Origin of the sequence: Bacillus haimaensis, from assembly GCF_048270625.1 — a bacterium.
Classification (GTDB): domain Bacteria; phylum Bacillota; class Bacilli; order Bacillales; family Bacillaceae_I; genus Sutcliffiella_A; species Sutcliffiella_A haimaensis.
The window spans coordinates 57,672-288,357 of the sequence record NZ_CP158164.1; the positions used below are offsets into that span (position 1 = coordinate 57,672).

The 230,686-nt window shown below is 42.7% G+C and carries 199 protein-coding genes, 1 tRNA gene, 1 other RNA gene, 1 pseudogene and 2 riboswitches (2 of these 204 only partly in view); of the genes and pseudogenes, 179 read left to right on the top strand and 23 right to left on the bottom strand.

All coding sequences use genetic code 11. From position 1 onward, the window contains the following. From flgK to hag, 7 genes and pseudogenes are all read left to right on the top strand, one after another. A protein-coding gene (flgK, locus tag ABN702_RS00250; RefSeq protein WP_417898897.1) for a flagellar hook-associated protein FlgK crosses the window boundary here: on the top strand, nt 1-551 show its 3' portion. It extends 163 nt beyond the left edge of the window; only the last 551 of its 714 coding nucleotides appear in the window; its start codon lies off the left edge, out of view; it ends in the stop codon at nt 549-551. Nucleotides 552-1,357: 806 nt separating this feature from the next. Continuing rightward, nucleotides 1,358-1,699: pseudogene (locus ABN702_RS00255) on the top strand (flagellar basal body rod C-terminal domain-containing protein); the annotation flags it as partial. Nucleotides 1,700-1,708: 9 nt separating this feature from the next. After that, nucleotides 1,709-2,587, top strand: a complete 879-nt coding sequence (gene flgL, locus ABN702_RS00260; protein ID WP_417898898.1) for a flagellar hook-associated protein FlgL — start codon at nt 1,709-1,711, stop codon at nt 2,585-2,587. A gap of 73 nt (nt 2,588-2,660) precedes the next feature. After that, nucleotides 2,661-3,254 (top strand): DUF6470 family protein, encoded by a 594-nt coding sequence (locus ABN702_RS00265; protein WP_417898899.1) that lies wholly within the window; start codon nt 2,661-2,663, stop codon nt 3,252-3,254. Between the two features lie 13 nt (nt 3,255-3,267). Further along, on the top strand, nt 3,268-3,705 hold the full coding sequence (gene fliW / locus ABN702_RS00270; RefSeq protein WP_417898900.1) for a flagellar assembly protein FliW: 438 nt from the start codon (nt 3,268-3,270) through the stop codon (nt 3,703-3,705). A gap of 15 nt (nt 3,706-3,720) precedes the next feature. Further along, entirely contained in the window at nt 3,721-3,948 is a 228-nt protein-coding gene (csrA, locus tag ABN702_RS00275) for a carbon storage regulator CsrA (protein WP_224839939.1), read from the top strand. Between the two features lie 163 nt (nt 3,949-4,111). After that, nucleotides 4,112-4,939 (top strand): flagellin Hag, encoded by an 828-nt coding sequence (hag, locus tag ABN702_RS00280; RefSeq protein ID WP_417898901.1) that lies wholly within the window; start codon nt 4,112-4,114, stop codon nt 4,937-4,939. A 444-nt stretch (nt 4,940-5,383) separates the two neighbouring features. On the opposite strand, the gene ABN702_RS00285 is transcribed toward hag, so the two are convergent. Continuing rightward, complete coding sequence (locus ABN702_RS00285) at nt 5,384-6,211, bottom strand: DNA endonuclease (RefSeq protein WP_417898902.1); 828 nt, start codon at nt 6,209-6,211, stop codon at nt 5,384-5,386. Nucleotides 6,212-6,358: 147 nt separating this feature from the next. On the opposite strand from ABN702_RS00285, the gene flaG reads away from it, so the two are divergent. The 17 genes from flaG (at nt 6,359) to ABN702_RS00370 (ending at nt 26,231) form a co-directional block, all read left to right on the top strand. Then, entirely contained in the window at nt 6,359-6,703 is a 345-nt protein-coding gene (flaG, locus tag ABN702_RS00290) for a flagellar protein FlaG (RefSeq protein WP_417898903.1), read from the top strand. 12 nt (nt 6,704-6,715) lie between these two features. Further along, nucleotides 6,716-8,515 carry a flagellar filament capping protein FliD gene (fliD, locus tag ABN702_RS00295; protein WP_417898904.1) on the top strand — a complete coding sequence of 600 codons (1,800 nt, stop codon included), beginning with the start codon at nt 6,716-6,718 and terminating at the stop codon, nt 8,513-8,515. 21 nt (nt 8,516-8,536) lie between these two features. Then, on the top strand, nt 8,537-8,938 hold the full coding sequence (fliS, locus tag ABN702_RS00300; RefSeq protein WP_417898905.1) for a flagellar export chaperone FliS: 402 nt from the start codon (nt 8,537-8,539) through the stop codon (nt 8,936-8,938). Then, entirely contained in the window at nt 8,938-9,291 is a 354-nt protein-coding gene (locus ABN702_RS00305; RefSeq protein WP_417898906.1) for a hypothetical protein, read from the top strand. Before fliS ends, ABN702_RS00305 begins: the two co-directional genes overlap by 1 nt. Before the next feature lie 12 nt (nt 9,292-9,303). Next, nucleotides 9,304-9,687 carry a hypothetical protein gene (locus ABN702_RS00310; RefSeq protein ID WP_417898907.1) on the top strand — a complete coding sequence of 128 codons (384 nt, stop codon included), beginning with the start codon at nt 9,304-9,306 and terminating at the stop codon, nt 9,685-9,687. Nucleotides 9,688-9,958: 271 nt separating this feature from the next. After that, entirely contained in the window at nt 9,959-10,519 is a 561-nt protein-coding gene (gene hpf / locus ABN702_RS00315; RefSeq protein WP_224839949.1) for a ribosome hibernation-promoting factor, HPF/YfiA family, read from the top strand. Nucleotides 10,520-10,708: 189 nt separating this feature from the next. Further along, entirely contained in the window at nt 10,709-13,219 is a 2,511-nt protein-coding gene (gene secA / locus ABN702_RS00320; protein WP_417898908.1) for a preprotein translocase subunit SecA, read from the top strand. A gap of 155 nt (nt 13,220-13,374) precedes the next feature. Then, nucleotides 13,375-14,473, top strand: a protein-coding gene (gene prfB / locus ABN702_RS00325) for a peptide chain release factor 2 (protein ID WP_417898909.1) whose coding sequence is annotated in 2 segments (ribosomal slippage) — nt 13,375-13,446 and nt 13,448-14,473 — 1,098 coding nt in all. Because the reading frame shifts where the segments join, the coding sequence is not laid out codon by codon here. Nucleotides 14,474-14,956: 483 nt separating this feature from the next. After that, nucleotides 14,957-15,784, top strand: coding sequence for a YitT family protein (locus tag ABN702_RS00330; RefSeq protein ID WP_417901005.1), 828 nt, complete (start codon nt 14,957-14,959; stop codon nt 15,782-15,784). A gap of 69 nt (nt 15,785-15,853) precedes the next feature. Continuing rightward, nucleotides 15,854-16,198 (top strand): cytochrome c551, encoded by a 345-nt coding sequence (gene cccB, locus ABN702_RS00335; RefSeq protein WP_417898910.1) that lies wholly within the window; start codon nt 15,854-15,856, stop codon nt 16,196-16,198. 361 nt (nt 16,199-16,559) lie between these two features. Next, complete coding sequence (locus ABN702_RS00340) at nt 16,560-18,986, top strand: S8 family serine peptidase (protein ID WP_417898911.1); 2,427 nt, start codon at nt 16,560-16,562, stop codon at nt 18,984-18,986. Nucleotides 18,987-19,355: 369 nt separating this feature from the next. Beyond that, entirely contained in the window at nt 19,356-20,042 is a 687-nt protein-coding gene (gene ftsE, locus ABN702_RS00345) for a cell division ATP-binding protein FtsE (RefSeq protein WP_204412565.1), read from the top strand. Continuing rightward, nucleotides 20,032-20,925, top strand: a complete 894-nt coding sequence (gene ftsX / locus ABN702_RS00350; RefSeq protein ID WP_417898912.1) for a permease-like cell division protein FtsX — start codon at nt 20,032-20,034, stop codon at nt 20,923-20,925. The genes ftsE and ftsX overlap by 11 nt, the downstream gene beginning before the upstream one ends. Before the next feature lie 103 nt (nt 20,926-21,028). Then, a complete protein-coding gene (locus tag ABN702_RS00355) occupies nt 21,029-22,351 on the top strand; it encodes a murein hydrolase activator EnvC family protein (protein WP_417898913.1) in 1,323 nt (440 codons plus the stop codon). Between the two features lie 237 nt (nt 22,352-22,588). Then, on the top strand, nt 22,589-24,067 hold the full coding sequence (locus tag ABN702_RS00360) for a S41 family peptidase (RefSeq protein ID WP_417898914.1): 1,479 nt from the start codon (nt 22,589-22,591) through the stop codon (nt 24,065-24,067). Nucleotides 24,068-24,164: 97 nt separating this feature from the next. Continuing rightward, nucleotides 24,165-25,358, top strand: a complete 1,194-nt coding sequence (locus ABN702_RS00365; RefSeq protein WP_417898915.1) for a PDZ domain-containing protein — start codon at nt 24,165-24,167, stop codon at nt 25,356-25,358. Between the two features lie 228 nt (nt 25,359-25,586). Further along, the gene (locus ABN702_RS00370) at nt 25,587-26,231 is read left to right on the top strand and encodes a peroxiredoxin-like family protein (RefSeq protein WP_417898916.1); all 645 of its coding nucleotides are present in this window, start codon (nt 25,587-25,589) and stop codon (nt 26,229-26,231) included. Between the two features lie 599 nt (nt 26,232-26,830). On the opposite strand, the gene ABN702_RS00375 is transcribed toward ABN702_RS00370, so the two are convergent. Both ABN702_RS00375 and ABN702_RS00380 read right to left on the bottom strand, forming a co-directional pair. After that, a complete protein-coding gene (locus tag ABN702_RS00375) occupies nt 26,831-28,504 on the bottom strand; it encodes a ribonuclease J (RefSeq protein WP_417898917.1) in 1,674 nt (557 codons plus the stop codon). 812 nt (nt 28,505-29,316) lie between these two features. Then, nucleotides 29,317-30,174 (bottom strand): MurR/RpiR family transcriptional regulator, encoded by an 858-nt coding sequence (locus tag ABN702_RS00380; RefSeq protein WP_417898918.1) that lies wholly within the window; start codon nt 30,172-30,174, stop codon nt 29,317-29,319. Between the two features lie 212 nt (nt 30,175-30,386). Here ABN702_RS00380 and gnd point away from each other — a divergent pair, with 212 nt between their 5' ends. The 3 genes from gnd to gntK all read left to right on the top strand — a co-directional run bounded on the left by gnd (nt 30,387) and on the right by gntK (nt 34,289). Then, nucleotides 30,387-31,283 (top strand): phosphogluconate dehydrogenase (NAD(+)-dependent, decarboxylating), encoded by an 897-nt coding sequence (gene gnd, locus ABN702_RS00385; protein ID WP_417898919.1) that lies wholly within the window; start codon nt 30,387-30,389, stop codon nt 31,281-31,283. Between the two features lie 18 nt (nt 31,284-31,301). Beyond that, a complete protein-coding gene (locus ABN702_RS00390; protein WP_417898920.1) occupies nt 31,302-32,645 on the top strand; it encodes a gluconate:H+ symporter in 1,344 nt (447 codons plus the stop codon). A gap of 126 nt (nt 32,646-32,771) precedes the next feature. Next, nucleotides 32,772-34,289, top strand: coding sequence for a gluconokinase (gene gntK / locus ABN702_RS00395; RefSeq protein ID WP_417901006.1), 1,518 nt, complete (start codon nt 32,772-32,774; stop codon nt 34,287-34,289). 399 nt (nt 34,290-34,688) lie between these two features. Here gntK and ABN702_RS00400 read toward each other — a convergent pair whose 3' ends face one another. Further along, complete coding sequence (locus ABN702_RS00400; protein ID WP_417898921.1) at nt 34,689-34,907, bottom strand: hypothetical protein; 219 nt, start codon at nt 34,905-34,907, stop codon at nt 34,689-34,691. A gap of 150 nt (nt 34,908-35,057) precedes the next feature. On the opposite strand from ABN702_RS00400, the gene ABN702_RS00405 reads away from it, so the two are divergent. The 3 genes from ABN702_RS00405 (at nt 35,058) to ABN702_RS00415 (ending at nt 37,581) form a co-directional block, all read left to right on the top strand. Beyond that, nucleotides 35,058-36,635 (top strand): peptide chain release factor 3, encoded by a 1,578-nt coding sequence (locus ABN702_RS00405; protein ID WP_417898922.1) that lies wholly within the window; start codon nt 35,058-35,060, stop codon nt 36,633-36,635. A 145-nt stretch (nt 36,636-36,780) separates the two neighbouring features. Further along, on the top strand, nt 36,781-37,212 hold the full coding sequence (locus ABN702_RS00410; RefSeq protein ID WP_417898923.1) for a hypothetical protein: 432 nt from the start codon (nt 36,781-36,783) through the stop codon (nt 37,210-37,212). 150 nt (nt 37,213-37,362) lie between these two features. After that, entirely contained in the window at nt 37,363-37,581 is a 219-nt protein-coding gene (locus ABN702_RS00415; protein WP_417901007.1) for a DUF2198 family protein, read from the top strand. A gap of 20 nt (nt 37,582-37,601) precedes the next feature. Here ABN702_RS00415 and ABN702_RS00420 read toward each other — a convergent pair whose 3' ends face one another. Beyond that, nucleotides 37,602-38,099: a hypothetical protein gene (locus ABN702_RS00420; protein ID WP_417898924.1), complete on the bottom strand. Its 498-nt coding sequence runs from the start codon at nt 38,097-38,099 to the stop codon at nt 37,602-37,604. 188 nt (nt 38,100-38,287) lie between these two features. Here ABN702_RS00420 and uvrB point away from each other — a divergent pair, with 188 nt between their 5' ends. Both uvrB and uvrA read left to right on the top strand, forming a co-directional pair. Then, on the top strand, nt 38,288-40,264 hold the full coding sequence (uvrB, locus tag ABN702_RS00425; RefSeq protein WP_417898925.1) for an excinuclease ABC subunit UvrB: 1,977 nt from the start codon (nt 38,288-38,290) through the stop codon (nt 40,262-40,264). A gap of 7 nt (nt 40,265-40,271) precedes the next feature. Then, a complete protein-coding gene (gene uvrA, locus ABN702_RS00430) occupies nt 40,272-43,148 on the top strand; it encodes an excinuclease ABC subunit UvrA (RefSeq protein ID WP_417898926.1) in 2,877 nt (958 codons plus the stop codon). Nucleotides 43,149-43,255: 107 nt separating this feature from the next. On the opposite strand, the gene ABN702_RS00435 is transcribed toward uvrA, so the two are convergent. Next, a complete protein-coding gene (locus ABN702_RS00435; RefSeq protein WP_417898927.1) occupies nt 43,256-43,666 on the bottom strand; it encodes a hypothetical protein in 411 nt (136 codons plus the stop codon). Between the two features lie 752 nt (nt 43,667-44,418). On the opposite strand from ABN702_RS00435, the gene ABN702_RS00440 reads away from it, so the two are divergent. From ABN702_RS00440 to ABN702_RS00565, 26 genes are all read left to right on the top strand, one after another. Continuing rightward, nucleotides 44,419-44,721 (top strand): hypothetical protein, encoded by a 303-nt coding sequence (locus tag ABN702_RS00440; protein ID WP_417898928.1) that lies wholly within the window; start codon nt 44,419-44,421, stop codon nt 44,719-44,721. 66 nt (nt 44,722-44,787) lie between these two features. Next, nucleotides 44,788-45,984: a DUF4097 family beta strand repeat-containing protein gene (locus ABN702_RS00445; protein WP_417898929.1), complete on the top strand. Its 1,197-nt coding sequence runs from the start codon at nt 44,788-44,790 to the stop codon at nt 45,982-45,984. A gap of 1 nt (nt 45,985) precedes the next feature. Then, nucleotides 45,986-46,189 (top strand): PspC domain-containing protein, encoded by a 204-nt coding sequence (locus tag ABN702_RS00450; protein WP_204412541.1) that lies wholly within the window; start codon nt 45,986-45,988, stop codon nt 46,187-46,189. After that, nucleotides 46,186-46,548 (top strand): phage holin family protein, encoded by a 363-nt coding sequence (locus ABN702_RS00455; protein WP_417898930.1) that lies wholly within the window; start codon nt 46,186-46,188, stop codon nt 46,546-46,548. Before ABN702_RS00450 ends, ABN702_RS00455 begins: the two co-directional genes overlap by 4 nt. A gap of 154 nt (nt 46,549-46,702) precedes the next feature. Continuing rightward, complete coding sequence (hprK, locus tag ABN702_RS00460) at nt 46,703-47,638, top strand: HPr(Ser) kinase/phosphatase (RefSeq protein ID WP_417898931.1); 936 nt, start codon at nt 46,703-46,705, stop codon at nt 47,636-47,638. A 20-nt stretch (nt 47,639-47,658) separates the two neighbouring features. After that, on the top strand, nt 47,659-48,483 hold the full coding sequence (lgt, locus tag ABN702_RS00465) for a prolipoprotein diacylglyceryl transferase (protein ID WP_417898932.1): 825 nt from the start codon (nt 47,659-47,661) through the stop codon (nt 48,481-48,483). Between the two features lie 87 nt (nt 48,484-48,570). After that, nucleotides 48,571-49,488, top strand: coding sequence for a nucleoside recognition domain-containing protein (locus ABN702_RS00470; RefSeq protein ID WP_417901008.1), 918 nt, complete (start codon nt 48,571-48,573; stop codon nt 49,486-49,488). After that, nucleotides 49,478-50,128, top strand: a complete 651-nt coding sequence (ppaX, locus tag ABN702_RS00475) for a pyrophosphatase PpaX (RefSeq protein WP_417898933.1) — start codon at nt 49,478-49,480, stop codon at nt 50,126-50,128. The genes ABN702_RS00470 and ppaX overlap by 11 nt, the downstream gene beginning before the upstream one ends. Further along, the gene (locus ABN702_RS00480) at nt 50,121-50,633 is read left to right on the top strand and encodes an acyltransferase (RefSeq protein WP_417898934.1); all 513 of its coding nucleotides are present in this window, start codon (nt 50,121-50,123) and stop codon (nt 50,631-50,633) included. The genes ppaX and ABN702_RS00480 overlap by 8 nt, the downstream gene beginning before the upstream one ends. A 299-nt stretch (nt 50,634-50,932) precedes the next feature. After that, nucleotides 50,933-52,117: an ATP phosphoribosyltransferase regulatory subunit gene (locus ABN702_RS00485; RefSeq protein WP_417898935.1), complete on the top strand. Its 1,185-nt coding sequence runs from the start codon at nt 50,933-50,935 to the stop codon at nt 52,115-52,117. Beyond that, nucleotides 52,111-52,743, top strand: coding sequence for an ATP phosphoribosyltransferase (gene hisG / locus ABN702_RS00490; RefSeq protein ID WP_417901009.1), 633 nt, complete (start codon nt 52,111-52,113; stop codon nt 52,741-52,743). The genes ABN702_RS00485 and hisG overlap by 7 nt, the downstream gene beginning before the upstream one ends. Before the next feature lie 4 nt (nt 52,744-52,747). Then, entirely contained in the window at nt 52,748-54,028 is a 1,281-nt protein-coding gene (gene hisD, locus ABN702_RS00495; protein ID WP_417898936.1) for a histidinol dehydrogenase, read from the top strand. Then, entirely contained in the window at nt 54,028-54,615 is a 588-nt protein-coding gene (gene hisB / locus ABN702_RS00500; RefSeq protein WP_417898937.1) for an imidazoleglycerol-phosphate dehydratase HisB, read from the top strand. Before hisD ends, hisB begins: the two co-directional genes overlap by 1 nt. A gap of 1 nt (nt 54,616) precedes the next feature. Beyond that, on the top strand, nt 54,617-55,249 hold the full coding sequence (hisH, locus tag ABN702_RS00505) for an imidazole glycerol phosphate synthase subunit HisH (RefSeq protein ID WP_417898938.1): 633 nt from the start codon (nt 54,617-54,619) through the stop codon (nt 55,247-55,249). Then, nucleotides 55,250-55,978: a 1-(5-phosphoribosyl)-5-[(5-phosphoribosylamino)methylideneamino]imidazole-4-carboxamide isomerase gene (gene hisA / locus ABN702_RS00510; protein ID WP_417898939.1), complete on the top strand. Its 729-nt coding sequence runs from the start codon at nt 55,250-55,252 to the stop codon at nt 55,976-55,978. 2 nt (nt 55,979-55,980) lie between these two features. Continuing rightward, a complete protein-coding gene (hisF, locus tag ABN702_RS00515; protein WP_417898940.1) occupies nt 55,981-56,739 on the top strand; it encodes an imidazole glycerol phosphate synthase subunit HisF in 759 nt (252 codons plus the stop codon). Then, a complete protein-coding gene (gene hisIE / locus ABN702_RS00520; RefSeq protein WP_417898941.1) occupies nt 56,736-57,380 on the top strand; it encodes a bifunctional phosphoribosyl-AMP cyclohydrolase/phosphoribosyl-ATP diphosphatase HisIE in 645 nt (214 codons plus the stop codon). The genes hisF and hisIE overlap by 4 nt, the downstream gene beginning before the upstream one ends. 914 nt (nt 57,381-58,294) lie before the next feature. Then, on the top strand, nt 58,295-59,734 hold the full coding sequence (locus tag ABN702_RS00525; RefSeq protein ID WP_417898942.1) for a tetratricopeptide repeat protein: 1,440 nt from the start codon (nt 58,295-58,297) through the stop codon (nt 59,732-59,734). A 105-nt stretch (nt 59,735-59,839) separates the two neighbouring features. Next, nucleotides 59,840-60,049: a hypothetical protein gene (locus ABN702_RS00530; protein WP_417898943.1), complete on the top strand. Its 210-nt coding sequence runs from the start codon at nt 59,840-59,842 to the stop codon at nt 60,047-60,049. A 179-nt stretch (nt 60,050-60,228) separates the two neighbouring features. Next, nucleotides 60,229-61,191: a thioredoxin-disulfide reductase gene (gene trxB / locus ABN702_RS00535; RefSeq protein WP_417898944.1), complete on the top strand. Its 963-nt coding sequence runs from the start codon at nt 60,229-60,231 to the stop codon at nt 61,189-61,191. A 534-nt stretch (nt 61,192-61,725) separates the two neighbouring features. Then, entirely contained in the window at nt 61,726-62,184 is a 459-nt protein-coding gene (locus ABN702_RS00540; RefSeq protein WP_417898945.1) for an 8-oxo-dGTP diphosphatase, read from the top strand. Nucleotides 62,185-62,202: 18 nt separating this feature from the next. Continuing rightward, nucleotides 62,203-63,093, top strand: a complete 891-nt coding sequence (rapZ, locus tag ABN702_RS00545) for an RNase adapter RapZ (protein ID WP_386634664.1) — start codon at nt 62,203-62,205, stop codon at nt 63,091-63,093. After that, entirely contained in the window at nt 63,093-64,058 is a 966-nt protein-coding gene (locus ABN702_RS00550) for a gluconeogenesis factor YvcK family protein (protein WP_417898946.1), read from the top strand. The genes rapZ and ABN702_RS00550 overlap by 1 nt, the downstream gene beginning before the upstream one ends. A gap of 104 nt (nt 64,059-64,162) precedes the next feature. Next, on the top strand, nt 64,163-65,107 hold the full coding sequence (whiA, locus tag ABN702_RS00555; RefSeq protein ID WP_204412511.1) for a DNA-binding protein WhiA: 945 nt from the start codon (nt 64,163-64,165) through the stop codon (nt 65,105-65,107). Nucleotides 65,108-65,143: 36 nt separating this feature from the next. Then, complete coding sequence (locus ABN702_RS00560) at nt 65,144-65,401, top strand: HPr family phosphocarrier protein (protein WP_386634656.1); 258 nt, start codon at nt 65,144-65,146, stop codon at nt 65,399-65,401. After that, nucleotides 65,401-65,571: a hypothetical protein gene (locus ABN702_RS00565; RefSeq protein WP_417898947.1), complete on the top strand. Its 171-nt coding sequence runs from the start codon at nt 65,401-65,403 to the stop codon at nt 65,569-65,571. The genes ABN702_RS00560 and ABN702_RS00565 overlap by 1 nt, the downstream gene beginning before the upstream one ends. A 450-nt stretch (nt 65,572-66,021) precedes the next feature. Here ABN702_RS00565 and clpP read toward each other — a convergent pair whose 3' ends face one another. Further along, nucleotides 66,022-66,603 carry an ATP-dependent Clp endopeptidase proteolytic subunit ClpP gene (gene clpP, locus ABN702_RS00570; RefSeq protein ID WP_204412509.1) on the bottom strand — a complete coding sequence of 194 codons (582 nt, stop codon included), beginning with the start codon at nt 66,601-66,603 and terminating at the stop codon, nt 66,022-66,024. Nucleotides 66,604-67,235: 632 nt separating this feature from the next. On the opposite strand from clpP, the gene ABN702_RS00575 reads away from it, so the two are divergent. From ABN702_RS00575 to ABN702_RS00620, 10 genes are all read left to right on the top strand, one after another. Beyond that, a tRNA-Arg gene (locus ABN702_RS00575) sits at nt 67,236-67,313 on the top strand. A gap of 467 nt (nt 67,314-67,780) precedes the next feature. After that, nucleotides 67,781-69,112 carry an RNA polymerase factor sigma-54 gene (gene rpoN / locus ABN702_RS00580; RefSeq protein ID WP_417898948.1) on the top strand — a complete coding sequence of 444 codons (1,332 nt, stop codon included), beginning with the start codon at nt 67,781-67,783 and terminating at the stop codon, nt 69,110-69,112. A 16-nt stretch (nt 69,113-69,128) separates the two neighbouring features. Beyond that, complete coding sequence (locus ABN702_RS00585) at nt 69,129-69,371, top strand: glutaredoxin family protein (RefSeq protein WP_417898949.1); 243 nt, start codon at nt 69,129-69,131, stop codon at nt 69,369-69,371. Between the two features lie 145 nt (nt 69,372-69,516). Beyond that, the gene (locus ABN702_RS00590) at nt 69,517-70,536 is read left to right on the top strand and encodes a sugar-binding transcriptional regulator (RefSeq protein ID WP_386634646.1); all 1,020 of its coding nucleotides are present in this window, start codon (nt 69,517-69,519) and stop codon (nt 70,534-70,536) included. A 48-nt stretch (nt 70,537-70,584) separates the two neighbouring features. After that, nucleotides 70,585-71,592, top strand: a complete 1,008-nt coding sequence (gene gap, locus ABN702_RS00595; protein WP_417898950.1) for a type I glyceraldehyde-3-phosphate dehydrogenase — start codon at nt 70,585-70,587, stop codon at nt 71,590-71,592. A gap of 139 nt (nt 71,593-71,731) precedes the next feature. Then, a complete protein-coding gene (locus ABN702_RS00600) occupies nt 71,732-72,916 on the top strand; it encodes a phosphoglycerate kinase (protein ID WP_417898951.1) in 1,185 nt (394 codons plus the stop codon). A gap of 39 nt (nt 72,917-72,955) precedes the next feature. Further along, a complete protein-coding gene (gene tpiA, locus ABN702_RS00605) occupies nt 72,956-73,717 on the top strand; it encodes a triose-phosphate isomerase (RefSeq protein WP_417898952.1) in 762 nt (253 codons plus the stop codon). Then, on the top strand, nt 73,710-75,245 hold the full coding sequence (gene gpmI / locus ABN702_RS00610) for a 2,3-bisphosphoglycerate-independent phosphoglycerate mutase (protein WP_417898953.1): 1,536 nt from the start codon (nt 73,710-73,712) through the stop codon (nt 75,243-75,245). The genes tpiA and gpmI overlap by 8 nt, the downstream gene beginning before the upstream one ends. A 24-nt stretch (nt 75,246-75,269) precedes the next feature. Further along, nucleotides 75,270-76,565, top strand: coding sequence for a phosphopyruvate hydratase (gene eno, locus ABN702_RS00615; RefSeq protein WP_417898954.1), 1,296 nt, complete (start codon nt 75,270-75,272; stop codon nt 76,563-76,565). A gap of 875 nt (nt 76,566-77,440) precedes the next feature. Beyond that, a complete protein-coding gene (locus ABN702_RS00620) occupies nt 77,441-77,725 on the top strand; it encodes a hypothetical protein (RefSeq protein WP_417901010.1) in 285 nt (94 codons plus the stop codon). Here the strand turns inward: ABN702_RS00620 and ABN702_RS00625 are convergent. Next, the gene (locus tag ABN702_RS00625; RefSeq protein WP_417898955.1) at nt 77,703-77,894 is read right to left on the bottom strand and encodes a hypothetical protein; all 192 of its coding nucleotides are present in this window, start codon (nt 77,892-77,894) and stop codon (nt 77,703-77,705) included. The genes ABN702_RS00620 and ABN702_RS00625 overlap by 23 nt on opposite strands. Before the next feature lie 376 nt (nt 77,895-78,270). On the opposite strand from ABN702_RS00625, the gene secG reads away from it, so the two are divergent. Beyond that, a complete protein-coding gene (secG, locus tag ABN702_RS00630) occupies nt 78,271-78,501 on the top strand; it encodes a preprotein translocase subunit SecG (RefSeq protein ID WP_386634630.1) in 231 nt (76 codons plus the stop codon). A gap of 38 nt (nt 78,502-78,539) precedes the next feature. Here the strand turns inward: secG and ABN702_RS00635 are convergent, their stop codons facing one another. The 3 genes from ABN702_RS00635 to ABN702_RS00645 form a co-directional block, all read right to left on the bottom strand. After that, nucleotides 78,540-79,742 carry an ATP-binding protein gene (locus tag ABN702_RS00635; RefSeq protein ID WP_417898956.1) on the bottom strand — a complete coding sequence of 401 codons (1,203 nt, stop codon included), beginning with the start codon at nt 79,740-79,742 and terminating at the stop codon, nt 78,540-78,542. Between the two features lie 165 nt (nt 79,743-79,907). Further along, nucleotides 79,908-80,036, bottom strand: a complete 129-nt coding sequence (locus ABN702_RS00640; RefSeq protein ID WP_417898957.1) for an anti-repressor SinI family protein — start codon at nt 80,034-80,036, stop codon at nt 79,908-79,910. Further along, a complete protein-coding gene (locus ABN702_RS00645; RefSeq protein WP_417898958.1) occupies nt 80,029-80,406 on the bottom strand; it encodes a helix-turn-helix domain-containing protein in 378 nt (125 codons plus the stop codon). The genes ABN702_RS00640 and ABN702_RS00645 overlap by 8 nt, the downstream gene beginning before the upstream one ends. 556 nt (nt 80,407-80,962) lie before the next feature. Between ABN702_RS00645 and ABN702_RS00650 the strand changes: the two genes are divergently transcribed. The 20 genes from ABN702_RS00650 to ABN702_RS00745 all read left to right on the top strand — a co-directional run bounded on the left by ABN702_RS00650 (nt 80,963) and on the right by ABN702_RS00745 (nt 101,598). Further along, nucleotides 80,963-81,685, top strand: coding sequence for a YveK family protein (locus ABN702_RS00650; RefSeq protein WP_417898959.1), 723 nt, complete (start codon nt 80,963-80,965; stop codon nt 81,683-81,685). Continuing rightward, entirely contained in the window at nt 81,666-82,334 is a 669-nt protein-coding gene (locus ABN702_RS00655) for a CpsD/CapB family tyrosine-protein kinase (protein ID WP_417898960.1), read from the top strand. Before ABN702_RS00650 ends, ABN702_RS00655 begins: the two co-directional genes overlap by 20 nt. A gap of 245 nt (nt 82,335-82,579) precedes the next feature. Continuing rightward, nucleotides 82,580-84,427, top strand: coding sequence for a polysaccharide biosynthesis protein (locus tag ABN702_RS00660; RefSeq protein WP_417898961.1), 1,848 nt, complete (start codon nt 82,580-82,582; stop codon nt 84,425-84,427). 17 nt (nt 84,428-84,444) lie between these two features. Beyond that, nucleotides 84,445-85,323, top strand: a complete 879-nt coding sequence (gene galU, locus ABN702_RS00665) for a UTP--glucose-1-phosphate uridylyltransferase GalU (RefSeq protein WP_417898962.1) — start codon at nt 84,445-84,447, stop codon at nt 85,321-85,323. Between the two features lie 9 nt (nt 85,324-85,332). Continuing rightward, nucleotides 85,333-86,490 carry a glycosyltransferase family 4 protein gene (locus ABN702_RS00670; protein WP_417901011.1) on the top strand — a complete coding sequence of 386 codons (1,158 nt, stop codon included), beginning with the start codon at nt 85,333-85,335 and terminating at the stop codon, nt 86,488-86,490. Beyond that, nucleotides 86,475-87,581, top strand: coding sequence for a glycosyltransferase family 1 protein (locus ABN702_RS00675; RefSeq protein WP_417898963.1), 1,107 nt, complete (start codon nt 86,475-86,477; stop codon nt 87,579-87,581). The genes ABN702_RS00670 and ABN702_RS00675 overlap by 16 nt, the downstream gene beginning before the upstream one ends. 13 nt (nt 87,582-87,594) lie before the next feature. Then, nucleotides 87,595-88,479 carry a glycosyltransferase family 2 protein gene (locus tag ABN702_RS00680; RefSeq protein ID WP_417898964.1) on the top strand — a complete coding sequence of 295 codons (885 nt, stop codon included), beginning with the start codon at nt 87,595-87,597 and terminating at the stop codon, nt 88,477-88,479. Between the two features lie 28 nt (nt 88,480-88,507). After that, nucleotides 88,508-89,581: an EpsG family protein gene (locus ABN702_RS00685; RefSeq protein WP_417898965.1), complete on the top strand. Its 1,074-nt coding sequence runs from the start codon at nt 88,508-88,510 to the stop codon at nt 89,579-89,581. Between the two features lie 12 nt (nt 89,582-89,593). Then, complete coding sequence (locus tag ABN702_RS00690; protein WP_417898966.1) at nt 89,594-89,746, top strand: hypothetical protein; 153 nt, start codon at nt 89,594-89,596, stop codon at nt 89,744-89,746. A 26-nt stretch (nt 89,747-89,772) separates the two neighbouring features. Continuing rightward, on the top strand, nt 89,773-90,387 hold the full coding sequence (locus tag ABN702_RS00695; RefSeq protein WP_417898967.1) for a sugar transferase: 615 nt from the start codon (nt 89,773-89,775) through the stop codon (nt 90,385-90,387). Further along, on the top strand, nt 90,384-91,046 hold the full coding sequence (locus ABN702_RS00700) for an acetyltransferase (protein WP_417898968.1): 663 nt from the start codon (nt 90,384-90,386) through the stop codon (nt 91,044-91,046). Before ABN702_RS00695 ends, ABN702_RS00700 begins: the two co-directional genes overlap by 4 nt. Next, complete coding sequence (locus tag ABN702_RS00705) at nt 91,018-92,199, top strand: aminotransferase class I/II-fold pyridoxal phosphate-dependent enzyme (RefSeq protein ID WP_417901012.1); 1,182 nt, start codon at nt 91,018-91,020, stop codon at nt 92,197-92,199. Before ABN702_RS00700 ends, ABN702_RS00705 begins: the two co-directional genes overlap by 29 nt. After that, entirely contained in the window at nt 92,174-92,944 is a 771-nt protein-coding gene (locus tag ABN702_RS00710) for a glycosyltransferase family 32 protein (protein WP_417898969.1), read from the top strand. The genes ABN702_RS00705 and ABN702_RS00710 overlap by 26 nt, the downstream gene beginning before the upstream one ends. 9 nt (nt 92,945-92,953) lie before the next feature. Then, entirely contained in the window at nt 92,954-94,192 is a 1,239-nt protein-coding gene (locus ABN702_RS00715; protein ID WP_417898970.1) for a glycosyltransferase, read from the top strand. Between the two features lies 1 nt (nt 94,193). Next, on the top strand, nt 94,194-95,249 hold the full coding sequence (locus ABN702_RS00720) for a glycosyltransferase (protein ID WP_417898971.1): 1,056 nt from the start codon (nt 94,194-94,196) through the stop codon (nt 95,247-95,249). Beyond that, complete coding sequence (locus tag ABN702_RS00725; protein ID WP_417898972.1) at nt 95,246-96,409, top strand: polysaccharide pyruvyl transferase family protein; 1,164 nt, start codon at nt 95,246-95,248, stop codon at nt 96,407-96,409. The genes ABN702_RS00720 and ABN702_RS00725 overlap by 4 nt, the downstream gene beginning before the upstream one ends. Nucleotides 96,410-96,419: 10 nt before the next feature. Further along, nucleotides 96,420-97,625, top strand: a complete 1,206-nt coding sequence (locus ABN702_RS00730; protein WP_417898973.1) for a glycosyltransferase — start codon at nt 96,420-96,422, stop codon at nt 97,623-97,625. Further along, on the top strand, nt 97,622-98,800 hold the full coding sequence (locus ABN702_RS00735) for a glycosyltransferase (RefSeq protein WP_417898974.1): 1,179 nt from the start codon (nt 97,622-97,624) through the stop codon (nt 98,798-98,800). Before ABN702_RS00730 ends, ABN702_RS00735 begins: the two co-directional genes overlap by 4 nt. Before the next feature lie 237 nt (nt 98,801-99,037). Continuing rightward, nucleotides 99,038-100,027 carry a glycoside hydrolase family 88 protein gene (locus ABN702_RS00740; protein ID WP_417898975.1) on the top strand — a complete coding sequence of 330 codons (990 nt, stop codon included), beginning with the start codon at nt 99,038-99,040 and terminating at the stop codon, nt 100,025-100,027. Between the two features lie 23 nt (nt 100,028-100,050). Next, a complete protein-coding gene (locus ABN702_RS00745; RefSeq protein WP_417898976.1) occupies nt 100,051-101,598 on the top strand; it encodes a lipopolysaccharide biosynthesis protein in 1,548 nt (515 codons plus the stop codon). 48 nt (nt 101,599-101,646) lie between these two features. Here ABN702_RS00745 and ABN702_RS00750 read toward each other — a convergent pair whose 3' ends face one another. After that, the gene (locus ABN702_RS00750) at nt 101,647-105,744 is read right to left on the bottom strand and encodes a chitobiase/beta-hexosaminidase C-terminal domain-containing protein (RefSeq protein ID WP_417898977.1); all 4,098 of its coding nucleotides are present in this window, start codon (nt 105,742-105,744) and stop codon (nt 101,647-101,649) included. Nucleotides 105,745-105,919: 175 nt separating this feature from the next. Between ABN702_RS00750 and ABN702_RS00755 the strand changes: the two genes are divergently transcribed. The 16 genes from ABN702_RS00755 (at nt 105,920) to ABN702_RS00830 (ending at nt 119,511) form a co-directional block, all read left to right on the top strand. After that, nucleotides 105,920-107,857 (top strand): asparagine synthase-related protein, encoded by a 1,938-nt coding sequence (locus ABN702_RS00755; RefSeq protein ID WP_417898978.1) that lies wholly within the window; start codon nt 105,920-105,922, stop codon nt 107,855-107,857. A 4-nt stretch (nt 107,858-107,861) separates the two neighbouring features. Then, complete coding sequence (locus ABN702_RS00760; RefSeq protein ID WP_417898979.1) at nt 107,862-107,993, top strand: paeninodin family lasso peptide; 132 nt, start codon at nt 107,862-107,864, stop codon at nt 107,991-107,993. Between the two features lie 196 nt (nt 107,994-108,189). Further along, nucleotides 108,190-109,131, top strand: coding sequence for an aldolase (locus ABN702_RS00765; RefSeq protein WP_417898980.1), 942 nt, complete (start codon nt 108,190-108,192; stop codon nt 109,129-109,131). After that, complete coding sequence (locus tag ABN702_RS00770) at nt 109,124-109,414, top strand: lasso peptide biosynthesis PqqD family chaperone (protein ID WP_417898981.1); 291 nt, start codon at nt 109,124-109,126, stop codon at nt 109,412-109,414. Before ABN702_RS00765 ends, ABN702_RS00770 begins: the two co-directional genes overlap by 8 nt. A gap of 25 nt (nt 109,415-109,439) precedes the next feature. Then, nucleotides 109,440-109,937, top strand: coding sequence for a lasso peptide biosynthesis B2 protein (locus ABN702_RS00775; protein WP_417898982.1), 498 nt, complete (start codon nt 109,440-109,442; stop codon nt 109,935-109,937). After that, on the top strand, nt 109,906-111,093 hold the full coding sequence (locus ABN702_RS00780; RefSeq protein ID WP_417901013.1) for a nucleotidyltransferase family protein: 1,188 nt from the start codon (nt 109,906-109,908) through the stop codon (nt 111,091-111,093). The genes ABN702_RS00775 and ABN702_RS00780 overlap by 32 nt, the downstream gene beginning before the upstream one ends. Before the next feature lie 19 nt (nt 111,094-111,112). Next, nucleotides 111,113-111,247: a paeninodin family lasso peptide gene (locus ABN702_RS00785; protein ID WP_417898983.1), complete on the top strand. Its 135-nt coding sequence runs from the start codon at nt 111,113-111,115 to the stop codon at nt 111,245-111,247. A gap of 68 nt (nt 111,248-111,315) precedes the next feature. Then, the gene (locus tag ABN702_RS00790) at nt 111,316-111,894 is read left to right on the top strand and encodes a hypothetical protein (RefSeq protein ID WP_417898984.1); all 579 of its coding nucleotides are present in this window, start codon (nt 111,316-111,318) and stop codon (nt 111,892-111,894) included. A gap of 13 nt (nt 111,895-111,907) precedes the next feature. Then, a complete protein-coding gene (locus tag ABN702_RS00795) occupies nt 111,908-111,967 on the top strand; it encodes a paeninodin family lasso peptide (RefSeq protein ID WP_417901014.1) in 60 nt (19 codons plus the stop codon). Between the two features lie 85 nt (nt 111,968-112,052). Continuing rightward, nucleotides 112,053-113,846, top strand: coding sequence for an ABC transporter ATP-binding protein (locus tag ABN702_RS00800; RefSeq protein ID WP_417898985.1), 1,794 nt, complete (start codon nt 112,053-112,055; stop codon nt 113,844-113,846). Between the two features lie 71 nt (nt 113,847-113,917). After that, complete coding sequence (locus tag ABN702_RS00805) at nt 113,918-114,121, top strand: hypothetical protein (protein ID WP_417898986.1); 204 nt, start codon at nt 113,918-113,920, stop codon at nt 114,119-114,121. Nucleotides 114,122-114,184: 63 nt separating this feature from the next. Then, the gene (locus ABN702_RS00810) at nt 114,185-114,970 is read left to right on the top strand and encodes a hypothetical protein (RefSeq protein WP_417898987.1); all 786 of its coding nucleotides are present in this window, start codon (nt 114,185-114,187) and stop codon (nt 114,968-114,970) included. Continuing rightward, on the top strand, nt 114,967-115,236 hold the full coding sequence (locus ABN702_RS00815; protein ID WP_417898988.1) for a PqqD family protein: 270 nt from the start codon (nt 114,967-114,969) through the stop codon (nt 115,234-115,236). Before ABN702_RS00810 ends, ABN702_RS00815 begins: the two co-directional genes overlap by 4 nt. A gap of 444 nt (nt 115,237-115,680) precedes the next feature. Then, on the top strand, nt 115,681-117,489 hold the full coding sequence (locus ABN702_RS00820) for an ABC transporter ATP-binding protein (protein WP_417898989.1): 1,809 nt from the start codon (nt 115,681-115,683) through the stop codon (nt 117,487-117,489). A 15-nt stretch (nt 117,490-117,504) separates the two neighbouring features. Then, nucleotides 117,505-118,521 (top strand): nucleotidyltransferase family protein, encoded by a 1,017-nt coding sequence (locus ABN702_RS00825; protein ID WP_417898990.1) that lies wholly within the window; start codon nt 117,505-117,507, stop codon nt 118,519-118,521. Nucleotides 118,522-118,539: 18 nt separating this feature from the next. Further along, on the top strand, nt 118,540-119,511 hold the full coding sequence (locus tag ABN702_RS00830) for a metallophosphoesterase (protein WP_417898991.1): 972 nt from the start codon (nt 118,540-118,542) through the stop codon (nt 119,509-119,511). 19 nt (nt 119,512-119,530) lie between these two features. On the opposite strand, the gene ABN702_RS00835 is transcribed toward ABN702_RS00830, so the two are convergent. Together ABN702_RS00835 and ABN702_RS00840 are read right to left on the bottom strand one after the other, a co-directional pair. Next, nucleotides 119,531-119,860, bottom strand: a complete 330-nt coding sequence (locus tag ABN702_RS00835; protein ID WP_417898992.1) for a helix-turn-helix domain-containing protein — start codon at nt 119,858-119,860, stop codon at nt 119,531-119,533. A gap of 89 nt (nt 119,861-119,949) precedes the next feature. Beyond that, nucleotides 119,950-120,096: an anti-repressor SinI family protein gene (locus tag ABN702_RS00840; RefSeq protein WP_417898993.1), complete on the bottom strand. Its 147-nt coding sequence runs from the start codon at nt 120,094-120,096 to the stop codon at nt 119,950-119,952. Nucleotides 120,097-120,125: 29 nt separating this feature from the next. Continuing rightward, nucleotides 120,126-120,217, bottom strand: a riboswitch (cyclic di-GMP riboswitch). Nucleotides 120,218-120,683: 466 nt separating this feature from the next. On the opposite strand from ABN702_RS00840, the gene ABN702_RS00845 reads away from it, so the two are divergent. From ABN702_RS00845 to ABN702_RS00895, 11 genes are all read left to right on the top strand, one after another. Next, nucleotides 120,684-121,424, top strand: a complete 741-nt coding sequence (locus tag ABN702_RS00845) for an alpha/beta hydrolase (protein WP_417898994.1) — start codon at nt 120,684-120,686, stop codon at nt 121,422-121,424. Between the two features lie 56 nt (nt 121,425-121,480). Continuing rightward, complete coding sequence (gene rnr, locus ABN702_RS00850) at nt 121,481-123,853, top strand: ribonuclease R (RefSeq protein WP_417898995.1); 2,373 nt, start codon at nt 121,481-121,483, stop codon at nt 123,851-123,853. Between the two features lie 99 nt (nt 123,854-123,952). Then, nucleotides 123,953-124,420 carry an SsrA-binding protein SmpB gene (gene smpB / locus ABN702_RS00855; protein WP_204412412.1) on the top strand — a complete coding sequence of 156 codons (468 nt, stop codon included), beginning with the start codon at nt 123,953-123,955 and terminating at the stop codon, nt 124,418-124,420. A 173-nt stretch (nt 124,421-124,593) separates the two neighbouring features. Beyond that, nucleotides 124,594-124,959: a transfer-messenger RNA gene (ssrA, locus tag ABN702_RS00860) on the top strand. A gap of 254 nt (nt 124,960-125,213) precedes the next feature. Continuing rightward, complete coding sequence (locus tag ABN702_RS00865) at nt 125,214-126,098, top strand: glycosyltransferase family 2 protein (protein WP_417898996.1); 885 nt, start codon at nt 125,214-125,216, stop codon at nt 126,096-126,098. Between the two features lie 22 nt (nt 126,099-126,120). Further along, nucleotides 126,121-127,551, top strand: coding sequence for an oligosaccharide flippase family protein (locus tag ABN702_RS00870; protein ID WP_417898997.1), 1,431 nt, complete (start codon nt 126,121-126,123; stop codon nt 127,549-127,551). A 198-nt stretch (nt 127,552-127,749) separates the two neighbouring features. After that, nucleotides 127,750-132,879 carry a cell wall-binding repeat-containing protein gene (locus tag ABN702_RS00875; protein ID WP_417898998.1) on the top strand — a complete coding sequence of 1,710 codons (5,130 nt, stop codon included), beginning with the start codon at nt 127,750-127,752 and terminating at the stop codon, nt 132,877-132,879. 338 nt (nt 132,880-133,217) lie between these two features. After that, nucleotides 133,218-143,735, top strand: coding sequence for a carboxypeptidase regulatory-like domain-containing protein (locus tag ABN702_RS00880; protein WP_417898999.1), 10,518 nt, complete (start codon nt 133,218-133,220; stop codon nt 143,733-143,735). 207 nt (nt 143,736-143,942) lie between these two features. Continuing rightward, nucleotides 143,943-144,647, top strand: a complete 705-nt coding sequence (locus ABN702_RS00885) for an ABC transporter ATP-binding protein (protein WP_417899000.1) — start codon at nt 143,943-143,945, stop codon at nt 144,645-144,647. After that, complete coding sequence (locus ABN702_RS00890) at nt 144,644-145,900, top strand: ABC transporter permease (RefSeq protein ID WP_417899001.1); 1,257 nt, start codon at nt 144,644-144,646, stop codon at nt 145,898-145,900. The genes ABN702_RS00885 and ABN702_RS00890 overlap by 4 nt, the downstream gene beginning before the upstream one ends. A gap of 1 nt (nt 145,901) precedes the next feature. Then, nucleotides 145,902-146,396, top strand: coding sequence for a hypothetical protein (locus ABN702_RS00895; protein WP_417899002.1), 495 nt, complete (start codon nt 145,902-145,904; stop codon nt 146,394-146,396). Between the two features lie 36 nt (nt 146,397-146,432). Here ABN702_RS00895 and ABN702_RS00900 read toward each other — a convergent pair whose 3' ends face one another. Then, a complete protein-coding gene (locus tag ABN702_RS00900; RefSeq protein ID WP_417899003.1) occupies nt 146,433-147,527 on the bottom strand; it encodes a HupE/UreJ family protein in 1,095 nt (364 codons plus the stop codon). A 280-nt stretch (nt 147,528-147,807) separates the two neighbouring features. Between ABN702_RS00900 and ABN702_RS00905 the strand changes: the two genes are divergently transcribed. Both ABN702_RS00905 and ABN702_RS00910 read left to right on the top strand, forming a co-directional pair. After that, nucleotides 147,808-154,431 carry a 5'-nucleotidase C-terminal domain-containing protein gene (locus ABN702_RS00905; RefSeq protein WP_417899004.1) on the top strand — a complete coding sequence of 2,208 codons (6,624 nt, stop codon included), beginning with the start codon at nt 147,808-147,810 and terminating at the stop codon, nt 154,429-154,431. A gap of 143 nt (nt 154,432-154,574) precedes the next feature. Next, entirely contained in the window at nt 154,575-155,324 is a 750-nt protein-coding gene (locus ABN702_RS00910; RefSeq protein WP_417899005.1) for a glucose 1-dehydrogenase, read from the top strand. A gap of 43 nt (nt 155,325-155,367) precedes the next feature. Here the strand turns inward: ABN702_RS00910 and ABN702_RS00915 are convergent, their stop codons facing one another. Further along, nucleotides 155,368-155,772, bottom strand: a complete 405-nt coding sequence (locus ABN702_RS00915; protein ID WP_417899006.1) for a VOC family protein — start codon at nt 155,770-155,772, stop codon at nt 155,368-155,370. Nucleotides 155,773-155,954: 182 nt separating this feature from the next. Here ABN702_RS00915 and ABN702_RS00920 point away from each other — a divergent pair, with 182 nt between their 5' ends. Continuing rightward, the gene (locus ABN702_RS00920) at nt 155,955-156,716 is read left to right on the top strand and encodes an alpha/beta hydrolase (protein ID WP_417899007.1); all 762 of its coding nucleotides are present in this window, start codon (nt 155,955-155,957) and stop codon (nt 156,714-156,716) included. A gap of 36 nt (nt 156,717-156,752) precedes the next feature. Here the strand turns inward: ABN702_RS00920 and ABN702_RS00925 are convergent, their stop codons facing one another. Next, the gene (locus ABN702_RS00925; protein ID WP_417899008.1) at nt 156,753-158,213 is read right to left on the bottom strand and encodes a sulfatase; all 1,461 of its coding nucleotides are present in this window, start codon (nt 158,211-158,213) and stop codon (nt 156,753-156,755) included. 486 nt (nt 158,214-158,699) lie between these two features. On the opposite strand from ABN702_RS00925, the gene ABN702_RS00930 reads away from it, so the two are divergent. The 25 genes from ABN702_RS00930 to ABN702_RS01050 all read left to right on the top strand — a co-directional run bounded on the left by ABN702_RS00930 (nt 158,700) and on the right by ABN702_RS01050 (nt 195,386). Beyond that, nucleotides 158,700-160,886 (top strand): ABC transporter ATP-binding protein, encoded by a 2,187-nt coding sequence (locus tag ABN702_RS00930; protein WP_417899009.1) that lies wholly within the window; start codon nt 158,700-158,702, stop codon nt 160,884-160,886. Then, nucleotides 160,883-161,380: a DUF1854 domain-containing protein gene (locus ABN702_RS00935; RefSeq protein ID WP_417899010.1), complete on the top strand. Its 498-nt coding sequence runs from the start codon at nt 160,883-160,885 to the stop codon at nt 161,378-161,380. Before ABN702_RS00930 ends, ABN702_RS00935 begins: the two co-directional genes overlap by 4 nt. Nucleotides 161,381-161,392: 12 nt before the next feature. Beyond that, nucleotides 161,393-162,241, top strand: coding sequence for a sugar phosphate isomerase/epimerase family protein (locus ABN702_RS00940; RefSeq protein ID WP_417899011.1), 849 nt, complete (start codon nt 161,393-161,395; stop codon nt 162,239-162,241). Nucleotides 162,242-162,501: 260 nt separating this feature from the next. Further along, complete coding sequence (locus ABN702_RS00945; RefSeq protein ID WP_417899012.1) at nt 162,502-163,584, top strand: Gfo/Idh/MocA family protein; 1,083 nt, start codon at nt 162,502-162,504, stop codon at nt 163,582-163,584. A 9-nt stretch (nt 163,585-163,593) separates the two neighbouring features. Further along, nucleotides 163,594-164,607, top strand: coding sequence for a Gfo/Idh/MocA family protein (locus tag ABN702_RS00950; protein ID WP_417899013.1), 1,014 nt, complete (start codon nt 163,594-163,596; stop codon nt 164,605-164,607). A 466-nt stretch (nt 164,608-165,073) separates the two neighbouring features. After that, the gene (locus tag ABN702_RS00955; RefSeq protein ID WP_417899014.1) at nt 165,074-166,447 is read left to right on the top strand and encodes an ABC transporter substrate-binding protein; all 1,374 of its coding nucleotides are present in this window, start codon (nt 165,074-165,076) and stop codon (nt 166,445-166,447) included. Between the two features lie 97 nt (nt 166,448-166,544). Then, nucleotides 166,545-169,484, top strand: coding sequence for an extracellular solute-binding protein (locus ABN702_RS00960; RefSeq protein WP_417899015.1), 2,940 nt, complete (start codon nt 166,545-166,547; stop codon nt 169,482-169,484). Beyond that, nucleotides 169,474-170,367, top strand: a complete 894-nt coding sequence (locus tag ABN702_RS00965) for a carbohydrate ABC transporter permease (RefSeq protein ID WP_386640913.1) — start codon at nt 169,474-169,476, stop codon at nt 170,365-170,367. Before ABN702_RS00960 ends, ABN702_RS00965 begins: the two co-directional genes overlap by 11 nt. Nucleotides 170,368-170,407: 40 nt before the next feature. Further along, entirely contained in the window at nt 170,408-171,286 is an 879-nt protein-coding gene (locus ABN702_RS00970) for a carbohydrate ABC transporter permease (protein WP_417899016.1), read from the top strand. Between the two features lie 15 nt (nt 171,287-171,301). Beyond that, nucleotides 171,302-173,323, top strand: a complete 2,022-nt coding sequence (locus ABN702_RS00975) for a hypothetical protein (RefSeq protein WP_417899017.1) — start codon at nt 171,302-171,304, stop codon at nt 173,321-173,323. Further along, a complete protein-coding gene (locus ABN702_RS00980) occupies nt 173,316-175,574 on the top strand; it encodes a DUF5696 domain-containing protein (RefSeq protein WP_417899018.1) in 2,259 nt (752 codons plus the stop codon). Before ABN702_RS00975 ends, ABN702_RS00980 begins: the two co-directional genes overlap by 8 nt. 2 nt (nt 175,575-175,576) lie before the next feature. Continuing rightward, the gene (locus ABN702_RS00985) at nt 175,577-176,440 is read left to right on the top strand and encodes a carbohydrate ABC transporter permease (protein WP_417899019.1); all 864 of its coding nucleotides are present in this window, start codon (nt 175,577-175,579) and stop codon (nt 176,438-176,440) included. Between the two features lie 14 nt (nt 176,441-176,454). Beyond that, on the top strand, nt 176,455-177,411 hold the full coding sequence (locus ABN702_RS00990) for a carbohydrate ABC transporter permease (protein ID WP_204412370.1): 957 nt from the start codon (nt 176,455-176,457) through the stop codon (nt 177,409-177,411). 569 nt (nt 177,412-177,980) lie between these two features. Then, nucleotides 177,981-180,140, top strand: coding sequence for a beta-glucosidase BglX (gene bglX / locus ABN702_RS00995; RefSeq protein WP_417899020.1), 2,160 nt, complete (start codon nt 177,981-177,983; stop codon nt 180,138-180,140). 23 nt (nt 180,141-180,163) lie between these two features. After that, the gene (locus ABN702_RS01000) at nt 180,164-183,511 is read left to right on the top strand and encodes a GH36-type glycosyl hydrolase domain-containing protein (RefSeq protein WP_417899021.1); all 3,348 of its coding nucleotides are present in this window, start codon (nt 180,164-180,166) and stop codon (nt 183,509-183,511) included. Nucleotides 183,512-184,166: 655 nt separating this feature from the next. After that, nucleotides 184,167-184,952, top strand: a complete 786-nt coding sequence (locus tag ABN702_RS01005) for a sugar phosphate isomerase/epimerase family protein (RefSeq protein WP_417899022.1) — start codon at nt 184,167-184,169, stop codon at nt 184,950-184,952. A gap of 4 nt (nt 184,953-184,956) precedes the next feature. Next, nucleotides 184,957-186,093, top strand: a complete 1,137-nt coding sequence (locus tag ABN702_RS01010; RefSeq protein WP_417899023.1) for a Gfo/Idh/MocA family protein — start codon at nt 184,957-184,959, stop codon at nt 186,091-186,093. A 417-nt stretch (nt 186,094-186,510) separates the two neighbouring features. Next, nucleotides 186,511-187,875 (top strand): ABC transporter substrate-binding protein, encoded by a 1,365-nt coding sequence (locus tag ABN702_RS01015; protein WP_417899024.1) that lies wholly within the window; start codon nt 186,511-186,513, stop codon nt 187,873-187,875. Between the two features lie 68 nt (nt 187,876-187,943). Next, a complete protein-coding gene (locus ABN702_RS01020) occupies nt 187,944-189,059 on the top strand; it encodes a Gfo/Idh/MocA family protein (protein WP_417899025.1) in 1,116 nt (371 codons plus the stop codon). Nucleotides 189,060-189,218: 159 nt separating this feature from the next. Next, nucleotides 189,219-190,208 carry a LacI family DNA-binding transcriptional regulator gene (locus tag ABN702_RS01025; protein ID WP_417899026.1) on the top strand — a complete coding sequence of 330 codons (990 nt, stop codon included), beginning with the start codon at nt 189,219-189,221 and terminating at the stop codon, nt 190,206-190,208. 445 nt (nt 190,209-190,653) lie between these two features. Continuing rightward, nucleotides 190,654-191,376, top strand: a complete 723-nt coding sequence (locus ABN702_RS01030) for a ThuA domain-containing protein (protein WP_417899027.1) — start codon at nt 190,654-190,656, stop codon at nt 191,374-191,376. A gap of 30 nt (nt 191,377-191,406) precedes the next feature. Further along, nucleotides 191,407-192,444, top strand: coding sequence for a Gfo/Idh/MocA family protein (locus ABN702_RS01035; RefSeq protein WP_417899028.1), 1,038 nt, complete (start codon nt 191,407-191,409; stop codon nt 192,442-192,444). A gap of 16 nt (nt 192,445-192,460) precedes the next feature. Next, a complete protein-coding gene (locus ABN702_RS01040; RefSeq protein ID WP_417899029.1) occupies nt 192,461-193,429 on the top strand; it encodes a sugar phosphate isomerase/epimerase family protein in 969 nt (322 codons plus the stop codon). A gap of 112 nt (nt 193,430-193,541) precedes the next feature. Continuing rightward, nucleotides 193,542-194,603 (top strand): Gfo/Idh/MocA family protein, encoded by a 1,062-nt coding sequence (locus tag ABN702_RS01045; protein WP_417899030.1) that lies wholly within the window; start codon nt 193,542-193,544, stop codon nt 194,601-194,603. Between the two features lie 21 nt (nt 194,604-194,624). Further along, entirely contained in the window at nt 194,625-195,386 is a 762-nt protein-coding gene (locus ABN702_RS01050; RefSeq protein WP_417899031.1) for a sugar phosphate isomerase/epimerase family protein, read from the top strand. Between the two features lie 467 nt (nt 195,387-195,853). Here ABN702_RS01050 and ABN702_RS01055 read toward each other — a convergent pair whose 3' ends face one another. Next, nucleotides 195,854-198,265 (bottom strand): beta-galactosidase, encoded by a 2,412-nt coding sequence (locus ABN702_RS01055; RefSeq protein ID WP_417899032.1) that lies wholly within the window; start codon nt 198,263-198,265, stop codon nt 195,854-195,856. Between the two features lie 387 nt (nt 198,266-198,652). Between ABN702_RS01055 and ABN702_RS01060 the strand changes: the two genes are divergently transcribed. From ABN702_RS01060 to ABN702_RS01075, 4 genes are all read left to right on the top strand, one after another. Next, the gene (locus tag ABN702_RS01060; RefSeq protein ID WP_417899033.1) at nt 198,653-199,723 is read left to right on the top strand and encodes a Gfo/Idh/MocA family protein; all 1,071 of its coding nucleotides are present in this window, start codon (nt 198,653-198,655) and stop codon (nt 199,721-199,723) included. 26 nt (nt 199,724-199,749) lie between these two features. Next, a complete protein-coding gene (locus ABN702_RS01065) occupies nt 199,750-200,736 on the top strand; it encodes a hypothetical protein (protein ID WP_417899034.1) in 987 nt (328 codons plus the stop codon). 124 nt (nt 200,737-200,860) lie between these two features. Next, nucleotides 200,861-202,024 carry an ROK family transcriptional regulator gene (locus ABN702_RS01070; protein ID WP_417899035.1) on the top strand — a complete coding sequence of 388 codons (1,164 nt, stop codon included), beginning with the start codon at nt 200,861-200,863 and terminating at the stop codon, nt 202,022-202,024. Nucleotides 202,025-202,235: 211 nt separating this feature from the next. After that, a complete protein-coding gene (locus tag ABN702_RS01075) occupies nt 202,236-203,117 on the top strand; it encodes a sugar phosphate isomerase/epimerase family protein (RefSeq protein ID WP_417899036.1) in 882 nt (293 codons plus the stop codon). Between the two features lie 45 nt (nt 203,118-203,162). Here ABN702_RS01075 and ABN702_RS01080 read toward each other — a convergent pair whose 3' ends face one another. Next, nucleotides 203,163-203,537: a PilZ domain-containing protein gene (locus tag ABN702_RS01080; protein ID WP_417899037.1), complete on the bottom strand. Its 375-nt coding sequence runs from the start codon at nt 203,535-203,537 to the stop codon at nt 203,163-203,165. Between the two features lie 372 nt (nt 203,538-203,909). Between ABN702_RS01080 and ABN702_RS01085 the strand changes: the two genes are divergently transcribed. The 10 genes from ABN702_RS01085 (at nt 203,910) to ABN702_RS01130 (ending at nt 209,826) form a co-directional block, all read left to right on the top strand. Then, the gene (locus tag ABN702_RS01085; RefSeq protein ID WP_417899038.1) at nt 203,910-204,170 is read left to right on the top strand and encodes a metal-sensitive transcriptional regulator; all 261 of its coding nucleotides are present in this window, start codon (nt 203,910-203,912) and stop codon (nt 204,168-204,170) included. Between the two features lie 232 nt (nt 204,171-204,402). Further along, complete coding sequence (locus tag ABN702_RS01090) at nt 204,403-204,630, top strand: sulfurtransferase TusA family protein (RefSeq protein ID WP_417899039.1); 228 nt, start codon at nt 204,403-204,405, stop codon at nt 204,628-204,630. 15 nt (nt 204,631-204,645) lie between these two features. Further along, nucleotides 204,646-205,128, top strand: coding sequence for a DsrE/DsrF/DrsH-like family protein (locus ABN702_RS01095; RefSeq protein ID WP_204412338.1), 483 nt, complete (start codon nt 204,646-204,648; stop codon nt 205,126-205,128). Nucleotides 205,129-205,143: 15 nt separating this feature from the next. Further along, complete coding sequence (locus ABN702_RS01100) at nt 205,144-205,500, top strand: rhodanese-like domain-containing protein (RefSeq protein ID WP_417899040.1); 357 nt, start codon at nt 205,144-205,146, stop codon at nt 205,498-205,500. A gap of 23 nt (nt 205,501-205,523) precedes the next feature. After that, a complete protein-coding gene (locus ABN702_RS01105; RefSeq protein WP_417899041.1) occupies nt 205,524-205,820 on the top strand; it encodes a rhodanese-like domain-containing protein in 297 nt (98 codons plus the stop codon). A 21-nt stretch (nt 205,821-205,841) separates the two neighbouring features. After that, on the top strand, nt 205,842-206,396 hold the full coding sequence (locus ABN702_RS01110; protein WP_417899042.1) for a sulfurtransferase TusA family protein: 555 nt from the start codon (nt 205,842-205,844) through the stop codon (nt 206,394-206,396). Between the two features lie 40 nt (nt 206,397-206,436). Continuing rightward, nucleotides 206,437-207,564 (top strand): MBL fold metallo-hydrolase, encoded by a 1,128-nt coding sequence (locus ABN702_RS01115; protein WP_417899043.1) that lies wholly within the window; start codon nt 206,437-206,439, stop codon nt 207,562-207,564. Between the two features lie 114 nt (nt 207,565-207,678). After that, on the top strand, nt 207,679-208,461 hold the full coding sequence (locus tag ABN702_RS01120) for a sulfite exporter TauE/SafE family protein (protein WP_417900783.1): 783 nt from the start codon (nt 207,679-207,681) through the stop codon (nt 208,459-208,461). Nucleotides 208,462-208,606: 145 nt separating this feature from the next. Beyond that, nucleotides 208,607-209,074, top strand: coding sequence for a site-2 protease family protein (locus ABN702_RS01125; protein WP_417900784.1), 468 nt, complete (start codon nt 208,607-208,609; stop codon nt 209,072-209,074). Continuing rightward, complete coding sequence (locus tag ABN702_RS01130) at nt 209,071-209,826, top strand: (S)-benzoin forming benzil reductase (RefSeq protein WP_417899044.1); 756 nt, start codon at nt 209,071-209,073, stop codon at nt 209,824-209,826. The genes ABN702_RS01125 and ABN702_RS01130 overlap by 4 nt, the downstream gene beginning before the upstream one ends. Before the next feature lie 54 nt (nt 209,827-209,880). Here the strand turns inward: ABN702_RS01130 and ABN702_RS01135 are convergent, their stop codons facing one another. Beyond that, nucleotides 209,881-210,867, bottom strand: coding sequence for an ABC transporter substrate-binding protein (locus ABN702_RS01135; RefSeq protein WP_417899045.1), 987 nt, complete (start codon nt 210,865-210,867; stop codon nt 209,881-209,883). A gap of 180 nt (nt 210,868-211,047) precedes the next feature. Here ABN702_RS01135 and ABN702_RS01140 point away from each other — a divergent pair, with 180 nt between their 5' ends. The 5 genes from ABN702_RS01140 to ABN702_RS01160 are packed head-to-tail and all read left to right on the top strand — an operon-like array spanning nt 211,048 to nt 214,974. Further along, nucleotides 211,048-212,052, top strand: coding sequence for a FecCD family ABC transporter permease (locus ABN702_RS01140; RefSeq protein ID WP_417899046.1), 1,005 nt, complete (start codon nt 211,048-211,050; stop codon nt 212,050-212,052). Further along, nucleotides 212,049-213,104: a FecCD family ABC transporter permease gene (locus ABN702_RS01145; RefSeq protein WP_417899047.1), complete on the top strand. Its 1,056-nt coding sequence runs from the start codon at nt 212,049-212,051 to the stop codon at nt 213,102-213,104. Before ABN702_RS01140 ends, ABN702_RS01145 begins: the two co-directional genes overlap by 4 nt. Before the next feature lie 17 nt (nt 213,105-213,121). After that, nucleotides 213,122-213,940, top strand: coding sequence for an ABC transporter ATP-binding protein (locus ABN702_RS01150; protein ID WP_417899048.1), 819 nt, complete (start codon nt 213,122-213,124; stop codon nt 213,938-213,940). Beyond that, nucleotides 213,937-214,695 carry an IucA/IucC family C-terminal-domain containing protein gene (locus ABN702_RS01155; RefSeq protein ID WP_417899049.1) on the top strand — a complete coding sequence of 253 codons (759 nt, stop codon included), beginning with the start codon at nt 213,937-213,939 and terminating at the stop codon, nt 214,693-214,695. The genes ABN702_RS01150 and ABN702_RS01155 overlap by 4 nt, the downstream gene beginning before the upstream one ends. A gap of 24 nt (nt 214,696-214,719) precedes the next feature. Continuing rightward, nucleotides 214,720-214,974, top strand: a complete 255-nt coding sequence (locus tag ABN702_RS01160; RefSeq protein ID WP_417899050.1) for a YusU family protein — start codon at nt 214,720-214,722, stop codon at nt 214,972-214,974. Nucleotides 214,975-215,252: 278 nt separating this feature from the next. On the opposite strand, the gene ABN702_RS01165 is transcribed toward ABN702_RS01160, so the two are convergent. Together ABN702_RS01165 and ABN702_RS01170 are read right to left on the bottom strand one after the other, a co-directional pair. After that, nucleotides 215,253-215,591: a spore coat protein gene (locus tag ABN702_RS01165; RefSeq protein WP_417899051.1), complete on the bottom strand. Its 339-nt coding sequence runs from the start codon at nt 215,589-215,591 to the stop codon at nt 215,253-215,255. A 15-nt stretch (nt 215,592-215,606) separates the two neighbouring features. Continuing rightward, complete coding sequence (locus ABN702_RS01170) at nt 215,607-215,894, bottom strand: hypothetical protein (protein ID WP_417899052.1); 288 nt, start codon at nt 215,892-215,894, stop codon at nt 215,607-215,609. 290 nt (nt 215,895-216,184) lie between these two features. Between ABN702_RS01170 and ABN702_RS01175 the strand changes: the two genes are divergently transcribed. After that, on the top strand, nt 216,185-217,102 hold the full coding sequence (locus ABN702_RS01175; protein WP_417899053.1) for a proline dehydrogenase family protein: 918 nt from the start codon (nt 216,185-216,187) through the stop codon (nt 217,100-217,102). A gap of 71 nt (nt 217,103-217,173) precedes the next feature. On the opposite strand, the gene ABN702_RS01180 is transcribed toward ABN702_RS01175, so the two are convergent. Then, on the bottom strand, nt 217,174-217,320 hold the full coding sequence (locus ABN702_RS01180; RefSeq protein WP_386641032.1) for a YuzL family protein: 147 nt from the start codon (nt 217,318-217,320) through the stop codon (nt 217,174-217,176). Between the two features lie 233 nt (nt 217,321-217,553). Between ABN702_RS01180 and ABN702_RS01185 the strand changes: the two genes are divergently transcribed. The 15 genes from ABN702_RS01185 to ABN702_RS01255 all read left to right on the top strand — a co-directional run. Then, nucleotides 217,554-219,938 carry a 3-hydroxyacyl-CoA dehydrogenase NAD-binding domain-containing protein gene (locus ABN702_RS01185; protein WP_417899054.1) on the top strand — a complete coding sequence of 795 codons (2,385 nt, stop codon included), beginning with the start codon at nt 217,554-217,556 and terminating at the stop codon, nt 219,936-219,938. 44 nt (nt 219,939-219,982) lie between these two features. Beyond that, complete coding sequence (locus ABN702_RS01190) at nt 219,983-221,161, top strand: acetyl-CoA C-acetyltransferase (protein ID WP_417899055.1); 1,179 nt, start codon at nt 219,983-219,985, stop codon at nt 221,159-221,161. Nucleotides 221,162-221,188: 27 nt separating this feature from the next. Beyond that, on the top strand, nt 221,189-222,973 hold the full coding sequence (locus ABN702_RS01195; RefSeq protein ID WP_417899056.1) for an acyl-CoA dehydrogenase family protein: 1,785 nt from the start codon (nt 221,189-221,191) through the stop codon (nt 222,971-222,973). Nucleotides 222,974-223,146: 173 nt separating this feature from the next. Beyond that, nucleotides 223,147-223,503, top strand: coding sequence for an arsenate reductase family protein (locus ABN702_RS01200; RefSeq protein WP_417899057.1), 357 nt, complete (start codon nt 223,147-223,149; stop codon nt 223,501-223,503). Between the two features lie 73 nt (nt 223,504-223,576). Then, entirely contained in the window at nt 223,577-223,960 is a 384-nt protein-coding gene (gcvH, locus tag ABN702_RS01205) for a glycine cleavage system protein GcvH (RefSeq protein ID WP_417900785.1), read from the top strand. Between the two features lie 65 nt (nt 223,961-224,025). After that, complete coding sequence (locus ABN702_RS01210; protein WP_417899058.1) at nt 224,026-224,271, top strand: YusG family protein; 246 nt, start codon at nt 224,026-224,028, stop codon at nt 224,269-224,271. 150 nt (nt 224,272-224,421) lie between these two features. Continuing rightward, nucleotides 224,422-224,769 carry a toprim domain-containing protein gene (locus ABN702_RS01215; RefSeq protein WP_386641049.1) on the top strand — a complete coding sequence of 116 codons (348 nt, stop codon included), beginning with the start codon at nt 224,422-224,424 and terminating at the stop codon, nt 224,767-224,769. Between the two features lie 27 nt (nt 224,770-224,796). After that, nucleotides 224,797-225,111, top strand: a complete 315-nt coding sequence (locus ABN702_RS01220) for a thioredoxin family protein (protein ID WP_417899059.1) — start codon at nt 224,797-224,799, stop codon at nt 225,109-225,111. Between the two features lie 101 nt (nt 225,112-225,212). Beyond that, nucleotides 225,213-225,746: a dihydrofolate reductase family protein gene (locus ABN702_RS01225; protein WP_417899060.1), complete on the top strand. Its 534-nt coding sequence runs from the start codon at nt 225,213-225,215 to the stop codon at nt 225,744-225,746. Nucleotides 225,747-225,907: 161 nt separating this feature from the next. Beyond that, complete coding sequence (locus ABN702_RS01230; RefSeq protein WP_417899061.1) at nt 225,908-227,176, top strand: MFS transporter; 1,269 nt, start codon at nt 225,908-225,910, stop codon at nt 227,174-227,176. A gap of 123 nt (nt 227,177-227,299) precedes the next feature. Continuing rightward, the gene (locus ABN702_RS01235; protein ID WP_417899062.1) at nt 227,300-227,593 is read left to right on the top strand and encodes a hypothetical protein; all 294 of its coding nucleotides are present in this window, start codon (nt 227,300-227,302) and stop codon (nt 227,591-227,593) included. A gap of 129 nt (nt 227,594-227,722) precedes the next feature. Further along, nucleotides 227,723-228,607 (top strand): diacylglycerol/lipid kinase family protein, encoded by an 885-nt coding sequence (locus tag ABN702_RS01240; protein WP_417899063.1) that lies wholly within the window; start codon nt 227,723-227,725, stop codon nt 228,605-228,607. 96 nt (nt 228,608-228,703) lie between these two features. Then, a riboswitch (SAM riboswitch) is annotated at nt 228,704-228,818 on the top strand. Between the two features lie 115 nt (nt 228,819-228,933). Continuing rightward, on the top strand, nt 228,934-229,959 hold the full coding sequence (locus ABN702_RS01245) for a methionine ABC transporter ATP-binding protein (protein ID WP_417899064.1): 1,026 nt from the start codon (nt 228,934-228,936) through the stop codon (nt 229,957-229,959). Further along, nucleotides 229,952-230,608: a methionine ABC transporter permease gene (locus ABN702_RS01250; RefSeq protein ID WP_417899065.1), complete on the top strand. Its 657-nt coding sequence runs from the start codon at nt 229,952-229,954 to the stop codon at nt 230,606-230,608. Before ABN702_RS01245 ends, ABN702_RS01250 begins: the two co-directional genes overlap by 8 nt. Nucleotides 230,609-230,627: 19 nt before the next feature. After that, nucleotides 230,628-230,686, top strand: the 5' end (the start) of a protein-coding gene (locus ABN702_RS01255) for a MetQ/NlpA family ABC transporter substrate-binding protein (RefSeq protein ID WP_417899066.1). It continues 787 nt past the right edge of the window; 59 of the gene's 846 nt are visible here — the first part of the coding sequence; it begins with the start codon at nt 230,628-230,630; its stop codon lies beyond the right edge, outside the window.

Below are 230,686 nucleotides of genomic sequence, written 5' to 3' on the forward strand. Positions count from 1 at the left end.
TGAATCGCCCGCAAATACCAGGACAAATGGGAACAGGGGTAGAAGCTGGCAGCATTCAGCGTGTAAGGGAAAGCTTTTTGGATATTCAATATCGAAGCGAAAACAATAAAGTTGGCTATTGGGAATCCCGTGCTGATTCTCTGCAAAAGATGGAAGAAATTATGAACGAGCCATCTGAAACAGGACTTTCCACCACATTGGACCGTTTCTGGCAGGCATTCCAAGATCTTGCGGTGAATCCCACCAATGCAGGTGCCCGTTCGGTAGTAAGGCAACGTGGTTTGGCAGTGGCAGAGACGTTCAGTTACTTATCCGGCTCTATCACCTCTGTTCAGCAGGATATAAAGAATGAGATGGATGTTACCATCAAGCAAGTAAATTCTCTTACACAACAGATCAATAACCTAAATAAACAAATCGGGGAAACCGAGCCTCATGGGTATTTACCCAATGACCTATACGATGAGCGTGATCGATTGATTGATGAGTTATCCAAAATAGTTAATATCAAGACGACTCCGGTTAATAGTGGGGAAGCTCAAAGGAAATAGCTGACGGCAAGATGAATATTGATCTAGTGGATCATACTGGTCGCAAAATTGGTACATTAGTGGATGCAACGCGTCTCGTTTCCCATGATATGTCCTTGGAATTTCATCAAAATTCTGGCCTGGTGGACGGATTCAAGATAGGGGATTCTAGTTTTGGCGTTAACTCCTTGCAGTCTTCAGGAAAATTAAGAGGACTAATCGATTCCTTTGGGTTCATGGAAGGTCAAAAGGAAATGGGAATCTATCCGGATATGCTGAATCATCTGGACAATATCGCTTATGATTTTGCTCAAGAGATTAATAGGGTGCATAAATCCGGTTGGAGCGTTTCCAGTATGAATGAAGGAAAACATACTTCCTATGAATTCTTCTCTTTTACAAATACTGACGTCACAAGTGGAAATAAAAAGGATGCAGCCAAGCTCTTCACCGTTTCGCAGGACATAATGCGTTCACTTGATAATATAGCAGCTTCCGGCTATAACCAAGGTGTTATTCCGACAGGGAGTTTTCATGGCTACAACGGGAAAGATGCAGTGTCTATCACTTTACAGTCAACGCTGGATGCTGATGGTGTCCGACAGTTCACTTTTAAAATCTATGATATGACGCAATCGCCTAAAGTAGAAATGAAGACTTCAGGTACCTTTGCAAACCTGGATGATTTGGCGGCAACACTGTCAGAAGAATTTGTCGATGAGAATGGTAATCCTTCAGTAGCATTTGATACGGAATTAGTTCGCTTGGAGGATGTATCAGACGGAAACTTCATCACCATTGACATTCCACAAAAAGGTGAAGTGGCAGGCCGAATCGGGGACGGAAGCAATGCGGTCGCACTAGCTGAGGTAAAGTCACGTGCCTTGAAGCTAAATGGCGTTTCAACCACTTTCCAAGATTATTATGAAAGTGTAATCGGTGGATTGGCAGTAGATGCACAGGAAGCAAATCGTCTTTCCTATAACAGTGAAACATTAAAATTATCCGTGGACCAGCGCCGCCAATCGGTAAGCGGTGTATCCCTGGACGAAGAAATGTCTAATATGATCCAATTCCAGCATGCCTATAATGCCTCAGCCCGTATGATCACCTTGACCGACGAACTGTTGGACAAAATCATCAACGGCATGGGCATCGGCGGAAGGTAGGTAATATAAATGCGAGTAACACAAGGTATGTTAAGTCAGAATTCATTACGACAATTAAGTACGAGCTACGGCAAGCTGGGTAAGCTTCAGGAGCAGCTATCAACAGGTAAAAAAATCTCTAGGCCATCTGACGACCCAGTTGTAGCGATGAAAGGGATGTACTACCGTACGAATCTAACTGAGCTTGAGCAGTATAAGCGCAACCTTAGTGAATCCTATGCGTGGATGGAAAACTCGGAAGCGGCGTTGGATCATGTGCAGAGTGTGATGCACCGTGCGCGTGAATTGATGGTGCAGGGGGCGAATGGTGCCTTAGGACCTGAGGACCGCCAATCGATTGCGGTGGAAATTGAACAGTTAAAAGCGGATTTTGTTCAGGTTTCGAATACGCAGGTCGCTGGAAGATACATCTTTAATGGAACGGCAATTGATAAACCTAGAATTACAGATTCAAATGATCCTTCCTCTGTCAGTACAGAAAATTCACCTTTCACGATTGAAGTTTCCAGAGGTATCAAGCTTCAGGCAAATATCAATGTGGATAATGTATTCAATAAAGAGATGATGGAAGTATGGAACGGGATTCAAACAGCTCTTGAAACAAGTGATATGGATAGCCTGAAGGAATTTGCGGGACGTTTTGATCAGCAAACAGATCTTATTTCAGCAGAACGTTCTGAACTGGGGGCGCGCTATAACCGACTGGAAATGGTCGACAATCGTATCGGCTACCAAGAGGTTGTCGCAACACGCATTCTTTCCGACAATGAGGATGCAGATGTTGAACGCGTCATCATGGATTTGACGAGTCAGGAAAGTGTCCACCGAGCTTCTCTTGGAGTGGGTGCACGAATCCTTCAGCCATCATTATTGGACTTTTTACGCTAAAAAGAACTGTCTTAGGGCTGTCTGCATGACAGAGCTTTAAGGCAGTTTTTTTACGAATAGGAGGGGTTAAACCATGCTTTTTCCTCAAATAAGATTGGAGTCAACATTTGCGCAGACCGAATTGGCTATAAGAAAGCCGATTCAGGAAATCCAGCAGCCCAAGGCCGAAATGACATTCGAACAGCCTAAAGCGGAATTGACGATCGACCGAACCCCTTCCCGCTTAAGCATAGACCAGACCAAGGCAAGGGAAGATATGGACTTGAAAAGTGTTGGAAGGCGGATTGAAGAAGCGGCTCAGCAAGGCTATCAGGATTGGCTTGAGGGATTGGCGCGCGTTGCTCAGGACGGGAATGAAATGATGCGGATCGAGCATGGAGGCAGTGCCATTGCACGTCAGGCGAAACGCAATAGTGAGGGCCCACAAGATCAGTTCAATATTGGCTGGACTCCTTCCCACTTTAGTGTGAAAATTGACTATGATCCAGGCAAAGTGGAAATCCGCTTCAAGGAAAACAGGCCCAATATCCAAGTGCAGACCAATAAACCAATTCATGAATACACCCCGGGTTCAACAGAAGTAAATCTTGCAAAATACCAGTCATTAAAAATAGATTTCGAGAATCTGCGCCATGTAGGCACAGGCGGTTACGAACAAACTATATAAGGTTGTGAAAAAGATGAAAATAGAAACGAAGTATCATGGAGTTTTAGAAGTATCAGAGCAGGATGTCGTAACTTTTCCTAACGGCATACCAGGATTCAATGAAGAAAAGCAATTCACGGTAATCCCTTTCTCTGAAGATGGGGAATTTCAGATTTTACAAAGCGTAAGCACTCCAGAGTTAGGATTTGTGGTTACAAATCCATTTGCTTTCTTCTCGGACTATGATTTTAAGCTGGAGGAACAAACTGTCGAGGCTCTTGAACTTAATGCCCCGGAGGATGTGGAAGTGTTTACTGTACTGACTGTCCAGGAAACATTTACAAGAACAACGGCAAACCTGCAGGCGCCTGTTGTCATTAATAGAAAGAAAAAGCTAGGCAAGCAAGTCATCCTGACAGGTTCGTCCTATTTAACAAAACACAAACTATTCCAAGAGGCTGAATCAAAATAGAAAGGAGGAGACGATATGTTAGTACTGACACGTAAAAAAGACGAAGCAATTAAAATTGGCGATGATATCGAAATTAAAGTGATCGGCATAAGCGGTGACCAAGTGAAAATCGGAATTGAAGCACCAAAGCATGTGGAAATACACCGCAAAGAAATCTATCTATCCATCCAGGAAGAAAACAACGCAGCATCTCACTCCTCCCTGGACCTGCTTCAGGCCCTGTCACAACAAATAAAAAAATAATGTTAATTTTTCTCCAAACCCTATTAAACGTTGTCGACTCAGGTCGATATAAAACATGTAAGCAAATAGAATCAAAAGGCGGCCGACTTTTGACCTATCTGCAAATATAGTACCGATTACACAAGGACGTGAAATCGGCGACAACTCAAGGAGGAAAATTATAATGAGAATTAACCACAATATTGCTGCGCTTAACACGCATCGTCAGTTGAATAATGCATCTAATGCACAAGGAAAATCAATGGAAAAATTATCTTCAGGGCTTCGTATTAACCGTGCTGGAGATGATGCAGCAGGTCTTTCCATCTCTGAGAAAATGCGTGGGCAAATTCGAGGATTAGAGCAATCATCTCGTAATGCTCAAGATGGTATCTCCGTAATCCAAACTGCTGAAGGTGCGTTAAATGAAACTCATGCGATTTTACAACGTCAGCGTGAATTAGTTGTTCAAGCTGGTAATGCAGGAACACTTGAAGCAGATGACTTAACTGCTATTCAAGACGAAATTGCAGAATTAAATTCTGAGCTAGACGGAATTGCTGACCGTACAGAATTTAACGGAAAAAAATTGTTAGATGGAAGTTTTTCTGCAGATTTCCAAATAGGGGCTAATATTGGTCAACAACATACATTAACAATTGATTCAGGTGTAGCAGGAGAAGGGTTTACATCAACACAATTAACAGTTAGTGGAATAGCAGCTGATGGTACTTCATTTGATGCCGATGTTGCATTGGTAGATGCAGCAATCGCTAAAGTATCTGCTGCTCGTTCTAACCTTGGTGCCAATCAAAACCGTTTAGAGCATACAATTAGTAACTTAGATAACTCGTCTGAGAACCTAACAGCTGCTGAGTCTAGAGTACGTGACGTTGACATGGCGAAAGAGATGATGAATCAAACTAAAAATTCTATTCTTTCCCAAGCAGCACAGGCAATGTTGGCTCAATCGAATCAACTTCCTCAAGGAGTATTACAACTCTTAAGGTAAATTGATTGAAGGGCGTCTAGCTTGGTAACGAGCTAGAGTATAACTGGGTGAATTGCTGGAACATCCTAAAGCTTCTCAACCACAGTGTAACTGGAAACGGTAAACATGACGGTTTGAAAATGACGAAGATGTAACAATGGATAATCAGCAGCCAAGCTCCTGTTCTGAAAGGATGGAGAAGGTTCAACGACTAGGGAATACGGTCTAAGGCGAAAGCTATGACTATGAATCTCGTAGGGCAGCGAAAGCTGTTCGAAGTGCCCAGCTCCTATATGAATAGGATGAAGATATAGTCTATTCTATGATCGAAAGACATAGTCGCAAAGCAAGCGAACCAACAACCACAAGGAGTATTACAACTTCTTCGTTAATTTTCCTAAAAACCTTAGAGATCTCTCTAAGGTTTTTTCTTATCTATTTATTATTTTATTAAACTTAATTTTCTTAATCACTTAGTTTATATAATACAGACCAATAAGTCCTTCCATGATGTAAAGCTATTTCTCTGTCTGTAACCCCTTGACGTTTCAGTTTCACTAATGTTGAAATTTCTTCTTCTGAGTAGTTTTTATATCGATCTGAGCTACTTACTATTACTTCATAATCACAGTATCTATTCTTCCACTTGGAAATTTCGTACTCCAATCGAAAACTCCATTCAGTTTTATAATACATGGTGGGGCAGCTTTTCGTAATAGGGTTAATCGTATTTAAAAACTTCATAGTTTCTGCTATAGTCGTAGTTTTTAAAATAAATCCTGATCCATCTTTTCTGGAACTAAGTTTTAAATTGATATCAAAAGTGTATTGAATGTGTTTTTGTAAAATGACTAATTGATTTTTTTCGTAGCATTGAAGATATAAGTAAATATGTGGAAGAAGATATATTTTTTTGTTTCTGTGGTTCACTCTGTGAGAAATGGATAACGATCCATCGTCCATATAAAGAATGGCTAAAAAATGAGGATATGTACATAAGTGTAGAAAGTCTGAGGGTATTTGCTTGCAATTATCTTTATAGAATAGTGTATATAAGTTTGTAAATAAAGGTTGAGAAGCTGACCTGACAGTTTGACTGTTAGGGGTTAAGTAAAGGTGTTCTGGAAGAAACCCTATTTTCCATTTGCGGTATTCCTCTTGGGATTTCCCATAATGCTCCCTGTAGCTATTATTTTTTCGCCTACTACCTTTGTAAATTTTGGTGATTTCCCCATCACCTATAATACTTGCGAGCAAAACATTAACTTGAATATCTGTTAAATCAGATAGCATTCTACCACCTCCGAAAGAGAATGTATGTTCCCTATAATTATATGACAAATGGGATTAAGAAAACAAATAAAGAGCAAATTTCCTTCACTTTTCTATAAACTCTCCGATAATATCACTAGAGTATACATTTTGTCGGAGGGAACCCGTATGAACATAACAAAATTAGGGACCAGCATAGACAATACAACTAGATTACAAGGTCATAAGACAGTTTCGAATAAGGTGGAAAATTCAATTCAGGAAACAAAAGAAAAGCATCCCGAACTTAGCAAGATTCAAATGGAAAAAATAGTAGAGGGAATGAATGAGTTCGTCACTCCTGTCAATGTTTCAGTTCGTTTCGAGTTGCATGAAAAGTTAAAAGAATACTATGTAAAAGTAGTAGATTCTGCAACAGATGAGGTAATCCGTGAGATTCCTTCAAAGAAGTTTTTGGACATGTATGCAGCAATGACTGAATATATGGGATTATTTGTAGATAAAAAGATTTAGGTGGTGAATCCAATGCGAATAAGTGGTTTTGCAAGTGGGATGGACATCGATCAGATGGTCAGTGATTTAATGAAGGCAGAGCGGATGCCAATGAATAAATTCACTCAGCAGAAACAGTTGCTGGAGTGGAAACGTGACGATTATCGAGATCTAAATAAGTTATTAACGGATTTTAGAAACCTTTCATTTGATATGACTTTACAAAGAACTTATTCTCAGAAGCAGGTCACATCCAGTAATACGAAGGTTTCGGCTATTGCTTCTTCGACAGCTGCGAATGCTTCCTATACCATTTCAGATGTAACTGTGGCAACAGCAGCATCCAACTCAACTTCAGGATTCGTTACTTCTGGACAGACGTTAGAATCATCAAAAGGACTGTGGGAACAACGAAGCAAATTCACTAGCGGAGATGCAATGAGTAACATGTGGACTACAAAAACAGTTACTCAAGATGATATTACTATAGCTGCTGAGACAAATTCTATTAAACTGGCCAAAGGTGCGATAGATGCTGCAAGTATAAATGGTAATGGTGAAATCACAGTGAATATCGGTGGAATAGATAAGGTCTTTACTGTGACTACAGATACTTCTGAGGCTGATTTGACGGATAGCCAGGTACTATTGGATGAGAATACAGGGATACTGACATTTAAAGATCCTATCGCTACAGGTAGTACTGTTAAAGGATTTAACTACGATCACTTTGCATTTGAGTTCTCAATGACTACTTACAACCAACTAGGTGAAGCAGTTGATGAAACTTTTTCTCTTGATGGTACAGCTAGCATGGAAGATGTAATGTCCAAAATAAATGCTTCGAAATTAGGAGTTACGGCTTTTTATGATGAACAGTCTAATACTATGATGGTGACGAAAAGGGAGGCTGGCACATTTAAAGGCGCTTCTGCAACTGCTGAAATTGAATTTGGTGGTCTATTCTTAACAAGCGTTGTCGGATTGAATGAAACAAATGAACAAGGTGGAACAGCGGCGCAGGTTACTATAAATGGTGTTACTACCACAAGAAACTCCAATACATTCTCGGTTAATGGAGTTACATTCACTCTTAACCAAAACATGTCGGGTGAATCAGCAGTCATATCTGTCAATAACGATACTGACAAAACTTTTGATGCCATTAAGAATTATGTTGAGAAGTATAATGAGTTAATAACTAAAATAAATGAAAAAACTTCACAAGCTGTCTATCGTGATTACAAGCCTTTAACCAATGAAGAAAGGGAACCGCTATCAGAAAAGCAGATTGAACAGTGGGAGGAAAAGGCTAAAAGTGGGCTTTTAAAAAATGATTCGATTCTTACTTCCGGTATTGGGCAACTGAGATCGAATTTTTATGAGCCTTTATCAGGTGCAACTGGTGCATTTAATCAGCTTGCTCAAATTGGAATTTCTACAAGTGCGAATTATCGTGATGGTGGAAAACTAGTAATCAATGAAGTCAAGCTAAGAGAAGCCATCCAAAAAGATTCAGCATCCGTAATGGAACTTTTCACGGCAAACGGAGCAGATTCCTCGTCTCAAGGGCTAGCTAGAAGGTTAAGAGAATCTGTTGGAACAACAATTCAACAAATCGAAGCCCGTGCTGGAAATTCCATGCGAACGAACCAACAGTTCACCATCGGCCGAGAACTTTTAAATGTAGATAAACGTATCTCAACATTCGAAATGCGCCTCCAACAAAAAGAAGCACGCTACTGGCGCCAATTCACAGCCATGGAAAAAGCAATCAACGTATCCAACCAACAATCCATGCAATTAATGAGTCAATTCTACAACAATGGGTGACCGTAAAAGGAGTGTTCAATAATGGCAATCAATAACCCATACCAGGCATATCAACAAAATTCAGTCTCGACTGCTTCTCCCGGTGAACTTACCCTCATGCTCTATAATGGATGCTTAAAGTTTATGAGACTTGGGAAAAAAGGGGTTGAAGAGAAGAACCTTGAACTCAAAAATACTAATTTAATCAAAGCTCAAAAAATCATTCAGGAGCTCATGGTAACATTAAACACCGATCTAGAAGTCTCAAAATCCATGCTATCCATGTACGACTACATGAATCGCCGCCTGATCGAGGCAAATATCAAAAACGACTCCGAAATCATTGAAGAAGTCGAAGCCCTCATGACCGAATTCCGTGATACATGGAAGCAGGTCATCCAGACCAACCGCCAGCAGGCTTTCGCGCAGGGTGGACAGGCGTAATGACGGTAGTTGAGGATTTGGATAAGGTGACCACACATCTTCTTGCTTTATTGGAAAACGACCTTCCTGCAGAGGAGCAGCGTGACACGTATATTGCAGAAATCGACAAGGCTCTTCAGATTCGCGATGTACTATTAAAGAAGCTGGCTTCTCCATTTTCAGAGAGTGAGATGGCGCTTGGTCGCAGGGTGGCAGATAAGAGTCAGAGGATTACTCCGATGCTTGAGAGTTTTCAAAAGCAGATGAAGCAGGAATGGAGTCATTTACAGCAATCAAAGAAAACGGTGAAGGCGTATGGTCAGGCGTATGCGGGTGTTTCGATTGATGGGATGTATTATGACAAGAGGAATTAGGTGGCAAGGGTGATGCGTTTGAGCGAAGAGGAGTTCTTGGTGCTGCAGCAGTATAATGGGCTGTTGGAGTCTTTGGAAGAGGCTTTTCTTTATCTTTGTGATAATGCGGATCAGCCTGCATCAAATACAGCCAAACAGGTTAAAGAGGATAGCTACTTGGCCATCACCAAGATCGTGGAGACTCATGTTTTTATGGTGGATTGGTTTTCTGACCAGCAAGATGCCTTGAAGGTGATTACTGAGTTCGAAGGGTTCATTGATGAATTGGAATCATTAGGCCATTTCAGTGCGCATCCTATAAAAGAAAAAGAGGTCTTTTCCACTTATCTCATTCCTGCATTTGAGGAATGGAAGCTGGATATGCAGAAGCAACTTCTACCTCTATTGACACATTAACTCTCTTGAGAAATTCAAGAGAGTTTTTCCAATTTCGAGGCAAGTTTTACCTTTGTCCTGCATATACTTGTTTCACCCGTCAGAGCCATTGGAATAAAGAGATTCACATAATCTTCACATTTATTTTACGTTTAGGCAGGAAAGCTGTTGGGTATTGTAGAAATATGTTTACATAGCTTTAATAAAAGCTTAACTTTCCTAAAATTGGAAAGGTGTAGACGCATTGTTTGGAGGAAGTATTCCAAACAGTAACAAAAGGAGGAGTTCGTTTATGAAGTACAACGTTCGCGGTGAAAACATTGAGGTAACTCCAGCAATCCGAGATTATGTAGAGAATAAGATCGGAAAGATTGAGCGCTATTTTGACTCAACTGATAATGCAGAAAGCAAAGTCAACCTGAAAGTCTACAACAACCAACAAAAAATTGAAGTGACGATTCCGATGACAGGATTGGTACTGCGTGCAGAGGAAAGTCATGATGACCTATATGCTGCGATCGACCTGGTCGTGGATAAATTGGAACGTCAAATCCGAAAACATAAAACGAAAGTGAACCGTAAGCTTCGCGATACGGGTTCACCTAAATACTTATTCAATGAAGTGATAGACAACGGCGCCCCATCCCATGTAGCAGTGGAGGATGAGGAGGACGAAGCGGACTTGGTGAGAACGAAGCGCTACAATCTGAAGCCGATGGACAGTGAAGAGGCAATTTTACAAATGAACCTGTTAGGACACAATTTCTTCGTATTCCTGAACGCGGCGACAAACGAAACGAATGTCGTGTATAAACGTAACGATGGGAAATACGGTTTGATTGAATCCTATTGATGATAAAGGGGCCCATTTCGGGTCCCTTTTTTAAATTCGTGAAAAGGAAGGTTCGACAATTTTCGCTGGAGTGATGGGTTTTACTTACCGCTAGCCTCACCGCTTTGAGTTGTACCTTCCCCTAATAAGTGTTAAAATTTAAATATTATTGTAGGCTATTAGACTATAGGTACAGAGGAGCGTTCATATATGCTTGGTTTATTGAATAAAGTGTTTGATATGAATAAGCGTCAATTAAAACGTCTGGACAAAATGGCGGATCAGATAGATTCACTTAGCGCGGATGTTGCAAAGCTGACGGACGAGCAGCTGCGCGAGAAGACGGCTGAGTTTCAGGCTCGTTACCAGAAGGGTGAAAGCTTGGAGGACATGCTTGTGGAAGCTTTTGCGGTTGTCCGTGAAGCGGCAAAGCGTGTGTTGGGTCTTTATCCTTATAAGGTTCAGCTGATGGGTGGTATTTCCTTGCATGAAGGGAATATTTCCGAGATGAAAACAGGGGAAGGTAAAACGCTTACTGCGACCATGCCTGTTTATTTGAATGCCATTACCGGTAAAGGTGTTCACGTTGTTACGGTCAATGAATACTTGGCAAGCCGTGACGCGACGGAGATGGGTGAGCTTTATCAATTCCTTGGCTTGACGGTCGGTTTGAACCTGAACGGACTTTCCCGTGATGAAAAAATTGAAGCTTACAAAGCGGATATTACATATGGAACAAACAATGAATTCGGCTTTGATTACCTGCGTGACAACATGGTGCTGTACAAGGAACAGATGACACAGCGTCCGCTTCACTATGCCGTAATCGATGAAGTCGACTCCATTTTGATTGATGAGGCGCGTACACCGCTCATCATTTCAGGAAGTGCGCAAAAGTCAGCGGCACTTTACATCCAGGCGAATGCTTTTGCACGTACATTGATCCGTGACACGGACTACACGTATGATGTGAAAACGAAAGGAGTTCAATTGACGGAGGATGGGATTACGAAGGCGGAGAAGGCTTTTGGCATCGAGAACTTGTTTGATATCTCCCATGTTGCCCTGAACCACCATATTAACCAGGCGTTAAAAGCGCATGTAACGATGCACAATGACGTGGATTATGTGGTGCAGGAAGGCGAAGTGGTCATCGTTGACCAATTTACAGGCCGTCTGATGAAGGGCCGTCGCTATTCCGATGGACTTCACCAAGCGATTGAAGCGAAGGAAGGCTTGGATATTCAGAATGAAAGCATGACGCTTGCGACAATTACGTTCCAGAACTACTTCCGTATGTATGAAAAGCTTGCCGGGATGACTGGTACAGCGAAAACGGAGGAAGAGGAATTCCGCAACATCTATAACATGAGCGTTATTGCAATTCCGACGAATAAGGATATCGTGCGTGATGACCGTGCGGATCTTATCTATAAAAGTATTGAAGGCAAGTTTAACGCTGTGGCGGATGATATTGCAGAGCGTCATAAAAATGGTCAGCCTGTACTGGTAGGTACGGTTGCGATTGAAACGTCTGAAGTGATTTCCCGTCTTTTGACAAAGCGCGGCATTAAGCATAATGTCCTGAATGCGAAAAACCATGGACGTGAAGCGCAGATTATCCTGGATGCAGGGCAGATGGGTGCGGTTACGATCGCAACGAACATGGCTGGACGTGGTACAGACATCAAGCTCGGCGAAGGTGTGACAGAGGTTGGTGGTCTTGCGGTTATCGGGACAGAGCGCCATGAATCCCGCCGTATCGATAATCAGCTTCGTGGTCGTTCCGGACGTCAAGGAGATCCGGGGGTAACGCAATTCTATCTTTCCATGGAAGATGAATTGATGCGCCGCTTCGGTTCCGATAATATGAAAGCGATGATGGAGCGTCTTGGCATGGATGATAGCCAGCCTATCCAAAGCAAGATGGTTTCCCGGGCAGTGGAATCTGCGCAGAAACGTGTCGAGGGTAACAACTTTGATGCGCGTAAGCAGCTTCTACAATATGACGATGTACTTCGTCAGCAGCGTGAAGTTATCTACACGCAGCGTTTTGAAGTGCTTGATTCCGAGAACCTGCGTGAAGTGGTAGAGAGAATGCTCACTTCCTCTGTGGAGCGAAATGTCGGCCTTTACACTCCGAAAGAGGATCTTCCTGAGGAGTGGAATCTTCAAGGTATCGTGGATTATGTAGAAGCGAACCTGCTTGAAGAGGGTGCTGTATCGGTCAACGACTTCCGTGGAAAAGAGCCGGAGGAAATTTCTGAGGTCATCCTGGAAAAAGTGAAAGCCCGTTATGATGAAAAAGAGCAGGAGCTATCCGCTGAACAGATGCGTGAGTTCGAAAAGGTTGTCGTGCTTCGTGCCGTGGACAGCAAGTGGATGGATCACATCGATGCAATGGATCAACTGCGCCAGGGTATCCATTTACGTGCATACGGCCAGATCGATCCGCTTCGTGAATACCAGTTTGAAGGCTTCTCCATGTTTGAGAACATGATTGCCGCTATCGAGGATGACGTTGCGAAGTATGTGATGAAGGCACAAATCCGCAACAACCTTCAGCGTCAAGAGGTGGCAAAAGGCCAGGCGGTTGTTCCGAAAGAGAGCGGCGGCGAGCCTCCTAAGAAAAAGCCAGTAAAAAAAGTGATGGAAATCGGCCGTAATGACGCATGCATTTGCGGAAGCGGCAAGAAATATAAGAATTGCTGCGGACAGTAATTTTTTGAAAAGGTGGGGCTGCATATCGGCCCCGCTTTTTTCGTGCGATTGGAAAGAACTAGCTTCCCCCGCTTTTTTATTTTCATAAAATACGTTAGAATAGACTATTAGTGAGCAACAAACTATTTGTGCGAAATAAATATGAGGTGAATGATATGGAATTAGTAGAAATCAGACATGAATTAGAAAAAATGGCTAAGCGATTAGTCGAGTTTAGGGGGTCTCTTTGACTTAGAGGTCAAAGAACGACGCATCGCAGAGCTGGATAATGAAATGTCCAACCCGGAATTCTGGAATGACCAAAACGCGGCGCAGGTTGTCATCAACGAAGCGAACGCCCTGAAAGAGCCGGTCAGCCAATTTAATGAACTTAGTGAAAACTACGAAAATCTTCAACTGACTTACGATCTTTTAAAAGAAGAGCCGGATGAGGAGCTGCAAGCGGAGCTTTCCTCTGAGGTGAAAACTGTCACCGAGGACTTCAATAAATTTGAGCTTCAGCTTTTACTAAGCGGGGAGCATGACAAAAACAATGCCATTCTTGAACTGCATCCTGGTGCAGGCGGAACGGAATCACAGGACTGGGGTTCTCTACTTCTCCGAATGTACACCCGCTGGGCCGAGCGCAAAGGCTTCAAAGTGGAAACACTGGATTACCTTCCTGGCGACGAAGCAGGAATCAAAAGCGTTACGCTATTGATCAAGGGTCACAATGCCTATGGATATTTGAAAGCGGAAAAAGGCGTACACCGTCTTGTACGTATTTCGCCGTTCGATTCATCAGGCCGCCGTCATACTTCTTTCGTATCCTGTGAAGTAATGCCGGAGTTCGATGATAACATTGAAATCGACATCCGTACGGAAGATCTGAAAATTGATACGTACCGTGCGAGTGGCGCCGGTGGTCAGCATATCAATACGACCGATTCCGCTGTCCGTATCACGCATATCCCGACTAATGTAGTGGTAACGTGCCAGACAGAGCGTTCCCAGATCAAAAACCGTGAGCGTGCAATGAAGATGCTGCAAGCCAAGCTTTATCAAAAGAAGCTGGATGAACAGCAGGCGGAATTGGATGAAATCCGCGGCGAGCAAAAAGACATCGGATGGGGAAGCCAAATCCGTTCCTACGTGTTCCATCCGTACTCAATGGTGAAGGATCACCGTACCAATACGGAAGTGGGTAACACCCAGGCCGTGATGGATGGCGATTTGGATCCGTTCATTGATGCGTATTTACGTTCCAAGCTATAAAATATAGGAAACCTCCGGCCGGTTGGCTGGGGGTTTTTTTATTATTTAGCAGAAAGAGCTGGTTAATACTTATAGGGGTACGGGTATCACGTTCGGATTCGACCGATAACAGGTCTGTTTCGCCCGTTTTTTTGGATTTACGCCCGATAATAGGTTTTTTTCGCCCGATAATTTCAATTTGCGCTCCATTTGACATCCGTAGACAAATTTCATCCTCGCCGCCGTCTCCGATGGTGCCCTGCCTAAGTCTTCCTTTACTCCGCCCATCCTTCAACCCGCCTCATAAAACCCACCAAACTAACAAACACTACCACCAAACACCCGTCTATTTAACGCTTTACCACGTTATACCAATACCATTTACACCGCTACATCTGCGTGCTATACTCTTGCTCGTTGTGTGAATTTTTTTAATAGGGACAACTTTGGAGGGACAGTAAATTGAAACATCGCAATAGAAACGGTTATCAAGTAAATCCTGTTATGCAACGGGTAAAAGAATATACATATGTTATTTTGGGTTCGGCCATTGTGGCGCTTGCCTTTAACCTTTTTTTGCTTCCGAATCGGGTGGCGTCTGGTGGGGTAAGCGGGGTCAGTACGATTCTGGATGCCACTTTGGGCTGGGAGCCGGGTATTGTGCAGCTTTGCTTCAATATTCCGTTATTCCTTGCAGGCGTCATCCTGCTCGGAAAACAATTTGGTTTAAAAACACTGGTTGGGACGATTACCCTGCCGTTGATTGTACTTTGGACAGCTGGACTTGAGCCTGCGACAAAAGATCCGCTGCTTGGAAGTCTTTTCGGAGGGATTGGGGTAGGTCTCGGACTTGGACTCGTCTTCCGTGGGAGAGCTTCTACTGGTGGTACAGACCTTGCAGCACAAATCATCCATAAGTATACCGGGCTCAGCCTGGGGACATGTGTGGCAGCCATTGATGGACTTATAGTAATTTCTGCAGCAATCGTATTCGATCTGGAGCTAGGAATGTATGCACTCATCGGTCTTTTCGTGACAAGTAAAACGATTGATTTTGTTCAGGTCGGACTTGGGTATTCCAAAATGGCAATCGTCATTACGCAGAAGGAAGAAGAGGTCAAGCAGGCGATTTTGACGAAGATCGATCGTGGTGTGACAAAGCTTTCTGCTACTGGCGGCTATACGGAGGATGAACGTCCTGTTCTGATGTGTGTGGTCGATCAGACTGAATTCACAAAATTGAAACAAGTGGTGCGGAGCATTGATGCATCTGCGTTTGTGGTCGTTATGAACGCGTCAGAGGTACTTGGGGAAGGTTTTAAAAGGGAATAGAAGGGAATAGATAGGATATAATAATGTCATGTTGGTATATTTTACTTCTATCCTTAGGAGGACAACCTGATGAAAAAGTACTTTTTAGCATTCGTATTTGGAACGTCACTGCTCATGTTGGCTGCGTGTGGTGGCGGTGAAGAGAACAATACAGCCACTGATGCACCTGCAGAAGAGGGCGGCGGTGCCGTTGATACTGCAGAAGCGGAAAAAATCTTCCAGCAAAGCTGTTCAAGCTGTCATGGCGGTAACCTGGAGGGCGGATTCGGTCCAAACCTTCAAAAGGTAGGAAGCAAGTACAGCCAGGCAGAAATTGAAGAGATCATTGCAAACGGACAAGGCCAAATGAAGGGCGGCATCGTCAAAGGTGAAGAAGCGACTACGGTTGCTGCCTGGTTGGCGGAGCAAAAATAATGACAGAAAGGTTTCTTTTAGGGAAATACCCTTAGAAGGAATCTTTTTTATTTAACTAAAAATTACCAAATGTTTTTCTGATATAAAAAACACCCTATCTTTTATACTATTTTTTATTTTCAGAAAATAGTACGTTAAATCCATATTTAAAGGGAATAAATTACATATTACTCCTTCAATTTTCCCCTTTTTCTTTCATTCGCCAAAGGGATGGAAAATTATATTGAAAATTAAAATTTTTGTAAATATACTTTTATTTAGATTGTCGAATGACAATTTATGTAATGGTCTGCGTCTATAGTTCTGAATATTCAGAGTATAGCATGCTTTCATTAACTAAAAGTATGGGGGAGTGGGAGATTTGAAAAAGAAGTGGATGACAGCTCTTATGCCGTTGTTTGCGTTTGTACTGGTCTTTAGTACATTCTCTTCAAATGGTGTACAAGCTAACTCACAGGATTCAGAGGGTGAACTAGCTACATTACAAGGTGATTTCGATTTATCTTCCTCAAAAGCGGTTACCGTTCTTGTTGAATTACAGGAACAGTCCATTGTAGAAGCGAAGCACAATGGGAAAAAGCAAACAAAGCAAAACTTGAAAAATGCTCGTGATCATGTAAAGAGCGAATTGGATAAAAGGGTATCGACAAATAAAGTGAACCGTGAATACTACTATGTATTTTCTGGGTTCTCCGTGGAGCTTCCAGCGAACAAGATTCCTAGTCTGTTAGCGACTCCTGGAGTAAAGGCGGTCTATCCTAATGTGGAATACACCACAACAGAGGAGCTTATATCTGAAGAAGAATATAGCCCAGAGATGTTCGATTCTGCACCATTCATTGGAGCAAACGAAGCGTGGAATCTAGGATTTACCGGTGAAGGAGTAACAGTCGCGGTAATTGATACAGGGGTTGATTACACACATCCTGACTTAGCGCCGAACTTTGGGGAATATCTGGGGTGGGACTTTGTAGATAACGACAATGACCCGCAGGAAACTCCTAAGGGAGATCCGCGTGGAGCAGAGACGACACACGGTTCCCACGTTGCAGGTACCATTGCGGCGAATGGACAGATCAAAGGGGTAGCACCGGATGCAACCTTGCTTGCCTACCGTGTTCTTGGTCCTGGTGGAAGTGGGACCACGGAAAATGTAGTGGCAGCTATTGAGCGCGCAGTGCAAGACGGTGCAGACGTTATGAACCTTTCCTTAGGTAATTCCTTGAATGCACCGGATTGGGCAACCTCCATCGCATTGGATCAAGCAATGGCAGAAGGGGTAGTTGCGGTTACTTCTAATGGAAACAGTGGTCCAAATAATTGGACAGTCGGCTCTCCTGGTACATCAAGAGAAGCGATCTCCGTTGGGGCAACACAATTGCCGTACAATGTCTACAAGGCTACTACTACTTCATCGGACGGCGTATCCTACGCATCCTCCGCAGTGCAAGGATTCCCATCGGAAGAGGAATTGTTATCCTTGAACGGACAAGCTTTTGAACTGGTGGATGTAGGTTTTGGTGCGCCAGCTGATTTTGAAGGAAAAGATTTGACTGGTAAAATCGCTCTGATCAGCCGTGGAGCAGGTATCCCATTCGTGGACAAAGCAACAGAAGCGGCGAAAGCAGGTGCAGAAGGAGCCGTTCTTTACAATAACGTGGCAGGTACAATGCCGCTGATTCCAGGAATGGCAGTTCCGACAATCATGCTGAACCAGGCAGATGGAGAAGCGTTAAAAGCAAAAGTGGCAGACGTGACCGTAAGCTTTAATATTCAATTTGATAAAGCTGTGGGCGAAACGATGGCTGACTTCTCATCCCGCGGTCCTGTAATCGATACGTGGATGATCAAGCCGGATGTATCCGCACCTGGTGTGAATATCGTGAGTACAGTTCCAACATTCAACCCTGATTCCCCACACGGATATGGAGCGAAGCAAGGGACAAGCATGGCTTCCCCGCACGTCGCGGGTGCTGCGGCAGTAATTTTACAGGCTAACCCGGGCTGGGGTGTCTTTGAAGTGAAATCGGCATTGATGAATACAGCCGAGAAGCTGATCAACCCGGCAACAGGAAATGAATATCCGCACAACACTCAAGGAGCAGGAAGCATTCGAGTGGTGGATGCATTACAAGCCGAAACTCTAGTGAATCCTGGAAGCTATTCTTTTGGAACTTTTGAGAAGCCTAAAGGGAAGCAAGTGGAGAAACAGCAATTCGAAATTCAAAATCTGTCTGATGAAGCAAAAGTTTACTCTTCGGAGTTTACTTTCAAAAATGAAGTAGGCAAACATGTGAAAGTGACTACAAGTAAAAATCTGAAAGTTAATCCAGGCAAAACTCAAAAGGTCAATGTGAATGTACAAGTAGACGCTTCTAAATTAGCGGCTGGTTACTATGAAGGACATTTAATAGTTTCCGAGGGAGACACAGTAATCGAGGTTCCTACTATCCTATTTGTTGGAGAGCCTGACTACCCTCGTGTAACTCACTTTGGATTCACTCCAATAGGAGATAACAACTTTGAATTCTACTCCTACCTGCCTGGCGGTGCAGAAGAATTGCAGGTGTGGATTTATACGGCAACTGCAACGGGGGGACTTGGAACCTATGTTGGTGATGCTCTTTATGCAGGTGATCTTGGCAAAGGCTATAACTACCATGACTGGAATGGTACTCTAGTTGATGGTACAGTGTTGCCTGCCGGACAATATCGAGTAGCGGTATATGCAAAGAAGGGTGAACTTGATCGAGCTATCCTTGGTGCAGATGTATTGACTATTGAATAAAAATAACAACTAACAAACTTGGCCGGGGTTCTGTGAACTCCGGCTTTGTTTTTTCTCTTCTACAAAATTCCCCAGGAAAAGATAGATTTCTATTCCGATTAATCGACATTATCCACGAAAATTCCTTTTTTTTAGGAAAAAATAACCTCTATTTCCAACTATGACTCTAATTTGAAAAGAAACTGTAATAATTAAAACTCTGATTTTGTCGAAATAGATGTTATAATGAAGTGGTGAATTTATGCGGAAATTTGTGATAAATATACAAATCCATTTGTGGAGATAGCTGTCCCGCATTAGCAGCTACAGTATTTTATTAAGATTTCATCAAGTATTCTATTCAAATATTCTAACCCAATAGGTGATTAAATGATACAAATGCAAGACGTCTTCAAAAAGTATCCTAACGGCGTTCAAGCTGTTGATGGAATAAATGTAAATATTAAAGCTGGAGAGTTTGTCTATGTAGTAGGTCCGAGTGGTGCTGGGAAGTCCACCTTCATCAAGATGATGTACCGCGAGGAAAAACCGACAAGCGGTTCCATCATCATAGACGGTGTGAACCTATCCAAGCTGAAGGAAAGCAAGGTTCCCCTTTTAAGAAGAAATATCGGGGTGGTTTTCCAGGACTTTAAACTCCTCCCGCAATTAACTGTATATGAAAATGTAGCCTTTGCGCTTGAAGTTATCGAAGAAAGTCCGAAAAATATCAAGAAGCGTGTGATGGAAGTTTTAGATCTCGTAAAGCTGAAGCACAAAGCTCGCCATCTGCCGAATGAACTTTCCGGAGGAGAACAGCAGCGTATCTCCATTGCACGATCGATTGTAAACAGCCCTAAGGTAATGATTGCCGATGAACCGACAGGAAACCTTGATCCTGATACTTCATGGGAAATCATGAACATCTTTGAAGAAATTAACGACAAGGGCACAACAATAGTCATGGCGACGCATAACCGCGAAATTGTAAACACGATTAAAAAGCGTGTTATTGCAATCGAGAATGGTAAAATCGCGCGTGACCAAGCAGAGGGGGACTATGGATATGAAGCCTAGAACTCTTTTGCGGCATTTCAGGGAAAGTCTTAAAAGCTTGGCAAGAAACGGCTGGATGACATTCGCATCCGTCAGTGCCGTAACCGTGACGCTATTACTCGTCGGAGTATTCCTTGTACTCATGATGAACTTGAACAGCGTTGCGAATGAAATCGAAAAAGACGTAGAGATCCGGGTGCACATAGATCTTACAGCAACAGAGGAAGATCAGAACGCACTTCGTGATAAGATAGAGAAATTACCGGAAGTCGAAACGGTCGATTATTCATCAAAGGAAGAGGAACTGAAAGGATTGGTTGACAGTTTTGGTGAGGATGGTGGCGCATTTGAGCTGTTTGAACAGAACAATCCACTTTTCGATGTATTCATTGTAAAGACAGCTAATCCGCAGGACACGATCGCGGCAGCGAAAAAAATAGATAAAATGAATTTCACACATAAGGTCATTTACGGGGCCGAAACGGTGGAACGATTATTTAAAGTATTCGAGATTGCTAGAAACGTAGGTCTTGCCTTGATTCTTGGACTTGTCTTTACAGCCATGTTCCTGATCTCCAATACGATCAAGATCACCATTTTTGCCAGAAGAAAAGAAATCGAAATCATGAAGCTGGTTGGTGCAACCAATGGCTTTATCCGCTGGCCGTTCTTCCTTGAAGGACTTTGGCTGGGAGTGTTGGGTTCCATCGTGCCTATCGGAATCATTCTCACATCCTACTATTATCTGATAGATTTGGTAGAACCGAGAATCCAAGGCACATTCATTCAACTGCTTCCGTTCTATCCTTTCGCCTTCCAAGTCATTGGAATCCTGATTGCAATTGGTGCATTCATCGGTGTTTGGGGAAGCATGATGTCCGTCCGAAAGTTTTTAAGAGTATAAAAGATTCCATATTAATGGTCTACCCATAATAAAAAACAAAAAACCTGATGGGGATTGGTAATTAATCCCTATCAGTACATAAGATTTTAGGGGGAAACAAGGGATGAGAAGAAAGATTGGTACAGTCGCTATTGCTGCCGTTATAGGATTTTCTGGATTTTTCTCTACTGGCTTATCAGATACAGCTTCTGCAAATTTAAAAGAAAAGCTGAATGACGTACGAAATGAACAATCCAATAATGAATCAACAAGGTCCGGTAAGCAGGATGAAGTGAATCAGCTTCAAGCTGAACAGAAGACTTTAGCGGAAGAAGTAAAGCAATTAGATATAGCAGTTGGTGAAACAAAAGCGAAAATCAGTGCGAAAAAAGAAGAAATTGATGGAACAAGACAAGATATTACAAAACTACAAGAAGAGATTGTTGTTTTAAAAGAACGTATTGAAAAAAGAAATGAGCTTCTAAAAGATCGCGCTCGCTCTTTCCAACAGGGTGGAGGAGCCGTTAACTACCTGGATGTATTACTGGGAGCACAAAGCTTTGGAGATTTCTTAGACCGCGTTGGTGCGGTAGCTACGATTGTACAAGCAGACCGTGATATTTTAAAAGCTCATCAAGAGGACTTACAGCTTTTAGAGGATAAAGAGCTGGAACTACGTGAAAAACTGGCTTCCCTAGAGCAGCAGCTGACAGAATTGGAAGCGATGGAAGTAAAACTGAGAAATCAAATTAAAGAAAAAGATGCACTAATGGCGCAGCTTAAGAAAAAAGAAGAAGAAACGATGCATGAGATCCACGAGCTTGAAAATGAAGCGCAGATCCTAGCAGCACAAGAAAAAGCGATTCGCGCAGAAATTCAAGCTGCGGAAGAACGAGCAAGAAAAGAAGCGGAAGAGCGTGCAAGAAGAGAAGCTGAGGAAGCAAGAAGAGCGGAAGAGGCAAGAAAAGCTGCAGAAGCAGCGGCAGCGGCTGGTAAGCCGGCACCACCTGCACATGTTGTTTCTCCACCACCAGTATCATCAGGTGACTGGACACGTCCAGCTACAGGTTCTGTAACTTCTGGTTTTGGGGGACGTTGGGGTGGAAATCACTTTGGTGTTGATATCGGTAAAAACGGAAGATCTGGTGATGTACCAGTCGTGGCAGCAGCCAGCGGTACCGTATTCCAATCATATTACTCCAGTTCCTATGGTAATGTAGTGTTCATCACTCACTACATTGATGGACAAACATTTACAACTGTTTATGCGCATCTGGAGCGTCCGGGAGCACCAGCAGGTACATCTGTATCCAAAGGACAGCAAATCGGCGTAATGGGTAACACAGGCTATTCATTCGGAGCGCATTTACACTTTGAATTGCACAAAGGTTCATGGAACGGTTCCAAGTCCAATGCAGTAAACCCAGCTAACTATATTAATTTCTAAAAAATACACATATTATGTACAAGCACCACATATACTAGTTCTGACAAAAGGCATTACACTTTCAACGTGTAATGCCTTTTACTGCAACATTAGCCTACCTATTAGCGAGTGATTTTTTAAAACGATACAGCAGGCCGTTTACATAAGCGTTTTTAATTTCCAACCATGCAGGGCTGTGATACAATTGCTCATATATTAGTCGTTCGGTATTGGGTATAGGGATGAGGAGGAGCTTTCATGAATCGCAAAATCGTCACATTATTAATGGTACTATCCGTTTTAGTTGGGGCAGGAGGCACATATGCCGCTCTTACATGGCTTGGGTCGAACCCGGCTTCCGCTGTTCCTTCTCAGCAGTCACAGGATTTTGATATCACACTTGAAGAACCATCCAAGGAAACAGCCAAGGACCTGGACTCCCAAATGGCGAAGATCCAACAGGCATATGAAATGATATCCTCCAGATATGTGGAGGAAGTGGAATCCGAAAAGCTCATTCAAGGTGCCATCCAAGGTATGGTCGATACATTGGAGGACCCTTATTCCGTCTATATGGATAAAGAAACGGCCGACCAATTCAACCAGTCCCTTGAATCTTCTTTTGAGGGAATCGGAGCAGAGGTTGGCATGCAGAATGGGAAAGTGACCATCGTCTCCCCATTCAAAGGCTCGCCGGCAGAAAAAGCGGGATTGCAGCCAAATGACCAGATACTGAAAGTGGACGAAGAGGATATTGAAGGATTGGACCTTTATCAGGCGGTACTTAAAATCCGCGGTGAAAAGGGAAGCGTGGTTAAGCTTCAGATCCAGCGTCCTGGCGTACAGGATCCGTTCGTGGTCGAAGTGACACGTGATACGATTCCGATTGAAACCGTCTACTCGGAGACCTATGACCATGAAGGCAAAAAGGTCGGATACATTCAGATTACATCCTTCTCCCAAAATACGGGTGAGGATTTCAAAAAACAGCTAGCTGCATTGGAGGACCAGAACATCGAAGGGCTTGTTGTAGATGTCCGTGGAAACCCAGGAGGCTTGCTCGAGCAGGTGCAGATCATCGCTTCCGAATTGGTGACCAAGGATAAACCTTATGTACAGATTGAACAGCGTAATGGAGAAAAGCAGCGCTTCTTCTCCTCGATTACAGAACAAAAGCCATATCCGATTATCACATTGATTGATAAAGGAAGTGCCTCCGCCTCTGAAATTTTGGCAGGTGCCTTAAAAGAGGCTGGAAATTATGAAATCGTCGGAGATGCTTCATTTGGTAAAGGAACCGTCCAGCAGGCGGTGCCGATGGGCGATGGCAGCAACCTGAAGCTTACGCTTTACAAATGGCTGACACCTGATGGAAACTGGATTCATGAAAAAGGTGTGGAGCCTACGATTCCTGTGAAGCAGCCGGATTTCTTCTATGCGAATCCGATCAATCTGGAAAAAGAAGAACAGCTGGGCTATGATACGAATAGTGAGAAAGTGAAAAATGTTCAGCTTATGTTAAAAGGTCTGGGCTTTGATCCAGGACGCGAGGATGGCTACTTCAGTAAGGAAACAGAAAATGCCGTGAAGAGCTTCCAATCGAAAAATGAACTTTCCGCAACAGGGAAGGTTGATGGCAATACTGCAGAGCTTATCCAGTCCAAGCTGCTTGAAGCGGTCCGTTCCGAAAAGAATGATGTACAGCTTCAGGAAGCAATGAAAAACCTATTCAAATAAATTTTCAAGGCCGGCTTCTCCTATGGTGGGGGCCGGCTTTTTTGTGTTAAAATAATAGGAACAACAGATATTTCAGACGATGTTAGGCGGTGATTCGATGATAGAATCATGGTTATTGGAGTTACTGAAGGGTGTGGGTCGCTTATTCATCCATCCTGTTTTTTATGTAACCATGGCCGTTGCAGTGGTATTGGGTTATTTTCGTGTCAAGCGGGAGCGTCATGATTTTCACATCCGGGTGGAATATGGTCTCACTGAGTTGCAAAAAGCGTTGAAGACGCTTGTTTTGGGACTGGCTTTATCCATAATTACACTTGGAGCAGGAATCATCCTTCCATTTGGAACCATCTTTTTAATCAGTATTGTCACAGTGGTATTTACCCTGTTTATTAAGCCTCGCTTCCTCTCAACAGGCTACATATTCGGTTTTTCTCTTTTATTGGTTGTCCTGCTTCCGAAATGGACAACCGGTATAGCAAGTATGGATCGTTTATTTTCTTCTATATCGGAGACGCACTTGCCAAGCATGGCCGTCCTGATGGGGATTCTCATGATTGCAGAGGGAATGCTGGTTATTAGGCAGGCATCCACGCAAACGTCGCCTCAATTGGAGAAAAGCAAGCGTGGTCTTCCGGTCGGATCTCATGTTTCCCAACGTGTATGGGTACTGCCATTGTTCGTGCTGGTTCCCGGAGAGGCCCTACAAACCAGCTTTGAGTGGTGGCCGGTTCTTCAAGTCGGAGAGCAGTCGTTTTCCGTCTGGCTCGTTCCTTTCGCAATGGGTTTCTATTCAAGATTGAAAGCAAGCCTACCAAAGGAAACCGTTCCAATTACGGGGCGTCAGATGTCGGCGCTTGGGGTCTTGATTTTCGCACTGGCCATTGCAGGAGTTTGGTGGGAGACAGCTGCCATCCTTTCGGCTGTCCTGGCGGTGTTCGGAAGGGAATTTATCCACTACAGAGTTCGCACCCATGATGAAGAAAGCCAACCGATTTTCGTTCAACGAGATAAGGGGCTGATCATTTTGGGAGTGATTCCACAAAGTCCTGCAGAAAAAATGAATCTCCAAATCGGGGAAATCATTGTAAAAGTAAACGGAATCCCAGTTTCTACGGTAGAGGGCTTTTACGAAGCGCTTCAGCAAAACAGAGCATTCTGCAAGCTACAGGTCGTGGATGCGAATGGCGAAGACCGCTTTGCACAATGTGCGATCTATGAAGGCGATCATCATGAATTAGGACTGCTGTTTGTTCAGTACGGGAAGAAGTGGAAGCGTACGGAAGCGGTATAAAGTAATTTTCATAATTAACTGTAATCCGTTCAAAATTAGGCTGAATAGAAAAGGATAAAGCATCAAAGCTTACCGAATGGTGAGCTTTTTTTTTTCTATTATTTAGAACCAAGCTTTGGAGAGTAAATGAATTCCGATAATCGATAGAATCACAAAAGCAGATTTAATGAAAAAAGGGAAATTTCTTGTTAAGGTTTAATTGATATGAAAAAGGAGGTAAGGACAAAGATGACTACATTGCTCGAAGAAATTCAAGCTTATAAAGAAGCATTTAAGCAAAAGGCTCCTGAGGAAAAGCAAAAGTTAATGGCGCAAGCAACAAAAGAATTAGAAGAATCCGGAGTTGCACAAGGATTGAAAGAAGGAGATCAAGTACCGGATTTTATACTTCCTGACGCAAAAGGAAAAATGGTGTCCATTACTGAAGAGCTTACGAATGGACCGGTGATCCTGACATTTTATCGGGGTGGCTGGTGCCCTTACTGCAATCTTGAATTAAAAGCCTATCAAAGCGAAATAGATTCTATCAAAGACGCTGGTGCAACGTTAATAGCCATCAGTCCGGAGACGCCAGATGCATCCTTGTCTACAAAGGAAAAAAATGAGCTTGAATTCATTGTTCTCAGTGATGAAGGCAATAAAGTTGCTGAACAATTTAATTTGGTATTTAAAATGCCGGATTATTTAATTGAAATATATAAGGACTCTGGATTAAACGTTCCGGGATATAACGGGAACGATGATTGGGAACTTCCAAAGCCAGCTACATTTGTAATCGGCCAATCAGGTAAGATTGTATTTGCAGAAGTCGATTCTGACTACACAAAACGTGTAGATCCGTCTAAAGTAATTGAAATTGTAAAAAACATCTAACACAACGCACCTAGAATCAGGTGCGTTTCTATATAAGCAGAGAAATATATATGTTTTTCTTGTTTAAAAACCGGGAAGCATTTCTGAAAAATATAAATGACACTGCTCAACGATAAGGATCGATAATCGATTAATAACAAAAAATGGCTTGGGTGCATATTCTCAGGCCATTTTTCGTATGAAGAATTTATTCATTTATTTGTTGTTGAACCTGTTGGATTTTCTGTTGTGCTTTTTCAAGTTCGCTTATAGCAAAATAACATGCTTCTGATTCTATACTGTTTGAACTAACTTGTTTTAAATGATGATGTGCTTTATGTATAATATCTTGCGCTTCTTGTAATTCGCTTTTAAAGTTAATAGCAGTTCATCCTTTCATATGAGTGGTCTCATTTATTATGCGCAGTCTTGAGTGAATTACGCACATCCTATCATTTCAAAATGGATTATACTTATGCAGGACAAGTTAAGCACTTAAAAAATTCGTACTTGAGTGTTTGTTTGAATAGGTATAAACATAGGATGAAAAATAAGACGCAACCAAGCTTATTAAGATGAAGTTGGAGGAGGCAGCTACTTTTTAGGTAGCTGCCTCCTTTTTAGATTTCAATAATAATCGGCAAGATCATCGGTTTTCTTCTCGTCTGGGAGAAGATATGCTGCCCGACTGATTTTTTAATACTTTGTTTCATCACATTCCACTTCCGTACATTTTCCTCCTGAAGTTCGGTTACCGTCTTCGTGACCAATTTATTCACCTGTCTCATGAGCTGATCGGCATTCTGATCAAAAGAAAATCCTCTTGTGATGGTGTCTGGCCCGGAGAGGATACGACGGTCGTATTTGCTTAATGTGATGACAATTACGAGCATTCCCTCCTCAGACAGCACCTTCCGATCACGCAGCATGACCGATCCCATATCTCCCTGTCCCATGCCATCCACGAATATGTCACCGGAAGGGATGGACCGGGTTTGACGGGCAATGGAATTGACCACATCCACAACATCACCGTTTTTGATAATGAATATATTTTCTCTTTCCACTCCGATCGACTGTGCCAATAATCCATGGTGATGAAGCATCCTGTACTCTCCATGAATCGGAATGAAATAGGTAGGCTTCATAAGGGTGAGCATAAATTTCAGATCTTCCTGATAGCCGTGTCCGGACACATGCATTCCGGTGGAGCTGCCGGAGCCATATATGACATCGACACCTAGTTTGTACAGGTTGTCAATTATTTTTGAGACATCACGTTCATTACCGGGAATGGGGGATGCAGCGAAAACAACCATGTCATCCGGATAAAGGCTGACATCGCGAAAATTTCCGGTAGACAATCTTGCCAGGGCAGCATTCGGTTCTCCTTGACTTCCTGTACAAAGGATGGCGACCTTTTCAGGTGGCATCTGCTCCACTTCTCTCGCTTCTATGAGCATCCAATCCGGTATGTCCAAATATCCCCGTTCCATTGCCACTTGAACGACATTCACCATGCTCCGCCCAAGCAGTGCGAGTCTGCGGTTTGTCTTTTTTGCAGCATCGACCACTTGCTGCACCCTGCTGACATTGGAGGCGAAGGTCGATACAACCACTTTTCCCTGCGCTCTCAAGAATGCTTCTTCCATATGGGAGGATACCATTTTTTCGGAAGGGGATAACCCTTTACGCTCCGCATTCGTGCTTTCGGAAATAAGAACAAGCACTCCTTCTTTGCCGATCTCCGCCATCCGATGAAGGTCCGGCCGTTCATTATTGGCTGGTGTCAGATCGAATTTGAAATCCCCGGTATGGACCACGGTTCCTTCCGGCGTTTTGAAAACGATGCCAAGGCAGTCGGGAATGCTATGACTGACCTTGAAAAAAGAGACCTCCATGCTGCCGAGTTGCAGTGTCGTCTCCGAATCGATAGTAGTCAGTTTCGTGTCCCTCAACAGCTTGTGGTCTTCCAGCTTCAGTTCGATCAGCCCCAAGGTGAAGTGGGTCGCATAGATGGGGATATCGAGCTTTTTCATGATGTAAGGAATGCCACCTGTATGATCCTCATGTCCATGAGTGATAATCATTCCTCTGATTTTGTCCCTGTTTTCTTCCAGGTATGTAATGTCTGGGATGATCAGATCAATGCCAAGCAAAGTCTCGTCCGGGAATTTGCCTCCGCAGTCGATGACGATGATGTCTTCCTCGTATTGAACAACATACATGTTCTTGCCGATTTCATTGATGCCTCCAAGTGCAAAAATGGAAAGAGCAGTTTCTTTTGTGCTCATTTTAGGTCCTCCTGTAGTTCATTTTGAGTTGTTATTAGTATGTGTTGGTTGGGATGGAATTATTTAGGTGGGGTGTGTTTTGCTTGAAATAGAGTGGTATTTGGAGAAGGTTTTGAACAATGATGGATGTAGTCATGGTTTCAAAAGACGTCAGATGACACCTTGACTTGGACTCGGGCTCGGGTCAATTAGTAAGGGAATCAAAAGTATCAAATGTTACTATGACTCGGAGGAAAACGAGGTAGTGAAGGAATCAAAAGAGTCGGATGATACCTTGACTCGGAGGAAAGCGCGGTAGTGAGGGAATCAAAAGAGTCGGATGATACCTTGACTCGGAGAAAAGCAAGGTAGTGAGGGAATCAAAAGAGTCGGATGATACCTTGACTCGGAGGAATACGTGGTAGTGAGGGAATCAAAAGAGTCGGATGATACCCTGACTCGGAGGAAAACGTGGTAGTGAGGTAATCAAAAGAGTCGGTTGATACCCTGACTCGGAGGAAAGCGCGGTAGTGAGGGAATCAAAGGAGTCGTATGATACCCTGACTCGGAGGAAAGCACGGTAGTGAGGGAATCAAAGGGATCGGATGATACCCTGACTCGGAGGAAAGTACGGTAGTGAGGGAATCAAAGGGATCGGATGATACCCTGACTCGGAGGAAAGTACGGTAGTGAGGGAATCAAAGGGATCGGATGGTACCTGCGAAGCAGTGGAACTGCAACCTCCATTATTCCGACAAAACAAAACCCGCGTATCAAGCAATACCTCCTAAAAGGTACGCCACAACGCGGGCTTCACAACTCAACAAACTCAATTATACTCTTTTAACCGAAATAGCCTTCCGCACCTTCTGCAACGCTTCTTTCCCTTGCTCCTTCTTCGCCATCAACACATTCACATAAATCGCATCGATCATCGCGAGCTGGGCAATCCTTGATGCCAGTGCCTCGGAACGATAGTCGGTTTCTTCAGATACCGTATAAAGAGGAATGTCCACCTTTTGGCTCAAAGGCGATTTTGCAAAGTTGGTGATGCCGATTGTTTTGACGCTGTTATCTTGTACAACCTCCAACACATGCATCATGTCCTTCGACGCACCAGTGTGGGAGATAATGATCGCCACGTCCTGTGAGGTCAGCTGGCTTGCAGACATGAGCTGCATATGGGTGTCGGCTTGGACACTGACGGAAATCCCGGTCCGGATGAATTTGTGGTAGGCGTCCAATGCGATGACATTGGAGCCACCGCTTCCGAACAGCTCCACTTTCCGGGCGCCGAGGATGGCTTGTACAGCCTGCTTGAAGGACGGTTCATCAAGCACCTTCAACGTGTCCTCCAGTGTTTTTATATTGGAGCGGAACACTTTTTCCGCAACGGTTTTTTCGTTATCGTGCTCCATGATGTTCTCATGGATATCCTGAATCGGTTCCACAATTTCCGTAGCAAGCGCAATTTTCATGGCCTGGTAGCCCTTGAAGCCAATTCGCTGGCAGAAGCGGAACACGGTGGAGTCGGCAACGCCGAGGTCATCGGCAACCTGGTTGATGGTGCTATGGACGATTTTTTGGGGGTTATTGAGGATATAATCCGCGATGGCAAGCTCCTTTCCCCTGAACTTCGGGTAGTGGGAACGAATGCGCATCATGCAGTATTGCTTCTCTTGAGTGTTCATGGTGCGACCTCCAGAATTAGTAGTCTTACTATCTATCTTAATATGATTCAAAGAAAAATAAAATATTTTTTTGATAACGCTTGCAAAATGGAGAATTTTTTTTCATAATAGGAACATAACAAAAAATATTTTTCCTCAAACGAGAATAGAGATAGAATATTTTTCCGCATGCACAAAACATAGCAACAACATGAAGGGAGTTCTAGCAAATTATGAAACTTGCAATGATAGGTTTAGGCAAAATGGGGTATAACCTGACTCTTAACCTGATAGATAACAAACACGAGGTAGTTGCTTTTGACGTCGAGCGTGAAAACGTTGCCAAAAGTGAGAAGTATGGTGCAATACCTGCCTATTCGATTGAAGAGGCAATCGGAAAGCTAGAATCTCCAAAGGTGATCTGGATGATGGTTCCTGCAGGAGAAATCACGGAAAGTGTACTAAGTGAGATTAGTAGATTTTTAACGGAAGGCGACATCATCATCGATGGTGGAAACTCCAACTACAAGGATACGCTGAAGCGTGCGGCAGTACTTGCTGAAAAAGGCATCCACTATTTAGATGTCGGCACAAGCGGAGGAATGGATGGCGCACGTAACGGAGCATGCACGATGGTTGGCGGGAACGAAGCGGCATTTCGCCATGTGGAAGGGATTTTCAAAGATATCTGCGTAGAAAATGGATACCTGTATGCCGGAAAATCCGGAAGCGGCCACTTCTTGAAAATGGTACATAACGGAGTGGAATACGGCATGATGCAGTCCATTGCAGAAGGCTTTGACATTTTGGATAAAAGTGATTTCGATTTTGATTACGAAAAGGTTGCGAGGGTATGGAATAATGGCTCGGTTGTCCGCTCATGGTTGATGGAGCTGACGGAGAACGCGTTCAGCAAGGATGCAAATCTTGAAGCGATCAAAGGTGTGATGCACTCATCGGGTGAAGGAAAATGGACAGTGGAGACTGCGCTGGATTTGCAGACAGCAGCCCCAGTAATCACCATGGCACTGATGATGCGTTACCGCTCGCTTGAGACCGATACGTTTTCTGGAAAAGTTGTAGCAGCACTACGAAATGAATTTGGCGGCCATGCCGTTGAAAAAAACTAATTTGAGGAGGACACTAACATGTCAGGTTCTATGTTGATATTAATCGCAGCAGCAGCGATATTTTTGCTATTATTCTTGGTAATCCGTACAAAGCTGCATGCGTTCGTTGCACTTTTACTTGTGAGTTTACTGGTTGGTATTGCAGCAGGCATGCCACTTAATGAAGTTATCGCATCCGTTCAGAGCGGGATGGGAGGCACCCTCGGGTTCGTAGCGGTCGTGGTCGGACTTGGTGCCATGTTCGGTAAAATGCTGGAGGTTTCCGGCGGAGCAGAACGTCTTGCTCAAACATTGATGAAAAAGTTTGGCGAAGAAAAGTCCCAATGGGCACTGGGTATTACAGGTTTCCTAGTAGCAATCCCGGTATTCTTTGATGTTGGTTTCATCATTTTGGTTCCGATCGTTTATGGATTGGCCAGAAAAACAGGGAAATCATTATTGCACTATGGTATTCCATTGCTTGCAGGTTTAGCGGTAACGCACAGTTTCATTCCGCCGACACCTGGACCGATCGCAGTTGCAGACTTGATTGGTGCAGATCTTGGCTGGGTCATCCTGTTCGGTGTAATCGCTGGTATTCCGGCTATGATCCTTGCGGGTCCTGTATTCGGTAAGTATATCGGTAAAAAGATTCAAGTGGCAGTTCCGAAATATATGGAAATGGAAGAAAAAGAGTATGACAAAGATCTACCTGGCTTTGGATTGATCGCTAGCATCATTTTAGTTCCTTTAGTACTGATTTTGGTGAATACGCTTTCTACAGTGATTTATGACGAAGGTCACATTGTAAGGGAAATTACTACTTTTGTTGGTCATCCATTCGTGGCATTGACTATTGCAACACTATTAACTTTCTTCTTCTTAGGTACAAAACGTGGCTACAGCAAGCAGGAGATTCAAGACATTGCAACAAAAGCGTTGGAACCTGCCGGTATCATCATCCTTGTAACTGGTGCCGGTGGAGTCTTCAAGCAAGTACTGATTGACTCAGGTGTTGGTGAAGTACTTGGTGATATGATGGCTGGTTCTGCTTTACCGCCAATCGTGCTGGCGTTCCTGATTGCAGCAGCAGTACGTGTTGCCCAAGGTTCTGCTACCGTTTCGATGGTAACAGCAGCAGGTCTTATCACGCCGCTTATCGGCATCCTTGGTCTGGAAGGACCGGTACTAGGACTGATCGTTATCTCGATTGCATCCGGTGCGACCGTTCTTTCACACGTAAACGACTCAGGCTTCTGGCTCGTGAACAGATACTTCGGACTCGACGTAAAAGACACATTGAAATCCTGGACCATGATGGAAACGATTATCGGTTTAGTCGGTTTTGTGGTAGTATTTGTTATTGGAATATTTATCGGGTAGGGACTGATCCCTCGTCCCACTATGAACGGACAAAAGCGCTGATTAGGCGCTTTTTCCGTTGTCCCATCCACATAATTCAAAGACCAGAAAGACCGGCATAAGGAGGAAATCAACTTGGCTAAATACATGTTAGGTGTCGATATAGGAACGACGAGTACGAAGGCGGTGCTTTTTACAAAGAAGGGGCAGGTGCGCAGCCAGTTTGCTGTGGAATATCCTTTGTATACCCCAGAGCTTGGCGCGGCTGAGCAGGATCCGGATGAGATTTTGCAGGCGGTTCTGACTTCGATCAGGGAAGCGGTCCGCCTGGGGAACATCTCAGAAAACGAACTTTCCCATGTCAGCTTCAGTGCCGCGATGCATAGCGTGATTGCGATTGATGAAGCGGGCACTCTATTGACGAAAAGCATCACATGGGCCGATCAGCGCAGCGAAAAATGGGCGAAGAAGCTGAAAGAGGAGTGGAACGGTCACGAGATTTACCTGCGTACCGGAACACCGATCCATCCGATGTCTCCTCTGGCGAAGCTCATTTGGCTCCGTAATGACCATCCAATGGTGTTCGAAAAAGCAGCGAAATTCATTTCCATTAAGGAATATGTCTTACATAAATTATTCGGCGAGTATGTCGTGGATTTCTCCATCGCTTCTGCGACAGGACTGTTCAATCTGAAAAGCCTCTCCTGGGATGAAGAAGCTTTAGCGATTGCGGGAGTATCACCTGAGCAGCTTTCCCATATCGTCCCAACGACAGAAGTGTTAAGAGGGATGAAGCCGGAAGTGGCTACGGTGCTGGGAATCTCCGCTGATGTTCCATTTGTTGTTGGTGCCAATGACGGCGTACTTTCCAACCTGGGCGTTAATGCGGTTCAGCCTGGCGTGGTCGCGTTGACAATTGGAACAAGCGGTGCAATCCGTACGGTAACCGACCGTCCTGTGACAGATCCAAAGGGAAGAACGTTCTGTTATGCCCTTACGGAAAAGCATTGGGTTATCGGTGGTCCGGTCAATAATGGCGGCATGATCATGCGCTGGCTCCGCGATGAGCTGTGCGGAGAAGAGGCGGAGGAAGCAGGCCTTGCAGGAATGGATCCGTACGATGTGATCACCTCCAGAATTGCCAGCATCAAGCCTGGTTCGGAAGGGGTCATTTTCCATCCTTACCTGACTGGCGAACGTGCACCGATATGGAACGGAAATGCACGTGGATCCTTCTTCGGCCTTGGCATCCATCATAAAAAAGAGCATATGATGCGTGCCGTCCTGGAAGGAATCAACCTGAATCTCTATACGGTCCTGTTGGCACTTGAGGAGATCATCGGCATTCCGGATAAAATCCATGCGACAGGCGGGTTCGCCCGTTCCGAGGTATGGTGCCAGATGCTATCCAACATCTTCAATCAGCAGGTCAGCATACCGGAAAGCGTCGAGAGCTCATGTCTCGGAGCGGCGGTGCTCGGCCTGTATGCGTTAGGCGAAATCGACAGCTTTGACGTGATGGCCGAGATGGTCGGATCAACAAACAGCTACACGCCGGAACCGGAAGCAGTGGAAACATATAAAGAACTGACGCCAATCTTTATCCGCTTGAGCCGACTGTTCCAGCAGGAATATGATGAGATTGTGAAGTTTCAACAGCGATAAGGTTTTGTGCCGGAGAGTCTTAGTGCTCTCTGGTATTTTTTATGAAATATTTGGTGAATGTTCGATAGAACTGGAAAAAAGTTCGATAGAACGCAGAAAAAGTTCGATAGAAATTCAAAAAAGTTCGATAGAATGTTATAAAAGTCCGATAGACCCAAATCCCAGTGAGAAACTACAAAAAATAAAACAGGTATCCACTTTTGATGGAAGATCTGTCGCCAATCAATTAACAAAAAGGTTATGTTAAGCATAGTGTTGAACTAGCTGTTGATTGGAGCAATAGGCGAAGACTCCTGCGGGAGATAGCGGTAGGCTGGAGACCCCACAGGGCAAAGCCCGAGGAGGCTCCAGCACCGCCCCGCGGAAAGCGAAGCCTAGTGCGGAAATCAACAGCGGTGTTTAACGGAGCAAACAAAATAAAAGAACGACATCCTCTCTATCCATACCGTAGCGAGATTGTCGTTCTTTTTTATAGATCTTATTCAGTTTTTCTTTCTTCGTTTTCGTCATTTTTGTCGTCAGATTTGCCAGTGCGTAGACTCCCCGGCCGTTCTCCGGATTTCTTTTTCCTTCTCGTGCAAGCTTTTCTCGCAGCTTTTTCGCTTTGCTCTTTGCCATTTTGTTCACTCCTAACATATATTTACAAAGAGTATACAGGATAAACCTTGTATTGGAAATAGGTTTTCACATCTTTGCTATGTTTTATTGGCCTGTGTTTCTGCTATAATATCACTATTGTGTAATTTTTGAGAGGTAGGTACGGAAACTGTGAAAAATGAACTTTTAAATAAAGAGATAGACCGGAGAAGAACGTTTGCGATTATTTCGCATCCGGATGCCGGGAAAACAACGTTAACGGAGAAGCTCTTATTATTCGGAAACGTCATCCGTTCAGCGGGTACGGTAAAAGGGAAGAAATCAGGCAAGTTCGCGACGTCGGATTGGATGGAAATCGAGAAAAAACGTGGAATTTCCGTTACGTCCAGTGTCATGAGCTTTGAGTATATGGACCGTCATATCAACATTCTCGATACCCCTGGACATGAAGATTTCAGTGAAGATACGTATCGTACGTTGACGGCAGTGGACAGCGCGGTGATGATCATCGACTGTACAAAAGGGGTGGAGCCTCAGACGATCAAGCTTTTCAAGGTTTGTCGTATGCGCGGGATTCCTATTTTCACGTTTATCAACAAGCTTGACCGTGAAGGAAAAGAGCCGCTTGCACTCTTGGAGGAAATTGAAGAGGTTCTCGGTATCGAGTCCTATGCGATGAACTGGCCTGTAGGAATGGGGAAACGCTTTTTGGGCGTTTATGACCGCTATAATGAAGTGTTCATCCGTTACCAAGGGAAGGACGAGGAAGAGCGCATTCCTTTTAAAGAGTTGGATGGGGTAGAAGAAATCTCTACACACCCAACATTCGTTCAAGCAAAAGAGGACTTCGATCTTTTAGAGGAAGCCGGCAATGACTTTTCGATTGAAAAAGTGAAGAACGGATTGCAGACTCCTGTATTCTTCGGAAGTGCGATCTCCAACTTCGGGGTAGAAATGTTCTTCCGTACGTTCCTTGATCTTGCGAGTGAGCCGCAACCGCGTCAGACCTCCGAGGAAAAAATAGAACCGCAGGCGCCTGGATTCTCCGGCTTTATTTTCAAAATACAAGCCAACATGAATCCGGCCCACCGCGACCGTCTGGCATTCCTGCGAATCTGCTCCGGTGTGTTCGAGCGCGGAATGACGGTATCTGTAGCTCGTACCGGTAAAACCATAAAGCTATCACAGTCGCAGCAGTTCCTGGCTTCTGACCGTGAAACCGTGGACCATGCGTACCCTGGTGATATCATCGGAATCTATGATCCTGGTGTGTACCAGATCGGTGACTCTTTATTCGATGGCAACCAAAAGGTCGAATTCGACGAAATCCCTACGTTTGCTCCCGAGCTTTTTGTAAAAGTGGAAGCGAAAAATGTCATGAAAGGGAAGCAGTTCGGAAAAGGCATCACGCAGCTTGTCCAGGAAGGTGCAATCCAGCTGTTCCGTCAATATGGTACAGAAGCGTACATCCTTGGTGCGGTGGGTCAGCTTCAACTGGACGTATTCGAATACCGCATGAAGGGCGAGTATAATGTTGAGGTCGTCTATAACATGATCGGCTCCAAAATTCCTCGCTGGCTGGAAACTCAGGAAGTGGATACGAACCTATTTGATTCCCGTAACATCCTGGTGAAAGATAGAAACGACCAGTATGTGGCCCTGTTTGACAGTGACTTCTCCCTGCGCTGGTTCCAGGAAAAGAATCCGAAAATTGGCTTGATTGATATCATGGCGAATGAAAATGAATAAATAATGTGAGGTCCATGCAAAGAAATGCATGGGCCTTTTATACTAAAAACCACCTTTCAACCTACAAATGTCGAAATGTGTCTAAATTCAATGAGCCCTTTTGCCGATAAAAATAATAAAACATTTCGGATATGGGGGCATTTAGGTGGGGAACGAGACAACTCTGGATGAATTGGAAGCATGGGAAGGACTGTACCGCATCAGGAATTATGTGGTGGGAAGCATGACCATATTGAAAGTGGAGGGGAAGGAAGTTACAACCGGAAGTACCCCGATCTATCTGGATGAATTAAATGGGGAAAAGTTCCGTTTTGTCAGCAAGGTTCTATTGCCGGAGAATAAGGAAATTGTACTCGGGCTGCGATTTACAATATCTGAGAAGGTACTGGATTTTAAGGCGTATATTAAAGGTGTCAGAATCAATGAAAAGAAAAAGCGGTATACCTATCTTGTCGGCCTGGTCATGCAGGATGATAAAGAAATAATGAACGTTCTCTCTTTTGTAAATAAGATTCAGTTGGCAAACAAGCAGAAGAAATTAAGGAATGTCACACGGACGGCGATAGAGGTGGAGTAGAAGATTAGGGTCTCTCCAATAATAATTCGCTAGAACATCTCATACCTTGATGCAAACCATTGCAATCTATAGCTTCCTCGACCTCAATCCTGTTATAATGTGTATTAGGAAAAAGTGTCTGACAGGAAAGAGGTTTTGAGTTTGTTATTGGTGAAGGTTTTATTGGCAGTATTTCTGCCTGCGCTGCTTGTGGTGCTGTTCACCCGGGTCACATATAGCTTGTATGTGGGGACAGGGCTGACGATAGCGCTTTTCATAGGTTCCATGATAAAGGGGTATACCGAAGAATGGTATATCATTTTAATAGATGTAATTTCGATTGGTGTTGGCTTCATCTACGCAAGACAAATGGTGAAGAAATTCCGGTGAATTCAAATAGGAGGCAGACTTTATTCAGAGTCCGTCTCCTTTTTTGCGTTTTCAGCCGCTTGGCGGTATGCCTCCACAGCAGAACGTTCTTCCTCTGTCGTTTTCTCCAATCGAGCCGGACGGACAACCCACAATGGGTCCTTGCCATAGGTTTCCCCATAGCCTGTCAGCACTCCGGTGAAGGTCACGATATCCCCCACTTCTATAGGCTGCGATGGTGCATCCGAAACAGTAACAAGTATTGCTGGCAGGAGCGGTTCCTGTAGCTCAAATGTCCGGTCATCATCCACACGTATCACCGTCGCCGTCCAACGAACGGCCTTGTCCTTGTTCCTATCAATGAAATCGTGCACATACTCCCCATCAATTTCACTGTAGGTAAGTTCTTGAGACGGATTTTTCAGCGCTTTTTCATCTATGTATGAAAATTCTAGCGGTTCGGTGGGGATACTGTTCGAGCTGCAGCCTGTTATCCACATAAAACCGCATAAAATAATGATAAAAAGACTATTTTTCATCCCAATCTCCCTTAAACAGGTTTCACAATTCCTTTACAGGATAACAATAATAGAATAAGAGGCTAATATCAACAAAGATGGAATCATGAATAAAAATAATCGAATGTCAGTTCGTATTTTTGTTGTTTTGGAGTTGCTTTGTGGTAGAATATTGGTAGAAGTTTAGAACGGAAATGGAGGCTGTGTAGATGGATCAGTTTGAATTAGTGTCAGGATATAAGCCGGAAGGGGACCAGCCCGAGGCCATTCGTCAGATAGTGGAAGGGCTGAATGCCGGCAAAAAGCATCAGACCTTGCTTGGGGCAACTGGAACAGGAAAAACCTTCACAGTGTCCAATGTCATAAAAGAAGTGAACAAGCCAACGTTGATCATTGCCCATAACAAAACGTTAGCGGGGCAGCTATATAGTGAGTTCAAGGAATTTTTCCCGAACAATGCAGTAGAGTATTTTGTCAGCTACTATGACTACTACCAGCCGGAGGCCTATGTGCCATCCACAGATACATTCATCGAAAAGGATGCAAGCATCAACGACGAAATCGATAAGCTGCGACACTCGGCTACAGCGTCCCTTTTTGAACGGCAGGATGTCATCATCATCGCCAGTGTATCGTGCATCTACGGGTTAGGGTCGCCGGAAGAATACCGCGACCTTGTTGTTTCATTAAGAACAGGCATGGAAAAGGAACGCAACGCCCTGCTTCGCGATCTTGTCGACATTCAATATGCCCGCAACGATATTGATTTTAAGCGTGGAACGTTCCGTGTAAGAGGCGATGTGGTGGAGATTTTCCCGGCCTCCCGCGATGAACATTGTATCCGCGTGGAGTTCTTTGGGGATGAAATCGACCGCATCCGTGAAGTGGATGCCCTCACAGGGGAAATACTTGGAGACCGTAATCATGTCTCCATCTTCCCGGCATCCCACTTCGTAACCCGTGAAGAAAAAATGAAAAAAGCAATCGTGAATATACAGGCTGAACTGGAAGAGCGTCTGGTGGAGCTCCGGGAAAACAACAAGCTCCTGGAAGCGCAGCGACTTGAGCAGCGCACCCGTTATGACCTGGAAATGATGGCCGAGATGGGCTTCTGCTCAGGCATCGAGAACTACTCCAGGCATTTGACGTTAAGACCGGCCGGCTCGACCCCATACACCTTGATCGACTTCTTTCCGAAGGACTTTTTGCTTGTCGTGGATGAGTCTCATGTGACGATCCCGCAAATCAGGGGAATGTTCAATGGAGATCAGGCGAGAAAGCAGGTGCTTGTGGATCATGGCTTCCGTCTGCCGTCTGCAAAAGATAACCGCCCATTAAGATTTGAAGAGTTTGAAGAAAAAACAAGTCAAATCGTCTATGTTTCTGCCACACCAGGACCTTATGAAATAGAGCATACACCGGAAATGATCCAGCAGATCATCCGGCCAACAGGGCTATTGGATCCAACCATAGAGGTCCGTCCAATCAAAGGTCAGATTGATGACCTGATCGGCGAAATCCATAAAAGGGTGGAAAAGGATGAAAGAGTGCTTGTGACGACCCTTACGAAAAAGATGTCCGAGGATCTGACAGCTTACCTGAAGGAACTCGGCATCAAGGTTGCCTATCTCCATTCTGAAATAAAAACCTTGGAGCGGATCGAGATCATCCGTGAGCTGCGCCTTGGAAAATATGATGTACTGGTGGGAATCAACCTATTAAGGGAAGGACTCGATATTCCCGAGGTCTCCCTTGTCACCATTCTCGATGCAGACAAAGAGGGTTTCCTCCGTTCGGAGCGTTCCCTCATCCAGACAATCGGACGCGCTGCGCGTAACTCCAACGGACAGGTTATCATGTACGCCGATAAAGTAACGAAAAGCATGGAGATCGCATTAAGTGAAACGAAGCGGCGACGAGAAATACAGGAAGCGTATAACCTCGAGCATGGCATCACCCCGACCACGATCCAGAAGAAGGTTCGCGATGTTATCAAAGCTACTTTTGCGGCAGAGGATCAAGGGGAATATGATACAAAGGCAATACTACGACCAAAAAACAAAAAAGAGCGAGCAAAGCTCATAGAAGGTATGGAGCAGGAGATGAAGGACGCCGCAAAAGCACTCGATTTCGAACGGGCTGCCGAGCTTCGTGATCTCATCTTAGAGCTAAAAGCGGAAGGATGACGGAAGAATGGCAATGGATAAGATAGTAGTGAAAGGGGCCAGAGCCCATAACTTAAAAAATATCGATGTGACGATCCCACGGGATAAGCTTGTCGTTTTGACGGGTCTATCAGGTTCAGGGAAATCGTCCCTTGCGTTTGATACGATTTATGCAGAAGGGCAGCGGAGATATGTGGAATCCCTGTCTGCATATGCACGCCAGTTTTTAGGACAGATGGATAAGCCGGATGTCGATGCAATTGAAGGCCTCTCGCCTGCGATTTCCATCGACCAGAAGACAACAAGCCGCAATCCGCGTTCGACTGTAGGTACGGTGACGGAGATTTATGACTATCTTCGTCTGCTTTTTGCACGGGTGGGGCGTCCAACTTGTCCGAAGCATGGAATTGAAATCTCTTCCCAGACCATCGAGCAGATGGTGGACCGAATCCTGGAATATCCGGAACGGACGAAGCTGCAAATACTGGCTCCAGTTGTGCAAGGGCGCAAAGGTACGCATGTAAAGACGCTCGAAGACATCAAGAAACAGGGCTATGTCCGTGTTCGTGTTAATGGGGAAATGGTCGAGGTAACGGATGAAATAGAGTTGGAAAAAAATAAGAAGCATTCCATCGAAGTGGTCATCGACCGTATTGTCGTCAAAGAAGGTGTTGCGACGCGTCTTTCCGATTCATTGGAAACGGCATTGCGCCTAGGTGACGGTAAGGTCATTGTCGATGTGATGGGAGAAGAGGAATTGCTGTTCAGCGAGCATCATGCCTGCCCGCAATGCGGTTTCTCAATCGGGGAGCTTGAGCCGAGAATGTTCTCCTTTAACAGTCCTTATGGTGCGTGCCAGAAGTGTGATGGTCTTGGTACGAAACTCGAAGTCGATGTGGACTTGGTTCTGCCGAATAAACGACTCAGTTTGAAAGAGCATGCTCTTGCGCCTTGGGAGCCTACCAGCTCACAATACTACCCACAAATGCTGCAGGCGGTCTGCAACCATTATGGCATCGATATGGATGTGCCTGTAAGTGAAATACCAGATCACCTGTTAGACAAGATCCTATATGGCAGCGGAAAAGATGAAGTCTATTTCCGTTATGAAAACGACTTTGGTCAGGTTCGAGAAAGCTATATCCGTTTTGAAGGGGTCATTCCGAATGTGGAACGCCGGTACAAGGAAACAAGCTCGGATTACATCCGCGAGCAGATGGAAAAGTACATGGCGCAGCAGCCATGCCCTGGGTGTAAAGGGTTCCGCCTGAAAATCGAGAGTTTGTCCGTTCTAATAAACAAACTCCATATCGGAAATGTAACCAACTTTTCCATCGTGGAGGCTATTGAATTCTTTGAAAATATGGATCTCACCGAGAAGGAAAAGAAAATCGCCCACATGATTCTTCGTGAAATCTGTGAGCGATTAGGCTTCCTGAACAATGTCGGCCTGGATTACCTTTCACTCAGCAGGGCAGCTGGAACACTGTCAGGAGGGGAAGCACAGCGTATCCGTCTTGCTACCCAGATCGGTTCGAGGCTTACAGGTGTTCTCTATATCCTTGATGAGCCTTCCATCGGACTGCATCAACGAGACAACGACCGCCTCATCCAGACATTGAAGAACATGCGCGATATCGGAAATACCTTGATAGTGGTGGAGCATGACGAGGACACGATGATCGCGGCTGACTATCTGATTGATATCGGGCCGGGAGCTGGCGTGCATGGAGGGAATATCGTCTCTGCCGGTACACCTGAAGAGGTGATGAACGATCCTCATTCTTTGACAGGAAAATATCTGTCCGGGAAGAAGTTTATTCCGCTGCCTACTGAAAGAATAGTGGTCAAGGATCGCTTTCTCGAAATAGTCGGTGCGAATGAAAACAACCTGAGCAATGTTTCGGTGAAAATTCCGCTTGGCTGCTTTGTTGCTGTAACAGGGGTATCAGGGTCAGGAAAAAGTACGTTGATCAATGATATTCTTCACAAGTCATTGGCACAGCGATTGCATAATGCGAAAACAAAGCCTGGGGAGCATAAGGAAATCAAAGGCGTGGAACATCTCGACAAGGTGATTGATATCGATCAGTCGCCAATCGGGCGTACACCGAGATCCAATCCTGCAACCTACACTGGCGTGTTCGATGATATTCGTGATGTGTTTGCCTCCACGAATGAGGCGAAGGTGCGCGGCTATAAAAAGGGACGCTTCAGCTTTAACGTAAAAGGCGGGCGCTGTGAGGCTTGCCGTGGAGATGGAATCATCAAAATCGAGATGCATTTCCTTCCGGATGTTTATGTACCATGTGAAGTGTGCCATGGAAAGCGTTACAACCGAGAAACCTTGGAGGTTCAGTACAAAGGAAAGAATATTGCCGATATCCTGGAGATGACAGTGGAAGATGCAGTCAGCTTCTTTGAAAACATCCCGAAAATCAAGCGCAAGCTGCAAACGGTCTTTGATGTGGGATTAGGATATATCACCCTGGGTCAGCCTGCAACGACCCTTTCCGGGGGAGAGGCGCAGCGTGTGAAGCTGGCTTCCGAACTGCACCGCAGATCTACCGGCCGTTCCCTCTATATCCTGGATGAGCCTACAACAGGTCTTCATGTGGATGATATTGCGAGACTGCTTAAGGTTCTTCAGCGATTGGTGGAGAACGGGGATACGGTTCTTGTCATCGAGCATAACCTGGACGTCATCAAAGCGGTTGACTACATGATCGACCTCGGACCGGAGGGTGGCGACAAAGGTGGTACCATTATTGCAACCGGAACACCGGAGGAAATCATCGAAGTGGAATCTTCCTATACCGGTCAATACTTGAGACCGGTGCTTCTCCGTGATCGTGACCGCATGGATCAGAAGGTGCGAGAAGTTGAAACGGTAAGTAAAGGTTAAGATCAAAAACATAACAAAAGGGCTGAAGCCTTGATGGATAATCCGTCAAGGCTTCAGCCCTTTTTTCTATTTTACTACTATACGTATATTCGTCTGGTTGTTGGTGACTATTCCTTTGCCTGTTCCTCTTCCACTTTTTTCTCGATGATGTCCTTCAGAAAGCGGACATCCATTTCGTACGTTTTATCCTTGAAACGTACTTCGCCTGTATTTTCGTTGAGTTTCCCTTTGAGATGAAAAGAGGCGCTCTGCACGATATATTCCTTGGTGTCTTCATCATAGGTGAAATCCGCTTTGTCGATTTCGTTGGTCACGACAGGTCGGATTGTATTTTCCACGTAATTGGTGGAGGACTCCGTGAAGTCGGGGCCAAGAATACCGAAGAACACTAGTCCTACCAATACTAGTCCTATGATTACGAGCTTTGATAGGATGCTTTTTAGGAAGGGGATTACTACAAATAAAACAACCAGTACAATTATAATCGTTAATAAATGCTCCATTACAAAATCAAACATACTCTTCACTCCTTCTATCCTACTTACTACCCACTATACCCAACTATTATTCTACATTATACCATTCCAATGGTGTTACCTAAAACAGAGGGGTTAATTTTATTGCAACATTGAACACCGCTGTTGATTTCCGCACTAGGCTGCGCTTTCCGCGGGGCGGTGCTGGAGCCTCCTCGGGCTTTGCCCTGTGGGGTCTCCAGCCTACCGCTTTCTCCCGCAGGAGTCTTCGCCTATTGCTCCAATCAACAGCTAGAATTACGAAATAACAAATATAGGACTTTAACAAAATTGATATATATAAGCCTCTAGACGTAGTAGACAGGGAGTAAGAATACTGCTGGGGTCTGACCCCTAATACAGGAATTTATGCGACAATGAAGATAGGAAGTAATTAAAGGATAAAGAATAAGTGATAGGTTACTTTGTTGCTGTTATTACAGGAAAACTTGTTTAATTACTTTACCCCTATTGGTTGTAGCGCAGGGGGTGAGACTCCTGCGGAAGTAGCGTGTCGAGGGAGACCCCACAGGCGCTTTAGCGCCGAGGAGGCTCCCGAGGCCGCCCGCGGAAAGCGAACCCCTGGAGCGTAAACCAAGAGGGGAGTTTAAAGAGTATACAAAATAACCCGCTTTTTCAAGCAACAATCTAAAACAGAAAGTGTGAAACTTTTGGGGTTGGGTATGCGTATTAGTAGTAGTGGGATCCTGGCAGGTGTTGATGCCTGGACTTGAAAGGGAAGGAAGGTGGCTGTCTTGGGAAAGAATAATAAGGTTTTGTCGGCGTTATGTTACTTCAGTTTGTTTTTTGCACCGTTTTTGCTGCCGCTTGTGGTGTATTTTATAGCGGATGAACAGGAGGTGAAGGGGCATGCGATGTCATCACTGCTCTCACATCTGCTGCCTCTGATTGTCGTTCCCCTTTTTGCATTCGGTTTTGTAATGGACCAGGCAGCGGTACTATGGTTCATAATACTGATTATCATTGGTGCTGTTTTAGTAATAGGAACTACAGTTTGGAATATTGTTAAAGGAATTCAACTTTTAAAAGAATCATAAATGGCATATACATTGCCCAACTCATACAACAAAATCATGTTGGATATACTAAAGGAGGAAGAGAGAATGGAAGAACGTAAAAGAATTTTGAAGCTGGTGGAAGAAGGAAAGCTGACGGCGGAAGAGGCAATCATTTTATTGGAGAGTCTGGAAAAGAATAACCTGGAAAAAGATATGAAGAATGATGAACTGGTAACGGAGTGGACCAAAAACTCCAAAGCCTCTCAAGATGCAGAGAATGATATTTTTGCAGCATTATCATCGAAAATCTTTTCAAAGACCGGAACTGGCTCCCAACAGAGGGAAAAACAGAAAACGAAGAAAGACTACTCCTCCTACAGCAAGCAGGCTTCCTCTTTTAAAAATAACATCCTGGATTTTGTAGGAAGCGCCTTGCAGAAAATCAAGGATCTAGACCTTGATTTCAATTTTGGGCCGTCTACTTCCATCCAGCACATTTTCCAACAGTCGGATGTTTATCTACAGGACATTGATATTGATGTGGCAAATGGAAACGTGAAGATAGTGCCATGGAAAGATAGTGACGTAAAGATCGAGTGTGAGGCGAAGGTCTACGAAGTGGAGACACAGGACGAGGCCCGCAAGGCATTTTTATCGGAAGTGCTGTTTTCGATCGAATCCGGAAAGCTTCGTTTTTCCGTTCAGAAGAAGCAGTTGAAAGTGGACGCGACGGTGTACATCCCGGAGGCCGAGTACCATAACCTACATGTGCGCATGTTTAATGGCCGAATCGAAGGGGAAGGTCTACATGTAGCGACGATGAAGCTGAAGTCAGCCAATGGTTCGATCATGATTGACCGTGCAACAAGCTCCGATATGGAAGTGGAAACGGCAAACGGACATATCAAGCTGATTGATTGCAACAGCCGGGAACTTGAAGCCGAAACAATCAATGGAAAGGTCTTTGTTAAAGGAGACATTGAGAAGCTGGATATCCAGAGCTTTAACGGGAACGTAACCGGAGAACTGACTGGGGATTCCGTCCGCTCCGTGATGGCGAAAACAAAGACCGGCAGCATCGACTTATTTTTGCCTACCACAAACAGTGTAGAGGCGGAATTGAAGACCAATCTTGGCGGCTTTACATGTGAAATGCCGGGAATGGATGTAGTGGAAGAGAAAAATGAAGTGGTGCAGAAAGCCATGCACTTTAAAGTGAAGAAAGAAGATGCAGCGCTCACGCATATTTTAGCGGAGACAACGACTGGATCTATCTCCATCAAACCGTACGAGGTGAAATAAATTGAAAAAACTTATTCGTTCCAAATATGACAGAAAACTTGCGGGTGTACTTGGCGGACTTGCCAACTACATGGGAATCGATGCAACACTTTTACGTGTGATCTTCGTCATTGCCCTGTTCCCGACAGGTTTCGTACCACTGCTTATTACCTACTTTGTGCTCGTATTCCTGATGCCGAATGATGAAGGTGAAATGCGGTCATGAAATGGGCCGCAAGCATATTAGTTAATGCGCTTGTCCTGATCGTCGTATCCGGCTACTTCGATTCCTTCTACTTGAGCGGAGTCGGAGCGGCCATCATCGCGAGCTTGATTCTTGCAGCCCTGAACACGATTGTAAGGCCGATACTGGTGCTGCTTACATTGCCGGTTACCATTTTGTCGCTCGGTCTGTTCCTGTTTGTAATCAACGCCATCACCCTCATGCTGACCGCTACCCTGATGGGAGATGCGTTCAATATCGACGGTTTCGGCACAGCGATTTTAGCAGCGATTGTCATCTCGTTATTGAATCTACTGATACAGAAAGCAATTGTAGAACCTTTGCAGGATAAAAAGAAATAGGACAGCAAAGCCCGGAATCCACTTCCGGGCTTTTTATTTTCTCCCGATAAGTTTCTGTGCTTAATAATAAAGTAAAAAAGTGCTAAAATGGGAACAGGTTGTTTTTTAACATATGGGAAATAAGGTTTTTTACATAGTTAAGGAGGTTTTGGCCTTGCCAAAAGTTCGGACGAAGGATCTAATGGAAAAATTTAATTTTGAATTGATTGCCGGTGAGGAAGGGATCAATCGTCCCATTGCGACAAGTGATATTTCCAGGCCGGGTATTGAGATAGCGGGTTATTTTACTTATTATCCTGCTGAAAGAATTCAGTTGTTGGGAAAAACGGAGCTTTCTTTTCTTGATCAGTTGACATCTACTGAGAAAAAGGATCGAATGCAACAGCTCTGCACGGATATCACGCCTGGCATCATTATCTCTCGTGATATGGAAGTGCCGCAGGAATTGGTGGAGGCGGCAGAAAGGGAAAGTGTCCCTTTGATGCGTTCCCCATTGAAAACGACGCGTCTTTCCTCCCACTTGACGAATTATCTGGAAGGAAAGCTTGCTCCGACAACTGCGGTGCATGGTGTGCTTGTCGACATTTATGGTCTCGGCGTACTGATTACCGGGAAGAGTGGTGTCGGTAAAAGTGAAACCGCGCTCGAGCTTGTAAAAAGAGGTCATCGTCTTGTTGCCGATGATTGCGTGGAGATCCGCCAGGAGGATACGGATACACTTATCGGGAATTCCCCGGAGCTGATCGAGCATCTGCTGGAAATCCGCGGGCTGGGTATCATCAATGTGATGACCCTGTTCGGGGCTGGGGCTGTACGAAGCTATAAACGCATCACGCTTGTTATCAATCTTGAGCTTTGGGATAAAAACAAGCAATATGACCGTCTTGGACTGGAAGAGGAAAAGATGAAGATCATTGATGCTGAGGTGACAAAATTGACTGTTCCGGTTCGTCCTGGACGAAACTTGGCAGTCATCATTGAGGTTGCGGCGATGAACTTCCGCCTGAAGCGTATGGGCATGAATGCGGCTGAACAGTTCTCGAACCGTTTATCCGGTGTTATCGATGAAGGGGAACATGAGGATATTTAAATTATGGGAGTGTGGAAGAAATGTTAATGGGTAACATTCAGCCTTTGGATCCGATATTAATCAGCTGGCCCATCACCATTTACTGGTATGGGGCGATTATTGGAACCGGTGCGTTGCTGGGACTTTGGATTGCAATGCGCGAATCTGAACGCCGTGGATTGAATAAAGATATTTTTGTTGATTTAGTGCTCTTTGCCATACCGATTGCGATTATCTGTGCAAGGCTTTATTATGTAATCTTTCAATGGGACTACTATGGAGACAATCCAGGTGAAATCATCAAAATCTGGGAAGGCGGACTTGCCATCCACGGAGGCTTGATCGGGGCCATTGCGACCGGTGTTGTTTTTGCAAAAATACGTGGAATCTCGTTCTGGAAGCTTGCCGACATTGGAGCTCCAAGCATCATCCTTGGCCAGGCAATCGGCCGTTGGGGAAATTTTATGAACCAAGAAGCCCACGGAGGAGAAGTAACACGAGAATTCCTAGAGGGACTTCATCTGCCGCAATTCATCATCGATCAGATGTATATCAACGGAACCTATTATCATCCGACGTTCCTCTATGAATCAATCTGGAATTTCGTCGGCTTTGGATTACTGCTGCTTCTGCGCCGGGTGAATCTGCGCCGAGGAGAACTGTTCCTGAGCTATGTGATCTGGTATTCCATCGGACGCTACTTTGTGGAAGGAATGCGTACCGACAGTTTGATGTTGACGGAAAGCCTGCGTATTGCACAGGTCATTTCCATCGCACTTGTATTGCTTGCTATCGGACTGATTGGGGTGCGCCGCATGACAGGGCTAGCAAACAAGAAATATTTAGATACAGATACTGCTTCATAAAAAAGATAAACGGCCCCCGGATATGGTACGGCTTGTGTTGACAAAGGGGAGGGGAGCGCCTTGCTAGAGACGTTCAAACGAGGTCTCATGGTCGGTCTGAAGACGACCTGGACCTTAGGTAAAGTGATTTTTCCGGTGACATTGATTGTGGGGATTTTGCAGCATACCCCTATATTACAATTTATCATTAAAGCGATTGCGCCATTGATGGGGATTTTCGGACTGTCCGGGGAAGCGGCCATTCCCCTTGTCATTGGGAACTTTCTTAATTTATATGCCGGGATCGGTGCCATCCTGACATTGGACCTTACTGTAAAAGAAGTGTTCATATTGGCGATAATGCTGTCCTTTTCCCATAACCTCCTGGTGGAATCGACGGTAGCGGCAAAAGTAGGCTTGAAGATCTGGGTGATTCTCATCGTCCGCCTCGGCTTGGCGATATTCTCCGGAATCATCATCAACCTTGCATGGAACGGCGGGCAGGAGCTGGCACAATATGGGCTGGTTTCGAAGTCCGAGGAGGCTGTCTCCGGATTCTTTCCTATCATCCTTGATGCGGTGCAACGAGGCTTGATGGGAATCGTGCAGCTTGCCATCATCGTCATCCCATTGATGATCCTTGTGCAATATATGAAGGAATTGGGCTGGCTTGCCGTCTTTTCGAAATGGATGGCGCCTTTTATGAAAATGCTTGGCATGAAGGAAAATACCGCTACGACGATGGTTGCGGGATTGACGATTGGTCTGGCTTATGGAGCAGGTGTGATGATCCAAGCCGTAAAAGAGGATAATGTAAGCAAAAAGGACCTGACCCTGGCTTTTATTTTCCTTGTTGCCTGTCATGCTGTTGTGGAGGATACGCTGATCTTCATTCCGCTTGGCATTCCTGTCTGGCCATTGCTTGTGATCCGCCTTGTTACGGCTATACTATTAACCATTGCAGTAGCATTCATCTGGAAGAGAATCAAAGTTTCAAAAAGAAAGGAAGCAACCTATGAGCATTAACACCTTACTGTTTGATTTGGATGGAACATTGATCGATACAAATGACTTGATTATTGAGTCATTTTTACACACCTTGAACCACTACTATCCGGACCAATACCAGCGTGATGATATCCTCACGTTCCTTGGGCCGCCTCTCTATGACACGTTCGTCAAAATGGATGAAGCGCGAGTGGAGGAAATGATCACCCACTATCGCGAATTCAATTTGAGCAAGCATGATGAATTGGTGAAGGAGTTCGAAGGTGTCTATGACACGGTGAAGCTGCTTCATGAAAAAGGGCTGAAGCTCGGGATCGTCACAACAAAAATGCGCGGGACTGTTGTGATGGGTTTGAAATTGACCGGACTCGATGCTTTCTTTGATGTAGTGGTCTGCCTGGATGATGTAACGAATGCCAAGCCAGACCCGGAACCAATCCATCTTGCCCTGCAACAGCTTGGATCCACTCCGGAAGAGGCGATCATGGTCGGTGACAACTACCACGATATCCTTGCAGGGAAGAATGCGGGCACGAAAACGGCTGCAGTAAGCTGGACCATCAAAGGTGTGGAGTACCTGCAGCAATTTGAACCGGATTATGTACTTACACACATGGAAGACATTCTACCGCTCGTTGGAGTGACCAAGGGTGAGTAGAAGAACGACCCGTTATCCCGTGGAAGGCGCAAATTCCCTCTGGCATGTGTACAAAACGGTTCCCTTTTTAAAAGTAGTGAAAAATTTCGCCGTCATTCAGCTTGCGAGATATTCACCATTTCTCGGAATGAAAAATTGGCTGTATCGTAATTTTCTCGGGATGAAGGTCGGCGATCAGACGTCCTTTGCCCTGATGGTGATGCTTGATGTGATGTTCCCGGAGAAAATAAACGTAGGACGTAATACGGTGATTGGATACAATACGACGATTCTCGCCCACGAATATCTTGTAAAGGAATACCGCCTTGGAGATGTCGAGATCGGTAGCGAGGTCATGATCGGTGCCAACACCACCATCCTTCCTGGTGTCACAATTGGGGATGGAGCGATAGTTTCCGCCGGTACCCTCGTACATAAGGATGTTGCGCCCGGCGTCTTCGTCGGCGGCAACCCGATGCGCGTCATCTATACGAAGGAAGAGATGGCAGAGCGGTTGAAAATGTAAGAATGTTTTAATGCAGTCCACTCAATATTAAGGGTGGGCTGTTTTTTTGTGGGATGAAGGACCAAATTGTACTGCACCCCAACCATTCACGCTCCAGGTTAGAGTGTCTTTTTTTAGTCATAATAGGGTATAGGAGCGGTAACAGCATATATCCACCACATAGAATTCCTACATATCTAACTCACCACTTAACACTTGACCATCAATCATCAATTTGTTAGTATGTTACCATATTAGCGAACTAAAGGATTTAGAATTTATTCTACAATTTATCATTTCAGCAAAAGGCGGGCTGCCAGATGTCAAAACTGTTTATGTTTGAAAAACCATTGGGAATGCGGGATACGCTCCCTTCATTATATGAACCGAAGAAGATGGTCAAGGATACGATGACCACAGTTATCAATCAATGGGGCTATCAGTTTATGGAGACTCCGACCTTGGAATATTATGATACGGTCGGCGAGGCTTCTGCGATTTTAGATCAACAGCTTTTTAAACTGCTTGATCAACAGGGACATACATTGGTATTGCGTCCTGACATGACGGCACCGATTGCGAGGGTAGCGGCTTCAAGACTGGTCAATGAAGGCTACCCGTTGCGCTTGGCGTATTCTGCGAATGTGTTCCGGGCCCAGCAGAATGAGGCCGGAAGACCTGCAGAATTCGAGCAGATCGGGGTCGAATGCATCGGGGACCGTTCGATCAGTGCGGATGCGGAAATGATTGCCTTGATGGTTTCCCTTTTACAAAAGGTCGGACTATCCACCTTTACGATAGCGATAGGGCATGTCGGTTTTCTTCAAGAGATTTTCCTTGATATTGTCGGGAATGAAGAACGGGCTGCGACATTAAGAAGATACTTATATGAAAAAAATTATGTGGGGTACCGCGAGCATGTGAAAGGCTTGCCGTTATCCTCGATAGATAAAAAACGCCTGCTGTCTCTGTTGACCCTTCGTGGAAATTCTACGCAGATTCAGTCTGCAAAAGAGATTGTGGAAGGCGAAGCTGGAAGAAAAGCGGTTGAAGAGCTGGAGCAGTTATGGACGATGCTTGAAGCCTACGGTGTTCAGGATTTTGTGAAGCTTGATCTGAATATCGTCAGCCATATGAGCTATTACACGGGGATTGTATTCGAGGCCTATGCAGGAAATATCGGCTTTCCGATCGGGAACGGCGGACGATATGATCAGCTTTTCCAAAAGTTTGACCGGGATAAGTCTGCTACCGGATTCGGCATCCATCTTGACCGTCTTTTAGAGGCGAAGGATATGAAAAAGGCGACCGCTGCGATTCATGGTGTTCTTTTCAGCCAGGAGCGCAGGGAAGAAGCGATCGAGTTTGCGAGAATGAAAAGGGAAGAGGGGGAGAGAGTGGTGCTGCAGGATATCAGCGGGGTGGAAAATGTCGATGCATGCACCGGCTCCTTTCAAGAGGTTTCCTTTTTTCTCGGAAAGGCCAGAAAGGGGAATGAATCATGAGCGTACTGACAATAGCGATGCCAAAGGGAAGAATCTTTGAAGAAGCGGCAGCACTCCTAGTGAAGGCCGGGTACGAGATTCCACCTGATCTGGATGATTCCAGAAAGCTGATTATCGATGTACCGGCAGAGAATATGCGCTTTATTTTGGCAAAGCCGATGGACGTGACAACTTACGTCGAACATGGAGTGGCAGATGTCGGGATTGCAGGCAAGGATGTGATGCTCGAGGAGGAGCGGGATGTCTACGAGGTGCTTGATTTGAAAATTAGCCACTGTTATCTGGCTGTTGCGGGGCTGCCTGGGACAGAAATGCAGGATGTTGCTCCGAAGATTGCCACCAAATATCCCGGCATCGCCTCCCGTTATTTCCGTGAACAGGGGGAGCAGGTGGAGATTGTGAAATTGAACGGTTCGATAGAGCTTGCCCCGATGATCGGCCTTTCCGACCGGATTGTGGATATTGTATCCACAGGTCGGACTTTAAAGGAGAACGGATTGGTGGAATTCGAACGGATTGTGGATATCACGTCCAGATTGATTGTTAATCCTGTGAGTTTTCGCTTGAAAGACCAGCAAATTGATGAACTTGTGGATAGATTGGCGCAAGTTGTAGAGGAGGTCTAGCTCCATGAAAATAAAGAGAATTGAAGATAGCGTATCACTGCGCCGCTCGCTTGATCAAGGAACGGAAGAGCAGCGGAAAGCGGTGTTGGAAGTCATAGATGCAGTACGTACAAAAGGCGATGCGGGGCTGTTATCTTACACGGAAAAATGGGATGGCGCGAAGCTGGATAGCCTGCGGGTGACTAAAGAGGAGATTATCCAGGCATATGAAGCTTTTCCGACATCCATCAACGTGGTGATCCAGGAAGCGGCAGCGAATATCCGGGAGTACCATGAAAAGCAGGTCAAGCAATCTTGGTTATCCACAAAAGAGGATGGAACGATTCTTGGTCAGAAGGTGACCGCACTTGATGCTGTCGGCGTTTATGTGCCAGGCGGAAAGGCTGCATACCCTTCCTCCGTGCTGATGAACGTTATTCCGGCGCAGGTTGCAGGTGTGGAACGTATAGCGATGGTGACGCCTCCAGCTGCTGATGGTACTGTTCCGGCAGGTGTCCTCGTTGCAGCGGATATCCTCGGTGTGGATGAAATCTATAAAGTCGGCGGGGCACAGGCCGTAGCAGCTCTTGCTTACGGGACGGATTCTATAAAACCTGTGGATAAAATCGTAGGTCCTGGGAATATCTTTGTGGCGCTTGCAAAAAAAGAAGTGTATGGACTTGTGGATATCGACAGCATCGCCGGCCCAAGTGAGATTGTCGTGCTGGCAGATGAAACTGCAAATGCCCTTGAAGTGGCGGCAGATATGCTATCACAGGCGGAGCATGATGAGCGTGCCTCCTGTGTGCTGGTGACAACCTGTGGAGAACTTGCAGAGCGTGTGGCCCTGGAAGTGGAAAAGCAGCTGTCCGATCTGCCACGAGTGGAGATTGCACGGGCATCAATCAACGAATTTGGGGCCATCTATGTGACAGAGTCGATGGAGGAAGCGCTCCGGGTTGTCAATGAGTTGGCGCCTGAGCATCTGGAAGTGATGACAAAGGAACCGATGAATCTGCTGCCTTATATCAAGCATGCAGGTGCAATTTTTCTAGGAAGATACAGCTCGGAGCCTGTTGGGGATTATTTTGCAGGACCGAATCATGTTTTGCCGACAAATGGGACTGCGAGGTTCTCCAGTGGGTTATCTGTGGATGAATTTGTGAAAAAGTCGAGCATCATCATGTACAGTCAACAGGCGCTAGAGGATAATGTGGATAAAATTGCGGCGTTTGCAAGATTGGAAGGTCTTGAGGCGCATGCACGTGCAGTGGAAGCGAGATTTAAAAAGCGAGGGGAATTCTGATGACAAGAACAGCAAGCATCGAGCGGAATACAAGGGAAACACAGATAGATTTATCTTTTACGATAGATGGGGAAGGAGCGGCAAACCTTGAAACACCGGTTCCTTTCATGACACATATGCTGGACCTGTTCACCAAGCATGGCCAGTTCAACTTGGATCTCGTGGCAAACGGGGATGTGGATATCGATGATCATCACACTACGGAGGATATCGGAATCTGCCTCGGCCAGGCACTGAAAAATGCACTTGGGGATAAAATGGGGATAAAACGCTACGGCAATGCATTTGTCCCGATGGATGAAGCGCTGGCGCAGGTGGTTGTGGATTTGAGCAACCGTCCGCACCTTGAAATCAGAGCGGAGTTCCCGAGCCAAAAGGTCGGAACATTCGATACGGAGCTTGTGCATGAATTTTTATGGAAGCTGGCGTTGGAGGCAAGGATGAACCTGCATGTAATCGTGCATTACGGAAGAAATACACACCACATCATAGAAGCGATTTTTAAAGCATTGGGACGTGCCCTGGACGAAGCTACCACTATCGATCCTCGTGTAAAAGGAGTGCCTTCCACGAAAGGAATGTTATAGAATGATTGGCATCATCGACTACGGAATGGGTAATTTGTATAGTGTGAGCAAGGCGCTGGAACGGATGGATGTACCGTATGTGATCTCCTCGGAGCAAGAAGTTCTAGCAGAGACGGATAGCTTGATTTTGCCGGGAGTGGGATCCTTCCGTGATGCGATGGCTATTTTAAAAGAAACAGAGATTGATGCGTTTATTAAAGAAGAAGTGAAGAGTGGAAAAGCGCTACTCGGAATCTGTCTCGGCATGCAGCTCCTATATGGGGAAAGTGAGGAAAATGGGGTGACGGATGGACTCGGTCTGCTCGAAGGCAGGGTCGTGCGTTTTCCTGGGGTGACTCCAAATGGTGAGAGCTACAAGGTTCCTCATATGGGATGGAACAAGCTCGACTTTCAACAAAGGTCGCCGCTTTTGGAGGGACTTGACGATGATTTTGTCTATTTTGTCCATTCCTATTATGTGACTGGATTTGCTTCGGATGAATTGCTGGCAAGCAGCAGCTATGATGTGCAGGTGCCGGCTGTAGTAGGGAGAGGGAATGTGTTCGGCACACAGTTCCACCCAGAGAAAAGCAGTGATGCTGGACTTGCGATTCTCAAGAATTTTGTAGGCTTGACGGAAAAGGGGGAGAAATAGATGGCATTTACAATATATCCTGCAATCGATATGCGTGGCGGGAAATGCGTGCGGTTGCTGCAGGGTGATTATAGCAAGGAGACGGTGTATGGCGATTCCCCTTTTGAGATGGCGAAAAGCTTTGTGGAACAGGGTGCTGAATGGATTCATATGGTGGATCTTGATGGGGCTAAGACTGGTGCTCCTGTGAATCATTCGTTTGTTTTGCAGGTTGCTCGTGAGCTCCCGGCGAAGGTGCAAATCGGTGGCGGCATACGCAGTGCGGAGGACGTCGAGTTCTATTTATCGCAAGGTGTAGACCGCGTTATTTTGGGAAGTGCAGCAATCAACAATCCTTCCTTTGTAAAAGAAATGCTGGAGCGCTACGGGGAAAAGATTGCAATCGGCCTGGATGCGAAGGATGGCTATGTTGCCACTGAAGGCTGGGTGGAAACTTCCACAGTAAAAGCGACAGTTCTAGGACGTGAGCTTGCAGAGGCCGGCGCCAAGACCTTCATTTTCACCGATATTGCAACAGACGGCATGCTTTCAGGTCCAAATGTTGGGGCCACAGCAGAGTTGGCCAGTGTAACAGGTGCATCCGTCATTGCTTCAGGCGGAGTAAGCTCGATAATCGATCTGCAGGTACTAAGGGAGTTCGCCGGGCGTGGCGTAGTAGGAGCTATTGTCGGTAAGGCGATTTATACGAATAAAATTTCACTGGCTAGTGCGATTGAAGAGGTGAAGTGACGATGCTGACTAAGCGAATCATCCCCTGTTTGGATGTAAAAGAAGGACGTGTGGTAAAAGGGGTCCAGTTTGTAGAGTTGAGAGATGCGGGCGATCCTGTGGAGCTTGCGGCTTTTTATGATGAAGAAGGTGCCGATGAGCTGGTGTTCCTGGATATTTCCGCCTCCCATGAAGGACGTGAAACGATGGTCGAAGTGGTCGAGCAGGTAGCTGCAAAGCTTGCCATTCCTTTTACTGTTGGTGGCGGCATCAATACGATTGAAGATATGAAGCGGTTACTGCGTGCAGGAGCAGATAAAGTTTCGCTGAATACTGCAGCCTTGCTGAATCCGACGCTTATTCAAGCGGGAAGTGATTATTTTGGCTCGCAGTGTATCGTGGTTGCGATCGATGCTAAGTATGATGAGGAGCTTGGTAGCTGGCGAGTATATACGCATGGCGGCCGCCGGGAAACGGAATGGGAAGTGGTCGCCTGGGCGAAGGAAGCGGTTCGTCTGGGAGCTGGGGAGATTCTGTTGACAAGCATGGATAGTGATGGCGAGAAAAAAGGCTTCAACCTTGCTTTGACAAAAGCGGTCAGTTCGGCGGTTAGTGTACCGGTCATTGCGTCCGGTGGAGCCGGTGAGGCTACGCATTTTCTGGATGCTTTTGAGGAAGGTGCGGCAGACGCGGCGCTTGCTGCATCCATTTTTCACTATAAAGAAACGTCAGTCCGTGAAGTGAAATCATTTTTAAAAGAGAAGGGGGTGCTCGTTCGATGAGTGTGGAAATCAATTTGGAAGCGGTGCGTTTTGATGAGAAGGGCCTTGTGCCGTGTATCGTACAGGATGCCAAGACACGCGAAGTGTTGACGCTTGCCTATATGAACGGGGAGTCGCTGGTGAAAACCATAGAAACACGAGAAACGTGGTTTTGGAGCAGGTCACGCGGTGAACTCTGGCATAAGGGTGCCACTTCAGGCAATACGCAAAAGGTGAACGAAATGCGCTATGACTGTGATCAGGATGCGGTTCTTGTACTTGTGGAGCCGAATGGGCCGGCTTGCCATAAGGGCGAGGATACATGTTTTCATGAGGTTATGCTGAAGGACAGTGCGGTGGCCGGCGGTTCGGGATTAGGGATACTTTCGACTTTGGAACGTTTAATAGAAGAAAGACAGCAGCAGATGCCGGAAGGATCTTATACCACGTACCTGTTTGAAGAGGGTGTGGATAAGATTTTGAAGAAGGTTGGGGAAGAAGCAGCCGAGGTGATTATTGCAGCTAAAAACCGTGATAAAGAAGAGCTTACTTGGGAAGCTGCAGATTTGATGTTTCATTTGATGGTGCTGCTGAGGGAGCAGGATGTGCGTTTGGATGAGGTGCTGGCGGTTTTGGAGGAGCGGCATACGAAGAGTAAGTGATGTGGGAGTGTTTTTCTGGCAGGGTGTTTGCTGCTGGGGAGGCGCTTTTTTTTGTATGCGTGGCTTGCTTGGGTGGTGGTGCGATGCGATGTGATTCGATGTGTTGCGTTGCGATGAGATGCGCGCGAATTGTGTCGAAGGATGCGTTTTATCGATATCGTAGTGTTTTTCGTTGATATTTGTAAAAAACCGTTGATATAGGGTGCGTTTTCGTTGATAAGTGGTTTTGGGGGTGGGAAGTGAGCGTGTGTTTTTGGTGTTTTGCCGGTTTTTGGAGGTTTTGTTGGGGAGGGATGGCTTAACACCGGCGCCAGACCCCATAGGGTAAGGTCGTGGAGTTTAAAAAGTGCGCTAAGTTTGTTTAATTGGGGGAGGTTGTGTGGTTTTTGGGGTCAGGCCCCGGGCAGCCGTCGGGTTTTTAGTGGACGAATTCGTGGAGGGGTGGGTTTTGTTTAGTTTGTTTTGGAGGGGGAGGTTAGCGTGGTGTAGGGGAGCGAAGCGCTGGGGGCGCTTTGGCTTGCGGGGTTGGTGTGGTTTTGCGGTTTTTGGATTTTTGTTGTGGGAGGGATGCTTAAGACCGGGGCCAGACCCCATAGGGTGTGGTCGTTGAGATTGTGGGGTGGGCTTAGGTTGTTTGTTTTGGTGAGGTTGTGTGGTTTTTGGGGTCAGGCCCCAGGCGGCCGTCGGGGTATATAGGGGACGAAATCGTAGCGAAGGGTTGTTTTGTTTAGTTTGTTTTGGTGAGGGTGGTTTGCGTGGCGAGGGGGAGCGAAGCGCTGGGGGCGCTTTGGCTTGCGGGGGGGGTGTGTTTTGCAGCATTTTGTTGGAATATTGTTGATTAATTTTGCCATCTGTTGTGAGGGGGGAGTTGTGTTATACTACGAACGGTAAAGTATGTTTTGTTGGAGGCTATAATGGGAGAGAAACCGAATTTGAAGAAGAGTGTTACTAAGGTGATCCCATTTGCGCAGAATGGGGATTATTTTTATCAAAAGGGAATTCGTGCTTATCGGAAGCGGGATTTATATAAAGCGAGAAAATGGCTGCAGCGCGCGGAGGATTTGAAGCCGAGTGATGCGTCAATTATGTGCCAGCTGGCTATTGTGTTGACGGAGCTGGGTGATTATCAGCGTTCGAATGAGCTATTGATGGATATTGTGGAGAACTTGGAGCCAGAGATGTATGATTGCCATTATTTTTTGGCGAACAATTATGCGTATCTTGGATTGTTCCAGGAGTCCAGAAAACATGCCGAGGAATATTTGACCATGGAGCCTGATGGGGAGTTTGTCGAGGATACGGAGGACCTGATGGATCTGCTATCCATTGAGACGGATGAGCCTGAGGATTATGTGATGGGGCAGGATCATCTCATTGTGATGCAGGAGCAGGCGCGCAATCTTCTGGAAAAAGGCCAGCTCGATGAAGCGCTGGAGCTTTTGGAAGAGATTATCGAGGAGTATCCGCAGTTCTGGTCAGCGTACAACAATCTGGCGCTTGCTTATTTTTATAAAGGCAACCTGACACAGGCTCGTGATGTGCTGGAGGATGTTCTGGACAAAAATCCTGGCAACCTTCATGCATTATGCAATCTGCTTGTGTTCTACCATTATGAAAATAACCTGGATGAAATGAAAGTTCTTGCAGGAAGATTGGAAAAGGTGACCCCGATCCTGGTGGAGCATCGCTATAAGCTTGGTGCGACATTCGGCTTGATTGGTCGACATGATCTTGCTTACAAATGGCTGCGATCCCTGCAGCGCAACGGATTCCAGGGAGATGGCACGTTCTTTTTCTGGTTGGCAAATGCGGCCTACCATACGGAGCGCTATCAAGTTGCCGAGCAGGCATGGGCGAAAGTGTTGGAGATGAACCCTGAAAAAGCGGGCACGGAGCCATGGAAGCAGAATGATGATGTGGATCTCGAATTGGAAGAAGCAGAGCAGCTATTTAAGATTTTCACGCTTAGCTTTTCCAAGAAAACGACCATAAAGAATGTGCTCGACCAGCCATATGCCAGTTCCAGTGTACGTGATTTTGCCATGGCAGTTCTGCTCAAGAAAAAGGATGTTCCGCTTAGCATTGCAAACGGCTATGAGATAGCATCCCTGTTGAAGCTTCATTCGACAGATCAGGCAGTGAAGGAATGGTTCGTCCTTTTCGCCAGAGCGCAAAAAGAAGCGATAGCCTTCACGAATGCACCCGCGTGGGCAAGTGCCTTTGATTATGTATGGAGCAAACACAATGGCTATGCAGCCAAGCAAAAGGAATTGGCGGAGCAATACAACGTTTCTGTCAGCACCTTAAGAAAATACGTAAAAAAGGTAGAGGACCTCATGGACCCCACGCCTTAACAAGAAGCTAAGACAATATCACTGTCTTGGCTTTTTTGTTTTGCGATTTTTTAAAAGTAATTCATGTTACAATAATTGTAAAGAATCATGGTAGGAGAGGTAAACATGAGAAAGTACGTTATCTTGGTATTATCTTTGGTTATGATCTGTCTTCCTTTGTATGGACTCTATTATGAAAGTCAACCAAAAGTGGGGCCAATCGGTAATGGTGTCCAGAACACTCCTGGGTTTCTTGTTGTGTGGCCGATTATTGCGGGCCTGTGTTTTCTTACATTAAGCATCATAATGTTTGTCCAGGAACGAAAAACACACTAACGGATAGAACATGAGCAAAAAGTTGGACGTACAACTAGTCTGTTATATAGGATAGTAACTGGGAATACTTTTACTAGAAGTATTCCGAAAAACAGATAACAGGCTTCTTAAAAACACGATGAAAAACAAGGGTCCTTTCATAAAAATAACGACTGAAAGTATACAAAGGAGTGGACAACATGACAGAAGAGAAAATTTATGATGTGGTAATTATCGGAGCAGGACCGGCTGGAATGACAGCAGCAGTATATACCTCCCGTGCAAACTTGAGCACATTGATGATTGAGCGTGGAATGCCAGGTGGACAGATGGCCAACACAGAGGAAGTGGAAAACTACCCTGGATTTGACCATATCCTTGGACCTGAGCTTTCTACAAAAATGTTTGATCATGCGAAAAAATTCGGTGCGGAATATGCATACGGAGATGTAAAAGAGATTATTGATGGCAAGGAATATAAAACAGTCAATGCTGGAGGGAAATCCTATAAAGCCCGCACAGTTATCATTTCAAGCGGTGCGGAATACAAGAAAATCGGCGTTCCTGGTGAAAAAGAGCTTGGCGGCCGCGGGGTTTCCTATTGTGCGGTTTGTGATGGGGCCTTCTTTAAAGGAAAAGAGCTTGTTGTTGTAGGTGGAGGAGACTCTGCAGTGGAAGAGGGCGTATACTTGACCCGATTCGCTTCAAAAGTTACAATTGTGCATCGTCGCGATGAGCTTCGTGCCCAGAAGATCCTTCAACAACGTGCTTTTGACAACGAGAAGATTGATTTCATCTGGAGTCATACAGTGAAGGAAATCAATGAACTGAACGGAAAAGTTGGCAGTGTGACACTTGTCAGCACAAAAGACGGTTCCGAACAGGATTTCAAAACAGATGGCGTGTTCATCTATGTTGGAATGCTTCCACTGACTAAACCGTTCTTGAACCTTGGTATCACCAATGATATGGGCTATATTGAAACGAATGAGCGTATGGAGACGAAGGTGCCAGGCATCTTTGCGGCTGGAGATATCCGCGAAAAGACTTTACGCCAGATCGTTACGGCAACAGGGGACGGAAGTATTGCTGCACAAAGCACACAGCATTATGTAGAAGAGCTTTTGGAAGAGTTAAAAGCGCAGCAAGCAGAGAAAATCTGAGGGGTTTGTCGGTAGATGGAGGATTATGGGTAAACTTGTCGAAATATCCTCTTAATCAAATCGTAACTGCGCTTTAACCAATCTGTAACAGCTTTGAAACAATAATCGGTTATTATATAAGTAGTAATTGACCCCCTTTTATAAATATAGTTTGACGGCACGGGTTCCCTTTTTCCCGTGCCAATTTTTTTTGCTTCTTTTTACATCCTCTTCTACTTGACTTTGATCCATGCTACATATTGTCAGAAATTCTCACAGGCTTGTTCTATATGTATCCATTGGTATGCTATACTTATGGAAGTAAAGCGGTTTCACGAATCTGGAATCGATACCTTTTTTGAATACAGTTTCGAGCAAGCTCAATGTTCCCTAATTTGTAGAACTTTACTGTGTCTTATTTCATCCTTTTAAAGTAAAATAGAAATGATACACTTGGCTAGTTCTGAAAATCGAATAATTTTACAAAAGCCTTGCTTCAGTATGGAGAATGAACGTTCCTGCTGAGCTTTTCCAATAAAATTGAGGTGAAGAATCATGCAAAGAGTAACAAATTGTGTATTAGTGCGTGATGATCAAGTCCTTCTGCTGCAAAAGCCGAGACGTGGTTGGTGGGTAGCACCTGGCGGAAAGATGGAGCATGGGGAGTCTGTGAAGGATTCCGTTGTGCGCGAATATCGCGAAGAAACAGGCATATATTTAAAAAATCCTGCCCTTAAGGGTGTTTTTACTTTTGTGATAAAAGAAGGAAATGAAATTGTTTCAGAATGGATGATGTTCACATTTCTGGCGACTGAATATGACGGCCAGAACGTGTTGGAGTCGGAGGAAGGCAAAATCGAATGGCATAAGGCAGACAGTATAGCTGAATTGCCGATGGCTCCGGGAGATTTTCATATTCTGGATTATTTGATAAAAGGATCAGGGATGATTTTCGGTACGTTTACTTACACGCCGGACTTCGAACTGTTGTCCTATCGTCTGGATCCCAATTAAGATAGGAGAGGAAGAAGCATGAGTACAGGTACGAGCAGTGATGTGGAATTAGTCATAATTACTGGAATGAGTGGAGCCGGTAAAACCGTTGCCATTCAAAGCTTGGAGGATTTGGGCTTTTTCTGCGTGGACAATCTTCCCCCTACGCTATTGCCGAAATTTTTGGAGCTGATGGAGGAGTCCGGAAGCAAGATGAACAAGGTAGCCCTTGTCATGGATCTTCGGGGCCGCGAATTCTTCGATAGCTTGTTCGAAGCGCTTGACGATATTTCCGAGCTATCGTGGGTAACGCCTCAGATCCTGTTCTTGGATGCAAAGGATTCGGTGCTTGTCAGCCGCTATAAGGAAACAAGAAGATCGCATCCGTTGGCGAAATCCGGATTGCCGCTTGAGGGAATCGAGCATGAACGCGAGTTGTTAGAAGAGCTGAAAGGCCGTGCTCAGCTGATTCTGGATACTTCCAATTTAAAACCGCGAGAACTTAGAGAGAAAATCCTCAAACAATTTGCAACGCACTCCAAACAAACTTTCAAGGTGAACGTTCTTTCCTTTGGATTTAAGTACGGAATTCCGATTGATGCAGATCTTGTATTTGATGTCCGTTTCCTGCCCAACCCGCATTACATCGATCATATGAGGCCGATGACCGGATTGGATGAAGAAGTATCTTCCTATGTGCTAAAATGGTCGGAAACACAGAAATTCATTGAAAAGCTGACAGACCTCCTGACCTTTATGCTTCCGTACTATAAGCGTGAAGGTAAGAGCCAGATCGTGATCGCGATTGGCTGCACAGGCGGCCAGCACCGTTCCGTGACATTGGCGGAGTACTTTGCAAAGCATTTCAAGGATGATTATGATACGCTGATAACACATCGTGATATTGAACGACGAAAGGATAAACGCTGATGAGTCGTTCCAAACTTCCGAAAATCGTCATTCTAGGAGGAGGCACAGGTCTTCCTGTCCTGCTCCGGGGATTGAAACATTATGATGTGGACATCACAGCCATTGTAACAGTGGCTGACGATGGCGGAAGCTCAGGCAGACTGCGTGATGAGCTGCATATCCCGCCTCCGGGTGATGTCCGCAATGTACTCGCCGCCCTATCCGATGTCGAACCATTGGTGGAAGATCTTTTCCAGCATCGCTTTCAGGCGGGTAACGGGCTATCCGGCCATTCACTAGGCAATCTCCTGCTGGCGGCAATGACCACCATCACCGGGGATTTCGTCCACGCAATCCGCGAAATGAGCAAGGTATTGAATGTAAGGGGCAAGGTGCTTCCTGCAGCGAACCAGAGTGTCATTCTTCATGCGGAAATGGAAGATGGTACGGTCATATCCGGTGAATCTAAAATTCCATACTCCGGTAAAAAGATCAAGCGAGTCTTCCTGACACCTGAAAACGTGGAGCCTCTCGGGGAATCCGTGGAGGAAATCAGGAAAGCGGATCTGATTATTGTTGGGCCTGGGAGCCTGTATACTAGTATCCTGCCAAACCTGCTGGTACCTAAAATAGGGGAGGCGGTTTGTGAGTCTGATGCTAAAAAAGTATATATCTGCAATGTGATGACGCAAGCCGGTGAAACGTTGGATTACACAGCAAGCGATCATGTGAAAGCCTTGTATGACCATCTTGGGTGTCCGTTTATGGATACGATTCTTGTAAACGAAGAGGATATTCCGGAAGAGATAAAATTCCGCTATAAAAAGGAATATGCTACTCCTGTTGTATATGACATCGCAAAATTATCCGGAATGGGACTGAAGATTGTCCATGATAAGATTATCCGTTACGAAGATGGATATATTAGACATGACACACAAAAAGTGGCAGCGCTTTTATACTCGATGATACAGCAAGAAAAATAGAAGAATGCAAACGGGTGCACGTCTTAGGTGGTTAGAGATGAGGGGTTTTCCTATTAAACGGCTCATCGCTTCCCCAACATCTATTCACTGGGGGGTGATCAATCGTGTCCTACGCTTCTGAAACAAAGAAAGAATTAACAACGATTGAAATCAAGGATTGTTGCGTAAAAGCCGAGCTTGCCGCATTGATTCGAATGAATGGTTCACTCTCCTTTTCCAACAGGAAATTGATATTGGACATTCAAACGGAAAATGCTGCGATAGCAAGAAGAATCTATACGCTGACAAAAAAGATATATGATGTACGTGTCGAACTGCTTGTACGTAAGAAAATGAGGCTGAAGAAGAATAACGTCTACATTGTTCGCTATGCCGAGCAGGCGCACTACATCCTGGATGAACTGAAGATCCTGAAGGACGGATTTACCTTTGTCCGTGACATATCGCCGGAATTAATCGCCAAGAAATGCTGCAAGCGCTCGTACTTGCGTGGGGCATTTCTAGCAGGAGGGTCCGTGAATAATCCGGAAACGTCTTCCTATCATCTAGAAATTTTTTCACTTTACCATGAACATAACGAATCTTTGTGCGAACTGATGAATATGTTTCACTTAAACAGTAAAACGCTGGAACGCAAGAAAGGATTCATCACCTACTTGAAAGAGGCGGAGAAGATCGCTGAATTCCTAAGTATCATCGGTGCCCATCAAGCATTGTTGAAGTTCGAGGATATCCGCATCGTGCGAGATATGAGGAACTCCGTCAACCGTCTCGTGAACTGCGAAACAGCGAATCTGAACAAAACGATAGGAGCAGCCATCAGGCAGGTCGAAAACATCCGCTTCATCGACCGCACTGTAGGGCTTCATATCCTGCCCGATAAATTGAGGGAAATTGCAGAACTTCGCGTCAACTACCAGGATGTGACCTTAAAGGAGCTTGGGGAAATGGTGTCCAGCGGCACTATCAGCAAATCGGGTATCAATCACCGCTTGCGCAAAATTGATGAGATCGCCGATAAATTACGTGCAGGAGAAACGGTTCATTAATTTTAAAATATAAATAGATATAGAGGAGGAAGAATAATGGTACAAAAACAAGTAGATGTTCGTTTGAAAACAGGCTTACAAGCACGCCCAGCTGCCCTTTTCGTACAAGAAGCAAACCGCTTCTCATCAGATGTATTCCTAGAAAAAGACGGCAAAAAGGTGAACGCAAAAAGCATCATGGGCCTTATGAGCCTAGCAATCGGTTCCGGAACAACCATCACCCTGATAGCCGATGGCCACGACGAAGACGATGCAATTGCAGCATTAACCACATACGTACAGCAAGAAAATTAATGGAAAAGGATGCCGTTGATGGTGTCCTTTTTTTGTTTGGGGCGGTGGCTGTTGATTTAGTTTGGAGTTATTATACTCGAAATCCTTTTTTAAAAGTTAATTTGTTTGAGGAAGTTTTGCAGCGCGGGGTTGAGCGGTTTTGTGGAGTTGTGAAACAAACGTTTGTTTAAAAAATGGTATTTTGGTAGAGGGATTTGCTGGTTTTTACCCTGTTTGATGCGTTTTACGGCATTATACTGAAAATCCTTTTTTATAAGTTAATTTGTTTGGATAAGTTTTGCAAGGCGTGGTGGAGGGATTTCGGGGAGTTGTGAAACAAACGTTTGTTTAAAAAATGGTATGTGGGGATAATGAGTGATTTAACTGAAAAACATAGTTACACAGAAGATGCCGCCGCTGAAGAAAAGTGGAAGCGGGCGAAAGTGGCTTCTCTTCGGGCGAAAGGCAGTGGTTTTCGGGCGCAAAAATAAAAATTCGGGCGAAAAGTTCGATAAATCGGGCGAAAAATGAAATTTCCGGGCGAAAGTGGTAGTTTGCAGAAATCACGATTGAAATAAACAAGATGATAATACGTAAAAAAACCCCCGATCCATCCGAATCAGGGGTTCTTCAACTAACTATTAGTTATTTTTAATAACTTTATCAATCAATCCGTACTCAAGCGCTCTTTCAGCTGTCATGAAGTTGTCACGATCTGTGTCGCGTGAGATTACTTCGATCGGCTGGCCTGTGTTTTCGGAAAGGATGGTGTTCAGCTTTTCGCGTAGGAATAGGATGCGTTTTGCAGCGATCTCGATTTCTGTTGCCTGGCCTTGTGCACCGCCAAGTGGTTGGTGAATCATGACTTCAGAGCTTGGTAGCGCAAAGCGTTTGCCTTTTGCACCTGCAGAAAGTAGGAATGCTCCCATGGAAGCCGCCATACCTACACACATCGTGCTGACGTTTGGCTTGATGAAGTTCATTGTGTCGTAAATTGCCATACCGGCAGTAATGGATCCGCCTGGGCTATTGATGTAAAGCGAGATATCCTTTTCTGGATCTTCCGCTGCCAGGAATAGAAGCTGAGCAACAATGGAGTTTGCCACGTTGTCGTCAATTGCACTTCCAAGCAGGATAATGCGGTCTTTTAAAAGACGGGAGTAGATGTCATATGCACGCTCTCCACGGCTCGTTTGTTCAATAACTGTAGGAATTAAGTTCATCTCACTTTTCCTCCTTTAAATTAGGTAATAACCTGAGTTTTGCTAGGTTCATATGTATTAGATTCCGCAACAGAAAAAGTGTTACAGAAATCATTCGGGAACCTAAACCAATTAACAGGCATTTCTTAAACTTTATGTACTTTTATCATACATATAAGGTCAATAATGGTCAAATAAAAACCATCGCAAAAACCCCTATTTTTCTCCATGTAATAATGATATCCATTCTGGGAGGGAATTAAACTTCTGTTTAGACAGAAGGTGCTTTTATACTTCAACTTTAAATTCAATTCAAAGAGCACAACTTAAAATTAGTTAAGCACATCAAGCCCTTGCCAAATAGTAAAAATAATGAAGACTATAAGAATAATAAGAATAAACCATGAAAAGAAATGTTTTTTCCCCGAATGATGGAATAGGCAAAATAGGATAGAAGGCATACAAGACCAATGGCCATCAAGGCGTAAAGCAAATAAAAGAATATGTACAAAATAATCACCCCAATAAAAATATAGATAATCTTATACTAGTCTAATTTTAACATAGCTGTATATAATTGAAGGAAATAGATTTTGTAGCTTGCTTGAATTGTGGTTCCGAGCTATAATAGCATATGGACACAATCTAAATTAGCGCTCGTAGCTCAGGGGATAGAGCGGTGGTTTCCGGTACCACGTCATGCGGGGGTTCGATTCCCTCCGAGCGCGCCAACCTTACATACGGCTGGAAAAACTTACAGCTGGGATCAAGCAAAAACTTATGTTACGATATTACATGTAGCGGACAAGTGCCGTGAAAAACATTTAACTTTCAACCCAGTGTCGGCACACTGGGTTTTCTATTTGTTTACATAACAACAGGGGCCTGACCCTCAGCGCTTTAAAGCGCTGAGGGTCAGGCCCCTTTCTTTTATTACAATAAGATGTTATTTCCCGCTTCTCTGCATTGCCGCCTTGAAGTGGGCGTATAGTTATAGGGGGATGCAGGGCTTCCAACATTTTTCGATACAATTAATCGGGTTTCTCATGTACAATAAGTATGCGCTTACAAGAAGGTGGAAGTGATGAAAGGTGCCAGCGTCCGTTTTCTGACTGAAACACTGAAACCCAAGTGGGGCAACGGACGGTTGCACCTGTAGACTGACAAAATGAAAGTAAGGACAGAAGGGAGAATGGGAATGAAGCAATCTGTAAGTTTGTATCAGGAACAAACACTGAAGCTTGCGATGACGCAGGAGTTGAAGCAGGCCATTACGTTGCTGCAGTATTCTTCGCATGAGCTGCTTGATTTTCTGCAAGAGCAATCTCTGGAAAACCCCCTTTTAGAGCTGAAGGAATTGGAGGCTCCAAGGGAGTTTGCGGCTTCTCGCGTTCAGCGCCTGAGACAGCGCAGCAAACCAGGGGCAAAACAGGGCTTTTCGATCGAGAATTTCAGTAGGCATGGGGAAACCCTTCATCACCATATAGAGCATCAGCTCTTGGATAGCTGTTTGCCAGCAAACCAACTCCAAATCATAAAACGCATGATTGACTATATAGACGCGAACGGATACTTGCAGGAAGAAACCGAAACAATTGCACAGCAGCTAAGGGTTCCAACTCTACAGGTTGAACAGGCCATCATCAATATTCAAAGCCTGGAGCCTGCAGGAATCGGAGCAAGGGATTTAAAGGAATGTCTGCTGCTTCAGCTGAGACGATTACCAAAGCGTTCCCATTTGGCAGAAAGAATTCTGGAGGAAGACTTCACCCTTTTTGCTGAAAAAGCGTGGAAGACCTTGGCGAAAAAACATGAAATCAGTTTAAAGGAGATTCAGGAGGTCCATGATGAAATCGTGAAGCTCCATCCACGACCGGGGAATCTATATGAAACAACGGAAAAACCAAGGTATATCATTCCTGACTTGATTGTACAACAGCTGCATCAACAGTTCGTCGTTTCGTTGAATGAGGAGATCGTGCCCCAGATTGCGATCAACGAGAAGTACAAATCAAGTTTCTCTTCACAAACAGAAGTGGATGCCTACCTCCAGGAAAAGCTGCAGCAATGTCAATGGATCGTCAAGAGCATCGAACATCGTAAGCACACGCTAGTTAAAGTAATGGAAGAGATTGTATCGGCACAGCTGTCCTTTTTCCTGAACGGGCATTCCTTCTTGAAGCCGCTGACACTAAAAGATATTGCGGAGCGCCTCAACGTACATGAGTCGACGGTGAGCAGGGCGACAAAGGAGAAATACGTGCAGACTCCATTTGGACTGTTTGAACTGAAATACTTTTTCAGCCAGAGCCTGACTGGCAGATTTGATGAAGAGAAATCAACCAAGCAGGTGCAGCAGCTTGTGGAGGAACTGGTAAAGGCGGAGGATAAACAGAAGCCTTTGTCTGATCAACAGCTGACAAACCTGCTCCAAAAGCAGTATCATATAGCTATCTCAAGAAGGACGGTCGCGAAATATAGGGATTTATTGAACATCCCGAGCTCCTCGATGAGAAAACGCTACGATTGAGAAGGGTGTAAGAGAAGTGAACCTGAAATTTTATACAAAAGTGGACTGTCCGCTTTGCGAGAAGGCAAAAGCCAGGCTTCAGGAGCTGCAGAGCGAGATGGAATTTTCAATTGAAGAAGTGGATATCTATCAGGACGATGCATTGCTGGAAAAATATCAGATCATGATTCCGGTGGTGGAATTGGATGGAGAAATGCTTGGTTACGGTATCATAAACAAAGAAGAAATAAGAAAGCGTTTACTTGAAAAAATCCGATAGACCCTAGTTGCATAAGGGTTTCACCTTTGTTACAATCAACTTGTAGCAAGGGTGATTTTTTTTACCGCTACTGGGACATAATATGTCATAGCGGGACATTTTGAGTCCAACCAGGTAAAATTTGCACCTTAAAGGGGAAGCTATAATGAAGCAGATTATTGAAGTACAAAAGAAATTGTTGCCTGATCTTCTCTCCATTATGCAGAAACGATACGAAATACTACGTTACATAAGGTTGATGCAGCCGATTGGAAGAAGAAGTCTATCAGGCAGTCTGGGTTTGAGTGAGCGTGTGCTGCGAAGTGAAGTCGACTTCCTTAAAGCACAAAACCTGATTCATGTAAGTGTTGCCGGCATGACACTGACACAAGAAGGTACCGTTCTTTTAAAAAGCCTGGAGGAGATCATGAAAGAGGTTTCCGGTTTAAAGGTGCTTGAAGCGGGAATAGAAGAAAAGTTAGGGATTTCAAAGGTAGTCGTCGTTCCGGGAGACAGTGACCAATCCCCTTGGGTTAAAAAAGAAATGGGTCGGGCGTGCGTAAATACGATGCGGAAAAGATTCCATGACGAAAATATCATTGCAGTGGCTGGTGGAACAACTATTTCCTCCGTCGCAGAAATGATGAAGCCGGACGCGAAAAACCGTGAATTGCTTTTTGTCCCGGCACGTGGCGGGCTTGGCGAAAAGGTGCAGAACCAGGCAAATACGATCTGCGCGACGATGGCAGAAAAGGCGATGGGCAACTATCGATTGCTCCATATTCCGGATTCGCTCAGTCACGAGTCGTATCAGTCCATGATAGAGGAACCATCGATAAAAGAAGTGATTTCGCTGATCAAAAATTCTAGTATGGTTATTCATGGAATTGGAGACGCTAAAACAATGGCAGAGCGCCGTAAAACAGCACCGGAAAATATGCAGAAAATTGAACAGGCACATGCAGTCGCAGAAGCTTTCGGCTACTATTTTAACGAAGCCGGGGAAGTAGTGCATAAAGTTCAAACCGTAGGAATGCAGTTGGCAGATTTGGAAAAGATAGAATGTGTGATTGCAGTAGCGGGTGGCGCATCGAAAGCAAAGGCGATCCGTGCATATTTAAAAAAAGCTCCCCACACCATCCTGATTACGGATGAAGGAGCCGCAAAAGAGTTAATTAGGGAGTAACAACCCTTAATAATAAAAATTTCTTAGCATACTAAGGAGGAAATTAACATGGCAGTAAAGATTGGTATTAACGGATTTGGACGTATTGGACGTAACGTATTCCGCGCAGCATTAAAGAACTCTGAGGTAGAAGTAGTAGCAGTTAACGACTTAACAGACGCTAACATGCTTGCTCACCTTTTAAAATATGACAGCATTCACGGCAAATTGGCTGCTGACGTGAAAGTGGACGGCGACAACCTTGTTGTTGACGGCGTAACAATCAAAGTAACAGCTGAGCGTGACCCAGCGAAATTGTCTTGGGGCGAGCTTGGAGTAGACATCGTTGTTGAATCTACTGGTTTCTTCACAAAGCGTGCAGACGCTGCGAAACACTTGGAAGCTGGCGCGAAGAAAGTAATCATCTCTGCTCCTGCATCTGATGAGGATATCACAATCGTAATGGGTGTTAACGAAGATAAGTACGATGCAGCTAACCACAACGTTATCTCCAACGCATCTTGTACGACTAACTGCTTAGCGCCATTCGCGAAAGTATTGAACGACAAGTTCGGTATCAAGCGTGGAATGATGACAACTGTTCACTCTTACACAAATGACCAACAGATCTTAGACTTGCCACACAAAGACTACCGTCGTGCCCGTGCAGCAGCTGAGAACATCATCCCGACGTCTACAGGAGCTGCAAAAGCGGTATCCCTAGTATTACCTGAACTAAAAGGTAAATTGAACGGTGGAGCTATGCGTGTTCCAACTCCAAACGTTTCCCTTGTTGACCTTGTTGCTGAACTTGACAAGGACGTAACTGCTGAAGAAGTGAACGCAGCATTCAAAGCAGCGGCTGAAGGCGAATTAAAAGGAATTCTTGGCTACTCCGAAGAGCCACTAGTATCTGGTGACTACAACGGTAACCCTGATTCTTCTACAATCGACGCATTATCTACAATGGTAATGGAAGGCAGCATGGTAAAAGTTATCTCTTGGTACGACAACGAGAGCGGATACTCTCACCGTGTTGTTGACCTTGCGAAGTACATCGCTTCTAAAGGACTTTAATTCTAAAATATTTGGAATAAACCGCGAAAGCATTCTATAATAAGAAATGTGAAGTAGAGGGGGATTGGGGAACACACCCCCTCCCTCTTTTCATGTTTTTGAAAAACTACAAATTCCTTTTAAGGGAGGCCGTTTGAAGATGAACAAGAAAAGTATTCGTGACATCGACGTAAAAGGCAAACGCGTATTTTGCCGCGTGGACTTTAACGTACCGATGAAGGACGGACAAGTAACGGACGAAACTCGTATCCGTGCAGCATTGCCGACCATCAAGCACTTGGTTGATGGAGGAGCGAAAGTGTTGCTTGCGAGCCACCTGGGCCGTCCAAAAGGGCAAGTAGTGGAAGAGCTTCGCTTAAACGCGGTAGCAGCCCGTCTACAGGAGCTTCTTGGTAAAGATGTGAAAAAAGCGGATGAAGCTTACGGTGATTCAGTAAAGAACATGGTAAGCGAAATGAGCGAGGGAGACGTTCTTTTACTTGAAAACGTACGTTTCTATCCTGGTGAAGAGAAAAACGATCCGGAACTTGCGAAGGAGTTTGCAGCACTTGCTGATGTATACGTAAACGATGCTTTCGGTGCAGCTCACCGTGCACATGCTTCGACAGAAGGAATTGCTCAGCACTTACCGGCAGTAGCAGGCCTCTTAATGGAAAAAGAATTAGAAGTACTAGGCAAAGCACTTTCCAATCCAGATCGACCATTTACGGCGATCATTGGTGGAGCGAAAGTTAAAGATAAAATCGGTGTGATTGAAAACCTGCTGAACAAAGTAGATAACATCATCATCGGTGGTGGACTGGCCTATACATTCATCAAAGCAAAAGGCTATGATGTTGGAAAGTCCCTGTTGGAAGAAGATAAAATTGATCTGGCTAAATCGTTCATGGAAACAGCAAAAGAAAAAGGCGTAAACTTCTATGTTCCTGTGGATGTAGTGGTAGCAGACGATTTCTCTAACGATGCAAACACAAAAGTGGTTCCTATTGAAGAAATTCCAAGTGACTGGGAAGGCCTGGATGCTGGACCTAAATCCCGTGAAATCTACGCAGATGTCATCAAAAAATCCAAGCTTGTTATCTGGAATGGACCAATGGGAGTATTTGAACTGGATGCATTTGCCGGCGGGACAAAAGCTGTAGCAGAAGCCCTGGCAGAAGCAAAGGATACATACTCTGTCATCGGTGGAGGAGACTCAGCTGCTGCGGTTGAAAAGTTCAACCTTGCAGACAAGATGAGCCATATCTCGACTGGTGGCGGTGCGTCCCTAGAGTTCATGGAAGGCAAAGAGCTTCCTGGCGTAGTGGCGTTAAACGATAAGTAATACAGCATGATAAAATCTGGCTTTGAAAGGAAGGATACCATGCGTAAACCAATTATTGCTGGTAACTGGAAGATGCACAAAACGCTTTCTGAAGCGACAAGCTTTGTGGAAGAGGTAAAGGGACTTGTACCTTCTCCGGATAAAGTGGACGCGGTTGTATGTGCACCTGCATTATTCTTGGAGCGTCTTGTAACTAATGTAGAAGGCAAAGATCTTAAAATCGGTGCACAGAACATGCACTTTGAAGATAGCGGAGCTTTTACAGGAGAAGTCAGCCCTGTAGCATTAAAGGATATCGGTGTCTCTTACGTCGTTCTGGGTCACTCCGAGCGTCGTGAAATGTTCGCTGAAACAGACGAAACAGTAAACAAGAAAACTCTTTCTGCATTCAAACACGGTTTAGTACCAATCGTTTGCTGCGGAGAAACATTGGAAGAGCGCGAGTCAGGCAAAACCAATGACATCGTTGGAGATCAAGTGAAGAAAGCTTTAACAGGCTTAACTTCCGATCAAGTAAAAACGACAGTTGTTGCATATGAGCCTATCTGGGCAATCGGAACAGGCAAGTCTTCCACTGCTGAAGATGCAAACGAAACTTGCGCACATATCCGTAGTGTCATCGCTTCTGAATTCGACCAAGCTGCAGCAGATGCAGTCCGCATTCAGTACGGCGGAAGCGTAAAGCCGACAAACATTGCTGAATACATGGCGCAATCCGATATTGATGGAGCGCTTGTAGGCGGAGCAAGCTTAGAGGCACAATCTTTCTTACAGCTTTTGGAGGCAGGTAAGAATGAGTAAAAAGCCAGTAGCATTAATAATCTTGGACGGTTTCGCATTGCGCGGAGAAACAATGGGTAATGCCGTTGCGCAAGCGAATAAACCAAACTTCGATCATTTCTGGAATACGTATCCCCATGCTGAATTGACGGCTAGCGGGGAAGCGGTCGGACTACCGGAAGGGCAGATGGGCAACTCCGAGGTGGGCCATTTGAACATCGGTGCAGGCCGCATCGTGTACCAGAGCTTGACTCGTGTGAATGTGTCCATCCGTGAAGGTGATTTTTATGAAAATGACACCTTCCTGAATGCCATCAACCATGCAAAACAGAACGGCAAGAACCTGCACATCTTCGGCTTGCTTTCCGATGGTGGGGTTCACAGCCATATCCAGCATCTATTTGCCTTATTAAAACTGGCAAAAAAAGAAGGGCTGGAGCGCGTGTATATCCATGGTTTCCTGGATGGCCGCGATGTTGCACCTAAGTCCGCGCCTGAGTTCATCAAGCAGCTGAACGAACTGCTTCTTGATCTTGGAGTCGGGGAAATCGCAACAATCTCTGGGCGCTATTACTCCATGGACCGTGACAAGCGCTGGGATCGAGTGGAAAAGTCATACCGCGCCATGGTATACGGAGAAGGCCCGGCCTACTCCAATGCGATGGAATGTATCAATGACTCTTACAACAACGGAATCTTTGATGAGTTCGTCCTTCCATCTGTCATGACAAAAGAAGATGGAAGCCCTGTTGCCACCATCCAGGAGGACGATGCGGTAATTTTCTATAATTTCCGCCCGGACCGAGCAATCCAGATTTCCAACACGTTCACGAACAAGGACTTCCGTTCCTTCGACCGTGGACCGAAGCACCCGTACAACCTGATGTTCGTCTGCTTTACACATTTCAGTGAAACCGTGGACGGATATGTAGCGTTCAAGCCGGTAGGAATGGATAATACTCTTGGTGAAGTACTATCCCAAAACGGCCTGAAGCAGCTGCGTATTGCCGAAACGGAAAAATATCCACATGTTACCTTCTTTATGAGCGGTGGACGTGAGGATGGATTCCCTGGTGAGGAACGTCTCTTGATTGACTCACCAAAAGTGGCAACCTACGACCTGAAGCCGGAAATGAGTGCTTATGAAGTAACAAGCGCACTCCTAGCCGAAATAGAGGCGGACAAACATGATGCCATCATCCTGAACTTTGCAAACCCTGATATGGTCGGGCACTCCGGAATGCTTGAGCCAACCATCAAGGCTGTGGAAGTGACAGATGAATGCTTAGGAAAAGTGGTAAATGCCATTCTTGCAAAAGATGGTGTGGCCATCATCACCGCAGATCACGGAAATGCCGATGAAGTCGTCACGACAGAAGGCAACCCAATGACTGCACATACAACAAACCCAGTACCTGTGATCGTAACGCGCAAAGGCGCGGAATTACGTGACGGCGGTATTCTTGGCGATTTGGCTCCAACAGTGTTAGACTTGCTTGGAGTGGCAAAACCGAATGAAATGACTGGAACGTCTTTAATTAAAAAATAAATTTAACTCAAAGGAGAGTTTTACATGCCAATTATCTCTGATATTTACGCACGCGAAGTCCTTGACTCCCGCGGAAACCCAACAATCGAAGTAGAAGTTTACACAGAATCAGGTGCGTTCGGACGCGCATTAGTACCAAGTGGAGCATCAACTGGTGAGTACGAAGCAGTTGAACTACGCGACGGCGACAAGTCCCGTTACTTAGGAAAAGGTGTTCAGCAAGCGGTTGAAAACGTCAACGAGCACATCGCTCCTGAACTAGTAGGTCTTTTCGATGTTCTTGAGCAAGTGGCAATCGACGAAGCTTTAATCGAACTTGACGGAACAGAAAACAAAGGAAAATTAGGTGCAAACGCGATCCTAGGTGTTTCCATGGCAGTAGCACGTGCAGCAGCTGACTTCCTTGAAGTTCCTTTATACCAATACTTAGGCGGATTCAACGCAAAAACTCTTCCAGTACCAATGATGAACATCATCAACGGTGGAGAGCACGCTGACAACAACGTAGACATCCAGGAATTCATGGTAATGCCTGTTGGTGCGGAAAACTTCAAAGAAGCGCTACGTATGGGCGCTGAAATCTTCCACGCACTTAAATCAGTATTAAGCGCTAAAGGCTTGAACACTGCTGTAGGTGACGAAGGCGGATTCGCTCCAAACCTAGGTTCCAACGAAGAAGCACTTCAAACAATCATCGAAGCCATCGAAAAAGCTGGCTACAAACCAGGCGAGCAAGTAATGCTAGCAATGGACGCTGCTGCTTCTGAGTTCTACAACAAAGAAGACGGCAAATACCACCTTAAAGGTGAAGGCGTAGTATACACTTCTGAGGAAATGGTAAGCTTCTACGAAAAAATGGCAGAAAAATATCCAATCATTTCTATCGAAGACGGCTTGGACGAGAACGACTGGGAAGGCTTCAAGCTTCTAACTGAGCGTATCGGAAGCAAAGTTCAACTTGTTGGGGACGATCTTTTCGTAACAAACACAAAGAAATTGGCTGAAGGTATCGAGCGCAAAATCGGTAACTCCATCCTAATCAAAGTGAACCAAATCGGAACACTTACAGAAACTTTCGAAGCAATCGAAATGGCAAAACGCGCTGGCTACACAGCAGTCATCTCTCACCGCTCCGGTGAAACAGAAGACAGCACAATCGCCGACATCGCCGTAGCAACAAACTCCGGCCAAATCAAAACAGGCGCACCATCCCGTACCGACCGCGTAGCAAAATACAACCAACTACTTCGCATCGAAGACCAGCTTGGTGACACAGCGCGTTATGATGGGTTGAAATCTTTTTATAACTTGAAGAAGTAATAAGTTAACGGACTGTCATAAGTCCTTAAAATGAAAGAAGGAAGGAAAAACAATTAGTTTTTCCTTCCTTCTTTTTTATGGGTTAATATTGGTCCCACCTGATCCCTTCTTCTAATTTCTGTGGATTAATCCTTAAGGGAAAAATGGGAATTTCTTTTCCAATTAACCTGCCAGATCGTGTGCTTTTCCATTCTGATTGGTCTTTTTCCTTCTAATTTTACCCAGAATAAAGTTACGTATAAATTCAGTTTGAATTTCCGTGCCTTTTGAAAATAGATATGCAATGAAGCATATAGATACCACAAGAATTAATTCAATAATTACAGCGAATATATTTGGTTGTATACCGGAAAATCCATTACTAGCACCCCAATAATATACCGTATTTATGATTGGATAATGTATTAAATATAAACTGAATGAAAAGCTAGCGATTAGCTTGGAAAATTCACCAAACCAACTTAGGTCAATCGTTTTAATTCTGTCGGAAAGGACATGGAATAAGGTATAAATAAAAAACCCAATTGCTAGTCCCAGGAAAAGGTCTACTATGAACAAATTCTCTGTCCAAGTTTTGGTGAATAATCTTCCAGTCATAACAAGAGGTCTTATCATCATAGTAACCATCAGTATTAATAAAGCAAGTAGAGGCATATAACGTCTGTTCAATAAATTCAATTTTGGTAAAACAAGAACGAAAGCTCCTATTAACCAAATAAAAAAATACAAGTTCATTCGAAGTCCGATTGTTGTTATAATTACACATGCAATCACTAAATAAATAGCCTTATGTACTTTCCCATGTATATTAAAAAATATTAAATATTTTAGGAGGTCCTTCAGTAATAATCTTCTTTGTTCTTAGTGGACTTTTTATCTCCCGATCAATATTTAAAGCAATAAATGAAAACAGATGGTCATGGAAAGAGTATTTAATAAACAGGTTGACGAGATTATATGTAGTTTTAATACCATCATTGGTACTTACGTTTATCTTGGATAGAATTGCTGTGAATTACTTTGGAGAAAAAGGTTATACCGATGTCATCACCAATATACAAGGTTTTTTGGGAAACTTATTCTTTCTACAAAATATTTTTGTACCTGTCTATGGTTCCAATGCTCCTTTATGGAGTCTTAATTACGGTAGAGAAATTTAATAAAAAAAGTTGGGTTTTCAACATTTCCATATCCTACAAATAACCTTGAACTTAAATGTTCCATTAGTACTAAAATTGCAGATAGTCCACGGATAAAATCTAAAATCGTTGAGATGTTACCACTTAATAATCCATTGGCATAAGAAAAATTTAAAAATAGCTTTTTCAATTCATATTCCCCTTCCTCCACTTTCCGAAAATCTAAAATATAGATCTTTTAGTTTTCTTCTGTTCTTTATAAATTATAACATGTTCTTTATAAAGAATGAACCTTATTTTTCCTTTCAGCCAAATGACGCTCGTTTCATCAAATCGTCATTACAGAGATAAAACTGTACTGGATAGGGGAAGTGCATTTGAGAAAAATGAAATGTCGATAAAAGTCCGATTTTCAATGAAACAAAGAAATTTTTTTAATGAGGATGCGTAAAAAAGTTTGAACTGCCCATCGATCCTAACGATTCGCATTTCCTCTTGTCCCCCTTGTCATTATGTGGTACATTTAATGTAATGTTATATGTGCGTTCGCAGGAGGTGTAGGTTTCATGACGATCTTATTAACTGTCTTACTTATTATTGTAGCACTAGGACTTATCGCAGTTGTTTTACTTCAATCCGGTAAAAGTGCCGGTCTTTCTGGAGCAATCTCCGGAGGAGCGGAAACACTTTTCGGTAAACAAAAAGCGCGCGGTCTAGACCTTATTCTACACCGTACAACAGTTGTTCTTTCCGTGTTATTCTTCATCCTAACACTGACAATTGCATACTTCGCTTAATAAATAAAAACCACTTTCCAATAGGAGAGTGGTTTTTACTATTTTATAATAGGAAATGAAACCGTCACGTCTGTCCCGACACCTTCATGACTATCAAACGTAATCGTTCCATTATACTTTTTCACGATATTGAAGCAAATCATCAGACCAAGTCCGGTTCCTTTACTTTTCAAAGAATAGAACGGAGTACCAATTATCTGCAACTGTTCCTCCGTCATCCCTACCCCATGATCGGAAACAACAATTTGCACCATATCTTGCTCTTTTTTCACCTTGACTTCAATGGTATCCCCAGCTTTGGATGACTCAATAGCGTTCTTGAAAATATTCACAAAAAGCTGCTTGAACTCCAGCAGGCTGCAGGATATTTCACAGTCATCCTCCACGATAAGGCGGATTTGAATCGTTTCCATCAATGCATACGATTTAATCAAATCCAATACATTATGTAGTGATTCCTTTATATTCACAACCTCCGAATCCACATCACTAGGCTTTGCCAATGATAAAAAATCCGAGATGACTCGTTCCGCCGTTTTCAGTTCCTCGAGCATCAATTCATAATGCTTCCTTTTTTCCTGTGGCTGGTCGTTGCCATACAATTGCAGAAACCCCTGTACAACTGTAATCGGATTCCGGATTTCATGGGCAACCGCAGCGGCAAGTTGTCCGGTTGTCTTCAGCCGTTCATCCTTCTGAATCTGCTCATAGTATAGCTTTTGATTCTCAATGCGTTTCTCCAGTAGCAGAAAAATGAACAAAAGCATCACCTGACTAGCCAAGAAGTTGATAGCATATCCTAGCACGTCTTTATGAAATAGATAGTAAACTTCCCCTTTATCCACCAAAATAACATAGATCATGAACGATAAAACTACAGCAACATTTCCATACAATGAGAAGTAGAAGAGCTTTTTATTGAAAAATAGAATGGCAATCCCCGGAATGAAACAGATAATCAGCATAGGGGATAAGGTAAATGGATAAATCACAAACATCAGATAAAAATAGATTGCCAACATAACATTGATACTAGTTCTTATCAAAGCTGTCTGTTTTTTAGGATAAACCCAAATCAATATGGCATTTACCGCTACCACTACAGCATGGAGATAGAAGGAGATTCCTAAATGCTCCTGAGTAAAGAACGTAAGCAGAACGCCCAGAATCATTAATATAATTCCCGCACCCATTACAAGGCGATATACTTTTAAATTGGGTAACCCACTTAATTCCTTCATATAAAACATCCTTAAAAATAAATTATATGTATATAATACTAGAATTGGTGAAGGATTTATATGAATCCCTTTTTCTTTTCCTTTTTTGAGACAAAAAAAACCGGGATGTATGAACTGCTTAGTCAGCATTCATAATCCGGGTTTTATATTTCAAAATATTAATCCTTAATTATTGACTAATACCTCTCGAATTGTTGATTCCATAAAAAAATTCCTTATTTCCTCTTCTGTCAAACCTATTTCTTTAGCTTCAAGTATTAAATCGACCCATTCCGAATCTAAATCATTAGCCACTTGTGCCTTCCTCCTTACTACTTTTTTGACTGTACATTTGCCATTTTTGAAATTGGAGATAATCACGATATTTAACGAAGTCCTCTTTTGTCATACCTTCTCGGATGGCTTTCTGGATTAATTTTTTCCATTCCTCATCTACGATATTTCGGTTTTTTTCTACTTTAGCAAGTGATACCCCATCTAGTAGATATTCTATGTCTGTCCCTAAACTTAATGATATTTTCTGAAGAAACTGCAACGAAGGATTTGTTTGAAGATCCCGTTCTAAATAGCTTAAATATGATTTTGATACGCCAGCTTTTTCAGCAAGCTCGCTTAACGAATACCCCTTGCTTTTCCTTAGCTTTCTAATCCGCTCTCCTATCATTATCTATCTCCTTATTTTTATGTATAGCGTTCATTATATAGCACCACTTGTTCTTTGTGAAAAACGAAATATTTAGAAAACGAGCGAATAAAGAAGCTAATACACGAAAAGTATTCTTTATAATGAAAAAATGAACAGATTTAATGTTTTTTATTAAGAACAAAATGGTATATAATTCTTAACAAAATTCATTAAATAAGGATGAGAACCTCTATGTACATGAAAATTTGCGCCAGATGCAAGCATAACTCTTACAGTAGTTATGAATTTGGGAGTTGGGAATGTCCCGGTTGCAAATACGATCTTACTGAACAGAGCAATTCCATGGCAAATCGACATTTAGAGAGACAAAAACTGAAGGCTGTAAAGAAGAAACTTACACTTACACTAAGTAAAAGTGATTTTAATAGAGTAATTTGAAGAGAAGAGTAAATGTTCGTTGACACGTTCTATATAATGAACTATAATTTGGTTAAGTTTAATATTGTAAATTTTTTTACATGAGTTGTTCTTAATAAAGCATAATGTTTTTTCCACAAGAAAGTAGGCGAAAGTAATGAATACTGGGAGAGAAAAGGAAATAGAAATCAGTAAAATAATTAAGTTGCTTATAAAAAAGTCATGGATACTGATTTTAATAGTAATGATAACAACCGCCGCATCAGCATTTTACAATTCAATTTCCAAGCCGACACCCCTTTACCAAACATCCGCCAGTTTACTTATTCAAGATAGTTCAAGCTTTATTAACACTCTAATAGTATTTGTAAAAGAGCCTCCTGTGCTACAGTCGGTTATTCAGGAACTTGACCTGCAGAGATCCATGGAAAGCTTAAGTAATCAAATCAGTGTTCATACTGTAGAAAGTTCGCAAATAGTAAAAATAGCAGTAATTGACTCTGATCCGTATCGCTCAGCTGAAATTGCGAACAAAACAGCGGAAGTTTTTAAAACCCAAGTGGCGAGCACGTTGGATTTCAAATCAATTGAAATACTATCACCTGCAACTGTAAAGGAAAATCAGCAGCCGATAAATCCAGAATCCAACCGTTTAATACAAATAGGATTTGTGCTTGGTATCATTATAGGGATTGGATTCATTTTCTTACTGGACAGTCTCGATAACAAAATAAGATCCGAGCGTGATTTGGAAAATTTATTGGAAGTTCCTGTACTTGGAACTGTTTCAAAATATAAAAAGAAAATACTTTCCAACAATAAAGAGAAAAAAAGTGAATCCTATGTAAGAGGTGACGTCAGTGAATCTAAATCTATTTAAAAAAGGTTTTAAACGTAACATCAAACAAACACCTCAATCATTAATTGAAGAGATAGAAAGAATTAGGTTGAATGTCGAATTTTCATCCTTTGAAAATAAATGTAAAACGCTCATATTCACTTCCCCAAGTTATAAAGAAGGAAAGACGACCATCGTCACTCATCTGGCAGCTGCCTTAGCAGAAAACGGCCAAACTGTGCTTCTTATCGATACAGACATAAAAAAGCCAACCTTGCATAAGGTATTCAAAATAAAAAATACGATGGGCTTGACTAATATCCTGACTGGGCAAAAAACATTTGAGGAAACCGTCAACCAAACAAATATTGGTAGATTAAAAGTATTAACAGCCGGACCTATCCCATATAGTACAGAAAAAATATTCAAATCCACCACCTTGGATCAACTTCTTAAAGTGATATCAAGCTCCTTTGATTACATACTTATCGATTCAGCTCCAGCCCTAGAAGGAAATGATACGAGGATTTTTGCCAGTAAATGTGATGGAGTCATCCTCGTCGTTAAAAATGGTAAGACGGAAAATTCTCTCGCACTAGAAGCAAAGAAAGCTTTGGAAATCGCCAAGGCAAACTTGCTTGGTGTCATATTGAATGCGAAGCCTAGAGGATTACTGAATAAATTTTTTTAAACCTTTCGTTCTTAATTAAGAAACTTGAGTACTATATAACGGCGATGTCTCCTTGCCGGTATCAATGGAGGCACTCGATCATGCTGTGGGTGTAACAGCCTTAGACACAAGTTGTCGGTAGTGTGGTGTGAGGGCGGGTTGAATGCCCATGTTTAATTAAATTCCTTAGGAATGGAACCGAAGTAGTCTTCGATCTATCCTTAAGGAATTTAAACTATAACCATTTTCAGGAGGGAGGAAAGGAATTGACAGGTTTTATCAGATTAACTTGCTTATTGTTTACAGATCTATTATTACTTTTTCTCGCTATCATATTAGGTGATTTTCTTGCAACCGGTAGTTATATCGGTGGAAATAATCAAACTTTACTTTTTTCCATTATCTCTTTATTACTAGGGCATTCATTGATTTCTCACAAGTATAAGCTGTACAGGAAGGCATGGGAGTATGCGAGTGTGGGGGAATTATACATAATTATTAAGATTGTTACGTTAAGCACACTTATTACAGCTACAGTCCAACTTCTTATACTAGACGGAATCCAAACGCGATTTCTAATATCAACTTGGTTTATATACCTGGTTTGTGTTGGTGGATCTCGATTCGCTTGGAGGATAGTAAGAGACAGCTACCTAATTAAAAAGGATTCTGTAAAACGAACACTGATTGTGGGAGCTGGCGCAGCAGGAAGAATGGTAGCTAGACAGTTATTAAATAACCCCGCTTCTGAGTTACAGCCGGTAGCCTTTATAGATGATGATGTAAAAAAGAAAAATCTGGATATTTTGGGTATCCCTGTTGTAGGCTCTAAACAGGATATTGCAGATACAGTCGAAAATTTGGCAATAGATCATATCGTTATAGCTATACCTTCTTTGCATCAGAAAGAACTGCATAAAATATTCCTGGAATGTGGAAAAACGAAGGCAAAGACTCAAACACTTCCTATGTTGGAAGATCTAATGACAGGCAAGGTTTCTGTGAACCATTTCAGAGATGTGCAAGTGGAGGATCTGTTGGGAAGACCACCGGTAGAATTGGATATTAATAGTATTTCAGAAACCATCACTAATAGAGTAGTCCTAGTTACTGGGGCTGGTGGATCTATAGGGTCAGAAATTTGCCGCCAGGTTTCAATGTTTAATCCGGCCAAACTTATTTTGCTAGGCCATGGTGAAAATAGTATCTACTCCATTGAAATGGAACTAAAAGAGACATATAAAAATACAAAAATAGAATTCATCACAGAAATTGCAGATATACAGGATAGTAAGAAAATGAACACGGTGATGGAAAAACACTCTCCGTATATTGTCTATCATGCTGCAGCACATAAACATGTACCTTTGATGGAAAGGAATCCGGAAGAGGCCGTAAAGAATAATGTAATGGGAACAAAAAATGTGGCTCTTGCAGCCAATTGGAACAACGTCCACACCTTTGTCATGATTTCTTCCGATAAAGCAGTCAATCCTACGAGCGTGATGGGGGCAACGAAGCGATTGGCGGAGATGATCATCCAGGACCTTGATAAAAAGAGCACGACGAAATTCATTGCTGTACGATTTGGAAATGTGTTAGGTAGTCGTGGAAGTGTCATTCCATTATTCAAAAAGCAGATACTTGTTGGGGGGCCGGTTACGGTTACTCACCCTGATATGATCAGGTATTTCATGACCATACCCGAAGCTTCCAGGCTGGTTATCCAGGCAGGTAGCCTTGCCAGGGGCGGAGAAATCTTTGTCCTTGATATGGGGGAACCTGTAAAGATACTTGATTTGGCAAAGAATCTTATAAAGCTTTCCGGTCATTCCGTGGAAGATATCGGCATTGAATATTCAGGTGTCAGACCAGGAGAGAAACTCTTTGAAGAACTATTAAACGAAAATGAATTACAAGAAAAACAAGTCTATCCAAAGATTTATATCGGGAAAACATCCCAGTTATATATGAACGAAATCGAGGAGCTGCTTGAAACACTTGAAGAATCTGAAAGCCAGCATATCAGAGAGACATTACTGAGTCTGGCAAACAGAAAAGTAGTGGAGGAAGAGCAGCCAGTATCAAAAGTGATGTTATCGGTAACAGGATAAATGAGGGAGTGAGACTAGTGAAAGTAAGAAAGGCAATAATACCGGCAGCTGGCCTTGGAACCAGGTTCCTTCCAGCAACAAAGGCTATGCCAAAAGAAATGCTGCCAATCGTGGATAAGCCAACCATTCAATATATTGTGGAAGAGGCAATTGAGTCAGGAATTGAAGACATTATTATTGTGACAGGAAAAGGGAAAAGAGCAATTGAGGATCACTTCGATCATTCATTTGAGCTTGAGCAGAACTTATTGAACAAAGGGAAAGTGGAGCTGTTAAATGAAGTGCAGAAATCCTCGAAGATGGTGGATATTCATTATATACGCCAGAAGGAGCCAAAAGGGTTAGGTCATGCCATATGGTGCGCGCGGAAGTTTATCGGGAATGAACCGTTTGCTGTCTTGCTTGGCGACGACATTATCCAATCAGATACACCTTGTCTAAGACAGATGATGGATCATTACGATCGATTCAGCTCCAGTATATTGGGAGTTCAAAGTGTAAATCCGGAACAAGTATCCAGATATGGGATTGTAGATGGTAAAGAAATCAACAACCGCTTTTATAACATTAATGCCTTAGTAGAAAAACCTAAATTGGAAGAGGCGCCTTCCAACCTCGCCATCATGGGGAGATACATCCTGACACCAAGGATTTTCGACATCCTTGAAACACAATCACCTGGAGCAGGAGGAGAAATCCAACTAACAGATGCAATCGCCGCATTGAATCATTTTGAAGCGGTTTATGCCTATGAGTTTGAAGGAAAGCGGTACGATGTTGGGGAAAAGATGGGTTTTATTGAGACAACGATTGAATTTGCCCTTAAGCATGAAGATTTGAGGTATCCATTACTGGAGTTCCTTTCTGGTGTTATGAATAGGGAAACAATTAAATAGTGGGTGATGATAATGGCTAAAAAAATTCTGTTTTGTGCAACGGTCGATTACCATTTTAAAGCCTTCCATCTTCCTACGATGAGATGGTTCAAAGAACAAGGGTGGGAAGTTCATGTTGCAGCATCTGGGACCATCTCTTTGCCATTTACTGATCAGAAATACAATATCCCAATTCAACGATCACCTTTAAATGTAGGAAATATCCAAGCGTACAAGGAATTAAAAACTCTCATAGCTGAAAACCAATATTCTATTATTCACTGTCACACCCCACTTGGAGGGGTGGTGGCCCGTCTAGCTTCAAGGAATGCCAGAAAGGCAGGGACAAAAGTTATTTACACTGCACATGGTTTTCATTTTTGTAAAGGTGCTCCATTATTAAACTGGATCATCTACTATCCTATTGAGAAGTTACTGGCTCGCTTAACGGATTGCTTGATTACCATCAATACAGAAGACTACATCCTGGCAGTTGATAATCGGTTTAAAGCTGCCCGAATCGACTTGGTAAATGGAGTGGGTGTCGATACAACAAGGTTCCAACCATTCACAGTAAAGCAGAAAAAAGAGCGTCGACTCAAGCTTGGCTTCAAGCAGGATGACTTTCTTCTATTTTATGCAGGAGAATTCAATAAGAATAAAAATCAAAAGCTTCTCATACAAGCCATGGCAAACCTGAAAGACGAGCTTCCCAAAGCTCGTCTTTTGCTTGCAGGAGAAGGAAAACTATTGGCAGAATGTGAAAAGTTGGCTGAAAGACTTGGGGTATCGTCCCAAGTGGAGTTCCTGGGATTCAGAAAAGACATCGACCAGATCCTCCCAGCATGTGACGTCGCGGTAGGATCCAGCTTCCGTGAAGGCCTTCCGGTGAATATTATGGAAGCTATGGCTTGTGGGCTACCAGTTGTTGCGAGTGACAACCGCGGACACCGGGAACTGGTGTATGAGGAGTATAATGGTTTTTTGTTAAAAGAGAACTGCAGTAGACATTTTTCAGACGCATGGAAAAAACTCTATAGCAAAACCGAACAAAGAAAAATATTGGGTTTGAACGGCAGAAAGCTAATTCTAAACAAATTTAACGAAGAAGCGGTCCGTCTTCAGCTTGCCAATATTTACAAAAAGAATATGCAAGAACAGGAGGGGGTTCAATGGGAAGCCCGATAAGAGTACTCCACGCTGTCATAAACATGAATCGGGGCGGAGCGGAGACTCTTCTCATGAACCTATACAGGAATATTGATCATACAAAAATACAGTTTGATTTTCTGACTTGTAAAGAAGGAAGCTTTGATCAAGAAATTAAGAACCTGGGAGGAATGGTTCATCGAATTCCTTACGTAACAGATGTAGGACATAAAGGTTATATTAGGGAACTAAACAATTTCTTTAAAGCAAACAAACAGTATAAAATCCTTCATTCACACATGGATAAAATGAGTGGGATAGTATTGAGAGTTGCTAGAGAAAATAATGTACCTACGAGAATCGCGCATAGTCATAGTACGAGTAGTGAAGGGAACTCTTTAGCAAAACTATACAAATGGTATGTTGGAAAAGATATTTTATCATGTGCGACCCACTTTATGGCTTGTTCCGAAAAAGCAGCAAAATGGCTCTTCAAAGCAAACGATAAAAATACAATGATTCTTAGAAATGGTATAGAGCCTGAAACTTTTAAATTTTCTCCATTGTTGAGGAATCAGGTTAGGGAAGAATTACAGTTAGAAGGTTCCGACTTTTTAATAGGTCATATTGGGCGGTTTAACGCTCCCAAAAATCACCCCTTTTTATTGGATGTTTTTGCAAAAATAGCAGAACAAAATAATAATGCCTATCTCTTATTAGTTGGGGATGGAACTTTAAGGAAGGATATGGAAAAGAAGGTTAGTAATTTAAATCTTAATGAACGAGTCATATTCACAGGTATAAGAAGTGATATACCGCGCTTGCTCCAAGGAACTGATTTGTTTGTGTTGCCTTCCTTGTATGAGGGTTTACCTGTAACTCTAATTGAGGCCCAGGGTGCTGGAATTCCTTGTTTAATATCTGATGTCATTACAGAAGAAGTTGATATGGGGTTAGGATTGGTTAATTTCTTGCCATTGAAGGAAAAAGACCGATGGATTGAGAAAATAACGATGCAGATAAACTGTCCCTCCCCCCGTCGCATTGATTCAGCATCAGCTTTAAGTGTACGTGGCTATGATATTAAAAATACAGCATCCTGGTCAGAGGGATTCTACTTGGCTATATAAAGGTGGTTGGAGAATGAAATTATTAACGGTTTTTACACCTACATTTAATAGAAGTTACTGTCTCGGAAAATGCTACGAAAGCTTAAAAAATCAAACAAACAAAGAATTCACTTGGCTGATTATTGATGACGGGTCAACAGATGGTACACAAGAATTAGTCGACTCTTGGAAAAAAGAAAATCATATAGAAATAGTGTACATCTGGCAGGAGAATCAAGGCATGCACGGGGCCCATAATACAGCGTATGAAATCATTACGACGGAATTAAATGTATGTATTGATTCAGATGATTATATGCCTGATGATGCGGTTGAGAAAATAGTGAGATTCTGGAAGGGAAATGGAAGCGAAAAAGTTAGTGGAATAGTTGGGTTGGACCTTTTTACAAATGGTCAACTCATTGGAACAATATTACCTGAAAACTTGCAAACATCTACCCTATTTAACCTGTATAACAAGTATGGAGTTAAGGGAGATAAAAAGCTCGTGTACAGGACGGAATTAACCAAAAAGTATCCTTATCCCATTTTTAAAGATGAGAGATACATAGGCTTGGCCTATAAATACTATAAACTGGATCAAGAATATAAATTATTGATTATGAATGAGCCTCTATGTATAGTGGAGTATCTTCCGGATGGATCCTCTGTAAATATGTTAAAGCAATATAGAAATAACCCTAAGGGGTTTGCATTTTACCGTAAAGAGTTGATGAAACTGCCATTCGCCAGTTTCACATTCAAGCTAAGGCAAGCTGTTCACTATGTATCCAGCAGTTTAATGAGCAAAAACAAAGTATTTCTAAAGGAAGTGCCTAATAAAGCTCTTACTGCAATTGCATTGCCATTCGGTTTACTGTTGTATTTATACATAATAACAAAAACCAAAGTGGCATAGTAGGTCCTTTTTAGAAAGGGAAGTTGTAATGACCATACTTTATCTTAACCTGCTAGTAGTGTTTCTGCTGTCATTTGGGGCACGTTACTTTTCATCACCAATTCTTGCAACTACCATTTACTCGCCTGTTGAGATTAAACCAAATAGGTATATGACAATGTTGGCTACGTTGTCTCTGATACTGGTATCGGGATTACGTACTAATATTGGTGATACATATTTCTATAGGCATGCATATGAGTTACATGATTTTACATGGGAATTTGTAATAAGTCAAAAAGATAAAGGATTTGTATTTCTTCAAATGTTATTAAAAATGTTCTCAAGCGACCCTCAAATCCTAATTTTTTCTACAGCGCTGATTACAAATTTACTTATTGTCATTATCCTTTATAAATACTCAAGAATGATTGAAATGAGTCTCTTTGTTTATATTACTAGTGGCTTGTTCTTAGTCTCCATGAATGGCATAAGACAATTTCTTGCTGCAGCCATTATTTTTGCAGCGACAAAATACATCATGGATGGAAGTTGGAAAAAATTCATTGTAGTTGTCTTAATTGCCTCCACCTTTCATCAAAGTGCACTCATACTTATTCCTATTTATTTTTTAGTTAGGAGAAAAGCCTGGACCAAGTCTACATTTGCTTTGTTAGTTCTTGCTATGATTGTCGTGGTTGGGTATAACCAATTTTCAAGCATACTTTTTAGTGCGTTGGAAGATACCCAATATGGACATTACAGCGAGTTCTCGGAAGGTGGCGCCAGTATCCTAAGGGTAGTAGTTTATGCTGCGCCATTATTTATCGCGTATTTAGGCAGAGGGAAGCTTAGAGATATCTTCCCCAATAGTGATTATATTGTCAATCTCTGTGTATTGAATCTGATCTTCATGATAATTGCTTCGCAAAATTGGATATTTGCAAGATTTACTATTTACTTTGGCCTATACAATTTAATCTTAATTGCTTGGGTAGTCAGGTTAGTAAAAGAAAAAGATCAAAAATTCCTCTATTATGGGATTTTTATTTTCTACTTAGTTTACTTTTACTATGAACATGTCATCGCATTGGGTATTTTGTACAAGAGCAATTATTTATAAGGAGTCTAAATTATGTCTATAGGAGATAAATGCACACAAGAGAAATTACAAAACATTCTACTTTCCATCTATAAAAAAGGGCAGGAGTCGGAAGACATCAGTGTCCTTGAAATAATTGAAGATATTAAAATTGAGTTTTTGAATATAAATAGTAATGGAGATTAAGCCATTATAAAAAGGGGGCAAAGAAAATGAAAAGAATTGTAGATATCATCCTATCATTACTGGTACTATCATTACTTTCCCCAATCATCATAGTTGTTTCGATTTTAATTATATATAAGTTAGGATCTCCCATCCTCTTCAAACAGCAAAGACCAGGACAATACGGTAAACCGTTTATTCTCTATAAATTTAGGACTATGACAAATTCCGTGGATAAGTATGGAAGGTTTCTACCAGATGAATTGAGATTAACTTCTTTCGGAACATTCCTTAGAAGATATAGCTTGGATGAAATCCCTCAATTTATAAATGTGTTAAAAGGGGAACTTAGTCTTGTAGGGCCAAGACCACTGTTAATGGAGTATTTACCACTCTATAGTAAGGAGCAATTTAAGAGGCATCTAGTAAAGCCGGGAATCACAGGGTGGGCACAAGTGAATGGAAGAAATGCCATCTCGTGGGAGGAGAAGTTTGATTTAGACATCTGGTATGTCAAAAACTTCTCTTTTTTTCTTGATATGAAGATCCTCTTGTTAACGATCATAAAAGTCATAAAAAGGGAAGGGATAACCCAACCTGGTTATGCTACGATTCAGCCCTTTTCCAATGTGAAATCAAGAGTTGGTGGTGATGATAGATGACTAAAGTAATTATAGTCGGGCAAGGGGGACATAGCAAAGTAGTTAGTGAAGCAATTGCTCTTCAAGGAAACATAAGAATCAAGGGTTATTTAGATGATAACTATCATGAACTAAAGTATGAAAAAGAGCTATATTTTGGTCCCATTCGATCTACCAAAGAAATTCTATTACATGAACCCAATATTAAATTTATTATTGCAATCGGAAATAACAAATTGAGAAAAATGATTGTGGAAAAAATGGGATTGAAAGAAACACAGTATCTTAAAGTGGTTCACCCGAAGGCGTTAATCAGTGCCTCCGCAACAATAGGTGTCGGTGCGGTTATACTAGCGAATGCAGTGGTTAACACGGATGCGAAGATAGGAGCACATACGATTATTAACACAAGCGGTATTGTAGAGCATGATAATGTCATTGAGGACTTTGCACATATATCTCCTAATGCAACCTTAACAGGCACGGTTCATATCGAAGAAGGTGTGCATGTCGGTGCAGGAGCCAGTGTTATACCGAACATAAATATTGGGAAATGGTCCACGATCGGAGCAGGTGCAACGGTAATAAACCATATACCTGCATTTAGTACAGCGGTAGGTGTCCCTGCCAGGATAAAAGTGAAAGAAGGTGATGAGGTTGTCGCAAACAATATCCAATAAAAGAATCTATTTGTCTCCCCCTCACATGAGTGGAAGGGAAATGAAATACGTGCAAGAAGCATTTCAAACGAATTGGATTGCCCCACTTGGACCAAATGTCGATGCTTTTGAAAAAGAAATAGCTCAAAAAGTAGGAGTCAATGAAGCTATAGCAGTAAGTTCTGGAACTGCAGCCATTCATCTGGCTCTTTCATTATTAGGAGTAGGAAAAGGAGATACCGTCTTTTGTTCCACCTTAACCTTCGTTGCAAGCGCAAATCCGATACTTTATCAAGGAGCAGAGCCTGTTTTCATTGATTCAGAGCCGGATACTTGGAATATGTCACCAAAAGCTTTACAACGGGCATTACAGGATGCTTTTGTTAATGGAAAATTACCCAAAGCAGTTATTGTTGTGAATCTTTACGGGCAAAGTGCGAAAATGGATGAAATTGTCTCCTTGTGTAACGTGTATGAGTTACCTGTAATAGAAGATGCAGCTGAATCATTAGGGTCTTCCTATAAAGGAAAACCAAGTGGAACATTTGGTGTTATGGGGGTCTTTTCTTTTAATGGAAACAAAATTATTACTACTTCAGGCGGGGGGATGCTCATCACCAACGATAAAATCCTTGCGGAAAAAGCTAGATTTCTAGCAACTCAAGCAAGAGATCAAGCCATTCATTATCAACATAGTCAGCTAGGTTATAATTATCGATTAAGTAACATTCTTGCTGGAATCGGAAGGGGACAATTAGAGGTTTTGGAAGAAAGAGTCCAGGCGAGGAGAGATATATTTGATCTTTATTATAAGGATTTAAGCATAGTAAATGGAATACAATTCATGCCAGAATTAACGGACACGATATCTAACAGATGGTTGACGGCATTGTTAATAAATGAAAAAGAGACAGGAATCCATGCCAACGAAGTAATTGAAGCATTAGCAAAAGAAAATATTGAAGCAAGACCGGTTTGGAAGCCACTGCACATGCAACCTCTATTTCATGATTGCAAGTATTTCCGTCATAGTGAAACAGAAGATGTTGCTGCGTATCTTTTTGACAAAGGTGTTTGCTTACCATCAGGGTCTAACCTAACTCCAGAGGAGCAAAGTAGAATAATAAGCTGTATTAAACAACATACAAATGAAATGCTGGTCAAGGAAGGGTGAAACCGAAGTGACCCAACAAAAAATACCCAAGATCATTCACTACTGTTGGTTTGGTGAAAAAGAAAAACCAGCCATCGTAAAAATATGTATGGAGAGCTGGAAAAAACATCTTACGGATTATCAGTTTATGGAATGGAATGAAACGAATAGTAATATTCAGGAAAATAAATACGCTCATGAAGCTTACAAAGCAGGTAAATTTGCCTTTGTAAGTGACTATGTCCGAGTTAAAGCGCTGTTTGAATACGGTGGTATTTACTTGGATACAGATGTGGAAGTGTTCAAACCTTTTGATGACTTATTGAAAAATGAGTCTTTCTGGGGATTTGAACAAGAAAATTATATTGCTACAAGTACGATAGGAGCAAAACCTAAAAATAAACTGATTAAAGAATTTCTCGATCTTTATAAAAATAGGTCTTTCATTAATAAAGATGGCAGTCTGCATGTCTTAACTAATGTCGCGATGGTGACAGAAATGTTAGAGGATTTAGGTTTGATTAGAAATGGAGAATTTCAAACTATCCAAAATGTAGGTACTGTGTATCCTCAAACCTATCTCTCTCCATATGACTATATTAATTGTATCAATTTCACTACAAAGGACACCTATGCTATGCACCATTATCACAAAAGTTGGCTACCTTGGGATGCCAAACTCAAAGGAAAAATTAAGGCTACCTCTGCTTTTATTATCGGGGGACAAAACATAGCGAAAATTAGAAAAGCTCTAGCCAAGAAGTAGGAGGTTTCAATGAAGAACATACTAATTGCTTCATATGACTTAGAAATAGGAGGAGTAGAAAGAAGCTTAATAAGCATGTTAGAGCAGTTTGATTACGAAAACTATAGTGTAGATTTAAAGCTATATAAACATCAAGGTGACTTCATGCCCATGCTTACCAATAAAGTAAATTTATTAAAAGAAGTACCAGAGTATGCCACTTTTAGAAAATCAATTGTCACTTTATTGAAAGAAAAAAACTATTCCATTGCGACTTCAAGAATTTTAGCTAAGTTACAAGCAGACATTATCGGCAAAATAAAGCGCATTTCAGAGCCAGGCTATTATCAAATGCAACTAATGTGGAAATACGCAATGCCCTTCTTACCAGAAATCGAAAAAGAATATGATGTAGCTATTAGCTATCTTTGGCCTCATGATTTTGTGGCAGAGAAAGTGAAAGCTAAAAAGAAGATTGCTTGGATTCATACGGATTATTCTGCAATTGAAATAGACGAGGTTAGGGATATAAAGGTATGGTCGAAGTTCGATTACATTGTAGCTGTATCAGATGCGTGTAAAAATGCCTTCATAAGAAAATATCCTGAATTTAAGTATGAATTAATAGTATTAGAAAATTTAGTTTCTTATGATTTCATACAGGCCATGTCTACTGTAGATGTCCCAAACCAGTTTATTACTGACAGCAGATTTAAGATAGTAACTGTGGCAAGGTTATCTCATGCAAAAGGAATTGATATGGCAGTAAGAGCTTTAAAACTTCTAAAGGAAAAAGGATATGAAGAGATAGCTTGGTACGTGGTTGGTTATGGTGGTGATGAGGCAAAATTAATAAAATTAATAGCTGATTTAGAATTGGATAAAGATTTTATATTACTCGGAAAAAAATCCAATCCGTACCCATATATACAAGCTTCTGATTTGTATGTTCAGCCCTCAAGATATGAAGGGAAAGCTGTTACAGTAACTGAGGCACAAGTTTTAGGGAAACCAATATTAATTACAAACTATTCAACATCTGGTAGTCAAATAGAAAATGGTAAAAATGGACTAATATGTGAAATGAGTTCATTTGGAATAGCAAAAGGGATTGAAAACTTATACTTGAATCGACAAAAATTAAAATCTTTAAGTGATTATAATAGAAAATACAGTTTTGTATATGAAGGAAAACTAACCAAACTATACGACTGCATAGAGGTAGAAACCGAAGGTTTACAAAAAAACGAATTAATAGGGGCAATTTGATTTGAGAGAGAAAGTAAAGGTAAGTATCATCATACCTGTCTTTAATGCGGAAAAGTTCATATCTTTTTGTATTGAATCTCTGATTAAGCAAACGCTTCGAGAGTGTGAATTTATTTTTATTAACGATGGCTCTTCTGATAAAAGTAAATACTTGATAGAAGAATACCGTAAATTAGATCCTAGAATAATTTTATATAATCAAAATAATCAAGGTGTAAGTGCTGCTAGAAACGAAGGTTTAAGGAGAGCGAGTGGAAGTTACGTTGGTTTTGTAGATGCAGATGACTTTGTAGAAATAGACATGTTTGAAAAATTATACAATGTTGCCATTAGTCAAAACAGCGATCTACTGATGAGTAATCTTGAGTGTGAAATTGAAGGACACAAAGTTGTTATATCCCCCCCTTTTCCCGACAATAAAATTTTAGATGAAGAGTTTATTCAGGATGAAGTATTACCTTATTATTTAATGACTGACGACTTAAACTCTACATGCAATAAATTATATAGAAAAGAACTAATTGACAAATATAATTTGGAATTCCCTGTAAAAGTGGCTCTTGGCGAAGATTCACTATTTAATATGTCCTTCTTAAGTCGTGCTTCAAATTGTCTTTATTTAAATTATACAGGATATCATTACAGAGAGGTAAAAGGTAGTGCTACCAGAAACATTATTGAAAAAGATTATTTCAAAAATGCTATTGAAGTGTATAAAAGGGAAATTCCTAAAGAGATATTTAATGAAGGTGACTTTGGTAAGCTAAAAAAATATAAAGCCATTAAACTAATTGAAAGTGTTCTATCATACATACACTTGTATTTTTCTCCAAATACAGAAATTAGTTTTATTAAAAGATACTACTATATAAAAAGAATGTTGAAAAACGACTCAATTAAAAATTCATTACTCATTTATAAAGATGAAAAGAAATTGGAAATTGGGAGATATGAAAAGATATTATTAACATTTATTAAGTTGAATTTTACACTAGGCCTGTATGGCATTACTGCTTACAGCCGATTCAGAAATAGAAAACTGGAGTTGATAAAATGAAAATACTAATGTTTGCTCACGATGGAAGTCAAAATAGAGGGTGTGAAGCTATTGTTAGATCAACCACCAATATAATTAAGGAGAAGATTGAAGGCTCTAAAATATACTTAGCTTCTGGAAAACCTGAAACAGATTTAATTATTAATCAACTAGATGGAGTTTATGATGCATCACTAAATCAAATAAAGAGATTTTCTTTTGACTGGTTATTTTCCGCCATACACTTAAAGATATTTAAGAATGAATCCTACGCATTAGGAAAAATAAATGAGAAAATCTTAAAACACCTTCATGATATGGATGTATTTTTATCAATAGGAGGTGATAACTATTGTTACGGAGAGCAACCCAATTGGTATGAAATAGATAGAAGGGTAAAGGCCAAAAGAAAAAAACTTGTATTATGGGGTTGTTCTATAGGTGAAGAAGACATGTCTGAAAAAAAATTGGAAGATCTAAAATTATTTGATTTAATTTTGGCCAGAGAATCAATGACATATCAAATGCTAGTAGCTAAAGGGTTAAAAAATGTTCAATTATGTGCAGACCCTGCTTTTACAATGGAAAAAACAGAATTGCCCTTACCTTATGGTTGGAAAGTGGATGATACTATCGGATTAAATTACAGTCCCTTAGTATATAAAAAGAATCCTAAATCAAAAGAGGCGGTATGCGATCTAATCAATCATATATTAGCAACAACAGACTCAGTAATTGCACTAACACCTCATGTAATGCAAAATGAAAATAATGATTTTTCTATTCTTGAGGAAATTCACAATGAATTTAAGTCAACCCAGAGAATAATTTTGCTCCCTAGCCATCTAAACGCTACAGAATACAAAGGTTACATTGCAAGAATGAGATTTTTTATAGGGGCAAGAACTCATGCAACAATAGCAGCCTACTCTTGTTATGTTCCAACAATAGTTTTAGGTTATAGTGTGAAATCAAGAGGAATTGCAAAAGATTTGTTCGGTAAAGAAAAATTGGTTTTAAATATTGAGGACCTATCAGTAAGTGGAAAATTAATAATGAGTTTTAACCAGATGTTAAATGAGGAAAGTTTTATTATTCAATCACTAAAGTCTTCCATTCCAAGAATGAAAAAAATGTCTAGAGAAGCAGTGGTACATCTTGAAGAATACTTAAAAAAATGAGGTATCACATGTGAAGAAAAATATTTTATTCGTCATACCAAACTTGTGTGCTGGTGGAGCTGAAAAAAGTCTAGTTAATCTACTAAGTCATATAGACTATAGACTCTATAAAGTAGATTTATTCTTGTTTCATAAGAGTGGAACATTTACAAATTCTATCCCTAAAGAAGTAAATATATTGGATTCTTCTGAAAGATTTTCAGCCTTTTGTAATGGCTTTTTTTATTTTGTATTTTACTTGATTAAAAGGAGAGAATTAAAAGCGATTTTTCACAGAGTTATATTCACGTTAATCAATAGGTTAGTGAAAAATAAAAATCTGGCTGAACAATATACCTGGAAACAACTGAAATTCTTCATAGAAGGAATCGAAAAGGAATATGATGTTGCAATATCATACCTAGAGAAATCTTCATTATATTACACTGTGGAGAAAGTTAGAGCTCAAAAAAAAATAGGCTGGATACACACTAACTATACTAATTCAGGAATGAAGAATAAATTAGACAAAGAATTTTTAAAACAGCTTAATAGTATTATTACTGTATCAGAGGAATGTAGAGAATCATTATATAAAGAGTTTCCAGAAAATAAAGATAAAACATTTGTTATTAATAACATATTATCACCAACAGTTATCAATGTCCAAGCGGCAAAAGTTACAAATGACCTTTCAAAATTTGAAAGTGATTACTTAAATATTGTCACAATAGCTAGGCTCAGTTATGAAAAGGGTATAGATTTAGCTTTAAAGTCCTGTGTAAAATTAATCAAACATGGTTATAAAGTAAAATGGTTCATAATAGGTGAAGGTCCAGAAAGAAAATTGTTAGAAAAGTTAATAAAAATAAATAATTTAGAACAAAATTTTGTATTACTAGGGATAAAAGAAAACCCTTATCCTTATTTAAAGAAGGCAGATATATATGTTCAACCTTCAAGATATGAAGGGAAATCAATTGCTATAGAGGAAGCGAAAATCCTACAAAAACCTATAATAATTACCAACTTTCAAACTGCAAGAGATCAAATTCAAAGTAAGTATGATGGACTAGTTGTAAACATGGATGAAAAAGGAATTTTTGATGGAGTGATTTCGCTATTGAATAACATTTCTTTAAGAAAACAAATTATTAGAAACCTTAATGAGAAGTTTCATGGAAATGAAAATGAGATTATCAAATTTTATGAAATTATTGAGGGTGAAGTCCTATGAAAAAAAGTATTTTGTTTGTAATTAATAACCTTAATTGCGGAGGGGCTGAAAAGGCCCTTATTTCTTTATTGGAAACATTAGATTACTCTAAGGTTAATGTAGACTTATATTTGTTTAAACAAGAAGGAATGTTTTTATCTAAAGTTCCTATAGAAGTAAATATTTTAGATGAGCCGAAACTTTATGATATTTTTAACATGCCAATAAAGAAAGCTTTGTTTACTGCTTTAAGATCAGGAAGGTTATCTTTGGCTATTAATAGGTTGCTTGCGGGGTACGTATTTAAATATGAAAAAAATGGTGCAAAATGTGAACAAAGAGTTTGGAAATATAAGAAAAAAAGTCTAGATAAAATTCCTAAAGATTATGATTTAGCTGTGGGTTACTTGGAAAAAGGACCAATTTATTTTTGTGTTGATATGGTAAACGCGAAAACCAAAGTGGGATTTATTCATAACGATTATGTTGAGTTGGGTATGAAACCTAAATATGATCAAGAATATTTTAGGGAATTAGATTGGATATATACTGTTTCCAATGAATGTGCAAATGTTCTGGAACAAACTTTTCCACACTATAAACAGAAAATTAATGTTATGCATAATATAATTTCTACAAAAGTATTACATAGGTTGGCTAAAGAAGAATTAAAATTTAATCTTGAAGGAATAAAGATTTGTTCAATTGGAAGATTAAACGCACAGAAAGGCTTTGATCTAGCAATTGGAGCCTGCAAAAGGTTAGTAGATGAAGGAATAAATATTAAGTGGTATGTATTAGGTGAAGGAGAAGAAAGGGAAAAACTAGAGAAACTAATAAACGAAAATAATCTTTGGAATCATTTTTTTTTACTAGGTCTTAAAGAGAATCCTTACCCATATGTAAAAACAGCTGATATTTATGTTCAGTCATCAAGATTTGAAGGGAAATCAATCGCCATTGATGAAGCGAAAATTCTCCATAAGCCAATTGTAGTTACAAATTTTAGTACTTCAAGAGATCAAATAGACCATGAAAAGAACGGTTTGATAGTGGGAATGGGAGAAAAAGAAATAGCTGAAGGTATTAAGCGGTTGATAGAGGATAAAAAGTTGAAGGACAGTTTAGTTCAAAATTTATTAGAGCAAGATTTAGGGACAGAAACGGAGATAAATAAATTATATAGCATAATATAAAATGTTATGAGGGATTAATGTGATAATAATACTGACTTGTTTGATAATGTTAATTGGAGTTATAGTTTTGTTAGATGTTTTTCCTATATTCTGTACCTGGTTGGATAGGATTCATATTGGACGCTATAAGAATATGGCTATTTGGAATAAACGGATATCAAAAAAATGCCTTAAATGGCTAAATAACACCCCAAAATAAAAGTAACGGATAATTCAAGACTAATCTTTCTGGATGTGTTGAAGGGAAATTATACAAATAAAAATATACAGTATTGGCAAGAGGCGGCCATACTTTTAGGACTTTCAGAAAAAATGAAAAACCAAGAAGATAAAAAAATCAAAAAGGAAATTTTGAGATTTTTAGCTCGGAAGTTTGATAATACAGGAAATTGGATAAATAAACCAGAACATATAGATGTGGCTATTTTAGCGTATTCTGTTATGAAATTAAGTTTCATAGATGTAGAGAGGTATAGACTAGCTTTTGATTATACCTGGAAATTAATAAAAGACCATATTGGTGAAGATGGGACAGTAGGATATAGGAAATCTATGATGAACTACAGGTATGTAGATACAATAGGTTTTATATGTCCTTTTTTAATTGCTTACGGTGTCAGATATAAACAAGAAGAATGTATTAACTTAGCTCTAAAGCAATTGGATAATTATAAAAACAATGGTTTTCTCAACAATGTGTCAATTCCATATCATGCTTATACTATTAAAAAGAATGTTCCTCAAGGTTTATGTGGATGGGGTAGAGGTATGGGGTGGTATGCTATTGGGTTAATGGACTCTTGGAATGAATTGTCTGAAGCAAGTTTATATAAACCTGTACTTGAAAAAAATATTATAGAATTTTCAAAGATGATTATAAAATATCAGAACGAAAACGGCAGCTGGAATTGGACTGTAACAAGAAAGGAATGTAGACCGGATTCTTCTACTACTGCATCATTGACATGGTTTTTAATGAATGCCGAACAAATCGAGGCCATCTCTTCAGAATGTAAGGAAAGTAGTAATAATGGAATAAAATATTTAATAGGGGTAACTAGAAAAAATGGTGAAGTTGATTTTTCTCAAGGTGATACAAAAGATATTGGGGTGTACTCAACGCAGTTTAATATTCTTCCATTTACTCAGGGCTTTTGTCTAAGAGTAATAAATCTAAAGAATAAAAAAGAATTATATAAAGGTGAAATTAAGAGAAACATTAGTTAATTATAATGATCTAAGGAGAAACCATGAGAGTACGTCATTCATTGCTTAATATCGCCGTAGGCTTAGGAAATCAGGTAATTATAACTACATTAAGTTTTGTTTCAAGAACAGTATTTATTACTTATCTTGGGATTGAATACTTAGGGATTAGTGGGTTATTTACAAGTATCTTGGCTATGTTAGCTCTTGCAGAAGCAGGTATAGGCTCAAGTATAATGTATAGCTTATATAAACCAGTTGCGGAGAATGATCAGAGAAAAATAAATGCTTTGATGAGGCTGTATCGACAAGCATATTTAATTATTGCAATTATTGTGTTTGTGTTGGGTTTATCATTTCTTCCTTTTTTAGGGTTTTTCATCAATGAAACGAATGTAGATAATATTCATCTTATCTATTTTATCTTTTTACTTAACACAGTTCTCCCATATTTATATTTACACAAACACTCTTTTCTCAATGTATGTCAAAAAACTTATATTGTAACGGGAGTTTTTTCGATTTCTTCCATTCTTTCTGTCTTGTTGAAGATTGTAATTTTATTTTATACTCAAAACTTTATACTTTATTTAGTTGTGGAAAGTGTTATTGTTATTCTAACCAGTTTGTACTTAGCTGGAATTGTAAACCGAATGTACCCTTCTTTAAAAGAAAAAGTAGCAGATAAAATCGATGGTGAAACTAAAAACAACATTATTAAAAACATAAAGGCTATAGTATTGCAAAATATTGGAGTATATTTAATTTTTGGAACAGATAATATTATTATCTCTTCATTTATTAGTGTTACAGCAGTTGGAATTTACGCCAACTACCATATGGTAATTGAAATTTGTAGAACATTTATTAATCAGGTTTTCAATAATATTTATCATAGTGTAGGAAACTTGGTAGCAAAAGAAAGCAAAGAAAAAATATATAGTATTTATAAAGTCACCTTATTTGTGAACTTTTGGTTGTATTCTGTCTTCGCTATACTACTATTGGTAATGTTAGAACCTTTTATCTCTATATGGATTGGTAAAGAATATTTAATGAGTAAATATGTACTAATTATTCTGATGTTCATATTTTTTGAAAGAGGGATGAGAAACTCTATTACTACTGTAAAAACCACTTCGGGAATTTTTCACGAAGATAGGTTCGCCCCTTTGATCCAAGCAGCTATAAATTTAGTAATATCGATATACCTTGTGAAAAAAATAGGTATCCTCGGTGTTTTCATAGGTACGTTAGTTAGTTCTATATTAGTCCCTTTTTGGTTGACACCGTACCTAGTTTATAAAAAAATTTTTGAAAAGCCATTAATTAATTATTTCTTAAGATATATTTTTTTCGCAACTCTGACTCTTGTAACGTTTACTTTAACAAACTATATAGTGGGTTTAATTACTATTACGGGATTATTTTCTTTTCTAGTAAGTGGTGTAGTTTGTTTCATATTGCCAAATGTTGTTTATTCGATATTGTTTTATAAAACAAATGAATTTAAGTATTTGCTGAATATACTTAAGTTACTGAAAAAGAAGTTCAAACTTAGATTAGTTCATAAAACTAAGTCTGTAGCATAGAACGCAAAAAAGAAAGAAGAGATTATTATATCCTTCTTTCTTTTAATTTCAACTATTGGAAGTCATGGAAACGAAGTTTTCTGAAAGTTCAGATTCAGTTAACGCTCGATTGTAATAGGCAATGTTTTTTATTATCGTATTTGTGCTACCTAATACTAAAGGTAATGTTGATTGTTTAATACGGAAAGAGGAATTTAAGGTACTCTCTCTAACAATATTATTATTTACCAGCATAGTGACGGAATTATTATTCCTTACAATTACAATATGGTACGGTATAGTTTCGTCTGCATAATTAGGAGATTGAATAGAGAAGTTTGTGTTGTTTTCTCCCCACATATCAAATTTAAAGCTGCTATTTCCATCTCGATGAAACCTTAACTTATTTTGAGTTCCTCCAAGTTGATATTGCCCAATTAAATCCTTGTGTTTTGAAATAACTGTAGTAAAGGATAAGGTAAAGGGCTCATTCCCCAAAAAGTAACTATTAGGATTCGGAACTATTGTAGTATTGGGCAGGTTTTCTTGAAAGTAAATTAAACCATCTTTTACATAACTACCAACATTTGTTGCTGTTCTTACTTCTTGACTAACTCCATTTGATGAATTACCATTAGTATCTTTAGCTATAACGGTGATGGTGTAATTATGATCCGGTAAAAGCCCAGTTATACAGTAGTTACTGAAAGAAATACCTTCATCATACAATTCTCCATTTAAAAGTATCTCGTAACTTTCTAAATCTGAAGAGCTGCTAGCAACCCAAGTTAAGCCGATAGTACTGGAAGTGATACTGCTTGCTGTTAAGTTTGATATTTCAACAGGAGGCGTTGAATCTTCTGTAGTTGAAACAGTAATTGAAGTTCCATTTGATCGATTACCAGCTACATCTATTGCAACTATAGAAAAAGTATATTGTGTGGATGATAGCAAATCATCTACTATAAACGAGGTAGCGGTTGTTTGTGAAGATCCATTAAAAGTTAGGATTGCGTAAGTTTTTACATCTGAAGAAGAACTAGGATCCCACGATAATACTACACGATCGTTATATGGAACGGCTGTCAAATTCGTAACATCAGAAGGGGGTATTTTATCTATATTATATCTTATAGATTTTACCTTGCTTTGGTTGTTAAAACTATCTACAGCCATTACATTAAGTGTTGTTGAATCAGTTATTGAAATTGGAGAAGTATATACGTTACTTGAAACTGTAGGAGGTAATCCATTTAATGTGTAGTAGATGGTACTAGGTTTATCGGTATTGATATTTACCGACTGATTAAAATTGTATAATCCACCTATAGGATTAACTGTGATAGTAGGAGCAACTAAATCAGCTATTGATTCTTTAATATCTATGTTATCTATTAGAATGGTAGTGTCTGGATTTCTATTAATATTTGTCGTTACATTGTTGAAAGTATTTCTTGCAAAAGTATAGCTTTCTGTTTTCTCTAACCAATAAGCATCTATCGTTGATCTTTCTAAATAAGATTGGATTACTTGTGAAACTGAGATGTTATCGGACTTTGCTAGCCGCACATTATAAAATGAAGAATTACTTACAATGGAGTTAATTAAAATCACATCGATGTTTTTAAAAGAACAGTTCTTTATTTGTACTTTGTTTTCCATAAAAGGAACCTCACCAAACCTTAAATCAGGGCTGATTGATTTACTTCTATTCCGAATAAACTCACTATTTGTAATGTAACAGTCCCTGACATTACCACCACTATCGATTAATTTCAGACCATCAATTATTAGGGGGCGACCTAAGTAGATATTGGAACCATTCCCATTAATATTGATAAGATGATTCTTAATGGTCACATTTTTAATGACACAGCCTGGTGCAACAATTCCAAATCCTGAATTAGTTCCTCCCGTATTCCAATCCCTTTCTACAACAACATTATTGATATAACATCTTCCATACTCGTAACGATTTACGCTAAATCCCCACTCTCCTGAATCATAAAAGATAACTGGGTTTCCGTTCTCTGTTTCAGAGATTTGAAAGGTGTTTGCTGTACGGTTCGTTACATAGTAGATTTTATCAACACTAATACCTGTAGGAACTTTCCCTACCCATTGCTCGAATATTACTTTTGCTGTATTACCCATATTGTGGTTATTTACTGTAAATGTACTTGTTTCCACATTTATGGATGGTGATCCAAAATATCCATAATTAGCATTTCCATAAAATAAACCATTTTTGAGTCTTATATTTTGAATGCTAGCACCCCGAACATCCATAAGTTTAATATTGGAGTTATGACCTATAATACCGCTTACATAGTCATCTCCTTTAATTACCAATTCTGTATTAAGAAGTGTATTATCTAAATACATTATATACATATTGGTTGGATATGAACTAATACCTCCAACATTCCAACCTTCAAATATATTGTTTGAGACAGTAACATGATTGCCATCAGCATTTACAATGTGTCCTCTTTCGTTATGGAAAATATGATTATTAGAAATGAATATTCTAAAGTTTAACTCAAATCCATCTCTATTGTAATAAGGAAACTTATAAGGGATATTACTTTCCCCAACCATTGATTCTATATCAATGCCAAACATAGGGGGAATTCCACTTCTGAAGTTTGTGGATATTCCATCATCATCCTTCCCTATATGGTGGATTTTATTTTTGTAGACAATTACATCATTGGCTGCAGCAAGTGTAATTCCTTGTCTTCTGCAATGATGTAAATTACAATCATGAATATAAACATGGTTTCCCATTTGTTCTTGAGTATAATTATTTGGATTACTATGATATTTCAACCATCCAGTAGATATTGCATCTCCCGTACAATTGCAGATTTCTACTCTATCAATTTCAATATAGTTAGATCCCGCAATTTCAATGCCTTGCCCCCACTCGTGTGTGTACCTACCATTATCTACTTTTGCTTGGATGTTGTTCACTTGCTCTTCTGATAAAGGATTGTTTGAAATATCTATGGTAAAAATCATCTTATTATTAGCATCTATATCAGGCTGAAGAAGCCATCCTCTACCAGTAGGTGATAGAGGAGCAAATCCTCCATTATCTCTAAAACCTACAAAGTTATTTCTTGTTATAGTATCTTTATATTGGTAGAAACTGTATCCATTAGCTACATTTATCCCATTGATTTCCCATAACCTAAAATTATTTAGCAATCCTGGGTGGTCATACCTGTCAATAACATGGCTTCTGATATAGTTAGTGTCGTCATTCAATGAGCCATCCGGATTAATACCACCTCTTTCAAATCTGACTTCAAGTTCATAAAAGTGAGTTTTACGGTCTCCGATAATCTTTCCACCTGAAATTTTTACATTTCTTTTGCCTTTAATCTGGAAAATGCTATATCCGGGTGAACCATTACCTTCTAATTCTAAAATACATCCTTCTGCCATTTCAAAGTGCATATCTGAGACCATATTTATACAAGTAAAAGAAAGGTTTAACTCGTCTTCAAAAACAAACGGAATTAAATTTAATTTATAATACCCAATAGGCAAAAATACGTGATTAATTCCTTGCGACTTAGCCCAATTTATAGCATTGTTTATCCCGTTTGTAGTTTCTAATGAATTGGTTCCATCATTAAAAATATTCCACCTTGAAAGCTCAATTAAATAAGGGGAGGATAAATTACCTGTCGGGGGAAAGTTCGATTCGAATGGAGTAGGCTTCCAAAGTCCATTATTAAAAGAGAGTAAATCACCTTCAGATGGTGTATTAATGATCTCTACACCTTCTAAATCGCTTAGAGAATGGGTGTGATCTAACGAAGATTTTCCATTTAGAGAATCCAAAATCTCTGTATCGTTATATACTTTAGTTTCAAGATTATTTATTAAGATATTTCCATTTTGTTCACTTTCCTTAACAATAGGTATTAACATATACTTTTCAACTAAGTTATTTATCGCATTTACTAAACTACTTTTATCTTCAGTTAGTAAATCATTGAGTAAACCAATTTCCTCATTTGTCCCCAATTGCATGTTTCCATTAAAGGTTCCAACGAATAACTCCATTGTATCTGTACACAAACAAAATTCTCCAACATCTAACGCAGTTAATTGAGCTTTTAAACTATTTTTAATTTGAATTTTATAAGCCATTTCGACTCCTCCAAAACTTTTCTATTATATATAATTCAAAAGATATGAGAAGAGTTTGTACATTTTGGTAAGAAGTTAGTTGACTATTTTCCAAAAAAATGATAAATTTTAATTACGTTCTATATCGAGAACATTATGGTTCTTCAAAGCGCAAATTTTTTTAGTGGGGGCAAGTATGAGTGCAATAACTGGCATATTTAATACTAATGATTCATTTATACCTAAAGGGTTAAAACAAATATTAGAGAATAGTTTATCTATATTCCCTTCGGACAGAATACACTATTGGTCTGACAATAACGTTTTCATTGGATGTCATATGCAGTGGGTAACTCCAGAATCAATTAGTGAACAAATACCTTATTATAATAGTGAAAGGCGTTTAGCCATTACTGCAGATGCGATAATCGACAACAGAAAACAATTGTTTGATCTTCTACAAATTCAAGTTCAAATTAGAAAGTCTATAACGGATAGTGAATTAATTCTTCTGGCTTACCAAAAATGGGGAGAAGACGTTTCAAAGCATTTAATTGGTGATTTTGCATTTGTTATTTGGGATGAAAAGAACCAAAAATTATTTGCTTCAAGAGACTTTTCAGGAAGTAGAACACTTTATTATAGTCATAAAAATAACATGTTTTCTTTTTGTACGATTATGCAGCCATTGCTTTGTTTGCCATTTGTGAATGAGTCATTAAATGAAGATTGGTTATCACAGTATATAGCAATTTCTAGTGTAATTGATGTAGTAGACACTTCTTCTACTATTTATAAAGAAATCCACCAACTTCCGCCTTCGCATAATTTAATCCTCCAAAACAGTAAATTAAGATTAAGTCGATATAGCAATCTATATAATATAAAAAAGAGAAATTATAAAAATAAAAGTGATTATGTAGAAGAATTTATGGATGTATTCACTGAAGCTGTGAATTGTAGACTTCGAACCTTTAAAAATGTGGGTGCACATTTAAGTGGAGGCCTTGACTCTGGTGCCGTGGTTAGCGTAGCACAAGGATTGTTAAATGAAGAAAAAAAAAATTTACATACTTTTAGTTATCTTCCGCCGAATGACTTTCAAGACTTTTCTACTTCTAAGTATAGAATTGCCGATGAACGTCCGTTTATTGAAACAACTATTAATCACATTCCAAATTTAAAAGAAAACTTTTTAAATTTCGAAAACGATTGTCCTTATAATGAAATTGATGATTTTCTTGATATTATGGAGAGTCCCTATAAATTTTTCGAAAATTCCATTTGGCTTAAAGGAATATATGAACAGGCAGCAAAAAATGAAATTGGTGTCCTGCTAAATGGTGGTAGAGGAAATTTATCTATTTCTTGGGGACCGGCACTTGAGTTTTATGGTTTATTATTCAAAAGATTCCACTGGAGAAAGTTAAATAAGGAATTGAGTTTATATAGTAGAAACATGGAGGTTCACAAGTCTGAAGTCTTTCCTTATGTCCTGAAGTTTGCTTTTCCTTACTTTAAATCCCCGATTAATAATGTAAAGACACTTTCGTTAATCAATCCTAATTTTGCTAAAAGAACAGGTGTATATACAAAATTAGAGAGTTATGGGTTACATTACGATGCAAGTAAACTACCTAATATTTTTGAAGAAAGAAAGAAACATTTCGGTGAGTTATATCATTGGAATGCGACTAACACCTTAAGTTCAAAGCTCTCTTTAAGGTATGGACTTTGGAAGAGGGATCCTACAAATGATTTACGTTTGGTAAAATTTTGTCTTTCAGTTCCTGACGAAGAATGTGTAAAGGATGGTCTAGATAGGGCACTTATTAGGAGGGCTTTAAAGGAGAAGTTACCAGATACAATAAGGTTGAACCAACTATATCGAGGAGTTCAGGGAGTAGATTGGGTACACCGCATGAAAAATTCCTGGCCAAACTTTACCAATGAGTTAGAAAGTATGAAGAAAAATGGATATATATTCCAATATATAAATAAAGAAGTTTTAGAGGTTGCAATTAAAAAAGTAAAAGAGGGGCCAATCACTCAAAAAGCAATAGACCCATATTATCGAATTGCAATTAGAAGTTTAATCATTAATCGCTTTATTTCTAGAATTGAAGGGAGGTGAAATTATGAAGAAACAATGGGTAAAACCAAATGTAGAAATTCTTGATATCCAATCAACAATGGCATCAGGTTATGAGGGGTATCATGATGAGGCTTACGTAGGAGAGCCATCATATGGACCTCATCATAAATCATAAGTTTATAAGAATCAGAGCCCTTATGCATTTCGTGTAAGGGTTTATAAATTTATTTGACATGAAAAAGAAAAGAGATTAAAATTGAGTTGTATTCTTTATTAAGAACAATTTATAAGAGGAAAATTTTTTAACGACACTGTTCTTTATAAAGAACTAATTGTTTTTGTTTAAAGAAAACCAAGTAGGAGAGATCTCCATGAGCATTTCGTTAAAATTATTATACAAAGCGTTCGGATTTACTATAAAAAGTGAATATGTGTTCCCTGAGCTAACCAGGGCTGATTTAGGAACGGAGTTATGTGATATTTCCATCCAAGTAGGTAAACTAGAACCCAAATGGCAGTCTCTCTTTCAACAACCAAACCAATACTTCCACGTAAAGGAAAACCTCTGTATGTTCCATGTCCCTGGCACTGCCATCTTCCTCATCCAAAACGGCAACGAAATAAACGTCAGCCCGTATGAAGGAGCTGCAGAAGATCACATCCGACTCTACCTACTTGGTACGTGTATGGGGGCGATTCTCATGCAACGCAGGATTCTTCCACTGCATGGCAGTGCGATTGCCATCGATGGAAAAGCTTATGCAATAGTCGGTGATTCCGGAGCGGGTAAATCTACGACGGCTTCGGCTTTGTTAAAGCAGGGGTATGAATTGATTAGTGATGACGTCATTCCCGTTTCTTTCAACGAACAAGGTATCCCATTGGTGACTCCGGCTTATCCGCAGCAGAAGTTGTGGCAGGAGAGTATAGATGAGTTCGGGATGGAGTCGAGTCACTTCCGTCCGATCATTGATCGTGAAACAAAGTTTGCAATTCCGGTGTCATCACAGTTTTGTGACATGGCTCTCCCTTTAGCTGGAGTTTTTGAGTTGATTAAAACGGAGGGTGAAACTCTTACACTTTCGTCCGTTACGGGACTGGAAAGATTCCATCTGTTATTCCAGCATACATATCGAAATTTCTTTATACCAAGGGCGGGATTGATGGAGTGGCATTTCCAGACTTCAGCTAAGATGGTAAATAAGATGAGCTTTTATCGAATTCAGCGTCCAACGTCCTATTTTACAACAGATAAAATAACGGACTTTATTCTGACTAATATGGAGAGAAAGGGTGAAGTGGTTAATGGCTAAAGGGTTAGTTATGACAGATGATTGTGTATATTCTCAGGTGGAAGGAAACATCATCAGTGATATGGATGGAGAAAAAGTGATGTTTAGTATTGCAAACGGAAAGTATTACAACCTGGGCGAGGTTGGGGGCGCTATCTGGGATCTGCTTCAGGAGCCTAACAGCATTAATGGGATGGTTGGCCAATTGCAGGAGGAATATGATGTGGATGAAAAGACTTGTGAAATGCAGGTGATGGAGTTCATCGCGATGCTTCATAAGGAAGGACTTATTAAACAAAATTAATCTTCCGATGCGAAAGGACCATAACATGAGAAAACTGAAATTGTTATTGGAGGCTGACTGGTACACTAGGAGACTATTGGTAGAATCCTATCTCCATTTAGCCTGGGCCCGCTATTTAAAAAGCGTCCCATTTGCTACTGTAGCACCATCTTTGGGTGTGAATATGAGCGAGACAACCTTTGAACGACCACCTTTAGGAGATCAGAAGGTTCTTGCTGCGGTTTCCCAAGCTGTCCATATTATGAGTAAATACACGCTTTGGGAAAGTCAGTGCCTGGTGAAGGCGATGGCTGCCATGAAGATGCTTGAAAAGAGGAACATTGAGAGTACCTTGTACCTCGGTACGGCCAAGGACGAAAACGGCAAGCTCATTGCGCATGCTTGGTTGAGATCAGGTCCTTTTTACATCACAGGGGCTGAGGTCATGAATCAGTTTACAGTGGTGGGGAAATTCGCCAAAACAATTGGAGGGGAGCGGCAAAGTGAAAATAATGGATCTGGATTTAGCGAAAGTTCCTCATGAGCTCCTTTTCATCCTTCATGTATTAAAAGAAAAAAGAACAACAGCTTGGCACGATCAATATAAGCAACTGCTAGAAAAAGTAAACTGGGATGCATTCCTGCAACTTGCCAAACATCATCGCCTTTTCCCTCTCCTACACCAACAACTTAAAGGGATGGATGTATCCTGCATACCTGATTATGTTATACGTCAATTGAAGGCGATATATCAGCAGAATACTTTTCAGATGCTACATCTTACTGCGGAAATGAACCATCTTAACCAACAATTCCTATCAAACAATATTCGAACCATATTTTTAAAAGGTCCGGTACTTGCACAAGAGCTATATGGCGATATTTCTTTTAGAACATCCTGTGATTTGGATGTTTTGATTCCTTTAGAAAACTTGGGTGAAGCGGAAGCGTTGCTTATAAAACTAGGTTATGAGAAGGATGATTATATCGAGACCATACTCGGGGACTGGACGTGGCGGCATCATCACGTCACATATTTTCACCGGATAAAAGGGGTGAAATGTGAGCTACATTGGCGGTTGAATCCTGGTCCAGGTTTTGAGCCTGGTTTTGACGATCTTTGGAATCGTAAAAAGAAAAGCTCTCTTTTGAAAGAAACGGTGTATATGCTGGGGAAAGAGGATCTGTTCTTCTTTCTTGCTACACATGGGGCACGCCACGGTTGGTCAAGGCTTAGATGGTTAGTGGATATCCATTGCCTATTGGGCCATGAAGTAAACTGGCATCAGGTTGTCAATCTTTTTAAAAAGTACCACTTTCAAAAAATTGGTGGTCAGGCACTCTTTTTATCTATAAATCTGTTAAACTCTGAAATTCCTTTGGAAGTTAATAGTTTATTAGAAAAAAGGTCAAACCAGTTGGCCCAACAAGCCATCTTTTATTTACAGTCTATGGTTAATTTACATACTGATCCAGTTCCAGAGGATGTCTCGGATTACCATGGTAAACACTTGTTTTCACTTATGTCGTATCAACAAAAAACACTATATTTATTAAGCTGTTTGTTTCCGTTTCCAGAAGATGCTGAAACATTACCATTACCAAAACTTTTACATTTTTTGTATGTTCCCTTACGGCCATTTTTGTGGGCATGGAGGAAAAGTACGAAGCCACTATCTGTTAAGGTATTCAAAGGTTAATGTAAAGGAGGTGAATGTATTGAAAAGCGAATGGAATAAGCCTACGTTAGATGTTTTAGAAATTCGCCAAACCATGAAAGGCTGGAATCCAGGTGGAGGAGGCGGATCTGATGAAGATGATAATGATTGCGAACCTATAAGTGGAGAAAGTTAATATCAAATTGTAACCCTTTAACTTTTGGTGAAGGGTTACTTAATATACTTTGAATAGGCGGATTGTTCATGTATGAAAGAGTTGAAAATTTCCAACAACAGCAAGCCTTCGAGAGCATGTGGGAGCATATCTGCAAGAAAAATAAATGGATGAACGACCCATATGACCCACAAGGAATTCGTTATAATCTCCTTTTACTCCAAGATAAAATATTTCCTTTTTTCCACAAGAAAAAAATAATTGGGACCATAGAGTTTTTGCGTTACAATCCTGAAAGTCCATACTGTACAGTTGAAGGACCTGGTAAATACTGCTTTTCAGAACTAAAGGGAATAAAACAATACCAAGATCGAGTGTGGGAAATTGATAAATTATGTTTAAGTGAAAAGTTTCAGCATAAAGGTTATTTCACTGATTTTTTTCATGTGTTTGAGGACCATATTTTAACCTATCGGCCTAAATTTTATATAGGTCTCATGGAAAAGAAGTTTTTTCAGATGATGCAAATGAAGTTTGGTCTTGCAATAGAATCGAAAGCAGAAATGAAAGGACCTGGCACATCCCTAATGGCCGTAATCTTTGATGTAGAAAAGTTGATGAATGATACAAAGAAAGTAGAAACATTAAAAAAATTGGCGAGAATTTAAGGAGGTATATCAAATGAAAGTGTGGGAGAAACCGCATCTTGAAATTTTAGATATAAATGAAACCTTTTTTTGATGTTTACCCCCTCTCAGTGTAGGGACTGAGGATTTTAATTGTGAAAGCTGAAAAAAAAGGCCCTTAAAATGTCAGGAGGATTTACATGAAGGAGTTCCGCTATTTTCTCACAAAAATCCATCATTACGCGGGGAAGATCCTATATATTAATATGATTTCGATGGTTATCATCGGTTTGCTGGATGGGATCGGGATTCTTCTTTTAATTCCGATGATCAACATGACGGGGATCATTAATTTCCAAGCCGCAGGGACGCCATTAGGAGGTGTCCTGTCCTATTTAGAAGGTGTTGCTGCATTCTTAGGGTTGCCTGGGATACTGGCTATCTATGTGCTGATTGTTGTTGCCCATAATATTGTCCACAGGCAGATTACGATACGGAATGCAATTATCCAGCAAGGATTTTTTCGGCATTTGCGGGTACAAACGTATGATTCCTTTTTACATGCAAACTGGAATTTCTTCATCAAAAACCGTAAGTCAGACTTGATCAATTTTATGACGACGGAAGTTGCCAGAGCAAGTGCAGGCACGAGCTCCTTTTTGCAGTTTGCTTCTTCCTTGATTTTTACTGTCATTCAGATAGGTTTAGCTTTGATGCTGTCACCGACTATTACAAGTTTTATTCTGATTAGTGGAGTTTTTCTCGTACTGTTAAACAGAAAATTCCTGAAATGGTCGATGGAATTAGGGAAGCGTAACTATGACTTGGGCCGCAGCTATCTGGCTGGAATTACCGATCAGATTAATGGAATCAAAGATATTAAGAGTAATACATTGGAAGATTCGAGAATGGTTTGGTATCAGAATATCACCGAACGGATGCAAAATGAGCAGATTGAATATACGAGACTCAAAACAAAATCCCAATTGTATTATAAAATCGCTTCTGCTGTTCTGATTGCCGTTTTTATTTACCTTGGTGTGGTGCTCTTTAATGCACAAGTTACTCAATTGATGCTCATAATTGTCATCTTCTCCAGGCTATGGCCAAGGGTGGCAGGGATACAGGGCTCCCTTGAACAACTGGCTACCACTATACCTGCGTTTAAAGCGGTGATTGCCATCCAGAATGAGTCGAGAAATGCCAGGGAATTTACTGAAACTACTGATAATATTAGACCGATGGAAGTTCATACAAGCATGGAGTGTAAAGATGTCTTCTTTCGATACAGGAAGGACCAACCTGAATTTGCCCTCAACAACATTAACCTGCACATTCCTGGTAATCAGATGACAGCGGTAGTTGGTAAATCCGGAGCGGGCAAGAGTACATTAATTGATTTGTTGATGGGATTGAATCAGCCGGAGTATGGAGAGCTCTTAATAGACGGTATCCCGCTTACAAGCGACAAGCTTGTTTCCCTAAGAAGAGCAATTAGTTATGTACCCCAGGATCCATTCCTATTCAATACGACCGTCAGGGAAAACTTATTGTTGGTAAAACCGGAGGCATCTGTGGATGAAGTATGGGAAGCGCTTGAATTTTCATCTGCAGCAGAATTTGTAAGAAAGTTACCTAATGGACTTGATACGGTGATTGGAGACCGAGGTATTAAACTTTCCGGTGGCGAACGTCAGCGGCTTGTACTTGCAAGGGCCATTTTAAGAAAGCCGTCCATTCTGGTCCTGGATGAAGCGACAAGTGCCCTTGATACAGAGAATGAATCCAAAATCCAGCATGCATTGGAGATGCTGAAAGGGAAAATGACGATTATTGTTATTGCCCATCGATTATCCACGATCAGGAATGCAGATCAGGTTGTCGTGTTGGAAAATGGTTTCATCATCCAACGAGGCGAGTTTGGCCAACTTGCCGAAGAAAGAAAAAGTGTGTTTGGTAAATTGCTGAAGAGCCAGATGAAAGCCACTTACTAAAGGAATAAAAATATTAGCCACCGAGCAGTCTTTATGTTCTTAATAAAGAATTGGAGAGGGGAGGTGAGTTTATGAATGCCAACGAATATATTGCGCCAAAAGTTTTGCTGCATCAGCCAATAAGGTTTGAAACTTCGCAAAGCTGGAATGCAGCAGGTTGTATGGGAAAAGGGAATATTCCAGGTCCACCAGGTGATGGAAACGGAGGTCCGGTTGGGGGTGCTCCTCCACATAATAATGGATGTCCACCTGGCCAAACTAAAAAAAATAGATAACTCCATTTACAGAGTCAATTCTCCCTATTGGCTCTGTCATCATCTCAAAAAGGCGGCTTAACGATGAAAACATTGCATGTAAAAATAGGGGAGCACCATATTAAATTTGTCAGTCCCTATAAACATCTTCTAACTAAGTTTAGAGAGGAGTATGAGATTCTAAAGGGAAACAAACGAGTCAAACCACATCTATTAATCTATCTTGAAAGTGGTTATGGTACATCGTTTATAAACTATGAGGTGGATAACTTTCGGGAAAATGGAAAAATCATTTTCCGGCGGTCTGACTATCAAATAACCGTGGACAGCGATTATAAGGTGGCAAAACTTTACTTCCATGATGACCTCGCCTTGAAGCATGCCATGATGAACTTATATAGTTCCTTCATTGTTTATCACAATTGGGGGTTGTTGATACACTCATCCGCCGTAGTCAATGATAGTAAGGCCTTTATTTTTGCGGGACAGTCAGGGGCCGGGAAATCGACTTCCGCTATGCTGTCTATTCCGAGAACCATTCTTTCGGATGAAGCTGCCATCGTAAAAATTGATAAGGGGGTATCGACCGTTTATCATTCTCCCTTCCGAAGTGAGATTAAGCCTACCAATCTTACGGAATATTCACCTGTTGAGGGAATATATTTGCTCCACCAATCCTATGAAATTCACAAGCATGCCATCAAGAGATCAGATGCCTTCCTCCAGTTGATGGATAAGGTATTTTATTGGTCACGGGAAGCAGAGGATACGAAAAAAATAATAGTGCTGTTAAAAAAATTGGTAAACCTGACACCTGTTCATCACTTATATTTTCAAAAGAACGATAAATTCTGGGAGGTGATTTCTTGAGCAGGAAGTATATTCAAAATAGTGGTTGTGAAGCCTCGGAATTAGATGATGAGTGGATCATTTTAAATACGGAGAATTTTACGGTAACGAAAATTAACCAGGTTGGTGGCTTATGTTGGTCCATTCTAAGCGAAGCCCAGACTGTGGAGAGTATCGTGGAATCTGTAGAAAGGCACTTTCATGGTTCAGGTTTAGTGCAAAAAGAAGAGATAGAGGACTTTATCATGCAGCTTGAGAATTGTGGAGTTATCAGGAATGTTCCCTGAAGATAAAAGGATCGTCCCCATGGTAAGGGAGGTATTGCTTAAAAAAGGGTGGATCGACCTTCCCTCGCACGGTACGAGTATGTATCCACTCATTAAAGAGGGAGACATATGCAGATTCTCCTATTGTAATCCTTCCGAGCTGAAAAAAAGGGATGTCATTCTTTTTTCAACCCCTTCCAATTGCTTTGTTGCTCATCGCCTAATTCAAATAGATAATACCCGTTATATATGTAAGGGTGATGGTAATCTTGGGTTTGATCCACCTATTGAGCAGAGCCACATATTAGGAAAATTGATGTATATAAAAAGAAACGATAAGAATATACATCTGGACAATTTTTCTTTGAAAGTTTGGGGACATTTCGTTCAGTCAGTCCCTGTTGTCTCCTCTGTGATCAGACTATATTTGAAGCACAAAACCTCTGCCTGATTTGGAGTGATGAGATGAGCGCAAGTTATAAACAAAGGTTAATGGAACTAAAAAGCCAATACTTCTCGGTTAATGATATCAAAAAAATATTTGTACTTTTGTCCCCCTTTATCAAAAAAAATAAGAAAGCATATATAATTCTGCTTAGTCTTCTTATGGTTGATATTGGGTTGACCATCGGATTTGCATGGTTTTTTGGAAATATTGCAGATGCAGCAGTGCAAAGCAATTTTGATGATATTAGATGGTTGGTTCCGATAGGAATTTCCATTACGATAATTAGTATAGTTACGGGATTCATTTATATTTATTTTGAAGCGATTGCAACTTATGGAGTAAAAAAAGATTTGAAAAATCATGTATTTCAACATGTATTACGGCTTCCGGCTTCTACTGCATCAAACCGTTCTTCCGGAGAACTTGTTTCCCATTTTACAAATGATATTAATAGTATAGATGGTGTGGTTGGCAGTAATATAATCAATTTTATCTATCTTCCATTAATTTATTTGACCGTTTTTATATTTTTGTTCCAGATCAATTGGCAGCTGTCTGTGATCAGTTTGCTTGTTGCCCCGGCCGCAATTGTTTCCGGTGCCTTCTTTGGCATATTGCTACGGAATAATGGCAGGAAGATTCATTATTTAGTTGCCAAAATGAACGGCTTCTTAAATGAATCCTTTCAAGGCTTTTTGACTGTCAGGTCATTTACATTGGAAAAGCTGTTGTATAGGAATTATAGGAAACAAAATCAAGAATTGTATTCATTGGAAATGAAGAATGCCAAGCTAAGGGGCTGGTTTCATTCCGGCTCACAGTTCGTAAGTTCTTTAACATATATAGCTACCCTTTGTGTTGGTGCCTATTTCGTATCAACGGGTGTCATGACGGTAGGTTCATTGCTGATTTTTGTGACACTTGTGAATCATCTGGTCTATCCGTTGACAGAGCTGGCAGGGCAATGGGCCGGTTTCCAAAGGTCAATTTCTGCAGTGGAACGTGTTGTGACAGTTTTGGAGGAAAAGACAGATTGTGAAGAGCTGCCTTTCTATGTGAGGCAGGACGATAGGGGCTTGCAAGCTATCACATTCAAAGATATCCATTTCAGCTATGATGAACATATAAAAGTGGTTGAGAATTTCAATTTGCATATACCGGCCGGGCAAGTGACCGCTATTGTTGGACCATCGGGAGCGGGTAAATCCACTTTGTTTAATCTTTTACAATGCTTTTATAGACCACAATCAGGAGAAATCTCTATTGGTGGACGAAGCATTGAAGCGTTTACGATTGCGGAGCTAAGAAGTCAAATTGCCCATGTATCCCAGGATACTTTTCTTTTTCAGGGGACTATCAGGGAAAACCTAGTGCTTGCAAGGCCAGATGTAACAGAAGAGGAAATGGAAGAGGCAGCGAGGATTGCCAATATTGACTCGTTCATCCAATCCTTAACGAGAGGTTATGATACGGAAATCGGGGAACGGGGAATTAAATTATCAGGTGGCCAGAAGCAACGGATTGCCATTGCGAGGGCTGTGCTGAAAAACGCGCCGATTCTTTTGTTGGACGAAGCTACCTCGGCACTTGATAATGAAACGGAATATCAGGTAAAGGCTGCCTTGGATGTGCTGATGGAGGGCAGGACCACGCTTGTGATTGCTCATCGCTTATCTACAATCCAGCATGCTGATTTAATACTAGTAATGGATAAAGGTGAAATTGTCCAATATGGTCGCCATGAGGAGCTATTGGAGCAACCTGGTTTGTATAAAAAGCTTAATCACTCTTTTAAAGAGGAATCAAAAGATTTGCACTTAGTATAGGAAGAGGGAAGAAACTTGAGCATTTCTTTTATACAGAAAATATATGAAGGAAACAATCTTCCATTGCCTGAACAGGGAAACTACGAAAACATATTAAGTCTGTTAGAAAAAGATGGTGTCTCTCCTCAGGTATATTACTTATTAAAAGAAAGAGGCTTACTGGGGGACACCCCGATATTCTTCCAGGAAGGATTAAGAAGACTTTATCAGGAGAGTTTGTTTTTAAACTTATATATTAAGAATCAACAAACGAGAATCCTGGAGTGCTTTGAAGAGAGCCGTGTCGAGGTTATTCCATTAAAAGGGACTCTCTTTGCGGAAAAATATTATGGAGATCTTGGGGCAAGAGCAACATCTGATATCGATCTGCTAATAAAAGTACAGGACTTGACTGAAGCAGTTCAAATTGTGAAATCTTTAGGATTCTCCATGGACCATGTGCAAATAAAAAACCATTTTCACATCAGTTTATGTAAGGATATACCTGGATCTTCCATTCCCTTGACTGTTGAGTTGCACTGGGACCTTCTTTGGAAACGGACGGCAAATTTAAACATCAACGACTTCTGGAATCATGCTCTTGTAACCGGAGGATATCGGTATGTGAAAGAGTTATCAGGCTTTCTTACTTTTTATTTTATATGCCTCCACGGTTGGAGACATAATATGGATTCACCAAAATACTTTTTGGATATAATCCAAGTGGCTGAAGTATTAGGTAGTGAGATGGACTACCACGAACTTTTGACTGTCGCAAAAAAGCATCAAACCTTAAAGAGAATAATCCGTACTTTATCAATCGTTTCTTTTCATTTTCTAAATTTGGATCATTTCATATCACTTCCTAAGAGAAGAACGGCTATGTGGTGGGATGCCCACCCAGTTGTTAAGGATACTCAACCCAATAAAGTGAAAAGTTACTTAGATTTTATTGACTATCAATTTTTCAGTTATGATAAAGTGCATCATACAGTCCGGGAGGTTGTAAACTGGATTGGTTATGGTAGAGAGGGAATATCCCGGACGAAGTAAGGTTATTGGAGAGGTTTTATGAAAAGGGTTAAAAGGAAGAAAATGATTTTATTATTATTTGTATTTCTGATAGTGTTTATAGCTATTGATAATAACCGGATTAAAATTGTACATGAAGAAATTATAGCAGAGACCCTTACAAAGGACCTTGAGGGTTTTACTGTCCTCCAGGTCACAGATCTTCATGAAAAGGAATTCGGACATAATCAAAAAAGGCTGATCAAGAAAATTAATTCTATAGAATATGATGTAATTGTCTTTACAGGAGATATGCTCAACAGCAAGAGCAGTAGTAATTATGCCCCTTATTATAAACTGATTGAAGAAATCAAAAATAAGGAACATGCTCTTTTTGTCCCTGGTAATGCGGATCCGGTTCCCTATCTTATAAAACAAGACGAAATAGTAAAAAACGAGTTTGTCATAGGAATGGAGGAGAGAGGCGTCCAGTTTCTTGAGACTAATTATGCCATTCATCTTGGTGAATCGGTTATCCGGATCGTGGATTTCGAGAGCTCTATTATTAGTGAGAAAAGGATCGAGACATATAGGGATTCAAATGTGAATGGAGATTACTCTCCTTATATTAGATTGCAGCTGGAAAATTACAATGATAATTTGGTGTTGGACGAAGGGGACACGGATCTCTTGATTGCGCTGAATCATTATCCTGTAGTAGATCGCAGGATCGATTTGCTTAATAGTGATCCAAACTATAACATGAGGGAATTTGACTTGCTACTAGCTGGTCATTATCACGGAGGGCAGTTTAGAATCCCTTTTTATGGTGCGTTTTTTGTACCTGAAGCCTATTACGACAGAAATGGACTCTTTCCTCCTCAGGACAGGGTAAAGGGGCTTTGGGAATACAAAGGTATCAAGCAGTATGTCAGTACCGGATTGGGGAGCAGTGATACACTGCCTTTCATGAAATTCAGGCTGTTTAATACACCGGAATTGAATGTTATTACATTTACATCAAAAAAGTAAGTGCCAGGTTGGAGGGCACTTACTTTTTATTATCCTGATTAATTTTCCATTTATTAAATTCCAGGAAATCACGGAATTGATCTTTTGTTACTCCGGAATCCATTGCTTCTCTTACTAATGTCGCCCATTCACGATCAAGGTTTTCTTTTTCATCATTATCATGCAGAAGGGTATTCACCGACACACCTAAAACTGATGACACCTTTTCCAAGAATTGTACTGATGGGTTGGATTGTAAATTTCTTTCAATGGAACTCAGGTAAGACTTTGCTACGCCAGCACGATCTGCCAATTCTGACATAGACATTTTACGTTGTGCTCTATATTTTTTAATTCGTTCACCAATCATGGCTTTCACCTTCCTATCATGCATATTATAGCATATAACGAAGGGATTGTTAGATATTTAGAACAAAAATACGAAATAATTCCTACTATTTAGAGATTTTTATATGAAGAGGTAGTGTTATTATGCAGAAAATCTCTAATCTCATCCGTACTAATACCCATATCAAGGGCATTAGCAATTAGTTCCACCCACTCCTTGTCTAAATTTTCAGTTAAATTAAACACTATCTTCTCCATCCTTTTCCCTCCTAAAATACTTTGGTATTTCAGGCAGCCCAGCCATCCTAATAGTTACACAACTAAATTAGATCTGTTGACTTTGCGTCCTTGTTTTTCAACAAGTTTGCCTTTGACTGTTGTTTTGATATACAACTTTCGTATGATAAACTTTGTCCTTCTTATACTCCAAATTTATTATAAATTAACTTTTTATGGAATGTTGCTGATTGATGTCGAATAGGAAAAATTATTTTACAAAAATTCTTTAAGGAATATGAACTACGATTTTCAATAAAAGAGGGGAGAAAAGGATGATTTTGGATAGTAAAAATACGTAGTTTTAAAGGTAGAAAAGTAATTAAAATCTACTTTTTCTGTCGAAATTGAGAATAAAACAAACATTTTGAATATTTATTTTTGACACACCCTCGAAAAAACATTTTAGGATTCGAATACATTCCGTTTCCGTATAACCGTATAATAATCTCCCTCAAAAGCTATTCCCACACGTTTATGGTAAAATGTTCTTTCTAGACCAATTGTATCTGTTTTTTTAATAACAGTAGCATACTATAGATAGTATACATAGAAAGGATAGGTTTTGAATGAATGTGAAGTTGCCGAAGCCGTTTACTTTTGAGGGCGGCGAACGTGCTGTTTTAATGTTGCATGGATTTACGGGTAATTCTGCGGATGTACGGATGATGGGGCGTTTCCTGGAGAAGCGGGGGTATACGTGTCATGCTCCACAGTATAAGGGTCATGGTGTACCGCCAGAAGAACTAGTAAATACAGGTCCAGAGGATTGGTGGAAGGACGTCATGGAGGCGTATCAATTTCTGAAGGATCGCGGGCATGAAAGTATTGCTGTTGTTGGACTTTCGCTTGGAGGCGTATTTTCTTTGAAATTGGGTTACACTGTTCCTGTCAAGGGTATTGTGCCTATGTGTGCGCCTATGTATATCAAGAGTGAAGAGATCATGTATCGGGGAGTCTTGGAGTACGCAAAAGAATGGAAGAGACGTGAAGGGAAATCCGCTGAGCAAATCGAGCAAGAGATGAAGGAATTTGAAAAAACACCGATGGGCACGTTGAAGGCGTTGCAGGAATTGATTGCGGATGTGCGGAATAATGTGGATATGATCTACTCTCCGACATTAGTGGTACAGGCTCGTCATGACAATATGATCAACACCGACAGTGCTAACATCATCTACAATGAAGTGGAGTCGGATAAAAAGGAAATCAAATGGTACGAGGAATCCGGGCATGTGATTACGCTTGATAAAGAGCGTGATCAGCTGCATGAGGATGTATATGAGTTTTTGGAATCATTGGATTGGTAATACTAATAGTAGAGAAGAAAAGCGAGATTGCTTTTCTGTAAAGGAGGGACATATATATGGAAGAAATAATTCAGCAGCATGTGGATAAGCTTTTGTCCTATATGAAAGAAGAGGCATATAAGCCATTGACGACCCAGGAGCTGGAAGAGGCTTTTGGAATCAAGGATTCCGAGGAATTCAAGAATTTTGTGAAGGCTTTGGTTCATATGGAGGACCAGGGGCTTGTTGTGCGTACGAGAAGTAACCGTTACGGACTTCCGGAGAAGATGAACCTTATTAAGGGTAAGGTGATCGGCCATTCGAAGGGCTTTGCGTTTGTGATGCCTGAGGAAGGGGATATGGATGATGTATTCATTCCGCCTACCGAGTTGAATAATGCGATGCATGGGGATATTGTTCTGGTCCGAATCAATCGGAAAGCAAATGGTGATTCCCGCCAGGAAGGTACCATCATTCGCATTGTCGAGCGTGGAGTAAAGGAAATCGTCGGTACATATACGGAAAGCAAGAACTTCGGCTTTGTGATTGCGGATGATAAAAAGATTGCCAACGACATTTTCATCCCGAAAAGCGCAACGAACGGAGCGGTAGAAGGTCATAAGGTAGTCGTTAAGCTTGTGACGTATCCGGAAGGGCGTTTAAGTGCCGAGGGAGAAGTAATCCGAATCCTTGGCCATAAAAATGATCCGGGTGTGGACATCCTTTCCGTCATTCATAAGCATGGCCTGCCGCAGGAGTTTCCGAAAGAAGCATTGGATCAGGCAAATGCAACACCTGATGAGATTGACGAAAAGGATATCGGGGACCGTCGTGACCTGCGCGACCAGATGATCGTGACGATTGATGGTGCAGATGCGAAAGACCTGGATGACGCGGTTACGGTGACGAAACTGGATAACGGCAACTACAAACTTGGTGTGCATATCGCAGACGTTACACATTATGTAACTGAAGGCTCAGCAATCGATATGGAAGCACAGGAGCGCGGGACGAGTGTGTATCTCGTGGACCGGGTAATCCCGATGATTCCTCACCGTCTATCCAATGGAATTTGCTCCTTGAACCCTCAGGTGAATCGATTTACGATTTCATGTGAAATGGAATTGAACAATGCTGGGGAAGTCGTCAAACACGAAATTTTCCACAGTGTAATCAAAACAACGGAGCGTATGACTTATACCGATGTGAATAAAATCCTGGTCGATAAGGATGAAGCGCTGATTGAGCGTTATGAACCTCTGGTTCCAATGTTCCAGTTGATGGAAGAGCTGGCTGCTGTACTGCGCAAAAAGCGTATGCTGCGCGGTGCCATTGATTTTGATTTTAAAGAATCCAAGGTCTTGGTGGATGAAGAGGGAACTCCTACTGATGTCGTCCTTCGCGAGCGTTCCGTTGCGGAAAAGTTGATTGAGGAGTTCATGCTGGTGGCCAATGAAACGGTTGCCGAGCATTTCCACTGGATGAATGTGCCGTTCATCTATCGTGTCCATGAGGATCCGAAGGAAGAAAAGCTACAGCGTTTCTTTGAATTCATCACAAACTTCGGCTATGTGGTAAAAGGGAAAGGGAATGCGATCCACCCACGTGCACTACAAGAGGTTATCGAAGCAGTACAAGGAAAGCCGGAGGAAATGGTCGTATCTACTGTCATGCTCCGTTCGATGAAGCAGGCAAAGTATGATGAAGAGAGTCTGGGTCACTTTGGTCTAAGCACCGAGTACTATACGCACTTCACCTCTCCGATTCGTCGCTATCCGGACTTGATTGTCCACCGTCTGATCCGAACGTATTTGATTCAAAAGAAGATCGATCAGAAGACGCAGGAGAAATGGAGCGAGAAGCTGCCGGAAATAGCGGAGCATTCTTCTAACATGGAGCGCCGTGCAGTAGATGCCGAGCGTGAAACGGATGATTTGAAGAAATCCGAATACATGCTTGATAAAATCGGGGAAGAGTATGATGGAATCATCAGCTCCGTCACCAACTTCGGGATGTTCGTCGAGCTTCCGAATACGATTGAAGGACTGGTCCATGTCAGCTATCTGACGGACGACTATTACCGCTACGATGAACGCCACTATGCGATGATCGGGGAACGTACGGGCAAGGTGTACCGAATCGGGGATGAGATCTCCATCCGTGTCGTGAATGTGAATAAGGATGAGCGTTCCATCGACTTTGAAGTGGTCGGGATGAAAGGAACCCGCCGTCCTGATACGAAAACGGCACCAAGGGTCATTCAGAGTGGAGACCGTAAGAAGCCGACAAAGGGTCGCAGTCAAAAGCGTAAGCAAGAAAGCGACATCAATGATATTGAAATCGGTTGGAGCACGCAAGCTCCTGGCGGTAGCAGCAAAAAGAAGAACAAAAAGAAACAGTTCTTTGAGAATGCGCCTAAGCAAAAACGTACCAAGAAGAAAAAGAGATAATACCGGAAAGAAGGAGAGCCAGCAGTACGGCTCTTCTTTCTTGTACATAACCATGAATTTTGGTAAAATATTCACTACCGCAAGAAGGGGGAGAACGCTATGCCAAAAGGGGAAGGCAAGGTTATCAGCACCAACAAGAAAGCCAACCACGATTATTTTATCGAACAGACATATGAAACTGGCATGGTTCTGCAGGGTACAGAAATCAAATCCCTGCGAGCAGGACGCGCCAATTTGAAAGACTCTTTCGCACGCGTTCAAAACGGCGAAGTGTTCCTTCACAATCTTCATATCAGTCCATACGAACAAGGAAACCGCTACAACCATGAGCCGTTGCGTACAAGAAAGCTACTTCTCCACCGCAAACAGATCAACCAGTTGATCGGATTGACGAAGGAAGAGGGATATGCGCTTGTTCCTTTGAAAATCTATCTGAAAAATGGCTACGCAAAGCTGTTGATCGGTTTAGGTAAAGGTAAAAAGAAGTATGACAAGCGGGAAGACTTGAAGAAGAAAGAAGCAAAACGTGATATCGAGCGCGCATTCCGTGAGCGTCAGAAGGAATAGTATAGGATATTTTACAGTAACTTACAATTGCAAAGTTATGTGAGTATGCTATAATAAGGTTGTCGCTGAAACGGCGGCACTTTGATAATTGAATAGCTAACTTGTTAGCTCATTATCTTTCCCGTAGAACCTCGTTGTTGTTGACGTAAAATCTCAACAGACATTTATATCGAGGGGACGTTACGGATTCGACAGGGATAGTTCGAGCTTGGGTTGCGAGTCGGGGGGATCGTCCTCGTCAACAACGTCAACGCCAATAATAACTGGCAAAGAAAACAACAACTTCGCTTTAGCTGCTTAATAACAGTCTATAGCGGTTCCTCCCTCCATCGCCCATGTGGTAGGATCAGGGACTCACTCTAAGTGGGCTACGCCGGAGATCGCCGTCTGAGGTCAAAGGAAGAGAACAATCAGGCTAGCTGCCAGGATGCCAGTCAATAGGCGGAATGTCCAGCGAAATACTAATATATTGACTACACTCGTAGACGCTTAAGTGGCGATGTTTCTGGACGTGGGTTCGATTCCCACCGTCTCCATATTCTAGAAACTAGTAAAGACCTCACTTTTTAGTGGGGTCTTTTTTCGTATTTAAATATCCCGTGGCTTTGGTTTCATTTAGCATAGATTGTATAACTCTTGAGAAAACTTAAACTAATTCTTCCATTCCTATAACACATGTTCGTAGCTATGCCTATAATCCTATATTAGGACAAACAATTAGAAAAATTGGATTATCAAATTAATACCCTGTATAATGTGTTTCTATGGAATTCAGAGAAAAGGAGCTAATAATATGAATGCGAAACCTTTCTTCTCGGTTATTATTCCGACATATAACCGTTCAGATATTATGAAAGAAGCAATTGAAAGTGTTCTTCAACAAACATACAATGATTTTGAAATAATTGTTATCGATGATCATTCGACAGATGATACTGAAGCTGTCGTGAGAGGACTTGGTGACGACCGGATCATTTATAAAAAGAATACTCGAAAAAAGGGTGGCGGAGGAGCTAGAAATGAAGGCATCTTTACCGCATCTGGCGAATGGGTAGCTTTTTTAGACGACGATGATGTATGGGTTACGAATAAGCTCGATTTATTTTATAAAAAGATTAAAGAGTCTGATGGTGAAACCGGGTTAGTTTACTCTGCATTTACGTATTATGATTTCAAAAATAAGGTAGAACTTAAGACTAATGCATATGGGAAGAAGGGTTGGATCCGTAATGACCTTTTGTATACCAATTGGATTGGAACATATAGTGCTGTAGCCGTTCGCTCAGATTTATTACATAGTATCAACGGGCTGGATGAAGACTTTTCTTCCTATCAGGATTTAGAGTTGTATGTACGTATTACTGAAGTAGCCAAAGTGGAATACATTCCTGAATCTCTGACTCTATATCGAGTAGATAATCTGGATAATATATCGAAGAGTTTTGATAAGAAATTATCGGGGAATCTCAAATTTTACAGTAAATACAAAGAGGATATTCATAAGCTACCTAAGGTACACCACCGTGTAAGGTCGCAGCTGTTCTTAAATGCGCTTGGTGCGAAAAATTGGAAACTTGCCATTCAATCAGTACCTTGGACATTGGCGGGTATTGTGCTGGATCCCAAAAATATACTCATCACAACTAGAACGTTAGCAAAGAGACTGAGTTCTAAGTAGGAAAGAAAAAGGGGACCAGATAATGTTATCAAAGCATGCAGCTGCGTATTTACTATCCCATGGCGTACCTTCGCTGATAGGGTTTTTAAGTATTGCGGTATACACAAATTTGCTTAGCCCCGCTCAATATGGTGCATATGCGTTGATATTTGCCATAGCAGCAGTAATGAATTCCTTTGTTTTTGAGTGGTTGAGATTAAGTTTATTAAGATTTTACCCGAAGTATGGGCAAACACCACAAGTGATTGAGACAATTAAAATTTCTTTTATTGGAATCATGATTATTACTGCAATTTTAGCTGTGTTCACTCTTGTGTTTTTTGGGAATGAGCAGATATCTCCTGTATTTATGGGGTTTGTCCTGCTGCTTTCGTGGTCACAATCTTGGAATAGCATGAACCTCTCATTAGCTAGAGCGGAACTCAAACCGATGAAATATGGAGTTATTGCCTTTACCCGGGCGATACTTGGGTTTATTTTCGGAACGTCCCTTATATATTTTGGTTTTGGGGAGCATGGATTATTATTGGGGATAATTTTCGGTTTCTGGTGTGCGATCTTTTTTCCTACATTCAAAACCTGGAAATTCAAGCTGGATTTTAAAGAATTTGATAAATCAATGATTAAAGAATTTGCTCGATATGGTACACCACTTACGTTAACCCTTTTGCTTGGTGTCATTATTCATAATTCTGATCGTCTTATCATTGAATATCTACTAACAACAAGTGACACAGGAATTTATTCTGTAACATATGATCTGACGGAACAATCTGTATTTACGTTGATGATGATTATTAACTTGGCAGCATTTCCTATCGCAATGAGAATGATGGAAGATAAAGGGGAAGCTGCTGCGTATGAACAGGTAAAAAAGAATATTAGTTTGCTGTTCTTTATTGCCTTGCCTGCAGCCGGTGGATTTATTGTACTAGCACCTAACATTACAAATTTATTGTTAGGGGAAGCATTCCGAGCGGATGCATTACAGCTAATTCCATTTATAGTGGTCGGTGCATTGTTAAAAGGTTTCAAGTTATATTGTGTGGATATTATGTTTCACTTGAAGAAGAAAACTGCACTACAGATAATTCCGGTTGTTGTGGCTGCGGTTGTGAATGTAATCTTGAATTTCTTGCTTATTCCACACATGGGGATAGAAGGTGCAGCCGTTGCAACAGTAGCGGCATATCTAATTGCTGTAGCGAGTGCGTGGATTCTTGTTCATTATCAAATTGACCCAATCCCATTTCCCTTTGCAGATTTTATGAAAATACTTTTATCTACATTGATGATGGTCTTCGCACTCTGGTGGATGAGAGATTTCCTTGGATTGGTGATGATCATAGTTCAAGTTATTACAGGAGTAGTGGTTTTTATTCTTGCGGCTCTCCTATTCAATGCCTTGTCTATAAGGCAGTTAGTAATGAAACGATTAAAAGAAATGAACTAGATATTAATAATAGTCTTAGAGGGGTGTCTGAATTTTAGACGCCTTTTTTTGTTGCTAAAGAACTGATTTTTGTTTTTTTAAAAGACGCAAATTAGTCTGATATGCCTAATTATATTTTAAATATTTAAAATAAAAGGAAAATTTAGAAAAATGTCAAAATAATAGTATTGATGTTGAAAAAATAGAGGAGTGTGTTAAGTGAAGCGAAGGAGAAAAATTAGAAAGCCTTTGATTGCGTCGCTCTTATCCTTTTTCCTAATTTTTAGTACAATGATTGGTACTGTTGGGGCAAGAGGAGCGAATGAAGCCGAGATATTTCTAAAGTCCAAGGATGGAAATCAGAAAGTAACGGTAAGTGAAGAGGTGACAGAAGCTTTTAGGGAAAATGAATATGTCGAATTGTTAGTTGAAATGAAGGATCAAGTAGATACTACAGCAGTTGCAACCCAAGCGAGGGAACAGATGAAAGCTATACAACATGTTTCTCCCTTCCAACAAAACCTCCAGACTCGCTATGCAGTTGTTGACGCATTAAAATCCACAGCAGAAATCACACAAAATTCCTTACTTCAATCGCTAGAAAAGAGTGAACATGTAAAAGATGTGAAAAGCTTTTACATAATGAATGTCGTATACGTGAAAGCAACAAAGGACGTTTTAGAAGAGTTGAAAAATCATCCGGAGGTTGCAAGTGTCAGGCTTGACTCCAAGATTAATATTGATTGGCCGGAAATGTCTTCAAGCGAAATGGAAGAAAATATTCAGCAAGCTATGGACGAGAGTTTCATGCAAGAGGGCGATAGCAGTATAGAGTGGAACATCAATCAAGTAGAAGCCCCTAGAGTATGGAATGAATTTGGAATTGATGGTAGTGGGGTAGTAGTCGGGACGATTGATACAGGTGCCCATTGGTCCCATGAAGCCCTAAAAGAAAAGTGGCGTGGGTATAATCCTCTGGATCCCAATAACCCAAACCCTGTAGGAAATTGGTTTGATGCAGTTTCGAATCAAAGTATGCCTTATGATCTCGCTTCTATTCCACACGGTAGTCATGTTTTAGGGACAATATTAGGTCAGGATCCTGCCGGGAATAACAAAATTGGTGTCGCTCCAGGTGCCAAGTGGATTGCAGCTAGAGCATTCACGGAACAAGGTGGACAGGATTCCTGGCTGCTAGCCGCAGGACAATTCATGCTAGCGCCGAATGGAGATCCAAATTTGGCTCCTGATATTGTAAACAATTCTTGGGGAGGCGGAGCCGGCTTGGATGAATGGTATCGTCCGATGGTCCAGGCGTGGAGAGATGCAGGTATCCTTCCGGTATTTTCAGCAGGAAATGCGTATCCGAATAAAGTAAGTGCACCCGGGAACTATCCGGAAAGCTATGCTGTCGCAGCTACGGACAGTCAAAATAGGAGAGGAAGCTTCTCAAGTGTAGGTGCGGGCCCTTATGCGGATGATCTTAAACCAGATATTGCTGCACCCGGTGTTAATATTAGATCTTCCGTACCAACAGGGTATGAAGGCGGTTGGAATGGAACCTCCATGGCGGCTCCTCATATTTCAGGTGTTGCAGCGCTTTTACGATCAGTTGACGCATCTTTAACGGTAGATCGCCTTGAAGGGATAATCAATGAAACGGCGATTCCACTTACAGATAGCCAATATCCGACGGCGCCAAACCACGGATACGGGAATGGACTGGTAAATGCGTACGAAGCGGTTGCTTCTATAGCTTCCGGTATTGGTGGTATTTCAGGGCAAGTATTGAAGCAGGGAGTGGATGAGGAAGCTCCGGTTATCACGCACAAGCCTTTCAAGTTTGGTTATAAAGGTTTGGATGTCGTCCTTGATGCACAAATTACCGATAATGTTTCAGTCGTTCAGGCAGATTTATACGTAAGGCAGGATGAACAATCAGATTGGCAAATCGTGGAGCATACACGGACTTCCGGAGACTTTATGAATGGAAATTATCAAGTGGAAGTACCAATGGAATTTGTGAATGATCCAGGCTTTCAATATATGATCAAAGCGGTGGATTTCAGTGGGAATGAAGCTGAGACGGAAATATTCGATGTGGAAATCAGCTTTGGGATAAATCCGAATGAACCATTTGAATTTAATTTTGAACACTATTTAGATGGAATGCTGCTTTATGGTGATTGGGAATGGGGAGCGCCGACTGTTGGAACAACCCCAAGGAGTGGAGAAAATCTGGTAGCTACTAAGCTGACAAGCAACTACTCTAATAATTCGAATAGTTTGCTGCAGTTTCCACCAGTGGACATAAGGAACGCAGAAAATGCTGCGCTTTCCTTTAAGCATTGGTTTGATATTGAGTATACCTATGACACGGCTAAAGTGCTGGTTACAAACGATATTGAAAGTGACGAATGGTATGAAGCAGCTACATTTACAGGAAGGGAAAGAACATGGGAAGAACTTACGGTAAACCTGGATCAATTTGCAGGCTCTGAAAATCAAGTGTTTGTCGCACTACTATTCACCTCTGATGATAAGATCAATCATGCTGGTTGGTATATTGATGAGTTGTCCATCACTAGTAATACGGTAGAAGCAACAGAGCTGTCTGATACAAAAATAACCGTAGATAAGGCGAACTTCAAACCAATCCAGGAGATGGAAAATACCAGGGCGGTTACTAATAATCAGAGCGGATTGCCAGTTGAAGCATTTGTCACTGTTGTGGAAACAGGTAGAACCGTAAAGACTAGTTTGGAAGATGGATCCTACCATATTCTGCATCGACCTACACCTGAAGGAGAAACGTACACACTGCGAGTAGAGTCTTATGGATATTACAAGCAACAGGAAGAATTTGTGCTGCAGGAAGAAGAGATAATTGAGAAGAATTTCTTGTTAGCTGAGATTCCTAGAGGAGAAATTTCATTAAATGTGGTGGATATAAGGACACAGGAAGCCATTCATGGTGTTAAGGTAAAAGTTTTGGAGGATGGCAGACTTCCTGTGGCAGAAACCGATGAGAATGGAAATTATACCTTTGCGGATGTATTGGAAGGAACCTATACTTTAAGTTTATCCTTACCGAACTACCAGCATAAGAGTCTTACAGTGGAAGTTAATGGTGGAGAAAGCTCCATTGTGCCAGTGGAATTAACGCCATTTCCAGGTCAGGCTATTTCCTACGATGATGGAACTGCAGAAAATGCAAAGGCTTACTATAGTGCAGGGTATGGCTTTGCTACAAAGATGACACCTGAAAAATCAGCAAAATTAGCCGGCGTCAGCGTCTACTTATGGGAAGCGAACTGGCCAATGCCTGGAGGTAATCAGTTCTCCGTTGCAGTTCATGAAAGTAATGAAGATGGGAATCCAGGAAAAAGAGTTGTTGCCCCGACAACGGTCAACGGTGAAAGGGGTCAATGGAATTTTGTGGATTTAAGCGAATTCGATTATATGACCGATAAGGACTATTTTGTAGTCGTTCTTCAAACAGGTGACTTCCCAAATGTTCCGGGAGTGGGGATTGATGAAAGTTCACCTTTTGCAGATCGTTCCTATCAAATGGACAACACGGGTGTGTTTTCCAAATTAGGGTCCTCAAATGGAAACTTCATGATTCGGTCCCATCTGTATTATATGTTAAATGCACCGACTCTGAACGGATATCTTGAAAACGTACATTTAAATGAAGAAACGTATTCCATTTCTGGTACTGTTGAAGAGGATGGAATAGTGAATATTTATAATAACGACGTCCTGGTAACTACAACAGAAGCTGTTAATCAGGAATTTGAAGTGGAAGTGGATATAAATGAGGGAGAGAATAAATTTACAGCCACAAGAACAAATGGAGAAGTGGAATCTTCCCCATCCAACCCTCTAACAGTAATAAAAGACGCTGTAAAACCAAATGTTTCTATTGACTCTCCTGAAAATGGAATGTCAACAAATGAACAGAACATTACTGTAACCGGTTCTGTAATCGATACTTACCTTGATACAGTGTTCATTCAAGGTGAAGAGGTAACAGTAAATGAAAATGGCAGCTTTAGTCATGAAGTGCAGTTGAATGAAGGATTGAACGAAATCGTTGTGGAAGCAAGGGATTTAGCTGGAAATGAAGAGATGGGATCAATTGAAGTCTACTTGGATACAGTTGCCCCTGTAATAAGTGCTATAAGTCCTTCGGAAGACATTTACAAGTATCCAGGAGATAGCATAAAGATTTCCATCACAAGTGACACAAGAGGCGGTAAGGCTAATTTGATCATTAAAGATGAAACAAATACAGTTCTCGAGGAGTTGGTCATGGAAGAAGTGGAGCCTTTTGTATATGAGGTGAATTGGATGGTTCCGATTGATGCAAGCTTCTCCAGTGCCAAATTCTCCATGGAACATGAAGATGTTGCTGGGAATAAAACTAGTGTGGAAGCGAAAGGTTCACTCAACCTGATTCATGAGAGAGTGGATAGGCTAAGAGGAAAAACCAGGTATGAAACAGCAGTGGAAATTAGTAAAGAGGGCTTTGAGTCAGCAGATGTTGTAGTTTTAGCCAGAGGTGATTTCTATGCAGATGCGCTAGCTGGAATACCTTTAGCCCATGAGCTTGGAGCACCTGTTTTATTAACGAAAACAAATAGCCTAATTCCGGCTACAAAAGAAGAAATAGTACGTTTAGGAGCGGAAAGAGTAATTATCTTAGGAGGAAAGTCAGCTGTTGACGATAGTATAGCAGAAGAGTTAGATGGGTTAGGGGTAGAGGTGGATAGAATTTCAGGACCAACCAGGTACGATACTGCCGCCTTGATTGCAGAGCGTTTAGGATCTACCAATAAAAAGGCTGTTGTGGTAAGCGGTGCTAACTTCCCGGACGCTCTATCAGTAGCTTCATTTGCAGCAAAAGAAGGCACACCGATACTGTTAACACGTACAGATGAATTGCCTGAAGCGACAAGTAGGGTGATGGAGAAATTTAAGGTTGAAGAAACTGTGGTAATTGGTGGAACAGCTGCCGTTTCGGAAAAAGTGAAAAATTTGTTGCCAAATGCGGTAAGAGTGAGAGGCCGCGATCGATATGAAACGAATATTAAAGTATTTGAGCATTTTAAAGCAGGGGGAGATCATTACTTTGTGGCAACTGGTAAACAGTTTGCAGACGCTTTAACGGGTGCAACCTTGGCTGCAAAGAATGATAGTGGAGTGCTACTTGTGAACGAAATTGTTCCTTCTTTGATGAAAGAGTATATAAAAGATAATGAAATCTATCGCTTCACTATCTTTGGTGGAGAGGCTGCCGTTTCAAAAGAAGTAATGAGGGAGTTGGAAAATATAGTTAGGTAATAATGAAAGTGTGCTCCAAAAGATGGAGCGCACTTTTTTCTTATATAATCCAAATTTACCATTTATTAAATATTTTAAATATTGCATAAACTTTTAGTAGGATATTCTTTTCTGTTGTCGAAATAACAAGTTGAGATGAGTATGTTTTTCCTTATAGCATTCACCATGTAAAGTTTTTCTACAAATGAAGAGTTGTTTCTACATCCTGATTTGTCATCATTCTTCCTTTCAATCAACTAGAGCTAATAAGAGATTAACTGTTTTAGTTTAGCTGAGTGATGGAAAGGGGGATGCAGGAATCTAGTCTTCTTTTAGAAAAAATTGGGGGTGCGAAAGACTTGAGTACATATTACTCGAAGAAAAAACGGAAATCTATTTCACTGTTTATGATTTTTCTGCTCATTACCAGTTTATTATTACCGAACATGGTCGGAGCCGAGATTCCTAATGATTCCACCAGGTTGACTGTCGAACAAGAAAGGCAATTGGAAAAGGAAAGAGAGAAAAGCGTTCAAAATAATTCAGAAGAAACGAATGGGGAAGCTTCAGAAAATGGGATTCCAAGCCTGCTGGATGGAATCGACCTATCTTCTGAACCTGAATATGATGAAGATGATTTTGTAATGGAAGGGAAAGTAGAAACAGATATTATCAATGAACTAGATTCTGAAGGATCGGTCAATGTCATTATCCGTTTACAGGAATCTGTTGATATGAAGGAATTATCGACTACTGTTTCTACACTTGAAAATAAAACGGATCGCGTAGGTACAGTCATTGATGAGTTAAAAAGTGTTGCCAAAGCTTCTCAAAGCAAGCTATTGCAACAATTGCAAGATTTAGAGAGTAAAAAGATGGTAAGTAATATCCAATCGTTTTGGGTAATCAACGGACTCTCCGCAACCATCAATAAAGAGGCATTAGAGACTATTGCCCAAAGAGAAGATGTGAAGCGTATTACGTTGGATAGGGAATTTCAAGTTCCCGAAGTACTAGTGGAAGATTCCCCTCCGCGTCTACCGGAGTGGGGATTGGAAAAAATATTTGCTCCAAAAGTATGGGGGGAATATGAACTCCAGGGTGAAGGCGTTGTGGTTGGTATCATGGATACTGGTGTTGAAGGAGAACATGAAGCGCTCCAGCATAACTACCGTGGCCGTGATGGAAACCATCAATATTCCTGGATTGATTTATCAGGATCTGAATACTCTTCCCCGAAAGATGGCCATGGCCATGGAACGCATGTTGCCGGGACTGCAGTTGGTGGCGGAGCAGGGGAACCGATCGGGGTCGCCCCGGGTGCTGAGTGGATAGCTGCCAAGATCTTCAACGATTCAGGCGGTACAACTGCATCCGCCATTCACCAAGCATTCGAATGGTTTTTAGCTCCTGGTGGTGATCCAAGTAAAGCGCCTGATGTGGTCAATAATTCTTGGGGAAGTGCCGATACTTATCGTACTGAATTTTTAGAAGGGGTACGTGCATGGGTCGCAGCTGGAATATTCCCTCTTTTTTCTGCAGGAAATGAAGGGCCAGGCGCTCAAACCATAGGATCTCCGGGAAGCTTTCCCGAAGCTTTTGCGATCGGGGCATCCGATATAAATGATCAGATTGCTTCATTTTCAAGTAGAGGTCCAGTTTCTTGGCCAAATGAAAATGGAGAACAAGTGCGATACATTAAGCCTGAGGTAACCGCTCCGGGTCATCAAATATATTCATCATGGCCAGGTGGAGGCTATAACACGATAAGTGGAACATCCATGGCAGCTCCTCATGTTACTGGAGCGATTGCACTTATTTTACAAAGCCAGCCTGATTTGACCATTGATGAAGTTGCTGATCTTCTGGAAAGAACAGCGCGGACAGAAAGTCATATGGGTACGCTACCAAATGATAATTTTGGTCATGGTATTGTCAACGTGTACCAGGCTGTGACAGAAGCAGCGTACGCGGGAGAAATCCGGGGGACCCTGAAAGATAAAGAAGGCAATCCGATTGCAGGTGAGATCTTCCTTCCAGAAGAAGACTTGCGCATAGAAGTAAAAGAGGATGGCCAATTCAGCTTCAAGGTTCGCGAAGGCACGCATGACGTGGAAGTCGATTCCTTTGGGTTCCATGCTATAACAGAAACCCTGGAAGTGAAAAAAGGCGAGGTGCTGGATAAGGCATGGGCACTGGAAAAGGCAGAAAGATTCAATGTAGAGGGAACCGTTAAAAATACAGATGGTGAACCTGTCCCTTATGCTTATGTTCGAGTAATGGATACGCCACTGGAAACAGTAAGGACAAATTCAGAAGGAAAGTATCTGATTGAAAGTGTCCCGGAGAATGAATATACGATCGTAGTGACCGGTCAGGGGATTAAACAAAAGTCTGCAACAATCTTGGTAAATAAAAATACAACCGTTGACTTTGAGGTAGCTTCCACGAAAATCACCGCACTGGATGATTGGGCTACTTCCAAAAATAATTTCTCAAGGAATGCAGTGACCTCTGCGGAAGTCGATGCAGAGAAATTAGTATCTTCCTGGTTTTATGAGTCAAGTGGACAAGTATTATTCAGTTCACCTGTTATTGCGGAGGGTAAAGTAGTATTCACCACCGACCGCGGATATGTGGAGGTTGTGGACCAACGCACTGGGGAAGAATTATGGTCCATCAGGACAGGTAATACAAACCGTTCCACTCCGACAGTTGTCGATGGTGTCGTTTATGTGGCAGGTGGTTCGGATAGTAAGATTTATGCTATTGATTTAGAATCAGGCATGACAAAATGGACAGCGAAAGTTGATTTTCCGGCAATTTATGAAGCACCGATTTACCATGATGGGATCCTATACATCACTTCTTACATGGAAGCGGACGCAAAAGCAGTTGCGCTTGATGCGGAAACTGGTGAGATGGTATGGGAAAAAGCTGTAGGGGATGGGTCTTTCTTCGGCGGTGCCATAGGTGAAGGGTTGTTATATGTCGGAACGTATGAATCTAAACATTTAACCGCACTTTCGCTTTCAGATGGTTCTGAGCAGTGGAAAGTAGCTTTGGAAAAAGAAGGATTCGCATCGAGTCCGGTTTATGTGGATGGGGTTGTTTATGCAGTAAGCGTAAACTTCAATAATCAATCAGGTACATTAAATGCCTTCGATGCTGCCACTGGTAATAAATTGTGGAGTGCAGCAGATATAGGTGATACCCAGGCTGGTTCTCCAATTGTATATGATGACCTTGTCATCATCGGCTCTTCTGTAAAACCAGTTGTCAAAGCGTTTAACAAAACTTCTGGTGAGCTTGTTTGGGCTACGGATATCGGAAGTATGATGGTGAATAGTGGAGCAGTGTCTGGAAATGGCTATTTATTTGTCACAGATCTTTCTTCCAATCTCCAAGTGCTCGATGTATTTTCTGGAGAAAAACTTCAAACCTATAATCTGAAAAACGTAAGCACTTCAGGGGTTGCCATCACTGATGGCCAGATTGTGGTAGCAGATCATACAGGAGTATCAAGCTTTGAAGCGCCTGGTTTGTTATCCGGTTCTGTTACAAATGCTGACGGAGAAGGGGTTCCAGCAAAAATAACCATCGTTGGAACAGGAAAGTCAACTGAAGCAGATGAAAATGGAAACTATGCGATAAACATTCAACCAGGTACCTATGATGTGAAAGTTGCTTATTACGGACTCAAGCAGATTGTAGAAAAAGTTACATTTGTCACAGGCTATGACATTCAAAAAGACTTTGAACTTGAGCCGGCAGCACTTGGGTCATTTTCAGGTGATATTAAAGATAAGAGATCTGGACTTCCACTCGATGGTGTATCCATTAAAGTGAATGACACACCACTTGAAGCTAGTTCAGATAAAGATGGAAAATATAATTTTTCAGAAATATATGAAGGAACATATGATGTGCAATTCTCCTTGGCAGGGTATGTAGATCAAGTACTTCAAGTAACAGTCAAGGCAGGGGAAAATACAGCTGTACCATTCGAAATGACACCTGTGGACGTTGTCGTTTTGGATGACTACAATGGAGAAATTGTCCGCTTCTTGAACAATAATAACATCCCTGCTGAAGAGCGTGGATGGGATGTCATCGATGAAATTGGCAGCTATCAAGTTCTTTACATGAATGGTGCCTATACTTCGATGGGGGAAAGACCAACAGAAGAAAAATTTGAAGAGCTCGTTTCCGCAGCAGAGGAAAAAGGAGTCAGTGTTGTATTTGCAGATACATGGGGCATCAGTTATGGAAGCTTGAGACACCTTTGGGAGTTCAGGAATGACCCGGCACAATATAACTCAGATTACGAAAGTGCAACAATCCGTTTACGTGTGGATGAAGAGCATCCAATAATGGCAGGTTTGGAGAAAGACAGCAATTACGATATCCACTCTAACGGAGATTTTGCCTGGTTTAATCAATATTCCGGCCGTCACTTGGCAACAGTCGGAAGCACGAGAGTCGGATTTGTAGGGTCGGGTGTAGCGTATAAAGGCGTTTCAGTAGACAGTGCACATTTACTTCTTTCGACTCATGCAGCTTCTCCATGGGTATCTCCATTCAATGGTTGGTTGCCTACACAACAGCAAATCTTGTTGAACGGTATCAATTATGTGATGGATGCTGAATTTGGTGGGATTTCCGGTTCTGTTGTCGATGCAGACGGCAATCCATTGGAAGTAACCGTAGAGGTTGTGGAAACTGGTGTATCCACAAAATCAACCGATGGTTCTTTTGAATTGTTCCATGATGAAGGCTCATATACGGTTGCATTCCGAAAATCCGGATACGCCATGCAGGAAGCGACAGTCGAGTTCAAAAATGGAGAGCCGGTAATAAAAGATGTAACGATGGAAGTATCTAATAGTGGTACAGTTTCCGGACAAGTTACGAATAAAATTACTGGTCAGGCAATACCATATGTTGAAATCAACTTATACGACGAAGAGAACAACCTCGTCGCAGAAGAAGTAAGCTCCATCAATGGTGCTTATGAAATAACAGGTTTGAATGAAGCAGCATATACGCTGAAAATAGTGCTGCGAGACCATGTAACCTATACACAAACCATAAATGTTGCAGGTGAACCTATTCAGTTGGATATCGAGATTTATCCTTCACCTGAAGTAGGGATCATTGGGGATGGATCGTTTGGATCCTTGAGAGATTTACTGGCGGAGGACGGAATAGAAGCGACAAACTATTCTTCAATCAGTAATATCTTATCTGAATTGCCTAACTTGGATGTCGTATTCTTTAATGATCAATCCACAAGCAGTGTGACATTGGAAGTTTTGGAAGGATTCCTTGCAGAAGCAGACAAGCATGAAGTAAGTGTTATCTTTGGTGATAATTATTGGTCTGGATCAGGGTTGAATCATCTTGTGAACAGATTCAAGGATCCGGAGTCACGTACACAACATCGAGACTACAATAGCTCGGCAGGTTACGAAGTAATTGAAGAGAATCCTATTTTTGGAGACTTGAAGCCAGGGGATTTTGTTGACATCCTATTACCGAACCGCAGTGATGTTGCTTCTTTTGAAGGCTATTCAGGCTATCCTTTAGCATATATCAAGCACGAAGCACATGAAGATGTTCATGGCTTAGGTATTGGATATAAACCGAGAACAGCTACAAGCATGGAACTGTTAATGGGTGGGCATGGTATTTCCTTTACTCATGACAACAGGCATTACACGGAAAATGGAAAGGATATATTCGTTAAAGCCTTACTATGGGCAGCTTACGTTGAATACAATGCTATAGAGGGGTATGTAACGGATGAAGAAGGAAATCCTCTTCATGCAAATGTCAAAGTGAAGGGCGAAGGGTTAGGTTCTTGGACAGACCCTGAAACAGGCTTCTTCAGTATTGCGGCATTAGATGGTACCTATGAATTGGAAATTGAATCATTCGGCTACCAAACGCAAACAAAGTCTGTGACATTGGATGAAAACTTAGAGCAGTTTACAGTAGAAATGGCTTCACAGGAGAACAACGGCTCGTTAGAAGGGAAATTCTTCGATGAAAACACACTAGAAGGAATCCAGGGTGTCCACATTGAGGTAGAAGGATTACCGAGAGAGGCGACTACAAATGTCAGCGGAACCTTCACTATTGAGCATTTGGAGCCTGGTACCTATTCTCTGATTGTAAACAAGGAAGGATATGTCCTTCAGGAATTTGATGTAGAGATCAAAGACAAGGAAGCAACTGTTTTTGAACGAAAAATGAAGCCATCTCCAACAATCGGAGTCATTGTTGATGGGCAGATCTCTTCAGTTGTTGATTTGAAGGAGTATTTAACTCCAAGAGGGTATATAGTGGAGGATCTCTATTATACAGACCTGGACAGAATCGCTGATTATGATCTGATATTTGCGAATTCAGATTATAACAATAACTTAAATCCTGAAAAGCAGGTATTCCTAGACTTCATAAAAGAACTAGACCGGACTGAAACTCCTGTCATTTGGACTGGTAATGGAGGTCCAAGAGGAAGTATTCGTTTCCTAGTGGATTATCTGGGAGATCCGGCTATGGAGCATATGGGCAGTACACCGTCCTCACAGAAGGCATCGACTGTAAAGGTTATTGAGGACCACCCATTGTTAGATGGTGTCAAAACAGATGAAAATGGTCAATTCGAATTTGAAAGCAGATATTATCACGGATTTGAAGGATATACAGGGAAAACAGTAGCGACAGTATCCCATCCTGGCCAAGGGGAACTTGGAAGTTTCGTGGCTTATGGTGGACGTACAATGAACAGTGTGGAAGTCCTATTATCCAATATGACATTCGGATATGGTTTAACAGAGAACGGCGAACCGGATGAAAATCGTGGGCGTATCGTAAATAACGCTCTGACTTGGGCCCTCGATAATAAAGAGCCGTTGGTCGGGGAAATACATGGTCAAGTGAATAACAATTTTGACCGCAGTGTTTTCTCTACCGTTACCGTACAGGAAACAGGATATACATTCCAAACGGAACAGGATGGTTCATTCTTCCTGGCGCTTGACACAGGCAGATATACGTTGAATGTGGAAGCTTTCGGACATGAATCAGAAAGCTTTGTAGTGGATGTGGTACGTGGAGAAAGCAAAGAGCAGACATTCGTACTGACATCTGACAATGCCGGCCTCATTAAAGGGCAGATAAAAGCAGAAGACACAAACAGTGGTCTGGAAGGTGCGAAAATCCAGTTGGATGGAACTCCTTTACAGACAACAACAGATAAAGATGGGTACTATGAACTGCAAGCTCCAGCTGGCGAGTATCAGGTCCGGGTCACTGCAAACGGATATACTCCTCAAGTAGTACCTGTTGTAGTGGAAATTGATCAAGAAGAAACATTGAACTTCACATTAAGTATTTCCGAAAAGATTGCTGTAGTCGGAACAAGTCTTAATGCTGGCAGGTTCGTAACCGTGTTGGAGCAGCAAGGGTACGAAGCCATACCATGGGTTAATACAGAAACGGATCAACTAATGGAAGAATTAAGTGAATATGCGCTTGTAGTCTTTAATGATCGACATAGTTCGAGCATGCCGGAAGCTAAGTTTAAAGAGTTTGTAGATTTAGCTGACAGCTTCGGAATCAGTATGATTTTTACTAGCCAATATGCAAGTGGAACAATTCGTGAATTACGTGACTTTTATCAAGATCCAGTTTCGGTTACCCAAGGCTTTTCACCAGGACATGTTAATTACACTGTTTTGGAAGAGCATCCAATCTTTGCTGGATATGAAGTTGGAGATGTCATCCGCATTTTGGACAGGGGTGATGCGAATCAACAATGGTCCTATTTCTCCGAGTATAGCGGAACTAAAATTGCTGATTTAACGCATGATACAAACGGGACTATTGGTGGAGGAGTAGCTTACAAATTTAGAACTGCAAACAATGTTCACGTTTTATTATCCAGCATACATGCTGGAGCATACGGGAATCCAGAGACTTTATGGACAGATGATACAAAACGTATCTTTACAAACGCGGTTGACTGGGCAATTTCAGCCAGTCTAGGTGAAATCACTGGTACAGTCAAAGATAAGGAAGGAAATCCTATAGCTGGGGCGACCGTATCCATTGAAAGCGAAGGATTGAGCACAGAGACCAATGGAGAAGGGCAATATCGCCTGGGTGTAGGGGTAGGAAGCCATGAAGTGAAAGTTCAAATCCCTGGGTTCGTTCCACAGACTGGAACTGCATTAATCGAGGAACTTGGCCAAGCAGTCGAATTGAACTTTGAAATGGAAAAGACAGACCGCATGAGTGTCACCGGTAAAGTAACAGATACAGAAGGCAATGGACTGGAAGGGGCAAAAGTTACCCTGACAGAGAAGACCGGCCTTTATGAAGAAACAGTAGAAACGAACGAAGCGGGAGCTTATCAATTTGATGAACTTCTTGCCGGTGAATATGAAATTAAAATTGAAGTAAATGGCTATCAAACAGTTACACAAGAGATCATCGTTAAAGAAGGAGAAAATGTTGAATTAAACTTTAAGCTAAGTGACTTCAACATTGCCGTTCTGGGAGATATTCAAACTTCCATCACGGACTTCCTTGAAGAAAATGGCTTAGCTGCACAAAAACGTGATTGGGATATTGTTGACGATGTTTACAACTATGAAGTAATAGTAGTAAACACAAATACCGGAACGGAAGAGCAGCTACAAAAACTTATTGATGAAAGTAATGAAAATGAAACAAGCTTGGTGTTTGTAGATACTTGGGGTGTTGATGGCTCCATACAGCTACTGGAAAAAGCCTTTGGAAGTCCTGTTCGAGCAGAACACGGTTATAACGAAGGTGCCATCTATGTAGATAGACAAACAGATCATGAAATCTTCTCAGGATTAGATGAAGAAAAAATCAAGATCCATAGTGAGAAGAGCCCTTACGCTACATTCGAAAACTATGAGGGTATTACACTAGCGAATCTGGTTGTGGATGAAGAGGATAAGGGAGCGACGATCGCTTACGATTTCCAAAGTAAGAATCATATGCATCTATTACTCTCCACATACGCAGTAAACAATATGATCAGTCCGAAACAAGGATGGACTGAACAAGGGAAACAGTTATATCTTCAGGCAATCGAATGGGCAAGAGATGGAGTGCAAGAATTACCGGCAGCTCCGGTATCAGATGAAGAAGAAATCATCTCAACGGATGGAAAAGTGACCTTGACTGGTACAGGAGAATATCGAAGTACTGTCACGATCCATCACGGAGAAGAAGTGCTTGCAACAGTATTACCAGAAAAGGACGGCTCTTTCAGCGTAGAGATACTAGATTTGGTAGATGGCAGTTATGAGCTTGTTTTAAAAGCAAACAATTTTGCCGGGGAAGTGAATGCCGATAAGAAGGTTACTGTTATTGTGGATACAGAAGGCCCGCAGCTGGAAGTAACCTCTCCTGTTGATAACATGGTAACCGGTAAAGAAGTGGTAGATGTAAATGGAACTGCAACTGATGCAAATTTAGATCGGATTCTAGTAAATGGTGAAGAAGTAGAAGTGAAAGAGAATGGAGCGTTCTCTACTAGAATAGTTCTAGAAGAAGGAACACATACGGTTAAAGTGGAAGCTTTAGATTCAGTAGGAAATGTGACAACGCTGGAACGAACTGTAACGGTAAACCTAAGTTCGCCGGTGATTACAGACTTAAAGCCATCTTCGGATCTTTATGTAAAACCTGGAGACAAGGTGGAAGTATCCTTTAGAAGTGAATCTGAAGGCGGAACTGCAAGCTATTCCATTAAGCTTCCTTCCCATATCTCTACTCAATCTTCTTCTGGTAATGCAATGGAAGAAGTGGAACCAGGAGTTTACAGAGGAACATGGACCGTTCCAACCAATGTAGACCTACAAGGTGCTATTATTGAGGTGGTATTAACCGATGTGGCTGGAAACAAAGTAGTGCAAGAAGCCGCTGGTAAACTGTTTATCTCACAAGAGCAATTAGATCGTATTTCCGGTCAGACCAGATATCATACTGCAGTAGAAACTAGCCGCAACGGCTGGACATCCTCAGACATTGTAGTACTAGCTCGTGGCGACGACTATGCAGATGCATTAGCTGGAGTTCCGTTAGCTCATAAACTGGGAGCGCCGATATTGCTTACAAGAAGCGAACAATTACCAGATGAGACGATGGAAGAAATTATTAGATTGAGTGCTGGTAGGGTGATAATTCTAGGTGGAGGCAGTGCGGTAAGTCATGATATCTCTTCCAAACTGGAAAGTGAAGGGCTAGAGGTAACTCGAATCGCTGGATCTGACAGATATCATACTGCAGCACTAATCTCTGAGCAAGTAGCTCCAAATGGAGCAGATACAGTTGTGGTAGCAAATGGTAAAAACTTCCCTGATGCACTTTCTGTTGCAAGCTTTGCGGCAAGAGAAGGTTTGCCAATCTTATTAACGTCAGCTGAAAGATTATCTGAATTTACTACGGATGCAATCGATGCGTTAGGAGCATCAGAAAGCATTGTAGTTGGTGGATATGCGATGATCCCTGAAGAGATTGCCGATCAGTTGCCTTCGGCTAGCCGTTTACGCGGAAGAGATCGCTATGAAACAAATATAGAAGTAGCGAAAGCATTCGGGGTATCTAGTAAGCATATGTATGTTGCTACCGGAAAAGGATTTGCTGATGCATTGACTGGAGCGGTTTTAGCTTCGAAAAATAACAGTGCTATCATACTGGTTGGTGATGCTGTTCCGACTGTAGTTTCTAGTTATATGACAGAACAAGGAGTCAAGCAAGTAACTATATTTGGAGGACAATCAGCCGTAAGTGAAGCTATTGCAGCATCACTAGAAAAGATAATCGAATAACGAGCTAGACTTAGTGGGCCCATCTTCATGGAAGGTGGGTCTTTCTTTTTTCATAAATAGGGTGTGGATTAAACATTGCAGCAATAAAACAGAGAAACAATAAAAAGTTAAATCAAGAAAATACTATCTTTCAACAAATATTTTATTTCCACTTAACAATTAAATGGTAGAATCAGTAATAGAACACCAAAGGGGGAGAACGGAAAGTTGCTAGATGCTGTAATTTGTCGGAATATTCGTTATGATGTACAGGTGAATAAACAAAGGGAAGAAATATTAAATATAGATTCATTGATTGTAAATAGTGGAGATCAGTTAGCTATTATGGGTCCAAGCGGATCAGGAAAAACCACTTTATTAAGGCTGTTATCGGGATTGGTTTTGCCTTCAAGTGGAACCATTCAGCTGCTGGGTGAGGAGCTCACTGATAAATCGGAAAAAGAGCGGGATGAATTCCGCGGCAGGAATATCGGGATGGTATTTCAGGAGTTTCAGCTGTTTCCTGCATTGACAGCTGTGGAAAATGTTCTTGTTCAACAGCTGGCTAACTCTAGTATGGAAATAAAGACTGCCAAGGAAAAGGCCATCACTTTGCTTAAGGAACTGGGGCTGGAAAAGCGATTGCAGAACAGAGTAATGCAATTGTCACGTGGAGAGCAGCAGCGAGTTGCAATAGCCAGAGCACTTCTGAATAATCCAAAAGTGCTATTGGTGGACGAGCCTACAAGCAATCTTGATATCAAAACAGGTATCCATATCATGAATCAGATCCAGGAAATCAGTAGAAGCAATGGAACCACGCTGATCACGGTAACACATGATGTACATATAGCCAAGGGCTTTTCCAGGTTGATCACTATGGAGGAAATCAACAAATCCTACTCCGGTGTGTTGAAGGAGGTACTGCGATGAACGTCCTTCAATATACCCTGCTCAGCATCAAAGGGAGAAAGCTGAATGCATCGTTCACTGTTGTCGCCCTAACTTTGGCGGTTACCCTCACTTTCCTTGTTATCATGCTTTCTTCAGGTATTGAACAAGGAATTAAAAAGCAGTCTGCCACCTATGATCTGATTGTAGGGGCGGAGGGAAGTCCGACACAGCTTGTCTTGAACAGCGTTATGTACCTCGATGCCCCAATCGGTAACATCCCCTATCATCTCTATGAAGAAATGAAAGAGGATGAGCGGATTCTAAGGGCAGTCCCTTTGGCATTGGGAGATTCTTATTATGGGTTGCCGATTGTTGGGACGACACAGGATTTCTTTCTTCCGTATCGGGAAGGATTGGCCGAGCGGTTCCATTTAGCTGATGGGGATTGGTTTGAAGAGCCTGGGGACGTGGTGCTAGGTTCGTTTGTCGCGAAAGAAGCGAATCTATCAGTTGGTGATACTTTTAGCGGTAACCATGGTTTAGGTGAAAATGGTGACCTGCACGGTGATTTTACTTATAAAGTGGTTGGCACATTGGAGCCGACCGGGACGGCTGATGATAAAGGAATTTTTACACCGATTGAAAGTGTATGGCTTGTGCACGAAGAAGAGCACGGGGAGCATGAGGCCAATGAAGAGGCTGCTTCTGACCACGAAGAAGATGAGCATGGGCATGAGGAAGCTCATGAGGAAGATGAGCTGGAAATTACGGCATTAATGATAAAGCCACAACAGATCGGCCATATTCCAAGTCTGAAAGAGGAACTGGATTCCATTTATGAGGTGCAGGCGATATTCCCAGTTCGTACATTCAGACAGCTTCTCGAAACGTTTGACTATGGAAAGAATCTCGCATACTTACTGACGGGAGTGTCCATTGTTCTGGCTGGACTGTTTATTGTCTTTGCCATCATCAGCTCCATCCATCAAAGAAAACAGGAAACATCCATTCTCAGATCCCTTGGGGTAAACAGAAATAAGATTTTGGCTAATGTCCTGCTTGAAACATCCATCTTATCCGGTGCAGGAACCATTATTGGCATCGTGTTCGCTTACCTCATTTTTGCAGGATTGAAAATGGTCAGTCTTTCTCAATTCGGGCTGACGCTTGGAGATGTCGGATTCCCAGTTGAATATGCACTTTATGCAGGTCTCGTATTTGTGGGAGCAACAAGCATAGCACTGTTGCCAATACTGCCATCTTATCTAATTAAACGAAAAAGGGAGTTATAATATGTGGAAGAAAATGCTACTCGCCCTTGTGCTGGTTGTGCTGACAGCATGCTCCTCACAGGGCGCTGCGGATGATACAAACAAGGAAAAAGATGCGGGACAATCTACTGAAGGAACACTAACAGAAATCACATTTGATGACTTTTTTACGCAGTCTGATACAGGAGACGGAAGAATTACCGACAAGATGCTGGAACTTGAAGGAAAAAAGGTAGGAATCAAGGGCTATATGACGGAAATCACTCCACTGGAATATGGCTTTGTGTATTTAGTCCCGACAGCAGGTGCGGCATGTCCGTTCTGTTCTTCGGATAACCCGGAATACATTGAAGCAATTGCCGTGTTCCCGCCGGACGGGAAGCAGTTGGAGTTTACGGAAGAAGGTCTATGGGCATATGGTACGCTAGAGGTTGGAGAAGAAGTGGATCCGATTACTGGGCTGATCAGCATGTTTCGTCTGAAGGCGGACTCAATAGAACCTTATCAAACTAGGTAAAGAAATAAAGAGGCTGCCGAAGCAGCCTCTTTATTATTATAGTTGAAACACTCGCTCAATTACCCAATATCCGCCGATAAAAATGATAATGGCCGATCCGTACTTCAGTGTGCTTGGATATTGTTTCAGTTTTTGAAGCTTTGTCAGGAACGGAAGCACTAATGCAACCAATGCCACTTGGATGACCTCAATGCCAAGGTTGAAGCTTAGCAGTGAAACAGCAAGATGACTTTTTGGAATTGTCATTTCCGATAGCAATCCTGCAAAGCCAAGTCCGTGAACCAGTCCAAACATAAATGTTAGAATGTAGCGTTTTTTTACTTCTTTTCTGAGTATGTTCTCGACCGCAACATAGACGATGCTGAGAGCGATAACAGATTCCACTAACAGGGATGGCAGCTTCACAATCTCCAAATAACCAAGTGTGATTGTGATACTGTGGGCAATCGTAAACGCGGTTACCACCTTGATATGGTCCTTGAAGCTTTGTCGTGCCAGTAAAAGTGCGAATAAGAACAGCAGGTGGTCATAACCGGTAAGAATATGTTCCATCCCGAAAACGAAAAACTCCCACCAGCTTGTACCGGCTGTAGCTGCTCCTTCCATTGTCAAATCTGCTTCCCATGTACGGTCGTCGCCCTTGATGATTTTCTCTGAGAAGCTACCATCCTGTTCAATGGTCAGAAGCTGCGTGTATGTTGTATTGTCATTGGTATTTTTATAGAAGTTGTCCACTAATGTAATAGATTTGCTTTCATCAGCAAGCGGATACGTCAATGTGGTGGTTACCACATTTTTGTCGTTTCGCTGTTCACTGATCATTTCGCCTGTGCTCGGACGGAGTGCAACACCATCCACCTGCATGGTCAAGTTCTGCCCCATCCATTCCTCAATGGAGCTTTTTCCGTTATCTACTTCCTCTTGCGAAAGAGCGGCATCATTGTTTAGGTCAAGCTGAATATTTTCAATAACCGACAAATCATCAATGGAAAATGTATAGGTAATTTGACTCTCTTCCAGAACAATCTTCCCAAAGCTTGCACTTAGCGCATGTGCATGAGTAGCCGTTGGCTGTAAAAATGGCAGGAATACTATTAGTCCTACTAAAATGATATTTATTAATTTTCTCAAAGCGCTCATCCCCTAGTTTTTTATGTTCTTGTAATAACCATTAATAGAATACCATGTCTTTTTTAGAAATAATTCAAAATATCGGATAATTTTACAAAAAATTTATAGAAAATTGATATTTTTCTGCAAGGTTTTCTGTTAAATTAATAATGTACTACTTTACTAGGTTTATTTTTTTCATATGGGGGAAAATAGGGATTTTAGCATAGTTGATTTTTACATAGAAAGCGCTTCCATTCTGTGAATCTAGTAAAAACAAACAATTTTAAGGGGGAAAAAGATGTACCAGCTAGTTCGCAAGAATCAGAGATGGTTTTCGTTAGCGTTCATTTTTGTTCTGCTCATGGGAATGGTTCCGATGAAGCCGGCAAATGCGCAGACGAATATTGCAGATCATGTTGTTATCAGTGAGTTTTTCTATGATGAATCAGGAACTGATAATAATGAATTTGTGGAGATATATAACCCTACGGCAAATGCCATAGATATTTCAGGCTGGAAGGTAGAGCATTTTAACCAACTTGGCCAGTTACAGTCTAATACGGTAACCATTCCGGATGGCACTATGATTGCTCCATATAGCTTTTATTTAATCGGCGAGGTCAGTCCTCTGAATTCAGGGGACTATGGCAGCACAGACATTGTGCCTGATCTGGTTAGAGAAGGCGGAGACTGGCAAAATGGAAACTCTGACGGTATCGTGTTGAAAGATGCCGACGGGAACCCTGTAGATGGCCTTGAATATGGTACAGGCGATGGTTCGTCCACTGTAGGTGAAGGTACACCTGCTGTAGATGTAGGTGGAAAAAGCTTAGTCCGCAAAAGCAACGTAGACGGCTACACTCCTGGTTCAGGTAATGGCTATGATACAAATGATAACAGCGCGGACTTTGTAGAGGCTACTCCAGCTCCTCAAAACGCTGCATCTCCGGCTGAACAGCCAAATGGAGATCCAACAGATCCTACAGATCCAACTGACCCGACTGATCCATCTGTATCGACGATTGCAGATGTCAGATTAGGAGGAACAGGACAGCAAGATGTAATTGTTGAAGGGATCGTTACTACCGCTCCTGGTGGATTTGGCGGTAAATCCTTCTACATGCAGGATGCAACCGGTGGATTAATGGTATACACAAGCATTGAATACGCGGACGTTGCCATTGGCGCAAAAATTAAAGTAACAGGTTCAACAGAGGAATACAAAGGGAAATTCGAATTAGTCCCTACTGCAGTGGAAGTGCTGAATCCTGCAGCAGGTGAACCGGCTCCAAAAACTGTAACAGTAGAAGAAGTTGCAGAGAACAAAGAGGCTCAATTGGTTGAGCTTAAAAAAGTGACAGTTACAGAAATTCAATCAGATGACTATGATAATGGTTTAATTACTGTTTCAAATGGCACGACTACTGTATCTGTCAGATTGGACAGCAGAACAGGCCATGACAATACATCATTGACTGTAACTGTTGGTGATGAGGTAAACGTAGTAGGTGTAGTGGAACAAAAAGGGACTGGACCGGACACTTATCACGTATTACTTCGCACACCTGATGATATTGCAGTTGTACCTGAAGGACCGGTTGATCCGGAGGTATCGGCGATTGCTGATGCGAAAGTACAGGCAACTGGAACAGAAGTAACCATCCAAGGTGTGGTAACGCATGCTGAATCCAGCACAGCAATGTACATCCAGGATGCAACTTCCGGGGTGCAGATCAATACAACCGGTAAAGGAGTATCACTTTCCGACTATGTGGAGGGGGAAGAACTGAAGGTTGTAGGTAAGACTTCTACGTACAATGGAGAAATCCAGATCAGTGTGGAAGCAGCAGATAAGATTACAAAACTAGGAACAAAAGCGTTGCCTGTACCAACTGTCATTACGCTTGACCAGATCGACGCCCATCAGGGTGAACTGGTTCAAGTAGAAATGGCAAAGCTAACAGATGTTTCTTCAGACAACTATAGCTTCTTCATCGAAGATATGGAAAAAAATACAACGAAGTTATATTATGCAAAAGCAGACAACTTTACGAAATCTTCCTATAAAGATGGCGAGTACTACAACATCGTAGGAATCGCTGCTAAATTCAAAGACCCACAATTTAAGCTTCGTTTCGGAGCGGATATGGTGAAGCAGGATCCTCCTGAAACGGCGAAATTGCCGATTATTTTCGGTGTGAAGCCTGCAAAAATGGTAACAATCAATGAATACAAACCTGAAATCTCAGGTAAAATTGATGAAGCTGATGCAGCGATTGACTGGACGAGCTTCAAATTAATGGTAGACGGTGAAGAAGTAACAGCTCTGACAAATGAAGAAGAATTTACATTCAGCTATACGCCAGCAAATGACATGGCATTGGGAGAACATAGCATTTCTGTAGAGGTAGCGGACGTTGCAGGAGCTAAAACCTCCTACGTTTCTTACTTCTATATCCAGGAAGCGAAAGATGACAGTGACTACAACTTCTACTTCGGTGTACCACATGCCCATACAAGCTATTCCGATGGGAAAGGTACTCCAGCTGAGGCCTTTGAGATGGCATATGAGAATGACCTGGATTACTTGATCGTTACAGACCACTCCAACTGGTTGGATGGCGATGAATATGTTTCCGACCGCAAAGAATTTGTGGAAAAAGTCGGTTCTGAATGGCATGCAACAAAAGAACAGATGAATGCATTCAATACTGAGCACTCTGGTGAATTCCTGGCGATGCGCGGTTTTGAAATGACATCCTCCAATTGGGGACACATAAACGTAACAAACACAAATGATTACGTGGAAGCAAAGAAAACCGTAGTTGAACTTGGTGATTTCTATGAGTGGTTAACAACGGAGGAAAATGCCGTAGCAGCATTCAACCACCCGAACTGGCCAAGTGATTCTTTCAATGACCTTGCATATGTACCTGAAATCGACCATTTAATGGCGATGATCGAGGTAGGTAACGGGGCACCGCCTTACAGCTATGCACGTGCTGAAGAGCATTTCTTCCGTGCGATGGACAACGGCTGGCACGTTGGTGCAATCAATGGACAGGACAACCACTCCGCAAACTGGGGCGTTCCTGATAACATGACTGCAGTCGTAGCAGAAGATTTATCCAATGAGTCATTCATGGAAGCATTGAAAGCACGTCGTGTCTACTCCACAGAAGCCCGTGACACGAAACTTCGTGTGAAAGCGAACGGATACTGGATGGGTAGCACTGTGGATGTTCAAGATGGAACAGACTTGAATTTTGACATTTGGGTTCAGGATTCCGATAATCCAATCAGTGAAATCCAGATCATATCCAATGGCGGAAATGTTCTTGATTCCGTTATGGTCGGAGAAAAGACCGAATTTGCATGGACTCCTACTATCAAAGACGGAAGCGGTGCAAACTGGTATGTTGTAAAGGTTATCCATACAGACAGCAAATGGACAACAGCAAGCGCAATCTACACTTCCGGTGGAGAAAGTGATGTTAAGTTGACACTTCTTCAAGTGAATCCGGATCCAAGTGTTCCAGGATCTGAAACAGAATTAACTGCAACTGTAAGTAACATGGGTGTTCGCTCTGCAGAAAACCTGGAAGTGAAATTCTATCGTGGCTCTGTAAGTGAAGATAACCACATAGGTACAGGGACCATCCCGTATATCGGGCCTGGAAAACGTGCTGATGCAACAACAACATGGATCCCGACTGCATCCGGTCAGGACAAGATTATTGCTGTATTGACAGAAATTCCTGGTGTTACAACAGTAACTGAAATTACAAAATCGATTAAAGTAGTGGAATCAAACGGGCAAAAAGTGCTTGTTGACTCTGCACACAGCAACGCGGATGTGCCTGGCTCCATGAACAATTTCATGGAATTATTGCGACGCAGCGGATATCACGCGAAGTACAATTCCGAGGCTTACACAGCTGAAGTATTGGCAGGATATGATGTTCTTGTCATCAACGCACCTAACAAGGTATTTACAGATGCTGAAATGACAGCCATCAATGATTGGGTACAAGAGGGTGGCTCCCTGATGCTTGCATCCAAATCGAACTTCAACTTTGATAACAAAAAGCTGAATCCATTATTGGAAAAAATGGGCTCAGGAATTCGTATTAACTCTGATAATGTTTATGAGCCAAACACATCCGATAAATTCAGTGGTGGAATGAAGTGGTCCGTATATGCGCATACTGCTCCGGCTACAACGAGCGGCTTGAATGAAAACCTTGATGCCATCCGTTATTTCAGCGGTGCATCCCTGGTTGACGAAAATCTTGGCGCATTAACGAATGACCCTGAAACAGGATTGGAAATTCTAGTAGCAGGAAATGCAACATCATACAACTTCAACGTAGAAGAAGGTTACCACACATATAATGAAGCAATTGGTGGAGAAAATGATGCAGACCAAACATCTGGACCAAATGGGGAGTCCATTCCGTTAATCGCGAAAGAATATGTGGGTGAAGGACGGATCGTCGTAGCTGGTCGTCACTTCTACTCTGACTTCGAAATCGTAAATGATGTAAGTAACACATCCTTTACATTGACATTGATGGATTGGTTAGCTGATCACGAACGTATTCAGTCCATCGCGGATGTTCGTGCAAATGCACAGGACGGCGACATTGTAACAGTTAAAGGTGTGGTTACAGCACCTACAAACAAATTCTTTGATACCATCTATATCCAAGATGAAACTGGCGGTATTTCATTGTTCGGAGCTCAAGGAAGAGAGCTTCCGGTTGGAACAGTAGTAATTGCCACTGGTGGAATCACTACTTTTGAAGGGGAATTGGAGCTCGAATACGAGAACTTTGACATGGAAATCCTCTATGTCGGACCTGGTGAAGAAGTGGAAGCAAAAGAAGTAACAGCTCAACAAATCATTGATGGTACTTTCAACGGCCAGTTGGTGGGACTGAAAGGTACTGTTAAAGAAATAAACGATGAAGGAAGCTTCATGATTGTCAATGACGGCAAGAATGATGCACGAATCCATGTGGATGGCTACCTGCCATTGGGAGTGGATCGCTTCAAAGTGGGTGACTACATTTCTGTATCAGGTATCGCATCATCTGGTGCAGATGGAAACCGTATCCGTGTCATTTTTGCAGAGGATATGGAGATTACAGAAAAAATCACTAACATTACGATTCTTCATACGAACGACTCTCATTCACGTGTAACGGAGAGCAGCTCTTCTATCGGATTTGCCAAGCTTTCCACATTAGTGAAGCAATACAGAGAGAATAATAGCAATACCTTGCTTCTTGATGCAGGTGATACTTTCCATGGTCAGACGTTTGCTACACTGACTGAAGGTAAGAGTATTGTGGATATCATGAATGCAATGGGTTATGATTCCATGGCTGCAGGTAACCATGACTTCAACTACGGATATGAAAGACTTCTGGAGTTGACTGAAATGGCGAACTTCCCAGTCTTAAGTGCCAATATTATTGTGGATGAAACGGGAGATTATCTGCTTCCTCCTTATATGGTACAGGAAATTGATGGGATAAAAGTGGGTATCTTCGGATTATCCACACCGGAAACTCATTATAAAACGCATCCGAAGAACGTTGAGGGATTAACCTTTACAGATCCGGTTGAGGCTGCGAAAGATATGGTAGCTGAATTGGAAGCTGAAGGTGCGGATGTAATCATTGCACTTTCCCACTTAGGGACAGATGCATCCAGTACAGAAACAAGCATCAAGGTTGCACAAGGTGCACCTGGCATTGACGTAATCGTAGATGGTCACAGTCATACTGTGGATAACATCAACGAAAGCGGAACATTGATTGTAAGTGCCGGTGAATACACTGAAAATCTTGGTGTGGTTGAATTGAGCTTCAAAGGAAAAGAATTGGTAAACAAAACAAGAGACCTTATCACGAAAGCGGACATGGACGGCATCGAAGCTGATCCGGATGTTCAAGCGGTAATTGATGCTATCAATAAAGAACAGGAGCAAATCCTGAACGAAGTGATCGGTCATACAACTGTACATCTGGATGGAGCTCGCGAGCAGGTACGTGTCCATGAAACAAACCTTGGTAACCTCATTACAGACGCAATGCTGGAAGCAACAGGTGCGGATGTTGCCATTACTAATGGTGGCGGTATTCGTGATTCCATCAATGTTGGTGATATTACCATTGGTGAAGTAATTACAGTATTGCCATTCGGTAACTACATTGTGACGAAAGAAGTATCAGGTGCCGACATCAAGGCAGCACTTGAGCACGGTGTAAGTGACTATCCGAATCCAAAAGGTGCATTCCCGCACGTAGCAGGAATTATGTTCTCTATAGATAAGGACAAGCCTGCGGGAGAAAGAGTGCACTCTGTTAAGATTAATGGTGTGGCACTAGACTTGAACGAAATGTACACATTGGCAACCAATGACTTCATGGCTGCTGGTGGTGACGAATATTCCATGTTTGCTTCCTATCCGATCCTGAACGAATATGCAGGTCTTGATGAAGCAGTCATGGCGTACATTGCACAATTTGAGGCAATCTCACCAGTTGTGGAAGGAAGAATCAAAGTGGAAGCTACTTCTACAGGTGACGGCGATGGAGACGGCGATGGAGACGGCGGCAACAACGGCGGTAACAACGGCGGTAACAACGGCGGTAACAACGGCGGTAACAACGGCGGTAACAACGGCGGTAACAACGGCGGTAACAACGGCGGTAACAACGGCGGCAACAACGGTGGCAACAACGGTGGCAACAACGGTGGCAACAACGGTGGCAACAACGGTGGCAACAACGGTGGAAAACTGCCAAACACGGCAACTAACACCTATAACCTGTTACTCATTGGTATGTTAATGCTGGGTCTTGGTACTGGATCGTTCTTCTATTTCAGAAGAAAAGAATCAGCCGAATAAAAGTCTTCAAGAGACGCACTTCTAAATTGGAAGTGCGTCTCTTTTTTAGTGGTATAGGTGTTTTAAGTAGGCGCTTCTTTTGTATTCACGATTCCTACCCTGTATACTTTTCTCAAATCAAGAATACAGAGGAGGCATAAACCATGAACTTTCAAAACAAAGTCGTCATCATAACAGGTGCAGCAAACGGCATCGGAAAAGCAATCGCCAAGGAATACGCCCAAAAAGGCGCAACGGTTGTACTTGCAGATATGGAGGAACAGGCAGGGGCAAAGCTTGAAAAGGAACTGAAATTACAAGGCGCAGTGGCCCTTTTCATCCAGACTGATGTCCGCAAAGAAGTAGATATTGTCCATCTGATCAATAAAACGGTGCAACAGTATCAGAAAATAGACATTCTGATCAACAATGCAGGCATTTCCACCTTTACTTCTCCATATGAACTGACCATTGAGGACTGGGATAACGTCATCCAGACCAATCTTCGCAGTGTATTCATCGCTTCCCGCGAAGCGGCCAAAGTCATGAGGCAGAATGAAAATGGAGGTTCCATCGTCAATATCGCCTCCACACGTGCTACGATGTCGGAGCCGAATTCTGAGGCGTATGCAGCATCAAAAGGCGGAATTGTGGCAATAACCCATGCGATGGCAGCATCCTTTAGCCCTGATAACATCACTGTCAATGCCGTTTCACCAGGATGGATTGAAACAGGTGATTACGAAGAATTGCGTGTTGTAGATCATGAACAGCACCTCTCCAACCGGGTCGGAAAGCCTTCTGACATCGCAAGAGCTTGCCTGTATCTGACAGACAGTGAAAATGATTTTGTGACTGGGGAGAATTTGACAGTTGATGGTGGGATGACCCGAAAGATGATATACGAGCATTAAACAAAAAAGAAGCTTACCGACAATCGGAAGCTTCTTTTATCTTTTATTTTTGCAGGTTCAAGTCCCATGTGATACCAAATTGATCCTTCACTTTTCCGTAGCGAGCGCCCCAGAACGTGTCTTGAAGCTCCATCACGACTGTGCCGTTATCGGATAAACGGTTGTATAGCGTTTGGATCTCCTCTTCATTTTCAGGCTCAATTGTCAGGGAGACTTGGTCGCCAATTTCAACGGAGTGTCCAGGGAAAGCATCGGAAAACATCAGTGCAAAATCGCCTTTTTCGAATCGTGCATGCATGACCAGGTTGTCCGCTTCAGGGGGAGTAGGGAAGTCTGCTTCTCCGAATGTTTGGATTCCAACAATTTCACCTTCGAAAACCGTTTTGTAGAACTCCAGTGCCTCTTTTGCGTTTCCATTAAAAGATAAGTATGGTGTTACTTGCTTCATTTTGAACACTCCTTTTAATATATGTTAATCCAACATTTACATTATAAAATAAAAACCAATAAAAAGTAAAGAACATTTGTTCGTATGAATAAAAATATTGAAAGCGAATACATACTTCCTTTATACTGGTAATATTCGAAACGTTTCAAAAACTCTAGAGTATTAAAAAGGATGTGATTCCAATGGCACTGATCCAATGCAATTTTTTCTCCGAGGCCTTGCAGTGCTCCACCTCGATGACAGTCATATTACCGCAGACAACCTCTCATATCGGGGTGGAATCAAAAGCGGAGCAGAAGAAGCATCCGACCTTATATCTGTTGCATGGCTTGTCGGACGATCACTCAATTTGGGCCCGGTTTACCTCCATTGAACGATATGTCGCGCCACTTGGCCTTGCGGTTGTGATGCCTGCAGCCGGCAGAAGCTTTTATACGGATATGGAAAATGGCTACGATTATTATACATATGTGAGTGAGGAGCTGCCGAAGATAGCAAGGTCTTTTTTCAACCTTTCCGAAAAAAGGGAGGATAATTTTGTGGCTGGTTTATCGATGGGAGGGTATGGTGCGCTGAAAACGGTGATGCGAAATCCTGATAAGTTTGCAGCAGGGGCGAGCCTCTCGGGGTCGTTGGATATTGTGGACCGGATTCCTGCTTTCCCGCGTGACTTCCAGCATATTTTTGGCAATCGTCCGATTAAAGGGAGTGATGACGATCTTTTTCATGTAGCTGAAAACTTGGCCAAAAGCAATGGTCCGAGACCGAGATTGTATCATTGCTGTGGAACGGAGGATCATAACTATCAGGCTAATCTAAGATTTCGCGATCACCTGAAAGGGCTATCGATCGAGAGCACATTTGAGGATGGTCCAGGGGGGCATGAATGGGGATATTGGGACAAGCATATTCAACCGGTTCTGCAATTTTTGCAGCAACGATAAAAAGGCAGGCTCATCAGATATGAGCCTGCCCATTTATTATCCATTGAATTTTTCAGGTCGATAACGACGTTCCAATCGGTCTGCCGCCGCGTGTCGCTCCTGTTTGCGAAGCTTTGCCAAGTAACTGTCCAAGGCATCCCCACGAGTATGGAATGGTCCTCCTTCATGGATGACCGACCACATCGGGTCAATCGGTGAATCGGAAGATTTCATCTGTTCTGCCACCCACTGATCCAACAGTAGCAAACCTTTAGCGACAATTTCAGGACGCTCTTCTGCAAGGTTCACTGTTTCATGTGGGTCGTTTTCGATATCAAACAGCATGAGCTCCGGATATTCCTTCAGACCATCATGATATGTGCGGATCAGGATCCAATTATCAAAACGGGCAGAACGTTGGCAGCTCCATGCGTTTTGACTGACTACCAGATATGGTCGACCAGCGGATTCACCATCCGTCAGTGCAGGAAGGAAGCTTTGTCCATCCCATTTTCCGCTTGCTTTTGCGCCAACCAATTCTGAGAATGTAGGTCCGAAATCAATTTGGTAGTGGAAGTCTTCATCCACATGTCCTTGTTTGATTCCTGGCCCTGCAACGATACAAGGTATTCTGCTTGTAATATGGTCAGCGGTTTGATGATCACCGTAGACATTCAGCTCTCCCTGATTTTCACCATGATCGGCAGAAATGATGATGATGGTTTCATCGAGAATGCCTTGCTCCTTCAGTGCGTCCAGGATTTTTCCAACATGATCATCTACATGGCGGATTGCGGTATCATACCCATCTATCCAGCTCTTGAAGTCCTCACGGCAAGTGATTTCACTTGGAAGTCCAGCCCATTGGTTGCCGCGGGGGAGATCTCGTATACTCATCGGCCCATAGCTTTCCCGTTGTTCGGCAATAATCTCATCTGACAGCCAATCCGGAGCGGGGTCGTTTTTAAATGGATTGCCGTATTCCTCCGGTGTGCGATAAGGAGTATGCGGATCCCAAAAATTCAGATATAGGAACCAGTCCTCTTTTTCAGTGGCACGCTCTTTTATCCAGCGAAGTGCTTCCTTGGAAACATCACCAGCCGTTTCCCCTGCGTGCTTGCCCGTATCATAGGTTTCCAGGAACCCCTGTTGAACATGCCAAGCTGCATGGCGACCAGGGAAGGGACTGATCATGGCAGTATGATGGCCTTTGAATCGGAGCGTATCCACCCATGCCTGGTGTTCAGTATGGTGATAGTTGAATGGGCGGTCCGGTCCGATTGGACGCATATCTGCCTGAACGCCTCCGTGGTTGACAACGCCTGTGTGGATGCCAAATTTAGAACTGAAGAGCCCTGTACGAGAAGGGGCACATGGAGCGTCTGATGCATAGTAATTGGTGAAGCGTACTCCACGTTCCGCAAGCCCGTCAATATTAGGGGAAGTTTCACGATGGTAGCCGTAGCATCCTAAATGATCAGGACGCAGGGAATCAATATCAATATATAAAATTTTCATTTTTGTAACCTGCCTTTCAATTTTATTAATTAAATGTTTTAATTAATTATAGATGACAACCCTTCAAAATATCAATACAAATATTAAAGTCTTTGTTAAAGGTTAGTGTTTATTTATAAGAATCTAGCTGTTGATTGGAGTAATAGGCGAAGACTCCTCGAAAATCCAAGCATTTTCTTCGTGCGATGTATCGCTGCCGCAGCCTTCCTTGTCCTGAGGGAGGTAGCGGTAGGCTGGAGACCCCGCAAGGCGAAGCCTGAGGAGGCTCCAGCACCGCCCCGCGGAAAGCGCAGCCTAGTGCGGAAATCAACAGCGGTCTTTAATAGCACCGCCAAAATAATAAGATGATAGATCCTATTTATTTCTTTTCGATAAAAATCCCCTTGTAAACGAGGGAAGATAAACTATAATGTTAGATAAATTCAAACAATAAATTAATTAATCCGAAGTTTCGAAAATTAACCGTAAAGGTGGAGTAAGTCAAATATGCCAATAGTAGAAACGATTCCCGACAGGATTAAGCCCACGGGGAACATATTGTATTTTGCAAAAGCGGACATGAATGAGAATGGTAGTTTTGTAGACAGTTGGCTCGCCATTACAGAAAGTCATATTCTTGTCTATGCAGAGAATGGAAGCGCTATTAAATCGTTGGGAATATCAAAGCTGAATGGTGCGAAACTTGATTCCTACATTGGTGGAGGCTCACTGGTAGTGGATAGCGAAGATGGGGGAGTGGTTGTTGTTCGTTTTTCCGCTCCGTTAACAAGCAAGTTTACGGTTGCAGTGAAGGTGATTGAAAATCTGATAAACGGAAAACCGTTGCCTGTTTTATCGAAATATGACCTGCCGCGCCAGTGCCCAACCTGTCAGCGTCCGCTTCAGGATGGAACCAATGCATGCTCCGTCTGTGTGGATAGAAAGAAAGTAGTCGGTCGACTTCTTGCGTACACAAAGCCTTATCGTATGAAGATGGTCTTTGCGATGGTCATGCTGATTTTGGCAACCCTTTTGGAGCTTGCTCCTCCATACATTACGAAAATCATAGTGGATGAGGTACTGGAGCCAAAGGACATCGGCGGAGGTCTGCTTGTATTGGTGGCGCTACTCGGTGTGACGAGCATTGTCCTTGCGCTGATGCAGATAGTCAGAGGGATGCTCGGCGTTTGGATCGGAAGCAAAGTGATGGGGGATTTGCGTAAAGAGGTCTATCAATCGCTGATGCGGCTTTCCTTAAGTTATTTCGATCGCAGGCAGACGTCGCAGTTCATCGGCAGGGTAAACAGGGATGTGGAGGATACCCGTCAATTCTTAACTGATGGTGTCCTCTGGGTAGTAGGTCAGGCACTGATGCTGGTCGCGATTCTCGTTATGATGTTCAGCCTTGATTGGAAGCTGACCCTGTTCGCATTATTACCAACGCCGGTAGTCATACTCTTCTCTGTCATGATCTGGCCAAGAGTTCACCAGATGTGGTACAAGCAATGGCAGGCAATCAACCGGTTGAACATGGTAGTGGGAGATACCCTGCAAGGGATTCGGGTTGTAAAAGCTTTTGGACAGGAAAAACAGGAGCATTCCCGCTATATGAAGGGGAATGAAATATTGATGGCGCAGACAATTAAAACCGATGGTATGTGGCAGGGGGTGTTCCCGATATTTTCTTTCATCACAGGAACAGGTATGCTACTTGTCTGGTACTTCGGAGGCATGTCAGTGATCAGCAATGACCTCAGTTTAGGGACCTTGATGGCATTCATTGCTTATCTTGGTATGTTCTTCGGACCGCTTCAATGGTACAACCAGATGATCACTTGGTTCAGCCGAGCGATTTCATCTGCAAACCGGATTTTTGAAATCATGGACACCCCATCAGACGTGCCGGATAGCCAAAGAGCTGTTTCGGTAGAGGATATGGAAGGAAAAGTGGAAATCTCGAATGTGACGTTCGGCTATGAGAAGCACAGCCCTGTGATAAAGGACTTGAATCTTGTTGTACAGCCTGGGGAAATGATCGGTCTTGTCGGTCATTCAGGTGCCGGTAAATCTACCTTGATCAACCTGATCAGCCGCTTCTATGATCCGACAGAAGGGAGCATTTCGATTGATGGAATAGATTTGAAGGATATTAGACAGGAAGACCTGCACAAACAGATTGGGGTTGTATTGCAGGAGACGTTCCTTTTTGATGGATCCATCTCTGACAATATTGCGTATTCCAACCAGCAAGCAACTCCAGATGAAATCATGCGGGCTGCGAAAATAGCAAATGCCCATGAGTTTATCGTGAAAATGGCGGATGGATATGAAACGCAGGTTGGCGAGCGTGGCCACCGCTTATCAGGCGGCCAGAAACAGCGAATTGCCATTGCCCGTGCCATTCTGCATGATCCGCGGATCTTGATTCTCGATGAGGCTACAGCATCCGTTGATACGGAAACAGAGCACAAGATACAGGAAGCGGTCAGCAGGCTGGTCCAGGGGCGCACCACTTTCGCTATTGCACACCGCCTCTCCACGTTGCGAAATGCTAATCGTCTCGTTGTAATCGACAAAGGACAGATTGCAGAAATAGGGACACATGAAGAGCTTCTCGCTGAAAAAGGAATCTACTATAAGCTTGTGGAAGCGCAGAAGGAAATGTCGCAGATTAAAGGAGTAGAGGTTGGATGAGTGATTTATTTGAAATAACCTATATCAACCCTGGTGTTACGTCCTTTACCAGAAGTGCCGGCGGAATGCTTCAGATGGAAACGTCCGGTGATCTGTTTGCCGAGATAACAATAAGACGTACGTATCCGATGTCTAGACCCTACGAATATTTGTCTGTCTGGACCAAGGATGATAAGGAGATTGGAATTATCCGTAATATCAAGGAACTGGACGATGAAAGCAGGGAGGCGTTGGTAGCGGAGCTGAAACTTCGCTACGTCATTCCTGCAGTGACGCAGATCATTTCCATCAAGGCCGAGCCAGGACTGTGGACCTTCCAGGTGAAAACGGACAGAGGGGATTTGCAGCTATTGATGAGAAACATTCATGAGCATATCCAGTCGATTGGGGTGAATAGACTGATCATAACGGACATGGAAGGCAAGCGCTGTGAAATCAAGGACACCGAATCTCTTGATGCGGCAAGCCGAAAGCAGTTGAGTAAAGTCATTTAAAGGAGGAATTGGATGATTACATTAACCGGATTTGCAGATGAAATCTCCCCTGAACTCGACGTCCAGCTAGATGTCCTGGAGTCGCAGGGCATCCGGCACCTTGAGCTGCGGAGTGTGGGGGGGAAGAATGTTGCCCATCTGACGGATGAGGAGCTGTTGGCCATTAAGCAGACTTTGGATGCCAGAGGCTTTTCTGTCTCTTCCATTGGTTCGCCGATTGGGAAAATAGGAGTGTTGGAGGATTTTGACGTACATATGGAGGATTTCCAGCGGGTTGTGAATGCGGCTCATGTGCTGGGATCCCGGTACATCCGTATCTTTTCCTTCTTTATTCCGGAGGGAGATAACCCTGGTGATTACCGGGAAGAAGTGTTGAAAAGGATGCACAAGCTTGTCCGGGTCGCAGAAGCGGAAAATGTGGTGCTGCTCCATGAAAATGAAAAGGACATATATGGGGACAATGCAGAGCGCTGTCTTGATATTCTTGCAAGCTGCGAATCTCCCAATCTTCGGGCAGCTTTCGATCCGGCCAACTTTGTACAATGCGGGGTGAAGCCATTTACGGAAGCTTATCCATTGTTGAAAGGCTATGTAGAATATATGCATGTAAAGGATGCGCTGTTTGCTGATGGTCATGTGGTACCAGCAGGTGATGGAGATGGCGAGATGAAGGCATTGTATCATGCGTTGCTTGAGCGGAATTATGTAGGCTTTGCTTCCATGGAGCCGCATCTGGCGGCGGCCGGCCCATTTTCGGGATTCAGTGGACCTGATTTGTTTGTCACGGCTGTCGAGCGGTTCAAGGAGCTGCTTGTGGAAGTGGGGATGCCAGTGAACTGTTCGTCGAAGTCGAATTGTTAGAATGATTGACAATTCTGTTAGAATGATTGGGAAAGTTGTTAGAATCATGCGAATAATTGTAAGAATGTTCTTGATTTCTGTTGGAATCGAGTAAAAAAACACCGAGGAAAAAGTAAAAAACACCCACAACAGAGCAAAATAAAGAAAGATCATGCTCTAAGCAGTGTTTTTTGTACGGAATTTCCACTTTTTCATCTGAAAACACAGAAATAGCCCAGCACCGCTTCAAAAATATAACCAAACCAAAGGAGGACCCACCCATGACCAATACCCAAAACAAAGAACTACGCTTCGCCCTAATCGGCTGCGGCTCCATCAGCGCCACACACGCTGAACAGATCCAAGCTATACCCAATGCCAGATTAGTAGCGGTTGCAGACATAATAGAGGACCGCGCCAAAAACCTCGCATCCAAATACAACACAGACTACTACACCGACTACCTGGAGATGCTCCAAAGAGAAGATATCGATATCATCAACATCCTTACCCCAAGCGGTATGCATGCCGATATGGCAATCCATGCAGCCCAAGCCGGTAAGCACATCATTACGGAAAAACCGATGGACATCTCCATGGATAAAGCAAAAGCAATGATCAAGGCCTGCAGAGATGCCGGTGTCAAGCTGTCTGTCATCTCCCAGCACCGTTTCGACACGGCAACCATCCAAGTGAAAAAGGAAGTGGTTGAGGGCAATTTCGGCAACATGATCCTTGGTGAATGTGCAGTGAACTGGTATCGCACACAGGAGTACTATGACAGTGGCGAATGGCGTGGAACTTGGGCCCTTGATGGCGGAGGGGCGCTGATGAACCAATCTATTCATACAATAGATCTCCTTCAATACTTGATGGGACCGGTTGAAAGCGTGTATGCCAAAACAGCTACTCTTGCCCACGAGAGAATGGAGGTTGAGGATGTGGCGGTCGCGACGGTTACCTTCAAGAACGGAGCGCTCGGCACCATCGTTGGTACAACCAGTGCATTCCCTGGTTTAAGCTGCCGCCTCGAAGTATTTGGAACGAAGGGGTCCGCCGTCATTGAAAATGATCGATTGACCCACCACTTCCAGAAAACGCAAGATAGCAAGGGTGAGTGGTACAGTGGCGGCAAGGTGGAAAACCTGGCCCAATCCGGACAAACCGACAACGGAACTGGTGCGAGTGATCCGACTGCCATCTTCGGTGGTGCACACCGCATTCAGATAGAAGATATGATGCAGGCGGTCACCGAGGATCGCGAGCCTCTTGTTAATGGAGAGGAAGGACTGAAACCGTTGGAAATCATCCTGGCCATCTATGAATCTGCCAGAACAGGGAAATCTGTGACTCTATCAGATTAGGAGGAACAAATGATGATCAATTTTGCCATTGTGGGAGCGGGGGCGATTGCTCCAGTATATGCAGAGGCCATCACCCTGCATCTTGAAGCCACATTAGCCGCGGTCTGTGATAAGAACCCGCAAACGGCAGCAGGCTTCGTCAAACAGTATGCCACCAGCAAATTCTATACAGCATACGAGGATATGCTGCAAGACTCCTCCATAGATGTGGTCTGCATCTGCACTCCAAGCGGACTGCATGCAGACATGGCAATCCAAGCAATCGAAGCCGGCAAGCATGTTATCATCGAAAAGCCGCTTGCGATGACGCTTGAGGATGCGGACCGGGTTATCGCTGCGGCCAAAAAGTTCAAGGTAAAAGCAACCGTTGCATTCCAGAAACGCTACAATCGACCGATTCTTCAAATGAGGGAGAAGCTCGAAAATGGAAGCTTCGGGAAGATGATGCATGCAACGACCTCAGTCCGGTGGTATCGGGACCAAAGCTATTATGATCAGGATCCTTGGCGTGGAACTGCCGCAATGGATGGTGGTGCTTTGATGAATCAGTCCATCCATAATATCGATCTATTAAGATGGATGATGGGTCCGGTCCGAAAAGTCTCTGGGTTTACTGCTACAAGGCGCCACACGATGGAGATGGAGGATGTAGGGGTCGCGATTCTCGAGTTCGAGAGTGGGGCGCTTGGAATCATCGAGGGCTCGACGGCCATCTATCCAACTGATCTGGAAGCCTCTTTAAGCCTTTTCGGCACAAAAGGAACGGCGATTGTAGGGGGGAAATATTTAGATGAGATAAAAAGCTGGCATTTCCTGCACGAGGACAAAGAACCACATAAAGAACCTTCTATGATTTCAACAGCACAAGAAGGTCACTATCCAATCATAAAGGATCTGGTCCATGCCATCCAAAATGATAGGGAACCGGCAATTTCACTCGAAGACGGAAGAAGTGCTATAGAAATCATCCTCGCCATTTACGAAAGTTCAAAAAGTGGTAAAGATGTAAAAATAAAGCAATAAAGTAAATAGTAAGTAACGGAAGAAAACCTTACAAGAATCGAATCGATTCTATAGGCGTTTCTTCCGTTTTTTTATGTATTTCATTTATCATATTAGCAGGGCAAACGGTTGCCCTAACAATGATAATAGAGAATTCCCACTATTTCTACAAGAATCGAAAATTTTCTTCAAAAATGGAATTGTAATCGGTTTCAAGGTGGAGTATAATGATTTTAGTGAAACGTATCAATTAATTGTAAGTATTCAATCAATAGCTTTTTGAATCCAAGTGAATCTTCACTTTATTTTTTGAAAAGAAATTGAAACGTTTCGAAATCGGGAAAGGGGTTGTTGTTTCTTCTTCAATTGATGTAGTTAACCTCAGCTTCTTGTAATCTATCAGTCTTGTGGACAAGCTAACGCATTTGAGATCTAAACTTACAAAAAAGTTTTTATCTAATAAAACAAAAAATAAGGGGTGTATGAGATGAAATTGTTAAAACCTTGGATCGCAATTTTAACTGTTTTTATGTTAGTAGTTGGTTGCAGCAATGATGCTTCAAATGATGAGAAAAAAGACGATAAAGGGTCAGATAAAGAGCAAGTGACACTTTCTTTCGCTAGCTGGGCATTAGGTACGGAAGAAGAGCAAAACATCGAGCGTCTTCTTATTAAAGCATATGAAGAAGCAAACCCGAACGTAAAGATCGAAATCGATGAAAGCATCACTGGTGACTGGAACGATGCATTATCTGCAGCGGCAAGTGCTGGTACAATGCCGGACGTATTCATGCTTGCACAGGTTCCAACTGGGCTTGCTAACGACTGGTTATTGGATGTTACAGAATTCACGACTGAAGATGAAGATTTCGCAAAGATTGCGGATGTAGTAAAAGAATCTGCTACTTATGATGGCAAAGTATTCGCTATCCCGAGTGCACAGCATTTCTTGGGCTACTATGTAAACAAAGACCTTTTCAACCAGGCTAACCTGGATGTTCCTGAGTATGGAATTTCCGTTGAAGAGTTCACGGAAGCGGTTCGCTCCATCTCCAATGTAAACAATGGTGTTGTTGGTATGAACAATCCATTTGCAATTGTTGACTGGTACCCGACATCCGTAAGCGAAACAGCTGGTTGGTACACATATAGTGAAGAAGGCTACAACCTTGATAGCAACGAATTTATCGGTGGCGTCAACTTGGCGAGCAATATTGTAACAAACGGTTATTCTTATGAAAACCTGACAGATGAGCAAAAAGCAAACTTCAGTGGGGAAAACGCTGGTGAGGTTTGGGCGCAAGGCGGCCTTGGAATCAATTGGGATGGAACTTGGGCTGTAACGAACTTCACGGATAACCTTGAGTTTGAATGGGATTTCATCGGTACTCCTGGTGGAAGAACAGTTGTTGTTAACGACTTCATGGGAATCTCCAAATCTACTGAGCATGCAGAAGAAGCTTACAAATTCGCTAAATTCATGGGCTTTGGTAAAGAAGGATATTTAAAGCGTCTTGATATCGCAGTTGAGAACGAAAAAGCAGTGAACAACCTTCCTGTCATCAACGACGAAGAAGTATTGGATGCTTATTTTGAAATCCAGGATGTTCCTGGTCTGCGTACAGCGTATGACAACTTGGACAATGCAGTAATCGAGCCATTCAAAACGGTTCCTGGCTATGTTCAATCCAGATGGGAAGCTCCAACTGGCGTAGCGGTTGGTGACAACCCGAATGCAAACATCGCAGGTATCATTGATGCAAGTGTAAAAGGCGAAATCAAGATTGAGGATTACATTTCTCAAATCAATGAACTAGCTAACCAAAAGCTGCAAGAAGGTAAAGAAGCGATTGGTCAATAATTAAAATTTTCATAGTGAAGCGCAATTTGTGGTGAGGGCGGAGTCTTGCTCCCGACCGCTTGCGCTTTTCTTATAACTGTTGAGGGGGATAAATGATATGAAACGTAAGATGTTGTTCTGGCCGCTATTACTACTTTTATTGATTCCGAATCATATCGCTTTCGCCGATGAAAAGAATTCTCCTGAACAATTGGCCGAACAAGTCATTGAACCTAGCTATCTTTATATCCTGAAACAGTGGAAAGAAGTGGGAATCGATGGCGCGTCTCCTTATGAGCGTGCTATCAGTCCCACTGATTTTTTATCCGTTCCTGAAAGTGATTTACTGCCTTTGAATGAGAGTAAGGGGTATGAGGATCAAGTTTTCTCCTGGAAAGATCAAAAATCAATCACCGTTGAAGTGGATGTAGAAGAAGAAGGTCTATATGAGCTTGGCTTTGATTATTTTCCTTTAGGAGAAGGGATTGTACCGATAGAAGGTTCCATCAAAGTGAATGGAAGCTATCAGTATTATGAAAGTCGTCGAATTCTTTTTCCAAAAGATTGGAAAAGTGCATCGACAAAGTTTGAGAAAGATCGTTTTGGAGATGAAATCATTCCAAAACAACTGCCAATTGAAGAATGGCATTTTGTAAAAGCAGAGGATTCGAGTTATTTGCACTCTAGACCATTGAAGTTCCATTTGAAAGCAGGAAAGAACACAATCAAGCTTTCCAATCTTAGAGGTGAAATGCTACTTGGAAACGTTTATGTGGAGAGTGTGGGAACGATACCTTCTTATAAAGAATACTTAGAACAAAACAAGGGTGAGCTCATAGAGGATGCGATGCTGACGATTGAAGCCGAGCATCCAGCCAAGAAAAACAGCTCATTCATCAGACCTGTCAATAAACAGGACGCTTCGGTTGTTCCGTATAAAAGAGACAGCCGCCTCTTGAATGTAATCGGCGGAGAGTCATGGGAGAAGAGCGGGCAAAGCGCCACATGGAATATTGAAGTAGCAGAGACAGGGTATTACAACATAAGCTTAAAGGTTTTACAGGAAAAGCAAACAAGTTTCCCGGTATACCGTACCGTCATGATCAATGGGGAAATACCATTTGAAGAAGTGGAACATTACGGCTTCCAGCAGGAAAAGAACTGGAAGAACGAAACGCTTAGTGATGACAAGGGAGAGGCCTACTCATTTTATTTGAAAAAAGGGACAAATACCCTGACCCTGAAAGTAGATGCTTCGCCAGTCAATCGAACACTCTTTGAAATCGATCAGGTTATGCAGGGTATTGAAGAGCTTTCCTTATCGATTAAACAATTAACAGGTAACAGCCAAGACCGTTCACGTGGATGGAGAATAACGGAATATCTGCCGGATATCGAGGATCGCTTGCTAAACTGGGCAACTGCACTGGAAAAGGAAAGTGAGTACTTGCTTGAGCTGAGTGAAGGACAGGAAGCAGTGGAAGTTGTATCCTTGAACATTGCCTCCGAAAGACTTCGTTCCCTTGCAGAGTCGCCGGATGAAATACCTTCCAGATTGACACAGTTATCTGAGGGTTCCAGCTCTGTTGCACAGATTCTTGGAAATGCAATTTTGGACTTGAAAAAACAGCCATTATTTATGGATCGAATATATATTCATGGTGACGAAAAGTTGCCAAAAGCGGAATTGGGCTTTTTCGCAAAAACGAAAGAATCCGTCTTGAAATTCTTCCATTCCTTCCAATCGAATACGCTTGCCACGGAAGACGTGGAAGACGATGTCGTGGATATCTGGGTGAATCGACCAAGACACTATGTAGAACTGATGCAGAATATGGCCGATCAGCAATTCACTCCTGAAACAGGGATCAAAGTGAGATTTTCGATCATGCCATCGGAGCAAAAGCTTATCCTGGCAAATGCGGCGAATAGTCAGCCAGATCTGGCCCTTGGAATCAGTACGTGGCTGCCATATGAATTGGCAATACGTGGAGCTGCCTATGATCTTAGACAGTTTGATGATTTCGGTGAAACGGTCGGACGTTTCTCACCGGGTGCATTCCTTCCGATGATCATTGATGACTCCGTGTATGCACTGCCTGAAACACAGGATTTCTTTGTACAATTCTACCGAAAAGATATTTTGAATGCATTGGATGTACCGGTGCCGGATACTTGGGATGATGTGGTGGAAGTTCTGCCTGAGCTGCAGCGCTTCGGACTAAACTATTACACGCCTATTGCTGGTGCTGTCGCATTCAAGCCGTTCCAGGCCACTGCGCCGTTCATCTATCAGAATCAAGGTGACCTATACGTGGAAAACGGAATGGGAACATCCATTGACAGTGATGAAACCATCAAGGGCATTCAGTTCATGACAGACTTGAATACCATTTATAGCACGCCGCTTCAAGTGCCTAATTTCTACAACCATTTCAGATATTCGACCTTGCCGATCGGGGTTGCCAATTTCCAGACGTATGTACAGCTGACCGCAGCTGCACCTGAGATCTCGGGCTGGTGGGATATCGCTCCTCATCCTGGCGTGAAGCAGGAGGATGGCACTGTATCGAGATGGGCAACAGGATCAGGCCAAGCCGGCATGATCTTCAACGGCAGTAAAAATAAAGAACAGGCTTGGGAACTACTCAAGTGGTGGACCTCAACTGAGATCCAGACCGATTTTGCAACAACGCTTCAAATCATGTATGGACCTTCTTATATGTGGAACACCTCCAATCTGGAAGCATTTGCACAGCTTCCATGGCCGGAAGAGCATAAAGAAGTAATCCTTGAGCAATGGGAGCAGCTAATGGAGGTTCCTAAAACACCTTATACGTATATGATTGAACGTGAAATCAGTAATGTATGGAACCGGGTTGTATTCGATGGGGAAAATACACGATCTGCCGTGGATGACGCAGTGGTCACGATCGACCGCGAGATGCGCAGGAAAATGGAGGAGTTCGGTTATATGAAGGATGGCAAGATCATTAAGCCGTATCATATACCGACAATTGAACAAGTTGAAAGCTGGGTGGAAGAGAATGATGAATAAAGTCCAAAAGCATGCAGGAACATCTATTTTTCTTGCACCATACCTTATCTTTTTCTTTACCTTTATTATTATCCCGGTCGTGGTTGCGATCTTTCTATCTTTTACGTATTTTAATGCAATTGAAATGCCGACGTTTATTGGACTTGCAAACTATGTAAGTGTGCTAACGCAAGATCAGGTGTTCATGCAGAAGGTACTGCCGAACACCCTAACCTTTGCTGTCATCGTAGGACCAGGAGGCTATATCCTTTCCTTCCTGCTCGCATGGATGCTGGCTCAGATCTCCAGAGTACCAAGAACCATTCTGGCGCTTATCATCTACTCCCCTTCCATGACTGCGGGGATCGCAATGGCGGTAGTATGGACCATCATCTTCAGTGGGGACCAGACAGGTTACCTAAACAGTCTCCTTATTACGATGGGGGTACTGTTCGAACCGATCCAATGGCTGCAATCACCGGATCATCTTATGACGATCATGATTGTCGTGACACTTTGGGGAAGCATGGGAGTAGGATTCCTGGCGATGCTGTCAGGTGTCCTGAATATCAATAAAGAGATCTATGAAGCAGGTTATATCGATGGAATTAAAAATAGATTCCAAGAGATCATCTATATCACGATTCCATCGATGAAGCCGCAAATGTTATTCGGAGCAGTAATGGCCGTTGTAGGTACCTTCCAGGCCGGCGCTATCGGGGTTGCGCTATCAGGCGCCAACCCGACGCCGCAATATGCGGGTCAGTTGATGGTCAACCACTTGGAGGACTATGGGTTTATCCGTTATGAGATGGGCTACGCAGCTGCCATTTCCGTTATCTTGCTACTGGTTGTCTATATTTTCTCGAAGGTTGCTTGGCGATTATTCGGGGAGAAGGATTAACAAACGTCTATTAATCTTTTATACGTAAGGAGTGAACGATGTGTCGGCATTTCATGGAACGAAAATTAATCCAGACCGGTTTCACCGGAGTCAGTTAAAGTTCTATCTTTTTCTCATTCCGCTTGCCGTTTTTATGGCAATGCCCATAGTGTTTGTCTTTTCTCACGCATTCAAGCCGATAGACGAGCTCTTTGCCTATCCGCCCCGATTTTTCGTGGAAAAGCCAACATTTCAAAACTTTATAGATCTGATGAATAACACGAGCGCATCCGGGGTTCCGATGTCTCGTTACCTTTTTAATAGTATCGCCATTACGCTGATTGTAGTTTTCTTGACAGTATTGATCAGTACGATGGCAGGATATGCTTTATCGAAGAAACGATTCAAATTGAAGAAAACGATTTTTGAAATCAATACTCTTGCGTTGATGTTCGTATCTGCAGCAGTGGTTATCCCAAGGTATTTGCTGATTGAAAAGGTCGGATTGCTTGATACCTTCGTGGTACACATCTTTCCTTTGATTGCCATGCCGATCGGGCTATTCCTGGTTAAGCAGTTTATCGATCAGATACCGAACGAGTTGATTGAAGCGGCCCAGATGGATGGAGCGACAGACTTCCAGATCTTCCGCAAAATCATCATTCCGCTAGTAAAGCCGGCAATCGCCACCATTGCCATCCTTTCGTTTCAGGTGGTATGGAACAATACGGAAACATCCGAGCTATTTGTAAACAATGAAAATTTGAAAACATTCGCCTTTTATATGTCCACCCTTTCTTCTGCGACATCAGGTAATACAGTAGCAGGTCAAGGTATGGCAGCGGCGGCATCGTTGATCATGTTTATTCCGAATCTGATCATCTTTATCATTTTACAAAGCCAGGTAATGAACACGATGGCGCATTCAGGTATCAAGTAAAGGGGAGGAAAGAAAATGAAGCAAATCTTCATCGGCTTACTATGTGTTTGGCTACTGATACTCTTTCCAGCACAATCCTCTGCTTCGCTTTCTGTTCCTTACAAGACGGAGACGGTTTCATCCGAGGGGGATATCATAGAAACGCAGACAGCCTATATCCCTGTCAGTCTCTTTGGAAGTAACAGTGAGATTGTTAATCCAGAAGATGTTTACATTGATGAAAATAACAATGTGTATGTAGCGGATTCAGGAACGAAAAAGGTCACAAAATTCGATGAGAACGGCAAAAAGCTTCTAGAGGTCGGGGAAGGTCAGCTAGCCCAGCCAACAGGAGTGTATGTGGACCACAACCAGGAAATCTATGTTGCGGACTATAAAAATGAGAAGGTGTTCCGTTTCTCCCAGGAAGGCGAGATGATCCAGGAATATGGAAGGCCAGACTCTCCCTTGTTCGGAACAAGATCACCGTATAAGCCTCAAAAAGTAACCGTGGATAAGCGGGGGAACCTCTATATTATCGGGGAAGGTTCCAATAACGGTATTATCCAGATTGGGCAGGACGGCACATTCCTTGGATTCTTTGGAGTAAACCGTACCCAATCGTCCCTTATGTCTGTGGTGCAGGATGCACTTACGACAGAAGGGCAAAAATCAAGAATGTTCCTTAAGGTTCCACCGGCGCCAACCAATATAGCCATTGATGAAAAAGGGCTGGTATTCACCGTTACAGCCGGTACAAAATTTGAAGTAATCCGAAAGTTGAATATTGCGGGAAGCAATATACTCCCTTCTGACATCTCGGATACTACCAATCTGAGAGACATTTCTGTCGGGCCACTCGGAAACTTCTTTGTTCTTGAAAACAACGGCCGTATCTATGAATATGACAGCTATGGAAATCTTCTCTTCATTTTCGGTGGCAAGGATGATGGGACAAACCGACTCGGCTTGTTCAAGGATCCAACAGGAATAAGCGTGGATAATCTTGGCCGCCTTCTTGTAACCGATCGTGAAAGAGGAACCATTCAGATGCTTGAACCGACCGCATTCGCGGAAATGATGCATGGAGGGATTTCCCTATATGCAGAAGGGCTCTATGTAGAAAGTGGAAAGTACTGGAGCGAGGTTCTGCGCCTGAACTCTTCCATTGGTCTTGCCCATTATGCAATGGGAGAAGCCTACTACAAGCAGCAGCAGTATGACGAAGCACTTGAATCATTCAAGATCGTCAACAGCAAGGAAGGATACTCCAATTCCTTCTGGGAGATAAGAAACATCTGGATGCAGGAGCACTTGAGCAAGGTATTCGCAGTAATCATCGGCCTGTTCGCGATCCGGGCTTCTGTCCTGTATGTGGATAAAAAGAAGGGAATTCTTACACAGCCACGGAAAAGATGGAAGAGGATCAAAGCGAAAACGCTGATCAGCGAGCTTCTGTTCCTTGTGAACTTCCTGAAGAAACCGGTCGATAGCTTCTATTATGTAAAGCGGGTCAGAAAGGTATCCCTGCTTTCTGCTACTATTCTTTACTTTGTTCTATTCGTGGAATATCTCATGATGAAATATTTCACTGGCTTTATTTTCAGAGGGTCAAACGCAGACCAGATCAATTTTGCATTCGAGCTTGTGACACTCTTCCTGCCAATTTTGTTGTTCATCGTATCCAATTACCTGGTGAGTACGATCAGTGACGGAGAAGGAAGATTCCGGGACATCTACATAGGAACCATCTATAGCTTGGCTCCCTATCTGGTGTTCATCATTCCGGTCACGCTGTTATCCAATGCATTGACTCTGAATGAAGCATTCCTTTACACCTTCTCGATGCAGGTCATGATCGGCTGGTCGCTGGTTATCCTGTTCATCATGGTAAAAGAGATACATGCCTATGAATTCTTTGAAACAGTAAGAAACATACTGATCACGATATTCTGTATGATCATCATCGTGCTCGTGTGCTTCATCATTTACGTATTAATGGATCAAGTAGTAGACTTTGTCACAGCGATCATTCAGGAGGTGATTCTCCGTGTATAAAAAGATAATCCTGTTTCTGCTGATTGCCATGCTTCCCATCCATGTTATCGCGGATTCGCTGACAGATAAGGAAGAACTGGATGAGATTGAAGTGGAATCTGAGCTTGGAGAAGAGACGCTCCGATTTGATTCCAACCAATTTACGCAAACGGAAAAAGAGAATAAGCCACTTCCGGAAGGAACTTTAGAAGGATTTGAAAAGGTTACCGAAAACGAAGAGCTGGCTCTTTACGTAAACAGGGCATCCCTTGCTATCAAGATCCAGAACAAGAGCACGGGATATATCTGGAACTCCGGATTGGATCAGCCTGAAAACTATCGACTGAACAATACATGGACAGAAATGGTCCAATCGGCCATCACGATCGATTACCTGGACCGCAAAGGAAACGTGAAAACGGAAAGTATTCTGACATCCGAATCTGCTTCAGAGATCACGATGGAGGAAAACGGCTTCACTGCTGATATCGAATTCAAGAATTCGAGCATTGATGTTCAGCTGAAGGTGAGCCTCGAAGAAGACGATGTCTTAATCGAAGTTCCCGATGCAGGAATCAAGGATGGTAAGTACAACAAAATCGTTTCCATGAAAGTATACCCGTTTCTTGGAGCAGTCAATGAGGAAGACATCAGCGGCTATCTGTTCATCCCTGATGGAAGCGGCGCTTTGATGAGATTCGAAAAAAGCCCGTTCCGTTCCGACACTCCCTTCGTAGGCAACATTTATGGCACAGATGAAGGATTCACCCGTAATATCGAATCCCAGGATGACTACACCTATCCGACACAGGAAATATCCGTTCCTGTATATGGGGCGGTTCATGGAGTAAAGCAAAATGGATTCATCACCGCCATTGAAGAGGGGCAAAGCTATGGAAGCATTCTCGCTTATCCTTCCGGCGCTTCCACCGACTTTTTCTGGGTAACCTCCCAGTACCAGTACCGCTTCAGCTACTATCAGCCTACAAGTAAAAGCATGGGCGGCTTCAATGTCTATCAGGAGGAAAAGAACTCCTTTGACATCAAGCAGCGTGTCATGATCCTTGAGGATGAAGAAGCGGACTACGTAGGAATGGCAAAACGCTACCAGGAACGATTGGTGGAGACGGGCGGCCTTGAAAAAGAAGAGGATGCCGTCGATGTCCGCCTTGAATTCCTAGGTGGAGAAACAAAAAAAGGCCTGCTATGGGATACTGTTCTACCAATGACAAGAGTGGACGAGATCCCAGGCTATGTTGAAGAGCTTCAGAAAAATGAAGTGGACAATATGCACGTCGTTTACCGCGGCTATACAAAGGGCGGTCTGACAGGCACCCTGCCTGAGAAGTTCCCGCTTGAAGGCAAGCTTGGAAGCGATGCCGACTATGAGGAAACGATGAAGCAATTGAAGGACAAGGATATTCCTTTCTATTTCTATACTGATTTTACAAAAGCCTATGAAGGCGCATCCGGTTTCTCCGGAAGCAAGGATGTCGCGAAAAAGAAAAATGCACAGCCGATGACACAGAGAGAGTATGGCAAAATGAGCTACTATCTCAGCCCGGAAAAGACATTGGAAATTGCCAAACAAGATCAGAAAGACTTCAAGGAGCATGGTGTAACTAACCTTGCAGTCGATACGACCGGCTATACCCTGTTCTCTGACTTCAACAAAGGGATGACAAGCACGAGAACCGATATGATCCAAACATATCAAGAAACCTTCGAGCTTTTTCAGGAACAAATGGGAGGGTTATCCTTCTATAAGCCGAACGATTATGCCTGGGGCTATATGGACCGATACCTCGATATGCCGATGTATTCGTCCAGCTATATGTTTGTGACAGATACGGTACCATTCCTGCAAATCGTCCTAAAGGGCTACAAGCCATACTATGCAAGCTTTTCGAACTTCTCGCATAACCCGACAGAGGAAGTCTTGAGAATGATCGAATTTGGTGCTTATCCTTCTTTCTATCTGACGACGGAATCCTCCCAGGAGCTATTGAAAACTCCATCAAGAGGTCTGTACACTTCCGAGTTTGAAGTTTGGAAGGAACAAGTCATCGAGCAATACAAGGCAGTGAAGGAAAGCCTTGGAGAAGTGGAAAACATGACCATCACCGATCGCATTGTCCATAAAAAAGGAGTGGTCGAAGTGGTGTATGAAAATGGCGTATCCATCATTGTCAATTACACGGAAGCACCATTCAACGTAAAAGGTGTGGATGTGGAAGCAACATCTTTTGAAGTAGTAGAGGGGGGAAGATAAGCATGAAGCAGATGTCCATGAAATCAAAGAATACACTAACAGGCTTGATGTTTATCTCACCATGGATTTTAGGATTCCTGATTTTCACAGCGGTTCCCCTTTTCTACTCGCTGTTTTTGAGCTTTCAGCAAGTAAAAATTACGACACAGGGGATCCAGACGAAGTTTGTGAAATTAGACAACTTTGAATATGCTTTCACGGTGGATGCCCTATTTACCCAAAAGCTTCTGACCTTTTTACAGGAGCTGGTTCTGTCGGTGCCGATAATCATCGTATTCTCGTTGATTATCGCATTGCTACTCAACCAGCCTATCAAGTTCAGAAACTTTTTCAGAACGATCTTTTTCCTGCCTGTTATCATTGCAAGTGGTCCGGTTATCAATGAACTGATCGCACAGGGAGTGACAAGCATTCCATCCATCAAGGAATACGCGATTTTTGAATCGATGCTTTCCTCGGAAGGATTTTTCAGTACCGTACTCCTGTATCTGATGGACAACCTGATCATCATTTTATGGTTCTCCGGGGTTCAGTTCCTGATATTCCTGGCTGCCCTGCAAAAAATTGACCAGCAGGTATATGAAGCGGCAAAAATTGATGGCGCATCCAACTGGGAATGCTTCTGGAAGGTGACCCTGCCAAGCATCTTCCCGATGATCGTTGTCAATACCGTATATACAATAGTAATGTTCTCCGTCTTTTCTCTTAATCCGGTAATTGAACATATTCAGACGAATATGTTCCAGATAGACACTGGTTTCGGCTATGCCTCCGCCTTGTCTTGGATCTACTTCCTACTCATTGCGGCAGCACTTGCCATTTCAGTAGGTCTTCTAACGTTCAGAGGGAAGAAAAAATATGCATAAGGGAGGGAAGATTCATGGCAAGCTGGCTATCAACTAATCGGAAAAAAAGCATCCATCCATATGCAACGAAGCTAAAGAAAATGACATTCGGTGTTAAAGGGAATGACGGCTTTCTCTACAAGCTTTTCATCTATGGCCTTTTGGTCGGGATCGGATTCGTTTACCTATATCCGCTCTTGTATATGACATCCTATAGCTTGAAGAGCCTGGATGATATCCTGAATCCTTTGGTGAACTGGTTGCCGACACAATTGTATCTTGATAACTATGAAGCGGCCTATTCTGTTCTGAAGTTCATTCCGACCTTGCTGGAAACCTTGTATGTCACAGCGATTCCGGCCATTGTACAGACTGCGGTCTGTGCCGTGATCGGCTATGGGTTTGCTCGCTTTGACTTTCCATTCAAGCGTACGATGTTTGTGCTGGTCCTATCGACATTCATCATTCCGCCTCAAGTGACCGTCATCCCTCGTTATGTATTTTTTAACGAGCTAGGGATATTGGGAAGCATCCAGTCGTTCCTTTTCCCTGCGCTGCTTGGGCAAGGAATCAATAGCGCCATTTTCATTCTGATATTTTATCAATTCTTTAAAATGCTGCCAAAGGCTTTGGAAGAAGCTGCCCAGCTTGATGGAGCAGGCTTTCTGCGCATCTTTTTCACCATTGCGCTTCCAATGGCTGGTCCGGCAATCATCATTTCATTCCTTTTCTCGTTCGTATGGTATTGGAATGAAACGTATTTAGCTTCGATCTATTTCGGTAATGCCCTGACGACCTTGCCGCTCGAGCTGCAGAAGTTCGTTGCCACCTATCAGCAGATGTTCCCGCAGGAGGGTGACTCCTCAGAAATCAATGAGGGCATCAAAATGGCCGGAACCGTCATGACAATCCTGCCGATGCTACTAGTCTATCTTGTCACGCAGCGCTGGTTCGTTGAAGGTGTGGACCGTTCCGGTATTGCTGGGGAATAAATTTATGATGCTTTGAACTCCCTGTTGATTTCCGTTCAAGGCATTCGCTTTCCGCGGTGCGGTGCTTGAGCCTCCTCGGCTTGCCTGCGGGGTCTCAAGTCTACCGCTATCTCCCGCAGGAGTCTCATGCCTTGCACTTCAATCAACAGGGGCGACAAGTGACGCACAACGTCTTCACTGAATTTTTATTTTCATAACTTAAATCTTTTGCATGAAGATCATTGTCACAGTTTTGTGTTGATTTCAAGGTCGCTAGCTGTTGATTGGAGCAATAGGCGAAGACTCCTGCGGGAGAAGCGGAGTAGGGGAGACCCCGCAGGCGCAAGCCGAGGAGGCTCCGCACCCGCCCGCGGAAAGCGCAGCCTAGTGCGGAAATCAACAGCGGTGTTTAAAAGACTAATAAAATTATTTTCTTAACAAAGGGAAGGCGCAATTAAAATTGGGCATCGTATAGCTATTTATAGAAACGTTTCGACAAAATAACAGAATTTTACACAAAATATCTTAATTAATATAGGTTTATATGCATAAAAACGTTTCAGTACATGTAAGCCGAGGAGGGAACCATAATGGGGAAAGACGTAAAAGCTCTTTTAGAACAAATGACACTGGATGAAAAAATAGCGCAGCTCTTGCAATTGGCTACTTTTTTCTACAAAGGTGCTGCCGGAGAAGGCGAAATTACTGGTCCAATGGCCAATATGGGAATCAATGAGGACGTTGTAACAAATACCGGCTCCGTTTTGGGAGCATCAGGGGCAAAAGAGGTTCAGAACATCCAGAAAGAGCATTTGGCAGAAAATCGATTAGGTATCCCTTTGCTTATCATGGCTGACATCGTTCACGGATTTAAAACGATTTTCCCGGTACCACTCGCAATCGGGTGTTCCTGGAATATGGAGCTGGCTGAAAAAAGTGCTGAAATAGCGGCAAAGGAAGCAGCCGTATCGGGTGTTCATGTGACATTCGCTCCGATGGTGGACCTTGTTCGTGATCCGCGCTGGGGACGAGTGATGGAATCCACTGGTGAGGATCCATACTTGAACAGCGAGTTTGCTAGAGCCTTCGTACGAGGTTTCCAAGGTAATGACCTAACGAACGACCTTCATCGTGTAGCGGCTTGCGTCAAGCACTTTGCTGCTTATGGGGCAGCGGAAGGTGGACGTGACTATAACACAGTCAACATGTCAGAAAGACAGCTTCGTGAATCCTATTTGCCAGCATACAAGGCGGCTTTGGATGAAGGCTGTGAAATGGTGATGACGGCATTCAATACGGTGGATGGCATTCCTGCAACAGGAAACAAAAAGCTGATGAGAGAGCTTCTGCGTGACGAGTGGGGCTTTGACGGCGTCATTATCTCCGACTGGGGCGCAGTGAAGGAGCAGATTTTCCACGGTGTTGCAGCGGACGAAAAGGAATGTGCACAAAAGTCGATCGAGGCTGGTGTGGACATCGAAATGATGACCTCCTGCTATCCGAAGCACTTGAAGGAGCTTGTGGAAAGTGGGGATGTGTCAGAGGATACCATCAACGAATCCGTACTTCGCATCCTGACATTAAAAGAAAAACTTGGACTTTTTGAAAACCCATATCGCGGGGCATCGGAGGAGCTGGAGGCGGAAGTCATCCTGTCTGAAGAGCATCGTAAAGTATCAAGGGAACTGGCGACAAAATCTTGTGTTCTATTAAAAAATGAAAATGTCCTTCCTCTGAATAAAGAGCAGAAGATTGCACTGATTGGACCGTTTGCTTCAAGCGGGGATATTATGGGCGCATGGTCCTGGCATGGAAGACAGGAGGATGCGGTACAGCTGCAGACAGCATTCAGGACGAAATTGGATTCCGCAAACTTGACGGTAGCACAAGGCTCTGACATAGAGACTATTACTGAAGAGCAGATCCAGGATGCGGTAAAAGCAGCACGGGATGCTGATGTGATTGTCCTTGCTGTCGGGGAGAGAGCGGACATGAGCGGAGAGGCAAAGTGCCGCGCTGACATTCGCTTACCACAGGCACAGCTTGAACTGATCGAAAGAATGAAAGAATTGCACAAACCGATCGTTACCGTACTGTTCAATGGTAGACCATTGGATCTTCACGGTGTGATTGATAGAGTGGATGCCTTACTTGAAGCATGGTATCCAGGGACAGAAGGTGGCGCTGCCGTTGCAGATCTACTGTTCGGGGATGCAAACCCTTCAGGTAAACTGACGATGAGCTTCCCGTATTCCGTGGGTCAGGTTCCTGTCTATTACAATCACTTTAATACAGGCAGACCAAACAGACTGGATGCACCAGATCACTATGTGTCCAAATATCTCGATATTCCGAACGAACCGCTTCTACCATTTGGCTACGGACTAAGCTATACAAGCTTCACGTATGGTGAAATGAGCCTATCAAAGGAAACGGTAACACCAAACGAACCGATTACAGCGTCCATCCAGGTGACCAATTCCGGTCCAATGCCGGGAGAGGAAATCGTTCAGTTCTATGTTCGCGATATTGCCGGTGAAATCGTTCGTCCGTTGAAGGAATTGAAAGGCTATCAAAAAGTATGGCTTGCGCCTGGTGAAACGAAGGAAGTCAGCTTCACGATTTCGGAGGAAGCCCTTCACTACTACCAAGCAAACCTGGAGTTTACAAGTGATAATGGGGAATTCCATGCCATGATCGGACCAAACAGCACGGAGCTCACACTTCGTTCATTCAGACTAGAGAAATAGAAGAACTAAAAGGAGGAATTTCCATGCACACTCAAACTAGAAATGACGCTAAAATTAATATTCAGGCAGGAAACTATCGATTTACGTTTTTAAACAGTGGAGATATCTTCGAGGCTACTCATAAAGAAATCATGATCAACCAATGGATGTCCAACCCGGTAGACGGAGCGCTTAATAATATTTATTTACGCTTGCATCAAGAAGATGGGATAAAAGCATTTCCTCTTTTGGGCGTTCAATCTACAAGCAAGGTGAGCTATTCCGAATCCCGCATGGTCTGGGAAGGCACAGTGGAAAACGTTTCCTATCAGGTCATCTTCCACCTATCGGAAAAAGGCATCTGGTTCTGGGACGTAACGGTAGAGGGCCAAGGCCAGACTGTTGACCTTATCTATGGACAGGATGTCGGGATCGGAAGCAAAGGCCTAATCCGGTCCAATGAATCCTATCTATCCCAATACATCGACCACAAGGTGTTTGAAGAGGAGAGCAGAGGCTTTGTAGTCTGCTCCCGCCAGAACCAGCCGCAGCCGGGAGGATTCCCATATCTGCAGCAGGGCTCTCTGACAAAAGCGGTGGGGTATTCAACGGACGGGTTCCAATTCTTTGGTCTTTCCTATAAAGAAACAAACAAGCCGGAAATCCTTTCACAAGCATCTCTTCCGAATGAAGTGTATCAGTACGAATTCGCATACACCGGATTGCAATCAAAAAAGGTGACACTGGACGGCAGCAAGCAGTTCGTGTTCTACGGTCTTTTTAAAGAAAACCAGCAGAAGGCGGTAACAGCACTTGAGTTTACAGACGAAGTGGAGCAGGCTTGGCAGGAGGTTCTTCCAAGTGCAGCGGCTGAACTTCAGTCTATCGAAAAAATGAGCATCCTTCCGACAATCGGAGGAACCCTTTCTGGAAATGCTTGGACAAAAGAAGAAGTGGATGCGCATTATCCTGTCCGCCATCAGGAGGAATGGGAAGGTGATTCCCTGCTTTCCTTCTTCACCGACACACATGAGCATGTGGTGCTGAAAGAAAAGGAACAGCATGTGGAACGTCCTCATGGCCACATCATCATGTCCGGTAACAACGACAAAATGACGGAAAATGTTATTACTTCCACATCGTACATGTACGGAATTTTCAACTCACAGTTGGTGGTTGGGAACACAAGCTTCAACAAAATGATGACCAATGCACGTAACGCCCTGAACGTGATGAAAACTTCCGGTCAGCGCATCTATGTAGAGATAGAAGGTAGCTACAAGCTGTTGACCATGCCATCCGTGTTCGAGATCGGCTTCAACTATGCACGCTGGTTCTACAAAACAGCGGATGACACGATTATCATCACAAACTATACAGTTGTTGATTCACCAGAAGTTCACCTGACTGTAAGTTCAGAAAAAGGAAAAGCGTACCGCTACCTTGTAACGAACCAAATCAGTATGAACAATAACGAGCTGGACAAAGATTTCGGCATGCATGTCGATGGAAAAACTTTATCCTTCCATGCAGCAGAAGGCTCTGATTCGATTCATACGTATCCGAACCTCGCTTACAAGCTGACGATTGCTGGTGCAGACTTCACGGTGGAGAATGAGGGCAAGCTTGCGCAAAATGTTGTGCCAAATTCCGCTTCCCTAGTAGTGCTTGAGCTTGGGGCAACTTCCGAGTGGAACATGACTGTTCAAGGATTGCTTCACGGAGAAGAACTGCCATTTGTTCAACGTGACGTATCAGCGGAAATCGATCGTTACCGTGCATTCTTTGAAAATGTCATGAATGGCTTTAAGCTTTCCCAGAATGGCGAAGGAACCGAAGAACTGGAAAAAGTGAATGCATTGGCATGGTGGTACACCCACAATATGCTTGTCCACTACTCTGTCCCTCACGGCTTGGAGCAGTACGGTGGGGCAGCATGGGGAACTCGTGACGTATGCCAGGGGCCGACTGAATACTTCATGGCTACACAAAAATACGACAGCGTAAAGGAAATCATCAAGAAGGTCTATTCCCACCAGTACGAGGACACAGGAAACTGGCCGCAGTGGTTCATGTTCGATAAATACTTCCGCATCCAGCACGATGAAAGCCATGGTGATATCATTGTCTGGCCGCTGAAAGTCTTAAGTGACTATCTGACTATCACGAAGGACTACAGCATTCTGCAGGAGCAGGTACCTTACACAATCCGTAAGGCCTACCAGTTCACGGAAAATACAGCAACGGTTTATGAGCATGCGAAGAAAGAAATCCAGTTCATCAAGGACAACTTCCTGCATGATACGTATCTATCTTCCTACGGAGATGGGGACTGGGATGACACGCTTCAACCTGCTAACGCACAGTTGAAGCAGTACATGGTGAGCAGCTGGACCGTTTCCTTGACCTATCAGGTGCTGAACACATTATCCAAGGCATTGGAAGAAGTGGATCAGACTGAAGCGGCTGAATTGAAAGGCTTAGCGGAAGGAATCGAAAAGGATTTCAATAAATATATGCTTGGTAATGATGTGATTCCAGGCTTCGTCTACATGGAGGAGCCAGGAAAGCCTGAATTGATGGTACATCCAGAGGATACGAAAACAGGCATCCATTATCGACTATTGCCGATGACCCGCAGCATGATCAGTGAGCTGTTGACACCGGAGCAAGCGGAAGCGCATTATGGTGTCATCAAGGAAAAACTGTTCTGCCCGGATGGAGTAAGACTGATGAACCGCCCGGCAAATTACGCTGGAGGAGTAAGCACCCACTTCAAGCGTGCCGAGCAGGCAGCAAACTTCGGCCGTGAAATCGGCTTGCAATACGTACATGCCCACATTCGTTTCGTGGAAGCGATGGCGAAAATCGGTAAAACGGATGAGGTATGGAATGGCTTGAATGTCATCAACCCAATCAACATTCAAAACGCCGTACCAAATGCGGAGCGCCGTCAAAGCAATGCTTACTTCAGCTCCTCAGACGGACAATTCAATACGCGCTATGAAGCACAAGAAGGCTTTGATAAGTTACGCGACGGTTCGGTGAAGGTGAAAGGCGGATGGAGAATTTATTCTTCCGGCCCTGGAATCTACATGAACCAACTGATTTCCAACTGCCTCGGCATTCGCCAGCACGGAGGCGACCTTGTCATCGACCCTGTACTTCCGGAAAAGCTGGATGGACTGAACTTTGAATTCAAGGTGAACGGTCACGACGTAAGCTTCGTCTACCACCTGAACCAGGATGCGAAGAAGGTATCGGTGAACGGACAGGCTGTCCAAGCGGCTGCGTTATCGAACAGATACCGTGAAGGCGGATTTACAATCAGTAAGTCGGTGCTTCAGAAAGTGTTAACTGACGGTAAAAATGTGATTGAGATTTTTGTTTAATATTGATGTAACGGCTGACCCGAAAAGCAGATATGCTTTTCGGGTCAGTTTTTTTGTGCCTATTCCCGCATATTTTGTTGATTGATTATGCCTATTACAGTTATGAGTGGGACCCTGTGAAACAGAGAGTTCCCGATATAAGTTTAGAGCATTTAGTATGTAAAAAACATTCTGTGAAAAGAACTTTAAAAACAACTGATTTTTTATGATTTTTTCAAAGTTCGTGCCTAACTAGTAAGAGTTGATGCCAAAAACCATAGAGTTCGTGCCAAAGTCACTCTAGTTCATGCCAAAAAACAAAAAGTTGATGCCAAAATGTATGGTCTACCATTTAGCCTAAGACTTATTTTTCAATTATTCATGCTGTCTTATTGTAAAAGTATTTAAATAAAAATCGATGAATTATCCAAACTGCATGTTTTTGTTAATTGTCTCGGCTGTTCTTTTCAGTATAATTCTAGGAAAGAAAGTTTTTCAGAATATTCTAAACTGAAGTGAAGGGAGCTATGTTCATAACTGTATTCTCTTTTTAAGCGCATACTTTTCAAAAGTTACAGTCATCAGTTCATCCAAGTTACATTTCCAACATAGACCTGCATCATGTAGATTCTTTATCCTTAAAAATAAAATAATTTATTACATGGAGGTAAAAAGAATGAAATATACAATTGCATCTTATTCATTTCACGGAATGATGAATGAAGGGAAAATGGATGTTTTCGGTTACCTGGAAAGCGCGAAATATCGATATCACCTGAATTCAGCTGATATTTGGAACATGATGCTGGAAAGTTTCGATGTAGACTATTTGAAAAAAGTGAAAGAAGCCATTGATGAAAAAGAGATGTATCTGGCCAATCTCTGTGTCGATTGTGCAGAAGTATGGGATCCGAATCCGGAAGCGAAGGAACAGTGGTACCAGAATGCATTGAAGAACTTGAAGGCGGCTGAGATCTTAGGTGCCGAGACAGTCCGAATCGACATGGGTGGCAGGGATTTGGACATGACGGAGGAACAGTTTGAATATACCGTGATGCGATATAAGGAATATGCAAAAATTGCCCATGATTGCGGGTTTAAGATTGGTCCTGAAAACCATTGGGGAGCTTCTCGTGTACCGGAAAACATTAAGAAAGTATATGAAGCGGTTGACCATCCATCTTTTGGAATCCTGTTGCACTTTGACAACTGGGATGTCGACAAGGAAAACGGTGATAGACTTTGTGCACAATATGCTTTCCATACCCACCTGGCGGCCTGGGTTATCCCACAATGTGAGGAGAAATTAAGGATTCTCGAATCAGTTGGATATCAGGGACATCTTGGAATCGAGCATCACTCATCCAAAAATGAATACAGTCAGGTAGCATGGCAGCTTGCAACAGCGCGTAATACTTGGGAAAATATGAAAAATCAACAATTAAGAAAGATTGGTGTATAATCCTATGGAAAAAATACGAATCGGCGTTATCGGTGTCGGCATCATTGGTAAAGATCATTTGGATAAATACGCAAATGTGACCGGAGCGGAAGTTGTGGCAATCTGTGACATCAATGAACATGAACTGAGAAAGGTATCCGATCAATATAAAATCCCTGATACGTATTTAGACTTCCGTGAGATGTTAAAAAGAGAAGACATTGATGCTGTTGATGTCTGCCTGCATAACAATCTTCATGCTCAAGTGACCATAGAAGCGCTGAAGGCCGGAAAGCATGTGTACTGCGAGAAACCAATTGCAGGTTCATATGTAGATGGAAAGCGGATGTTGGATGCTGCAAAAGAATACGGGAAGAAATTGCACATACAATTGAGTTTCCTTTACTTAAAAGAAACAAAAGCTGCAAAAAAACTGATAGATGACGGTAAGCTAGGAACCTTATACCATGCCAGGTCCACCGGTTTTAGAAGGAGAGGACGTCCATATGTAGATGGATATGGAACAAAGGAATTTCTTCAGAAGAAGATGGCTTCAGGGGGAGCTTTGTTTGACATGGGAGTCTACCGCATCTCACAACTTCTTTATATCATGAACATGCCTAAAGTGAAAACCATTACCGGGAAAACGTATCGCGAACTGGATATGGACGAAAGGAGAAGACAAATCAGCGGATTCGAGGTAGAGGAACTTGGGGTTGGGTTTGTCAGGTTTGAGGGTGGATTAACACTGGACATCATCGAGTCCTGGGCCATTCATCTAAATGGCTTTGAAGGTAGCTATCTTGTAGGCAATGAAGGTGGTATCCAGTTCCCAGGCTACACCAACGGAGTAAGCACCCCATTCAGTTACCATACATCAATAAGTGGGATGGATATGGACGGAACCTTTGATTTAGGGGCAGCGGATTATCGCTGGCATCAGCTCGAGGAAAACACGGATGCCTACGACTCCTCCCAGCATCATTGGATTGCCGCACTCCAAGGCAGGGTGGAACTGTTGCCGACAGCAGAAATTGCCCTTCAGACCATGCTTGTCAGCGAAGGAATCTATCTTTCAAATACCTTGGAGAGAGAAGTAACGGCAGAAGAAGTCATTTCCATGTCCAAGACACAGGCTTTAGAGCCCAGTAATGTATATTGACAGTTTAGATAAAAAGAATTGTAACCGATTACAACGTGAAGTATAATAGTTTTATCGAAACGTATCAATCAGGTAATAATTCAATATAAAATATTTTTTTTGCTTAATAGAAAAACGTTTCGATAAACGCATGATTCTGTTATCGAGATAAGTAGTTTAGTAACTTTCCTAATAATTTTATTTCAAGTGTCTAAAATCTGAAAGTGTGTGTTCAGGAAGAAAGAGAAAGTTCTTGGAATAAGTGAAGACATAGGACCATACTTCATAGGAATTACTGACATCTTAAGATTCGGCCAAGAGTTTCGCATCCAATAGCATAAGGATTTTAAATCCATGCTGCAGGAAGATACATTCAAAGAAATTTTCCTTAACTTTTTGAACACCCTTTTATACCTAACAAACAAAGGGGTGCAGTTCATGAAAATGTTAAAATCCTTGGTGGCAATCTCCACCAGTATGATGCTTCTGATTGGTTGCAGTAATGATACTTCAACGGAAAAGCTAGAAGATAAGAAAGAGGTAACCATCTCCTATGCGAGCTGGAATCTTGGTACCGAAGAAGAGAGAAACCTGAATCGAATAATGATTGAGGAATTCGAAGCGAAATACCCTCACATCAATGTAGAGATCGATGAAACAGTCGTTGCAAGTAAGCAATGGAACGACGGCTTGGCAGCTGCAGCTAGTGCTAATAAAATGCCAGATGTCTTCTCGCTTGCACAGATTCCTCCTGGTATTGCAAACAATTGGCTATTGGATCTCACTGAAATGGCTGCAGATGATGAAGACTTCGCAAAGATTCCGGAAGTAGTGCGGGAATCCGCCACTTACAATGAAGTTCTATACGCATTACCTGCAGGACAGCAACTGTTAGGATACTATGTCAATAAAGACTTGTTCAATCAGGAAAACCTGGATGTTCCGGAAAATGGCTTTAGCATCGATGAGTTTGAGGATGCGGTAAGAAGTGTTACGAATATCAGCAAGGGACAGGTAGGAGTAAACAACCCTAACGCAATTATTGACTGGTATCCGGCGGCGGTAAGTGATACTCTCGGCTGGTATACATACACAGAGGAAGGGTATCACTTGGATAGCAATGAGTTTATAAGTGGCTTGAATTTTGCCAAAAAATTAGTCACAAACGGATATACGTATGAATCACTGACAGACGAACAAAAAAGCAGTTTTACTGGGGAACACCCTGGTGAGGTTTGGACTGCAGGCGGAATGGGACTCGTTTGGGATGGAACATGGGCACTCGCCTCCTTTGAGGAAAACCTGGATTTTGAATATGATTTCATCGGGATTCCCGGTGGCAGAACAGTAGTTGCCAATGATTATATGGGAATCTCCAAAACTACAAAACATGCAGAAGAAGCCTATCTGTTCACAAAATGGATGACATTCGGAAAAGAAGGATACTTGAAACGTATTGAAGTTGCAGTAGCTGAAGAGAAGGGCTTAAGCGGTCTGCCAGTTACAACAGATGAAGAGGTATTGGATGCCTACTTTGAAATTCAAGACCTGCCTGGATTGCGTATTGCTTATGAAAAGCTCGACAATGGTGTAATTGAACCATTCAAATTCGTTCCAGGGTACGTGCAGTCCAGATGGGAGGCACCAACAGGGGTAGCGGTGGAGGACAATCCAAATGCTAACATCACTACGTTATTGGAAGCGGGAGTTAAAGGTAAAGTAAAGATAGAAGATTATATTTCTCAAATCAATGATCTGGCAAATCAAATGCATCAAGAAGGAAAAGAATCGATCGGGCAATAAATATAGCATAATAATGCGGCGATCCTCGGGATCGCCGCTTTTATCATGTAAGATGGGAGTTTTAAAGTATGGAAAAAGTGAAGGTTGGAATTATCGGAACAGGAACAATCAGTGGCATTTATCTGGAGGCACCAAATAAATTCTCAATTTTAGATATTGTGGCAGTTGCCGATATTGATATCGAAAGGGCTCGTGCAAAAGCGGCGGAATACCAAGTGGAAAAGGTGTATTCCGTTGAGGAGATGCTCGCAGATCCCGAAATTGAAATGGTCATCAATTTGACTATTCCAAAAGCGCATATGCAGGTAACAATGGATGCTTTGAAAGCAGGCAAGCACGTATTTGTGGAAAAGCCTTTGACTATCGAAGTCGATGAAGGCAAGGAGATCCTTGAATTGGCTGAGAAAAAAGGTCTGAGAGTTGGATGCGCGCCTGACACATTTCTTGGAGGTTCCTTGCAGACATGCCGCAAGCTGATAGATGACGGCTGGATCGGAAAACCGGTTGCAGCAACTGGCTTCATGCTTGGCGCAGGTCCGGAAGGCTGGCATCCAAATCCTGATTTTTATTACCAAAAAGGTGGAGGCCCGATGTTTGATATGGGTCCATACTATATCACAGCCATGATTCATCTGCTTGGTCCGATTAGACGGGTGACAGGTTCTGCTCAAATCTCATTCCCTGAAAGAACCGTAACAAGAGCCGAAGACTATGGGCGAAAAATTCCGGTAGAGACGCCGACACATGTGACAGGTATTTTGGATTTCGAAGGAGGAGCGGTCGGAACCCTCATCACAAGCTTTGATGTAAAGGGAGGAACACAGCTTCCTTGTATGGAAATCTATGGAACACTAGGAACGTTAAGTGTACCGGACCCGAATAACTTCGGTGGGACGATCACCATCAGAAGAGCGGGGGAAAACCATTTTACGGAGGTGCCATTGGCATACGGTTACAGCGAGAACAGCAGGGGAATCGGTGCAGCGGACATGGCCCATGCCATCAAGAGTGGCCGCCCGCATCGTGCAAGCGGGCAAATGGCCCTGCAGGTGCTAGAGACGATGCATGCCATTCATGAATCCTCCCTTAACGGAAAGCATGTGGCAATCCAGCATGCCTGCGAACGTCCAGCGGCATTCCCTGTAGGATTCTCCCAGGACAGACAGGACCTTTTTGACAAGTAAAATCAATATCTATTGATTATTGTAAGTGTTTACATTATGCTATAGATAGGGTATTGAAACGTTTCAAAACAGTTGGATCCAGTAGTTTCAAAAATCTGAAACTACTCGTCCAGCTTGATATATAGGGGATAGAGAAAACATATTGGAGATGTGAAGAAGATGGCAACAATCAAAGATGTTGCAAAGCTAGCTGGAGTAGCGGTCTCTACAGCTTCTTATGCACTGAATAATGTAAACAAGGTAAGCCCTGCCACCATGAAGAAGGTGCAGGAGGCCGCACGTGAACTGAACTATATGAAAAATGGATTTGCATCCGATTTAAAGCGGACCAAGACCAATACCATTGCACTGATTTTAAAGGATCTATCAGGACCCTTCTATTCAGAACTGATAGAAGGTGTTCAAGAGGTCACCATCAGAAACGGCTATGATCTGATCGCCTGCAGCTCTGTCGGAGGCGCGCAATCCACAGCTGTTAAATTCCTGAAGGAAAAGCGCGTGGACGGTGCCATTATCCTCGCACATAACATCAGTGACGATATCATTCTCGAATCTGCAAGAGAAGGCTTCCCGATCGTCGTGCTGGATCGGAAAATAAAACATCCATTTGTCTATGAGGTGGAAGTAGATAATATCCATGGAGGCTATTTGGCTACCGAGCACCTTATTGATAAAGGACACCGTGAAATAGCGTTTGTCAGCGGACCAATGGATTCCCATGATAATACGATGCGCTTTGAAGGCTATCAGGATGCGTTAAGGCATTACGGAATCCCTTATCAATCCAAATGGAAAGTGTATGGCGACTTTACACGCGAAGGAGGCTACCGTGCAACAAAGATGCTGATTGCCCAACGCGACCTGCCGCAAGCATTCTTCTATGCGAACGATGAAATGGCGATCGGCGGCCTGCAGGCATTCAAAGAAAACAAGATTAGCGTACCAAACGACATTTCCATCATCGGCTACGACGATATCCAGCTTTCCGAATACGTCAGTCCTCCTTTGACGACCATCAGGCAGCCGAAATATGAAGTAGGCGCATTGGCCGTCCATGTCGTGTTCCAGGCCTTATCCAAAGAAAAAGTGGAACAGTCCTATAAGCTATCAACCGAACTCATTGCAAGAAATTCCGTCAAACACACATAGAAGCCATTCTTTCTTCCTATACTTTATGGAGAAGGAAGAGGGCTTCTTTTTTTTTTACCATTTCCAAAAAAAAGTCGGAATTATCCTATCCAGTTCGGACATTAACATTGAAAACGCTTTTATATCCATTTATAATAGAGTAGTATTTGTTGAAACGTTTCGTAGAAAAGTTTATGGAAACGTTCTCATATTGCAATCAATAGATGGGTATATTTGGAATCTGTTAAATAAAAGTGTAGATAAAATGAATCTAGCTGTTGATTGGAGCAATAGGCGAAGACTCCTGCGGGAGATAGCGGTAGGCTGGAGACGCCGCAAGGCGAAGCCTGAGGAGGCTCCAGCACCGCCCCTTGGGCCGCTGCGCCTAGTGCGGAAATCAACAGCGGTGTTTAACAGTGTCAATAAAAATCAGAAGCAGATTATATAAGAGAGGAGCAATTTTATCATGATAAAAGTAACCGTGTGGAATGAAAACCGTCATGAGCAAACGAATGAAAAGGTCAGGGAGGTCTATCCGGAGGGAATCCACGGTGCCATTGCCTCTTTCCTGAAAGAAGACAACTTTGAAGTAAGAACGGCAACCCTCGATGAGCCGGAGCATGGCCTTACAGAGGAAGTTCTGAACAGTACCGATGTTCTTGTATGGTGGGGACATATGGCGCATGACGATGTGAGTGATGAAATTGTGACTCGTGTAAAAAATAGAGTACTAGACGGCATGGGATTGATTGTCCTGCATTCCGGTCACTTCTCCAAAATCTTTAAAACCTTGATGGGTACGACTTGTGACCTGAAATGGAGAGAAGCCGACGAGAAGGAAAGAATCTGGGTGGTATCTCCAGGCCATCCGATTGCTGAAGGCATTGGGGAGTATATCGATATTGAAAGAGAAGAAATGTACGGCGAGCACTTTGATATCCCAGATCCGGACGAGCTCGTATTCGTCAGCTGGTTCGAGGGCGGGGAAGTGTTCCGCAGCGGATGCACATACAAGCGTGGAAAAGGAAAGGTATTCTACTTCCGTCCTGGACATGAGACATACCCGACATACTATCACGAAAAAGTGCAAAAAGTTATCAGCAATGCCGTGAAATGGGCAAAGCCGACGGAATGCGGTCATGTTCACTACGGAAATGCAAAACCATTAGAGGAAATCAAAAGCAAATAAATAGAGCATATCACTTAGGAGGTTTCTTTTATGAAAAAATTGAGAGTTGGAGTGGTAGGCTGCGGTAGTATCGCAAAATACCGCCATTTACCTGAATACCATGCAAACCAGAATGTAGAGATTGTAGCACTTTGCGATATCGTAAAGGATCGCGCTGAACATGCTTCTGAGCAGTATGGTGGAAAAGTATATACGGATTACAAAGAAATGATCGACCGCGAGGAATTGGATATAGTGAGTGTCTGCACACCTAACTATCTGCATGCACCTGTCTCCATCTACGCATCCAAAGCTGGCGTAAACGTATTATGCGAAAAGCCGATGGCAACATCCAAGGAAGAAGCGGATGAAATGATAGCAGCGGCTAAGGAATCCGGCAAAAAGCTGATGATTGCTCACAACCAGCGCTTTGTTCCTTCCCATCAAAAAGCACGACAGCTTATCGAAAGCGGCGAAGTAGGAAAAATCTACAGTTTCCGTACAGCATTCGGACACCCTGGGCCTGAGGGCTGGAGTGTAGACGGCAAGGACAGCTGGTTCTTCCGTAAAGAGGAAGCGTTCATTGGTGCGATGGGTGACCTTGGTGTCCATAAATCCGACCTGATGCGCTACCTTCTTGGAGAAGAGATTGTGGAAGTGGGAGCATTCATTGAAACGTCTGCCAAACAAAACACAGATGTAGATGACACAGCTGTTTGTGCACTTAAGACGGAAAACGGCATCGTTGGAACGCTTGCAGCAAGCTGGTCTTATAAAAGAGAGGACAACTCCACAATCATATACGCGGAAAAAGCGGTATTGCGTCTAGAGGACGATCCGACTTATTCATTGATTGTCCAATATGCAACAGGGGAAACTGTCCGCTATGAGCTAGGAAGAATTCAGAGCAACGAGAGCGGCGGCCAAACGGGATCTCAAGTAATCGACCACTTTGTGGCGAGCATCATCGAAGACACAGAAGTGCTTGTAGACGGAAACGAAGGAAAGAACTCCTTGATGGTCATCCTGGGAGCACTTGAATCGAACGAAACGAAGAAAATCGTCAACATCAAAAACGACTTGAACTAAGGGAAGGTGAATCTCAATGAAACTAGGCGTATTTACAGTGCTTTTTGCCAATAAATCATTTACGGAAATGTTGGACTATGTAAAAGCTGCAGGGCTTGATGCAGTCGAGATCGGAACTGGCTGCTACCCTGGCAACAACCATTGTCCACTTGACACGCTTCTTGAAGATGAAGGTGCACGAAATGCATACATGGAGGAGATCCACTCCCGTGGCCTTCAAATCAGTGCGTTCAGCTGTCATGGCAATCCAATTTCGCCAGATGAGGCTTTTGCAAAGGATTCCCACGAAACACTATTGAAGACGATTGACCTTGCAGCACTGACGGGTGTGGAAGTGGTCAACTGCTTCTCCGGAGTTCCTGGGGACAGCGAAAATGCAAAAGCGCCAAACTGGCCGGTAGCACCTTGGCCGAACGAGTACGGTGATGTATTGAAATGGCAGTGGGAAACAAAGCTGATTCCTTATTGGAAAGAGGTTGGAAAGTACGCAGAAGAGCGCAACATCAAAATCGGCCTTGAGCTACATGGCGGATTCCTGGTACACACTCCTCATACGCTATTGAAGCTACGTGAGCTGACTTCTCCTGCAATCGGCGCAAACCTGGATCCAAGTCATCTATGGTGGCAGGGAATCGATCCGGTGGCAGCAATCAAGATCCTTGGAAAAGCTGGAGCGATCCATCACTTCCATGCAAAAGACACTTACATCGATCAGGACAATGTCAACATGTACGGACTGACCGACATGCAGCCATATGGAGAAATCCAGACGCGTGCATGGAGCTTCCGTTCTGTAGGCTGCGGCCATAGCGTCCAGGAATGGTCTGACATGATGAGCGCACTCCGCACATACGGCTATGACTACGTGGTAAGCATCGAGCACGAAGACCCGATCATGTCCATCGAAGAAGGCTTCGCACGCGCGGTATCGAATCTTCAATCTGTATTGATCAAAGAACAGCCAGCAGAATTGTGGTGGGTATAAGTCTACAAAGTTGACCAGAAGGGGCAGGAATTGCCTCTTTTGGTTAGCTATTTTTCTATATTTTTAATTAAACTATTTAATTAATAAAAGATACATAGGGGAGGAAAAACAGATGGCAGAGTTAAAATTAGGGGTAATTGGAGCAGGAAACATTTTTCGTTATGTGCATGCACCTGCATGGAAAGAAAACAAGGATGTTGAAATTGTGGCAGTATGTGATACTGACCGCGAAAAAGCCGAAGCAGTAGCAAAGGAATTCAACATTCCACACGTGTACACAGACTACAAGGATGTATTGGCTCATGAAGAAATCAATATTGTGGACATTTGTACACCAAACCTTTTCCACTCCGAGTATTCCGTCGCTGCACTTGAAGCAGGAAAGCATGTTCTTTGCGAAAAACCGGATGCAGTAAGTCCGGAAGAAGCGGAAAGAATGGCAGCTGCCGCTGAAAAATCCGGAAAAACATTGATGGTCATGAGAAACAACCGTTTCAGCGCAGCATCAGGCTACATGAAGCGTTTTGTGGAAAAGGGCCATATGGGCGAAATCTACACTGGTCGCTGTGGCTGGATCCGCAGAAGAGGAATTCCTGGTAAAGGCGGTTGGTTTACCACAAAAGAACTTTCCGGAGGCGGTCCACTAATCGACCTTGGCGTTCACTTCATTGACCTTGCCATTTGGATCATGGGCAATCCAAAGCCAGTATCCGTGGTTGGATCCACTTACACAAAATTTGCAGACACAGATTTAGCGGATTCCGTTCATAGCCAATTCGGAACAAAGCAGGACGATGGAACATTCGATGTAGAGGACCTTGCAACAGGTTTCATCCGTTTTGATAACGGAGCTAGCCTGCAGATTGAATTCAGCTGGGCTTCCAACATCGAAGAAGAGGTGAACTTCTACGAGCTTCGCGGAACAAAGGCTGGAGCAAGCTTCAAAAACGGAAAACTGAAGATATTTACGGAAGTGGAAGAAAAGCTATGGAATGTCGAGCCGGAAATCGGGAACCATCATACTGGCGACCATGCGAATAATATCAATCATTTCGTCGACGTTGTTCAAGGTAGAGCGGAAGCGATCTTCACTCCGGAACAAGGTGTCGACATGATCAAGATCTTGGATGCGATCTACAAATCTGCTAAAACTGGCCATGAGGTAAGATTATAAAATCGGAGAGGCGTGAATAGGATGAAGCATAAAATTGCTGCTCAGCTTTATACGGTACGTGACCTATTAACAGATGATTTTCCAGGAGTGTTAAAAGAATTGAAGGAAATGGGTTATGCGGGAGTGCAGATTTCCGGAATGTTCGGACACGATCCAAAGGAAATCGCAGCTTTAATGAAAGAGCTTGGACTGGGAGCTGCGGGGATGCATGTCGATATGCGCAGCCTTCAACATGATCTTCCCAATTTACTAGAACAGGCGGATATGTTTGGAACAAAGGATCTGATCCTTCCTTACTTAGGGGAAGAGGAACGGACTGTAGAGCACTATACTTTCTTGAAAGTGGAGCTCAACAAGATTGCTAGAAAAGTACAAGCGGACGGCTACCGCATCAGCTACCATAACCATGACTTTGAATTCGAAACAGAGATTGACGGTGTAAATGCACTGGAATACCTGTTGGAGCCATCCGTTGATAATCTTCTATTGGCGGAACTGGACGTATACTGGGTGAAAAAAGGCGGAAAAGAGATTGTCAGCTTTTTGGAGACTTATGCCAACAGAATGCCAATCATCCATTTGAAGGACATGGCGAATGACGAGCAGAAGTCCTTTGCAGAGGTTGGTACCGGGTCCATCGACTTTGAACCGATCTTACGCTGGGGAGAAGAGAATGGTATCGAGTGGTACGCGGTGGAACAGGATGAATGTCCGGGGAACCCGTTGGATAGCTTGAGAGTAAGTATTAATAATTTGCATAGATTGATAGATGAGATGAAATAATTTCAATTGGGATGCCTTTGAAAGCCGGTTTTGATCCGGCTTTCGGAGGTTTTTTTAATTTTGTCCAGTTAGCTCATTGGGTTTTTTTCGGAATGCCTATTTGGGTAATAGGTTTCTCACAAGTGAAGGTTACTCAAAAAGCTCATTGTAAGAGTGATGAAGGGCATTTCGGCTGTGAGTGTTGCTCAAAAAGCTCATCATAACCTCTATGAAGGGCATTTCGGGAGTGAGTGCTGTTCAAAAAGCTCATCATAACCTCTATGAAGGGTATTTCGAGAGTGAGTGCTGTTCAAAAAGCTCATCATACCCTCTATGAAGGGTATTTCGCCAGTTAGATTTGCTCAAAAAGCTCATCATACCAACAACCCAAAGGTGAAATCTCCATAATGTACTAAAACTCGCTTTATGCAAATAAAAAACCAGATCGTAGCATCAACAGCAACGACCTGGTTTTATCTATATACTTATCAATCAAATCTCACAACAAGCTTGTCATCCACTTTCGCATGCTTCTTCGACGTTACAATCGTACGATCCCCATGATTCTCCACAGTATAATCATCGCTATCGACAACCGTACGCTCCGTAACAAGACAAATCGTATCCGCACTCTGGGTCAGTCTGAACTCTATCGCATCAGTAGCCACATCTATGATCTCAGCAGTGGAATAGGCAATCGTCACATCATGATACGTCACATTGACCGGAAGCATGACGCCATCCTTGCTTTGCAATGTAAGCTTTTTGCCATCCATCAGCTTCACACCATCATGAGTCAAATGGATGTCCTTATCAAATCCATCCAGGTTCAACAGGTGGATAAAGCGTTCGTCCCCATTGGAAACCGATGTTGAGAAAATACCATGGTACTCGCAGTCATGCGTCAAACCGACCTTTGCTCCCAGATGCTCCAATGCTTTCTTGAACAGATCAAGGTCACAACGATAAGCTGTTGAAAGTACGATTGCTCTACCTTTACCGACGTGCACATCGAATCCGCAGATCTCGTCTGTTTCTGTTACACGCATGATTGGCTGGACGTTTTCGCCAACTTTGAATGTCTGTGTAAAATACGTGCGAATTTCCGGACGTGGTGCTGCCCAGCCGTCTGCAGTCAGGGACATGTTATGCCCGTGCTTGTTGAATTTCACTTCAACTGGTTCCACGCCAAGTGCATCGGCAAGTGCCTGGAATGGCTTACCTTCCATATCAAACGTTGGCACCTCGCCATATAGGAGAACACCGCCACCAGACTCAAGATATTTCACAAGCTTTTCCTGTACCTCTCTATCCATGTATCTTGCAGAAGGGACGATGATGGAAGGGGTCACTTCAGGGTTCAACTCTTTATTTTGAATATCGACCGATCCGAATCGATAGCTCGCAAGAAGGATTGCCCGCGCCATGATCTCCCAAGCTCCTGCACCACGATGCATCGTGATGTTATCGATGATATCCTTCATTTTCGTGCTTGACGGATAGCGGTATTCGGTCATGTAGTAGTCAGGAATGAAGGCAAAGGATACCGCATCGCGATCTTCATCCATTGCTGCCAATTTATCTGATACGGCCATCATCGTCTTGATGGATCTCGCCATCCTAGGGAATGTGTAGTTCAGCTTCCCTTCCGGATTGACCGGTGCAGCAAAGCCGTGGCGTTCTCCAGTGGAAGCGATACGCCCATTTCCATCACCTGTCGCTTGATCTATCTGATAGTTGTAGCCGCCTGTAAATAGATAGTAGTTGATCAGACGGTTACCCTGAGCGACACACATCCGTGTCTTGAAATCCGCAGCGGAAACATCATAGCGTCCGCCATAGGTTTCCCCAAAGTTTCCGTCTCCGCAGTTGAATTCAACGGATGTTAGTGGCTGATCTGGATTGTGAACGGCATCCATGAAGCCGTTGATCAAATATAGGTCCTGGAAGGTAGACACATCCAAGTCGCCAAAATAGATGTCAGACCCGGACATATAGCCATCGTCCTGTGTATAGGATTCGTAAAGCTGGCTGATCCCGATTGGGTAGGTCAAGCCGCGCCCTCCACCTGTTCCATGGATATTGACGATAAACGGTACGTCCTTCACGCCATACTCCTCTGCATAGTCGCGCAAGACAGCTACATAGCGGGCAAAGCGGTTTCTCATATAGTGACCTAGATCACGCAAAAGCTCGGCAGCATATTCTTCCGATGGAGAACGGAAGCCTGAGACGCGATCCACGGGGTTGGTTAAATCAAATGGATAGCGTGATTCCAATGTCGCAGCATCGTATTTTTCCATAAGCCATCCGGAAAAGTCTTCGATCACATGCTCCGTCAAGTCCGGGCAGTTGCTTACCCAGGAAAGCATACCGATCTCGTTATCCAGCTGCACACCTATGATCTTCCCATTATTGGTGTAAAGGCGGGGAGCGATGACACCCATGATAGCCTTGTACCATTTCTTTGTCTCTGCTAAAAATCCTGGTGCAAGGTAGTCGATTGTCGGTGTGGTTGCGTCATTGCCGTCCCAGCCTACTGGAATGATTTCCGGATGCTTTTGGTATACCCAATAAGGGATTCCTTCGTTTTTCATCTCAGCCATGATGAATGGACCCGGACGAACGAAGAAGTATAGGTCATTCTCTTCACAAAGATCGATGAATGCCCCCAAATCAAGCTCTGGTCGTGTATGGCCGTCAAGATCGATCTGGCCTTCAACCGGCTCGTGGCAAAGCCAAGGAACATAGGTTGCAACTGCATTACAGCCTGCAGCTTTCAATTTATCGATTCGGTCCTGCCAATCCTTGCGTTCCAAACGGTAATAGTGAATTTCCCCGCACATGATCAATACAGGTTTTCCATCGATGATGATCTGCTTATTTTTAATTTCAATCATTTTTCTCCATCCCCTCAAAAATAGATTTAATTCATTTCCTATTCCCGCTCTGACCCTGAGCGGGACACCGGTATAACAGCGCTTACAAAATTAAATTTGAAACGTTTCGCGTAAAGATATCAAAGAGTAGACAAAAAATCCTTTTGTTACAAAGCGTTTAAATGAGTATTTACAGAGTAATAGTATCACATTTCATTTATTGTTGAAACGTTTTTATTGAAAGAAGTCAGCCTCACCTATAACTATTGCTAAGTAATGGAGGCTTTAATAAGATAAAATTATTATTGAGGATATTAAAAGGAAATGATATGCTTGAATTATAAATAAATTTAATGAATTAATCAATTAAACACTTTTTCTAAATCATACGGATTGAGGTGTACAGTCATGGGTTTAAGGATTGGAATTATTGGAACAGGCCAAACAATAGGTGTGGCTACGGACCATCTTAAAGGGATCCAGGCGGTTTCCGAGTGGGAACTGACGGCAATCTATGATATCAAGTATGAAAATGCCAAGCAATGGACGGAAAGGAACAATCTAACAGAGGGCATCATCTGTTCGAGCTTGGAGGAAGTCTTTGAAAAGGTGGATGCCATCACCATCTGTACCGATAACTTATCGCATGGAATCATTGCAAGGGAAGCAATGAAACGAAAGGTGCCCGTGTTATGCGAAAAGCCTCTCTCGATTGATTACTACGAGTCCAAGATTTTGGCGGAGGAAGCGGAAAAGGTTGGGATTGTAAATTATATGGGCATGCAGTATCGCTATCATCCCTATGCCCAGCTTATCAAGGAAATCATCGAGGAGGGAAAACTGGGAGAAGTCTTTTCCTACCGGCATAAGCTTGGAGGATGGAGAATCGGAAACCCCAATGTGGGACTGGAATGGCGGATGAAGAAGGAGACTTCGGGACCTGGTGCAGTGGCTGATTTTGGTATCCACCAAGTCGACCTGATTCATTTTTTTCTTCATGAAGCATGCGGGGCAGTTCAGGAGGTGCAGGCGGAGCTTGGAACATTCATTCCATATCGCAAGGGTGATAAAGGACAGGGGATGGTCAGCAATGATGACCTAGCTGCTGTTATTTTAAAACTGCAAAATGGTGCTATTTGTACATTAAATAATTCCCGTCTTTTGCCGCCTGAAGGAGATGGTATTGAAATCGTAGGAACTAAGGGAGCGGTTTCGATGAATCAGCAGGGGGAAGTCTTTTTCCGAAATAGGACAGAAGACGGGTCTTGGGCTGCCGAAGCGGTTCTAATGGAATTTCAGGAAAAACACAAATTTCCTGGATTGGCCCGAGGGAAGCAGTACCAGGAGTTTTATGAAGCAATTGCAAATGGCAAGGAACACGAGCTTTCCTTCGCCTATGGAGCAGCAATGGCAAGGGTGATTGATGCGGCAGTCCTTTCCAGCGAGCAAGGCAGAAGAGTGAAGATATCAGAAATCTAAATTGATGACAGTGAGGAGAATGAAAAATGGGGAAAACAGAAGTAATGACAAATCAAATTAAACTGGCACCATTATTTAATCCAGAGGAAGGGAAGGCTGTGGTGTCACCTCTTGGAACTGAAACAGGCTATTGGGCAGGTGCTCCGACCATTCTTTTTGATGAAAAGGATGAAACTTTCTATTTATATTATCGCTTAAGAAACCCACGTGGCCATGGAGAAAACGAGCGTGGCTTTGAAGTGAGAATAGCAAGCAGCAAGGACGGCGAAAACTTCACGGATGTGTGGAGTTTGCACAAAAAGCAATTGAATTCCAGTTCCATCGAGCGTTCATCTCTTGTAAAAGTGAATGATAATCTTTACAGACTGTATATCAGTTATGTCGATCCTGCTGACAACCGCTGGAGAATAGACGTCGTGGAGGCTGAGACGCCTGCAACCTTCGATGTGGATAAACGCCAAAAAGTGCTGACTGCTTCCGACCAAGAGGGAGTGGAGGGTGTCAAGGATCCTTACATCGTGAAGCATGATGATTTGTATTATATGTATTTCGTATACGCTCAAGGATTGAAGGGAGCGGAGGATAAAGGAATGCATGGAACAGGTGACGTCCATAATACCGGGCTTGCCGTTGCACCGACAGGTCTTGCGGTGAGCAGCGATGGTGTGAATTTTGAATGGAGCCAAACCGTACTGCCGGTAAGTGAAGCAGGATGGGACCAATACCAATCCCGAGTGACGACTATCATTCCTTTTGAAGGTACCTACACAGTCCTATGGGATGGAAGCATTGGGGTAGAGCAGAATTACGAGGAGAAGGTTGCGTTGGCGGTAACAGCCGACCTAAAAACTTTTGCAAAAATAAATGTTGATGGACCTGCTCTTGAAACAAGCCTGAAGAAGGCTGTCCGCTATGTAGATGCCATTATTCATGAGGGGCAAATATGGTATTATTATGAATATACAAGAGCAGACGGGGCACATGAACTTCGATTATGTAAGGTAGGATTATAGAAGGCATCATACTTGGCAGGTTAACTTTTCAAACCCCTGAGTAGTAGGAGTGCAGGAGCATGCCCTCCTTGCCGTATAAATCCGATCACAACCTTGAGCTACCGAGGAAAAGGGGATTTTGGAAATGTCATTTATAGGTCAGAATACGTTAAGAACGAAACAATTAAATAGAACGCTTGTGTTTCAAACACTACTGAGGCTCGAGTCGCCGACCAGGCAGGAAATTGCGGCCTTCACCAAGCTAACCCCTGCAACGATCACCAATATTGTCAATGAACTGATGGAGTACGGTTATGTGGTGGAGCTTGGGAACGGTGTCAGTGAACTGAAAAGAGCAGGCCGCAAAACGGTGGTTCTTGGATTAAATGAAGAGAAAAAAAGGGTCGCCGGCGTACATATAAGAAGTGACCGTGTGGAATTGGGCATCGTGACACTAAGAGGAAAAGTGCTGAAGTCGACAAGCTTTGATCTGCCTGAACCGATTAAGCAGGATGATTTTCTAAGGCTTCTGACGACCAAATTAGAAAGCTTTTTGCAAGAAAACAAAGCACTCCCCGTTTCTTGCATCGGTGTTGGATCTGTCGGCCTGGTGGATTATGAAAATGGAACGATACTGGAAGCGGAGCACCTTGGGTGGGAGAATGTTGAGATTGCGGCAGAGCTATCTAGATCGCTGAAACTTTCCGTCCATGTGGACCACCATGTTCGCGCCATGACCTTAGCCGAGAAGATGTTCGGAGCATGTAAAACCCAAACGGACTTTTTATGTGTCTATATCGGACAAGGGATAGGTTCGGGACTGTTTCTAAGAGATCAGCTCTATCGCAGTGAAACAACGGGTGCAGGTGAATTTGGCCACATGACCTATCAGCCGGAGGGAAGAGGCTGCTGGTGCGGCAACAAAGGCTGCTTGGAGCGGTATGCCTCAGAGGATGCTGTCCTACATGAGCTTAAAAAGGATTCCATAAAAAGTGTAATGGAAGCATGCCAAAATGGGGAAGCCGACGCATTGGAATCCCTTCGTGCCGCTGGTAACAAAATTGCGGTAGTACTCTCTTCCTTCATTAATATGTTTCACGTCCAGAAGATCGTCATTGGTGGCGACCTGGCACAGGAGGAATGGCCACTGCTTAAGGAAATCAGGGAAAAAGCAAACGCAAATTCCTTCTTGGCTAAAAAGAGGAAGGTAGAAATCATCACAACCGGATTGGGAGATCAGCAAGGAATAATTGGGGCTGCAAGTATCGCCTTATTGGAAAGCATCTTTACAGCTTCGATAAATAAATAAGTGAAAAAATAAATAATAAGTGATTTGTTAAAACGACGCTTAGCTGTTGATTGGAGCAATAGGCGAAGACTCCTGCGGGAAGCGGCGTTTCGTGGAGACCCCGCAGGCGAAGCCGAGGAGGCTCCACTAACGCCCCGCGGAAAGCGCAGCCTAGTGCGGAAATCATCAGCGGTGTTTACAAAGTCAAAAAATGAAAAAGAGTGATGATCAGATGAAACTCGGTTATTTGACGAATTCGATTGTGCATCATGGAATAACAGATATAAACAAAATAATAGAATGGTCACTAGAGCAAGGCTTTGGTCATTTGGAAATAGGACCGAACATACCTTTTGACCACTTGGAGAGAGTGGTTTCAGAAGGAAAGATCAATATTGCGGCATTGACATACTGCCGGAATTTTCTAAGTGAAGATGCGGAAATAGCTACCGGTCATCGAGAGGAACTGATGACGAGAATAAAAAAGGCGGGGGAACTTGGTATTCCGACGGTTGTCACTTCAACCGGCATCTCGAACAGTGCTAAGGGTGATCGCTATGACAGCTACGACGCCATCCGTTCCAAACCGGAGAATAGTTTAGATCAGGTGGAAGCCTTTTTTGAAGAGATTGTTGTCTTGGCGGAGAGGGAAAATGTAAAAATCGCGTTTGAGAACTGTCCTTTGATGGGGAACATTGCAATTTCACCTGAGCTGATGAGCCTCCTGTTTAAACGCTTGGACTCACCCAATGTCGGACTGGCGTATGATCCGTCACATCTAATTTGGCAGTTCATTGATCCTTATCTTCCTATTAAAGAGTTCGCTAGCAAAATCTTTCATGTGCATGCAAAGGATACGGAAATAAATACGGACCGCTTGAAGAGGGTAGGATTCCTGACAGACTTCAGCTGGTGGCGGTATCGTCTGCCTGGTCTAGGGGCTCTTGATTGGACCAAGTTTATATCAGAGCTCCAGGAAGCGGGATATAATGGGGTAATCAGTATTGAGCACGAAGACCCGGTCTGGGGCGGAGACTTGCAGAGAACCAAAGAGGGGATTTTGATTGCGAAGCGCTTTTTGGAACAGGTACCCGGACTCGTTAGCACAAGATAAAAAAGAGCGTCTTTCTCCAATCTGAAATGGAGGGGGCGCTCATTTTTATTTATCACTACTATTAGATCGATGCTGCTTCTGGAACTCCTTTAATGCAAAAATGATTTGTTCCTCAAAGGCATCTGAAATCATTTCTACCCCATACTGGTATGTTGGGTACACCTTTTTCTGCCAAACGATGTTCCCGATTACGGCGATTTCCCGACTGCCGATGGTCATATGCATCGTCAGCTCGACCTCCTGATTGGATGGGATGTCCAAGGAGGACTGCATTCTTAATCCACTTGGGCTGATGTCCAGCACCACGCCCTCGCCTTCGGACGATGCAGTGGTCTTCCCGTTGATCCTGCTGATATAGAAATTCACCCTCACTGGCATTCCAAATTCATATCGAAACGGCTCATTCCGTTTATACTTCATACATACGCCTCCACACTTAACGCTGTTTTCGAATAGATGGTTGTTTTTCGACTATTATCGCATCTACCTTCACAACTAGTCATCCTGCTCAATACCTATAAATAAGTAAATCCTGCACAAACAATCAATATCAAATACGTAAAGAGCCTACAAAAACATCGAGCATACAATCAAAATAACAAAAAGCCTTCGACGTGTAAATCAAAATTCCTGCCGGGGTCTGGCCCCTTATTTTACTCCCTTATTTTACTCCCTTATTATTATTCAAATCTCAGGTGTTGACAAAATACCTACGGGGGTATAATATAGGGGCATGTAAGTTGTGAGTGAGGGCAGACCTCATTCAAAGATTATTTTGGAGGTGTAAGGATTATGGAGTATAACTCTCAAGTGAAGAATCGTTTGAAACGGGCTGAGGGCCAGATTCGCGGGGTGCTTCATATGATGGAGCAGGGCGAGGATTGCCGCGATGTTGTAATGCAATTGAATGCAGCCAAAACGGCGATTGATCGAGCCATTGGCGTAATTGTCAGTACCAACCTGGAGGAATGTGTCCGCCAAAATGTACTGAATGGTGAAGACACAAGTGAAGTAGTTAAACAAGCTATTGATTTATTAATCAAAAGCAGATAAATAGCAAGCCAAAGATCGAATCGATAGTATACCTTCATGGGTATATTATTATCCCGAAAAATACCGTGCAGGGTATAAAAAATCGCTTTACAAAATACCCAATAGGGTATACAATGAACACAGATAATTTTTTTTACAAACTTTAATACCCCAGGTGGTATATATTTTTAACTAAAAACATACCCCGGTAGGTATATGATGATAAACCAACACTCAAGGAGGAAATGAAAAAATGAATGCAAACAAAGTATTAGATGTTAAAGGATTAGCTTGCCCAATGCCATTAGTAAAAATAAAAAAAGCTTTAAACGAATTGAACTCTGGTGAGATCCTGGAAGTAATTGCAACAGATAAGGGTGCTAAAACCGACCTGGCTGCATGGTCCAAATCTACAGGTAACGAATTAGTGGACATGAAAGAAGAGCAAGACGTATTTACATTTTATATCAAGAAAGCCTAAGGAGGAACTTAACCTATGACAATCGAAAAAAAGAAAACAACCATCGTATTATTCAGTGGAGATTATGATAAGGCAATGGCCGCTTATATTATTGCAACTGGTGCAGCAGCATACGATCATGAGGTAACGATTTTCCATACATTCTGGGGATTGAATGCCTTACGTAAGGATGAGCTTGTGCCTGTAAAGAAGAATTTTATCGAAAAAATGTTCGGGAAAATGATGCCGCGTGGAGCAAACAGATTAGGTTTGTCCAACATGCATATGGCAGGAATGGGTCCGAAAATGATCAAGGGAATCATGAAAAAGCATAATGTAGAGTCTCTTCCTAACTTGATTGAATTGGCGAAAGACCTGGACGTGAAATTGGTTGGATGCCAGATGACAGTGGACTTATTAGGCTTGAAGCATGAAGAGATGCTTGAAGGAATCGAATATGCAGGAGTAGGAGCATATTTAGCTGATGCATCTGAAGGTAATGTCAACTTATTCATATAGGATGTGAAACGATCGATGGAAATCATTCAATACGTTCTAATTGGAGCAATCATTGTATTTCTTTTATTGAAAATGAAACCAGCTTCCGGAGTAAGACAGCTTACAACAGCTGATCTGAAAAAGGAACTGAACGATAAGAACAAGCAGTTCATTGATGTACGCACACCGTTGGAGTACAAGGGAAATCATATTAAACAATTCAAGAACCTGCCATTGGCTACTTTGCACACAGAGACAGGTAAGCTATCGAAAGAAAAAGAGATCGTGGTCATCTGTCAAAGCGGCATGCGTAGCAATGCAGCGGTTAAAAAGCTGAAAAAGTTTGGTTTTACAAAGGTGGCAAATGTAAAGGGCGGCATGAACGCCTGGTAAAAAGAAAAGAAGGGGGAAATGTAATGAAGCAAATTTCTACAAAAGAATTAGAAAAAAAGCTGACTGCCGGTGAGGAAGTTTCGATTATTGATGTAAGAGAAGCGGAAGAGGTAGCTGCAGGTAAGATCCCTGTAGCAACCAACATTCCTTTAAGCTTATTGGAGTTCCGTACACAGGATATTGATAAAACGAAAGCGCATATCATCGTTTGCCGTTCAGGAGCAAGAAGTGCTCAAGCTACGATGTTTTTGGAAGCACAAGGCTTTGATGTAACGAATATGGTAGGCGGAATGCTCGATTGGGAAGGCGAAGTAAAATAATTCTGGCAAGGGAGCTGTTTATTGATGAAAGTAAATTTAACGCTTGATGCAAAGGGGTTGGCATGTCCAATGCCAATCGTACGTACAAAAAAATCAATCGACCAGATAGAATCTGGGGAAGTTCTAGAAGTATTGGCAACAGATAAAGGGTCCAAAGCGGATATTGCTGCTTGGGCAGAAAAAGTGGGCCATCAGTATTTAGGTACGATGGAAGAAGGCGATGTGCTGAAGCATTACATCCGTAAGGCTCGTTCTGAAGAAGAAAAAGAGGAAAAGAAGCACCCGCATACAGCAAGCAATGATGAGCTACAAGCAAAATTAAACGATGATGTAACAGTTATAGATGTTCGTGAGCCTGCAGAATATGCTTTTGGCCATATTCCTGGCGCTGTTTCCATGCCTCTTGGTGAATTGGAAGCACTAGCGGAAAGCTTAGATAAAACAAAAGAAACGTATATTATTTGCCGTACAGGAAGCCGCAGTGATCTAGCCGCTCAAAAGTTGACTGACAAAGGCTTTACTAATGTTATTAACGTTATTCCTGGAATGTCCAAGTGGGAAGGTCCTACTGCCTAAATTTTTTTAACTAAAATTATACCGTAGGGGGTATTTACTCATGTTAAACGCAATGACTGCTAAAGAAGTTACAAAGAAAATTTTAAACAATGAGCCATTATTTATTTTGGATGTACGTAATGAAGACGCATTTGCTGATTGGAAAATCGAAGGCTCTTCTGTAAAGCATAAGAATATTCCTTATTTCGATCTTATGGAAGGCGTGGAAGAGATCTTAGGAGATATTCCGCTTGAGAATGTTCTTGTAGTTTGTGCAAAAGAAGGCTCTTCTGTGTTCGTTGGTGAAATGCTGGTGGAAGCTGGTGTGAAGAATGTATCCTACCTAAAAGGTGGAATGAAGGCTTGGAGTGAGTACTTGGAGCCTGTGAAAGTTGCTGATCTGGCCGATGGAGGAACATTATATCAATTCGTACGTATCGGAAAAGGCTGCTTATCCTATCTTGTAGAATCTGATGGAGAAGCGATGATCATCGATTCCACTCGCATGGTTGATCAATATGTATCCTTCATCGTAGAAAAAGGATTAAAGCTTGTTCATGTTGCGGATACTCATTTACATGCCGATCACATCTCTGGAGGACGTTTGCTGCGTGAAGCAACAAATGCAACATACTGGTTGCCTCCGAAAGATGCAGAAGAAGTGACATTTGCTTATGAAAAGCTGGAAGACGGTGTAGAAATTACTGTTGGTTCTACAAAAGTGGCGGTTCAAGCTATCTATTCTCCAGGACATACTATCGGAAGTACATCTTTTGTAGTAGATAACCGCTTCCTATTGAGTGGAGACATCCTGTTCGTAGAATCTATTGGCCGACCTGATTTAGCTGGTAAAGCGGAGGACTGGGTGGCAGATCTTCGAGAAACTTTATACGCACGATACAAAGAACTATCAGAGGAATTAATCGTTCTACCTGCCCACTTTGGTACGATGTCTGAAGTTGGCGAAGGTGGATTAGTGGCAGCACGCTTAGGCGAACTGTTCCAAAACAACGCTGGACTGAACATTGAGGACGAAGAGGAATTCCGCAAGCTGGTTTCCGAAAACCTTCCTCCACAACCGAATGCATACCAGCAAATCCGTGAAATGAACATGGGTAAAATCAACCCATCAGACGACGAGCAGCGCGACATGGAAATCGGTCCAAACCGCTGTGCAGTTCACGGATAATAACCATAATAGCGATGTGATTTGAAAATATGGCAGATGATGAAATTCCTGAAAGGGGCCAGACCCCGGCAGGAATTTCATCCATCGTGTCGTACTGAAGGAGGGGAATGAATGATGGAGTTTGATTTAATGTGGATTGTGACGTTGTTTGCGATTGGGTTTGTAGGGTCGTTTGTTTCCGGTATGGTCGGGATTGGCGGGTCGATTATTAAATATCCGATGCTGCTTTATATTCCACCTTTACTTGGATTGACTGCTCTGACAGCCCATGAGGTATCCGGTGTGAGTGCGGTTCAAGTGTTCTTTGCAACAATTTCCGGTGTATGGGCATACCGAAAAGGTGGCTTCCTGAATAAGGAATTGATTATCTATATGGGTGTCAGTATCCTTCTCGGAAGTTTTATCGGTGGTTATGGCTCAGGCTTTATGAATGAGGATTCTATTAACGTGGTGTATGGAATATTAGCTTTGATTGCTGTTATTATGATGTTTATCCCTAAAAAAGGTATAGATGATATTCCATTCGATCAGGTGACATTCAACAAGGCCGTTGCAGCGATATTGGCATTTATTGTCGGGATCGGCTCGGGAATTGTTGGAGCAGCAGGTGCGTTCCTGCTTGTTCCGATCATGCTTGTGGTGCTGAAAATCCCTACAAGAATGACCATTGCCACTTCTCTTGCCATTACGTTTATTTCCTCCATAGGTAGTACGGTGGGGAAAATCACAACGGGTCAAGTGTTATTGATTCCGGCTATCGTGATGGTAGTGGCAAGTATCATTGCTGCCCCGATCGGAGCAAAGCTTGGACAGAAGATGAACACCAAAGTGCTGCAATGGACTTTGGCACTTCTGATTTTAGCGACAACCGTGAAGATTTGGTTGGATATTTTATAAAAATGAAGAAATGCCTGACCAGTTGACTGGTCAGGTTTTTTCATATTTCATTCACATCCCATCACTGTTTTTCCACAAACTCCAACACCAAGTCATGTATAATAAGTGTATCTAAAGGCATTTACTAAAGAGGGTTATCAATTTGATGTGGGAAATTCTGCTGTTTTTCTTATTCATAGTTCCATCTGTCCATCTGATTCATGAGATGGGTCATGTTCTTTTTGCCAAGCTGTTCGGTATCAAGGAAACGGAAATCGTTTTAGGTATAGGACCTGAATGGTTCCATTTTTCCCATGCGTCGATTCGGTACCGAGTTCATTACCTTGTGTTTTTAGGAGGATATTCCACCAATAGCAGGGAAGGGGTACTGTCTCCGGAAAAAGTGGCTTTCATCTCGCTTGGTGGTCCTTTGTTCAATATTGCCTCCATTTTTTTGGTTCTTCCACTCTTAAGCGAGTATGACCTTCTTCTTTTCCATTTATTTATCCTATTTAGCTCCTGGGTCGGCTTGGTAAATCTAATTCCTTTTAAAATGGGCAATCGCAGGTCGGATGGCTGGCAAATTGCCACTTCTTTATATAGACTGGTAAAAATAAGGAGGAATGAACGATGAACGTTTTTATTGTGACTGGCGCGTCCAAAGGCCTGGGTGAAGCAACTGCACAACTTCTTTTAAAGGAGAACAACGAGTTGATTTGCATTGCAAGAAACGATAACGAAGAATTGGTTCGGCTAGCTCAAGAGTTAGGGGTAGCGTTACAATTTATGAACGAAGATTTAAGTGAACATGAAAAGATTCCGGGCATGGTCATGAAAATCATAAAGTCCATCAATAAAGAAAAGCTGGAAGGGATATATTTTATCAACAATGCCGGTATGGTAGATCCCATCAAACCGGCAGGAAAATCAGATCCGGAATCTATGACGAAAAGTGTCCATCTGAACCTCCTGACACCAATGCTCATTACCAATGAATTTCTAAAGCTGACGGAAGATTGGGATTGTAAAAAAGTAATAGTCAATATCAGCTCAGGAGCTGCCAATCGTCCTATTTATGGCTGGAATACATATGGAACGACCAAAGCGGGGCTTGATATGTTCACAAAATCTGTCGGACATGAGCAAGAGACGGCGGCAAATCCTGCAACCATCATTTCATTCTCACCAGGAATCATGGATACGGATATGCAGGGGACCATTCGACAAGCGGATAAGGAAGACTTCACAAATGTAGAAGTTTTCAAGAACTACCACGAAAAAGGGGAGCTCCGTTCACCAGTCATTGTGGCACAAAAAATGCTGGATCTGGTTCTTTCTAGTACAATGGAGAATGGCAGAGTGTACGATATCAAAGAGTTTGTGTAAATAGGAGAACAAAAAAAGGAGGCAGCCATCGCTGTCTCCTTTTTACATACCTTCTTATTTTTCAAGAATGATTTTTTCAATGTCATCGAGCATCAGGTTAGCTGCCATTACACCACCTGCTGTATTCCATATTGCATCACTTACTTCGTGTACGTTTCCAGCTTTCGCTACTTCAAGATTTTTGAATAGAGGGTCTTCCAACCATTCTGCTTTAAGCTTTGTTGCGTCCCCTTCGCCAGTTTCATAAGAGAAGTGGAATAGAATGTCTCCGTCCATGGCTGGAATTCTTTCTTTTGTTGCGTTCTTTTCTGCAAAATCATTGACGTTTTGAGATTCAGGTCTAGCAAATCCTAATTGATCCAGGATAACACCAGAGAATGAGTCCTTGTGATAGATACGAACATCTCCAGCTGTAAAACGGACGATGGAAACTTCCTGTTGCAGTTTGTCTCCCGCTTCTTCACTGATGCTTGCAACACGTGCATCGTAATCATCCATTACTTTCTTGCCTTCTTCTTCTTTATTCAATGCTTTTGAGTAAAGTGCAAAGTTTTCTTTCCAGTCACCTTTTAACGTCTCAGCGAAAACAGTCGGTGCAATAGCATTCAGTTGCTCGTAAACGTCCTCTTGACGAAGTTTGTTACCGATAATAAGGTCCGGTTTAAGGGCAGCAATCGCTTCCAGGTTTACTGCGCTTTCCGTTCCGACAACTTCTACGCCTTCCATATCAGATTTGATATGATCGTACCAAGTGTCGCCTAACCATGATTGAACCGCTCCAACAGGCTTGACTCCCATCGCAAGAAGCGCTTCTGTTCCTTCGTTTGTTAATATAACCACTTTTTCAGGAGTGCCTTTGATTTCAGCGGTTCCCATTGCATGTTCCACTGTGTAGGATGTTTCTTCTTTAGGTGCATCCCCGTTTCCTTCGTTATCTTTGCCCGCATTATTGTTTCCGCTGTTATTGCCGCAAGCAGCCAATAACAATGAAGTAACGATGCTTAATAAAAATAGTGTGAAAAACTTTTTGTTCTTAAACATTATGTAATTCCCCCGTTAATAGTGATAATGATTTTCATTTACAAATATGATATTACTGGGAATGAGAATGGTTGTCAATATATTTTTTGAGAATGATTTTCAAAGTCATTGACACATTGGGTGTATTCTCCTAAACTTATAGTGGATATAAAAATGGTATATAGATAGAAGGTACTCATTATGTTATTACGGACAACAAGTCAAAAAATAATAGGGTTACTAGTGGGTTCCTTCCTATTATTTCTCTGTTTTGTTGCAAGCATTATTTATGGATATACAGATACAAGTCTTGGCTTGGCAATAGAAGCATTCAGAAATTTCGATGGCTCGAATGAACACATCATCGTTCAATCGGTTAGGTTGCCAAGAGCCATCATTGCTGCCATTGTTGGAGCCAGTTTGGCTTTATCGGGTTTATGGATGCAGGCTTTAACGAAAAACCCGCTAGCATCACCCGGTATTTTCGGAATTAATGCTGGAGCGAGTTTTTTCGTTGTCGTAGCGGTTTCCTTTTTCTCAGTTACATCTTTACAAACGTATACATGGCTGGCATTCCTTGGTGCAGCCGTTGCTGCCTTTGCCGTTTATTTTATTGGCTCGATCGGCCGTGAGGGCCTGACCCCGATGAAGCTGACACTTGCCGGCGCCGCTTTTGCCGCTATGTTCTCATCCCTGACGCAGGGGCTATTGGTAGTCAATGAAACTGCCCTCGATCAGGTACTGTTCTGGCTAGCCGGATCTGTCCAAGGGCGCAAGCTGGAAGTTGTCACTGCAGTAGGCCCATATATTGCGGTTGCGTTCATTGCCTCCTTGTTCATAGGCAAAAAGATGAATCTATTGGCAATGGGTGACGATGTGGCAACCAGTCTTGGTGTCAAAACGGGACTGGTGAAGCTTGTTGCTGCTGTCGTGATCATTTTATTGGCCGGCGGTTCCGTTGCAATAGCAGGGCCGATTGTGTTCATTGGCATCGTCATCCCGCATGTGGCAAGATATTTTGTTGGCACGGACCATCGCTGGCTTGCTCCGTACTGCACAATTTTAGGCGCGATCCTACTTTTGGTGGCAGATATCGGAGCACGTTACGTCATCATGCCTCAAGAAGTTCCTGTTGGTGTCATGACGGCCATTGTCGGAACTCCATTCTTCATCTATATCGCGAGAAGGGGGTTCCACGGGAAATGAAAAAGTATAAAACATTCAGGCTTTGGCAAAGTTCGGTTTCATTCTTTATCGATAAAAAAGCGATGCTTGCCATACTGGGATTAGCCTTATCGGTGATTGCCCTGTTTATTATCAGTACTGGAATGGGGGACATGAAAATCTCCCCCTGGAATGTAGTGAAGGTGTTTTTCGGATATGGAGATCAAATGGAGACACTTGTGGTCCAATCCTTTCGTTTACCGAGAATCATCATTGCACTATTGGTGGGAATATCCCTCGCGGTTGCCGGAGCGATTTTACAAGGCATAATTCGTAACCCGTTAGCATCTCCTGATATTATAGGATTAACGGGTGGGGCTTCTACTGCGGTCGTCCTTTTTCTTGCACTGTTCAGTGACAGTAATAATTCATTGACCGTCAGTATTCAATGGCTGCCATTAAGCGCCTTTATCGGTGCAACGGCGATTGCCATAGTGGTTTATACCCTTTCGTGGAAAAATGGTCTATCTCCCGTTCGCCTTGTGCTGATCGGAATTGGAATTTCCACGCTGATGCAGGCACTTACGACTTTATTTATGATACTTGGCCCGATCTATCGAGCAAGCCAGGCAAATATATGGATCACAGGAACTGTTTACGGTTCCAACTGGGATCACGTGAAAATCCTTCTTCCATGGACTATATTACTGTTACTAGTAAGCATCATGGTAGTAAGGCATCTGAATATTCAAGAGCTTGGGGATGAAATTGCCACAGGTGTTGGTGGAGCGGTTCATAAACATCGGATGGGGCTTTTATTCCTAAGTACAGCATTGACCGGAGGCGCGGTTGCATTTGCAGGCGGAATCGGATTTGTCGGCTTGATGGCTCCTCATATCGCACGCAGGCTTGTGGGCTCCTCATTCGGGGTATTGATTCCCACTTCAGCCTTGATCGGTGCATTCCTGGTCATGTTGGCGGACCTGATCGGAAGAACCATGTTCTCGCCACTTGAAATTCCTGCCGGCGTATTTACAGCATCAATCGGCGCACCATACTTTATCTATCTGCTTTATAAAACGAGAAACGCTTAACGAAAGGTGGAAAATACATGAACGCATTAGAAACAAAGTCCCTGACATTATCCTATGGTGATTCCATTATTATCGAGGAATTGGACCTGAATATCCCAAAAGGGGAAATTACCGTATTCATTGGAGGAAATGGTTGCGGGAAGTCCACTCTACTTCGTTCATTAGCTCGTTTGTTAAAGCCTGCTGAAGGGAATGTGCTCTTAGAAGGTAAGGCGATCTCCAAGCAATCGACAAAGGAAATCGCGAAACAGCTTGCTATCTTGCCGCAGGGGCCGGTCGCACCGGAGGGATTATCCGTCCTTCAGCTCGTCAAGCAAGGTAGATACCCTTACCAATCGTGGCTTAAGCAATGGTCAGATCATGATGAAAAAGTCGTATGGGATTCCCTTCGTGCAACCGGGATGGAGGAATTGGCGGAGCGTACAGTCGATTCCCTGTCAGGCGGGCAGCGCCAAAGAGCCTGGATCGCCATGACACTTGCACAGGAAACGGATGTCATCCTGCTCGATGAACCGACCACCTATTTGGACATGACACATCAGATTGAAATATTGGATCTTTTGTTTGAACTGAATGAAAAAGAAAACCGTACGATCATCATGGTCCTGCATGACCTCAATCTGGCTTGCCGTTATGCCCATCATATTGTTGCCATTCGTGACAAACAGATTTATGCCCAAGGGAAACCTGAGGAAGTCATCAACTGTGATCTTGTGAAAAATGTCTTTGATATGAGCTGCCAGGTTACCACTGATCCACTTTTCGGTACACCTTTATGCATCCCGCATGGCAGAGGCCGATGCATCGTACCAAATCTGGAAGGGTTAAGGGCATGAGGATAGTAACAACAAGCCTCACACAAGCTGAACAGAGGTTTTTGGAGGAGAATGGACGATTGGTGCTGGGCCAGGCTTCATCCACGAATTCGGTGAAGCTTGCCTCGTTATTGGTAGAGGGAGCGGTTTGTTCCTATCTGGAAACGATACGGGAAGATCTCGGTACCGATAAGAATGACGTTGCTGCATCTTTGATGATGAAAAGACTCGGTTTTCTTGCAGTCAATTGCTTCATGAGTATGTCAGCTTTTAATAAGACCCTGCAGATCGCCCCGGAGAATATTTGGCTGGATTCCTTCTATGACAAAGGGACTTGGCTACCAAAGATTCGATTCAATGAACTTGATGTAGAGGAGGCTCCATCAAATGGTCGTAGTGATTGGAGAACAAGGCATATTAGTTCACTTTTTCAGGGGCTGTTTGTTCCGTTAATCGAGCAAGTTGCGAAAGAAGCGAAAATTTCAAGGCAGACCTTATGGGAAAATGTCATGCTCTATGTGTACTGGCTGTATGAAACTATCCTTCCGAAATTGGATGTGACCGAACATGCAACTGAAGATTTTCAGGCGCTCTTGGATGCACCTGCCTCTTTATTCGGAATGAACCGGAATCCGGCAGCAAACTTCTACAGTGAGAAAGTGTTTGTGTTAAAGCATCAAGCGAATATAAGGGTGAGGAAAACATGCTGCTTCTATTACCAGACCAATTCTTCTGGAGCGCGTTGTTCAACCTGTCCACTTGAATGCAAAGTCTAGAGAGCAAGGTGAGGAGGAAATACGATGAATGAAAAATTGGAGCAACAGCTTGATGGATTACTTGAAAAATATACGGAGCTTCTTTTAGGGGAGTGCTCGGATGAACAAAAGGAGAACGTCAAGGCCTGGGTACTCTACACCTACATCGCAAAGTCCATGCCACCACTGGTAAAGCACTGGAACGAGCAATACCCGGATGCCAAACAGGACATGATGACCCTGATCAAAGAAATCAAAGAATTGAATGATGCGCACCGCGCGAAAAGTGCGAAAAAGTAGGACCGTCTTCTTTCTTGGGAGATAGTCCTTTTTTTGTTTTTTATGAGGAATGTAGATTGCGTGGAACACTGTATTACATAGGCTTTGTTAGCTGTTGATTGGAGCAATAGGCGAAGACTCCTGCGGGAGATAGCGCTAGAGTGGAGACCCCACAGGCGCAGCCGAGGAGGCTCCACCAGCGCCCCGCGGAAAGCGAAGCCTAGTGCGGAAATCAACAGCGGTGTTTAACAGTGCCACCCCAAAAGAAAAAAGCAGCATCCATCGCTGCTTTTCCTCACTTATTGCATCATGCCGTTATTTCCATAAGGAAACTGGTTTGTATAGCCCTGAAATTGCTGATATTGCTGCTGAAGTTTCTGCTGATCGGCCTGTTCCAAGGCATACCAACCCTTCTGGAACATAAGGTTGTACAATTCACGCTGGCAGTTCTGCGTCTCATTGAAGATTGCCAGTAAATCCGTATAAATCTGCTGATTGCTTGCTTCATTCAGCGTTGTGCTGTAGGAAGCGGTCATATATTTTTCCGTTGCGAGCATATCATTGATGAAATCACGGTCATTCATTTGTGGGGTTTTTGTTACTTGGCTCTCCGGGTTTTGAATCTTCTGCTGGTTCATTAGGATTCCCCTCCTTTATTGAAGTGGCTTTTGTTGTTGCTGCATTTGATTTTGACCCTGAACATGGGATAGTACTTTCTGGTAATGGCGCTGATGCATTTGCCCGGCCTTTTCAATGGCCTGCACCACTTCCTGGTCCTGACATTGACTTGCAAAGAAATGTGCCTTTTTCATCGCAAGCAGATTCCAAGAAAGCATATCTGCAAAATATAATGAGTCTTTGGTAGTGACAACGGCTGGGGGCTGTGGATAATAGCCTGTTTGCTGCGCAGTTGATGGCTGCTGTTGCTGTTGTTGTTGCATACAACGACCTCCTGATTTTCAATATCACTTGTATAATGTCCCAAATCAGTATTTCTATGTACGCAACCAGTTCTTTGTTGAAAAAAAGCTCCAATAATAAGCGACATAAATTACTATTTCCCGACAAATATTTTGTATTCAAATTTTAAAAAAGGTGATAAAATGAGGATGTAATTTAATTTGTCGCAAGAGTTGAAAGCGTTTACTGAGCTTTTCAGAATAATTTTACTAGGCTAACAGCTAAGGTTGATATAGAGAGAGCATCTAGAAGCAATGGGAGGAACAACATCATGGAACAAGTTATGCGCAATGCGTTTTTATTTTTATCAAAGAACAAAGCGTTAACAAAAATGGCGAGAAAATATGGCTTGCGATTCGGAGCAGGGCGATTTGTAGCCGGGGAAAGAATTGATCAGGCAGTTCAGTGCATCAAGGAATTAAATGGAAAAGACCTTTGTGTGACCATTGATTATCTTGGTGAATTCATTGATACAGAGCAGGAAGCAAATGAGATGGCAGACAACAGCATCGAAGCGATTCGTGCTATCGGAAGAGAAAAGCTTGATTCTCAGCTATCTTTAAAAATGACTAGCATGGGTCTGGACATTTCCGACGAGATTGTCATGAATAATATGCGCAGAATCCTTACTGCGGCCAAGGAAAACGGTGTATTTGTCACCATTGATATGGAAGACTACTCCCGCTGTGGCAAGACAATTGAAATCTTCAAGAGGCTGAAGGAAGAATTCGATAATGTAGGAACGGTTATCCAGGCATATCTTTTCCGTACTGTTACAGATATCGAGGACTTGAATCAATACAATCCAAATCTTCGTCTGGTAAAGGGAGCATACAAGGAGTCACCACATGTTGCTTTTCCTGAAAAGAAGGATGTAGACGATAACTTCAAAAAAATCATTGAAATGCATCTTTTGAACGGCAACTACACAGCAGTGGCCACGCATGATGATGCAATGATTGAGTTTACAAAAGAATTGGTCAAGAAGCACAATATCCCAAATGACCAATTTGAATTCCAGATGTTGTACGGAATACGTCCGGAGCGTCAGCTGGAGCTAGTAAAAGAGGGCTACAAAATGCGCGTCTACGTTCCATATGGTACGGACTGGTACGGCTACTTCATGCGCCGTTTGGCAGAGCGCCCAGCAAACGTGGCATTCGTCCTAAAAGGGATGATCAAAAAATAATCGTACAATGTAAAAGGGGGAGCGGACAATACGCTCTCCCTTTTAATATTATTCAGGAGAGAATTGGCTGATTAATCCTCCATATTCGCTTTCCCATACTGCTGGTTATTGCTCGTCTTTTTCCCGCTGTAATCCATCTCAACCGTCGGACCGGAATTTCCTTTCACGCTAGCTGCACTTTTAGCCGCATGTGAGGGCTGCTTTTTCATCTTTGCCATCCTTATCACCTCCGTCTTTCATATTTTTACCTCCAAGGAAAAACGGCATGCAGGTTCATCAAGTAAAATAAAATGGAAAAACCTTATTTATTTATTGCGAAAATTCTATAAATACTTTATTATTGAAATCAAAGGAACTCTTGTAAAGGAGATATTTTTTTGGAGTAAAAATGAATGAGTATTCATTCAACAAATGAAATCAAATCAAATTCAACTATCAAGGGGGAGGAAGAATGAAACATAGTATTAAAAAGGTTGCTGTCATCGGATCTGGTGTAATGGGGTCCGGAATCGCGGCACATTTAGCAAACGTTGGTATTCCTACAATCTTGTTAGATATCGTTCCTAACAAACTGACGAGTGAAGAAGAGCAAAAGGGCTTAACACTCTCTGATAAAGCAGTACGTAATAAATATACGAGCACAGCGCTGCAAAAATTACTCAAACAAAAACCGGCACCACTGACAACCAAATCAAACCTGCAATTAATCGAAGCAGGCAACCTGGAAGATGACATCGCAAAAATCGCAGAATGTGACTGGGTGATTGAGGTCATCGTGGAAAACCTGGAAATCAAAAAGCAATTGTTCGAAAAAGTAGATGCTCATCGTAAGCAGGGCAGCATCATCAGCTCCAACACTTCGGGTATTAGCATTGAAGCAATGGCAGAAGGACGCTCGGATGATTTCAGAAAGAACTTCCTTGGTACACACTTTTTCAATCCACCACGCTACTTGAAATTATTAGAGGTCATTCCGACACAGGATACAGACCCTGAAGTGGTAAGCTTTATCAAGACATTCGGGGAGGATGTCCTTGGAAAAGGAATCGTGCTTGCCAAAGATACACCAAACTTTATTGCCAATAGAATCGGAACATACGGTTTGCTTGTTACCGTGAAGCAGATGCTTGAAGGCGGCTACAGTGTCGGTGAGGTTGATTCTGTTACAGGTCCTGCAATCGGCAGACCGAAAAGTGCGACATTCCGTACATTGGATGTAGTGGGACTTGATACATTCATCCACGTTGCTAACAATGTGTTCGATAAGGTAGAGGGTGCTGAGAAGGAAGTTTTCCAAGTACCTGATTTTATGAAGAAAATGCAGGCGAACGGCTGGCTTGGAAGCAAATCCGGGCAAGGGTTCTACCTGAAGCAAGGGAAAGAGATCCTCGAGCTGAACGCTGAGACATTCGAATATGAGCAAAGAAAGAAATTGAAAACGCCGGCACTGGAAATGAGCAAGCAGGCAAAAGGCTACAGCAATAAAATGAAAGCGCTTGTATACGCGGACGATCGTGCAGGCAATCTCCTGTGGAATATTCTTGCGCCGGTACTCAGCTATTCGGCGGAACTGCTTGGGGAAATTGCGGATGATATTGTGGCAATCGACCAAGCGATGAAGTGGGGCTTCGGCTGGGACCGTGGACCTTTTGAGACATGGGATGCAATCGGAGTGGAAGAGTCTGTAATGAAAATGAAGGAAGATGGCATTCCGGTTCCAAAGTGGGTTGACGAGCTTTTGGCAAATGGCCACCGCAGCTTCTACAAAAAAGACAACGGAACCACTTCCTATTATGGAGATGGAACATACAAGTCTATGGAAGTGAACAAAAAGGTTGTTCACCTTAAAACCTTAAAAGAGACAAATGGTGTCATCAAAAAGAATTCCGGTGCAAGCCTGATCGATCTTGGGGATGATGTTGCACTCCTGGAATTCACGTCACCTAACAACGCAATCGGGCTTGATATCATCCAAATGGTCAATTACGCGATTGATGAAGTGGATAAGAATTATAAAGGTCTTGTCATCGGGAACCAGGGCAAGAACTTCTGTGTAGGGGCAAACCTTGCAATGATTCTGATGGAAGCGCAGGATGACAACTATTTCGAGATCGATATGGTGGTGAAGCACTTCCAGCAAGCGATGATGAAAATCAAATACAGTCCAAAGCCGGTAGTCGCTGCACCATTCGGCATGACACTCGGCGGCGGAACGGAAATCTGCCTACCGACAAGCCAGTTGCAGGCATCCAGCGAAACGTATATGGGCCTTGTGGAAGTGGGAGTAGGACTCATCCCTGGCGGTGGAGGTAACAAAGAGCTGTATATCAAGCACTTGAACAGCATGCCAGAGGGATTGGATTATGACCTGCAAAAAGTGGCAAACAAGGTGTTCGAGCAGATTGCAACTGCAAAGGTATCCACATCGGCTGCAGAAGCGAAAGATCTGCACCTGCTTAATAATAAAGATCAAATCAGCTTTAACGGCGATCATCTCATACACGATGCAAAGCAGGCGGCGCTTCATCTGTTTGAAGCAGGCTACACACCGCCAGTACGAAAAAAGATTCCAGTGACAGGGGAAACAGGCTATGCAACATTGATGCTTGGTGCCTATAACATGCAGTATTCAGGCTTCATCTCTGAGCATGACCTCAAAATCGCCAAAAAACTGGCACATGTTATTGCAGGCGGAAATGTACCATATGGCACGGAAGTAGATGAGCAGTACCTATTGGATCTTGAGCGCGAAGCATTCCTGAGCCTTGTAGGGGAAGCGAAGTCCCAGCAGCGGATGCAGCACATGCTTGTAAAAGGAAAACCATTACGCAACTAATTTTTCATAAAATACTAAACTACTAGAAAAGCGAGGGGAGCACTTTGAAAGAAGCGGTGATAGTTGCTGGTGCTAGAACACCAGTAGGCAGAGCGAAAAAAGGATCTTTGGCTACAGTACGTCCAGACGACCTAGGAGCATTGGTAGTAAAAGAAACATTAAGAAGAGCCGGCAATTACGATGGTCCGATCGATGACCTCATCTTCGGTTGTGCGATGCCGGAAGCGGAGCAAGGATTGAACATGGCAAGGAATATCGGTGGCTTGGCAGGACTTCCGTCCAGTGTCCCGGCCATCACCATCAATAGGTACTGCTCTTCAGGCTTACAAACGATCGCCTATGCAGCAGAGCGGATCATGCTAGGGCATTCCGAAAGTATCCTGGCAGGTGGAGCGGAATCGATGAGCATGGTGCCGATGGTCGGCCACACGGTGCGTCCAAACGCAAGACTTGTTGATTCAGCGCCAGAGTATTACATGGGTATGGGGCACACAGCGGAGCAGGTTGCGTCCAAATATGGCGTAAGTCGTGAAGACCAGGATGCTTTTGCTGTGAGAAGCCATGAAAGAGCGGCAAGAGCGATCCGGGAAGGGAAGTTTGTCGACGAAATCGTTCCGGTTGATGTAGCCGTACGAAAAGTTGGCGCTAACTACAAGCTGCAGGAATCAAGCTTCACCTTCAGCCAGGATGAAGGTGTAAGAGCAGGAACAACGATGGATGTTCTTGCGAAGCTTCGTCCAGCGTTTAATGTGAAAGGGTCAGTCACTGCAGGTAACTCATCCCAGACTAGCGACGGTGCGGCATCCGTCCTTGTTATGGAAAGGGAAAGAGCAGAAGCATTGGGCTTGAAGCCAATTGCAAAATTCCGTTCCTTTGCAGTAGGAGGGGTTCCACCGGAAGTGATGGGTATCGGACCGGTAGTCGCGATCCCTAAAGCGTTAAAGCTTGCTGGACTCGAGCTTTCCGATATCGGATTGCTTGAACTGAACGAGGCCTTTGCTTCCCAGGCGATCCAGGTTATGCGTGAGCTTGGGCTTGATGAAGATAAGGTGAATGTAAATGGTGGTGCCATTGCACTCGGGCATCCACTGGGTTGTACGGGATCTAAATTAACACTGACGCTGCTTCACGAAATGAAGCGCCGCAACGAGCAGTTCGGAATTGTCAGCATGTGCATCGGCGGCGGTATGGGTGCTGCTGGAGTGTTCGAATTATTAGCATAGAAAAACCATTTCAAGGAGGAAAATGATATGTCAAATACATTAGAAAATGTAGTCAAAGGCGGTAGCTTTCTACTGGATGATATTGCGGCCGAAAAAGTGTTCACACCGGAGGACTTCACGGATGAGCATAAACTGATTGCCAAAACGACTGAGGAGTTTGTGGTAAATGAAGTGGTCCCAAATCTGGAGCAGATCGAGCACCATAACTTCGATATCTCTGTAAAGCTTTTGAAAGAAGCAGGGGAGCTGGGACTTTTAGGCGCGGATGTACAGGAGGAATACGGCGGATTCGGTTTGGATAAAATCAGTTCTTCCCTCATCACGGAAAAATTCTCAAGAGCGGGCGGATTCTCTTTATCCTACGGAGCACATGTAGGAATCGGTTCATTGCCAATCGTCCTCTTCGGAAATGAAGACCAAAAGCAAAAATATTTACCAAAGCTTGCATCCGGTGAATTACTGGCAGCCTATGCATTGACTGAGCCTGGTTCAGGTTCTGATGCACTTGGAGCAAAAACAACCGCAAAATTAAACGCAGAAGGCACCCACTATATCCTGAACGGTGAAAAGCAGTGGATTACCAACGCAGGCTTTGCAGATGTGTTTGTTGTCTATGCAAAAGTGGATGGGGAGCATTTCTCCGCCTTCATCGTGGAACGTGAATATGATGGAGTGTCCACAGGACCGGAAGAAAAGAAAATGGGAATCAAAGGCTCTTCCACTCGTACATTGGTTTTGGAAGATGCAAAGGTTCCGAAAGAAAACCTGCTAGGTGAAATTGGCCGGGGCCACGTTATCGCATTCAATATCCTGAATATCGGCCGTTACAAATTGGCTGTAGGGACTGTGGGGGGATCCAAGCGTGGAATCGAGTTGGCTGCCACTTATGCCAACCAGCGTCAGCAATTCAAAACGCCAATCGCCAAGTTCTCTTTAATCCAGGAGAAGCTGGCAAACATGGCGACAAAAACATATGCAACGGAAAGCTCCGTCTACCGTACAGTCGGTCTTTTTGAAGACAGCATGGGCCGTCTGACCAAGGAAGAAGAGAAAGATCCGAATGCAGTTGCAAAAGCAGTAGCTGAATACGCAATTGAATGTTCCTTAAATAAAGTATTCGGTTCTGAAACCCTTGATTATGTAGTGGACGAAGCGGTTCAAATCCATGGCGGCTACGGTTTCATGGCTGAATATGAAGTGGAAAGAATGTACCGTGACTCCCGTATCAACCGTATCTTTGAAGGGACAAACGAAATCAACCGCCTATTGGTTCCAGGCACATTTTTACGTAAAGCCCTGAAAGGGGAACTTCCATTGATCCAAAAAGCGCAAAGCCTACAGGAAGAGCTGATGATGCTTATGCCGGAGGAAGTGGGCGATGGTGTATTGGAGCAGGAAAAGTATCTTGTAAGGAACGCCAAGAAAATTGCCATCCTGATGACAGGCTTGGCAGCACAGAAATATGGAAAAGCGTTGGAAAGAGAACAAGAATTGCTTGTCAACATCGCTGACATCATCAGCAATGTCTACTCCATGGAGTCTGCAGTACTTCGTACAGAAAAAGCGATTGCCAAGTCCGGTGAAGAAAAGAGCAAGCAAAAGATCCTTTACACGCAAGTATTCTGCCAAGAGGCATTCAACCAGATCGAAGCGGATGCAAAAGAAACATTGATTGCAGCAGAAACAGGCGACACACTGCGCATGATGCTTTCCGCACTTCGCAAATTCACACGCCACACACCAATCAATGTGGTAGCAAAAAAACGCGAAATCGCAGCAGCAGTATTGGATGCACAGAAGTACACTGTATAACCAATCTTACAATAAGGCGCTTGGAATTCTCCAAGCGCTTTATTTTTTTGAAGAAGGATTTATGCAAAATAGGTCGAATAATAGAAAATAGCGTGTTGAAAATTAGGAGTAATCTTCTCCTTTGTGCTACAATATATGAGTAAATTCTTGTATGTAAGGTGGTGCAAAACGTAATGAATGTGACATTTTACTGGTATCCGAAATGCGGCACTTGCAGGAATGCAAAAAAGTGGTTAGAGAAGCATGATGTAGCACTGAATGAAGTACATATTGTTGAAAATCCGCCTTCCCGCAAAGAGCTGGAGGAACTATACAAGAAAAGCGGATTGGAACTGAAGAAGTTCTTCAACACCAGCGGCATGAAATACCGTGAACTGGGCTTGAAGGACAAACTCAAAACCATGTCTGAAGCTGAAATGCTTGATACATTGGCAACAGATGGCATGCTGATCAAACGCCCGATCACAACGGACGGAAGCCAAGTGACTGTTGGTTTCAATGAAAAGCAGTTTGAAGACACCTGGAAATAAGAAAGCTCATTTCTTACCGCGAATTTTGCGGTATGAGTTCTAAATACTATCACTTTTATGGAGGTTAAGAATGATGAACACACCTAAAGAATTACGCTATTCCGAAGAACATGAGTGGGTAAAAGTAGAAAGCGAAAAAGTACGCATTGGTATCACTGATTTTGCACAATCCGAGCTTGGAGATATCGTATTTGTGGAACTTCCTGAAGTTGGAGATGAAATCTCTGCTGATGAGCCGTTTGGAAGTGTTGAATCTGTTAAAACGGTTTCTGAACTTTACGCTCCAATCAGTGGGAAAGTGGTAGAAGTAAACGAAGACCTGAATGACAGCCCTGAATTCGTAAACGAGTCCCCATACGAAAAAGCGTGGATGATCGTTGTCGAGCCAACAGATGCAGGCGAAGTGGATAAGCTTATGACTGCTGAGCAGTACGAGGCAATGACAAAAGAAGACTAATAACAAAACACCATTCCGGGCACCATAAATTTAGCTGCCAATACAGTCTAAAAGGGTGATAAGGAATGACTTTGGATAATAAACGTTTAGATATTACGGACCGTGTTGTCGGGAAGTTGTCGGATCAAGGATTTAATCTTTATGTGGAGAACGAACCCATCGGTCAGGTGACTTTCACGGAACAAGGGAACCAATATTCGTTGAAAAACGGGTACGAACAGGAAGGAAGCCATATTTTCCAGCAGGTTCAAGTACCATCTGAAAAAGATGCCAAATATGTAGATTGCGACGACGAAAATGGATGGTGTTAGCCATCGGTGGGGTTGGGACCTTATAAAGTTCCGCCCCTTTTTCTATTTACTGCACTTATATTCAATAAAAAGGGGAACATTCATAGTAAAGAGAATATGAATAGTATAAAGAATGACTGCTTTATACACTTTTAAGAACAGGTGATGGGTATGGAAATGATCGATGTAGACAAAATCATCATTGTCGAGGGGAAATCGGATAAAAAAAGGATTCAGCAGATTATTAATGAACCCGTTCATATCATATGTACAAATGGCACAATAAGTGTGACACGATTAGACGAATTGATGGAAGACCTATATGATAAGGAAGTGTATATATTAGTGGACTCCGATGATTCGGGGGACAAACTGCGGAGGCTTTTCAAGCGGGAATTCCCGGAAGCGGAGCATCTCTATATTGATCGCATGTATCGGGAGGTAGCAAGCGCTCCCTACCAGCATATTGCGACTGTATTGCTAAGTGCAAATATCGATATTCATACACACTATTTATAATAAGCATTATGCAACGAGGATGAGGAAATGAAGGATTGGACAAAAGATCAGCTAATAGATGAAATAGAGAAAGATCAGGTGGCAGTGGTGTACTTTTACACTCCCATGTGCGGAACATGCCAGGTAGCCAAGCGGATGCTTGATGTGACAAAAGAGCTTTTTCCGACCTTTCAATATGGCATGCTCGATGTCAATTACATCCGGGAGCTCGCGATTCAATGGGAAATAGAAAGTGTTCCCTGCCTGATGATATTCAGAAACGGAACCATCCATGAAAAATTATACGCGTTCCACTCGGTAGAGCATCTCTTTATGCTATTTCAAAAATATAAGAATGAGTAAAAAACACCTGTAGCGGGGTGTTTTTTTATGTTTAAGTTTGATTTGCTGTTACAGTTAAATTATAATTAAGAACACCAGTTCGTTTGAAGGGGGATTACTAAATGAGCAATGAAAGCAGAGTGCTATTTTACGGAGCAATCAGTGTGGATGGCTACCTCGCACGTGAGGACCATTCATTGGATTGGCTGATCGGTACGGAAGGGGAGGAGGACACCACCTATCAAGAATTCTACGAAAGCATAGATATCATTGTGATGGGCCGTAAAACCTATGAACAGATACTGATACTTTCACCCGATGAATTTCCGTATTCCGGAAAGGAATGCTATGTTTTCTCGCGTACTATGACCGGATCAAATGAGAACGTCACTTTCATCAATGAAGATGTCGCAGAATTCACAAAATCCTTGAAGAGCCAAAAAGGTAAAAGAATCTGGCTTGTCGGTGGCGGCGAGGTACTGGACCCGGTTCTAAAAGATAAGTTGGTGGATGAATTCATCATTCAAATTGCCCCTTCCATCATCGGTCGCGGTATTCCCTTGTTTATGCCTGGGGATCATGAAAACAGATTGAAGCTGTTGGATGTAAGACGCTACAAGCAATTTGCTGAAATGCACTATGAGACAATCAGATAAAAATAGTCGAAGGCAGGAAAACAGTAAAATGTTCCTGTCTTCTTTTCTTTGATTCCGCCCCAAAAGAAGGACGTAAACCAAGTAATTTTTCTCTTGCCATTTTTCAGAAAAAGGAGTAAATTTATTTAGGGATACGAAATAAAAAACACAAGGGGCACAAAATGAAAAACTTTCGATGGCTTCAGTCATTTAAACAATATAACCGCAATATCCAATTGTTATTTATGGTCAATATCCTCACCCAGATAGGGTTGGGGATATTCATGATCGTCTACAATTTCTACATCAGGGAGCTGGGATACAGCGAAACAGTGAACGGAAGCATGATTGCAATGGCTTCCTTGGCGGCAGCCATTATCCTCATTCCTGCAGGTATTTTAAGCGATAAGCTTGGCAGGCGTAGAATGATGATCTATGGAGTGCTGTTTACCGGCATCTTCATGCTTTTTCGGAGCATTTTTGAACTACAGTCCCTCCTTCTGATCAGTTCTTTCATTTCCGGGATTGCGATGGCATTTATCCAAGTTACAGGTGTACCGTGGCTTGCGGAGATCTCCACAAAGTCCGAAAGAGTCAAACTGTTCAGCTACCATTTCGCAGTGATGATGGGGGCGAATGTGGTTGGTAATCTCCTTGGAGGTACATTGACAGATGCATTCCTCCATCTTGTTGGATTAAGTCCAATTTGGAGCGTCAGGTTGACATTGCTGATAGGTAGCGTCATTTTCTTTATCGGTTTATTCCCACTACTTAAAACAACAGAAACGCCTAGAAAGGTAGAGAAAACCGGATTTTCTTTAAAAGGGCTTTTTACCTCTATGCCAAAGGGTCAATTGAAGTTGATCATTATGTTTGCTGCTGCACAGATTCTCATTGGTTTTGGTTCGGGGCTTGTCATTCCTTATCTCAATTTATATTTTGCAGATCGTTTTCATACTTCCAATTCCTCAATCGGGCTTGTACTGTCATTAGGTCAAGCAGTGACCGCAGTCGCTATGATTATCGGACCAGCGCTGGTGAGACGCGTAGGAGATATTCGAGCGGTCGTGATTCTTCAGCTATTGTCGCTTCCGTTTATGATGATAACGGCATTTACGCATAGCTTCTGGCTGGCCGCACTGGGCTTTCTATTCCGCCAGGCACTGATGAACGCAGCCAATCCAATCATTTCCTCCATGATGATGGAAAAAGTGGATGATAGGCTTAAGGGTTTTGCAAATTCCATAAGCCAGATGGTATTCTCACTTGGTTGGGCAAGTATGGGACCGGTTTCTATGACCATTGTCTTGATGTACGGGGATTATTGGGGTTATGCTATCGTGTTTTCTATTACTGCCGTCCTTTATTTGACAAGTTCGACTTACTTTTATTTGGCATTCAGAGGGAAATCGACGGCAACCTATCAAAAAGCAAGGCTTAAGACATCATAGATTGACATATTTCTTGGGAAATGAAACCCGAAAAGCAAATAACCACGATATTTGTAGGAAAGCATGTGCAGGATTTCCCCCTTTTTTCATGAATATTGGTAGTATAAAAAGGGGGGAAACACAATGAAAAGCATGTTGGAGGCATTTCTAGATAGAGTTAGAACGAAAGCGCATATTCTCGAAATATTGCCTGCATATTCACTTACATGTTGTTTGATATCGGAAAGTGACAGTTCGATATTTATCATAAGCCGAGATAAAATAGAATTGATTGACAGCTTTGAATCTTTGGATATCAAGGTGGAGGGACCATCAGACATTCTTTGTGAACTCCTTAATGGAGCGGCAAAGCTTACGAATGATAAACTGATTTTCCGGGGAGCTTTCGCCAATTTCTTCTTTTGGATTCTCTTCTGATTCTATCTAAGGAAGCTCAACTTTAAAGGTTGGAGCCGCTCTTCTGTCCCAAATAGAGGATTATGCTTTGATGCTAGCGAAATAGTAATTTACAGAAATGGAGAAGCAGATGTGGAGCGGAGTGGTAACATGTATTATTTTATTGTGAACAAGACTTCGGGGAATGGAAAAGGCGCCGTTGTATGGAAGAAGGTTCAAAATCTCTTGGAAGTAAAGAGGGTTGATTATAAAGTTCTGTATACGGATGGTTCCGCCCATGATGCTATGCTTGTGGAAAGTATCATTCATACGGATATTACAGCCATAGTGGTAGTTGGTGGAGATGGAACGATCCATGGGATAGCGAATTCACTAGCGGGTAAGCATGTACCGATGGGGATAATTCCGGCAGGGTCCGGCAATGATTTTGCAAGAAGTCTGCAGATTCCAAGGCATCATGAAAAAGCGTTGAATCGAATACTTACAGGTAAAGTGAAAACAATGGATTTGGGAAGGATCGGTCATGAATTTTTCATTACAATTGCCGGAATAGGCTTTGATGGCAAAGTTGCCAAGGTAACGAACGAATCCAAGGTAAAGAAGCTGCTTAACAAATTGAACTTGGGCAGTTTATCTTACATATACAGTTTGATAAAAGTATTGATTACATATGAACCTACCAATGCAACCATTAAAATAGATGAGGATATCCATCATTTCAAAGAAGTGTGGATGATTTCCGTTGCCAATCTTCCCTTTTATGGAGGAGGCATCAAAATTTGTCCGGATGCTAGAGCGGATGATGGCTTATTGGATATCTGCGTCCTGCATGGAGTAAACCGATGGGAGCTGTTGATGGTCTTCCCCAGTGCTTTTTCAGGGAAACATATTACGCATAAAAATGTGACGATGCTAAAAGGTAAAGACATCTTCATCACACCGGAGAAAGAATTGGTCATTCAGTGTGATGGTGAGATTGTTGAGCAAAAAACGATTGCTCTTACGGTCGAAAAAGAGGCTTTGCAAATTTTATAGATTTTTTGTTTGACAGACCAATATCACCGTGATACGATAACACTCGTTACTTAAAAAATATCTGATTTACCCAAATACTTAACTGAATATTGTTATCTCTTATCGAGAGAGGTGGAGGGACGTGCCCTATGAAACCCGGCAACCGTCAACAAGGAATTGTTGAAATGGTGCCAATTCACACAAAGCATACGATTGCTTTGATAGATGAGAGAAAGGACTTTTTTAATATTTAATCCTTTCTGCTCATTGCTGCAGAAAGGATTTTTTGTTTTCTATTAACTTGTGTGGGTAAGCTAAGAAAAGCTAGATAGAAGGAAGGTGTTCGTATGATCTCATTACAGGGAGTAAAAAAGGTATTCCAAACGAGAAATGGAAAAGTTACCGCTGTGGATGATATAGATTTATCGATTAATCAGGGAGAAATTTTTGGCATCATCGGTTATAGTGGTGCTGGAAAAAGCACATTGATCAGGATGCTGAACGGATTGGAAACTCCAACAAGCGGAGTGGTGGATGTCGCTGGCCGTGATTTAGGAAAAGTCAGAGGAAGGCAGCTCCGTGAGGCACGCCAAGAAATCAGCATGATTTTCCAGCATTTCAATCTGCTGTGGTCTAGAACGGTAAAAGAGAACATCGCATTTCCACTGGAGATTGCCGGTGTAAAGCGTGAAGAGAGAAACAAGCGTGTTGCTGAACTTGTGAAACTGGTCGGCCTGGAAGGAAGAGAGGATTCCTATCCCGCACAGCTCAGTGGAGGGCAGAAGCAGAGAGTAGGCATTGCAAGAGCGTTGGCAAATAACCCAAAGGTTCTTCTGTGTGACGAAGCAACATCAGCACTTGATCCACAAACAACAGATTCCATTTTGGAACTGCTGGTGGATATCAATAAGAGATTAAAATTGACGATCGTATTGATTACGCATGAAATGCATGTTATTAGAAAAATCTGTCACCGGGTAGCTGTAATGGAGGCTGGAAGAATCGTAGAGCAAGGAAATGTTCTCGAAGTATTCCGTAAGCCTGAACAACCGATTACAAAGCGCTTTGTGAAACAGGTCACGGAACCTGAGGAGACTCAGGAAACGATAGAGCATCTTTTGGCCGAGTTCCCACAAGGCAGAGTGATTCAGCTCACTTTCGTCGGGGCATCTGCCGAACAGCCTATCATCACGAATCTGATTCGCAAATTTGCAATAGACGTCAATATTTTGCAAGGGAAAATCTCTCAAACCCAAAATGGAGCCTATGGCACGTTATTCGTCCACTTGGATGGCGATGAATCAGAAGTGGACAGGGCGCTGGCATACATTCGTGAACAGCAGGTGGAGTTGGAGGTGATGACGAATGTTTGAACGCGTTAACTGGGATAAGATGTATGATGCAACGATTGAAACACTTTATATGAGTAGTATCTCGGTTCTTATTACATTCTTCTTAGGGATAATTCTTGGCCTTTTATTATTTTTAACAGCTAAGGGAAACATATGGCAGAACAGATTCATCAATGGGTTGGTAGCAGCCGTTGTTAATATATTTCGTTCGATTCCGTTCGTGATCCTGATCGTCTTATTGATTCCTTTTACAAGAACGATACTGGGTACTATTATCGGAGCCGATGCTGCATTGCCGGCCCTGATTATAGGGGCAGCACCTTTCTACGCACGGATGGTGGAAATCGCGCTAAGGGAAATTGACAAAGGTGTGATTGAAGCGGCCCGTTCCATGGGGGCGAAAACCGCCGAAATCATTTGGAAAGTATTGCTTCCGGAATCGATGCCAGCCCTGGTTTCAGGGATTACGGTAACAGCGATCGCAATTGTAAGTTATACAGCAATGGCAGGTTTTGTCGGAGCTGGCGGGTTAGGTAATCTAGCCTTTCTTGATGGCTTCCAGCGTAACAACTGGGATGTTACCTTTGTATGTACGATCATCATTTTAATTATTGTGTTTGTTATCCAATTTATTGGTGACTATATAACAGCTAAATTAGACAAACGATAAGAAAGCGGGGATTTTACAGATGAAAAAATTATTAAGCTTTGCAGTCATTTCATTATTGGTGTTTGTACTGGCGGCTTG

Bases quoted from the DNA above. Each gene is read 5' to 3' on its own strand.
- flgL (WP_417898898.1), top strand. From the start codon at position 1,709: ATGCGAGTAACACAAGGTATGTTAAGTCAGAATTCATTACGACAATTA.
- ABN702_RS00265 (WP_417898899.1), top strand. From the start codon at position 2,661: ATGCTTTTTCCTCAAATAAGATTGGAGTCAACATTTGCGCAGACCGAA.
- fliW (WP_417898900.1), top strand. From the start codon at position 3,268: ATGAAAATAGAAACGAAGTATCATGGAGTTTTAGAAGTATCAGAGCAG.
- csrA (WP_224839939.1), top strand. From the start codon at position 3,721: ATGTTAGTACTGACACGTAAAAAAGACGAAGCAATTAAAATTGGCGAT.
- hag (WP_417898901.1), top strand. From the start codon at position 4,112: ATGAGAATTAACCACAATATTGCTGCGCTTAACACGCATCGTCAGTTG.
- ABN702_RS00285 (WP_417898902.1), bottom strand. From the start codon at position 6,211: ATGCTATCTGATTTAACAGATATTCAAGTTAATGTTTTGCTCGCAAGT.
- flaG (WP_417898903.1), top strand. From the start codon at position 6,359: ATGAACATAACAAAATTAGGGACCAGCATAGACAATACAACTAGATTA.
- fliD (WP_417898904.1), top strand. From the start codon at position 6,716: ATGCGAATAAGTGGTTTTGCAAGTGGGATGGACATCGATCAGATGGTC.
- fliS (WP_417898905.1), top strand. From the start codon at position 8,537: ATGGCAATCAATAACCCATACCAGGCATATCAACAAAATTCAGTCTCG.
- ABN702_RS00305 (WP_417898906.1), top strand. From the start codon at position 8,938: ATGACGGTAGTTGAGGATTTGGATAAGGTGACCACACATCTTCTTGCT.
- ABN702_RS00310 (WP_417898907.1), top strand. From the start codon at position 9,304: ATGCGTTTGAGCGAAGAGGAGTTCTTGGTGCTGCAGCAGTATAATGGG.
- hpf (WP_224839949.1), top strand. From the start codon at position 9,959: ATGAAGTACAACGTTCGCGGTGAAAACATTGAGGTAACTCCAGCAATC.
- secA (WP_417898908.1), top strand. From the start codon at position 10,709: ATGCTTGGTTTATTGAATAAAGTGTTTGATATGAATAAGCGTCAATTA.
- ABN702_RS00330 (WP_417901005.1), top strand. From the start codon at position 14,957: ATGCAACGGGTAAAAGAATATACATATGTTATTTTGGGTTCGGCCATT.
- cccB (WP_417898910.1), top strand. From the start codon at position 15,854: ATGAAAAAGTACTTTTTAGCATTCGTATTTGGAACGTCACTGCTCATG.
- ftsE (WP_204412565.1), top strand. From the start codon at position 19,356: ATGATACAAATGCAAGACGTCTTCAAAAAGTATCCTAACGGCGTTCAA.
- ftsX (WP_417898912.1), top strand. From the start codon at position 20,032: ATGAAGCCTAGAACTCTTTTGCGGCATTTCAGGGAAAGTCTTAAAAGC.
- ABN702_RS00355 (WP_417898913.1), top strand. From the start codon at position 21,029: ATGAGAAGAAAGATTGGTACAGTCGCTATTGCTGCCGTTATAGGATTT.
- ABN702_RS00360 (WP_417898914.1), top strand. From the start codon at position 22,589: ATGAATCGCAAAATCGTCACATTATTAATGGTACTATCCGTTTTAGTT.
- ABN702_RS00365 (WP_417898915.1), top strand. From the start codon at position 24,165: ATGATAGAATCATGGTTATTGGAGTTACTGAAGGGTGTGGGTCGCTTA.
- ABN702_RS00370 (WP_417898916.1), top strand. From the start codon at position 25,587: ATGACTACATTGCTCGAAGAAATTCAAGCTTATAAAGAAGCATTTAAG.
- ABN702_RS00375 (WP_417898917.1), bottom strand. From the start codon at position 28,504: ATGAGCACAAAAGAAACTGCTCTTTCCATTTTTGCACTTGGAGGCATC.
- ABN702_RS00380 (WP_417898918.1), bottom strand. From the start codon at position 30,174: ATGAACACTCAAGAGAAGCAATACTGCATGATGCGCATTCGTTCCCAC.
- gnd (WP_417898919.1), top strand. From the start codon at position 30,387: ATGAAACTTGCAATGATAGGTTTAGGCAAAATGGGGTATAACCTGACT.
- ABN702_RS00390 (WP_417898920.1), top strand. From the start codon at position 31,302: ATGTCAGGTTCTATGTTGATATTAATCGCAGCAGCAGCGATATTTTTG.
- gntK (WP_417901006.1), top strand. From the start codon at position 32,772: ATGTTAGGTGTCGATATAGGAACGACGAGTACGAAGGCGGTGCTTTTT.
- ABN702_RS00400 (WP_417898921.1), bottom strand. From the start codon at position 34,907: ATGGCAAAGAGCAAAGCGAAAAAGCTGCGAGAAAAGCTTGCACGAGAA.
- ABN702_RS00420 (WP_417898924.1), bottom strand. From the start codon at position 38,099: ATGAAAAATAGTCTTTTTATCATTATTTTATGCGGTTTTATGTGGATA.
- uvrB (WP_417898925.1), top strand. From the start codon at position 38,288: ATGGATCAGTTTGAATTAGTGTCAGGATATAAGCCGGAAGGGGACCAG.
- uvrA (WP_417898926.1), top strand. From the start codon at position 40,272: ATGGCAATGGATAAGATAGTAGTGAAAGGGGCCAGAGCCCATAACTTA.
- ABN702_RS00435 (WP_417898927.1), bottom strand. From the start codon at position 43,666: ATGTTTGATTTTGTAATGGAGCATTTATTAACGATTATAATTGTACTG.
- ABN702_RS00445 (WP_417898929.1), top strand. From the start codon at position 44,788: ATGGAAGAACGTAAAAGAATTTTGAAGCTGGTGGAAGAAGGAAAGCTG.
- ABN702_RS00455 (WP_417898930.1), top strand. From the start codon at position 46,186: ATGAAATGGGCCGCAAGCATATTAGTTAATGCGCTTGTCCTGATCGTC.
- lgt (WP_417898932.1), top strand. From the start codon at position 47,659: ATGTTAATGGGTAACATTCAGCCTTTGGATCCGATATTAATCAGCTGG.
- ABN702_RS00470 (WP_417901008.1), top strand. From the start codon at position 48,571: ATGGTCGGTCTGAAGACGACCTGGACCTTAGGTAAAGTGATTTTTCCG.
- ppaX (WP_417898933.1), top strand. From the start codon at position 49,478: ATGAGCATTAACACCTTACTGTTTGATTTGGATGGAACATTGATCGAT.
- ABN702_RS00485 (WP_417898935.1), top strand. From the start codon at position 50,933: ATGTCAAAACTGTTTATGTTTGAAAAACCATTGGGAATGCGGGATACG.
- hisD (WP_417898936.1), top strand. From the start codon at position 52,748: ATGAAAATAAAGAGAATTGAAGATAGCGTATCACTGCGCCGCTCGCTT.
- hisB (WP_417898937.1), top strand. From the start codon at position 54,028: ATGACAAGAACAGCAAGCATCGAGCGGAATACAAGGGAAACACAGATA.
- hisH (WP_417898938.1), top strand. From the start codon at position 54,617: ATGATTGGCATCATCGACTACGGAATGGGTAATTTGTATAGTGTGAGC.
- hisA (WP_417898939.1), top strand. From the start codon at position 55,250: ATGGCATTTACAATATATCCTGCAATCGATATGCGTGGCGGGAAATGC.
- hisF (WP_417898940.1), top strand. From the start codon at position 55,981: ATGCTGACTAAGCGAATCATCCCCTGTTTGGATGTAAAAGAAGGACGT.
- hisIE (WP_417898941.1), top strand. From the start codon at position 56,736: ATGAGTGTGGAAATCAATTTGGAAGCGGTGCGTTTTGATGAGAAGGGC.
- ABN702_RS00525 (WP_417898942.1), top strand. From the start codon at position 58,295: ATGGGAGAGAAACCGAATTTGAAGAAGAGTGTTACTAAGGTGATCCCA.
- ABN702_RS00530 (WP_417898943.1), top strand. From the start codon at position 59,840: ATGAGAAAGTACGTTATCTTGGTATTATCTTTGGTTATGATCTGTCTT.
- trxB (WP_417898944.1), top strand. From the start codon at position 60,229: ATGACAGAAGAGAAAATTTATGATGTGGTAATTATCGGAGCAGGACCG.
- ABN702_RS00540 (WP_417898945.1), top strand. From the start codon at position 61,726: ATGCAAAGAGTAACAAATTGTGTATTAGTGCGTGATGATCAAGTCCTT.
- rapZ (WP_386634664.1), top strand. From the start codon at position 62,203: ATGAGTACAGGTACGAGCAGTGATGTGGAATTAGTCATAATTACTGGA.
- ABN702_RS00550 (WP_417898946.1), top strand. From the start codon at position 63,093: ATGAGTCGTTCCAAACTTCCGAAAATCGTCATTCTAGGAGGAGGCACA.
- ABN702_RS00560 (WP_386634656.1), top strand. From the start codon at position 65,144: ATGGTACAAAAACAAGTAGATGTTCGTTTGAAAACAGGCTTACAAGCA.
- ABN702_RS00565 (WP_417898947.1), top strand. From the start codon at position 65,401: ATGGAAAAGGATGCCGTTGATGGTGTCCTTTTTTTGTTTGGGGCGGTG.
- clpP (WP_204412509.1), bottom strand. From the start codon at position 66,603: ATGAACTTAATTCCTACAGTTATTGAACAAACGAGCCGTGGAGAGCGT.
- rpoN (WP_417898948.1), top strand. From the start codon at position 67,781: ATGAAGCAATCTGTAAGTTTGTATCAGGAACAAACACTGAAGCTTGCG.
- ABN702_RS00590 (WP_386634646.1), top strand. From the start codon at position 69,517: ATGAAGCAGATTATTGAAGTACAAAAGAAATTGTTGCCTGATCTTCTC.
- gap (WP_417898950.1), top strand. From the start codon at position 70,585: ATGGCAGTAAAGATTGGTATTAACGGATTTGGACGTATTGGACGTAAC.
- ABN702_RS00600 (WP_417898951.1), top strand. From the start codon at position 71,732: ATGAACAAGAAAAGTATTCGTGACATCGACGTAAAAGGCAAACGCGTA.
- tpiA (WP_417898952.1), top strand. From the start codon at position 72,956: ATGCGTAAACCAATTATTGCTGGTAACTGGAAGATGCACAAAACGCTT.
- gpmI (WP_417898953.1), top strand. From the start codon at position 73,710: ATGAGTAAAAAGCCAGTAGCATTAATAATCTTGGACGGTTTCGCATTG.
- eno (WP_417898954.1), top strand. From the start codon at position 75,270: ATGCCAATTATCTCTGATATTTACGCACGCGAAGTCCTTGACTCCCGC.
- secG (WP_386634630.1), top strand. From the start codon at position 78,271: ATGACGATCTTATTAACTGTCTTACTTATTATTGTAGCACTAGGACTT.
- ABN702_RS00635 (WP_417898956.1), bottom strand. From the start codon at position 79,742: ATGAAGGAATTAAGTGGGTTACCCAATTTAAAAGTATATCGCCTTGTA.
- ABN702_RS00645 (WP_417898958.1), bottom strand. From the start codon at position 80,406: ATGATAGGAGAGCGGATTAGAAAGCTAAGGAAAAGCAAGGGGTATTCG.
- ABN702_RS00650 (WP_417898959.1), top strand. From the start codon at position 80,963: ATGAATACTGGGAGAGAAAAGGAAATAGAAATCAGTAAAATAATTAAG.
- ABN702_RS00675 (WP_417898963.1), top strand. From the start codon at position 86,475: ATGGGAAGCCCGATAAGAGTACTCCACGCTGTCATAAACATGAATCGG.
- ABN702_RS00680 (WP_417898964.1), top strand. From the start codon at position 87,595: ATGAAATTATTAACGGTTTTTACACCTACATTTAATAGAAGTTACTGT.
- ABN702_RS00685 (WP_417898965.1), top strand. From the start codon at position 88,508: ATGACCATACTTTATCTTAACCTGCTAGTAGTGTTTCTGCTGTCATTT.
- ABN702_RS00690 (WP_417898966.1), top strand. From the start codon at position 89,594: ATGTCTATAGGAGATAAATGCACACAAGAGAAATTACAAAACATTCTA.
- ABN702_RS00695 (WP_417898967.1), top strand. From the start codon at position 89,773: ATGAAAAGAATTGTAGATATCATCCTATCATTACTGGTACTATCATTA.
- ABN702_RS00700 (WP_417898968.1), top strand. From the start codon at position 90,384: ATGACTAAAGTAATTATAGTCGGGCAAGGGGGACATAGCAAAGTAGTT.
- ABN702_RS00705 (WP_417901012.1), top strand. From the start codon at position 91,018: ATGAGGTTGTCGCAAACAATATCCAATAAAAGAATCTATTTGTCTCCC.
- ABN702_RS00710 (WP_417898969.1), top strand. From the start codon at position 92,174: ATGAAATGCTGGTCAAGGAAGGGTGAAACCGAAGTGACCCAACAAAAA.
- ABN702_RS00715 (WP_417898970.1), top strand. From the start codon at position 92,954: ATGAAGAACATACTAATTGCTTCATATGACTTAGAAATAGGAGGAGTA.
- ABN702_RS00725 (WP_417898972.1), top strand. From the start codon at position 95,246: ATGAAAATACTAATGTTTGCTCACGATGGAAGTCAAAATAGAGGGTGT.
- ABN702_RS00735 (WP_417898974.1), top strand. From the start codon at position 97,622: ATGAAAAAAAGTATTTTGTTTGTAATTAATAACCTTAATTGCGGAGGG.
- ABN702_RS00745 (WP_417898976.1), top strand. From the start codon at position 100,051: ATGAGAGTACGTCATTCATTGCTTAATATCGCCGTAGGCTTAGGAAAT.
- ABN702_RS00750 (WP_417898977.1), bottom strand. From the start codon at position 105,744: ATGGCTTATAAAATTCAAATTAAAAATAGTTTAAAAGCTCAATTAACT.
- ABN702_RS00755 (WP_417898978.1), top strand. From the start codon at position 105,920: ATGAGTGCAATAACTGGCATATTTAATACTAATGATTCATTTATACCT.
- ABN702_RS00760 (WP_417898979.1), top strand. From the start codon at position 107,862: ATGAAGAAACAATGGGTAAAACCAAATGTAGAAATTCTTGATATCCAA.
- ABN702_RS00765 (WP_417898980.1), top strand. From the start codon at position 108,190: ATGAGCATTTCGTTAAAATTATTATACAAAGCGTTCGGATTTACTATA.
- ABN702_RS00770 (WP_417898981.1), top strand. From the start codon at position 109,124: ATGGCTAAAGGGTTAGTTATGACAGATGATTGTGTATATTCTCAGGTG.
- ABN702_RS00775 (WP_417898982.1), top strand. From the start codon at position 109,440: ATGAGAAAACTGAAATTGTTATTGGAGGCTGACTGGTACACTAGGAGA.
- ABN702_RS00780 (WP_417901013.1), top strand. From the start codon at position 109,906: ATGGATCTGGATTTAGCGAAAGTTCCTCATGAGCTCCTTTTCATCCTT.
- ABN702_RS00790 (WP_417898984.1), top strand. From the start codon at position 111,316: ATGTATGAAAGAGTTGAAAATTTCCAACAACAGCAAGCCTTCGAGAGC.
- ABN702_RS00800 (WP_417898985.1), top strand. From the start codon at position 112,053: ATGAAGGAGTTCCGCTATTTTCTCACAAAAATCCATCATTACGCGGGG.
- ABN702_RS00805 (WP_417898986.1), top strand. From the start codon at position 113,918: ATGAATGCCAACGAATATATTGCGCCAAAAGTTTTGCTGCATCAGCCA.
- ABN702_RS00810 (WP_417898987.1), top strand. From the start codon at position 114,185: ATGAAAACATTGCATGTAAAAATAGGGGAGCACCATATTAAATTTGTC.
- ABN702_RS00820 (WP_417898989.1), top strand. From the start codon at position 115,681: ATGAGCGCAAGTTATAAACAAAGGTTAATGGAACTAAAAAGCCAATAC.
- ABN702_RS00830 (WP_417898991.1), top strand. From the start codon at position 118,540: ATGAAAAGGGTTAAAAGGAAGAAAATGATTTTATTATTATTTGTATTT.
- ABN702_RS00835 (WP_417898992.1), bottom strand. From the start codon at position 119,860: ATGATTGGTGAACGAATTAAAAAATATAGAGCACAACGTAAAATGTCT.
- ABN702_RS00840 (WP_417898993.1), bottom strand. From the start codon at position 120,096: ATGGAGAAGATAGTGTTTAATTTAACTGAAAATTTAGACAAGGAGTGG.
- ABN702_RS00845 (WP_417898994.1), top strand. From the start codon at position 120,684: ATGAATGTGAAGTTGCCGAAGCCGTTTACTTTTGAGGGCGGCGAACGT.
- rnr (WP_417898995.1), top strand. From the start codon at position 121,481: ATGGAAGAAATAATTCAGCAGCATGTGGATAAGCTTTTGTCCTATATG.
- smpB (WP_204412412.1), top strand. From the start codon at position 123,953: ATGCCAAAAGGGGAAGGCAAGGTTATCAGCACCAACAAGAAAGCCAAC.
- ABN702_RS00865 (WP_417898996.1), top strand. From the start codon at position 125,214: ATGAATGCGAAACCTTTCTTCTCGGTTATTATTCCGACATATAACCGT.
- ABN702_RS00870 (WP_417898997.1), top strand. From the start codon at position 126,121: ATGTTATCAAAGCATGCAGCTGCGTATTTACTATCCCATGGCGTACCT.
- ABN702_RS00890 (WP_417899001.1), top strand. From the start codon at position 144,644: ATGAACGTCCTTCAATATACCCTGCTCAGCATCAAAGGGAGAAAGCTG.
- ABN702_RS00895 (WP_417899002.1), top strand. From the start codon at position 145,902: ATGTGGAAGAAAATGCTACTCGCCCTTGTGCTGGTTGTGCTGACAGCA.
- ABN702_RS00905 (WP_417899004.1), top strand. From the start codon at position 147,808: ATGTACCAGCTAGTTCGCAAGAATCAGAGATGGTTTTCGTTAGCGTTC.
- ABN702_RS00910 (WP_417899005.1), top strand. From the start codon at position 154,575: ATGAACTTTCAAAACAAAGTCGTCATCATAACAGGTGCAGCAAACGGC.
- ABN702_RS00915 (WP_417899006.1), bottom strand. From the start codon at position 155,772: ATGAAGCAAGTAACACCATACTTATCTTTTAATGGAAACGCAAAAGAG.
- ABN702_RS00920 (WP_417899007.1), top strand. From the start codon at position 155,955: ATGGCACTGATCCAATGCAATTTTTTCTCCGAGGCCTTGCAGTGCTCC.
- ABN702_RS00925 (WP_417899008.1), bottom strand. From the start codon at position 158,213: ATGAAAATTTTATATATTGATATTGATTCCCTGCGTCCTGATCATTTA.
- ABN702_RS00930 (WP_417899009.1), top strand. From the start codon at position 158,700: ATGCCAATAGTAGAAACGATTCCCGACAGGATTAAGCCCACGGGGAAC.
- ABN702_RS00935 (WP_417899010.1), top strand. From the start codon at position 160,883: ATGAGTGATTTATTTGAAATAACCTATATCAACCCTGGTGTTACGTCC.
- ABN702_RS00940 (WP_417899011.1), top strand. From the start codon at position 161,393: ATGATTACATTAACCGGATTTGCAGATGAAATCTCCCCTGAACTCGAC.
- ABN702_RS00945 (WP_417899012.1), top strand. From the start codon at position 162,502: ATGACCAATACCCAAAACAAAGAACTACGCTTCGCCCTAATCGGCTGC.
- ABN702_RS00950 (WP_417899013.1), top strand. From the start codon at position 163,594: ATGATGATCAATTTTGCCATTGTGGGAGCGGGGGCGATTGCTCCAGTA.
- ABN702_RS00955 (WP_417899014.1), top strand. From the start codon at position 165,074: ATGAAATTGTTAAAACCTTGGATCGCAATTTTAACTGTTTTTATGTTA.
- ABN702_RS00960 (WP_417899015.1), top strand. From the start codon at position 166,545: ATGAAACGTAAGATGTTGTTCTGGCCGCTATTACTACTTTTATTGATT.
- ABN702_RS00965 (WP_386640913.1), top strand. From the start codon at position 169,474: ATGATGAATAAAGTCCAAAAGCATGCAGGAACATCTATTTTTCTTGCA.
- ABN702_RS00975 (WP_417899017.1), top strand. From the start codon at position 171,302: ATGAAGCAAATCTTCATCGGCTTACTATGTGTTTGGCTACTGATACTC.
- ABN702_RS00985 (WP_417899019.1), top strand. From the start codon at position 175,577: ATGAAGCAGATGTCCATGAAATCAAAGAATACACTAACAGGCTTGATG.
- ABN702_RS00990 (WP_204412370.1), top strand. From the start codon at position 176,455: ATGGCAAGCTGGCTATCAACTAATCGGAAAAAAAGCATCCATCCATAT.
- bglX (WP_417899020.1), top strand. From the start codon at position 177,981: ATGGGGAAAGACGTAAAAGCTCTTTTAGAACAAATGACACTGGATGAA.
- ABN702_RS01000 (WP_417899021.1), top strand. From the start codon at position 180,164: ATGCACACTCAAACTAGAAATGACGCTAAAATTAATATTCAGGCAGGA.
- ABN702_RS01005 (WP_417899022.1), top strand. From the start codon at position 184,167: ATGAAATATACAATTGCATCTTATTCATTTCACGGAATGATGAATGAA.
- ABN702_RS01010 (WP_417899023.1), top strand. From the start codon at position 184,957: ATGGAAAAAATACGAATCGGCGTTATCGGTGTCGGCATCATTGGTAAA.
- ABN702_RS01015 (WP_417899024.1), top strand. From the start codon at position 186,511: ATGAAAATGTTAAAATCCTTGGTGGCAATCTCCACCAGTATGATGCTT.
- ABN702_RS01020 (WP_417899025.1), top strand. From the start codon at position 187,944: ATGGAAAAAGTGAAGGTTGGAATTATCGGAACAGGAACAATCAGTGGC.
- ABN702_RS01025 (WP_417899026.1), top strand. From the start codon at position 189,219: ATGGCAACAATCAAAGATGTTGCAAAGCTAGCTGGAGTAGCGGTCTCT.
- ABN702_RS01030 (WP_417899027.1), top strand. From the start codon at position 190,654: ATGATAAAAGTAACCGTGTGGAATGAAAACCGTCATGAGCAAACGAAT.
- ABN702_RS01035 (WP_417899028.1), top strand. From the start codon at position 191,407: ATGAAAAAATTGAGAGTTGGAGTGGTAGGCTGCGGTAGTATCGCAAAA.
- ABN702_RS01040 (WP_417899029.1), top strand. From the start codon at position 192,461: ATGAAACTAGGCGTATTTACAGTGCTTTTTGCCAATAAATCATTTACG.
- ABN702_RS01045 (WP_417899030.1), top strand. From the start codon at position 193,542: ATGGCAGAGTTAAAATTAGGGGTAATTGGAGCAGGAAACATTTTTCGT.
- ABN702_RS01050 (WP_417899031.1), top strand. From the start codon at position 194,625: ATGAAGCATAAAATTGCTGCTCAGCTTTATACGGTACGTGACCTATTA.
- ABN702_RS01055 (WP_417899032.1), bottom strand. From the start codon at position 198,265: ATGATTGAAATTAAAAATAAGCAGATCATCATCGATGGAAAACCTGTA.
- ABN702_RS01060 (WP_417899033.1), top strand. From the start codon at position 198,653: ATGGGTTTAAGGATTGGAATTATTGGAACAGGCCAAACAATAGGTGTG.
- ABN702_RS01065 (WP_417899034.1), top strand. From the start codon at position 199,750: ATGGGGAAAACAGAAGTAATGACAAATCAAATTAAACTGGCACCATTA.
- ABN702_RS01070 (WP_417899035.1), top strand. From the start codon at position 200,861: ATGTCATTTATAGGTCAGAATACGTTAAGAACGAAACAATTAAATAGA.
- ABN702_RS01075 (WP_417899036.1), top strand. From the start codon at position 202,236: ATGAAACTCGGTTATTTGACGAATTCGATTGTGCATCATGGAATAACA.
- ABN702_RS01080 (WP_417899037.1), bottom strand. From the start codon at position 203,537: ATGAAGTATAAACGGAATGAGCCGTTTCGATATGAATTTGGAATGCCA.
- ABN702_RS01085 (WP_417899038.1), top strand. From the start codon at position 203,910: ATGGAGTATAACTCTCAAGTGAAGAATCGTTTGAAACGGGCTGAGGGC.
- ABN702_RS01090 (WP_417899039.1), top strand. From the start codon at position 204,403: ATGAATGCAAACAAAGTATTAGATGTTAAAGGATTAGCTTGCCCAATG.
- ABN702_RS01095 (WP_204412338.1), top strand. From the start codon at position 204,646: ATGACAATCGAAAAAAAGAAAACAACCATCGTATTATTCAGTGGAGAT.
- ABN702_RS01100 (WP_417899040.1), top strand. From the start codon at position 205,144: ATGGAAATCATTCAATACGTTCTAATTGGAGCAATCATTGTATTTCTT.
- ABN702_RS01105 (WP_417899041.1), top strand. From the start codon at position 205,524: ATGAAGCAAATTTCTACAAAAGAATTAGAAAAAAAGCTGACTGCCGGT.
- ABN702_RS01115 (WP_417899043.1), top strand. From the start codon at position 206,437: ATGTTAAACGCAATGACTGCTAAAGAAGTTACAAAGAAAATTTTAAAC.
- ABN702_RS01120 (WP_417900783.1), top strand. From the start codon at position 207,679: ATGGAGTTTGATTTAATGTGGATTGTGACGTTGTTTGCGATTGGGTTT.
- ABN702_RS01125 (WP_417900784.1), top strand. From the start codon at position 208,607: ATGTGGGAAATTCTGCTGTTTTTCTTATTCATAGTTCCATCTGTCCAT.
- ABN702_RS01130 (WP_417899044.1), top strand. From the start codon at position 209,071: ATGAACGTTTTTATTGTGACTGGCGCGTCCAAAGGCCTGGGTGAAGCA.
- ABN702_RS01135 (WP_417899045.1), bottom strand. From the start codon at position 210,867: ATGTTTAAGAACAAAAAGTTTTTCACACTATTTTTATTAAGCATCGTT.
- ABN702_RS01140 (WP_417899046.1), top strand. From the start codon at position 211,048: ATGTTATTACGGACAACAAGTCAAAAAATAATAGGGTTACTAGTGGGT.
- ABN702_RS01145 (WP_417899047.1), top strand. From the start codon at position 212,049: ATGAAAAAGTATAAAACATTCAGGCTTTGGCAAAGTTCGGTTTCATTC.
- ABN702_RS01150 (WP_417899048.1), top strand. From the start codon at position 213,122: ATGAACGCATTAGAAACAAAGTCCCTGACATTATCCTATGGTGATTCC.
- ABN702_RS01155 (WP_417899049.1), top strand. From the start codon at position 213,937: ATGAGGATAGTAACAACAAGCCTCACACAAGCTGAACAGAGGTTTTTG.
- ABN702_RS01160 (WP_417899050.1), top strand. From the start codon at position 214,720: ATGAATGAAAAATTGGAGCAACAGCTTGATGGATTACTTGAAAAATAT.
- ABN702_RS01165 (WP_417899051.1), bottom strand. From the start codon at position 215,591: ATGAACCAGCAGAAGATTCAAAACCCGGAGAGCCAAGTAACAAAAACC.
- ABN702_RS01170 (WP_417899052.1), bottom strand. From the start codon at position 215,894: ATGCAACAACAACAGCAACAGCAGCCATCAACTGCGCAGCAAACAGGC.
- ABN702_RS01175 (WP_417899053.1), top strand. From the start codon at position 216,185: ATGGAACAAGTTATGCGCAATGCGTTTTTATTTTTATCAAAGAACAAA.
- ABN702_RS01180 (WP_386641032.1), bottom strand. From the start codon at position 217,320: ATGGCAAAGATGAAAAAGCAGCCCTCACATGCGGCTAAAAGTGCAGCT.
- ABN702_RS01185 (WP_417899054.1), top strand. From the start codon at position 217,554: ATGAAACATAGTATTAAAAAGGTTGCTGTCATCGGATCTGGTGTAATG.
- ABN702_RS01195 (WP_417899056.1), top strand. From the start codon at position 221,189: ATGTCAAATACATTAGAAAATGTAGTCAAAGGCGGTAGCTTTCTACTG.
- ABN702_RS01200 (WP_417899057.1), top strand. From the start codon at position 223,147: ATGAATGTGACATTTTACTGGTATCCGAAATGCGGCACTTGCAGGAAT.
- gcvH (WP_417900785.1), top strand. From the start codon at position 223,577: ATGAACACACCTAAAGAATTACGCTATTCCGAAGAACATGAGTGGGTA.
- ABN702_RS01210 (WP_417899058.1), top strand. From the start codon at position 224,026: ATGACTTTGGATAATAAACGTTTAGATATTACGGACCGTGTTGTCGGG.
- ABN702_RS01215 (WP_386641049.1), top strand. From the start codon at position 224,422: ATGGAAATGATCGATGTAGACAAAATCATCATTGTCGAGGGGAAATCG.
- ABN702_RS01220 (WP_417899059.1), top strand. From the start codon at position 224,797: ATGAAGGATTGGACAAAAGATCAGCTAATAGATGAAATAGAGAAAGAT.
- ABN702_RS01225 (WP_417899060.1), top strand. From the start codon at position 225,213: ATGAGCAATGAAAGCAGAGTGCTATTTTACGGAGCAATCAGTGTGGAT.
- ABN702_RS01230 (WP_417899061.1), top strand. From the start codon at position 225,908: ATGAAAAACTTTCGATGGCTTCAGTCATTTAAACAATATAACCGCAAT.
- ABN702_RS01235 (WP_417899062.1), top strand. From the start codon at position 227,300: ATGAAAAGCATGTTGGAGGCATTTCTAGATAGAGTTAGAACGAAAGCG.
- ABN702_RS01240 (WP_417899063.1), top strand. From the start codon at position 227,723: ATGTATTATTTTATTGTGAACAAGACTTCGGGGAATGGAAAAGGCGCC.
- ABN702_RS01245 (WP_417899064.1), top strand. From the start codon at position 228,934: ATGATCTCATTACAGGGAGTAAAAAAGGTATTCCAAACGAGAAATGGA.
- ABN702_RS01250 (WP_417899065.1), top strand. From the start codon at position 229,952: ATGTTTGAACGCGTTAACTGGGATAAGATGTATGATGCAACGATTGAA.